This window comes from Actinoplanes subglobosus (genome assembly GCF_042650585.1).
GTDB classification, from domain to species: Bacteria; Actinomycetota; Actinomycetes; order Mycobacteriales; family Micromonosporaceae; genus Actinoplanes; species Actinoplanes subglobosus.
On the sequence record NZ_JBHSBL010000012.1, the window covers coordinates 1 to 228,145 of the forward strand.

Annotated in this window: 213 protein-coding genes, 4 tRNA genes and 2 riboswitches; of the genes, 52 read left to right on the top strand and 165 right to left on the bottom strand. The window is 69.5% G+C overall.

Annotated features, from left to right (window positions below; translation table 11 throughout):
* Positions 1 to 481: 481 nt before the first annotated feature.
* The 4 genes from ACFO0C_RS11065 to mfd form a co-directional block, all read right to left on the bottom strand.
* Positions 482 to 2,098 carry a DUF885 domain-containing protein gene (locus ACFO0C_RS11065; RefSeq protein ID WP_378066498.1) on the bottom strand — a complete coding sequence of 539 codons (1,617 nt, stop codon included), beginning with the start codon at positions 2,096 to 2,098 and terminating at the stop codon, positions 482 to 484.
* Positions 2,099 to 2,347: 249 nt separating this feature from the next.
* Positions 2,348 to 3,301, bottom strand: coding sequence for a MazG family protein (locus tag ACFO0C_RS11070; protein WP_378066499.1), 954 nt, complete (start codon positions 3,299 to 3,301; stop codon positions 2,348 to 2,350).
* A complete protein-coding gene (locus ACFO0C_RS11075) occupies positions 3,298 to 4,050 on the bottom strand; it encodes a hypothetical protein (RefSeq protein ID WP_378066500.1) in 753 nt (250 codons plus the stop codon). The genes ACFO0C_RS11070 and ACFO0C_RS11075 overlap by 4 nt, the downstream gene beginning before the upstream one ends.
* Before the next feature lie 29 nt (positions 4,051 to 4,079).
* Positions 4,080 to 7,700, bottom strand: coding sequence for a transcription-repair coupling factor (gene mfd, locus ACFO0C_RS11080; RefSeq protein WP_378066501.1), 3,621 nt, complete (start codon positions 7,698 to 7,700; stop codon positions 4,080 to 4,082).
* Positions 7,701 to 7,891: 191 nt separating this feature from the next.
* On the opposite strand from mfd, the gene ACFO0C_RS11085 reads away from it, so the two are divergent.
* The 4 genes from ACFO0C_RS11085 (at position 7,892) to ppc (ending at position 15,564) form a co-directional block, all read left to right on the top strand.
* Positions 7,892 to 9,700 (top strand): glycosyltransferase family 2 protein, encoded by a 1,809-nt coding sequence (locus tag ACFO0C_RS11085; protein WP_378066502.1) that lies wholly within the window; start codon positions 7,892 to 7,894, stop codon positions 9,698 to 9,700.
* Positions 9,697 to 11,646 carry a galactose oxidase-like domain-containing protein gene (locus ACFO0C_RS11090; RefSeq protein WP_378066503.1) on the top strand — a complete coding sequence of 650 codons (1,950 nt, stop codon included), beginning with the start codon at positions 9,697 to 9,699 and terminating at the stop codon, positions 11,644 to 11,646. Before ACFO0C_RS11085 ends, ACFO0C_RS11090 begins: the two co-directional genes overlap by 4 nt.
* Positions 11,647 to 11,651: 5 nt before the next feature.
* The gene (locus tag ACFO0C_RS11095; RefSeq protein WP_378066504.1) at positions 11,652 to 12,668 is read left to right on the top strand and encodes a glycoside hydrolase family 6 protein; all 1,017 of its coding nucleotides are present in this window, start codon (positions 11,652 to 11,654) and stop codon (positions 12,666 to 12,668) included.
* 100 nt (positions 12,669 to 12,768) lie between these two features.
* Positions 12,769 to 15,564 (top strand): phosphoenolpyruvate carboxylase, encoded by a 2,796-nt coding sequence (gene ppc, locus ACFO0C_RS11100; RefSeq protein ID WP_378066505.1) that lies wholly within the window; start codon positions 12,769 to 12,771, stop codon positions 15,562 to 15,564.
* A gap of 53 nt (positions 15,565 to 15,617) precedes the next feature.
* Here ppc and ACFO0C_RS11105 read toward each other — a convergent pair whose 3' ends face one another.
* The 8 genes from ACFO0C_RS11105 to ACFO0C_RS11140 all read right to left on the bottom strand — a co-directional run bounded on the left by ACFO0C_RS11105 (position 15,618) and on the right by ACFO0C_RS11140 (position 26,318).
* Positions 15,618 to 16,202 carry a hypothetical protein gene (locus ACFO0C_RS11105; protein WP_378066506.1) on the bottom strand — a complete coding sequence of 195 codons (585 nt, stop codon included), beginning with the start codon at positions 16,200 to 16,202 and terminating at the stop codon, positions 15,618 to 15,620.
* A gap of 1 nt (position 16,203) precedes the next feature.
* Positions 16,204 to 20,268: a polymorphic toxin-type HINT domain-containing protein gene (locus tag ACFO0C_RS11110; protein WP_378066507.1), complete on the bottom strand. Its 4,065-nt coding sequence runs from the start codon at positions 20,266 to 20,268 to the stop codon at positions 16,204 to 16,206.
* Between the two features lie 289 nt (positions 20,269 to 20,557).
* The gene (locus tag ACFO0C_RS11115) at positions 20,558 to 20,992 is read right to left on the bottom strand and encodes a hypothetical protein (protein WP_378066508.1); all 435 of its coding nucleotides are present in this window, start codon (positions 20,990 to 20,992) and stop codon (positions 20,558 to 20,560) included.
* A 94-nt stretch (positions 20,993 to 21,086) separates the two neighbouring features.
* A complete protein-coding gene (locus tag ACFO0C_RS11120; RefSeq protein WP_378066509.1) occupies positions 21,087 to 22,604 on the bottom strand; it encodes an FG-GAP-like repeat-containing protein in 1,518 nt (505 codons plus the stop codon).
* A gap of 292 nt (positions 22,605 to 22,896) precedes the next feature.
* Entirely contained in the window at positions 22,897 to 23,607 is a 711-nt protein-coding gene (locus tag ACFO0C_RS11125; protein ID WP_378066510.1) for an ABC transporter permease, read from the bottom strand.
* Positions 23,607 to 24,557 carry an ABC transporter ATP-binding protein gene (locus tag ACFO0C_RS11130; RefSeq protein WP_378066511.1) on the bottom strand — a complete coding sequence of 317 codons (951 nt, stop codon included), beginning with the start codon at positions 24,555 to 24,557 and terminating at the stop codon, positions 23,607 to 23,609. The genes ACFO0C_RS11125 and ACFO0C_RS11130 overlap by 1 nt, the downstream gene beginning before the upstream one ends.
* Complete coding sequence (locus ACFO0C_RS11135) at positions 24,554 to 25,411, bottom strand: ABC transporter permease (RefSeq protein ID WP_378066512.1); 858 nt, start codon at positions 25,409 to 25,411, stop codon at positions 24,554 to 24,556. Before ACFO0C_RS11135 ends, ACFO0C_RS11130 begins: the two co-directional genes overlap by 4 nt.
* A complete protein-coding gene (locus tag ACFO0C_RS11140) occupies positions 25,404 to 26,318 on the bottom strand; it encodes an ABC transporter ATP-binding protein (RefSeq protein ID WP_378066513.1) in 915 nt (304 codons plus the stop codon). Before ACFO0C_RS11140 ends, ACFO0C_RS11135 begins: the two co-directional genes overlap by 8 nt.
* A gap of 217 nt (positions 26,319 to 26,535) precedes the next feature.
* Between ACFO0C_RS11140 and ACFO0C_RS11145 the strand changes: the two genes are divergently transcribed.
* Entirely contained in the window at positions 26,536 to 31,296 is a 4,761-nt protein-coding gene (locus ACFO0C_RS11145; RefSeq protein ID WP_378066514.1) for a golvesin C-terminal-like domain-containing protein, read from the top strand.
* 42 nt (positions 31,297 to 31,338) lie between these two features.
* On the opposite strand, the gene ACFO0C_RS11150 is transcribed toward ACFO0C_RS11145, so the two are convergent.
* Positions 31,339 to 31,896, bottom strand: coding sequence for an SMI1/KNR4 family protein (locus ACFO0C_RS11150; RefSeq protein WP_378066515.1), 558 nt, complete (start codon positions 31,894 to 31,896; stop codon positions 31,339 to 31,341).
* Positions 31,897 to 31,921: 25 nt separating this feature from the next.
* Positions 31,922 to 32,995 (bottom strand): glycosyl hydrolase, encoded by a 1,074-nt coding sequence (locus tag ACFO0C_RS11155; protein WP_378066516.1) that lies wholly within the window; start codon positions 32,993 to 32,995, stop codon positions 31,922 to 31,924.
* Between the two features lie 181 nt (positions 32,996 to 33,176).
* Between ACFO0C_RS11155 and cysC the strand changes: the two genes are divergently transcribed.
* The 8 genes from cysC to ACFO0C_RS11195 all read left to right on the top strand — a co-directional run bounded on the left by cysC (position 33,177) and on the right by ACFO0C_RS11195 (position 43,181).
* Positions 33,177 to 34,697 carry an adenylyl-sulfate kinase gene (cysC, locus tag ACFO0C_RS11160; RefSeq protein WP_378066517.1) on the top strand — a complete coding sequence of 507 codons (1,521 nt, stop codon included), beginning with the start codon at positions 33,177 to 33,179 and terminating at the stop codon, positions 34,695 to 34,697.
* 91 nt (positions 34,698 to 34,788) lie between these two features.
* Complete coding sequence (locus ACFO0C_RS11165; protein WP_378066518.1) at positions 34,789 to 36,495, top strand: Wzz/FepE/Etk N-terminal domain-containing protein; 1,707 nt, start codon at positions 34,789 to 34,791, stop codon at positions 36,493 to 36,495.
* Complete coding sequence (locus ACFO0C_RS11170; protein ID WP_378066519.1) at positions 36,492 to 37,856, top strand: hypothetical protein; 1,365 nt, start codon at positions 36,492 to 36,494, stop codon at positions 37,854 to 37,856. Before ACFO0C_RS11165 ends, ACFO0C_RS11170 begins: the two co-directional genes overlap by 4 nt.
* Positions 37,853 to 39,082, top strand: a complete 1,230-nt coding sequence (locus ACFO0C_RS11175) for a hypothetical protein (protein WP_378066520.1) — start codon at positions 37,853 to 37,855, stop codon at positions 39,080 to 39,082. The genes ACFO0C_RS11170 and ACFO0C_RS11175 overlap by 4 nt, the downstream gene beginning before the upstream one ends.
* A gap of 2 nt (positions 39,083 to 39,084) precedes the next feature.
* On the top strand, positions 39,085 to 39,963 hold the full coding sequence (locus ACFO0C_RS11180) for a sulfotransferase domain-containing protein (protein WP_378066521.1): 879 nt from the start codon (positions 39,085 to 39,087) through the stop codon (positions 39,961 to 39,963).
* Positions 39,964 to 40,031: 68 nt separating this feature from the next.
* Positions 40,032 to 41,465 carry a lipopolysaccharide biosynthesis protein gene (locus ACFO0C_RS11185; protein ID WP_378066751.1) on the top strand — a complete coding sequence of 478 codons (1,434 nt, stop codon included), beginning with the start codon at positions 40,032 to 40,034 and terminating at the stop codon, positions 41,463 to 41,465.
* Positions 41,462 to 42,196 carry a methyltransferase domain-containing protein gene (locus ACFO0C_RS11190; protein ID WP_378066522.1) on the top strand — a complete coding sequence of 245 codons (735 nt, stop codon included), beginning with the start codon at positions 41,462 to 41,464 and terminating at the stop codon, positions 42,194 to 42,196. The genes ACFO0C_RS11185 and ACFO0C_RS11190 overlap by 4 nt, the downstream gene beginning before the upstream one ends.
* Before the next feature lie 34 nt (positions 42,197 to 42,230).
* Entirely contained in the window at positions 42,231 to 43,181 is a 951-nt protein-coding gene (locus tag ACFO0C_RS11195; RefSeq protein ID WP_378066523.1) for a glycosyl hydrolase, read from the top strand.
* Here the strand turns inward: ACFO0C_RS11195 and ACFO0C_RS11200 are convergent.
* On the bottom strand, positions 43,171 to 43,545 hold the full coding sequence (locus tag ACFO0C_RS11200) for a glyoxalase (RefSeq protein ID WP_378066524.1): 375 nt from the start codon (positions 43,543 to 43,545) through the stop codon (positions 43,171 to 43,173). The genes ACFO0C_RS11195 and ACFO0C_RS11200 overlap by 11 nt on opposite strands.
* A 111-nt stretch (positions 43,546 to 43,656) precedes the next feature.
* On the opposite strand from ACFO0C_RS11200, the gene ACFO0C_RS11205 reads away from it, so the two are divergent.
* Complete coding sequence (locus ACFO0C_RS11205; RefSeq protein ID WP_378066525.1) at positions 43,657 to 44,262, top strand: DUF4262 domain-containing protein; 606 nt, start codon at positions 43,657 to 43,659, stop codon at positions 44,260 to 44,262.
* 425 nt (positions 44,263 to 44,687) lie between these two features.
* Here the strand turns inward: ACFO0C_RS11205 and ACFO0C_RS11210 are convergent, their stop codons facing one another.
* Entirely contained in the window at positions 44,688 to 45,611 is a 924-nt protein-coding gene (locus ACFO0C_RS11210) for a WecB/TagA/CpsF family glycosyltransferase (RefSeq protein ID WP_378066526.1), read from the bottom strand.
* Between the two features lie 62 nt (positions 45,612 to 45,673).
* On the opposite strand from ACFO0C_RS11210, the gene ACFO0C_RS11215 reads away from it, so the two are divergent.
* The 4 genes from ACFO0C_RS11215 (at position 45,674) to galT (ending at position 49,449) form a co-directional block, all read left to right on the top strand.
* A complete protein-coding gene (locus tag ACFO0C_RS11215; RefSeq protein WP_378066527.1) occupies positions 45,674 to 46,606 on the top strand; it encodes a sulfotransferase in 933 nt (310 codons plus the stop codon).
* The gene (locus ACFO0C_RS11220) at positions 46,606 to 47,520 is read left to right on the top strand and encodes a glycosyltransferase family 2 protein (protein WP_378066528.1); all 915 of its coding nucleotides are present in this window, start codon (positions 46,606 to 46,608) and stop codon (positions 47,518 to 47,520) included. The genes ACFO0C_RS11215 and ACFO0C_RS11220 overlap by 1 nt, the downstream gene beginning before the upstream one ends.
* Before the next feature lie 70 nt (positions 47,521 to 47,590).
* A complete protein-coding gene (locus tag ACFO0C_RS11225; RefSeq protein WP_378066529.1) occupies positions 47,591 to 48,367 on the top strand; it encodes a DeoR/GlpR family DNA-binding transcription regulator in 777 nt (258 codons plus the stop codon).
* Positions 48,364 to 49,449: a galactose-1-phosphate uridylyltransferase gene (galT, locus tag ACFO0C_RS11230; protein ID WP_378066530.1), complete on the top strand. Its 1,086-nt coding sequence runs from the start codon at positions 48,364 to 48,366 to the stop codon at positions 49,447 to 49,449. The genes ACFO0C_RS11225 and galT overlap by 4 nt, the downstream gene beginning before the upstream one ends.
* Before the next feature lie 81 nt (positions 49,450 to 49,530).
* On the opposite strand, the gene adhE is transcribed toward galT, so the two are convergent.
* Complete coding sequence (gene adhE / locus ACFO0C_RS11235; protein WP_378066531.1) at positions 49,531 to 52,173, bottom strand: bifunctional acetaldehyde-CoA/alcohol dehydrogenase; 2,643 nt, start codon at positions 52,171 to 52,173, stop codon at positions 49,531 to 49,533.
* Between the two features lie 94 nt (positions 52,174 to 52,267).
* Entirely contained in the window at positions 52,268 to 53,485 is a 1,218-nt protein-coding gene (locus ACFO0C_RS11240; protein WP_378066532.1) for an NADP-dependent isocitrate dehydrogenase, read from the bottom strand.
* 232 nt (positions 53,486 to 53,717) lie between these two features.
* Between ACFO0C_RS11240 and ACFO0C_RS11245 the strand changes: the two genes are divergently transcribed.
* Positions 53,718 to 54,257: a hypothetical protein gene (locus tag ACFO0C_RS11245; RefSeq protein ID WP_378066533.1), complete on the top strand. Its 540-nt coding sequence runs from the start codon at positions 53,718 to 53,720 to the stop codon at positions 54,255 to 54,257.
* 43 nt (positions 54,258 to 54,300) lie between these two features.
* On the opposite strand, the gene mdh is transcribed toward ACFO0C_RS11245, so the two are convergent.
* The 7 genes from mdh to ACFO0C_RS11280 form a co-directional block, all read right to left on the bottom strand.
* On the bottom strand, positions 54,301 to 55,251 hold the full coding sequence (gene mdh, locus ACFO0C_RS11250) for a malate dehydrogenase (RefSeq protein ID WP_378066534.1): 951 nt from the start codon (positions 55,249 to 55,251) through the stop codon (positions 54,301 to 54,303).
* Between the two features lie 259 nt (positions 55,252 to 55,510).
* Positions 55,511 to 57,079, bottom strand: a complete 1,569-nt coding sequence (purH, locus tag ACFO0C_RS11255; protein WP_378066535.1) for a bifunctional phosphoribosylaminoimidazolecarboxamide formyltransferase/IMP cyclohydrolase — start codon at positions 57,077 to 57,079, stop codon at positions 55,511 to 55,513.
* Positions 57,076 to 57,693 carry a phosphoribosylglycinamide formyltransferase gene (gene purN, locus ACFO0C_RS11260; protein ID WP_378066536.1) on the bottom strand — a complete coding sequence of 206 codons (618 nt, stop codon included), beginning with the start codon at positions 57,691 to 57,693 and terminating at the stop codon, positions 57,076 to 57,078. The genes purH and purN overlap by 4 nt, the downstream gene beginning before the upstream one ends.
* A gap of 166 nt (positions 57,694 to 57,859) precedes the next feature.
* Positions 57,860 to 59,338, bottom strand: a complete 1,479-nt coding sequence (locus tag ACFO0C_RS11265; protein WP_378066537.1) for a cell division protein PerM — start codon at positions 59,336 to 59,338, stop codon at positions 57,860 to 57,862.
* Between the two features lie 107 nt (positions 59,339 to 59,445).
* Entirely contained in the window at positions 59,446 to 60,327 is an 882-nt protein-coding gene (sucD, locus tag ACFO0C_RS11270; RefSeq protein ID WP_378066538.1) for a succinate--CoA ligase subunit alpha, read from the bottom strand.
* A 4-nt stretch (positions 60,328 to 60,331) separates the two neighbouring features.
* Positions 60,332 to 61,510, bottom strand: a complete 1,179-nt coding sequence (gene sucC, locus ACFO0C_RS11275) for an ADP-forming succinate--CoA ligase subunit beta (protein WP_378066539.1) — start codon at positions 61,508 to 61,510, stop codon at positions 60,332 to 60,334.
* Between the two features lie 568 nt (positions 61,511 to 62,078).
* Positions 62,079 to 62,483 (bottom strand): cobalamin B12-binding domain-containing protein, encoded by a 405-nt coding sequence (locus tag ACFO0C_RS11280; RefSeq protein ID WP_378066540.1) that lies wholly within the window; start codon positions 62,481 to 62,483, stop codon positions 62,079 to 62,081.
* Between the two features lie 421 nt (positions 62,484 to 62,904).
* Between ACFO0C_RS11280 and ACFO0C_RS11285 the strand changes: the two genes are divergently transcribed.
* Positions 62,905 to 63,639, top strand: coding sequence for a M23 family metallopeptidase (locus tag ACFO0C_RS11285; RefSeq protein WP_378066541.1), 735 nt, complete (start codon positions 62,905 to 62,907; stop codon positions 63,637 to 63,639).
* Between the two features lie 230 nt (positions 63,640 to 63,869).
* Positions 63,870 to 64,532 carry a M23 family metallopeptidase gene (locus ACFO0C_RS11290; RefSeq protein WP_378066542.1) on the top strand — a complete coding sequence of 221 codons (663 nt, stop codon included), beginning with the start codon at positions 63,870 to 63,872 and terminating at the stop codon, positions 64,530 to 64,532.
* Here ACFO0C_RS11290 and pcrA read toward each other — a convergent pair.
* Complete coding sequence (gene pcrA / locus ACFO0C_RS11295) at positions 64,529 to 66,967, bottom strand: DNA helicase PcrA (protein ID WP_378066543.1); 2,439 nt, start codon at positions 66,965 to 66,967, stop codon at positions 64,529 to 64,531. The two genes, ACFO0C_RS11290 and pcrA, sit on opposite strands and share 4 nt — an antisense overlap.
* 138 nt (positions 66,968 to 67,105) lie before the next feature.
* On the opposite strand from pcrA, the gene ACFO0C_RS11300 reads away from it, so the two are divergent.
* Positions 67,106 to 68,950, top strand: coding sequence for a bifunctional metallophosphatase/5'-nucleotidase (locus ACFO0C_RS11300; protein ID WP_378066544.1), 1,845 nt, complete (start codon positions 67,106 to 67,108; stop codon positions 68,948 to 68,950).
* A gap of 235 nt (positions 68,951 to 69,185) precedes the next feature.
* Positions 69,186 to 69,476: a chorismate mutase gene (locus tag ACFO0C_RS11305; RefSeq protein WP_378066545.1), complete on the top strand. Its 291-nt coding sequence runs from the start codon at positions 69,186 to 69,188 to the stop codon at positions 69,474 to 69,476.
* Between the two features lie 146 nt (positions 69,477 to 69,622).
* On the opposite strand, the gene ACFO0C_RS11310 is transcribed toward ACFO0C_RS11305, so the two are convergent.
* From ACFO0C_RS11310 to ACFO0C_RS11345, 8 genes are all read right to left on the bottom strand, one after another.
* Positions 69,623 to 70,435 (bottom strand): hypothetical protein, encoded by an 813-nt coding sequence (locus ACFO0C_RS11310; RefSeq protein ID WP_378066546.1) that lies wholly within the window; start codon positions 70,433 to 70,435, stop codon positions 69,623 to 69,625.
* Between the two features lie 220 nt (positions 70,436 to 70,655).
* On the bottom strand, positions 70,656 to 71,630 hold the full coding sequence (locus ACFO0C_RS11315; protein ID WP_378066547.1) for an ABC transporter ATP-binding protein: 975 nt from the start codon (positions 71,628 to 71,630) through the stop codon (positions 70,656 to 70,658).
* Positions 71,623 to 72,654 carry an ABC transporter ATP-binding protein gene (locus ACFO0C_RS11320; protein ID WP_378066548.1) on the bottom strand — a complete coding sequence of 344 codons (1,032 nt, stop codon included), beginning with the start codon at positions 72,652 to 72,654 and terminating at the stop codon, positions 71,623 to 71,625. The genes ACFO0C_RS11315 and ACFO0C_RS11320 overlap by 8 nt, the downstream gene beginning before the upstream one ends.
* Positions 72,655 to 72,676: 22 nt before the next feature.
* Positions 72,677 to 73,567 (bottom strand): ABC transporter permease, encoded by an 891-nt coding sequence (locus tag ACFO0C_RS11325; RefSeq protein WP_378066549.1) that lies wholly within the window; start codon positions 73,565 to 73,567, stop codon positions 72,677 to 72,679.
* Positions 73,560 to 74,486: an ABC transporter permease gene (locus ACFO0C_RS11330; RefSeq protein WP_378066550.1), complete on the bottom strand. Its 927-nt coding sequence runs from the start codon at positions 74,484 to 74,486 to the stop codon at positions 73,560 to 73,562. Before ACFO0C_RS11330 ends, ACFO0C_RS11325 begins: the two co-directional genes overlap by 8 nt.
* A 124-nt stretch (positions 74,487 to 74,610) precedes the next feature.
* A complete protein-coding gene (locus tag ACFO0C_RS11335) occupies positions 74,611 to 76,245 on the bottom strand; it encodes a peptide ABC transporter substrate-binding protein (protein ID WP_378066551.1) in 1,635 nt (544 codons plus the stop codon).
* A 243-nt stretch (positions 76,246 to 76,488) separates the two neighbouring features.
* Positions 76,489 to 77,157, bottom strand: a complete 669-nt coding sequence (locus ACFO0C_RS11340) for a response regulator (RefSeq protein WP_378066552.1) — start codon at positions 77,155 to 77,157, stop codon at positions 76,489 to 76,491.
* Positions 77,154 to 78,458 carry a PspC domain-containing protein gene (locus ACFO0C_RS11345; protein ID WP_378066553.1) on the bottom strand — a complete coding sequence of 435 codons (1,305 nt, stop codon included), beginning with the start codon at positions 78,456 to 78,458 and terminating at the stop codon, positions 77,154 to 77,156. The genes ACFO0C_RS11340 and ACFO0C_RS11345 overlap by 4 nt, the downstream gene beginning before the upstream one ends.
* A gap of 87 nt (positions 78,459 to 78,545) precedes the next feature.
* On the opposite strand from ACFO0C_RS11345, the gene ACFO0C_RS11350 reads away from it, so the two are divergent.
* The 3 genes from ACFO0C_RS11350 (at position 78,546) to ACFO0C_RS11360 (ending at position 81,595) form a co-directional block, all read left to right on the top strand.
* Entirely contained in the window at positions 78,546 to 79,904 is a 1,359-nt protein-coding gene (locus ACFO0C_RS11350) for a PspC domain-containing protein (RefSeq protein WP_378066554.1), read from the top strand.
* Entirely contained in the window at positions 79,901 to 80,245 is a 345-nt protein-coding gene (locus ACFO0C_RS11355; RefSeq protein WP_378066555.1) for a hypothetical protein, read from the top strand. Before ACFO0C_RS11350 ends, ACFO0C_RS11355 begins: the two co-directional genes overlap by 4 nt.
* Positions 80,246 to 80,347: 102 nt before the next feature.
* Positions 80,348 to 81,595, top strand: a complete 1,248-nt coding sequence (locus ACFO0C_RS11360) for a phosphatidylserine decarboxylase (protein WP_378066556.1) — start codon at positions 80,348 to 80,350, stop codon at positions 81,593 to 81,595.
* A 390-nt stretch (positions 81,596 to 81,985) separates the two neighbouring features.
* Here ACFO0C_RS11360 and ACFO0C_RS11365 read toward each other — a convergent pair whose 3' ends face one another.
* The 5 genes from ACFO0C_RS11365 to ACFO0C_RS11385 all read right to left on the bottom strand — a co-directional run bounded on the left by ACFO0C_RS11365 (position 81,986) and on the right by ACFO0C_RS11385 (position 88,611).
* Positions 81,986 to 82,879, bottom strand: coding sequence for a CDP-alcohol phosphatidyltransferase family protein (locus ACFO0C_RS11365; protein ID WP_378066752.1), 894 nt, complete (start codon positions 82,877 to 82,879; stop codon positions 81,986 to 81,988).
* A 264-nt stretch (positions 82,880 to 83,143) separates the two neighbouring features.
* Complete coding sequence (locus ACFO0C_RS11370; RefSeq protein WP_378066557.1) at positions 83,144 to 84,112, bottom strand: NUDIX hydrolase; 969 nt, start codon at positions 84,110 to 84,112, stop codon at positions 83,144 to 83,146.
* A 5-nt stretch (positions 84,113 to 84,117) separates the two neighbouring features.
* Positions 84,118 to 85,065 (bottom strand): NUDIX hydrolase, encoded by a 948-nt coding sequence (locus ACFO0C_RS11375; RefSeq protein ID WP_378066558.1) that lies wholly within the window; start codon positions 85,063 to 85,065, stop codon positions 84,118 to 84,120.
* Between the two features lie 131 nt (positions 85,066 to 85,196).
* Entirely contained in the window at positions 85,197 to 86,744 is a 1,548-nt protein-coding gene (gene guaA, locus ACFO0C_RS11380) for a glutamine-hydrolyzing GMP synthase (protein ID WP_378066559.1), read from the bottom strand.
* A 37-nt stretch (positions 86,745 to 86,781) separates the two neighbouring features.
* Positions 86,782 to 88,611: a S8 family serine peptidase gene (locus tag ACFO0C_RS11385; RefSeq protein ID WP_378066560.1), complete on the bottom strand. Its 1,830-nt coding sequence runs from the start codon at positions 88,609 to 88,611 to the stop codon at positions 86,782 to 86,784.
* A gap of 130 nt (positions 88,612 to 88,741) precedes the next feature.
* Here ACFO0C_RS11385 and ACFO0C_RS11390 point away from each other — a divergent pair, with 130 nt between their 5' ends.
* Both ACFO0C_RS11390 and ACFO0C_RS11395 read left to right on the top strand, forming a co-directional pair.
* Positions 88,742 to 89,836, top strand: a complete 1,095-nt coding sequence (locus ACFO0C_RS11390; protein WP_378066561.1) for an LCP family protein — start codon at positions 88,742 to 88,744, stop codon at positions 89,834 to 89,836.
* A 19-nt stretch (positions 89,837 to 89,855) separates the two neighbouring features.
* Entirely contained in the window at positions 89,856 to 91,244 is a 1,389-nt protein-coding gene (locus ACFO0C_RS11395; protein ID WP_378066562.1) for a M1 family metallopeptidase, read from the top strand.
* A 149-nt stretch (positions 91,245 to 91,393) separates the two neighbouring features.
* Here ACFO0C_RS11395 and ACFO0C_RS11400 read toward each other — a convergent pair whose 3' ends face one another.
* Positions 91,394 to 92,512: a GuaB3 family IMP dehydrogenase-related protein gene (locus ACFO0C_RS11400; protein ID WP_378066563.1), complete on the bottom strand. Its 1,119-nt coding sequence runs from the start codon at positions 92,510 to 92,512 to the stop codon at positions 91,394 to 91,396.
* Between the two features lie 33 nt (positions 92,513 to 92,545).
* A complete protein-coding gene (gene guaB, locus ACFO0C_RS11405; RefSeq protein WP_378066564.1) occupies positions 92,546 to 94,033 on the bottom strand; it encodes an IMP dehydrogenase in 1,488 nt (495 codons plus the stop codon).
* Positions 94,034 to 94,153: 120 nt separating this feature from the next.
* On the opposite strand from guaB, the gene ACFO0C_RS11410 reads away from it, so the two are divergent.
* Positions 94,154 to 94,555 (top strand): DUF5319 domain-containing protein, encoded by a 402-nt coding sequence (locus ACFO0C_RS11410; protein ID WP_093618919.1) that lies wholly within the window; start codon positions 94,154 to 94,156, stop codon positions 94,553 to 94,555.
* A 252-nt stretch (positions 94,556 to 94,807) separates the two neighbouring features.
* Here the strand turns inward: ACFO0C_RS11410 and ACFO0C_RS11415 are convergent, their stop codons facing one another.
* Positions 94,808 to 95,656 carry a response regulator transcription factor gene (locus ACFO0C_RS11415; RefSeq protein ID WP_378066565.1) on the bottom strand — a complete coding sequence of 283 codons (849 nt, stop codon included), beginning with the start codon at positions 95,654 to 95,656 and terminating at the stop codon, positions 94,808 to 94,810.
* A gap of 231 nt (positions 95,657 to 95,887) precedes the next feature.
* On the opposite strand from ACFO0C_RS11415, the gene ACFO0C_RS11420 reads away from it, so the two are divergent.
* Entirely contained in the window at positions 95,888 to 96,274 is a 387-nt protein-coding gene (locus ACFO0C_RS11420) for a WhiB family transcriptional regulator (RefSeq protein ID WP_317788622.1), read from the top strand.
* Positions 96,275 to 96,433: 159 nt separating this feature from the next.
* Here the strand turns inward: ACFO0C_RS11420 and ACFO0C_RS11425 are convergent, their stop codons facing one another.
* The 12 genes from ACFO0C_RS11425 to ACFO0C_RS11480 all read right to left on the bottom strand — a co-directional run bounded on the left by ACFO0C_RS11425 (position 96,434) and on the right by ACFO0C_RS11480 (position 110,718).
* Entirely contained in the window at positions 96,434 to 97,960 is a 1,527-nt protein-coding gene (locus ACFO0C_RS11425) for a molybdopterin-dependent oxidoreductase (protein WP_378066566.1), read from the bottom strand.
* A 144-nt stretch (positions 97,961 to 98,104) separates the two neighbouring features.
* On the bottom strand, positions 98,105 to 99,622 hold the full coding sequence (locus ACFO0C_RS11430) for a M16 family metallopeptidase (protein ID WP_378066567.1): 1,518 nt from the start codon (positions 99,620 to 99,622) through the stop codon (positions 98,105 to 98,107).
* Positions 99,619 to 100,560 (bottom strand): hypothetical protein, encoded by a 942-nt coding sequence (locus ACFO0C_RS11435; protein ID WP_378066568.1) that lies wholly within the window; start codon positions 100,558 to 100,560, stop codon positions 99,619 to 99,621. The genes ACFO0C_RS11430 and ACFO0C_RS11435 overlap by 4 nt, the downstream gene beginning before the upstream one ends.
* 21 nt (positions 100,561 to 100,581) lie before the next feature.
* Complete coding sequence (locus ACFO0C_RS11440; RefSeq protein WP_378066569.1) at positions 100,582 to 102,228, bottom strand: insulinase family protein; 1,647 nt, start codon at positions 102,226 to 102,228, stop codon at positions 100,582 to 100,584.
* Complete coding sequence (locus ACFO0C_RS11445) at positions 102,225 to 103,169, bottom strand: hypothetical protein (protein ID WP_378066570.1); 945 nt, start codon at positions 103,167 to 103,169, stop codon at positions 102,225 to 102,227. The genes ACFO0C_RS11440 and ACFO0C_RS11445 overlap by 4 nt, the downstream gene beginning before the upstream one ends.
* A gap of 35 nt (positions 103,170 to 103,204) precedes the next feature.
* Positions 103,205 to 104,173, bottom strand: a complete 969-nt coding sequence (locus ACFO0C_RS11450) for a hypothetical protein (protein ID WP_378066571.1) — start codon at positions 104,171 to 104,173, stop codon at positions 103,205 to 103,207.
* A 25-nt stretch (positions 104,174 to 104,198) separates the two neighbouring features.
* Entirely contained in the window at positions 104,199 to 105,377 is a 1,179-nt protein-coding gene (locus ACFO0C_RS11455) for an ROK family protein (RefSeq protein ID WP_378066572.1), read from the bottom strand.
* A 45-nt stretch (positions 105,378 to 105,422) separates the two neighbouring features.
* Entirely contained in the window at positions 105,423 to 106,679 is a 1,257-nt protein-coding gene (locus tag ACFO0C_RS11460) for a sugar ABC transporter permease (protein ID WP_378066573.1), read from the bottom strand.
* Positions 106,676 to 107,479, bottom strand: coding sequence for an ATP-binding cassette domain-containing protein (locus ACFO0C_RS11465; RefSeq protein WP_378066574.1), 804 nt, complete (start codon positions 107,477 to 107,479; stop codon positions 106,676 to 106,678). The genes ACFO0C_RS11460 and ACFO0C_RS11465 overlap by 4 nt, the downstream gene beginning before the upstream one ends.
* 116 nt (positions 107,480 to 107,595) lie before the next feature.
* Positions 107,596 to 108,702 (bottom strand): sugar ABC transporter substrate-binding protein, encoded by a 1,107-nt coding sequence (locus ACFO0C_RS11470; RefSeq protein ID WP_378066575.1) that lies wholly within the window; start codon positions 108,700 to 108,702, stop codon positions 107,596 to 107,598.
* A gap of 327 nt (positions 108,703 to 109,029) precedes the next feature.
* Positions 109,030 to 109,521 (bottom strand): Cys-tRNA(Pro) deacylase, encoded by a 492-nt coding sequence (ybaK, locus tag ACFO0C_RS11475; RefSeq protein ID WP_378066576.1) that lies wholly within the window; start codon positions 109,519 to 109,521, stop codon positions 109,030 to 109,032.
* 9 nt (positions 109,522 to 109,530) lie between these two features.
* Positions 109,531 to 110,718, bottom strand: coding sequence for a class I SAM-dependent methyltransferase (locus ACFO0C_RS11480; protein WP_378066577.1), 1,188 nt, complete (start codon positions 110,716 to 110,718; stop codon positions 109,531 to 109,533).
* A gap of 216 nt (positions 110,719 to 110,934) precedes the next feature.
* On the opposite strand from ACFO0C_RS11480, the gene groES reads away from it, so the two are divergent.
* Both groES and groL read left to right on the top strand, forming a co-directional pair.
* A complete protein-coding gene (gene groES, locus ACFO0C_RS11485; protein ID WP_014440794.1) occupies positions 110,935 to 111,249 on the top strand; it encodes a co-chaperone GroES in 315 nt (104 codons plus the stop codon).
* 72 nt (positions 111,250 to 111,321) lie between these two features.
* Positions 111,322 to 112,977: a chaperonin GroEL gene (groL, locus tag ACFO0C_RS11490; protein WP_378066578.1), complete on the top strand. Its 1,656-nt coding sequence runs from the start codon at positions 111,322 to 111,324 to the stop codon at positions 112,975 to 112,977.
* 9 nt (positions 112,978 to 112,986) lie between these two features.
* Here the strand turns inward: groL and ACFO0C_RS11495 are convergent, their stop codons facing one another.
* The 12 genes from ACFO0C_RS11495 to ACFO0C_RS11550 are packed head-to-tail and all read right to left on the bottom strand — an operon-like array spanning position 112,987 to position 124,183.
* Positions 112,987 to 114,765: an ABC transporter ATP-binding protein gene (locus tag ACFO0C_RS11495; protein ID WP_378066579.1), complete on the bottom strand. Its 1,779-nt coding sequence runs from the start codon at positions 114,763 to 114,765 to the stop codon at positions 112,987 to 112,989.
* Positions 114,762 to 116,480: an ABC transporter transmembrane domain-containing protein gene (locus tag ACFO0C_RS11500; protein WP_378066580.1), complete on the bottom strand. Its 1,719-nt coding sequence runs from the start codon at positions 116,478 to 116,480 to the stop codon at positions 114,762 to 114,764. The genes ACFO0C_RS11495 and ACFO0C_RS11500 overlap by 4 nt, the downstream gene beginning before the upstream one ends.
* Positions 116,481 to 116,522: 42 nt before the next feature.
* Positions 116,523 to 116,777 (bottom strand): hypothetical protein, encoded by a 255-nt coding sequence (locus ACFO0C_RS11505; RefSeq protein ID WP_378066581.1) that lies wholly within the window; start codon positions 116,775 to 116,777, stop codon positions 116,523 to 116,525.
* A 9-nt stretch (positions 116,778 to 116,786) separates the two neighbouring features.
* Positions 116,787 to 117,839, bottom strand: coding sequence for a tRNA (adenosine(37)-N6)-threonylcarbamoyltransferase complex transferase subunit TsaD (tsaD, locus tag ACFO0C_RS11510; protein WP_378066582.1), 1,053 nt, complete (start codon positions 117,837 to 117,839; stop codon positions 116,787 to 116,789).
* Positions 117,832 to 118,284, bottom strand: a complete 453-nt coding sequence (gene rimI, locus ACFO0C_RS11515) for a ribosomal protein S18-alanine N-acetyltransferase (RefSeq protein WP_378066583.1) — start codon at positions 118,282 to 118,284, stop codon at positions 117,832 to 117,834. The genes tsaD and rimI overlap by 8 nt, the downstream gene beginning before the upstream one ends.
* Entirely contained in the window at positions 118,284 to 118,940 is a 657-nt protein-coding gene (gene tsaB, locus ACFO0C_RS11520; protein WP_378066584.1) for a tRNA (adenosine(37)-N6)-threonylcarbamoyltransferase complex dimerization subunit type 1 TsaB, read from the bottom strand. Before tsaB ends, rimI begins: the two co-directional genes overlap by 1 nt.
* Before the next feature lie 9 nt (positions 118,941 to 118,949).
* Positions 118,950 to 119,633, bottom strand: a complete 684-nt coding sequence (gene ung, locus ACFO0C_RS11525; RefSeq protein ID WP_378066585.1) for a uracil-DNA glycosylase — start codon at positions 119,631 to 119,633, stop codon at positions 118,950 to 118,952.
* Positions 119,630 to 120,079: a tRNA (adenosine(37)-N6)-threonylcarbamoyltransferase complex ATPase subunit type 1 TsaE gene (gene tsaE / locus ACFO0C_RS11530; RefSeq protein WP_378066586.1), complete on the bottom strand. Its 450-nt coding sequence runs from the start codon at positions 120,077 to 120,079 to the stop codon at positions 119,630 to 119,632. The genes ung and tsaE overlap by 4 nt, the downstream gene beginning before the upstream one ends.
* A complete protein-coding gene (locus ACFO0C_RS11535) occupies positions 120,076 to 121,143 on the bottom strand; it encodes an alpha/beta fold hydrolase (protein ID WP_378066587.1) in 1,068 nt (355 codons plus the stop codon). The genes tsaE and ACFO0C_RS11535 overlap by 4 nt, the downstream gene beginning before the upstream one ends.
* A gap of 14 nt (positions 121,144 to 121,157) precedes the next feature.
* On the bottom strand, positions 121,158 to 122,279 hold the full coding sequence (gene alr, locus ACFO0C_RS11540; protein WP_378066588.1) for an alanine racemase: 1,122 nt from the start codon (positions 122,277 to 122,279) through the stop codon (positions 121,158 to 121,160).
* 52 nt (positions 122,280 to 122,331) lie between these two features.
* Positions 122,332 to 123,783: an NAD(P)H-hydrate dehydratase gene (locus ACFO0C_RS11545; RefSeq protein ID WP_378066589.1), complete on the bottom strand. Its 1,452-nt coding sequence runs from the start codon at positions 123,781 to 123,783 to the stop codon at positions 122,332 to 122,334.
* A 22-nt stretch (positions 123,784 to 123,805) separates the two neighbouring features.
* On the bottom strand, positions 123,806 to 124,183 hold the full coding sequence (locus tag ACFO0C_RS11550) for a holo-ACP synthase (RefSeq protein ID WP_378066590.1): 378 nt from the start codon (positions 124,181 to 124,183) through the stop codon (positions 123,806 to 123,808).
* A 168-nt stretch (positions 124,184 to 124,351) separates the two neighbouring features.
* Here ACFO0C_RS11550 and ACFO0C_RS11555 point away from each other — a divergent pair, with 168 nt between their 5' ends.
* Together ACFO0C_RS11555 and ACFO0C_RS11560 are read left to right on the top strand one after the other, a co-directional pair.
* Complete coding sequence (locus ACFO0C_RS11555; RefSeq protein WP_378066591.1) at positions 124,352 to 124,648, top strand: hypothetical protein; 297 nt, start codon at positions 124,352 to 124,354, stop codon at positions 124,646 to 124,648.
* Positions 124,645 to 126,144, top strand: coding sequence for an alpha/beta hydrolase (locus ACFO0C_RS11560; protein ID WP_378066592.1), 1,500 nt, complete (start codon positions 124,645 to 124,647; stop codon positions 126,142 to 126,144). The genes ACFO0C_RS11555 and ACFO0C_RS11560 overlap by 4 nt, the downstream gene beginning before the upstream one ends.
* 20 nt (positions 126,145 to 126,164) lie before the next feature.
* Here the strand turns inward: ACFO0C_RS11560 and glmS are convergent, their stop codons facing one another.
* Positions 126,165 to 128,048, bottom strand: a complete 1,884-nt coding sequence (gene glmS / locus ACFO0C_RS11565; protein ID WP_378066593.1) for a glutamine--fructose-6-phosphate transaminase (isomerizing) — start codon at positions 128,046 to 128,048, stop codon at positions 126,165 to 126,167.
* A 183-nt stretch (positions 128,049 to 128,231) separates the two neighbouring features.
* On the opposite strand from glmS, the gene ACFO0C_RS11570 reads away from it, so the two are divergent.
* Complete coding sequence (locus ACFO0C_RS11570) at positions 128,232 to 129,017, top strand: MmpS family transport accessory protein (protein WP_378066594.1); 786 nt, start codon at positions 128,232 to 128,234, stop codon at positions 129,015 to 129,017.
* Between the two features lie 29 nt (positions 129,018 to 129,046).
* The gene (locus tag ACFO0C_RS11575; RefSeq protein ID WP_378066595.1) at positions 129,047 to 130,228 is read left to right on the top strand and encodes a pyridoxal phosphate-dependent aminotransferase; all 1,182 of its coding nucleotides are present in this window, start codon (positions 129,047 to 129,049) and stop codon (positions 130,226 to 130,228) included.
* Here ACFO0C_RS11575 and glmM read toward each other — a convergent pair.
* The 3 genes from glmM to rplM all read right to left on the bottom strand — a co-directional run bounded on the left by glmM (position 130,225) and on the right by rplM (position 132,747).
* On the bottom strand, positions 130,225 to 131,577 hold the full coding sequence (gene glmM, locus ACFO0C_RS11580) for a phosphoglucosamine mutase (protein WP_378066596.1): 1,353 nt from the start codon (positions 131,575 to 131,577) through the stop codon (positions 130,225 to 130,227). The genes ACFO0C_RS11575 and glmM overlap by 4 nt on opposite strands.
* A 169-nt stretch (positions 131,578 to 131,746) precedes the next feature.
* Positions 131,747 to 132,283, bottom strand: a complete 537-nt coding sequence (gene rpsI, locus ACFO0C_RS11585; RefSeq protein WP_378066597.1) for a 30S ribosomal protein S9 — start codon at positions 132,281 to 132,283, stop codon at positions 131,747 to 131,749.
* A gap of 20 nt (positions 132,284 to 132,303) precedes the next feature.
* The gene (rplM, locus tag ACFO0C_RS11590; RefSeq protein WP_014440773.1) at positions 132,304 to 132,747 is read right to left on the bottom strand and encodes a 50S ribosomal protein L13; all 444 of its coding nucleotides are present in this window, start codon (positions 132,745 to 132,747) and stop codon (positions 132,304 to 132,306) included.
* A gap of 616 nt (positions 132,748 to 133,363) precedes the next feature.
* On the opposite strand from rplM, the gene ACFO0C_RS11595 reads away from it, so the two are divergent.
* Positions 133,364 to 134,509, top strand: coding sequence for a uroporphyrinogen-III synthase (locus ACFO0C_RS11595; protein ID WP_378066598.1), 1,146 nt, complete (start codon positions 133,364 to 133,366; stop codon positions 134,507 to 134,509).
* 7 nt (positions 134,510 to 134,516) lie between these two features.
* Here the strand turns inward: ACFO0C_RS11595 and ACFO0C_RS11600 are convergent, their stop codons facing one another.
* The 4 genes from ACFO0C_RS11600 to ACFO0C_RS11615 are packed head-to-tail and all read right to left on the bottom strand — an operon-like array spanning position 134,517 to position 138,609.
* Complete coding sequence (locus tag ACFO0C_RS11600) at positions 134,517 to 135,134, bottom strand: GTP-binding protein (RefSeq protein WP_378066599.1); 618 nt, start codon at positions 135,132 to 135,134, stop codon at positions 134,517 to 134,519.
* Positions 135,115 to 135,477 carry a DUF742 domain-containing protein gene (locus ACFO0C_RS11605; protein WP_378066600.1) on the bottom strand — a complete coding sequence of 121 codons (363 nt, stop codon included), beginning with the start codon at positions 135,475 to 135,477 and terminating at the stop codon, positions 135,115 to 135,117. The genes ACFO0C_RS11600 and ACFO0C_RS11605 overlap by 20 nt, the downstream gene beginning before the upstream one ends.
* 43 nt (positions 135,478 to 135,520) lie before the next feature.
* The gene (locus tag ACFO0C_RS11610) at positions 135,521 to 135,928 is read right to left on the bottom strand and encodes a roadblock/LC7 domain-containing protein (protein ID WP_317788663.1); all 408 of its coding nucleotides are present in this window, start codon (positions 135,926 to 135,928) and stop codon (positions 135,521 to 135,523) included.
* Positions 135,925 to 138,609 (bottom strand): sensor histidine kinase, encoded by a 2,685-nt coding sequence (locus ACFO0C_RS11615; protein ID WP_378066601.1) that lies wholly within the window; start codon positions 138,607 to 138,609, stop codon positions 135,925 to 135,927. Before ACFO0C_RS11615 ends, ACFO0C_RS11610 begins: the two co-directional genes overlap by 4 nt.
* Before the next feature lie 648 nt (positions 138,610 to 139,257).
* Between ACFO0C_RS11615 and ACFO0C_RS11620 the strand changes: the two genes are divergently transcribed.
* The 4 genes from ACFO0C_RS11620 (at position 139,258) to ACFO0C_RS11635 (ending at position 144,968) form a co-directional block, all read left to right on the top strand.
* Positions 139,258 to 140,880: a hypothetical protein gene (locus ACFO0C_RS11620; RefSeq protein ID WP_378066602.1), complete on the top strand. Its 1,623-nt coding sequence runs from the start codon at positions 139,258 to 139,260 to the stop codon at positions 140,878 to 140,880.
* A 181-nt stretch (positions 140,881 to 141,061) separates the two neighbouring features.
* The gene (locus ACFO0C_RS11625) at positions 141,062 to 141,481 is read left to right on the top strand and encodes a ribonuclease domain-containing protein (RefSeq protein ID WP_378066603.1); all 420 of its coding nucleotides are present in this window, start codon (positions 141,062 to 141,064) and stop codon (positions 141,479 to 141,481) included.
* A gap of 231 nt (positions 141,482 to 141,712) precedes the next feature.
* Positions 141,713 to 141,787, top strand: a riboswitch (cyclic di-GMP riboswitch).
* A gap of 17 nt (positions 141,788 to 141,804) precedes the next feature.
* Positions 141,805 to 142,227 carry a hypothetical protein gene (locus ACFO0C_RS11630; RefSeq protein ID WP_378066604.1) on the top strand — a complete coding sequence of 141 codons (423 nt, stop codon included), beginning with the start codon at positions 141,805 to 141,807 and terminating at the stop codon, positions 142,225 to 142,227.
* 116 nt (positions 142,228 to 142,343) lie between these two features.
* Positions 142,344 to 144,968, top strand: coding sequence for a S24 family peptidase (locus ACFO0C_RS11635; protein WP_378066605.1), 2,625 nt, complete (start codon positions 142,344 to 142,346; stop codon positions 144,966 to 144,968).
* 207 nt (positions 144,969 to 145,175) lie between these two features.
* Here the strand turns inward: ACFO0C_RS11635 and thiC are convergent, their stop codons facing one another.
* The 9 genes from thiC to ACFO0C_RS11680 form a co-directional block, all read right to left on the bottom strand.
* Positions 145,176 to 146,705: a phosphomethylpyrimidine synthase ThiC gene (gene thiC / locus ACFO0C_RS11640; protein WP_378066606.1), complete on the bottom strand. Its 1,530-nt coding sequence runs from the start codon at positions 146,703 to 146,705 to the stop codon at positions 145,176 to 145,178.
* Between the two features lie 69 nt (positions 146,706 to 146,774).
* Positions 146,775 to 147,542 (bottom strand): bifunctional hydroxymethylpyrimidine kinase/phosphomethylpyrimidine kinase, encoded by a 768-nt coding sequence (thiD, locus tag ACFO0C_RS11645; RefSeq protein WP_378066607.1) that lies wholly within the window; start codon positions 147,540 to 147,542, stop codon positions 146,775 to 146,777.
* A complete protein-coding gene (locus ACFO0C_RS11650; protein ID WP_378066608.1) occupies positions 147,539 to 148,111 on the bottom strand; it encodes a thiamine phosphate synthase in 573 nt (190 codons plus the stop codon). The genes thiD and ACFO0C_RS11650 overlap by 4 nt, the downstream gene beginning before the upstream one ends.
* Positions 148,105 to 148,851 (bottom strand): thiazole synthase, encoded by a 747-nt coding sequence (locus tag ACFO0C_RS11655; RefSeq protein ID WP_378066609.1) that lies wholly within the window; start codon positions 148,849 to 148,851, stop codon positions 148,105 to 148,107. Before ACFO0C_RS11655 ends, ACFO0C_RS11650 begins: the two co-directional genes overlap by 7 nt.
* 1 nt (position 148,852) lies before the next feature.
* Complete coding sequence (gene thiS, locus ACFO0C_RS11660; protein ID WP_378066610.1) at positions 148,853 to 149,053, bottom strand: sulfur carrier protein ThiS; 201 nt, start codon at positions 149,051 to 149,053, stop codon at positions 148,853 to 148,855.
* A complete protein-coding gene (gene thiO / locus ACFO0C_RS11665; protein ID WP_378066611.1) occupies positions 149,050 to 150,069 on the bottom strand; it encodes a glycine oxidase ThiO in 1,020 nt (339 codons plus the stop codon). Before thiO ends, thiS begins: the two co-directional genes overlap by 4 nt.
* On the bottom strand, positions 150,066 to 150,650 hold the full coding sequence (locus ACFO0C_RS11670) for a thiamine phosphate synthase (RefSeq protein WP_378066612.1): 585 nt from the start codon (positions 150,648 to 150,650) through the stop codon (positions 150,066 to 150,068). The genes thiO and ACFO0C_RS11670 overlap by 4 nt, the downstream gene beginning before the upstream one ends.
* Positions 150,644 to 150,754, bottom strand: a riboswitch (TPP riboswitch). (Overlaps the previous gene by 7 nt.)
* Positions 150,755 to 150,786: 32 nt before the next feature.
* Positions 150,787 to 152,433, bottom strand: a complete 1,647-nt coding sequence (locus tag ACFO0C_RS11675) for an ABC-F family ATP-binding cassette domain-containing protein (protein ID WP_378066613.1) — start codon at positions 152,431 to 152,433, stop codon at positions 150,787 to 150,789.
* Positions 152,434 to 152,460: 27 nt separating this feature from the next.
* Complete coding sequence (locus ACFO0C_RS11680) at positions 152,461 to 153,078, bottom strand: class I SAM-dependent methyltransferase (RefSeq protein WP_378066614.1); 618 nt, start codon at positions 153,076 to 153,078, stop codon at positions 152,461 to 152,463.
* 95 nt (positions 153,079 to 153,173) lie between these two features.
* Between ACFO0C_RS11680 and ACFO0C_RS11685 the strand changes: the two genes are divergently transcribed.
* Positions 153,174 to 153,935: a hypothetical protein gene (locus tag ACFO0C_RS11685; protein WP_378066615.1), complete on the top strand. Its 762-nt coding sequence runs from the start codon at positions 153,174 to 153,176 to the stop codon at positions 153,933 to 153,935.
* A 5-nt stretch (positions 153,936 to 153,940) separates the two neighbouring features.
* Here ACFO0C_RS11685 and truA read toward each other — a convergent pair whose 3' ends face one another.
* The 56 genes from truA to ACFO0C_RS11965 form a co-directional block, all read right to left on the bottom strand.
* Complete coding sequence (gene truA / locus ACFO0C_RS11690) at positions 153,941 to 154,756, bottom strand: tRNA pseudouridine(38-40) synthase TruA (RefSeq protein ID WP_378066616.1); 816 nt, start codon at positions 154,754 to 154,756, stop codon at positions 153,941 to 153,943.
* An 84-nt stretch (positions 154,757 to 154,840) separates the two neighbouring features.
* Positions 154,841 to 155,401 carry a 50S ribosomal protein L17 gene (gene rplQ, locus ACFO0C_RS11695; RefSeq protein ID WP_378066617.1) on the bottom strand — a complete coding sequence of 187 codons (561 nt, stop codon included), beginning with the start codon at positions 155,399 to 155,401 and terminating at the stop codon, positions 154,841 to 154,843.
* 36 nt (positions 155,402 to 155,437) lie between these two features.
* Positions 155,438 to 156,460: a DNA-directed RNA polymerase subunit alpha gene (locus ACFO0C_RS11700; protein ID WP_093618743.1), complete on the bottom strand. Its 1,023-nt coding sequence runs from the start codon at positions 156,458 to 156,460 to the stop codon at positions 155,438 to 155,440.
* Positions 156,461 to 156,555: 95 nt separating this feature from the next.
* Entirely contained in the window at positions 156,556 to 157,182 is a 627-nt protein-coding gene (rpsD, locus tag ACFO0C_RS11705) for a 30S ribosomal protein S4 (protein ID WP_093618744.1), read from the bottom strand.
* A 13-nt stretch (positions 157,183 to 157,195) separates the two neighbouring features.
* Complete coding sequence (gene rpsK, locus ACFO0C_RS11710) at positions 157,196 to 157,603, bottom strand: 30S ribosomal protein S11 (protein ID WP_014440747.1); 408 nt, start codon at positions 157,601 to 157,603, stop codon at positions 157,196 to 157,198.
* 17 nt (positions 157,604 to 157,620) lie between these two features.
* Positions 157,621 to 158,001: a 30S ribosomal protein S13 gene (rpsM, locus tag ACFO0C_RS11715; RefSeq protein WP_317788680.1), complete on the bottom strand. Its 381-nt coding sequence runs from the start codon at positions 157,999 to 158,001 to the stop codon at positions 157,621 to 157,623.
* A gap of 154 nt (positions 158,002 to 158,155) precedes the next feature.
* Positions 158,156 to 158,272 carry a 50S ribosomal protein L36 gene (rpmJ, locus tag ACFO0C_RS11720; protein ID WP_014440745.1) on the bottom strand — a complete coding sequence of 39 codons (117 nt, stop codon included), beginning with the start codon at positions 158,270 to 158,272 and terminating at the stop codon, positions 158,156 to 158,158.
* A 51-nt stretch (positions 158,273 to 158,323) separates the two neighbouring features.
* A complete protein-coding gene (infA, locus tag ACFO0C_RS11725; RefSeq protein WP_018347787.1) occupies positions 158,324 to 158,545 on the bottom strand; it encodes a translation initiation factor IF-1 in 222 nt (73 codons plus the stop codon).
* A 239-nt stretch (positions 158,546 to 158,784) separates the two neighbouring features.
* Positions 158,785 to 159,216, bottom strand: a complete 432-nt coding sequence (locus tag ACFO0C_RS11730; protein ID WP_378066618.1) for a DUF1707 SHOCT-like domain-containing protein — start codon at positions 159,214 to 159,216, stop codon at positions 158,785 to 158,787.
* A gap of 22 nt (positions 159,217 to 159,238) precedes the next feature.
* The gene (map, locus tag ACFO0C_RS11735) at positions 159,239 to 160,072 is read right to left on the bottom strand and encodes a type I methionyl aminopeptidase (RefSeq protein ID WP_378066619.1); all 834 of its coding nucleotides are present in this window, start codon (positions 160,070 to 160,072) and stop codon (positions 159,239 to 159,241) included.
* An 85-nt stretch (positions 160,073 to 160,157) separates the two neighbouring features.
* Positions 160,158 to 160,811: an adenylate kinase gene (locus tag ACFO0C_RS11740; RefSeq protein WP_317788683.1), complete on the bottom strand. Its 654-nt coding sequence runs from the start codon at positions 160,809 to 160,811 to the stop codon at positions 160,158 to 160,160.
* 74 nt (positions 160,812 to 160,885) lie between these two features.
* Entirely contained in the window at positions 160,886 to 162,226 is a 1,341-nt protein-coding gene (gene secY / locus ACFO0C_RS11745; protein WP_378066753.1) for a preprotein translocase subunit SecY, read from the bottom strand.
* 486 nt (positions 162,227 to 162,712) lie between these two features.
* On the bottom strand, positions 162,713 to 163,162 hold the full coding sequence (rplO, locus tag ACFO0C_RS11750) for a 50S ribosomal protein L15 (RefSeq protein WP_317788686.1): 450 nt from the start codon (positions 163,160 to 163,162) through the stop codon (positions 162,713 to 162,715).
* Positions 163,163 to 163,345: a 50S ribosomal protein L30 gene (gene rpmD / locus ACFO0C_RS11755; RefSeq protein WP_043531070.1), complete on the bottom strand. Its 183-nt coding sequence runs from the start codon at positions 163,343 to 163,345 to the stop codon at positions 163,163 to 163,165.
* Positions 163,345 to 163,968, bottom strand: a complete 624-nt coding sequence (rpsE, locus tag ACFO0C_RS11760) for a 30S ribosomal protein S5 (protein WP_043531072.1) — start codon at positions 163,966 to 163,968, stop codon at positions 163,345 to 163,347. Before rpsE ends, rpmD begins: the two co-directional genes overlap by 1 nt.
* A 13-nt stretch (positions 163,969 to 163,981) precedes the next feature.
* Positions 163,982 to 164,377: a 50S ribosomal protein L18 gene (rplR, locus tag ACFO0C_RS11765; protein ID WP_449190919.1), complete on the bottom strand. Its 396-nt coding sequence runs from the start codon at positions 164,375 to 164,377 to the stop codon at positions 163,982 to 163,984.
* Positions 164,374 to 164,913, bottom strand: a complete 540-nt coding sequence (gene rplF, locus ACFO0C_RS11770; RefSeq protein WP_378066620.1) for a 50S ribosomal protein L6 — start codon at positions 164,911 to 164,913, stop codon at positions 164,374 to 164,376. The genes rplR and rplF overlap by 4 nt, the downstream gene beginning before the upstream one ends.
* Positions 164,914 to 164,927: 14 nt before the next feature.
* Complete coding sequence (gene rpsH, locus ACFO0C_RS11775) at positions 164,928 to 165,335, bottom strand: 30S ribosomal protein S8 (RefSeq protein ID WP_092548783.1); 408 nt, start codon at positions 165,333 to 165,335, stop codon at positions 164,928 to 164,930.
* Between the two features lie 119 nt (positions 165,336 to 165,454).
* Positions 165,455 to 165,640, bottom strand: coding sequence for a type Z 30S ribosomal protein S14 (locus tag ACFO0C_RS11780; protein WP_020513598.1), 186 nt, complete (start codon positions 165,638 to 165,640; stop codon positions 165,455 to 165,457).
* Between the two features lie 2 nt (positions 165,641 to 165,642).
* Positions 165,643 to 166,212, bottom strand: coding sequence for a 50S ribosomal protein L5 (gene rplE / locus ACFO0C_RS11785; RefSeq protein WP_378066621.1), 570 nt, complete (start codon positions 166,210 to 166,212; stop codon positions 165,643 to 165,645).
* Positions 166,212 to 166,532: a 50S ribosomal protein L24 gene (gene rplX / locus ACFO0C_RS11790; protein ID WP_109598814.1), complete on the bottom strand. Its 321-nt coding sequence runs from the start codon at positions 166,530 to 166,532 to the stop codon at positions 166,212 to 166,214. Before rplX ends, rplE begins: the two co-directional genes overlap by 1 nt.
* Positions 166,529 to 166,897 (bottom strand): 50S ribosomal protein L14, encoded by a 369-nt coding sequence (gene rplN / locus ACFO0C_RS11795; protein WP_093618755.1) that lies wholly within the window; start codon positions 166,895 to 166,897, stop codon positions 166,529 to 166,531. Before rplN ends, rplX begins: the two co-directional genes overlap by 4 nt.
* Positions 166,898 to 166,991: 94 nt before the next feature.
* Positions 166,992 to 167,264, bottom strand: a complete 273-nt coding sequence (gene rpsQ, locus ACFO0C_RS11800; RefSeq protein ID WP_092548791.1) for a 30S ribosomal protein S17 — start codon at positions 167,262 to 167,264, stop codon at positions 166,992 to 166,994.
* Positions 167,261 to 167,494: a 50S ribosomal protein L29 gene (gene rpmC / locus ACFO0C_RS11805; RefSeq protein ID WP_364490477.1), complete on the bottom strand. Its 234-nt coding sequence runs from the start codon at positions 167,492 to 167,494 to the stop codon at positions 167,261 to 167,263. Before rpmC ends, rpsQ begins: the two co-directional genes overlap by 4 nt.
* A complete protein-coding gene (gene rplP, locus ACFO0C_RS11810; protein ID WP_014440729.1) occupies positions 167,494 to 167,919 on the bottom strand; it encodes a 50S ribosomal protein L16 in 426 nt (141 codons plus the stop codon). Before rplP ends, rpmC begins: the two co-directional genes overlap by 1 nt.
* 3 nt (positions 167,920 to 167,922) lie before the next feature.
* Complete coding sequence (gene rpsC / locus ACFO0C_RS11815) at positions 167,923 to 168,750, bottom strand: 30S ribosomal protein S3 (RefSeq protein ID WP_360328260.1); 828 nt, start codon at positions 168,748 to 168,750, stop codon at positions 167,923 to 167,925.
* Positions 168,750 to 169,193, bottom strand: a complete 444-nt coding sequence (gene rplV / locus ACFO0C_RS11820; RefSeq protein WP_378066622.1) for a 50S ribosomal protein L22 — start codon at positions 169,191 to 169,193, stop codon at positions 168,750 to 168,752. The genes rpsC and rplV overlap by 1 nt, the downstream gene beginning before the upstream one ends.
* Positions 169,194 to 169,230: 37 nt before the next feature.
* A complete protein-coding gene (rpsS, locus tag ACFO0C_RS11825; protein ID WP_092548802.1) occupies positions 169,231 to 169,512 on the bottom strand; it encodes a 30S ribosomal protein S19 in 282 nt (93 codons plus the stop codon).
* 13 nt (positions 169,513 to 169,525) lie between these two features.
* Positions 169,526 to 170,365: a 50S ribosomal protein L2 gene (gene rplB / locus ACFO0C_RS11830; RefSeq protein ID WP_317788697.1), complete on the bottom strand. Its 840-nt coding sequence runs from the start codon at positions 170,363 to 170,365 to the stop codon at positions 169,526 to 169,528.
* 14 nt (positions 170,366 to 170,379) lie between these two features.
* A complete protein-coding gene (gene rplW / locus ACFO0C_RS11835) occupies positions 170,380 to 170,682 on the bottom strand; it encodes a 50S ribosomal protein L23 (protein ID WP_092548809.1) in 303 nt (100 codons plus the stop codon).
* Complete coding sequence (gene rplD / locus ACFO0C_RS11840) at positions 170,679 to 171,326, bottom strand: 50S ribosomal protein L4 (protein ID WP_378066623.1); 648 nt, start codon at positions 171,324 to 171,326, stop codon at positions 170,679 to 170,681. Before rplD ends, rplW begins: the two co-directional genes overlap by 4 nt.
* Positions 171,323 to 171,982: a 50S ribosomal protein L3 gene (gene rplC / locus ACFO0C_RS11845; RefSeq protein WP_378066624.1), complete on the bottom strand. Its 660-nt coding sequence runs from the start codon at positions 171,980 to 171,982 to the stop codon at positions 171,323 to 171,325. Before rplC ends, rplD begins: the two co-directional genes overlap by 4 nt.
* 10 nt (positions 171,983 to 171,992) lie before the next feature.
* On the bottom strand, positions 171,993 to 172,301 hold the full coding sequence (gene rpsJ / locus ACFO0C_RS11850; protein ID WP_007073037.1) for a 30S ribosomal protein S10: 309 nt from the start codon (positions 172,299 to 172,301) through the stop codon (positions 171,993 to 171,995).
* A gap of 341 nt (positions 172,302 to 172,642) precedes the next feature.
* Positions 172,643 to 173,836, bottom strand: a complete 1,194-nt coding sequence (tuf, locus tag ACFO0C_RS11855; protein ID WP_106315560.1) for an elongation factor Tu — start codon at positions 173,834 to 173,836, stop codon at positions 172,643 to 172,645.
* A gap of 119 nt (positions 173,837 to 173,955) precedes the next feature.
* On the bottom strand, positions 173,956 to 176,052 hold the full coding sequence (fusA, locus tag ACFO0C_RS11860; protein WP_378066625.1) for an elongation factor G: 2,097 nt from the start codon (positions 176,050 to 176,052) through the stop codon (positions 173,956 to 173,958).
* An 85-nt stretch (positions 176,053 to 176,137) separates the two neighbouring features.
* Positions 176,138 to 176,608, bottom strand: a complete 471-nt coding sequence (gene rpsG / locus ACFO0C_RS11865; RefSeq protein ID WP_043531103.1) for a 30S ribosomal protein S7 — start codon at positions 176,606 to 176,608, stop codon at positions 176,138 to 176,140.
* A 1-nt stretch (position 176,609) separates the two neighbouring features.
* A complete protein-coding gene (rpsL, locus tag ACFO0C_RS11870; RefSeq protein WP_014440718.1) occupies positions 176,610 to 176,984 on the bottom strand; it encodes a 30S ribosomal protein S12 in 375 nt (124 codons plus the stop codon).
* Positions 176,985 to 177,412: 428 nt separating this feature from the next.
* Complete coding sequence (locus tag ACFO0C_RS11875) at positions 177,413 to 177,940, bottom strand: hypothetical protein (RefSeq protein ID WP_378066626.1); 528 nt, start codon at positions 177,938 to 177,940, stop codon at positions 177,413 to 177,415.
* Between the two features lie 64 nt (positions 177,941 to 178,004).
* Positions 178,005 to 178,319 (bottom strand): hypothetical protein, encoded by a 315-nt coding sequence (locus ACFO0C_RS11880; RefSeq protein WP_378066755.1) that lies wholly within the window; start codon positions 178,317 to 178,319, stop codon positions 178,005 to 178,007.
* Between the two features lie 98 nt (positions 178,320 to 178,417).
* Positions 178,418 to 182,308: a DNA-directed RNA polymerase subunit beta' gene (locus ACFO0C_RS11885; protein ID WP_378066627.1), complete on the bottom strand. Its 3,891-nt coding sequence runs from the start codon at positions 182,306 to 182,308 to the stop codon at positions 178,418 to 178,420.
* 91 nt (positions 182,309 to 182,399) lie between these two features.
* On the bottom strand, positions 182,400 to 185,840 hold the full coding sequence (gene rpoB, locus ACFO0C_RS11890) for a DNA-directed RNA polymerase subunit beta (protein ID WP_378066628.1): 3,441 nt from the start codon (positions 185,838 to 185,840) through the stop codon (positions 182,400 to 182,402).
* Positions 185,841 to 186,441: 601 nt separating this feature from the next.
* Entirely contained in the window at positions 186,442 to 186,825 is a 384-nt protein-coding gene (gene rplL / locus ACFO0C_RS11895; RefSeq protein WP_378066629.1) for a 50S ribosomal protein L7/L12, read from the bottom strand.
* A 51-nt stretch (positions 186,826 to 186,876) separates the two neighbouring features.
* Entirely contained in the window at positions 186,877 to 187,422 is a 546-nt protein-coding gene (gene rplJ, locus ACFO0C_RS11900) for a 50S ribosomal protein L10 (RefSeq protein WP_317788726.1), read from the bottom strand.
* Positions 187,423 to 187,719: 297 nt separating this feature from the next.
* Positions 187,720 to 188,418, bottom strand: coding sequence for a hypothetical protein (locus ACFO0C_RS11905; RefSeq protein ID WP_378066630.1), 699 nt, complete (start codon positions 188,416 to 188,418; stop codon positions 187,720 to 187,722).
* Positions 188,415 to 189,221 carry an ATP-binding cassette domain-containing protein gene (locus ACFO0C_RS11910; protein ID WP_378066631.1) on the bottom strand — a complete coding sequence of 269 codons (807 nt, stop codon included), beginning with the start codon at positions 189,219 to 189,221 and terminating at the stop codon, positions 188,415 to 188,417. Before ACFO0C_RS11910 ends, ACFO0C_RS11905 begins: the two co-directional genes overlap by 4 nt.
* Positions 189,222 to 189,315: 94 nt before the next feature.
* Positions 189,316 to 190,032 carry a 50S ribosomal protein L1 gene (rplA, locus tag ACFO0C_RS11915; protein ID WP_378066632.1) on the bottom strand — a complete coding sequence of 239 codons (717 nt, stop codon included), beginning with the start codon at positions 190,030 to 190,032 and terminating at the stop codon, positions 189,316 to 189,318.
* Positions 190,033 to 190,120: 88 nt separating this feature from the next.
* Positions 190,121 to 190,825 carry a transcription termination/antitermination protein NusG gene (gene nusG, locus ACFO0C_RS11920; RefSeq protein WP_378066633.1) on the bottom strand — a complete coding sequence of 235 codons (705 nt, stop codon included), beginning with the start codon at positions 190,823 to 190,825 and terminating at the stop codon, positions 190,121 to 190,123.
* Positions 190,826 to 190,876: 51 nt separating this feature from the next.
* Positions 190,877 to 191,236, bottom strand: coding sequence for a preprotein translocase subunit SecE (secE, locus tag ACFO0C_RS11925; RefSeq protein WP_378066634.1), 360 nt, complete (start codon positions 191,234 to 191,236; stop codon positions 190,877 to 190,879).
* 108 nt (positions 191,237 to 191,344) lie between these two features.
* Positions 191,345 to 191,417 (bottom strand) — tRNA-Trp (locus ACFO0C_RS11930).
* 81 nt (positions 191,418 to 191,498) lie between these two features.
* Complete coding sequence (locus ACFO0C_RS11935) at positions 191,499 to 191,894, bottom strand: MaoC/PaaZ C-terminal domain-containing protein (protein WP_378066635.1); 396 nt, start codon at positions 191,892 to 191,894, stop codon at positions 191,499 to 191,501.
* On the bottom strand, positions 191,894 to 192,340 hold the full coding sequence (locus ACFO0C_RS11940; protein WP_364071501.1) for a MaoC family dehydratase N-terminal domain-containing protein: 447 nt from the start codon (positions 192,338 to 192,340) through the stop codon (positions 191,894 to 191,896). Before ACFO0C_RS11940 ends, ACFO0C_RS11935 begins: the two co-directional genes overlap by 1 nt.
* Positions 192,341 to 192,475: 135 nt before the next feature.
* Positions 192,476 to 192,643 carry a 50S ribosomal protein L33 gene (gene rpmG / locus ACFO0C_RS11945; RefSeq protein WP_014687739.1) on the bottom strand — a complete coding sequence of 56 codons (168 nt, stop codon included), beginning with the start codon at positions 192,641 to 192,643 and terminating at the stop codon, positions 192,476 to 192,478.
* 108 nt (positions 192,644 to 192,751) lie between these two features.
* A tRNA-Met gene (locus ACFO0C_RS11950) sits at positions 192,752 to 192,824 on the bottom strand.
* 50 nt (positions 192,825 to 192,874) lie between these two features.
* Positions 192,875 to 192,947: transfer RNA gene (locus ACFO0C_RS11955), tRNA-Thr, on the bottom strand.
* Between the two features lie 113 nt (positions 192,948 to 193,060).
* On the bottom strand, positions 193,061 to 195,589 hold the full coding sequence (locus tag ACFO0C_RS11960) for a putative bifunctional diguanylate cyclase/phosphodiesterase (protein ID WP_378066636.1): 2,529 nt from the start codon (positions 195,587 to 195,589) through the stop codon (positions 193,061 to 193,063).
* A gap of 56 nt (positions 195,590 to 195,645) precedes the next feature.
* Positions 195,646 to 195,786, bottom strand: coding sequence for a hypothetical protein (locus ACFO0C_RS11965; RefSeq protein WP_378066637.1), 141 nt, complete (start codon positions 195,784 to 195,786; stop codon positions 195,646 to 195,648).
* Between the two features lie 280 nt (positions 195,787 to 196,066).
* Between ACFO0C_RS11965 and ACFO0C_RS11970 the strand changes: the two genes are divergently transcribed.
* On the top strand, positions 196,067 to 196,387 hold the full coding sequence (locus tag ACFO0C_RS11970; RefSeq protein ID WP_378066638.1) for a hypothetical protein: 321 nt from the start codon (positions 196,067 to 196,069) through the stop codon (positions 196,385 to 196,387).
* A 1-nt stretch (position 196,388) separates the two neighbouring features.
* On the opposite strand, the gene ACFO0C_RS11975 is transcribed toward ACFO0C_RS11970, so the two are convergent.
* From ACFO0C_RS11975 to ACFO0C_RS11990, 4 genes are all read right to left on the bottom strand, one after another.
* Positions 196,389 to 197,192, bottom strand: coding sequence for a sulfurtransferase (locus tag ACFO0C_RS11975; protein ID WP_378066639.1), 804 nt, complete (start codon positions 197,190 to 197,192; stop codon positions 196,389 to 196,391).
* 9 nt (positions 197,193 to 197,201) lie between these two features.
* A complete protein-coding gene (locus ACFO0C_RS11980; RefSeq protein ID WP_378066640.1) occupies positions 197,202 to 197,828 on the bottom strand; it encodes a LysE family translocator in 627 nt (208 codons plus the stop codon).
* Between the two features lie 45 nt (positions 197,829 to 197,873).
* Complete coding sequence (locus tag ACFO0C_RS11985) at positions 197,874 to 198,158, bottom strand: hypothetical protein (protein ID WP_378066641.1); 285 nt, start codon at positions 198,156 to 198,158, stop codon at positions 197,874 to 197,876.
* Positions 198,159 to 198,317: 159 nt separating this feature from the next.
* Positions 198,318 to 198,809 (bottom strand): YajQ family cyclic di-GMP-binding protein, encoded by a 492-nt coding sequence (locus tag ACFO0C_RS11990; RefSeq protein WP_317788741.1) that lies wholly within the window; start codon positions 198,807 to 198,809, stop codon positions 198,318 to 198,320.
* A 148-nt stretch (positions 198,810 to 198,957) separates the two neighbouring features.
* Between ACFO0C_RS11990 and ACFO0C_RS11995 the strand changes: the two genes are divergently transcribed.
* Positions 198,958 to 199,038, top strand: a tRNA-Tyr gene (locus ACFO0C_RS11995).
* A 266-nt stretch (positions 199,039 to 199,304) separates the two neighbouring features.
* Positions 199,305 to 199,706, top strand: coding sequence for a Uma2 family endonuclease (locus tag ACFO0C_RS12000; RefSeq protein ID WP_378066642.1), 402 nt, complete (start codon positions 199,305 to 199,307; stop codon positions 199,704 to 199,706).
* 122 nt (positions 199,707 to 199,828) lie between these two features.
* Here ACFO0C_RS12000 and ACFO0C_RS12005 read toward each other — a convergent pair whose 3' ends face one another.
* From ACFO0C_RS12005 to ACFO0C_RS12070, 14 genes are all read right to left on the bottom strand, one after another.
* Positions 199,829 to 200,452, bottom strand: coding sequence for a hypothetical protein (locus tag ACFO0C_RS12005; RefSeq protein WP_378066643.1), 624 nt, complete (start codon positions 200,450 to 200,452; stop codon positions 199,829 to 199,831).
* A 221-nt stretch (positions 200,453 to 200,673) separates the two neighbouring features.
* Positions 200,674 to 201,168, bottom strand: a complete 495-nt coding sequence (locus ACFO0C_RS12010) for a hypothetical protein (protein ID WP_378066644.1) — start codon at positions 201,166 to 201,168, stop codon at positions 200,674 to 200,676.
* 5 nt (positions 201,169 to 201,173) lie between these two features.
* Positions 201,174 to 201,842: an MOSC domain-containing protein gene (locus ACFO0C_RS12015; protein WP_378066756.1), complete on the bottom strand. Its 669-nt coding sequence runs from the start codon at positions 201,840 to 201,842 to the stop codon at positions 201,174 to 201,176.
* 14 nt (positions 201,843 to 201,856) lie between these two features.
* Positions 201,857 to 202,786 (bottom strand): GNAT family N-acetyltransferase, encoded by a 930-nt coding sequence (locus ACFO0C_RS12020; protein ID WP_378066645.1) that lies wholly within the window; start codon positions 202,784 to 202,786, stop codon positions 201,857 to 201,859.
* On the bottom strand, positions 202,783 to 203,793 hold the full coding sequence (locus ACFO0C_RS12025) for an LLM class flavin-dependent oxidoreductase (RefSeq protein ID WP_378066646.1): 1,011 nt from the start codon (positions 203,791 to 203,793) through the stop codon (positions 202,783 to 202,785). The genes ACFO0C_RS12020 and ACFO0C_RS12025 overlap by 4 nt, the downstream gene beginning before the upstream one ends.
* A 7-nt stretch (positions 203,794 to 203,800) precedes the next feature.
* Positions 203,801 to 204,193: a DUF1707 SHOCT-like domain-containing protein gene (locus ACFO0C_RS12030; RefSeq protein WP_378066647.1), complete on the bottom strand. Its 393-nt coding sequence runs from the start codon at positions 204,191 to 204,193 to the stop codon at positions 203,801 to 203,803.
* A gap of 71 nt (positions 204,194 to 204,264) precedes the next feature.
* Positions 204,265 to 205,521, bottom strand: a complete 1,257-nt coding sequence (locus ACFO0C_RS12035) for an MFS transporter (protein WP_378066648.1) — start codon at positions 205,519 to 205,521, stop codon at positions 204,265 to 204,267.
* Between the two features lie 116 nt (positions 205,522 to 205,637).
* On the bottom strand, positions 205,638 to 206,504 hold the full coding sequence (htpX, locus tag ACFO0C_RS12040) for a zinc metalloprotease HtpX (RefSeq protein ID WP_378066649.1): 867 nt from the start codon (positions 206,502 to 206,504) through the stop codon (positions 205,638 to 205,640).
* A gap of 238 nt (positions 206,505 to 206,742) precedes the next feature.
* Positions 206,743 to 208,233: an NADH-quinone oxidoreductase subunit N gene (locus tag ACFO0C_RS12045; protein ID WP_378066757.1), complete on the bottom strand. Its 1,491-nt coding sequence runs from the start codon at positions 208,231 to 208,233 to the stop codon at positions 206,743 to 206,745.
* A gap of 79 nt (positions 208,234 to 208,312) precedes the next feature.
* Complete coding sequence (locus tag ACFO0C_RS12050) at positions 208,313 to 209,830, bottom strand: complex I subunit 4 family protein (protein WP_378066758.1); 1,518 nt, start codon at positions 209,828 to 209,830, stop codon at positions 208,313 to 208,315.
* Positions 209,830 to 211,743, bottom strand: coding sequence for an NADH-quinone oxidoreductase subunit 5 family protein (locus ACFO0C_RS12055; protein WP_378066650.1), 1,914 nt, complete (start codon positions 211,741 to 211,743; stop codon positions 209,830 to 209,832). The genes ACFO0C_RS12050 and ACFO0C_RS12055 overlap by 1 nt, the downstream gene beginning before the upstream one ends.
* Positions 211,740 to 212,111, bottom strand: coding sequence for an NADH-quinone oxidoreductase subunit NuoK (gene nuoK, locus ACFO0C_RS12060; protein WP_378066651.1), 372 nt, complete (start codon positions 212,109 to 212,111; stop codon positions 211,740 to 211,742). The genes ACFO0C_RS12055 and nuoK overlap by 4 nt, the downstream gene beginning before the upstream one ends.
* Positions 212,111 to 212,647, bottom strand: a complete 537-nt coding sequence (locus tag ACFO0C_RS12065) for an NADH-quinone oxidoreductase subunit J family protein (protein WP_378066652.1) — start codon at positions 212,645 to 212,647, stop codon at positions 212,111 to 212,113. Before ACFO0C_RS12065 ends, nuoK begins: the two co-directional genes overlap by 1 nt.
* Positions 212,644 to 213,399 (bottom strand): 4Fe-4S binding protein, encoded by a 756-nt coding sequence (locus tag ACFO0C_RS12070; RefSeq protein WP_378066653.1) that lies wholly within the window; start codon positions 213,397 to 213,399, stop codon positions 212,644 to 212,646. Before ACFO0C_RS12070 ends, ACFO0C_RS12065 begins: the two co-directional genes overlap by 4 nt.
* 108 nt (positions 213,400 to 213,507) lie before the next feature.
* Between ACFO0C_RS12070 and ACFO0C_RS12075 the strand changes: the two genes are divergently transcribed.
* The gene (locus ACFO0C_RS12075; RefSeq protein WP_378066654.1) at positions 213,508 to 214,080 is read left to right on the top strand and encodes a Uma2 family endonuclease; all 573 of its coding nucleotides are present in this window, start codon (positions 213,508 to 213,510) and stop codon (positions 214,078 to 214,080) included.
* On the opposite strand, the gene nuoH is transcribed toward ACFO0C_RS12075, so the two are convergent.
* Both nuoH and ACFO0C_RS12085 read right to left on the bottom strand, forming a co-directional pair.
* Positions 214,077 to 215,021 carry an NADH-quinone oxidoreductase subunit NuoH gene (nuoH, locus tag ACFO0C_RS12080; protein WP_378066759.1) on the bottom strand — a complete coding sequence of 315 codons (945 nt, stop codon included), beginning with the start codon at positions 215,019 to 215,021 and terminating at the stop codon, positions 214,077 to 214,079. The two genes, ACFO0C_RS12075 and nuoH, sit on opposite strands and share 4 nt — an antisense overlap.
* Positions 215,021 to 215,632, bottom strand: a complete 612-nt coding sequence (locus ACFO0C_RS12085; protein ID WP_378066655.1) for an NADH-quinone oxidoreductase subunit C — start codon at positions 215,630 to 215,632, stop codon at positions 215,021 to 215,023. Before ACFO0C_RS12085 ends, nuoH begins: the two co-directional genes overlap by 1 nt.
* A 64-nt stretch (positions 215,633 to 215,696) precedes the next feature.
* On the opposite strand from ACFO0C_RS12085, the gene ACFO0C_RS12090 reads away from it, so the two are divergent.
* From ACFO0C_RS12090 to ACFO0C_RS12105, 4 genes are read left to right on the top strand one after another with little or no spacing between them, the layout of a single operon-like run.
* Entirely contained in the window at positions 215,697 to 216,236 is a 540-nt protein-coding gene (locus ACFO0C_RS12090) for an RNA polymerase sigma factor (RefSeq protein WP_378066656.1), read from the top strand.
* On the top strand, positions 216,233 to 217,264 hold the full coding sequence (locus ACFO0C_RS12095; protein ID WP_378066657.1) for a hypothetical protein: 1,032 nt from the start codon (positions 216,233 to 216,235) through the stop codon (positions 217,262 to 217,264). Before ACFO0C_RS12090 ends, ACFO0C_RS12095 begins: the two co-directional genes overlap by 4 nt.
* Positions 217,265 to 217,311: 47 nt before the next feature.
* Positions 217,312 to 217,854: an RNA polymerase sigma factor gene (locus ACFO0C_RS12100; RefSeq protein ID WP_378066658.1), complete on the top strand. Its 543-nt coding sequence runs from the start codon at positions 217,312 to 217,314 to the stop codon at positions 217,852 to 217,854.
* Entirely contained in the window at positions 217,854 to 218,795 is a 942-nt protein-coding gene (locus ACFO0C_RS12105) for a hypothetical protein (RefSeq protein WP_378066659.1), read from the top strand. The genes ACFO0C_RS12100 and ACFO0C_RS12105 overlap by 1 nt, the downstream gene beginning before the upstream one ends.
* Positions 218,796 to 218,802: 7 nt before the next feature.
* Here ACFO0C_RS12105 and ACFO0C_RS12110 read toward each other — a convergent pair whose 3' ends face one another.
* The gene (locus ACFO0C_RS12110) at positions 218,803 to 220,092 is read right to left on the bottom strand and encodes a DUF2252 domain-containing protein (RefSeq protein ID WP_378066660.1); all 1,290 of its coding nucleotides are present in this window, start codon (positions 220,090 to 220,092) and stop codon (positions 218,803 to 218,805) included.
* Between the two features lie 49 nt (positions 220,093 to 220,141).
* On the opposite strand from ACFO0C_RS12110, the gene hemC reads away from it, so the two are divergent.
* Positions 220,142 to 221,059: a hydroxymethylbilane synthase gene (gene hemC / locus ACFO0C_RS12115; RefSeq protein WP_378066661.1), complete on the top strand. Its 918-nt coding sequence runs from the start codon at positions 220,142 to 220,144 to the stop codon at positions 221,057 to 221,059.
* On the opposite strand, the gene ACFO0C_RS12120 is transcribed toward hemC, so the two are convergent.
* From ACFO0C_RS12120 to ACFO0C_RS12135, 4 genes are read right to left on the bottom strand one after another with little or no spacing between them, the layout of a single operon-like run.
* Positions 221,056 to 221,583, bottom strand: a complete 528-nt coding sequence (locus ACFO0C_RS12120; protein ID WP_378066662.1) for an NADH-quinone oxidoreductase subunit B — start codon at positions 221,581 to 221,583, stop codon at positions 221,056 to 221,058. The two genes, hemC and ACFO0C_RS12120, sit on opposite strands and share 4 nt — an antisense overlap.
* Positions 221,584 to 221,587: 4 nt before the next feature.
* The gene (locus ACFO0C_RS12125; RefSeq protein WP_378066663.1) at positions 221,588 to 222,733 is read right to left on the bottom strand and encodes a Fic family protein; all 1,146 of its coding nucleotides are present in this window, start codon (positions 222,731 to 222,733) and stop codon (positions 221,588 to 221,590) included.
* Positions 222,734 to 222,769: 36 nt separating this feature from the next.
* Positions 222,770 to 224,188: a pyridoxal phosphate-dependent decarboxylase family protein gene (locus tag ACFO0C_RS12130; protein WP_378066664.1), complete on the bottom strand. Its 1,419-nt coding sequence runs from the start codon at positions 224,186 to 224,188 to the stop codon at positions 222,770 to 222,772.
* A gap of 10 nt (positions 224,189 to 224,198) precedes the next feature.
* Positions 224,199 to 225,644: an MFS transporter gene (locus ACFO0C_RS12135; RefSeq protein WP_378066665.1), complete on the bottom strand. Its 1,446-nt coding sequence runs from the start codon at positions 225,642 to 225,644 to the stop codon at positions 224,199 to 224,201.
* Between ACFO0C_RS12135 and ACFO0C_RS12140 the strand changes: the two genes are divergently transcribed.
* On the top strand, positions 225,643 to 227,034 hold the full coding sequence (locus ACFO0C_RS12140; RefSeq protein WP_378066666.1) for a gamma-glutamyltransferase: 1,392 nt from the start codon (positions 225,643 to 225,645) through the stop codon (positions 227,032 to 227,034). The two genes, ACFO0C_RS12135 and ACFO0C_RS12140, sit on opposite strands and share 2 nt — an antisense overlap.
* A 103-nt stretch (positions 227,035 to 227,137) precedes the next feature.
* On the opposite strand, the gene ACFO0C_RS12145 is transcribed toward ACFO0C_RS12140, so the two are convergent.
* Complete coding sequence (locus tag ACFO0C_RS12145) at positions 227,138 to 228,061, bottom strand: NAD-dependent epimerase/dehydratase family protein (RefSeq protein ID WP_378066667.1); 924 nt, start codon at positions 228,059 to 228,061, stop codon at positions 227,138 to 227,140.
* Between the last annotated feature and the right edge of the window lie 84 nt (positions 228,062 to 228,145).

The window sequence follows — 228,145 nt, forward strand, 5'->3', positions numbered from 1 at the left end:
CAGAACGCCAAACACACCCAACACCGGACCGGGCACCCGAACCGCCCTCCAACAGGGCATCGGATGCACCCGTCATCGGGTCTGGGTGCGATCGCCGCCCCCAGGAGGGCGGTGACGGCACCCGCATCCGGCTCCGGGTGCCGACAGGACACCCCACCGCGAAGTCATTCGCATACCAGGCCATCTCGGCACCCCGACCAGCGACAACCGCGACCATGACGCAGGTTCACGCCCCGCGCGATCAACCCCCGGTGGTGAAGACTCAGAGGCCAGACGCCCAGGACGGTGCCCGGCAGCTCCAAAGGCCAGACACCCGAAAACGCCAGACACCCAGGAGGGCGCCCAGCGAAACCGAAGGCCGGACGCCCGACCGCGTCAGACACCCAGCAGCGCGCCCAGCAGACCCAAACGCCAAACACCCAACAACGCCAGACACCCAAGAAGACGCCCAGCGGAACCGAAGGCCGGACGCCCGACCTCGTCAGACGCCCAGCAGGGTGCGCAGGTGGCGGGGCGGGGGTGAGCCGTGCGCCAGCATCGCGTCGTGCCACGCTTTCGGGGTGGCGCCGAACGGGCGGGCCGCCGCGATGGCCGCCACCTCGGTGTATCCGACGAAGTAGGTCGACAGCTGGGTGGACGTGAGCAGTGCCCGCCGCCACTTGCCGGCCGCCTCGCCCTCCTCCTGGAAGCCGCGCCCGGTCATCAGCGCCATCGCCTCGGCCTCGGGCAGGTCCTCGCAGTGGGTGAGCTGGTCGATGATCGCGTTGAGGCTCATCCGCAGCTGCATCTTGAGCTGCTGCACCCGCACCGGCAGGCCACCGAAGCCGAGACCGGCCATCAGCTCCTCGGCGTAGACGGCCCAGCCCTCGACGAACGGGCCGGACCAGCCGAGCGCCCGCACCCGGGTGGCGGCCCGGAATCGCCGGGAGTGGGCGATCTGCAGGAAGTGGCCGGGCATCGCCTCGTGGACGGTGAGGTTGCGCAGCATCTCGTCGTTGTACTCACGGTAGAAGCTGGCGATCCGCTCGGCCGGCCAGTCCGCCGGGGCCGGCGCGATGCAGTAGAACGTGGGCACGTCGGCTGTCTCGAGCGGACCGGGCGGGTCGCAGTAGGCGACGGCGACGCCCCGGGCGAACTCCGGCATCTCCTCGATCACGAGCGGATCGTCCACCAGGGACATGACGTCGTGCCGGCGGACGAACTCGGTCGCCTCGTCCATCGTCACCTTGGCCAGCCCGACGATGGTGGTGTCGTCGGGATGCCGCTCGGCGATGGTGGCGAGGGCGCGGCGGACCGTCTCGTCGGTGGGCGGGCCACCGGTCAACTCGGCCGCCGCCGCCCGCAGCGCCTCGCTGACCCGGTCGAGATTGGCCCAGGCCCGGGAGAGGATCTCGGCGGCGGGCAGCTCGGTGTCGAGCGTGTGCCAGAGCCGGGCCTCCCAGAGGCGGCGCCCGAGTCGCGGGTCACGGCCCGGGTCGGCACCCTCCAGTCGGGCGCGCAGCCAGCTGTCGAACTCGCCGAGCGCGGACAGCGCCGCGGCGGCGACCGGCTCGATGTCGCCACGCATGGCGGGCGCCTGCGCCAGCAGCCTCGGCACCTCGTCACGGATCAGGCCGGCGGTGCCGGTGAACTGACCGATCGCGGTCTCGGCGTGGACGCGGGGCACGTCATGGAGCACGGCGCGGGCGGTGGACAGCGCGTCCGGAATCGCGGCCAGGCGGCTGGCGAGACTGGCCAGGCGCTCGTCGAGGGGCGCGAACGGACGGGCGATCAGGCCGTGCAGCAGCGGACCCGGGTTGTGCTCCAAAGGGTTCCACTCGTGCTCACGGACCTGGGTCAGCTCGAACAGCGCGCGCTCGACCCGGGCGGCCAGGATCGCGTGGTCGACCTGATCCTCCTGGTCCAGGCCGTCGGCGTCGACGCCGCTGAGCGCGTCACCGGCGTCGTGCAGCATGGCGACGCGGGCGGACACACCGGCGGTGGAGTGGTCGGGCAGGCGGTCGTCGAAGCGGTGGTCACCCGCGTAGGAGGCGGTGGCGGGATCGCTCTCCAGGAGGGCGTCGACGATGCGCTCGGCAAGCGGTACGAACTCCGGCATGCCGTGAAACCTACTCGGAAGGACTGACATTTTCCGCCGCACGCACCGCCGCCCGCCGAAACGGCAACCGGAGGTCAGGAACGGCCCTGCACCGCTGCCCCGCCGAGCGGCCGACGGAGATCAGAAACGGCCCTGCACCGCTGCCCCGCCGAAACGGCCGACGGAGATCAGAAACGGCCCTGCAACGCCGAAACGGCAACCGGAAGTCAGAAACGGCCCTGCTTCGCTGCCACGAACGGCCGACGGAGGTCAGGAACAGTCCTGCTCCGCCGCCCGCACCGCGTCGGCGTAGAGAAGCGTGGCAGCACGCAGGGAGGCCTCCGCGTCCAGACCGGCCGCACGGGCTTCGGCCACCACCCGCAACAGGATGCTGCCGAGGTCGTCGTCGGCGGGCGGCGGCACGGACATCCCGGCCCGCTCGACCCGGTGCAGGATCTTCGCGGCCAGGGCGAGCGCGGGCTGGCTGAGCGCGATCCCGTCGAGGACCGAGTCGCGGGATTTCTCCTCGCGCTTGATCCGCTCCCAGTTTGCGGTGATCTCCTCGATGTCGGCGACCTGCTCACCGGCGAACACGTGCGGGTTGCGGCGGATCATCTTCTCGACGAGACCGGCGGCCACGTCGTCGATGGTCCACCCGTCGGTTCCGTCGTGCTCCTCGGCGAGGCGGGCGTGCAACACCACCTGGAGCAGGACGTCACCGAGTTCCTCACGGAGCGCACCGAGGTCGCCGCCGGTGATCGCGTCGTACGCCTCGTAGCTCTCCTCCAGCAGGTAGGGGGCGAGCGTCTGATGTGTCTGCTCCCGTTTCCACGGGTCGCCGCCGGGTGAGACGAGCCGGTCCATCACGGTGACGGCGTCGAGGAGCCGGGCACCGGGCGGGTCCCAGGAGCCGTACATCAGCTCCAGCTCGGCGAGGCCCGGCTCGCGGGCCAGACGCAGCCCCAGTTGCCGGGCGAAGGCCTGGTCGCCGTCGGGTCCGGCGAGCCAGACGGCGGCCGGCTGCCCGTCGATCGCGTCGAGCAGGCCCTGCGCGTCGGTGTCGAGGACGGTGACCGGGACACCGGTGACCCGCAGCGCGTCGGCCTGGGCGCTGTCGGCTCCGGCGAAGACCGGATACGCCCGGACGGCGTCCCACGCCTCGGCGGTCAGCAGCCCGGCCGGCAGTCGCGGCGAGGTGACCAGCAGAACGATCCTGGTACTCAAGGCCTATCGGCCACCGGGACCGCCCAGCGGTCGTCGAAGTCGGCGGTGAGCAGGTCGATCGCGCCGGCCTGGGCCTCGACGCCGAGCACGGTCAGGTCGAACGCATACCGCGGGTTGAGCCGGACGTGCAGCTCGTCGGCGGTGGCGCGGACCTCCTCGCGGAGCCTGGCGGCGGCGGACACGGCCTGCAGGTTCTGCTCGGCCTGCGCGGCCTTCCACGACGCGTAGTCCTGGCCGGGCTGGACACCACCGTTCGCGGCGAGCTGGTCGTACACGAACCGCATGTCCTCGTCGGCCGGGGCGGCGGTGGAGATCAGCGACTGGGTCAGCAGGCCGCGGAGGTAGTAGTTGTCGATGTAGAGCTTCGCGTAGGTGGAGTCGGCGGGCAGCTTCTTCTCCTCGGCGAACTGCGCGTACGGCACGTCGGCGGGCAGCGTGACCCCGTGCTTGGCGGCGATCCGGCCATAGATCTCGTGGCCGACGAGCGCCTGGAGGACCTCGGTCCGGGTGAACGGCACCTGGGCCCGCTCGGCTGTCTCGGCATTCCCGGCCTCCGCCGCCGCGGCCTTCGCCTTGTCGGTCAGAGTGTCGTAGGCCTCGTCCCAGATCTTGTCGACCTCCTGCACGGAGATGTCACCGGCGCTGCCCATATAGGCGGCGACGGATGACTCCGAGCGGCAGGCGGACAGGCCGCCCACGGCGAGGGACGCGGCGACAACAGCGGAGGCGAGTCGGCGGGCACGCAGCATGGTCAACACTCTCTCACGCGCATTGTGATTTACGTCGCCCGGGCCGCGACGGCTTTCACCGGCTCGCCCAGGACGTCCTTGAGGAGTTGCCCGCACCACTGGAGCAGTGCCTGGTCACGCAGCAGTTCGCCACCGATCCGGCGGGTGCTGGGCCGGGGGACGCTGACCTGGTCGGTGCCGGTCTTGTATACCGAGTCCGGGTGGTAGCGCTTGAGCCGCAGCTGCTTGGAGTCGGGCAGGACCAGCGGCGAGAACCGGATGTGTTTACCCTGCATCGACACGTCGGTCAGGCCGTAGGTGCGGGCCACCTGCCGGAAACGGGCGACCGCGATCAGGTTGACGACCGGGGCGGGCGGTTCGCCGTACCGGTCCTTCATCTCGCTGACCACCTCGTCGAGGCGGGCGTCGTCGCGGGCCTCGGCGAGTTTGCGGTACATCTCCAGGCGCAGGCGCTCGACCGAGATGTACTCGGTGGGCAGGTGCGCGTCGATCGGCAGGTCGATCTTGACCTCGGGCTCCTCCTCCTGGCGTTCGCCCTTGAACTGGGCCACCGCCTCGCCGACCATCCGCACGTAGAGGTCGAAACCGACGCCCTCGATGTGGCCGGACTGCTCGCCGCCGAGCAGGTTGCCGGCGCCGCGGATCTCCAGGTCCTTCATCGCCACGTACATACCGGCGCCGAGCTCGGTGTGCTGGGCGATGGTGGCCAGCCGCTCGTGGGCGTGCTCGGTGAGCGGCTTTTCCCGGGGGTAGAGGAAGTACGCGTACGCCCGCTCGCGTCCCCGGCCGACGCGGCCGCGGATCTGGTGCAGCTGGGCCAGACCGAGCAGGTCGGCGCGTTCCAGGATGAGGGTGTTGGCGTTGGGGATGTCGATGCCGGACTCGACGATCGTGGTGCAGACCAGGACGTCGAACTCCTTCTCCCAGAAGCCGACCATCACCTTCTCCAGCTGTTCCTCGCTCATCTGGCCGTGCGCCACCGCGACCCGGGCCTCGGGCACCAGCTCACGCAGTTTGCGGGCGGCCCGGTCGATCGACTCGACCCGGTTGTGCAGGTAGAAGACCTGGCCGTCGCGGAGCAGCTCGCGGTGGATGGCGGCGGCGACCTGCTTCTCGTCGTAGGCGCCGACGTAGGTGAGGACCGGGTGCCGCTCCTCCGGCGGGGTGGCGATGGTCGACATCTCCCGGATGCCGGTGATCGCCATCTCCAGGGTCCGCGGGATCGGGGTGGCCGACATGGTCAGCACGTCGACCGAGGCGCGCAGGGCTTTGAGCTGCTCCTTGTGCTCGACGCCGAAACGCTGCTCCTCGTCGACGATGATCAACCCGAGGTTCTTGAACCGGGTCGACTTGGCGAGCAGGCGGTGCGTACCGATGATGATGTCGACGGTGCCGTTGGCGGCGCCCTCCAGGGTGAGGGTGGTCTCCTTCGGCGTCTGGAACCGGGACAGCTGCTTGATCTGCACCGGGAACTGGCTCATCCGCTCGGTGAACGTGTTGAAGTGCTGCTGGGCGAGCAGGGTGGTGGGCACGAGCACGGCCACCTGCTTGCCGTCCTGCACGGCTTTGAACGCCGCCCGTACCGCGATCTCGGTCTTGCCGTAACCGACGTCGCCGCAGATCAGCCGGTCCATCGGGACCTGCAGCTCCATGTCGTGCTTGACCTCGACGATCGCGGCCATCTGGTCGGGTGTCTCGGTGTAGGGGAACGCGTCCTCCAGCTCACGCTGCCACGGGGTGTCCGGCCCGAAGGCGTGACCCGAGGAGGCCTGGCGCGCCGCGTACAGCTGGATGAGCTGGGCGGCGATCTCCTTGACCGCCTTCTTGGCGCGGGCCTTGCTCTTCTGCCAGTCGGCGCCGCCCATCTTGTGCAGCGTGGGCGACTCGCCGCCGACGTAGCGGGAGAGCTGGTCGAGCTGGTCGGTGGGGACGAAGAGCCGGTCGCCGGGCTGGCCGCGCTTGGACGCCGCGTACTCGATGACCAGGTACTCACGCTCGGCACCGTTGACCGCGCGCTGCACCAGCTCGATGTAGCGGCCGATGCCGTGCTGCTCGTGGACCACGAAGTCGCCGGTCTTGAGCTCGAGCGGGTCGATCGTGTTGCGCCGGCGGGCGGGCAGCTTGCGCATGTCCTTCGTGGACGCACCGCGGCCGCCGGAGATGTCGTTACCGGTGATCACCGCGAGCCGGGACGCCTCGTCGACGAACCCGTGGTTGAGCCCGCCGCAGGTGATCAGCAACTGCCCGCCGGTGATGGCCGAGGGGATCGAGTCGACCACGGTGACGCCCAGGCCGGCGTCGCGGAGCAGCTCGGCGGCCCGCTGCGCGGTCCCCTTGCCCTCGAAGACCAGTGCGATCGCCCAGCCCTGGCCGGCCCATCCGGCGAGGTCACCGGCGAGTTTCCCGGTGTCACCGTGGTAGAGCGGAACGGGCTGTGCGGCCACCGCGACGGCGTCGCCGAGATCCGGCGACACCTCGACGGAGGTGCTGTCCTCCCACGGGAGCGGTTCGTCCGGGGTCGGGGTGTCGGCCAGGCCGAACGGCGAGACGGTCCACCACGGCTGGTGCAGGACCGCCGCGTGCGCCCGGACGTCGGCGAGGCTGCGGAAGGCCACGGCGCCGACGTCGATCGGCGCCTGGCCTCCGACGGCGGCCGCGGCCCAGGACGCTTCGAGGAATTCATCGGAGGTACGGGTGAGGTCGTGCGCCCGCGTGCGGATCCGCTCCGGGTCACAGAGCAGGACGTGTGTCCCGGCGGGCATGCAGTCGATCAGCAGTTCCATGCTGTCGGTCCCGCTGAGCAGGGCCGGCGCCAGGGACTCCATGCCCTCGACCGGGATGCCCTCGGACAGTTTGTCGAGGATCTCGGCCAGCTCGGGATGCTGTGCGGACAGCGCCGCCGCCCTCTCCCGGACGGCCGGGGTGAGCAGCAGCTCGCGGCAGGGCGGCGCCCACAGTCGCGGCACCTGGTCGATGGTCCGCTGGTCTGCGACGGCGAAGGTGCGGATCTCCTCGACGTCGTCGCCCCAGAACTCGACCCGCGACGGGTGCTCGTCGGTGGGCGGGAACACGTCGAGGATGCCGCCGCGGACGGCGAACTCGCCCCGCTTGGTGACCAGGTCGACCCGCGCGTAGGCCATGTCGGAGAGCCGCCGGGCGACCCCCTCCAGCTCCGCTTCCCGGCCGGTGACCAGCTCCACCGGCTCCAGGTCGCCGAGCCCCTTGAGCTGGGGCTGCAACAGCGACCGGACCGGCGCGACGACCACCCGCAGCGGACTGTCGCCGGGATGGGCGAGGCGGCGCAGCACGGCTAGGCGGCGGCCGACGGTGTCGGAGCGCGGCGACAGGCGCTCGTGCGGCAGCGTCTCCCACGACGGGTAGACGGCGACCAGATCGGGATCGATCAGGCAGCCCAGGGCATCGGCCAGGTCGTCGGCCTCACGTGAGGTGGCGGTGACGGCCAGGACCGGGCGCTGGGCGCCGCCGAGATCGGCCGGGCCGGCGACGGTGGCCACCACGAACGGGCGCAACGAGACCGGCGCGGTCAGGTCGAGCGAGTCCGAGTCGACGAAGCCTTTGGCCGCGAGATCACGCGCGCGGGCGAGGCCGCGATCGCGCAGGGCGGCGGGAATCAGACCGGACAGTTGCATGACGAGTGACCCCCCGAGGGCACGACGAACAGCCCCGATCCAGGTGGTGGACGGGGGTGTGCCCCCAGCTTAGTCCGACACGCCGACAGATCTCGCACCCCACGGCTTATCGCACAGCATGTCCGACATGTGGACCAAGCAACCGTGGAAGAGTCCCCGGACGTTGCGCACGAAATGGGGGAGGGCAAAACGTGCGAATCGTGCACACCCCGGAGGATCCCGGGGTTACTCAGCCTGTCCCGATAACGATCGGGAAGGTCCCGCCGCAACGGCCACCGACCGGCCGTACCGCGATGCCGGCCGACGAGATGAACAGCACCCACCTGCTGCCGCGGCAGTCCGCCTACAGCGCGTACAGCGTGCTGGCCGGGCCGGCCGAGCAGGCGCCGGAGGACGGTGCGCCCTACCGGGTGCGGATGCGGCGGCTGGACCGGCGCCGTCCGATCCGGACACTGCTCATCACGCTGTTCGCCTTCGCGTTCGAGAGCACCTTCTTCGGCTGGCTGGTCACGTCGATCGAGATGCCCGACCACGACCTGCACACCACGCTCTACCTGGCCACCGGCTTCATGATCGTGGCGACCGCGGTGATCGAGTTGTTCCGTCTGGTCAACGTGGTCACGCTGTGTCTCGCGACGCTCTGGGCACGTGACCCGCAGCCCGTCGTGCCGGACACGTCGCTGCGGATCGCGTTCCTCACCACGATCGTGCCCGGCAAGGAGCCGGTCGAGATGGTGGAGCGCACCCTGCGGGCCGCCCGGGAGGTCCGTTACGACGGGCACTACGACGTGTGGCTGCTCGACGAGGGTGACGACCCGGTGGTCAAGCTGATGTGCAAGCGGCTCGGAGTGCACCACTTCACCCGGCGCGGGAACCTCGACTTCAACACGGCGAAGGGCCGCTACAAGACGAGGACGAAGCACGGCAACTACAACTCGTGGCTGACGGCGCACGGATCCGGGTACGACGTCTTCGTCTCGGTCGACCCCGACCACGTGCCCGCACCGAACTTCTGCGAACGGCTCGTCGGCTACTTCCGCGACCCGGACGTGGCGTTCGTGGTCGGGCCGCAGATCTATGGCAACTACGACAACCGGGTGACCCGCTGGGCCGAGTCGCAGCAGTATCTCTTCCACTCCCTGCTGCAGCGGGCCGGCAACCACCGCGGGATCGCCATGCTGGTCGGCACCAACAACGCGGTCCGCATCGCGGCACTCCAGCAGATCGACGGCCTCCAGGACTCGATCACCGAGGACATGGCCACCAGCCTGCGGGTGCACGCGACCCGCAACCCGGCCACCGGCAACCGCTGGACCTCGGTCTACACGCCGGACGTGCTTGCCGTCGGCGAGGGCCCGTCGTCGTGGACCGACTACTTCACCCAGCAGCACCGCTGGTCGCGGGGCACCGACGAGGTGGTGGTCCGCCGGTTCGCCGGGACGCTCGCGCGACTCGGTCCGGCCCGCGCGCTGCAGTACGGGCTGCTCATGTCGTACTACCCGCTGACCGCGGCGGCCTGGTTGCTCGGGGCGCTCAACGCGGCCTGCTTCCTGTTGCTGGGCGCGAAGGGCGTACAGGTGCCGGGTGAGGTCTGGTTGATGCTCTATGTGGACGCCGCGCTGTTCCAGATCGGTCTCTACCTCTTCAACCGCAGGCACAACGTCAGCCCGCACGAGAAGTCCGGATCGTCGGGTCTGGCGGGGATGCTCGCGTCGACCCTCTGCACCCCGGTCTACGTGTCGTCGTTCCTGTCCGCGCTGTTGCGCCGCGGGTCCGGTTTCGTGGTCACGCCGAAGGGCGACTCGACGAGCCCGGACCGGCTCGCCACGTTCGCGCCCGGCCTGCGCTGGGCCGCCCTCTACGCCGGGCTGCTGATCGTCTCCCCGTTCGTCGACCACGTCGACCCGGCCATGTACGCCTGGCCCGCCCTGAATCTCGCGATCTGCCTGACCCCGGTCACGTTGTGGCTGTTCCGCAGCAGGAAGGAAACGTCCGTATGAAGCCCCGCTCGCGTCCCTCTCCGGCTCGGCGGCTGACGAGCGGCCTGGTCACGCTGGTGGTGCTGGCCGTGGTGGCGATCGCGAACCGCCCGATGGTCGCCGTCGCCGGTGAGGCGCTGCACACGTACCAGATCAATCGTCAGTCCTACAAGGAGAGTCACGGTCACTGGGCCCGCCTGCCGGTCCCCCGCGACTTCAAGGTCAACGCCATCCACGCCGCCCTGCTGCACACCGGCAAGGTGCTGATCATCGCGGGCAGCGGCAACAACAAGGACGCGTTCGAGGAGAAGTCGTTCCGGACCGTTCTCTACGACCCCCGCGACGACGAGTTCACCGAGGTGCCGACGCCGACCGACGTGTTCTGCGCCGGGCACACCTTCCTGCCGGACGGCAAGCTGCTGGTGGCCGGGGGCACCAAGTCGTACGAGGTGCTGGAAGCCGACGTCGAACACGCGGCCGGGGTGATGAAGTTCAAGAACGAGTCCCCGGACGGCGGGCCGCGGGTCTTCCCGAAGGGCACCCGGCTGCTCTCGGCCACCGGCGAGGTCTACCTGACCCGGTCGAAGGTGACGGTGCCGGCCGCGCGCAAGGTCACCCACCACGGGCAGGTGATGGTGCACGCCGGCGAGGGCGAGGTGTGGGCCGACGCGGCCGCGAAGGGCGACCGGCCGGTGGTGACCGCTCCCGGCCAGTACCGGATCGACGGTCTGACCGGCGCCGACGCCCGCAACCTCTACGGCATCGCCGAGAAGATCACCCGCGAGAAGCAGGAGTACGGCGGGGACCGCACCTCCTACGAGTTCGACCCGTTGACCGAACGCTACGTCCGCACCGGGAACATGCGGGACCACCGCTGGTACCCGACCCTGATCGGCCTGACCGGCGGTGACGTGATCGCGGTCTCCGGGCTGGACCAGTTCGGCCGGATCCTGCCCGGGCGCAACGAGCGCTACCTGCCCGAGCAGCGCCGCTGGGTGGCCGCGCCCGAACTGAAGCGCTACTTCCCCACCTATCCGGGTCTGCACCTGATGGCCGACGGGCGGGTCTTCTACTCGGGTTCCAACTCCGGGTACGGCTCGGATGTCGAGGGTCGTACGCCCGGCCTGTGGAACGTCGATCGCAACACCTTCCAGACCGTGCCCGGCCTGCGCGACCCCGGGATGAACGAGACCAGTTCGTCGGTGCTGCTGCCACCGGCCCAGGACCAGCGGGTGATGATCCTCGGCGGTGGTGGTGTCGGCGAGTCGGAGGAGTCGACGGCACGGACCGACATCGCGGACCTGGACACGGCCGGCCCGCGCTACGAACCGGGCCCGGACCTGCCGAGACCGGCCCGCTACCTGTCGACGGTGGTGCTGCCGGACGACACGGTCCTGACCACCGGCGGCTCGTCCGGTTACCGGGGCGGAACCTATCGGGGGGAGCCACGGAGCGACCTGTTCAACGCGCAGATCTACCACCCGCGGCGCAACGTGTTCGAGACCGCCGCCGAGTCGACGGTCGGCCGCAACTACCACTCCGAGGCGATCCTGCTGCCCGACGGCCGGGTGATCACCCTGGGCGGTGACCCGCTCTACGACGAGACCGGGGAGAACGCCGGCACGTTCGAGAAGCGGATCGAGATCTACAGTCCGCCGTACCTCTTCCGCGGCGACCGGCCGGTCATCGGTGGCGGGCCGTCGGCTGTCGACCGGGGTGGCATCGCGACGTTCGAGACCCCGGACGCGAGCCGGATCGTCTCGGCCCGGCTGTTGCGGCCCAGCGCGGTCACCCACGTCACCGACGTGGACCAGCGGTCGGTCGCACTCGGGCTGACGAACCGTGGCGACGCCGTCGAGGTGACAGTGCCAGAAAAGCCCGGTCTAGTACCTTCCGGGTGGTACATGCTTTTTCTCATGAACGACCAGGGCGTACCGTCCGTGGCTCGCTGGGTGCGGGTGCGCTGAGGGCGATGGCACGGCACCGCTACCGGAGAGGCCACCGGGCACAACTGCTCGCGCTCCTGCTCGGCCTCGTCGTCGGGGCGGTCGCCCTCCTCCACGAGCCGGCGGAGCCCGCACCGCTGCGGACCCCGCCGGCCGTCGAGGTGGCCACCGGCCTCTACCTCGACCCGGGTGGGCTCGCGCCGCGCTACCTGCGCAATCTCCGTAAGTCGGGACGGCACGCCGAGGCCGCGGTGATCCGGCGGATCGCCGACCAGCCGGCGGCGACCTGGTTCACCGACGCCCGGCCCGGGTTCGCCGACCGGGCCCGGCGGCTGGTCACCGCGGCCGCCGCGGCGGGGCGGGTACCGGTCGTCACGCTCTACTTCATCCCGCATCGGGACTGCAGGAAGTACTCGGCGGGCGGCGCGCGCAACGATCTGACGTACCGGAACTGGATCTCCTCGATCGCGACCGCCCTGCGCGGGCACCGCGCGCTGGTGATCCTCGAACCGGACGCGATCGCGCACGCCGTCTCCGGCTGCCTCGGCCCCCGGGCCGCGGCGGCCCGCTACGCCCTGCTCGCCCATGCCGTCGACACGCTGCGGGCCGAGCCGGGCGTCGCGGTCTACCTCGACGCCGGTCACCCCGGATGGATCTCCGCGGCACGGATGGCGCCGGCACTGCGACGATCCGGCGCCACCCGCGCCCGCGGCTTCGCGGTCAACGTCGCCAACTTCCAGACCACAAGAGCCAATCTGCGGTACGGGCGGGAGCTGTCCCGTCTCCTCGCCGGCCGGCACTTCGTCATCGACACCAGCCGCAACGGCAACGGCCCGGCCCGCCGGGTCAGGGGTGACCGCCACTGGTGCAACCCGCCCGGGCGACGGCTCGGGCACGCGCCGACACTGCGGACCGGGCAGGAGCTCGTCGATGCGTACCTCTGGGTGAAGCGTCCCGGAGAGTCGGACGGCGCCTGCGGTGGCGGAGCTCCTGCCGCAGGTCAGTGGTACCCCGCCTATGCGCGTTCACTGACCGGGTCATGAGACTCTTGACTCAATTCACCCCCTGACCGGGGTACGCCGATAACATCGGCGAAGTCGGGACAGCGCCGTCCTGGAGCCATCCGAACGAAGGAGCGCCCCGATGTCCGACGAGCCTGCCCACCTCGACCTGGAGGGTCCCGACGCCGCACTCCGCGCCGACATCCGTCGGATCGGCACGCTGCTCGGTCAGACCCTGGCCCGCCAAGAGGGCCGTCCCCTGCTCGACCTGGTCGAGGAGATCCGCGCCCTGGTCCGGCAGGACGCCCCGGCCGCCGCCGACCGGCTCGGTGCCATGGACATCACCACCGGCACCAAGCTGGCCCGCGCCTTCTCCACGTACTTCCATCTGGCGAACATCACCGAGCAGGTGCACCGCGCCCGTGAGCTGCGGCGCCGCCGGGCGAAGAACGGCGGCTGGCTCGACCAGGCCGCCAAGCGGATCGCCGAGAAGGGCGTGCCCGCCGACGAGATCGCCGCCGCCGCGCGCCGGCTCGCGATCCGCCCCGTCTTCACCGCGCACCCGACCGAGGCCGCCCGTCGCTCGATCCTGTCGAAGCTGCGTCAGGTCGCCGACTCCCTCGACGCCGAGTCCGCGGCCGCCGCCCTCTACGGCGCGACCGACACCACGGCCTCCACCAAGCGGTTCGCCGAGCTGATCGACCTGCTCTGGCAGACCGACGAGCTGCGCCTGGACCGGCCGGACCCGACCGACGAGGCCCGCAACGCGGTCTACTACCTGAAGGATCTGTACGCGGATGCCGCGCCGCAGGTGCTCGACGACCTCGCCGACACACTGCGCCGCCTCGGTGTGGAGACCGCGCCCACGTCGAAGCCGCTCACCTTCGGCACGTGGATCGGCGGCGACCGGGACGGCAACCCGTTCGTCACGCCCAAGGTCACCCGCGAGGTGCTGCTCATCCAACATGAGCACGGCATCCAGGCCACCGAGAAGGCGATGGACCGGCTGATCGACGAGCTGTCGGTCTCCCGGCGGCTGCGTGGCGTGTCCCTCGACCTGTCCGCCAGCCTCGCCCAGGACCTCGACAATCTTCCCGAGGTCGCGGGCCGCTTCCGCCGGGTCAACGCCGAGGAGCCGTACCGTCTGAAGGTCCGGGCGATCAAGGCGAAACTGGCCAACACCCGGGCCCGGCTGACCAACGGCACCCCGCACGTGGCCGGCCGCGACTACCTCGGCTCCGACGAGCTGATCTCCGACCTGGAGCTGATGCGCGCGTCGCTGGCCCGCAACTCCGGCCAGCTGCCCGCCGTCGGTGTCGTCGCCACCGCGATCCGGCAGGCGTCCGCGTTCGGCCTGCAGCTGGCCACCCTCGACGTGCGTGAGCACGCCGAGAAGCACCACGAGGTGCTCCAGCAGATGTATGCGCAGGTCGGCGAGGTCGACGACTACGCCGAGCTGGACCGTCCGTCCCGGACGAAGCTGCTCGCCGCCGAACTGACCGGGCGGCGGCCGCTGTCCAACATCGACACCCCGCTCACCGACGCGGCCCGCAAGACGTTCGACGTGTTCCACACCATCCGGGAGTCGCAGGCCCGATTCGGTGACGACGTCATCGAGTCGTACATCATCTCGATGACCCTCGGTGTCGACGACGTGCTCGCCGCCGCGGTGCTGGCCCGCGAGGCCGGCCTCGTCGACATCCACACCGGCCGCGCCCAGGTCGACATCATCCCGCTGCTGGAGACCCCGGCCGAGCTCGACGCCGGCGGTGACCTGCTCGACGAGATGCTCTCCATCCCGGCCTACCGGGAGATCGTCCGCGCCCGCGGCGACGTGCAGGAGATCATGCTCGGCTACTCGGACTCCAACAAGGAGGCCGGGATCACCACCAGCCAGTGGCGGATCCACAAGGCACAGCGGTCGCTGCGTGACGTCGCGGCCCGGCACGGCGTCCGTCTGCGTCTCTTCCACGGGCGCGGCGGTACGGTCGGTCGCGGTGGCGGCCCCACGCACGAGGCGGTGCTGGCGCAGCCGTACGGCACGCTCGACGGCGCGATCAAGGTGACCGAGCAGGGTGAGGTCATCTCCGACAAGTACACGGTGCCCGCCCTGGCCCGGGAAAATCTGGAGCTCACGGTCGCCGCCGTGCTCCAGGCGACGCTGCTGCACACCAGCATCTCCGTCGACCCGGTCCGCCTCGAGGTGTGGGACTCGGTCATGGACACCGCGTCGGACGCGGCGTTCACCCGGTACCGCTCGCTCGTCGAGGACCCGGACCTGGCCGCCTACTTCTGGGCCGCCACGCCGACGGAGCTGCTGGGCGCCCTCAACATCGGCTCCCGCCCGGCGAAACGCCCCAACGCGGACGCCGGCCTGGGTGGCCTGCGGGCCATCCCGTGGGTGTTCGGCTGGACCCAGACCAGGCAGATCGTCCCCGGCTGGTTCGGTGTCGGCACCGGCCTGGCCGCGGTCCGCGCCGCCGGCCTGGGCGCCGAGCTGGACGCGATGCACGGCAACTGGCAGTTCTTCCGCACGTTCCTGTCGAACGTCGAGATGATGCTGGCCAAGACCGACCTGTCGATCGCCCGCCGCTACGTGGAGACGCTGGTCCCCGAGGAGCTGCGGCCGATCTTCGACAAGATCGAGCAGGAGTACGCGCTGACCGTGCAGGAGGTGCTGGCCATCACCGGCGGCACCGAGATCCTGTCGAACCAGCCGGAGCTGTCCCGCACCCTGAGCGTCCGCGACACGTACCTGGAGCCGCTGCACCACCTGCAGGTGGCGCTGCTGCGCCAGTACCGCGACCTGGGCGAGGCGGGCCGCCAGCTCCCGACGGCCCCGGGCGCCCGCCGAGGCCCGTCCGATTCGACGGCCTTGGAGCGTGCCCTCCTGACCACGGTCAACGGCATCGCCGCCGGCATGCGCAACACCGGCTGACCGCCGCCGCACGAAACGAGCCCCGTCCCGCTCCGGGACGGGGCTCGCTCATTTCAGGCGTCCTCCACCAGAGCCGCGACTCGCACTACCACCAGCGGGTCATAGCCGAGGCCCTCACCGATCTTCCGCAGGCTCTCGTACCGGCTCTCATCAATATCGACGCTTAGAGCGTGATACGTCTCCAGCAGGAAGCGGAACGCGAGGTCGGGTGAGCATTTGTCCGCGCACCGAAGCAGACGCCCCGACATCAACGGGTACCCCTCCTCACCGAACGCCTTCACCTCGGCGACCACGGCATCCCGATACCCTTCGGAGAAGTCGGCCCGGTAGGTCGGCTCCTCCACTCCGAAACGCCGGCACTCCTGCAGGATCATTTCCATCAGGGCCGGGCCCGAGGCCACCGTCCCTTCCGGCCCGAAGGTGAACGAGCCGTCGAGACATGACAGCCACAGCTTTTCCACATCAATCGAAGAGAGCCCGGAGCGCAGGAGTTCGGCGTCATGGCTCAGCACATGACGCGACACCGTGTGCTTGCAGGCGTCGGCGATCACCTCGGACAGGCTTCCCATCAGGTACCAATCCTCGTGGAACCGACTCGCCAGGATCGGGATCCCGGTATGGGAGTCTATGGTCGTCACCTCACTCATCCTTAGTACATGTTCGAGGGTACGAGGTGAAGACATACCACTTTTCTTTCGCCTTGATCGACTTGTCTTTACGGATCACGACAGAATAGCAGTAGACTTTTTCGCGAATGAAAGTTCCGTCCGATTTAGCAACCCAGCCGAGCTCCTGGTTATTAATTTTTCCCTTGAAGGTTCTATTTTCACCGAAGGGCATCTTCTTGATCTGATCCATGATGCCCTTCCTGCGCAAGTGAGTGTTTACAACAGTTTGAGCAGTCGCCTTGTTGGCCCAGACCCCATTGGTTCCACCATCGGAGCCCTGTGCCAATTCAGTGGCACGGCTCGGGCTTACGTTCACATGCTTCTTTAACGTATGCGGCTCCCATGGAAGATGAGAAAGCGCTTGCTCCATGGCCTCCAGATCACACAGGTCAGGGCCTGGCGGATCGTTGTGAACGAGTACCGCGTTTACGCCGACGAACACGTAGTAGGAGTTCAGGTCGTCGACCGACAGGTTGTACATGGGCTGCTGGCCGGTGAACGACCTGGTGTGCACGACGGTGGCTTCGCCGGAGCCCGCCACCGACAGACGATCTCCCGCGTCGAGGTTCTCCGCGTGTGTCCAGGACCGATCGCCCACGCTCCAGAACGGATGCTCCTGTGTGGTGTTGACCGTGTCGATGAGGCCGTCCGGCCCGCGAACCTGGATGTCGGCCAGGTCGCTGTCCTGATTCAGATGAAGGTCGGTGACCTCACGGCTGCCCGTCCGTCCGGTGACCGGATCGGTGGCCAGGACGAAATCGTGCACCTGGACATCGCTGATGGGCTTGGCCGTGCCGTCACCCATGAGCACGAGGGTGTCGGCGTCGAAGCTGTTCTCCCGCACACAGCTGCGCTCCATGGCCTCACGCAACTGGCGCATCAACATGTCGAGCCGCTTCTGAGAGGCGACCTCCGCCGACGTGTCGCCCATCATGTCCGGGTCGTTCATCATGGCGTCGCTGTCGAGCGTGACGTTGAGCATGAGGTAGGCAAGAGCGCACTGTCCCCAGAGCATGCACATGTTGAGGCTCTGCATGTACTCCCACTCTTGCTCGAGGATGCGCCGCTGTTCGTCCGTGACGACGTAGTAGCCGCAGCGCGTGTTTCCCTCCTCGACCGCGTAACTCCAGCAGACGGTCTCGCCCGAGTCCGCGTTACGGGGCATCCCCGGCAGGTCGGGGTAGCAGGAGGGGTCAGCAAGGCCTGGTGGACGGTTGCATTTCTTGCCCTCGGAATCAGGGTTGTTCCGGCGCGCCTCCTCCTCCTCATTGATCTTTGCAATGGCGAAGGCGTACGCGTCCTCGTACGCCTGCTCAATCTCGAGGCGAGTCTTCTGCGCAGCCTCAGCCGAGGCCCTCGCATCGGCCGCGTACTCTGCGGCCTCGTCCGCGTGCTGGTCGGCCAGATATGCGGAGTACCGGGCGTCCGCTGCGGACTGGTCTGCCTTCTGCGCGTCGGCTCGTGCTGCGGCAGCCGCCTGGTTCGCCCGCGCCGAAGATGCTGCCGCCTCCGCGGCGGATCTCTGGGCCGCTGCCGCGGAATCCGCTGCCTTGGTGGCGTAACCCGCCGCCTCGTTGGCCGAGGCGATCGCCTGTGCGCGGTACTCCGCGGCCTTCGCCTCGGCCTTGTTCGCGGTCTCCGCATACTCAGCCGCCTTGAATGCGGCTTCGTTCGCGAGGCCGGCCGCCTTCGCCGCCTCGGCCACCTTGACCGCGACGCGGTGCTGATGGGTCAGGAGAAGCTGGTCGCGCTCCAGGGCAGCGGCATGTCCCGCGGTGAGGAAGCCCCGCATGTACGGCTCCGGCCCCGCCAATGCGATCTTGCCGGCGGCCTGAACCTCGGGACCGGGTGCGGGATTCGCCGAGAGGATGCTGAGGATCTTCGCCCTCTCGTCATGTTCCGCCGCCGCGTACTGACCGCGCGCGAGATACTCATTCCGATCGGCGTCAGTGCCGTCCAGCGCTGTGGACCCCGCCGCATGGCTGGCGGACCCGAGTGACATCGTCCTGAGGATCGCGGCGCGGTCGTCGTTTCCCTTGCCGGGATAGGAACGGTCTCGCATGAATTGCCGGACGTCTTCGATCGATCCGGTCAAGGCCGTCTCGGCGGCGGCTTTGAGCCCGGCGACGTCCGCGGTCTCGGCGATGTGGGCGACACGAGCCCGGTCGTCCTGTTCCTCCGCTGCCTCGAGTCCCGTGGTGAAGAAGTAGCGCAGGTCGTCTTCACCGCCGGTCAGGGCTTCCTCGGCCGCGGCCTTCGTGTACGAGCCCCCGACCGTGATCAGGTCCATGGCCGCTTGCCGGCCCTGGCCGAGCAACAATTCGGAGGTGGCCCCCGGCGCCCTGGCTGCGGCGATGAGCGCCTTGGTCTCAGCGTTCTGGCGGTCCTTCGCCTGGGCATCCCAGGCCGCACTGGCGCGGATCGCCCGGTCCACCTTCAGGTCGACGGCAGCCCTGGCGACGCCCTCTTCCTGCAAAAGCTGGATCCGGTCGTTCTCGGCCTGCGTCGCAAGGTTCGCGACATCCGCTGCCTGGCCGGCGGCTTTGGTGGCGGCATTCGCGGACGCGATCGCGTTCGCCGCATGGGTTCGAGACTGCGCCGCACGATCGGCAGCCTGTCCTGCCTCATCAGCGGCCTTGTTGGCGGCGGCAGCAGCGGCCCGGGCATGCTTCGCCGCGTCGGCTGCCATGCGGCCGGATTCCGCTGCCTCGTCGGCAGCCCTGTTCGCCAGCGCCACAGCCTTCTGCGCAGACTTGGTCGCCCGGGCAGCGGCCGCACGCGCACGGGCGGCATTGTTGCGTGCCCGGTCTGCTTCAGCTCCGGCCAGCCCGGAGTTCGCCCGGGCGTCGTCAGCCGCCGCGGCGGCGGCGTCAGCATGGGCGGCAGCCGACGCCACGGAGAGTGCCGCACTGGCCGAGTTCTTTGCGACGAGCGACGCCTGTTCCGCAGCCATCGAAGCGTGCTCCGCGGCTATCGCGATACCGAGTGCTTGATTTGCCGCATCCCGGGCGCCCTTGACGTTGCCCTCGTCGATGATCGCTTTCACGGCCTCGCCGTTGGCCGTGGCCGCGGCGTTGCTGGCCATCACCGCGGCAGCGGCGGCTTTGGCTGCCGCATCCGCGGCTGCCGTCGCTGCGGAGTACGCCTCGGCCGCCGCGTCGATGGCGTCCTCAGCGGCCCTGGCTGCTGCGGCTGCGGCGTCCGCTGCACGCCCCGCGGCGGCAGCCGCCTTCTTCGCGGAGTCCTTGGCCTCCAAGGTCTCCTTGGCTGCCAGCTCGGCGGCGGCTTTGGCGTTGTTCGCCGCGGTGACCGCCTTGGCGGACGCCTCCTTGGCCGCTTCGGTGTCCTGTTCCGCCTTCTTCAGCGCCGCTTGTGCCTGCTCGGCGAGTTCAGTGACGGATTCGAGCGTCTTGTCCCGGGCCCGGCTGATCTCAGCACCGGTCGTCACGAATTCATGAATCGCGTCCGGACCCGCATCGAGCGCGGCTTTGGCCATCTCCCTGGTGGCCGCACCACCGCCGGACATGATCGCGAGAGCCTGTGCCCTCTCGTCATGAGCTCGCGCGACGAACTGTCCTTCCAGCAGGAACTTGGTGATCGCCGCGTCTCCGCCGTCCAGCGCCTGCTTGGCCGCCTGCTGGACCGCGAATGCTCCACCTTCCTTGACCTGCAGCGCCCGGGATCGCTCGTCCTGCACCCAGGCGCTGTCGAAGCCGAAGTAGATGAAGTTCTCCCGGTCGAGATGCGTTCCCGCATCAAGTGCCTGCTTCGCGGCGGCACGGACAGCCGGACCACCGCTCTCGAGGAGACGGAGAACCTCGACCCTGGAATTTCTCTCCTCGAGCCCCGTCAGCTCTTCCGTGAAGAACTTCTGGAAATCCACGTCGGTGCCGAGCAGAGCGGTCCGTGCGGCGCGAGCGAGTTCGCTGTCGCCGGACTGCATCAGGGAAAGTACGACCTGCCGCTGCATGCCGACGTCATTGACGACTTCCTCGGCCAGCGGCGTGGCAGCCGCCGACGACGGCCAGGGAACCACTACCCCGGCGGTAGCGACGATAGAGGCGACTACTGTGACGGCGATATGGGCCGCCGGTCGCCCTTCCCGTTTCCGGGGATATTTGAATATTCGAGTTGCCAACGATCGCTCCCTCAAAGACGACCGGTCTGCCTGCCGACACCGTTGAGTGCCGACCGGCAGACCGACTTGACGCTTCTCTGCTTCGCGCACCGTGGCCCCACCTGGACGGTCTTAGTCACCGTGCGGCCGAGAAACCACCCGCGCTGCGCCGCATCACAGCGGCTGAACCGGTTTCCGGAACGACAGGTCAGACGCGGATCTCCAGCATCGCCACTTGGCCACCGGTGCTACTACCGGAGCCGACCCCGAGCCAGTCGTCCGCCGGAACGATCGCACCCGTGGCTGGGGCACCGTTGAGGCTCACGGTGGCTCCGACGGCGAAGTCCTCGTAGTTGCGGAAGCCGTAGACCTGCTGAAGTTCGACAGTGAGGTGGCCGGTCTTGCCGACGATCCGGAAGCAGAACGGCTGTGACGCCGTATAACTCCAGACCGCCAGGCTCACGTTCTCTTCGCTGCAACCGACGTAGGTGATGTTCCCGTCACCGCGGATCAACTTGACCCCGGTGATGTCCTCAGCATTCGGATAGCTGAAATCCTCGACGATGGACGACGGCTCGTCAGCTGCCGCCTCGGCGCTGGCCGGCTGACTGACGAAGCCGACAGCCGCTGCCAGGGCTCCCATCGCGAGGACCGCTATGGAACGACGAACATTACGCAATTGAAATGACTCTCTCTCAACATGATTCGACGACGACTGCTACTGATTCCTGAACTCGTCACTCGATGACGGCGCCTCCGGCGATGCGCTGGGGGCCGGACCAACCGCCGGTTCCGTTGGTCCAGACGTCGACCGCGCCGTTCAGGTTGACTCGCACGTAGTCGGCTCGGGTGTCAGTGGTGTACTGGGCGAACCGCACCTGGTCGTGGTCGGTCGTTGCCCCGAGGGCCACCTGGCCGAGGCCCTGCCAGCCGCCGCGGCCGTCGCCTCCTCGGTTCAGCCAGGCCTGGACCGCGCCGTTCTCGTCGATCCACACGTAGTCGACCCTGCCGTCGCCGTCGTAATCGGTCAGGCGCACCCGGGTCGCATCAGTGGTCAGGCCACCGGCGACCTTGCCGAGGTTGAGCCAGCCGCCGTGACCGTCGCCGCCGCGGTTCAGCTGGACGTTCACTACGCCGGTCTCGCTGATCAGGAAGTAGTCCGTTTTCCCGTCTCCGTCGAAGTCAGCGAACCGGACCTGGTCGGCGTTCGCGGTCATGCCGGGCGCCACCTGTCCCACCAGCGGCCATCCGTCGCCGGCGTCACCACCGCGGTTCAGGTAGACCCGGACCGCACCGGTCGAGGTGATCCACAGGTAGTCGTCCCTGCCGTCGCCGTCGAAGTCCGCGAACCGCACCTGCCTGCGGTTGCTGGTGAGGCCGGATCCGACCTGGCCCTGGTTCCACCAGTTGCCGTTGTCGCGGTTGAGCCACACCTGCACCGCGCCGCCGTCGGCGATCAGCCAGTAGTCGTCCTGCCCGTCGCCGTCGAAGTCGGCCCACCGCACCTTGCTGGACGTCTCCGGCGCACTTCCGGACGGCGCCGGAGACGTGGTCGTTCCGCCTTCGGCGACCACCTGCCGCAGGGCGGTGAAGTACGTCTCGGCGATCACCGCGTAACCCGTGTCGGCCGGGTGCAGGCGGTCGGTCATCTGGTCGGCGGTGACCGGGAACTCCACGTATCGGATCCGGTCGCCGGCCGCCGCACGGTCCGCGACGATCTGTTGTGCGGCGATGTTGAACCGGGCCGCCTGCGCCGCCACCGGTGCGGACGGCAGGAGGCCGGCCAGGATCACCGTGACGCCCGGTTTCGCGGTGAAGATCTTGGTGAGTAGGTCCTCGAGGTCGTCCGACGCGCCCTCCGGGTCGCCTCCCTTGTCCAGATCGTTGATCCCGATGTGCAGCAGCACGACATCCGGTGAGTACGAGGTCAGCCAGGACTCGACATTGCCGTCGATGTCTTTGATCTTCCACTGCCTGTGGCCCTCGTGTTGCGGGTCCGGAACCGCGCCCTCACGCTGCGACCCGACGAAGTCCATGGTGAACGCCGTCTGGTTCCGGACCTTGTACCACAGCGGTTCCCGATAGCCGCGTCCGCGGCTGCTGCCCGCACCGGCGGTGATCGAGTCGCCGAGCGGCATGACCCGCAGATGCGGCACGTCGGCAGCTATGGCCGGCTGGGGAACGACCATCAGAGAGAAGAGGAGTGCGAGCAGGCCGACGACGCCGAGCCTCTGCCGTGCTGGATTCGGCCTCATCCTCTGCTTTCCCCCGTTGCCTTGGATCACTCACCACAGGGCACGAGGGAAGACACGGTGGAACGAACACATGGCTCTGCCATCGGAACCGCCGATCCCCCGAGACCGAGCTGATCCCAAACCATAGATGGCTGTCGCGGCTAAGTAAATCGATGTGTTGTGACCTCAGTTACCCTCGTCGCGCTGGTTGATGGTGGGCGTCCGAGCCTTGTGAAGGACGGCCCTGAATGTCCACGAAATGCGACGGCCCGCGTCTCCGTGAAGGGGACGCGGGCCGGGTCGGGTGGAATGGTCAGCTGGTTTCGCCGGCCACGCTGAACGAGGCCAGGCGGTTGATCGCCGCCAGGGTGCCGAGGACGATGAAGATCGCGCTCATCACGATGGCCGTGGTCATGCCGATCGTCGACTCGATGATCGCGGTCGGGGCGATCTTGTCGGCGATGGTGATGACGTACTGGCCGATGGCCAGGTTCTTCGTGCCGGAGACGAAGTTTCCGAGCAGGCCTTCCCAGACCAGGATGTAGACCAGGCCGACCAGCACCGGGCGCCGGCTGAGCAGGCTGAAGAGCAGGAACAACGCGGAGTACGCCAGCGCGCCGACCACCGAGGCGACGGCCAGGGCGCCGCCGAGTTTGACCGAACCGGCCAGGGCGCCGGTGACGAAGAGCGGCACTGCGGCGACCACGGCGGTGACCGAGGCGGCCACCGCGAATTTCGCCAGGATGATCTCGTAGCGGGGCAGCGGCTTGGTGAGGATGTGCACGATCGTGCCGTCGTCGACCTCGGAGCCGAGGACGCCGGTGCCGACGATCAGGGCCACGACCGGGAGCACCACGGTCAGGCCCAGGCCGACGATGACCGCCTGGCCCCACATGTCGGGTGACACGTCGTAGGCGCGGCAGATCGCGGCCAGACCGATCAGCAGCAGGGGCAGTGGCAGGAGCAGCAGTGCCCGGCGCCGGCCGAAGAGGCCGCGCGCGGTGATGAAAGCGACCGTGGACATCAGCCCTCCAGCAGGTAGGAGAAGACGCTCTCCAGGGACTCGTCGGACGGCACCACCTGGCGCAGCCGGATGCCCTGGTCGAGAGCGATGCGGGGCAGCGCGCGGGTGAAGCTGCCATAGTCGGAGGCCCGCACGGTGAGGCCGGTGGCCTCGATCTCGATGCCGGCGACCGACTTCTCGCCGATCAGCGCGACGGCCAGCCGGCGGTCGTCGGAGCTGCGCACGGCGAACACGTGCGGCCGGTTGGTCATCAGGCGACGGATCTTGCGGTAGTCGCCGGAGGCGGCGAGGCGACCGGCCACGATCACCTGGACCAGCCCGGCGACCTGCTCGACCTCCTCCAGGATGTGCGAGCTGAACAGGATGGTGTGCCCGTTGTCGCCGAGGCGGTGCAGCAGCTCCATCATGTGCATCCGCTGGCGCGGGTCCATGCCGTTGAACGGCTCGTCGAGCAGCAGCACCCGCGGCTCGTGCACCAGGGCGGCGGCGACCCGGGTGCGCTGGCGCATGCCCTTGGAGAAGGTCTCGATGCGGCGCTCGGCGGCACCGGTCATCTCGACCAGCTCCAGTGCGCGCTGGGCGGCCCCGGCCGGGTCGGGCAGTTTCTGCATCTTGGCGCAGGCCGTGACGAACTGGCGGGCGGTGAGGAAGCCGTGCACCGCCTCCCGCTCGGTGACCAGGCCTAGGTCACGGTAGATCGACGGGTTGCGCCAGGTGGGCTTGCCGTCGATGGTGACGGTGCCGCGGGAGGGCGACAGGAATCCGGCCATCATGTGCAGCACGGTGGTCTTGCCGGCGCCGTTCGGCCCGAGCAGGCCGGTCACGCCGGGGTGCAGCGACATGGAGATGTCGTTGACCGCGACGACGTTGCCGTACCACCGGGAGACGGTGGACAACTCGACCACGCCGGTGGTGGTGGGCGTCTGCGCCGGGAGCGTCTGGGTGGTCACAGCGAGGCCACCTTCCGGTAGCGGGCCAGCAGGATGAGGAGGCAGGCGGCGATCAGGCAGACCGTCTCGATGCCGTAGATCGGGCCGAACCGGCCGAGCTCCATGTCGAAGTTGCCACCCATCCACTGCCCGACCCCGGCGAGCAGGAACATCGGGCTGGACAGGAAGGCCAGCTGGTTGGCGGTGGTGGACGGCAGCGAGCTGAGCACCCCGACGATCGGCGTGGTCACCAGGAAGACCGCCACGATGCCACCGGCCGCGAACGCCTGCTTGCCGGTGAAGGAGGCGACGAGCAGGCCGATGCCGGCGAACGTGAGCGCCCAAAGAAGGCTGTAACCCCAGCCGGGCAGGAGGTCGCCGATCTCGTTGAACACGCCTTTGACGCCGTCTTTGGTGGTGAACGCGGCGCCGAGGAACATGATGAACTGCGGCACGCCGAGCAGCAGCCAGACCGCGCTGACCATGGCGGCGAACTTGGCCGAGACGTAGTCGGCGGCCCGCAGGGGACGACTGAAGTACAGCGGGAGGGTGCCGGCGCGCAGATCGCGGGAGACCAGCTGGGGTGCCACGATCGCGGTGAAGAAGATGATCAGGAAGCTCATCTGTCCGGCGAAGTCGAGGTAGCTGATCACCGACTCGCCGGTGAGGGAGCGGATCGCGGCGACGATCACCGCGACCAGCAGCATGATGCCGAAGACGAGCCAGGGGAAGATCTTCGCCTTGGCGGAACGGCCCAGACCGAACGCCGCGCGCAGCCCGTGCACGTAGAGCGCCTGCTGCATCGCGAACCGGCCCAGTCGCGGGCCGTCGTAACGCTGGTATCCGATGTCATGGATGACGCCGGCCTCAGACATCGGCCGTCTCCTTCGTGGTGAAGAGCTCGGCGACGCGGTGCCGACGCTGGTCCAGGCGGTGCAGGTTGAGGTCGAGATCGGTGACGGCGTGCAGGATCCGGTCGTACGCCTCGTCCGACTCCAGCGGCACGAGAAGCAGCCGGCCCTCCCGGGTGACCGCCAGGCCCCGCTGGGCGAGGGCCGCGGCCAGCTCGTCCATGCCGTCGGCGACCTCGACCGCGAGGATGTCGGACGCCTCGGTCATCGAGGAGATCCGGTCGGCGCGCAGCAGGCGGCCGCCCTCGATCGCGATCAGGGAGTCGCAGATCCGCTCGACCTCGCCGAGCAGGTGGGAGCAGACGACCACGGAGATGCCGAACTCGTTGCCGATCCGGTGGACCAGGTTGAGCATGGCGTCGCGGCCGGCCGGGTCGAGCCCGTTGGTCGGCTCGTCGAGCAGCAGCAGGTCGGGGTCGTGCACGAGAGCCTGGGCCAGCTTGACCCGCTGCTTCATGCCGGTCGAGTAGCCGCCGATCTGCCGGTAGCGCTCCTCGTAGAGCCCGACGTGCCGCAGCGCCTCGGAGGCACGCTCGCGGGCCGCCGTCTTCGGCAGGCCGCTCATCCGGGCCAGATGGGTCACGAACTCGGCGGCCGAGACGTCCGGCGGCAGGCAGTCGTTCTCCGGCATGTAGCCGACCCGCGCGCGGACCCGGTCGGTCTGGGTGACCGGGTCGAGGTCGAAGACCCGGACGCTGCCGCTGCTCGGCGGCAGCAGTCCGAGCATGATCTTGATGAAGGTGCTCTTGCCGGCGCCGTTGGCGCCGACCAGTCCGATGACGCCGGCATCGACGGCGACGGTCAGGTCCGCGAGGGCGGTCACCCCGCCGCCGTACGTCTTGGTCAGCCCGTCCGTAACGATGATGGTCACGCGCTCAGCCTAGAAAGCGGCCGCACGGATTCGGATCCGGAGTTCCCCTGAGGCCGACTCAGGGTTTCTCAGCCCGCTCTCAGTTTCACTCCCGACACGTGTGACTCAGGACACATAACCGGGGGCAGCCGAACCTCCTTGAAATTGATGGAATCTTTTCCTCCGCAATCAAGATCATGGATGCGCTCGGCGCGTTCGTGCGACTCGGGACAGGTTGATGCACACCAAACACACGGGGATCCTGCGCCGGGCCGGCGCTGTCGGGCTGACACTCAGCCTGGCTGCGGCCGTCGTCGGTGTTCCTATTCCAGCCGCGGCCGCGCCCCCGGCCGCTCCGGCGCCCACGCCGGACCCGGCTGTGACGATCGATCTACGGGACGATCCGGAGAAGAACACCGTCGATCCGAGCGTCCGCGACAAGGTTCTGCGGCCCGGCTGGAAGAAGTCGTCCGATGTCGCCTGGACCCTCAACGGCGACGCGAGCGGCCTGCACGTCCTGGCTGCGACGGCACGGACGGGCTACACCTGGGAGACCGTCACCACCCTGGCCGAGCCCGGCTTCGACGCGGACTCCTGGATCGGGAACGCGTGTCTCACCGGGTCCGGGCGCAGGCTGGTGGTCGTCTACGCGCCGCGGACCTTCACCAACAAGCCTGACCTGTTCGATCGCGGCGGATTCACCGCCACCGTCGATCTGACCAGCGGCAAGGTGACCAAGCTGGCCGTGCAGACCTCGCTCGCCTACTACAACCCCGGCTGTGGCGCCGCCGAGACCGCTGTCCTGAGCCAGTACGGCGGCGAGCGGGTCGACGACCCGAACCAGCCCGTGCAGAGCCGGATGTTCACGCTCGACGCCGCGAAGGGGAAGCTCTCTGCGCCCATCGTGCTGGAGACCGAGCTCAGCTCGCCAGTGCCGGTGGGTGACAAGGTCGTCGCGGCCGGCGGGAGCGGGCTCGTCGAGGTGGACCGTTCCGCGAAGATCAAGCGGCTGGCGGACACGGACGGCGTAGCCTTCCGGCTCGTCCCGGACGCCTCGGGGAACGTCACGTTCATGGACAGCGCCGAGGACCTCGTCCGTGTCAAGCGCCTGCCCCGCCGGTCCGGCGCGAAACCGGCCAAGCTCGCCGAGGGCCCGGAGGCCGAGATCGGCCTGGCTCGCGGCTCCGGTGGCCGGTCCTTCGTCACCGGCACCACCACCCACATTGCTGCCCTGCCGTCCGGGGTGCGGCGCCTCTCTGTGCCCGCGAGCAGCGAGGTCTCGGCCACCGGTGACCTGGCACTGACCCGTGTCCGGTCGGCCGGGACCGAGGACCCCCGGCTCCGGCAGCCGGACCCGTCCGCGGCCGAGCCGGCCCGCATCGACGCGGTGGCGCCGGCCACCGGTTCGGCGCTTCAGTTCGACGTGGTCACCACCGAGGAGGCCACGGCCACCGCCGCAGAGAACGCGGCCGCCGCCAAGGGCCTGGAGCCCAGCCCCGCGCTGGGCTCCGCAGCTCCGCAGGCGCGGGTGGCCTCGGCCGGCTCGCCGTCCGAGGCGTCCGAGGGGGTCGACGAGCGGTACTGCGCGGTCGCCCGCAACGATCCGCAGAACCAGGCGATCCAGCCGAAACCGCGCCAGGTGGAATGGGCCGTCGACCAGGTGATCACCGGCTCGCTGGACCTGCGGCGCGAGGCGAACTGGAAGAACCTCGGCATGCCGGCCTACACCCTCCGGCAGTACTTCCCTCGCATCGAACTGGTGACCGGTGGACGCATTCCCGCCCAGATCATGCTCGGCGTCATCGCCCAGGAGTCGAACATGTGGCAGGCGGCCCGGTACGCGCTGCCCGGTGTGACGGCCAACCCGCTGATCGGCAACTTCTACGGCCGGGACATCTACAACAGCACCGGCGACGACGACTGGGACATCCACTGGGCGGACTCCGACTGCGGTTACGGGCTCACCCAGGTCACCGACGGCATGCGGCTGGCCGGTAAGGAGAAGACCGACGACGCCGGCAACAAGGTCGAGACCTCACTGGACTACCAGGTCCAGCGGGCGGTCGCGCTCGACTTCGCGGCCAACGTGGCGGCCGGCGCGCGGATCCTCCAGGACAAGTGGAACCAGACCTACCAGGCCGGGCTGAAGGTGCACGACGCCAACCCGGCACACCTGGAGAACTGGTTCTTCGCGCTCTGGGCCTACAACTCCGGGATGTACCAGAAGAAGGCCACCGGCGAGCCGTGGGGCGTGGGCTGGCTGAACAACCCGATCAACCCGCGTTACGACCCGCAGCGCAAGGCCTTCCTCGAGATCACCTACGACGACGCCCGCACGCCGCAGAAGTGGCCGTACCCGGAGAAGATCCTGGGCTGGGCCGGGCACCCGATCACGTCGGCCGAGTCGCCGACCACGGACGTGGCCGGTTACCGGGCGGCCTGGTGGTCCACGACCGACGCCCGGTTCAAGGCCAAGCCGGACCGGAAGGTCTTCTGCAACGTGTCCAACGACTGCGACCCGAACGCGTCGGTGAAGCCGAACGACCCGGACGTGCAGAACGAGCCGGCCGGTCCCTGCCTGCACAAGAACGCCAGCGGGTTGTACGACCTTCGGTGCTGGTATCACGAACCGGTCGCTTGGAAGGGGCCGGCCGGTGACGGCTGTGCCTCCGACATCTGCGGCGCCATCGGTCAGGCCTGCGGCACCTGCGGCAACGAGGTGCTGCGGTTCGACCCGGGTTACGCCTACCAGGACGACGGCACCAGCTTCCCCCCGAAGTGCGACACCTCGGGACTGCTGCCGGGCGCCAAGGTCATCGACAACATCGAGAAGACCGTGCCATTGGTACGGCCATGCGCGCGGGACTGGACGGACGGCGGCGACTTCTCCCTGAACTTCGCCTCCGACTCCTCGGGGCTGTATCCGTCGAAGGTCGACCTGCACCAGATCGGCGCCGGGTTCGGTGCCCACTTCTGGCGTGGTCACACCCGTCAGCCGGGGCACCTCGGCGGGAAGCTGAAGGTCAGCGGCACGTGGAAGCTGGCCGAGTCGATGACCGGGTGGACCCGGATCCAGGTCTCCGTCCCCGACCACGGCGCCTGGAGCCAGCAGGCCAGGTACGTCATCGATCTGGGCAACGGGCAGACCCGGTACCGGGTGGTCAACCAGACCTGGCAGCAGAACCGCTGGGTCGACCTCGGGGTCTTCCCGCTCTCCGGCCGGGCGAGCGTGACGCTGACCAACGAGACCCCGGACGGCATGGGCAGCGACAGCATCGTCTTCGACGCGGTCGCGTTCACGCCGACGTCGAAGCCGGCCGCTCAGTACGTGGCGCTGGGTGACTCGTACTCCTCCGGTGAGGGCACCGCCCCGTACGACCGCAACAGCGATGTGAAGCGCGGCAACGGCGGGCCGACCGACAACAACGCCTGTCACCGCTCGACCACCGGGGCGTACCCGCGTCAGATCAAGCTGCCCGGATCCGATCAGACGATCGAGCAGCAGGCGGCGGCCGGGCAGGCCTCCTTCGCGTTCCTCGCCTGCTCCGGCGCGACGACGACAGCCGTGGCCACCGAGGCGGTGAACAATCCGCCCGCGGCCTCGGACTCGGCCGGGCACACCGACTGGGGGTCGGCGAGGTTCCAGCACGGCGAGATGACCCAGGTCGATCAGGGGTATCTCGACGTGGACACCACCCACGTGACGATCTCCATCGGCGGCAACGACGCCCGGTTCGCCGAGGTGCTGCGGGGCTGCATCCTGCGACTGGCCGACGGGTGCGAGCTCGACGACTACAAGCTGACCCGCAACAACGACAAGGTCGACCCGGAAGCGCTCAACGTCTACGAGACCAAGCTGATCAGGGACTGGCTGCCGGCGAAGCTCAAGGCGACCTATCGTGCGATCCACCGGCGGGCCCCGAACGCGAAGATCGTGGTGGTCGGTTACCCGCAGATGCGGCCGGACGAGGAGGCGAACGGCACGTGCTGGGGCATGAGCGGGGTCACCGGCGTGTTCCTGAACGAGCTGACGCATCACCTGACCGCGGCGACCATGAAGGCGGTCTCGGAGATCCACGACGAGGGTGTCGACATCCGCTACATCAACTCGACACTGCGGTGGCGCATCGTCGAGGACGACGAGAGCAAGCACTGGGCCTGCCAGAACATCCTGTCCGGTGAGGACGACGCCCGGTGGACCGAGGCGGTGCTCGGCAAGTCGGAGGACGGCAGCGGGGACTCCGATCCCGGCGCCGGGAGCTGGCACCCGAACTCCACGGGACAGCAGCAGATGGCCTACATGGTGAACTCGGTGCTCCGCGGCGACAGCCCGCTCGAGACGATCAAACAGCGGATCATCGACTATGTGGACACTCGCCGGGGCGACCGCTGGACCATCACCGACGCACAGGCCGCCGACGCGGCGCAGCGATGCCTCGACCTGACACGTCGCGGCGGCATGTTCGACGACCCCTGCATGAAGATCGCGATCTTCTTCCCCACGATCGCGGACGCCGCCAGTGCGACCCGTAACGACGACGCGGGCCTCAAGCGCTACCCGGCGTGGGTGGTGCAGAACTTCGCCAGCAACGAGGAGAAGGAGAAGAGCTGGGCACGGGGCTGGCTCAACGAGCCGCGGTTCGGTCAGACGACGTGCCCGACTCCCCGGCCCGCGGGCTCGGACGGGTTCCCGATGGAGTGCGACGAGTTCCCGTTCTTCGCCTCCGAGCAGGGTGTCGCCTGGGCGTTCCACACCGGCGGTGAGGACGCGCCGATCAGCACGCAGCTCGGCCTGACCCTGAAGACGGAGAACGGTCAGGAGGGCGCGGTGCTGAACGGCCTCTCCAAGAAGAAGGAGTGCAACGTCAAGTCGGCCATCTGGAACACCCAGGCATGGCCCGGGTTCGTCCCGGAGCTGTACGCCAACGGCACGCCGTTCCTGACGGTCCCGCTGGTCGCGGACGTCCACCAGACCAACAAGTCGTTCTACATCTGCTGATCGAACGCCGGGAGGCCGGAACGGATCCGGCCTCCCGGCGGCTCACATGAGACCGCGGAGACGACCGTCGGCGGGGTGAACCCCGCTCTCCAGCAGGCCGGTGAAGGTCTCCACCGCGGCGGTCCAGGATGGAGCGCGGACGGTGTACGGATCGTCGGGCACTTTGGTCCAGCGGCGCACCTCCGACCGCTCGGCCCGGGGAGCCCCGCAGGTGGCGAAGAGGTAGCTGCCGTCGAAGTGCACGACGGGCAACCACTCGGGCAGCCAGCGGACCTCGTCGTCCTCCTCGAACTCCTCGGTCAGCTGAACCATGAGGTCCCGGTACCGCAGCGCCTCGGACAACGACAGCAGCTCCCAGGGACCGGCACCCAGAAGGCTCTCCGGTCCCAGCGATGTGCCGGCGATCCGGCGCTGCACACCGTCATGCCATCCCCACCATCGGCGTAGCTCGGCCGGGAGCACCAGTCCGGCCGTGGCCTCGATCGTCTCCAGCTCGGTCTCGGTCAGACCGGGAGCGAGGTGATCCGCGATCGGGGTGCGGTGGGTCTGCCAGGCCGACCGAAGACGCTCGAATACGACAAGGTCATCGTTGTCAGGCATCCGGACATCATGGCATGTCACCGCATCAGCCGACGGACACCTGGAAGACCGGGAGCCGGCCGAGACGGCGGTACTCGCGTAGCGCGTCCGGTGTGCTGTCCACCGACGAGTCCTGGCCCTTGTGGTTGGACGGGGTCTCGAAGTGCACCATCGCCTTGATCTTCGGGAACCGGTTGATCTGCTCGCCGACCTCGCGGTAGAACTCGGCCATGTGGTCGGGGTTGCGCTTGGAGAACCAGACACCCCACTCGGCGACCATGAGCGGTTTCCCGGGGTGCCGGCGGGTCACCCAGTTGTAGAACCCGGGCCAGTGCGGCTTGCTCGCCGACCGGCGGTTGAGCAGCTCGTCGAAGTCGCCGTGGCCGTACCCGGGGTCGCTGTAGGAGTAGGTGTCGAAGCCGATCCAGTCGACCACGTCGTTGCCCGGGTACATCTGCTGGAACCAGCTCTTGGTGGTGTGCGGCACGTAGGCCATGTGGACCAGAACGGTCACCACGTTGTGGGCGCCCCTGGCGCGCAGGCGCTTCACCACGTGCCGGAACATGGCCGCGTAGTCGCGGGCGGTGTAGCCGGAGCCGGCCCGCTCGCGGACCTGGTCCTCGGCCTCGTGGTGGATCGCGAAGAAGAACTTCTCCCGGTAGTTCTGCCGGATGTGGACGGCCAGCCGGTCCAGGAACCGGTCGGTGGCGCGGTCGCCGCGGGCGATCCGGGCCCAGGTGGTGCTCTCCGGTTTCCAGTTGAGCAGCAGGATGCGCTTGCGGCCGGGCTCGCGGGAGATGGCGATCTCCTGCTCGGTCGGGAAGACCCGCCGGATGCCGCGGTGGTAGGCGTGGAAGATCGCCTGGTGCCGGCCGGTCTTGCGCTCGAACTCGGAGAGCGCCTGCACGCCGCGGGCCTCGGTACGTGCTCCGGGCGCCACTCCCCAGAGGATGCCGCAGGTGGGGACCAGCCTCGACCCGGTACGGCAGGCGCGCTCCCCGGGCTCCACCGGATAGTTCGCCGGAGGCTGCAGGCCATCGGTGTACGCCCAGGAGAGCGTCGCCGTCATCGACACAGTGATGGCCATGGTCAGGGCGACGAGTTGCAGGGACTTTCTCACAAGGGCCGAGTATCAAAGGATCACGGCAAAATGTCCAGTATCATCATGATTTAAACCAGAAAGAATGTTTGGCAGCTTTCATCCTTACCGGGGAGAGATCAGGATTGGACTGAGATCCCGACTCGACCGGTTCGACAGCGCCTGGGAAACTGTCCCCCAAACAGCTTCAGGGGGATTCGAAGTGAATGGTTCGGTACTACCCGAGGACGTCCTCCGGGACGCGCCCTCCTTCACCCCGCGCCCCTATGAGCTGGCCGACCTCGAGCTGCTGCTCTCCGGTGCCTACGCTCCCCTGACCGGGTTCCTGGGCCGTGCCGACCTGGCGTCCCTGGCGCGTCGCGGCCGGCTCGCCGACGGCACGTCGTGGCCGGTGCCGGTGACGTGCGAGGTCCCCGGAGAGGTGGCGTCCGCACTGGACCCGGCCGACCCGGGGCGCCGCACGCTGGTGCTGACCGACCCGGAGGGCGCACCGGTCGCCGCGATCGAGGTGGCCGACGTCTGGCGGACCGGGGAGAACCGGTTCGGCATCGGCGGCCCGGTGCGGCGGATGGGCGACGGCGGGCACGGCCCGTTCCAGCGCCTGCGCCGCACGCCGGAGGAGGTCCGGGCGCTGCTCCCACCGGGCCGCGTGCTTGGCGTCATCGCCGACCGGCCACTGCACCGGCCGCAACTGGCGCAGATCGCGCACGCTGCCCGTACGCTGGCTGCTCATCTCTTGATTTTGATCCCGGTCAGCGGGCCGGGGCCGGACGGCCTGCCGCCGGAAGCGCTGGTCCGCTCGATCTTCGCGGCACGCGACCGGATGCCTCCGGCGACGGTTGTCGCGGTGCCGCTGCTGACCCGCGGCGACGAGATGCGCGACGCGCTGCTGCGGGCCCGGGTGGCGTCCGCCTATGGCGTCAGTCACGTGCTGTCCACCGGCGACACCCTTTCCGGGGCGGGTGTGCGCGTGCTGGTGCCGCGCGAGCTGGCCTACGACAACCGCGACGGGCAGTGGCGCTGGCGCGACGACATCCCGCCGCGCAACCGCCGTCTCGCGATGACCCCGGCCGAGATCGACGACCTGCTGGACCGGGGTTTCCCGCTGCCCGAGTGGCACACGCCGCCGGCCGTGGCCAAGGAGCTGTCCCGGGTGCGCCCGCCGCGGCGGCACCGCGGCCTGGTGGTCTTCTTCACCGGACTGTCCGGTTCGGGCAAGTCGACGATCGCCCGCAACCTGGCCGACGCCATGCGGGAGAACGGGGATCGCACCATCACGCTGCTCGACGGTGACGTGGTGCGCCGCGAGCTGACCGCCGGGCTGGGCTTCAGCAAGGCCGACCGGGACCGTAACGTGCGCCGGATCGGCTGGGTGGCGGCCGAGGTGGGCCGGCACCGGGGCATGGCGGTCGCCTGTCCGATCGCGCCCTACGAGGCGGCCCGTGCGGCGGCCCGGCAGATGGCGGTCGAGGCCGGTGCCGGGTTCGTCCTGGTGCACGTGGCCACGCCGCTGGAGGTGTGCGAGAGCCGGGACCGCAAGGGTCTGTATGCGCGGGCCCGGGCCGGGCAGTTGCGCGGAATGACCGGCATCGACGACCCGTACGAGGAGCCGACCGATGCCGAACTGACCGTGGACACCACCACGATGACAGTTCCGGAAGCGGTCGAGATGGTGCTCAGTCATCTGGTCGAAAACGGTTGGGTGGAGCCCAAAATGGGATAAACCCATCACTTGCGGCGGGAGTGCGACGTTAGCCCTTCGGGGCGAAACGCCCAAACCGACACTCTTTTCCCGGAAGGGCCGCCGAGGACTGATGGAACCGTCTCGCCCCTCATCCGATCTCTCGCACTACCTCGGTGCGTTCCGCCGCCACTGGTGGATCGCCCTGGTGGCCACGGGTGCCGGCCTGGGTGGCGGCGCGGTCCTGACACAGGCCATGCCGAAGGTCTACGAGTCGTCCGCCTCGGTGCTCGTGGAGTCGGTCAGCCAGGACACCAACGCCGAGGGCGGCCGGACCAAGGGCACGGTCAACCTGGACACCGAGGCGCAGCTGGTCGGGTCCGGCGCGGTCGCGGTGAAGGCGGCCGGCCTCCTCCGCACCGACGTGTCCCCGATCGAGCTGGCCAAGTCGGTGTCGGTGCAGGTGCCGGCGAACACCACCGTCCTGGTGATCACCTTCAAGGCGGACGACCCGCGGAAGGCGCAGGCCGGGTCGCACGCGTTCGCGGAGGCGTACCTGCGCAACCGCGAGGAGACCGCCCGTTCCCAGTTGGACAAGCGGATCCGCTCGCTGAACCTCAAGGTCCGGCAGCTCACCACGATGCTGGCCGGGATCAACGGGAAGCTGGCGGCGGCCGCCAAGGGCAGCTCCTCCGAGGGCAACCTGCAGAGCCTGCGCAACAACTCGCAGAACCAGCTCAACTCTCTGACCGGGCGGCTCAACGAGCTGACCACCACGATGGTCGGTGGCGGCAGCATCATCAGCGACTCCCGCCTGCCGGAGGAGCCGACCAGCCCCAACGCGTGGCTCAACATCGGCACCGGCGGCATGCTCGGGCTGCTGCTCGGGCTCGGGCTCGCCTACCTGCGGGAACGGTTCGACCGGCGGCTGGTCACCCCGTCCGACGTCCGCGACCGGGGCCGCGTGCCGGTACTCGCGGCACTGGACGAGCGCAGCACCCCGCACTTCGACGACGTGCTCCAGCCGTACGGCCCGGGTGGTCGAGTCTTCAACCGGCTGCGCAACGAGGTGCTGGCCTCCCTGGACGAGGACGACCAGGTCATCGTGGTCACCGGGACCAGCCGTGGCTCGGCGAGCACGCTGGTCGCCGCGAACCTGGCGGCGGCGCTGGCGCGTACCGGCAACGACGTGGTGCTGATCGGCGCGCACCTGCCGGACAGTGTGATCGACGCCGCGCCGCTGGCGCGGATGTTCGGCGTCTCGGCGATGCCCGGCCTCTCCGATCTGCTGGCCGGACGGGTGAGCCTGTCCCGCGCCCTCCAGCGCACCCCGCGCATCCCGTCGCTGCGGGTGATCACCACCGGGGGCGCGGCCACCGCGGCCGGGCTGATGCAGTCGCAGCGGCTCAAGGACACCCTGCAGGCACTGCGCAAGCAGAGTGGGTACGTGGTGATCGAGGCACCGTCGACGAGCAGCAGCGCCGACGCCCAGAGCCTGGCCAGCCTGGCCGACGCGGCGATCCTCGCGGTCGAGCTGCGCCGCTCGAAGCGGCCCGCCCTGGTGGACGCCACCGAGCAGATGCGCCGGGTCGGCACGAAACTGCTCGGCACGGTCGTCATGCCCCGGCTGCCCGCCATGCGGCCGAGTGACCTGATCGCGCCGGCGGTCACCCTGCCGGCCCCCGACGAGACCGAGACCGAGATCGACATCGAGGACGACGGCGCGACGCAACCGCTGGCCTATGCCGGCCGGCAGCGGCCCGGTGACCGGGACGACGTCGACGCCACGCCGGTCGCCGACCTCACCAGCGCGGGCGCCGCGGAGGGCGACGACAAGTGACAGCGGTCGCGGCGGCAGCGCACGCCGGGCCCGCCCCACGACCCACCAAGAACCGCACGCTCCCGTCCTGGCCGGTCGCCGGCATCCTGCTGCTCTATCCCCTGTGGTGGGCGCTCGGCCTGGGCGTGCTGATCTTCCCGATGACCGCCGTGGCGATGCTGTTCCTGCTGATCCGGCGACGTGCGGCGGGCCGCACGCTGCGGATGCCGCCGGGCTTCGCGTGGTGGGCGATCTTTCTGATCGCGGTGGTGGTGAGCATCGCCGCGCTGGGCGCGGACCCGGCGGGCACGGTTCCGGAACGCGCGAGCGAGCGTCTGGTCGCCGTCGTCTACAAGCTTTCGATGTACGGGTCCCTGACCGTCCTGCTGATCTACGCCGGAAACCTGACCGAGGCGGAACTGTCCCGCCGCCGGTTGGTGCGGCTGCTCGCCGGGATGTTCGTCCTGACCGTGGCGGGTGGGCTGCTCGGCATGGTGGCCGGGAACTTCGAGTTCACCTCGCCGGTGGAGTGGCTGCTGCCGTCGGGCGTACGCAACAAGGGTTTCGTCCGGTCGCTGGTCCACCCGTACGCCGCGCAGATCATGGACCTGGTCGGCGGGGAGAAACCGCGCCCGGCCGCCCCGTGGGGTTACACGAACACCTGGGGCAACAACTTCTGCCTGCTCGCGCCATGGCTGGTGGTGGCCGCCTGGTGGACCCGCGGCTCCGGCCGGAAGCTGCTGGCCGTGCTCTGCCTGGCCGTCTCGGTGGTGCCGGCCGTGGCGTCGCTGAACCGGGGCCTGTGGATCGGCGTCGGGCTGCTGATCGCCTACGTGGCGGTCCGCTACGTGCTGGCCGGGCGGCTGTGGATCCTCGCCGCGCTGCCGGTGGCCGCGGCCGCGCTGACGGTCGCCATGATCGCCACCCCGCTCGGTGACACCGTGCAGGCCCGGCTGGACAACGGCAAGTCCAACGGGGTCCGCTCGTTCCTCATCGACAAGGCCCTCGACGGGTTCACCGGCTCCCCGGTGATCGGCTACGGCGGCACCCGCAACACCCTCGGCGGGCGCAACTCGATCACCGTGGGCGAGAGCGCGGGCTGCGAACGCTGCGGCAACTTCACCGTCGGCGGCAACGGGCAGCTGTGGCAGCTGATCTACGCGCACGGCGCGGCCGGCACCGTCGGCTATCTGGGTTTCTTCGCGTACGGCCTGTGGCGCTTCCGCCGCGACCGGAGCCCGATCGGGATCGCCGGCAGCGCGGCGCTCGTGACGTCCTTCTCTGCGATGCTCTGGTACAACTCGCTGGTCACCCCTCTGGCCTTCATGGTTCTGGCATACGCGCTGCTCTGGCGCAACTGGACAGAGGGGAACAATCATTGAGCCCGGTCAAGACCGCCCCCGCGGAACTGACGGTAGAGGACGCCGCGCTCCGGACGCAGTACCTCACCGAGGTGCTGGCCCTGCTCTACCCCGAACCGTGCCGGACGGACGGGTCTCCCGGCCCGCTGGTCGCCGAGTACCTCGTCGTCCCCAATCTGCACCGCCCCCGGCTGCTGGTGCCGACGCTCTCCCCCACGGTCGCCGCGGCCGCGGTACGCCGTTACGCCGAGCCGCAGTCCCGGATCGGCCGGCTCAAGCGCGACGCCGTGGTGGCCGCCGTGCACGCCCGCGCCACCGGCCTGCTCTTCCGGGACCGGATCCGGGTGACCGGCCCGGTGTCGGCCGGCATCGACGGCCACCTCAGCGACGCGCTGCGCCGCGACCTGGCGGTGAGTCTCCACATCGGCCCGGCGCGGGCCAACCGCAAACCGGTGCTCCAGTTGCTCAGCCCGGACGGCGACACCTTCGCCTTCGGCAAGCTGGGCACCGGGCCGCTCACCCGCAGCCTGGTCAAGTCGGAGACGGCCGCGCTCACCGCGCTCGCCGGCAGCGGGCTGAGCAAGCTGACCGTCCCGCGGGTACTGCACGCCGGCACCTGGCGCGGCATGCAGGTGCTGGTGCAGTCGGCGCTTCCGGTCTGGCTGCCCCGGGCTCCGCTCGCCCCGCGCCGCCTGACCGCCGCGATGATCGACATCGCCACCTGCTGCGGGATCACCTCCGGACGGCTCACCGGCAGCGGCTACTGGCACGAGCTGCGCGGACGGCTCGCCGCGGTCGCGGACCGGCCGGAGGGCGCGGGACTGGCCGCCGCCGTCGACGTGCTGGCCGCGCACAGCGGCGAGACCGCGCTGCGGTACGGAGCCTGGCACGGCGACTGGGCCCCCTGGAACATGGCGAACCTCGCCGAGACGCTGCTCGTCTGGGACTGGGAACGATTCGCCACCGGCGTGCCGCTCGGCTTCGACGCCATCCACCACGAGCTGCAGAAACGCATCCAGTCCACCGGTGACGCCCGGGCCGCGGTCGAGGCGACCGTGCTCCGGGCCGACGAGCTGCTCGCCCCGTTCGGGGTGGCGCCGGTGGCCCGCGAGATCACCGCCCTGCTCTACCTGGTCGACCTCGCCGTCCGTTACCTGACCGACAAGCAGGCCGAGGCGGGCGCCCGGCTGGGCGTACTCGGGACCTGGCTGTTGCCGGTGTTGATCCGGCGCGTTGAGGAGCTGTAACCATGCATGTTCGCAACCTGCCGTCGCCGGTGAAACGGGTGGTCCACCTCGGGTCCCGTTCCTACGGCCGGCTCACCGCGGAGAGCCGGATGCTGCCGTCGTTCCTGATCTGCGGCGGACAGCGGTGCGGGACCACGTCGCTGTACCGGGCGCTCGCGGCACACCCGGTGGTACTCAAGGCGGTGCTGCACAAGGGCGTGCACTACTTCGACACGTCCTACCGGCGCGGGCCGGAGTGGTACCGCGGGCACTTCCCGACGCTGCGCAGCGCGGAACGGGTCGCCGAGAAGTACGGGGTACGCGCACAGACCTTCGAATCCAGCCCGTACTACATGTACCACCCGCAGGCGGCCGCCCGGATCGCCAGCGACCTGCCGTACGCCAAGCTCGTGGTCCTGGTCCGCGACCCGGTCGAACGCGCCTTCTCGCAGCACCACCACGAGGTGGCCCGCGCCTACGACACCGAGCACGACTTCGGGTCGGCGCTGACCCTGGAACCGGCCCGGCTGCACCGTGAGGAGGACCGGCTCGCTCAGGATCCCGCCTACTACAGCTTCGCCCACCAGCACCACGCGTACCGGGCCCGTGGCGAGTACGCCCGCTACCTGAGCGTGATGGCCCAGCACGTCGGCCGGGAACGGATCCACGTGGTGGAGAGCGAGCGTTTCTTCACCGAACCGGCCGACGTCTACGACGAGGTGTGCCGGTTCCTCGGGCTGCCGACGGGACTTCCGCTCCCCCGGTTCGAGCAGCACAACGCCCGCCCGCGGCAGTCCGACATGGACCCGGGCCTGCGCCGTGACCTGAGCGACTACTACCGGTCGCACGACGAGGCGCTGGCCGGGTGGCTGGGGCACACCCCGGTGTGGCGCCGCGGGTGACGGCGGACACCACCACACCGGCCCCGGAACGGGCGGCTCGCGGCGCGGCCCGCGGCGGACTGGCGAACATCGCCGGCTCGGCGCTGGCCGGCGGCACCGGAGTCGTCGTCACCTGGATCGTGGCGCGGGCGCTCGGGCCCGAGCAGGCGGGCGCGTTCTTCGCCGCGACGGCCGCGTTCGTGCTGGTCGGCGGGCTGTCCAAACTGGGCACGAACACCGGCCTGGTCTACTGGCCGGCCCGCCTGCGGGCCACCGGGCAGCACCACCTGCTGGGCGCGTGTCTGCGGTCCGGCCTGCCCCCGGTCGCGGTGGTCTCGCTGGTCCTGGCGGTGACGATGTGGCTGGCCGCGCCGTGGATCGCCCACCTCACCGCCGGCGAGTCGCCGCAGGTCGTCGCCGATCACACCACCGGGCTGCGGGTCCTCGCCGTCTTCGTGCCGTTGCAGGCGCTCACCGACGTGCTGCTCACCGTCACCCGCGGCTATCGGAGCATGCGGCCGACCGTGCTGCTGGACCGGGTGCTGCGCAGCGGGCTGCAACTGGTCGCCGTGGGGGCGGCCGGGGTGGCGGCGATGGGGGCGGCCGCCTCGCTGCCGGTCTTCGCGTTCGCCTGGGCCGCGCCGTATCTGCCGGTGGCGATCCTGGCTGGATTCGCGGCGCGGAGGGCGTACACCTCGGGACTCGATCGGGAGAAGCGCGGCACCGGGACCGAACGACGGCGGCTGCGCCGGGATTTCTGGATCTTCACCGCGCCGCGGGCGGTGGCTGCCGTCGCGCAGCTCGCCCTGCAACGGGTCGACGTGCTGCTGGTCGCGGCGCTGGGCGGGCTGGCACCGGCCGCCGTCTACGCGGTGGCGGGCCGGTTCGTGGTGCTGATCCAGTTCGCCAACCAGGGTCTGTCGCAGTCGGTGCAGCCGCGGCTCGCCGAGGCGCTGAGCACCGGTGACCACGCGGCCGCGCGGCGGCTCTACCAGATCGCGACCGGCTGGCTGGTGCTCGTCACCTGGCCGATCTGCCTGCTGGTGATCGCGTTCGCGCCTCGCTACCTGCGCCTGTTCGGCGAAGGCTACGCCGCGGGCGTGCCGGTGGTGCTCGTGCTGGCCTCCGCGATGCTGGTGGCGACCGGCTGCGGCATGGTCGACATGGTCCTCGCGATGGCCGGCCGCACTTCGGCGAATCTCGGCAACGTGCTGATCGCGCTGACCGTCACCATCGGCCTCGACGTGCTGCTGATCCCGCGGTGGGGCGCGCTCGGCGCCGCGGCCGGCCTGGCCGGGGCCATGGTGGTCAACAACCTGCTGCCCCTCGCGCAGGTCTGTCACGGCACCCGGATGCACCCCTTCGGAACCGGCACCCTCTGCGCGGCCGCGCTGGCGATCGGGTGTTTCGGCTTCGTCGTTCTCGTCCCGGCGGCTGTCGTGGCCGCCGTTCCGGCCTACGCCGCGGGAGCGTGGCTGCTCCGCGGCCCGTTGATGCTCGCCGCATTCAGGAGGAAGAGTTGACCAGCGACTACACCGCGGTGTTCCAGGACGCCGAGGCGGTCGAGAAGTACGAGACCGTGACGTACGCACCGGACAGCTACGCGTCGCGGATCAACGACCGGCAGCGCGACTACCTGCGGTCGCTCGTGCGCCGGGAGTTCGTCGAGAATCCGCCGGTGCACCACGACTTCGCCTGCGGCACCGGGCGGGCGATCCGCGCGCTGCACGGCCTGGTCCGGGAGGCACACGGGTACGACACGTCGGCCGAGATGCTGGCGAAGGCGGCCGATGTCGGATCACGCGCCTACTGGCACCGGGTGACCGGTGACGGCCCCGTGCCGCAGCCGGTGGCGGCCGGCTTCCCGGCGGTCGTCACGATCTTCCGGCTGCTGCTCAACGTGAACGAGGGCGTCCGGGACCGCGCCCTGGCGTTCGCGGCCAAGGTGCTGCCGCACCGCGGGTCGGGGCTGCTCGTGGTGGAGAACCACGGCAACGCCGGATCGGTGCGGCACCTGCGGGCCCGGCGGCACGACGGGGAACGCTGGTTCGCCGAGCTCTCCCACACGCAGGTGGAGAAGCTGCTGGAACGGCACGGCTTCGAGATCGTGGAACGGCGTGGCTTCTCCATGCTCACGCCGTCGCTGCACGACAACCGGATGGCCCGGCTCGCGGACGCGGCGGCGCGGCGTCTGCCGGGTAGTGACGGGTACGCGGTGAACGTGCTCTACACGGCGCGGCGGATCCATGCGTAGGCTCCTTCTGGCCTTTTCGGCATCGTTGATACTCGTGGGCGGCTGCTCGGGTGGTGACGAGCCGCCGCCACCGGCCCCCTCGCCCGACCTGTCGGCGCCGCCGCGCGCGGTCGCCGTCAACCCGGGACCGTTCGAGGCCGGGCCGTTCGAGCCGCCGGAGAAAGGGGCCTACTTCGGCGCCTGGATCAAGCCGGACGAGCTGACCCACGTCGGGCGGCTCACCGCGGTCGGCGGACTGGAGGAGTCGATCGGCCGGCGGCTCGACTTCATCAACACCTACCGGCGGTTCGACCAGCTGATGGGTACCCCGTCGGACCAGGCGTTCCTCGCCGACGGGGCGAACCTCATGATCAGCTGGGCGACCGGGGACAATCGGTCCATCCTGGCCGGCGAGCACGACGAGCTGATCCGGAAGCAGGCGGTCGCGATCCGGAAGATCCGGAAACCGGTGCTGCTGCGGATGCGGTGGGAGATGGACCGGCCCAACCTCCAGGCCACCATGTGGTCCGGCGAGGACTACATCGCCGCCTGGAGGTACGTCCGCAAGATCTTCCGCGAGGAGCGGGCCGAGAACGTGTCCTGGGTGTGGTGCCCGACCGCCGAGGGGTTCATCCGCGGCGACGCCCCGGCCTTCTACCCCGGCGACGACCAGGTCGACTGGACCTGTGTCGACGTCTACGCCGGCTTCGAGTTCCAGCCGATCGGGACGCTGATGGGACCCTTCCTCGACTGGGCCGCCCAGCGACCGAAACCGATCATCATCGGCGAGTTCGGTGTGGCGAAGGCGTGGGGCTCGGAGTCGCGGGCCCAATGGCTCAAGGACGCGGAGCGGACCTTCAAGGTCAACAAACAGATCAAGGCCGTCGCCTATTTCGAGTCCGACCCCGAGGGCAACGGGCCCAACCAGCAGTTCCAGCTCAGCGGGGACAAGCGGGCCTTCCGGGCGCTCAAGTCGCTGGGCCGGGACCCCTATTTCAACCCGTGATCCGCTCCAGGAACTCCAGCCGGTTGCCGTGCGCGTCGGCTGAGTAGAGCCGCCGGTGACCCGGGAAGTGTGGATCCCACTCGACCGGGTGGCCGGCGGCCTCCAGCGTCGTGGCCAGCGCGTCCAGGCCACTGATCAGCACGCCGGGATGCGCCTTGCGGGCCGGGGCGAAATCGGGGACCGGCGAGAGATGCACCTCCCAGCCGCCGCCGCGGAACCAGCAGCCACCCCGCGCGGCCAGCACCGGCGGCTTGACGATCTCGGCCATCCCGAGCACGCCGCTGTAGAACGCCCGGGCCTCCCCCTCACCGCCCGGCGGGATCAGCAGTTGCACATGATGCAGGTCGTCGATTCGAAACCCCATGACCAAACCCTAACAGTACGGCCGTACGGTTAACCAGCCGCCGAAAAATGTCGTACGTGTGTTCCATAGTGAGCTCAGTCAGCCAGGCCGAGCCCAACGGGGGTGTCCGCGGTGTCCTACCTCGACGACTTCTTCGACGAGCAGAGCGAGATCATCGAGAAATTCGGCTGGGCCGTGGTGCACGTGGTGCCCGCCGACGACGACCCTCCCGACGCGGTGCCGTTCGCCTACACCGTCGGCCTCACCGGTTACGGGTTTCCCGAGCTCACCATCGCCGGGCTGCCCCCGGAGACCGGCCATGTGCTGCTCAACGAGGTGGCCGGGCGGGTGTGCGACGAGGGCCTGCTGCTGCGCCACGGGCATCGCCTCCGCGGGTTGCTCGACGACCAGGAGGTGCGGGTGGTGGCCGGCGAGATCACCGAGACGCTGTTCCCGGGCGCGGCGCTGATGCGCTACGGCGACGACCGGGTCCGGCTGCTGCAGCTCGTGTGGCCCGACCCGGGTTCGCGGTTCCCGTGGCAGAGCGGTTACGACGCATGCGACTACCCACAGCCGACCATCGGCGCCCCGATCACCCACGCGGGCCGCCGGTGCGGCACGTTCCGCGGCATTCCCGGCCCCCGCTCACGCCGGGCGGCCCGTTCCCCTTTCACCCCACCCACATCTCCGCCCCGGTCTTCCGGCGGCGAGGGAAGCAACCGTGAGGACCCGAAATGACGACACCCACCCTGCCCACGCTGCGCTTCACGGCCGCCCCCACGGTCGCGGCCACCCACACCCGGGCCGTCGCGGCCTCCCCTGCCCGCCCATCCGCCTCGGCAGCCTCGGCCGTTACGGCAGCCTCGGGCGGCGGGCTCACGCCGCCGCTGCCTGTTCTCCGTTTCCGTTCCGCTCCGGCCACTCCGCGGGCCGGATCCATTGAGGCACCGGCGGTTCGCAGCGCGAGGGCGCCCTTCCCCACACTCCGTTTCCTCGCCGGTCCGCCCGGAGCGGAGGGCCCCGATCGCGAAAGTTGATCGCGGGCCGCCAGCCCCGCTCACGGCGCCCCTCCGCTACGCGCCCTTGGCCGATTCGCCACCGCTTCCGGTGGTCTCGAGGTGATGGGCACGGACCAGCGGTGGGGATCCGGGCCCGGGGTGAGGTCAGGAGCGGCGGGTGCGTCGGCGCGGGGCCCGGGCAAGCAGGCGTAGGGCGTAGGGGGCGTCATGGCGGAGGTATCGGCCGGCCAGGCGGCGGGGTTCGACGCCGAGGCGGTGGGCCCATTCGAGGCCGGTGCGCTGCATCCAGCGTGGGGCGCGCTCGATGTCACCGGCGACGAAGTTGACGGCCGCGCCGCACCCGACGAACCAGGTGTTCGGCAGGTCGGGGCGGAGGCGTTCGATGACGAGTTCCTGCTTGGGGAAACCGAGGCCGACGAAGACCAGGTCGGGCCCGGTCTCCACGACGGCCGTGCAGAACTCGGCGTAGGTGGCCTCGTTCTCCTCGAAACCGAATTCGGGGCTGAGGGTTCCGGCGATCCGCAGGCCGGGGAACGTGTCGGCGAGCCGGGCGGCGGCACGGGCCGCGCCGTCCTTCCCGGCGTTGCGGGCGGCTTTGACCGCGGCGGCGGCACCGAGGGCCGCTTTGACGGCCGCCGACGTGACGCCGGGCTGGTCCGATGCCCGGCTGCCGGGGCCGGTCGCGGGCGGGTTGCGGCGCAGCGGCGGCCGGGCGGCGGCCGGGGCGCCGCCGATCACGAAGACGGAGCGGCCGTCGCGGCCGAGGCCTTCGGAGAGGGACCAGATGAGGCTGCTGCCGGCGACCCGTTCCGGGAGGGGCACCCCGCCGAGCCGGCTGGCCCAGATCAGCGGCATCCCGTCGGCGACGATCAGATCGGCGTCGTCGAGGTGGCGACGGAAGCCCGGATCGGCGGAGACCCGGCGCAGGATGTCGACGTTGGGGGTGATGATCCGGCCACCTCGCCCGTGTGCCAGCGACTCGCGGACGACGGCCACGACCTCATCCTCGGTAATACGGTCGATACCGGTGCCATCCAGGTGTACTCGGTCGAAAGCCTCGATAGACACCTAACGCCTCCTTTTCCCTGCTTCACTCGTTACCACAGCGAAACGAGCAAAGGCGGGCCAAAGTGGCACAAGTGCTGTTTCTGGGAGGATTCGGACGAAGTGGGACAACTCTCGTCGAACGTCTGCTCGGGGAACTGCCCGGGATGTGTGCCCTCGGCGAGGTCGTCCACCTGTGGCAACGCGACGTCCGGGACGACGAGCGCTGCGGCTGCGGCGACCGGTTCTCCGGCTGCGACTTCTGGCGGCGGGTCGGCGATCTGGCCTTCAACGGCTGGTCGAACGTCGACGTCGACCGGGTGCACACTCTCCGGGACGCGGTCGAGCGGACCCGGCACATCCCCCGTCTGGCCTCGGCCACCTCCGCCTCCGGCGAGGTCCGCGAGTACGCCTCGTACTACGCGCGGGTCTACGCCGCCGCCGCCGAGGCCGCCGGTGCCCGTGTGGTGATCGACTCCTCGAAGCATTCGGCGCTGGCTCACGTGCTGCGCTGGGCCGACGACGTCGACCTGCGGGTGGTGCACGTGGTCCGCGACGCCCGCGGGGTGGCCTACTCGTGGACCAAGACGGTGGCCCGCCCGGAGACCGACGGCGCGGACGAGATGACCCGCTACTCCCCGGGCCGATCGGCGCTGCTCTGGAACGCACACAATGCCGCGTTCGGCCTGCTCGCGCGGCGCGGCGTGCCGGTGCGGCGGATCCGCTACGAGGAGTTCCTCACCGATCCGCGGGCCGGCCTGATCCGCCTGGCCGACTTCGCCGGAGTCCCACTGCACCCCGAGGATCTGGAGTTCCTCCGCAACGGGCACGCGGATCTGCGGGCCGGCCACAGCGCGGCGGGCAATCCGATGCGCTTCACCGTCGGCCGGCTGCCGCTGCGCCGGGACGACGCGTGGGTCGACGCACTTCCGCGGGCTCAGCGCCGGTTGGTGGGCGCGGTCTGCGGACCCCTCCTGCGGGCGTACGGCTACCCGATCACCATCACATCGGAGGCGTGATGAACTGGCCGTCGGTAGGGGTCGTGATCCCCACCCGGAACCGTCCCGAGCTGGTGCGCCGTTCGATCGCCGCGGTGCGGGCCCAGCGTTATCCGGGCGAGCTGAAGGTCGTGGTGGTGTACGACCAGACCGAACCCGACTACCTGCTGGCGTCGACGGACGGCGTACCGGTGCTGGTGTTGAGCAATTGGCGCGCCTCGGGGCTGGCCGGGGCACGGAACACCGGCCTGCTGGCGCTGGACACCGAGCTGATGGCGTTCTGTGACGACGACGACCAGTGGCTGCCGGACAAGTTGCGCCGTCAGGTGGCCGCGCTGCTGGCCGAGCCGGAGGCCGAGTTCGCGACGTGTGCGATCGAGGTGGAGTACGAGGGCCGGTGCACGTCGCGGCTGGCCGGCCGCCCGCGGGTGACGGTGGATGATCTGGCCCGGTCACGGATGGCGATGCTGCATTCGTCGTCGTTCCTGATCCGGCGGGAGGCGCTGGATCCGGAGCGGGTCGGGCTGGTCGCCGAGGACGCGCCGGGCAGTCAGAACGAAGATTGGGACCTTCTCCTCAGGGCGGCCCGTCGGGCGCCGATCGTGCACTTGGACGAGCCGCTGGTCCGGGTGTTGTGGGGTCGGACCTCGCACTACGCGTACGAGTACGCCACCAAGATCTCGTCGCTGCGCTGGATGATGCAGCGGCACCCGGAGATCAGCGGTTGCCGTCCGGGCGCGGCGCGGGTCTACGGCCAGCTGGCGTGCTGGTCGGCGGCGTCCGGCAACAGGAGTGCCGCGTGGCGTTACACCCGGGAGGCGATGCGGGCGAACTGGCGCGAACCTCGTGCCGCGATCGCCTTGGCAGCGATGACGGGAGCGGTCAAGGTGGAGAACGTCCTTTCAGCGCTGCACAAACGGGGCCGTGGTATCTGAACTCACCCTTTCGCACGCACCCGATCACGCGGTACTGTTCGAGTGTGTTCGAAATAGTGCGGTCCACCTGATGCTGGCCCAGCAGAGACAGGCGGCGATCCTCGACCGGGTGCGCGCCGCCGGAGGCGTCCGGGTCACCGAGCTGGCCACCGAGTTCAGCGTGTCCGACATGACGATCCGGCGCGACCTCGAGGCACTGGCCGATCGCGGTTTGCTGGCGAAGGTACATGGCGGCGCGACCACCGTCAGTCCCGGATCGGCACACGAGCCTGGTTTCACGGCGAAATCGGTGCGCGAGCGCGGGGAGAAGGCGGCGATCGCCCAGCGGGCCGCCGCCCTGGTCTCACCCGGCGACGCCATCGCGCTGTCGGCCGGCACCACCACCGCCGAGCTGGCCCAGCGCCTCGTCGACGTCCCGGCACTGACCGTGGTGACCAATTCGATCCCGGTCGCCGACGTGTTCTACCGGGCCGGCCGGCCCGACCAGACCGTGGTGCTGACCGGCGGGACCCGTACCCCCTCGGATGCTCTCGTCGGTCCGGTCGCCGTCGCCGCCGTCGGCACGCTGCACCTGGACATGCTGTTCCTCGGTGTGCACGGGATGAGCGAGCGTGCCGGCTACACGACGCCCAACCTGATGGAGGCGGATGTCAACCGGGCCCTGGTCGAGGCGGCCGAGCGCCTGGTCGTGCTCGCCGACCACACCAAGTGGGGCACCGTCGGCATCTCGTCGATCGTGCCACTCGCCCGCGCGCACGTCCTGATCACCGACGACGGGCTGGACGACGACGCCCGCGCCCTGCTGTCGGAAACCGTCCCTGAACTCGTGGTGGTGAACCCCCAGTGACCCCGACCCGCTCGAGCGTCCGTCTCTCCGACGGCCGTGAGCTGTTCTACTACGACGAATCCCCCGGCAGCAGCCGTTCGTCGTTCCCGGACACCCGCAAGCTGCCGCCGCCTCCGCCGGCCTCGCAGCTGCGGTACGACCCGTTGACCGACGAGTGGATCGCGGTCGCGGCACACCGCAACACGCGGACGTTCCTGCCGCCTTCGGACGCGTGCCCGCTGTGCCCGACGAGCGAGCGGTTCGCCAGCGAGATCCCGGCGCCCGACTACGACGTGGTCGTCTTCGAGAACCAGTTCCCGTCGTTCTCCGACCGGATCGTGCCGGACGAGATCACCCAGGTCACCGACATGGTGCCGGTGCGTCCGGGGCACGGCCGGTGCGAGGTCGTCTGCTTCACCAGCGATCACAACAGCGCCTTCGGGTCGTTGCCGGTCTCGCGTGTCCGTACCGTCGTCGATGCCCTTGCCGACCGCACCGCCGAGCTCTCCACGCTGCCGGAGGTCGCGCAGGTCTTCCCGTTCGAGAACCGGGGCGTCGAGATCGGCGTGACGTTGCACCACCCGCACGGGCAGATCTACGCCTATCCGACGGTGACACCGAAGACGGCTGCCTACCTCCGGGCCGCGAAGCGGCACTTCGAGAAGACCGGACGCAATCTGTACGCCGACGTCCTCGCCGCCGAGCAGGAGGCGAAGGTGCGGGTGGTCGCGTCCAACGACCACTGGACGGCGTACGTGCCGGCCGCCGCGCGCTGGCCCTTCGAGGTGCACGTGGCCCCGCACCGGCACGTCGCGGACCTGCCCTCGCTGACCGACGCCGAGCGTGACGCGTTCGCCCCGCTCTACCTCGACGTGCTGCGCCGGTTCGACGGGCTGTTCGGCAAGCCGATGCCGTACATCTCGGCGTGGCACCAGGCGGTCACCGGTGAGGGCCGCGAGCTGGGCTATCTGCACCTGCAGGTGTTCAGCATCCGGCGCGCGGCGGACAAGCTGAAGTTCCTGGCCGGGTCGGAGTCGGCGATGGGCGCCTTCGTCAACGACATCGTCCCGGAGGCCGCGGCCCAGCGGCTGCGCGACATCTGACAGGCGCGGCGTCCGACACGTCGATGGGGAGGCCCGGGACAAGGCCTCCCCATCACTTCAACGAGTCATGTCACCTCGGGGTCACTCCCCGTAGTAGGCGTTCCTCATGATCCGCTTCATGTCCTCCAGCATCGGCATCCGCGGGTTGGCCGGCGCGCACTGGTCGAGGTAGGCGTTCATCGCCTGCTGCGGCAGCGCGGCCAGGAACTCCTCCTCGTCGACACCGGCGCCCTTGAAGGACGGCGGGATCCCGACGGCGTCCCGCAACTTCTCCACGGCGCGGGCGTACGACTCGACGCCCTGCTCGGGAGTCTCGGCGGGAAGGCCGAGGTGCCGGGCGATGTCCTGGAAACGCTCCGGGGCGATGTAGCGCTCGTACTTCGGCCAGCTGTTGAGCTTCGCCGGCACGGTGCCGTTGTGCCGGATCACGTGCGGCAGCAGGATCGCGTTGGTCCGGCCGTGCGCCACGTGGAAGCTGGCACCCAGGGTGTGCGCCATCGCGTGCACGATCCCGAGGAACGCGTTGCCGAACGACATGCCGGCGATGGTTCCGGCGTTGTGCATCTTCTCCCGGGCCAGCGGGTCGTCGCCGCCCTGCTTAACGGCACGCTCCAGGTTCTGGAAGATCAACTTGATCGCGTGCAGGGCAAGGCCGTCGGTGAAGTCGCTGGCGTAGACCGACACGTACGCCTCGGTGGCATGGGTCAGCGCGTCGAAGCCGCTGTCCGCGGTCACCACCGGCGGCAGGTCCTTGGTCAGGTGCGGGTCGATGATCGCCACGCTCGGGGTGAGCGCGTAGTCGGCCAGCGGGTACTTCTGCCCGGTGGCGGTGTCGGTGATCACCGCGAACGGGGTCACCTCGGCGCCCGTACCGGAGGTGGTCGGCACGCAGACCAGCTGCGCCAGGTTGCCCAGGGTGGGGAACTTGAAGGCCCGCTTGCGGACGTCGAAGAACTTCTCCTTCATGTCCGCGAAGTCGACGTCCGGGTGCTCGTAGAGCAGCCACATCACCTTCGCCGCGTCCATCGGCGAGCCACCGCCGAGCGCGATGATGGTGTCCGGGCGGAACGAGCGCATCAGGGCGGCGCCGGACCGGACCGTCTCGATGCTGGGCTCCGGCTCGACCCCGTCGATGATCTGGATGGTCACCGGCTCCGGGCGCTCCCGCAGCACGTTGCTGATCCGGTCCACGTACCCGAGCTTGGTCATGGTGTGGTCGGTGACGATGGTGACCCGGCTGACCTCGGGCATGTCCCGGAAGTAGCGGATGGCGTGCGGCTCGAAGTACATCTTCGCCGGCACCTTGAACCACTGCATGTTGTTCGTCCTACGGCCGATGCGCTTGATGTTGAGCAAGTTGAGTGCGGAGACGTTGTCGGAGACCGAGGTGTGGCCGTAACTGCCGCACCCCAGGGTCAGCGACGGGCGGAAGCCGTTGTAGATGTCGCCGATGCCACCCTGTGAGGCGGGTGCGTTCCAGATGATCCGGACCGCCTTCATCCGCTGCCCGAACCGCTCGGCCAGGCCGGCCTCCTTGGCGTGCACGACCGCGCTGTGCCCCAGCCCGTGGAACTCGACCATCTGCTCGGCGTACCGGATGCCCTGCTCTTCGTCCTCGGCCTTGAGCAGCCCGAGCACGGGGCACAGCTTCTCCCGGCTCAGCGGCTCGGCCGGGCCGACCTCGCTGATCTCGGCGAGCAGGATCGAGGTGTCCTCGGGCACGCTGAATCCGGCCTGCTCGGCGATCCACACCGGCGACTGACCGACGACGGCGGCGTTGAGCTTCTCGCCCACGCAGTCTTTTCCGTCACCGTCCGGCGGGAAGATGAAGTCCTGCAGGAGCTTCTTCTCCTTGGCGCTCACCACGTAGGCGTGCAGGCGCTTGAACTCCTTGATCGCCTGCGCGGCGATCCGCTTGTCCAGGATGACCGCCTGTTCGGAGGCGCAGATCATGCCGTTGTCGAAGGTCTTCGAGAGCACGATGTCGTGCGCGGCGCGGACCACGTCGGCGGACGGGTGTACGTAGGCGGGCACGTTGCCGGCGCCGACACCGAGGGCCGGCTTGCCGGTCGAGTAGGCGGCCCGGACCATCGCGTTGCCGCCGGTGGCCAGGATGGTCGCGACGCCCGGGTGGTTCATCAGCGCGGACGTGGCCTGGATCGACGGCTGCTCGACCCACTGGATGCAGTTCTCCGGGGCGCCGGCCGCGATCGCCGCGTCCCGGACCACCCGGGCCGCCTCGGCGCTGCACCGCTGCGCGTTCGGGTGGAAGGCGAAGATGATCGGGTTGCGGGTCTTCAGCGCCAGCAGAGCCTTGAAGATCGTCGTCGAGGTCGGGTTGGTGACCGGGGTGACCGCACACACCACACCGACCGGGTCGGCGATCTCGGTGATGCCGTTGATGTCGTCGCGGTGGATGATGCCCACCGTCTTCATCCCGGCCATGCTGTTCGTGACGTGCTCGCAGGCGAAGATGTTCTTGACGGCCTTGTCCTCGAACACGCCCCGGCCGGTCTCCTCGACCGCCAGGCGGGCCAGTTCGCCGTGCTTGTCCAGGGCCGCCACCGAGGCCTTGCCGACGATGTAGTCGACCTGCTCCTGGGTGAAGTCCGCGTAGGCGATCAGCGCCTTCGCGGCGTTGCCGACCAGGCCGTCGATCTCGTTCATCTCGCTCCCCTTCGTCACCTCAATCTTCAGCAACGCGCCGTCATCGGCACGCTGCACAAAGGCATGATCCGAGGGGTCCAAGGTCCCGAAGCGGGCGGAAAGCACAAAGCCCGCCGACGACGGCCGGCGGGCTTCGGTGGTGCTGGTCGGATCAGGCGCCGAGCTTGCGCGCCAGGTTCTCGTCGAGCGCGTTCATGAACTCGTCGGTCGACAGCCACGGGGCGTCCCGGCCGATGAGCAGCGCGAGGTCCTTGGTCATCTGACCGCCCTCGACGGTCTCGATGCAGACCCGCTCCAGCTTCTCGGCGAACTCGGTCACCTCGGGGGTGCCGTCGAGCTTGCCGCGGTGCTTGAGGCCACCGGTCCAGGCGAAGATCGAGGCGATCGGGTTGGTGCTGGTCTTCTCGCCCTTCTGCCACTGCCGGTAGTGCCGGGTGACAGTGCCGTGGGCGGCCTCGGCCTCGACGGTCTGACCGTCCGGGGTCATCAGCACCGAGGTCATCAGGCCGAGCGAGCCGAAGCCCTGGGCCACGGTGTCGGACTGCACGTCACCGTCGTAGTTCTTGCAGGCCCAGACGTAGCCGCCCTCCCACTTGAGCGCGGCGGCGACCATGTCGTCGATCAGCCGGTGCTCGTACGTGATACCGGCTTCCTTGAACTTGTCCGCGAACTCGGTCTCGAAGATCTCCGCGAACAGGTCCTTGAAACGCCCGTCGTAGGCCTTCAGGATCGTGTTCTTGGTCGAGAGGTAGACCGGGTAGTTGCGGGCCAGACCGTAACGGAACGAGGCGCGCGCGAAGTCGCGGATCGACTCGTCGTAGTTGTACATCGCCATGCCGACGCCACCGGCCGGGAAGTCCGCGACGTGGAACTCCAGCGGCTCGGAGCCGTCCTCCGGCGTGAAGGTGACGGTCATCTTGCCCTTGCTGGGCGCGACGAAGTCGGTCGCCTTGTACTGGTCGCCGTGCGCGTGACGGCCGATGATGATCGGCTTGGTCCAGCCCGGTACCAGCCTGGGTACGTTCTTCATGATGATCGGCTCACGGAACACGACACCGCCGAGAATGTTGCGGATCGTGCCGTTCGGCGACCGCCACATCTTCTTCAGCCCGAACTCGTCGACCCGCGCCTCGTCCGGCGTGATCGTGGCGCACTTGACGCCCACGCCGTGCCGCTTGATGGCGTTGGCCGAGTCGATCGTGACCTGGTCGTCGGTCTGGTCCCGGTACTGGATCGACAGGTCGTAGTACTCGAGGTTCACGTCGAGATACGGCAGGATCAGCTGCTCACGGATCTGCTTCCAGATGATCCGGGTCATCTCGTCGCCGTCGATCTCCACGACCGGGTTCTTGACCTTGATTTTCGCCATCGGCCGGCGCTCCTCTCCCGAAACACATGCTTAGCAGTACGAGCGTACTGCCCGCCCACCGAAGATCGCCGGGCGGCCTCGCCCTGTCCGACCCCCTCTACCATCCCAGGGAACGCTGCCACAGCGGTACGCCTCTGGACAATCTCCGCGAAACGGCGGCCCGCCGGGACGCCCTCCTCGTGTCGATCGTCACGGGCACCATTTTTCGCAACGACCCCACTAGCATCGTGCGATGATCTCCGATGCCTGGTGGGAGCGGAACCGCACCTGGGCGACATTCCTGCTGATCGCGCTGATGATCGGGCTGTTCTTCACCGGGCGCTTCGCGGCCACCGGGTATGTGGAGATGTTCCGCCTGGTCAGTGACGGCGCACCCACGGTCATGGCGATCGCCGGCTGGTTGCTCTACATCGCCCCGTTCGGCCTGCTGTGGGCGGTCGTCGTGATGGCCGAGCGGGCATCCGCGAAAACCCCGGCCACCCTCTGCCTCGCGCTCCTGCTGCTGCTCGCCCCGATCGACCTCAGCCTGTTCCCCGGCGGGGTCAACTCCTGGCTCGGCGAGACGGTCAGCGGACCCGGCGGCGGCGCCTTCGTGACCGGCATGCGCAACGGCTGCCTGGCCGGCGTCGTCGCCTCGGTCACGATCCCGTTCGTGCTCTTCAACGAGACACTCCGCAACCACTTCGGCGGCCGGACCCTGGCCTACATGCTGATCGCGCCGATCGGCACCTTCGTCGCGGCGACCCTGGTCGCCGCGATCACCCTGGCATGAGAAAAGGCCGGGACCCGACAGGTCCCGGCCTTCACTGTGCGACTCAGAGGTCGGCGACGTCCGCCTGCTTGGCCCGGACCGCCTCGGCGGCCTCCTTCAGGCCGGCCAGCTCGCTGTCGGTGAGCTTGTCCTCGACGACCTTGCGGATGCCGGTGGCGCCCAGCTCGGCCTCGACACCCAGGTAGACGCCGGAGATCCCGTACTCCCCGTCGACCCACGCGCAGACCGGGACGACCTCGCCGGAGTCCTCGGCGACGGCCTTGGCCATGCGGGCCGCGGCAGCCGACGGCGCATAGTACGCCGAACCGGTCTTCAGCAGCGCGACCACCTCGGCGCCACCGTTCCGGGTGCGGACGACGAGCTCCTCGATCTTCTCGGCCGGAAGCAGCTCGGACAGCGGCTTGCCGTCGACCGTGCAACGCGACGGGACCGGAACCATGGTGTCGCCGTGCGAACCCAGGGTCAGCGCCTTCACGCTCTTCACCGGGACGTTGAGCTCCTCGGCGATGAAGTTGGTGAACCGGGCGGTGTCGAGCACACCGGCCTGGCCGAACACCCGGTTCTTCGGGAACTGGGTGGCGAGCTGCGCCAGGGCGGTCATCTCGTCGACCGGGTTGGAGACGATGATGACGACGGCGTTCGGCGCGTACTTCGCGATGTTCTCCGCGACCTGGCGCACGATCTTGGCGTTGACCTCGAGCAGGTCCATCCGGCTCATGCCCGGCTTGCGCGGCAGACCGGCGGTGACGACGACGACGTCCGAACCCTCGATCGCCTCGTAGCCCTCACCGTTCGGACCGGTGGAGACGCCGATGACCTTGGTCTCGAAACCCTCGATCGACCGGGACTGGTTGATGTCGAGCGCGAGACCGGCCGGCTTGCCGTCGATGATGTCGGTGAGAACCACCGTCTCGAAGATGTCGTACTCGGCGAGACGCTGCGCGGTCGTGGACCCGTAGAAACCGGCGCCTACGACGGTTACCTTCTTGCCCATAGCTCTGCACTCCCAGTGTCCGGGCGACTTTTCGCGACCGTATCAGCCGGTTAACGGCCGATTACCAGCCGGTCGGCTGAACGGGAGATAACCCACTGCCGGCGGCGGGCCCCAACGCCCGGGATCTGCCGCCGAGCGGCACGTCCCGCGGGCCGGTCCAGCCCTCGGCGGCCGCGCCCCAGCGCTGCTCCGTGCACCCTCCCGCACGCCGAAGCGGCCGACACCCGATGGGTGCCGACCGCCGATGGGCAACCGTTCGTCAGTGGTAGAAGTGGCGCGTCCCGGTCAGGTAGACGGTCAGGCCGGCCTTGGCCGCCGCCTCGATGACCTGCTCGTCCCGGATCGAGCCGCCCGGCTGCACGACCGCCTTCACACCCGCCGCGATCAGCACCTCCAGCCCGTCCGGGAAGGGGAAGAACGCGTCCGAGGCGGCCACACTGCCCGCGGCGCGCTCGGCACCGGCCCGGTTCACCGCGAGGTGCGCCGAGTCGACCCGGTTGACCTGTCCCATGCCCACGCCGACGGTCGCACCGTCCTTGGCCAGCAGGATCGCGTTGCTCTTCACCCCGCGCACCGCCCGCCACGCGAACACCAGGTCGGCCAGGTCGGCGCCGGTGAGCGCGTCGCCGGTGGCGAGCGTCCAGTTCACCGGGTCGTCACCGGTCGCGTCGACCCGGTCCGCGGTCTGCACCAGCACACCACCGCTGACCTGCTTGATCTCGGCGGCCGGCGGGTTCCATGCGGGAGCGGCGAGCACCCGCAGCTTCTTCTTGCCGCGGAAGATCTCCAGCGCCTCGGCCTGGTAGGACGGGGCCACGATCGCCTCGGTCAGGATGCCGTCGAGCTGCTTGGCCAGCTCCACGGTCACTTCCTGGTTGACCGCGATCACACCGCCGTAGGCCGACAGCGGGTCGCAGGCGTGCGCCTTGCGGTGGGCTTCGGCCACGTCGGCGCCGACCGCGATGCCGCACGGGTTGGCATGCTTGATGATCGCCACGCACGGCTCGGTGAAGTCGTTGGCGCTGCGCCAGGCGGCGTCCGCGTCGACGTAGTTGTTGAACGACAGCTCACCGCCGTGCAGCAGCTCCGCCTGAGCCAGGCCGGCGGGCGCGGCCGGGTCCACGTAGAGGGCGGCCTTCTGGTGCGGGTTCTCCCCGTACCGCAGGGTGTTCTCCAGCCGCAGCGCGAGCCCGTCGAACGCCGGCCACTCCGGGGTGGAGGCGGCCAGCGCCGAGGCGGTCCAGCGGGCCACCGCCACGTCGTATTCCGCGATGTCCGCGAAGGCCTGTGCGGCCAGCGCGCGCCGCTGGGCCAGCGTGAAACCGCCTTCGGCGAGGGCCGAGACGATCAGGGGGTACGCCGAGACGGCTGTGACGACCGCAACGGACGCGTGGTTCTTGGCCGCGGAGCGGACCATGGCCGGGCCACCGATGTCGATCTTCGCGATGCAGTCCTCGACGCCCGCACCCGACGCAACCGTCTCGGTGAACGGGTAGAGGTTGCTGACCAGCAGGTCGAACGGCTCGATGCCCAGGTCGGCGAGCTCCTGGACGTGGCCTTCGAGCCGCAGGTCGGCGAGCAGCCCGGCGTGCACCTTGGGGTGCAGGGTCTTGACCCGGTCGCTGAGGATCTCGGGGAAGCCGGTCAGCTCCTCCACGCGGGTGACCGGCACGCCGGCCTTCTCCACGGTCGACGCGGTCGAGCCGGTGGAGACGATCTGCACACCGGCGGCGTGCAGTGCCTGGGCCAGCTCGACGATGCCGTCCTTGTACCAGACGCTCAGCAGCGCCCGCCTGATCGGACGACGCCCCTCAGTAGAGGTGGTCACGGGATCCGTACCTTCCTGTCCTCGATGGTCCAGCCGTCGCGGACCAGTCTGCCGACGAAGTCGACGAGCTGGGCCCGCTCGGCCACCTTGATGCGCTCGGTGAGCGTCTCCTCCGTGTCGTCGTCGAGCACGGGGACCACGGTCTGCGCGATGATCGGCCCGGTGTCGACACCGGCGTCCACGAAGAAGAGTGTCGCTCCGGCGACCTTCACGCCGTACGCCAGCGCGTCCCGCGGCCCGTGGATGCCGGGGAAGGCGGGGAGCAGCGCGTTGTGCGTGTTGATGTAGCGGTCACCGAACGCGTCGAGGAACTGTTTGCCGACGAGCTTGAGGAAACCGGCTGAGATCACCAGGTCGGGCCGGTGTGCGGCGACGTGCTCGGTCAGTGCGGCGTCCCAGTCGTCACGTGTCGGGTAGGACTTCACCGAATCGACGAATGTGGGAACCCCGGCGGCCGTGGCGTGGCCCAGGCCGGCGATCCCGTCCCGGTCGGCGCCGACGGCGACCACGACGGCCCCGTACGCCGGATCGGCTGTCGCTTCGAGAAGAGCCTGCAGGTTGCTGCCCGATCCGGAGATGAGAACGACCAGGCGGGCGGGCGCGGGGTCAGTCACCTGTGCACCCTATCGTCGGCCCGGCGGACACCCGGCAACCGGGGCGTTTCAGCTCCCGAAGCCCGGAAGACCGAAGCCCGACGGCCGACGGCCGACGGCCGAAGAGCGACGACCGAAGCCCGGAAGGCCGAAGCCAGGAAAGACGGAGGTCGGAGGCGGACCGAGGTCAGCGACGCCGGAAGGCCCGGGTCGCGGAGGCGCCGAGGGAGACCGCGACGGCCACCACGATCGTCGCGACGATGCCGGTCTGCACCGGATCGGGACCGATCTGCGACAGCCGCCCGGAGCCGAGAGCACCACCGGAGGCCCAGGCGAGCGCGGCCAGCACCAGCCCGGCGACCGGCCCGGCCAGCAGGCTCGACGCGACCACGAGCAGCCACGGCGGCTCGGCGTCGGCGACGGCGACCTTGCCTTTGCTCTTGCGGCGGGCGTGCCGCCACGCGCTCTCCCGGCCGAACCGGAGCCGCTGGGTCAGCGTCCACCCGGCCACCGTGCCGGCGATCACCGGCAGGGCCAGCAGCACCGTCCCGGCGGCACCGATCGGGCCCTCCGGCAGGCCGGCGATGAGCGGCACCATCGGGGGCGGGCCGAGCGTGACCTCGGTGAGCCGGACGGCTGTGTCGGTGCCGATCGCGAATCCGGGGCCGAGCAGGTAGGCGGCCACCCAGATCGAGGCGTTCACCGCGTACCCGATGCTGATCAGTGTGATGCCGGCCTGGCCGGCGACACCGGTCCGGTAGTTGGCGATGATCTCGGCGGCCTGGGCGCCGCCGAGCGCGACCGCGAGACCGCCGACGACCGCGCCGGCTCCGACAATCAGGAACGCGGCGACCAGCCCGGTCCGGATGCCGTGGCGCAGCGCCGGTGGCAGCCGGCGGGCGAGGGTGCTGACGGCGCCGGTGCCGCGGAGGGCGCCGAGGAGCGCTCCGGCGAGGCCGAGGGCGAGGAAGTGCGACGCGGCGCGTCCGGTGGAGATCTCGGTGCCGCGGCCGTCGGTGAGTTGGGCCGCCAGGACACCGATCAGCGCGTACGCCGTACCGACCGCGACACCCACCAGGAGCGCCCGTCCGAACGACCCGGATCGCCGGGCACCGATGGCACGGGTGACGTGCAGTCCCGCCCGGTTGAGACGCCAGATGACGAGCACCGTGAGCAGCAGCGGCGCGAGCGCGAGCGGCCCGATCGAGGTGCCGACGGGCACGCCGTGCCCGAGCAGCCATCCGGCCAGCCCGGCGTGCGCGGCGGCGACGAGTCCCCCGGATCCTTCGAGAGTGCGGGCCAGCCCGATGACCGCGGCCACCGGGAGGTAGGTGATCAGCGCCGCCCACGTGGTCGCGAAGAGCGCCGCCACCGGCAGTGGGGCGCCCCCGCCCTGCGGCGGCCGGCGCTGGAGTGGCACCCGGACGGTCTCGCGGCGGCCGAGCATCGCGTCGTCGACGACGACGGTGTCGTGGCGTCCCTCGTCGTCCGGGGCGATGCCGGCGGGGCGGTCACCGGCCGGGATCGCCTCGGTGGGACGGTCCTCGGGTGCCGCGGCGGGTCGCTGCCGATCGATGGCGGCGGTGTCCCGCACCACGGACTGGAGCGCCTCGGCGACCGCGAACGGGTCCTCCGAGCCGCTGGGCCGGTCGGTTGTGCTGGACATCGGCGCCTACTTTTCCATGCCGTGGCCGGTGCGGCGATGCAGAAACGACGGCGCGCCGCCGATCGGGTCGCTCCCCGATCGACGGCGCGCCGTTTCCATGGCCGTGATCAGCTCAAGATGTCGCGCATGAGCTGGGCGGTCTCGGACGGCGTCTTGCCGACCTTGACGCCGGCCGCCTCGAGGGCGACCTTCTTGGCGTCGGCGGTGCCGGCCGAGCCGGAGATGATGGCGCCGGCGTGGCCCATCGTCTTGCCGGGCGGCGCGGTGAAGCCGGCGATGTAGCCGACGACCGGCTTGGTGACGTTGGCCTTGATGAACTCGGCCGCGCGCTCCTCGGCGTCGCCGCCGATCTCGCCGATCATCACGATCGCGTCGGTCTCCGGGTCCTCCTGGAAGGCCTTGAGCGCGTCGATGTGGGTGGTGCCGATGATCGGGTCACCGCCGATGCCGACCGCGGTGGAGAAGCCGAACTCGCGCAGCTCGTACATGAGCTGGTAGGTCAGCGTGCCGCTCTTGCTGACCAGGCCGATCCGCCCCTGCGGGGTGATGTCGGCCGGGATGATGCCGGCGTTGGAGGCGCCGGGCGACGCGATGCCGGGGCAGTTCGGCCCGATGATCCGGGTCTTCTCGCCCTTGGCCACGTTGTACGCCCAGAAGGCAGCCGAGTCCTGCACCGGGACGCCCTCGGTGATCACCACGGCGAGCGGGATCTCGGCGTCGATGGCCTCGACGACCGCGGCCTTGGTGAACGCCGGCGGGACGAAGATGACCGACACGTCGGCGCCGGTCTCCTTGATCGCCTCGGCGACGGTGGCGAAGACCGGCAGCTCGGTGCCGTCGAAGTCCACCTTGGTGCCGGCCTTGCGCGGGTTGACACCGCCTACTACCTGGGTGCCCGCGGCGAGCATCCGCTTGGTGTGCTTGGAGCCCTCACCACCGGTGATGCCCTGGACGATGACCTTGGAGTCCTTGGTGAGCCAGATCGCCATTAGTTCACTTCCCCGCAGCCGCGAGCTCGGCGGCGCGCTGGGCCGCTCCGTCCATCGTGTCCACCCGCTCGACCAGCGGGTTGTTCGCTCCGTCGAGGATGGCACGGCCGGCCTCGGCGTTGTTGCCGTCGAGGCGGACCACGAGCGGCTTGGTGACGGTCTCGCCGCGCTCGGCGAGCAGGGCGAGGGCCTGGATGATGCCGTTGGCCACCGCGTCGCAGGCGGTGATGCCGCCGAAGACGTTCACGAAGACGGACTTCACGGCCGGGTCGCCGAGGACGATCTCCAGGCCGTTCGCCATCACCTGGGCGCTCGCGCCGCCGCCGATGTCGAGGAAGTTGGCCGGCTTGACGCCGCCGTGCGACTCGCCCGCGTACGCCACCACGTCCAGCGTCGACATGACCAGGCCGGCGCCGTTGCCGATGATGCCGACCTCGCCGTCCAGCTTGACGTAGTTGAGGTTCTTGGCCTTGGCGGCCTGCTCCAGCGGGTCGACCGCGGACTTGTCCTCGAGCGCCTCGTGGTCGGGGTGCCGGAAGCCGGCGTTCTCGTCCAGGGTGACCTTGGCGTCGAGCGCCAGCACCCGGCCGTCGCCGACCTTGGCGAGCGGGTTGACCTCGACGAGCGTGGCGTCCTCGGCGACGAACGCCGCCCACAGCTTCACGGCGATGTCGACGACCTGATCGGCGACCTCGGCGGGGAACTTGGCGGCGGTGACGATCTCACGCGCCTTCGCCTCGTCCACGCCCTTGCTCGCGTCGATCGCGATCTTGGCGACCCGGTCCGGGTCCTCCTCGGCGACGGTCTCGATCTCCATACCGCCCGCGACGCTGGCGATGCAGAGGAACGTCCGGTTGGCCCGGTCCAGCAGGTAGGAGAAGTAGTACTCCTCCACGATGTCGGCCGTCTCGGCCAGCATCACCTTGTGGACCGTGTGGCCCTTGATGTCCATGCCCAGGATGTCGGTCGCGCGGGCCTCGGCCTCGTCGGCGCCGTCGGCGAGCTTGACGCCACCGGCCTTGCCACGGCCACCGACCTTGACCTGCGCCTTGACGACGACCTTGCCACCGAGGCGCTCGGCGATCGCCCGGGCCTCCTGCGGGGTCTCGGCGACGCCGCCGCCCAGCACGGGCAGCCCGTGCCGTTCGAACAGGTCGCGCCCCTGATACTCGAACAGGTCCACGTGTCTCCTTTCGCTCGCGACGCCAAGCGCCGGCAAGCCGCACCATTGCGTCCCGACCTGTGTGCGCGGGGCAGCGCGGCGCGCCGCCAGCGTGAGGATCGTCCGGCCTTTCCACCTGTGCGAAATGGCCTTCATCCGCAGACTAGCGACCTGAACGGCCCCGGTGACCGCGCGGGTGCACGGTGTGCAAGACCACACACTGGAGTGACGAAAGAGCAGCTCCGGGGCGGTCGATGCCACCGCGCACAGTGTGCACACAGAGAACTCACTTCAGCGGTGACCGGCGATGTGGTGGCGCATCTCGCTCGCGGCGGCGTCCCTGCGGGGCCGTTCCCGGAAAAAGTCACGCGGGCGCGCGTAACCGGCCCGGCAGGGGGTCGTTGAGTGTGATGTCGAAGCGCTGCGGCGCTCGCAAGGAAGACGGCCGATGCCCTGTCGGTCGAGGGGTGGCGGCGGGGCATCGCGCATAGAGGGGCCGGACGTGTGAGGGGTGCGTCCGGCCTCTCCCCTTGCGCGGGCCGGGGTCGGCGCAGGTCGAGGCCGGTCCGGATGGAAAGCCTCTCGCGAATCAGGCGACCGGTGCCGCCACATTGGCGCGTACCCATTCGACGATGGATTCGAGTGACGCACCCGGCGTGAATAGCCCGGCTACCCCGAGTGATTGCAATTCGGTGATGTCGTCGTCCGGAATGATGCCGCCGCCGAATACGACGATGTCCGAGGCGTCACGCTCCGCCAACAGTTCCAGCACTCTCCGGAAGAGTGTCATGTGCGCCCCGGAGAGAACCGACAGGCCGATGCCGTCGGCATCCTCCTGAATCGCGGTCTCGACGATCTGCTCGGGCGTCTGGTGCAGCCCGGTGTAGATCACCTCCATGCCGGCGTCGCGCAGCGCCCGCGCGATCACCTTGGCCCCGCGGTCATGCCCGTCCAGCCCAGGCTTGGCGACGACGACCCTGATCCGTGCTTGCATGCTGACCCTCCGGGCTCTCCGACCCCGGTGCCGGCCGCTGCGCGCGGGCCACCCTCCGCGGTCACCTTAACGAACGGTAACCCGCCACGCCGGACCTCGGTAGCCGCAGACGGGAGTCGGCCCCCGAACCGAATTGTTCTCTGGGTCACATTACTGAGCGTTTCCGGCGCCATTACAGAGTGTCGCCGCATCGGGTATCCGGAAAGCCCATCAATTCGGACAATAGCTGATCAATACTGACCAGGAACTGTCACGAAATTGGCGCTGCGACTTGTGACCCGGCTGCCGTTTCGTTACCGTGGCCACGGCTGTCGCACAGGTTCCCCCCACAACGACAGTCCGGCGGACCACTGTTCAACCCAATTTCCCGGGGTTCGAACTGCGGATCTGTCGCCGCAATGCCACTGACGGAGGATCCTTCGTGCGCCAGCGCTTGTCGTCTGAGCCCGATCGTTATCGCGGTCGGCGCCGAGTGCCGACACCTCCGCGCAGCCGTTACGCCGTTGTCGTCACCTCCGCCTTCGTCGGAGCCGGTGTGGTCGCGCTGGGCGCGGCCTCCAACCTCCCGGACAACAAGGCAGTCGACCCCGACGTCCTGTCGAGCTTGTCCAAGGGTTCGTCGATCACCACCGACGCCCTGGAGAACCGTGACAGCAACGCCGCCTCGCGCGGTGAGAACCGCGAGGCCAACACCCCGCTCAGCGCCGAGGACGCGGCACAGGACGTCTACCTCCTGCCCCTCGACGACTACGACTTCACCTCGGCCTACGGGGTCCGGTTCGGCAAGCTGCACGCCGGCATCGACCTGGCCGCCCCGGACGGGACGCCCTACAAGGCGGTGCACGGCGGTACGGTGACGGCCGCGGGTTACGCCGGCGGCTACGGCTACTCGATCACCATCCGGCAGGACGACGGCACCGAGATGATCTACGCCCACTCCCGGCGCACGCTGGTGAACAAGGGTGATGTGGTCAAGGCCGGTCAGGTCATCGGCGAGGTCGGCAACACCGGGTACTCCTACGGCACCCACCTCCACCTCGAGGTGCACGTCAACGGCACGCCGGTCGACCCGATCACCTTCCTCGAGGAGCGCGGCGTCAGCATCAAGCTCCAGATGGAGTCGGTGTACGCGGCGCTGGACGCCGCCGCCTCCTGATACCTGTCCTACCCAGTTGCAGCCCGGTTGAACTCCGGCGGTAGCCATAAGTGCCCACGACTTCCCGGCCGACAGGTACGTGACAGCACGACGTCACGACAGTCGGGGGCAGTGTGGGGCAGCATTCGGGATCCGGCCGAGGTGGACGACACCGGCAGGAGAACCTGCACCGGCACCGCGCCCCCGCCTTTCCCGCGCTCTTCGCCACCCGTGGCCGTACCGCCCTGTCGGTGACCGCCTTGAGTGCCACCCTGGCCGCCGGGATCGGCGCCGCGGGCATGGCCGCCTCCGCATCCCCCGCCGGTGACCGGGCCACCGGCCTGCCCACGGCCGCGCACGGGCCGGGAACCCTGCCGATCGTGCCGCCACCCGGCGACGAGGCGCCCGGCAAGACCCATCCCCGGTGGGCCCCGGTCACGCCGGACGCCGAGCCCAACGCCGTCCCCGCACGCCGCAAGACCCGGCCGGTCCCCCGGGCCCAGTGGACGCATCCGAACCCGTCGGCCCAGGTCACGTCCTGTTTCGGGCAGCGCTGGGGGCGCCTGCACGCCGGGGTCGACCTGGCCGCGCCGCACGGCACGGCGATCGTCGCGGCCGGAGCCGGGGTGGTCGTCGCGGCCGGGCCGAACAGCGGGTACGGCAACGCGATCCTGATCGACCACGGCGACCGCTGGCTCACCCATTACGGGCACCTGTCAACGATCGGCGTCGAGGTCGGCCAGCGGGTCGAAGCCGGCGAGCACATCGGCGACGAGGGCTCGACCGGGCACTCGACCGGCCCCCACCTGCACTTCGAGGTGCATCAGGGGCATTTCCCGAACCCGGTCGAGCCGACCGCGTGGATGCGCGAGCACGGGGTGGAGATCCCCGGCTGCACCGGCCCGGAGAGCTAGAGCTTCTCGATCGGGGCGTGCCTCAGGATCAGCCACATCACCTGGTCACCGAAGTCGATCTGGACCCGGGTGCCCGGGCCCTGCCCCTCCACCGCCAGGACGCGGCCCAGGCCGTACCTCTGATGGTTGACCCTGTCTCCGGGATCGACCTTCGGTGCCTGCTTCAGATCGCTCGCGGTGGCCAGCTTGCTGGCGTCGATGCCGAGCCGTTCGGCGATGCGCTGCGCTTTCGGTGTGTTGCCGGAGAAACCGCCGCCACGCTGGCGGTCGCCGGCGCCGTAACCGCCGCCGCGGCCGCCCACTCCGCCACCGGTGCCGGACCATGACGTGTACGACCCACCGGTCCGCTCCCAGCGCACCAGCTCGGCCGGCAACTCGTCGGTGAACCGTGAGGGCGGGTTGTACTGCGGCTGGCCCCACGCCGACCGGGTCACGGCCCGGGACAGGTAGAGCCGCTGCCGGGCCCGGGTGATCCCCACGTACGCCAGGCGGCGCTCCTCCTCCAGCTCGGAGTTGTCGCCGAGCGCCCGCATGTGCGGGAACACGCCGTCCTCCAGGCCGGTCAGGAACACGACCGGGAACTCCAGGCCCTTCGCCGTGTGCAGGGTCATCAGCGTGACCACGCCCTGGTGGTCGGGGTCGTCGTCGGGGATCTGGTCGGCGTCGGCGACCAGCGCCACCTGCTCCAGGAACCCGGCGAGGGTGGCGACCTGCTCCTGCTCCTCGTCGGCCAGCGACTCGACGCGCTCGGTGTACTCCCGGGCGACGCTGACCAACTCCTGCAGGTTCTCCACGCGGCCCTGGTCCTGCGGGTCGAGGCTCTCCTCCAGCTCGCTGAGCAGGCCGGACCGCTGGAGCACCGCCTCCAGCACCTCCTCCGGCGGGGCGGTCAGCGTGAGCGCCCGCAGGTCGTCGAGGAGCTGCACGAAGTCGTTGATGCTGTTGACCGCCCGGGTGGAGATGCCCGGCGCGTCCTTGGCCCGCCGCAGCGCCTGGCCGAACGAGACCCGGTCGCGGGACGACAGCGCCTCGATGCATGCCTCGGCCCGGTCGCCGATGCCCCGTTTCGGCGTGTTCAGCACCCGCCGGATGCTGACGGTGTCGTCGTCGTTGACGATCGCCCGCAGGTAGCCGAGCGCGTCGCGGACCTCCTTGCGCTCGTAGAAGCGCACCCCGCCGACCACCTTGTAGGGCAGGCCGACCCGGATGAACACCTCCTCGAACACCCGGGACTGCGCGTTGGTGCGGTAGAACACGGCCACGTCGCCGGGACGGGCGTCGTCGTTGTCGGTGAGCCGGTCGATCTCGCGGGCCACCCAGTCGGCCTCGGAGTGCTCGGTGTCGGCCACGTAGCCGACGATCTGCTCGCCCTGGCCCTGGTCGCTCCAGAGCCGCTTGGGCTTGCGCGACGTGTTCCGGTCGATCACCGCGTTGGCCGCGGTCAGGATGGTCTGGGTGGACCGGTAGTTCTGCTCCAGCAGGATGGTCCGCGCATCGGGGTAGTCGCGCTCGAACTCCAGGATGTTGCGGATGGTCGCGCCCCGGAAGGCGTAGATCGACTGGTCGGCGTCACCCACGACGCACAGCTCCGACGGTGGCACCTCGGCCGCCTCGTCGGTGCCGACCAGCTCACGGATCAGCGTGTACTGCGCGTGGTTGGTGTCCTGGTACTCGTCGACCATGACGTGCCGGAACCGTCGCCGGTACGCCTCGGCGAGATGCGGATGCGACTGGAACAGGTGCACCACGGTCATGATGATGTCGTCGAAGTCCAGCGCGTGCGCCTCGCGCAGCCGCCGCTGATACAGCTCGTACGCCTCGGCGACGGCCCGCTCGTTGGGCCCCTTCGCGTTCGCCTTGAACTCGTCCGGCTGGATCAGCTCGTTCTTCAGGTTCGACACCTGGGCGGCCAGGCCCCGTGCGGTGTACCGCTTCGGGTCCAGGTCGAGCTCGCGGGAGACCAGCGTCATCAGGCGGCGCGAGTCGTCGGCGTCGTAGATGGAGAACGTGCTCTTCAGCCCGGCGTGCTCGTGCTCGGCACGCAGGATGCGCACGCACGCCGAGTGGAAGGTCGACACCCACATCATCCGGGCGCGCGGCCCGACCAGTTGGGCGACCCGCTCCTTCATCTCACCGGCGGCCTTGTTGGTGAACGTGATCGCCATGATCTCGCCGGGATGGACGTGGCGCTCGGCCAGCAGGTAGGCGATCCGGTGGGTCAGCACCCGGGTCTTGCCCGAACCGGCGCCGGCCACGATGAGCAGCGGCGACCCGGAGTGGGTCACCGCATCCCGCTGAGGACCGTTCAGGCCGGTCAGCAGTGCTTCCGGATCGAGCCGGGGCGACGCCGGCCGTGGCGCCGGCCGGGCCGTCTCCGGAGTCCGCACCGCGGGCAGGGGGAACAGGGCGTCGGAAGGTTCTGAGGAAGGTCGCATCGCGGGAGACAGTGTATGCCGCACCCCCGACACGAATTCGTCACCGACCGGCCTCCCCATCAGCGGTGAACTATGAATCCGACACCTTAGGCTGACCCGGTTGGTGAAAAAGTCTCTCCGATCGGGGGATCGAATCCCATGCCGCTTCCGAAGCGCCGGCACCTGGCCGCGCCGATAGCCCTTCTGGCCGCCGCAGGCCTGATCACCACGGCCGCACCCGCGCAGACCGCGTCGGCCGCGCCACCACCCGAGTTCGCCCCGGTTTCCGCGTCGTACGGCGCACCCAAGGGCACGACCGTGAAGGGCCAGTTCCTCAGCTACAACGACTTCCACGGGGCCATCGACCCGCCCACCGGCAGTGGCGCGGTGGTCAACGCCGGCGGCACCAGCACCCCGGCCGGCGGCGTGGAGTACCTCGCCACCTACCTGAAGAAACTGCGCGCCGAGGCACAGGCCGAGGGCCGCCAGACGATCACCGCCGGGGCCGGCGACCTGATCGGCGGGACTCCGCTGGTCAGCGCCGCCTTCCACGACGAGCCGACGATCGAGCTGATGAACCAGGTCGGCCTGCAGGTGAGCTCGGTCGGCAACCACGAGTTCGACGAGGGCGTCAACGAGCTGATCCGGATCCAGCGCGGTGGCTGCCACCCGGTCGACGGATGCCAGGACGGCGACCCGTACCGGGGCGCGAAGTTCACCTATCTGGCCGCCAACACGATCAGCAAGAAGACCAAGCTGCCGATCCTGCCGCCGATCGACATCCGGTACGTGAACGGCGTACCGGTCGGGTTCATCGGCATGACGCTGGAGGGCACGCCGGGCATCGTCAACCCGGCCGGCATCAAGGACGTGACCTTCACCGACGAGGTGGAGACGGCCAACAAGTGGAGCTCCGTGCTGAAGCTCTTCGGGGTGAAGGCGCAGGTGCTGCTCCTGCACGAGGGCGGCTCGCAGGGTTCGGCGACGCCGACGCCCGGCGTGTCGGACTGCACCGGTTTCTCCGGGCCGCTGGTGCCGATCGTGGCCGGTCTCAAACCCGAGATCAGCGTGGTCATCTCCGGGCACACGCACCGCTTCTACTCGTGCAAGCTGCCGAACAGCAAGGGTGTCGACACCGTCGTCACCAGCGCCGGCAGCAACGGGCAGCTGATCACCGACATCGACTACACACTGGACAAGCGGACCGGGAAGTTCACCGAGATCACCGCGAAGAACGTGATCGTGGAGAACGGGGTGCCGGACGGACTCGGTGGCTGGAAGCGGGACGCCGCCGGGGCGTACCTGAAGAACCCCGACACCGTCGACGCGGCCGCCAAGAAGGTCGCCGACAAGTACCGCACCGCCGTCGCCCCGATCGCGAACAAGCTGGTCGGCAGCATCAGTGGAGACATCGTCCGTACCGTGACGCCGGCCGGTGAGAGCCCGCTCGGTGACGTGATCGCCGACGCTCAGCTCGCCTACACCCGGTCGTCCGCCGGGGCGCAGATCGCCCTGATGAACCCGGGTGGCATCCGAGCCGACCTGGACGCCGACCAGTCCAGCGGCGGGGAGGCCTACGGCCAGGTGACGTACGGCGAGGCGTTCACCGTCCAGCCGTTCAACAACCTGGTCGTCACCCAGAGCTTCACCGGCGCCGAGCTCAAGGAGGTGCTGGAGCAGCAGTTCGTCGGCTTCGCGGGCCAGACCACCCAGCGGATCCTGCAGGTGTCGGCCGGTCTGACCTACACGTGGAGCGCCTCGGCCGCGCCGGGTTCGAAGGTCGGCAACCTGTCGCTGAACGGCACGCCGATCGACCCGGCCGCGAACTACCTGGTGACCACGAACGACTTCCTGGCCAACGGCGGTGACGGGTTCACCAACCTCAACCAGGGCCCGGACGGCCGGGTCACCGCGCCGGGCTTCGACGTGGACGCGCTCGTGGCGCACCTGGCCACCGGCCCGATCGCCGCGGGGCCGGCGAACCGCATTTCGACGACCTCCTGATCAGCGCAAACTTTCGTCCCAACACTCGGGCGGTTTCCTTGCGGGACCGTCCGAGCCAGGGGCATACTCGGCTCGTGATCCAGCAGGCGCGATTTTTTACCTATGGCACCGGACGCCCGGCAGCCGTAGGTCGCTCCTGAACCCCAGACCTACATCAAGCCCCGGGCCTCCCAGCCCGGGGCTTGATGCTGTCCGGGCCGGCGTGGCCGGGACTCCAGCACCCGAGGAGCAGGACATGACCGCCGACGTGATGGACCAGACCACCGGCGCGGGCGAGGACGAGGCCGCCGCGAAGATCCTCGCCATCCGCGAGCGCATCAACGAGATCGACAAAACGATCATCGAGCTGTGGCAGGAGAGGGCCTCCCTCTCCCAGGAGGTCGGCAAGACCCGGATGGCCAGCGGCGGAACCCGCCTCGTGCTGGCCCGGGAGCGGGAGATCATCGAGCACTTCCGTGAGGCGCTGGGGCCGGACGGCACCCAGGTCGCGATGCTGCTGCTGCGTTCGGGCCGCGGCCCGCTCTGAGCTTGCGGAAAGACTGCGGCCGGGCCCCCATGAGGGCCCGGCCGCAGCAAGCAACCACCGTTTAGGTGTGCACTCACAGAAGCGGCGTCAGGCCGTCATTGCCGGCCGACGCCACATCCTGTGACTTCAAAGCAAGTAGTACCTCCTTACCGGCCGTTCCCGCCGCCACGGCTGCCGCCGTGGTTGCCGCCGCCGAAGCTGCCACCGTGGTTACCGCCGCCGAAGCTGCCGCCGTGGTTGCCGCCACCGTTGCCGCCGCCGTGGTTGCCACCACCGTTGCCGCCGCCGTGGTTGCCGCCACCGAAGCCACCACCACGGCCGCCGCCGAAGCCGCCACCGTGGTTACCGCCGCCGAAGCTGCCGCCACGGCCGCCGCCGTACCAGCCGCCGCCGTTACCGCCGTGGCCCCAGCCACCGCCGTGGCCCCAGCGGTAGCCCCAGCCCTGGCCACGGTTACCGAAACGCCACCAGTGGTTGAAGTTGCCCACCCGGTAGCCGAACGGGCTGATCCCGACCGGGCTGGCGACCCAGGCACGCCACTGCGGCCCGTACGCCAGGAAGCTGTCGCCGGCGAAGCGGAACGACTGGGTGGTGTAGTAGCTCTGGAAGCCGGCCGCGCCCCAGTTGCAGTCGTCCGGGTCGACCGCGAGGGCGTACGTGCCCACGCGAACCCCGACGACCCCGACCGGAACGACCGAGACGGTGTTGCAGCTGTAGGCCGAGGTGGCCCAGAAGCTACGGCGGACGCCGAAGACGGCCGCCTGGTTGCAGCCGGAACGCGTGCCGTAGTACCCGACGACGGTGGTGCCGTACGGGATGTACTGCTGGACCGCGGTCTTCTCCGGCTTGGCCACCGAAGTGGTGGTGCTGCCGGAGGCCAGCGCCGGCGCCGTCACGACAGTGGCACCGGCAAGCAGGCCGAGCCCGGCCATCGTCACCGAACGCATAGTCCTGTTCATGCTGTTTACCGTTTTCCTCTCAGGTAGGTAACTCGGTAAACAGACGGTGCCATATCGGACTAACGTGTCAAAGGCCTTGAAGTAGCGTTTTCAGTCAGCAAATTCTGCCCTGTCACTCGACCCCGGACGTAGAGTCGATCACGGCACCGCCGTCGTTGTGGACACACGTCGGGCCGGGAGATCAGCGCTCTCCCGGCCCGAGTTTTCGCAGTTCAGACGGCTATCGCCCGCGCAGGACGCCGCCGATCTCGGCGAAGTGGCAGGCACTCGGGTGCGGCGACCGCTCCCGGATCTGCAGAAGTGGCTCCTGCTCGGCGCAGACGTGCTGGGCCTTCCAGCACCGGGTCCGGAAGCGGCAGCCGGACGGCGGGTTCGCCGGCGACGGGACGTCGCCTTCGAGAACGATCTGCTTACGGTGACCCCGCAGGCGCGGGTCCGGCACGGGCACGGCCGAGAGCAGAGCCTGGGTGTACGGGTGAGTCGGCTGGTTGTAGATCGCGACGTCGTGTCCCTGCTCGACGATCTTGCCGAGGTACATGACGGCGACGCGGTCGGAGATGTGCCGGACCACCGACAGGTCGTGCGCGATGAAGATGTACGACAGCCCGAAGTCGTCCTGCAGCCGTTCCAGCAGGTTGATCACCTGCGCCTGGATGGACACGTCGAGTGCCGACACCGGCTCGTCGCAGACGATGATCTCCGGCCGGAGCGCCAGCGCCCGGGCGATGCCGATGCGCTGCCGCTGACCACCGGAGAACTGGTGCGGGTAGCGGTTGATGTGGTCCGGGTTGAGGCCGACGGTGTCGAGCAGATCCTGTACCGCCTGCTGCCGCTTGCCCTTCGGCACCACCTCGGAGTGGATCTCGAACGGCTCGCCGATGATGTCGCCGACCGTCATCCGGGGATTCAGCGAGGTGTACGGGTCCTGCATCACCATCTGGATGTTGCGGCGGGCCCGGCGCAGCTCGCCGCCCTTGAGCCGGGTCATGTCCTGACCGCGCACCGAGATCGCCCCGGAGGTCGGCTTCTCCAGCCCGACCAGCAGCTTGGCCAGAGTCGACTTGCCACAGCCGGACTCGCCGACCACACCGAGGGTCTCGCCCCGGCGCAGCTGCAGGTCCACCCCGTCGACCGCCCGGATCTCCCCCTTGAAGTGCTTGACCAGGTCTCTGGTCTCGAGGACGACGTCAGTCACCGAGGACCTCCCGGAAGAAGTGGCAGCGGGCGGTACGGCGAGGCGCGATCGCGTACGCCGGCGGCGCCGGGTCCTGCCGGCACGGCTCCTTGGCGTAACCGCACCGCGGGTTGAACGCGCAGCCGGCCGGAATGTCGGTCAGCACCGGGGGCAGACCGCGGATCGCGGTGAGCTGCTGACCCTTCAGGTCCAGCCGGGGAATCGATTCGAGCAACGCCCGGGTGTACGGGTGACCCGGCCGCTCGTAGATGTCGTAGACCGGCGCCTCCTCGACGACGCGGCCCGCGTACATCACCGAGATCCGGTCGGCCACGTCCGCGACCACGCCCATGTCGTGGGTGATCAGGACAAGGCCCATGTTGCGCTGCCGCTGGAGCTCGGCGAGCAGGTTCATGATCTGCGCCTGCACGGTGACGTCGAGCGCCGTGGTCGGCTCGTCGGCGATCAGCACCTCGGGATCGAGGGCCAGCGCCATGGCGATCATGACGCGCTGCCGCATACCACCGGAGAACTGGTGCGGGTAGTCGTTGACCCGTGACTTCGCCGCCGGGATCCGGACCTGGTCGAGCAGCTCGATCGCCCGGACTCTGGCGTCCCCGCGCGACATGCCACGGTGCGCCCGGAACAGCTCGGCGAGCTGGAAGCCGACCGAGTAGACCGGGTTCAGCGCGGACAGCGCGTCCTGGAAGATCATGGCGATCTTGTTGGCACGGACCCGTCGCCGCTCTTCCTCGCGGAGTTTGAGCAGGTCGACACCGCGATAACGGACCTCACCCCGGGTGATGTGCCCGGGTGGGGTCTCCAGGATTCCCATGATCGCCTGGGCGGTCACCGACTTGCCGCAGCCCGACTCGCCGAGGATCGCCAGGGTCTCGCCCGGGTTCAGCCAGAAGCTCGCCCCGTTGACGGCCTTGGCGACGCCGTCCCTGGTGCGGAACTCGACGTGCAGGTCGTTGACCTGGAGCAGAGGAGCGCGCGGGTCCAGTCCGGGTAGGACGTCCAGCCTCGCCTTGATGTCGGTCACAGGATCACCTTCTTCACCGGGTTCACCGGAGCTTCGGGTCGAAGGCGTCGCGGATGGCGTCGCCCAGCATGATGAAGGCCAGCACGGTCGCGGCCAGGAAGGCGGACGGCCAGATCAGCGGGGCCGCCGCGACGCGGGCGTGCTTCTGCGCCTCGGCGATCTGCACTCCCCAGCTCATCGCGTCGCCTTTCAACCCCACGCCGAGGAAGGAGAGTGTCGCCTCGGCGGCGATGTTGGTCCCCAGCAGCAGGGCCATCACCACGATGAACGGGGCGATCGCATTCGGCAGGATGTGCCGGAACATCAGCCGGGCCGGGCTCGCGCCGAGCATCCGGGCCGCCGCCACGTAGTCCTGGTTCTTCGCCGCGACCACCGAGGAGCGCATGACCCGCGCCGACGAGGTCCAGGTCAGCAGACCGAGTGTGAGGGTCACCGCGGTGACGCCGTCGTCGCCCGAACCGGAGAGGCGCGCGGAGAGGACCACCGCGCCGAGCAGGACCGGGATGCCGAGCACGATGTCGATGCCCCGGGACAGGATCGCGTCGATCACGCCGCCGAAGTAACCGGCGGTCATCCCGAAGAACAGGCCGATCGTGCCCGCCAGCAATGTGGAGAGCAGTCCGACCTCGATCGAGTTCCCGGCGCCGTGCACCGTCCGGGAGAACACGTCGCAACCCTGGAAATCGAAGCCGAACAGCGCGCCGCCGGACGGGCCGTCGTGCTGCCTCGCCAGCGCACAGTCGGTCGGGTCGGCCGAGGTGAACAGGCTCGGGAAGAGGGCCATCAGCAGGATCAGCGCGGCCAGGACGGACGAGACCCAGAAGATCTTGTTGCGGCGCAGATCGTCCCAGGCGTCCCCGGCGAGGCTGCGTGCCCGGCTGTCGGCCGTTGCCTGAATGGTCGCGTCACTCATAGCGGATCCTGGGGTCGAGGGCGGCGTAGAGCAGGTCGACGACGAGGTTCATGACCAGGAAGACGATCACCAGGACGCTGACGAAGCCGACCACCATCGGCCCGTCCTCGGTACGGATCCCCTGGGCGAGTTTCGAGCCGACGCCCGGGATGTTGAAGACCCACTCGGTGACGAGCGCGCCGGACATCAGCACACCCAGGTCGACGCCGATGAGGGTGATCAGCGGGATCAGCGAGTTGCGCAGGACGTGCACCCAGATGACCCGGCGCGGAGCCAGCCCCTTGGCACGGGCGGTTCGCACGTAGTCGGCCCGCAGGTTCTCCGCGACCGAGGTCCGGGTCACCCGGAGCTGGGTGGCGACGACCGTGGTGGCCAGCACGATGGACGGCAGTAGCAGGGCATAGAACGACGCGTTGCGTGACGCGGTCGCCGGGAACCAGCCCAGCTCCAAACTGAAGATCCACTGGGCGACCGGCGCGAGAACGACGATCGGCAGAGCGAGAAGGAGGAGGGTGAAGGCCAGCACACCGTTGTCGAAGAGACCACCCCGGCGGATGGCCGACCAGACACCGGCCGCGACCGCCAGCACCGCCGCGATGACGAGCGCCATGACCGCCAGCTGCACGGTCACCGGCCAGGCGTCCTTGAGCAGGGCCGAGATGTCCCGGCCGGAAATCGACTCACCGAGGTCACCGGTGAGCAGATCGCTCATGTAGTACCAGTACTGACCGAGAAGGCCTTCATCGAGGTGATAACGCTGGGTGAGCGCCTCTCGCAGAGACGCACTGACCGGCTTCTCACCCGCCAACGCCTGGATGGGGTCGTCCTGGTTGGCGAACATCAGCGCGAACACCACGAACGTGGCCCCGAAGAACGTCAGGATCATCTGGAGTAGGCGCCGCAGGATGTAGCGGAACATACGGATTCGAACTTCTTCCGCGGAGGGGGCGCCGGCCTCGTGAGCCGGCGACGGGAAAGGTCGATTCACACAGTAGTGGCGTCACGGCCGCATACGATCCGTGACGCCACCGGTGCTGCGACGGTCAGACGAGCGTTTCGATCTCGAACAGGTTGACCTTGCTGAACAGGTCGACCTCGACGTTCGTGACCCGCTCCGAGTAGCCGTACACGTTCTGGCCGTACCGCAGCGGGATGACCGGCATCTCCTCGGCCAGGATGTCCTCGGCCGCCTGCCATTTCTTGATGGAGGCCTCCGGGGTCGAGGCCGACGAACCCTGCTTCACCAGGGTGTCGAACGCGTTGTTGGACCAGCCGTAGTAGTTCGAGCCGCCGTTGGTGCCGTACAGCGGGCCGAGGTAGTTCTCCATCAGCGGGTAGTCCATCACCCAGCCGAGCCGGATCAGGCCGATGTCCTGCTTCTTCTCGAGCTTCTCCTGCATGACCGAGAACTTGGGCTCCTGCTCGCCCACGCAGTTGACCTTCAGTGCGGCACGGATCTGGTTGCAGGTCGCGTCGACCCACGACTTGTGACCACCGTCGACGTTGTAGGTGATCTTGATCTCGTCCGGGCCGCCGTTCGTCTGGTACAGGTCACGGGCCTTCGTCGGGTTGTACTCGCACGGCTCACCGCAGCTGTTCTCGCGGTAACCGCTCACCACCGGCGAGACGAACGACTTCGCGGCGGTCCGGGATCCGAGGAAGATCTGCGACGCGATCTCCTCCCGGTTGATCGCCATCGAGATCGCCTTGCGCACGTTGGGGTTCTTGTACTGATCGAGGAAGGTCGGGAAGCCGATGAACTCGAAGACCGAGTTCTCGCTCTTCTGGAACCGCTCACCGAGGTCGGCCGGGGCGTTGGCCAACGCGTCCGTCGGGATCGTGGTCTGCACGTCGAGATTGTTGTCGACCAGGTCGGCGTACGCCGCCATCTGGTCCTGATAGATCTTCCAGGTGACACCGTCGATCTTCGGGACCACGCCCTTGAAGTCGCCGTACTTCTCCACCACGATCTTGTCGTCGTGCTGCCAGCTGCCCTTCATCTTGAAGGGGCCGTTACCGATGATGTTGTCCTCGAACCCCTTGGCGAGCACGCCGTCGCCGGAGAACGCCGCCTTGGGCAGCGGGTAGAACACCGAGTAGGCGATCACCGACTTGAAGCTGGCGAACGGGGCGGAGAGCGTGACCGAGAAGGTCAGGTCGTCGATCTTCTTGAGCCCGGACATCTTGTTCGTCGTGGGCTTCGACGCCTCCTCCGGGCCGGCGCCGTCGGGGTCGAGCGGGTTCAGGTCGGTGTACCCGGCGATCCGCTCGAAGAAGTAGCCACCGCTCTGGGCGTTGGGCTTGTAGGCGCCGTAGTTCCACGCGTCGATGTAGTTCTCCGCGGTGACCGGCTCGCCGTTGTGGAAGGTGAAGCCCGGCTTGAGCTTGATGGTCCAGACCTTGTTGTTCTTCGTCACCGTGATCTTCTCGGCCGCGACCTCGATCGGGTTCTTCTCGGCGTCGAAGCTGACCAGCGGGTAGAAGAGGGAGTTGAGCACCTGGGCGCCACTGCTGTCGGTGGCATCGGTGGGAAGAAGGTGTGCCGGCTCGGCGATACCGATCACGACAGTGTTCGCGGTGTTCGTCGGATCCTCCGAGTCACCACTGCCACAACCGGCGACCAACAAGGAGATGGCGGCCGCTACGGCCGCCATCTTCCATGGGCGTTTCCCAAGCATGGGAGAGCCTCCTTCAGGGGCGCTCACGAGGGGTGTGTGAGTAGCAGCCACTGTGACACAGAGGCATCAAAACCCGGAGCGCCGTTACCAAGCCGATATTAGGCGTCTACGTCCGCAGAAAGCCTCATGAGCGACCGTTTAGGTGGGTTTACCCAGCCTGAACAGGCATTACTCCATGCGGCTTCCGGCGCAGCACGGAGCGCAGCCTATCTGAAAAACCCTCAAGAAACCTGCCCGGAAGGGTCAGACCAGACGCCGATCGGCTGCCCATCGTGACAGTTCGTAACGGTTGCTCATCTGCAATTTACGCAGAACGTTCGAAACGTGCGTCTCGACGGTCTTGATGGAGATGAACAACTCCTTGGCGATCTCCTTGTACGCATACCCCCGCGCGAGGAGCCGCAGGACCTCCCGCTCGCGATTGGTGAGCTGGTCCAGCTCGGGGTCGGCCACCGGCACGTCGGGCCGGGACGCGAACGCGTCCAGCACGAAACCGGCCAGCCGCGGGCTGAAGACCGCGTCGCCGTCGGCCACCCGGCGCACCGCCGCGGCCAGCTCGTCCGGCGAGATCGTCTTCGTCACATAGCCCCGGGCGCCGGCCCGGATGAGACCGATCACATCCTCCGCGGCGTCCGACACCGACAGCGCCAGGAAACGGACCTGCGGGTGACTGCGGCGCACCGACTCCAGAACCGCACGGCCACCGCCGTCCGGCATGTGCACGTCGAGCAACACCACATCGGGCTGCACCGCGGCGATCCGGCTGATCGCCTCGCTCACCGTGCTCGCCTCGCCCACCACGTCGACGTGGACGCCCAGCTCGGCGCGCACCCCGGCGCGGAACATCGCATGGTCGTCGACCAGGAAGACGTTCAGCCGACGGGCTGTCGACTCGGTCACGGGCTCGGTCATCGCACAGACTCCTTACCAGCGGTCACACTCTCCCGCGACACGGGAAGCATCAGCCGCACCTCCGTACCGTCCCCGGGGGCGCTGCGGATCTCGGCCCGCCCACCGTGACGCTGCATGCGCCCGATGATCGACCCCCGCACGCCGTGCCGGGTGTCCGCCACGCCGCCGAGATCGAAGCCCGCACCACGGTCGCGGACGAAGACGCTCAACTCATCCTCCTCCACCTCGGCATAGAGCGAAACCGTCTGCACGCCCGCGTGCCGGGCCGCGTTGACGAGTGCCTCGCGCCCCGCCGCCACCAGCGCCGCCACCCGCTCGTCGCACTGCGTGTCACCGACCACCACGGTCTCCACCGTGATCGCGTAGGTGTCCTCCACCTCGGCCGCGGCCTGCTCCAGCGCGGCGGCGAACCGCTCGGCCGGCGAGCCGGTCGGCCGGTAGAGCCAGTTACGGAGGCTGCGCTCCTGCCCCCGGGCCAGGCGCTGCACCTCCTTGATGTCGGTGGAGTTGCGCTGGATCAGGGCGAGCGTGTGCAGCACCTGGTCGTGGATCATCGCGGCCAGCTCGGCCCGCTCCTGCTCGCGGATGCGGCCCTCACGCTCGGCCCGCAGCTGGCCGAAGGTGCGCCAGACCAGCGGCGCGACCACCACACCGACACCGAGCAGGCCGACGAAGGCGAAGATCACACCGTTGAAGACGGCGGAGAACGAGTCGTTCGGCGAGTAGACCGCGACCACACCGATGATCCCGACGGCGACCAGAATGCCGCCACCGATGAAGCGGAAGACGAACGAGCGCCGGTCGGTCTCCGACACCATCGCCGTGAACCACGGGGTGGCGGCCAGGTTCTCCGACTGCGCGTCACGGCGGCTCGTGTCCGACTGATGCCAGATCACACCGGCACCGACCGCGATCACCGCGATCATCCAGCCGGCCGTGGTGCCCACCTGGTCCTCGAAGAGCTGGGCCTGCAGCAGGATCACGCCCATGCCGATCGCCGCGAACGGCATCAGCGCACCCAGGTCACGGCGGGCCGGCTCCTCGTTGCCCCGCGCCTCCTGCGGCAGCACCGCCCAGTAGGCGGCGTAGAGCAGCAGGCCCAGGGCGTTGAAACCGAGCAGGACGACGAGCGTGATGCGGACAGCCAGCACCGGCAGGCCGAGGTGGCGCGCCAGGCCGGCGGCGACCCCGGCGACGATGCGCTGGTCGCGCGGCCGGTACAGCCGGCGCGGCGGTGGTGCGGCAGCGGTACTCACCCTCCGATCGTCACACGTGCGGCAAGACCGGGCCACGGGGAACATCCCGGGTAACGGAGCCGGATATCTCAGGGTGGCCTCAGGGTCGGCGCCGGAAGCGGCTCGGGTCACCGGGCGAGCAGGATCGAGAACATGAACGACGAACCGTCCGGTGCCGGTCCCAAGAAGGATGACCAGGCGCCTTCCGACCAGCCCGGCGGAGGCTTCCCGCCCGGCTCCAACGTGCCACCCTGGGTCTCCACCGCCTCCGCGGCCTGGGCCCGTCAGCAGCTGGTCCGTCCCCGGCAGGGGCGATACGTGGCCGGTGTCTGCGGCGCCGTGGCCCGGGCGACCAACACCGACCCGGTGCTCTGGCGGGTCCTCCTGGCCGTCCTCGCCGTCCTCGGCGGCAGCGGCGTCCTTCTCTACCTCATCGGCTGGCTGATCATGCCGTCCGAGGGCGACACCGCCTCACCGGTCGAGTCGCTGCTCGGCAAGGGCCGGTCCGGCATGCAGCCGCTGTCGGTGCTGCTGCTCGGCGGTGCCGCGCTGATGACCTTCGCCTTCATCGTCAACAGTGGCGCCCGGGCCGGCATGCTCGCGGCCGCCGTGATCCTCGGCGCGTTCCTGCTGATCAAGAGGAGCGGCTCGCCCTCGTTTCCGCCCCCCGCGCCGACCGGCCCGCCGCCGTCCGCGCCACCGCCGGGTGCCGAGGAGCCGACGGTGGCGTTCGTGGCGGCGCCCGCGGCCGCACCGGCCGACCAACCGGTGACCACGCCTTCGGCGTACACACCTCCCCCGCCGCCGGCCCCGCCGGCCGGAGGCTTCCGGCCGCCGTTCGCGCCGCACGGCCCGTTCGCCGGTCCCACCCCGCCGCCGCCTCCGCCGCCGGCCCCGCCCAAGCCGCCGAAACCGCCGAGGGAGCGGTCGATCCTCGGCCGGCTGACCTTCTTCGCCGTCGTGATGGTGACCGGCCTGATCGGCGCGCTGGACATGAGCGGTGTGGATGTCGACATCTCGGCCTACTTCGCGGCGGCCCTGGTGACCACCGCCCTCGGCCTGATCGTCGGCACCTGGTTCGGCCGGGCCCGTGGGCTGATCGCGCTCGCCGTGGTGCTGAGCTTCGCCCTGGGCGTCTCGTCCGGGCTGGAGCGGTTCGGCCGCGAGTGGACGCCGAGTGTCTACGAGCCGGCCAGCCTCGCCGAGGTCGCCGACTCCTACGAATTCAACGTCGGCAACGTGACACTCGACCTGCGTAAGGTCGATTTCTCCGGAAAGACCCAGGCCACCAGCATCGACATGAAACTCGGCCAGCTCAAGGTGCTGCTCCCGCCGAAGGTCGACGCCACGGTCGAGGCCGGGGTCGAGGGCGGGCGCCTGGTCCTGTTCAACGACGAGTTCGCCGACAGTTCGTACCGGCAGGTCACCGACCTCGGCACGGACGGCGCTGGCGGTGGCACGCTCTCTCTGGACATCCGTCTCGAGGCCGGAAACGTGGAGGTGGTCCGATGAAGCCGCACCGGATGGACGGGGTGTCGCTGAGCTTCGGCCTGATCTTCCTGCTGATCCCGCTCTGGTGGGCAGTCTCCCAGGTGATCACCCTCGAGCTGCCCGCGGTCGGCTGGATCGTGGCCGGTGGGCTCATCTTCTTCGGGGTGGTCGGCCTGCTCGGAGCGATCCGGTCAGGCCGCCGCGAGACGGTGGCCGCCCCGGTCCCGGCCGCCGCGACCGTCGAGACGCACGGCGACCTGCCCCCCGAGATGCACGCCTCGATCGTGCGGGAGCTGCTCGACGACCCGGCCGACAAGTTCGCCCGGGAGCAGGAGCCCACCGAGCGCCCCCGTCAGGATTGACCGCCTCGACCCGGCTCACGACCCGGTCGTGACGGCTGATTGAGACGTCCGCGACCCCGCCCACGGGACGACCACCCGTGGGCGGGGCAATATGCTCGGTTGATGACCGCGTTTCCGACCGTTTCCGTGGCGCCCGTCCCCGGCGTGGGTGACCGGGCCGCCCGAGCCCTGACCGCCGAGTTCGCCCGGCAGAACGCGGCAACGTCCGCACTGCTGGTCGGCGCCGACCATGCCTCGGCCGTGGTGGCCGCGGCCGTCGAGGCCCTGCTCCCTGGTGACACCCTCACCCTCGTTCCCGGGGCCAACAGCAGCACCGACCTGCTCCGCGGCCACATCACCGGCCTCGGCAGCTGGGTCGCCGACCGGGTGAAAGTTGTGGAGTCCCTCGACGAGGCCCAGCCCTCCGACGTGGTGATCGTCGGCGAGCCGCTGACCGGCACCGCCGAGGAGGCCCGTTCCCTGATCGACCAGCTCGGTAAGTATCTGTCCGACGGTGCCGTCCTGTCGCTGGCCGCGCCGGCCGGCCCGGGCCGCACCCAGGGTGCCGCCGCCGAGCTGTTCCGTCAGGGAGCGCTGTTCGGTGTCGGCTCCGACCTGGTGGTCCGCAACCAGCCGCCGCTGCGTGTGCACAAGCTGCGTTTCAGCCCGGCCGAGGTGTCCTCCGCGTCGAAGCTCGCACCCGCGTTCCGGACGTCGAGCGTGCCGCTGACCAGCACCATGCACATCGACTCCAACGGTGTCGCCGCCGCCGGCATCACGCTCGGCCTGGCTCTGCTGGCCCGCCGCGCCCGCCCCCAGTCGAAGCTGTGGCTGGTCCCGGCGCTGCTCGCGGCCCCGGTCGCGGCGTTCTTCCGCGACCCCGAGCGTGACGTGCCGAGCGACCCGACGGCGGTGACCTCCTCCGCCGACGGCAAGGTCCTCTCCGTCGAGCGGATGCGTGACGAGCGCTTCGGGCCCGGCGAGTTCCTGCGGATCGCGGTGTTCCTCTCCGTCTTCGACGTGCACGTCAATCGCGCCCCGGTGGCCGGTCGCGTCGCCGACTACTTCGTCGAGGAGGGCGGCTACGCCAACGCGGCGACTGCGGCGGCCGAGCACAACGTGGCGGCCTACACGGTGCTGGACACCGAGTACGGCACCGTCGCCATCGCGCAGCGGACCGGCCTGATCGCCCGGCGCATCGTGCAGCGGGCGCCGGTCGGCACGCTGCTGGCCAAGGGCGAGCGCTACGGGCTCATCCGCTTCGGCTCGCGCACCGACGTCTACCTGCCCGCCGACCGCGCGGAGTCGCTGGTCAGCGTCGGCGAGCGCGTCGTCGGCGGCTCCACCGTGATCGCCCGTTTCACCAGCTGATCATTCGGTACGACAGTCCGGCGGCCGTGGCTACCCCACGGCCGCCGCGCTGTCCCACCCCGAGTTCACCCGGCCGAACTCGCAAGCCGTCGCCCAGCACGGCCAAACCACACCCAATACCCGCCTGAACGACGGCCCGCACCCCACCACAACCAGCGAGCCGTCGCCCAACACCGCCAAACCACACCCAAAACCCACCTGAACGACGGCCCGCACCCCACCACAACCAGCGAGCCGTCGCCCAACACCGCCAAACCACACCGAATACCGGCCTGGCAGACGGTCCTGCCGGGAGAACGACGCCGACCACGGACTGCGACTGCGTTACAAAGTTACGAAAGCAGAAAGGCCGCCACGAGGGCGGCCTTTCTCGCGTTGCGCGAGGTGGGGTCAGACAGGGGTGCGGCGGGTGCGCATCCACAGGATCGGGCCGCTGACCAGGTAGGCCGCGACGATCAGGACGAACGTCATCCGCGGCTGGAGCAGCGCACCGACGATCGGCAGGAGCCACAGCCACGGGGGCAGCTTCAGGAGGCGGGCGAGCTTCGCATACGGGAAGCTGGAGACCATCGCGAACGCGAGCAGCGTCACACCGGCCAGCTGGACCATGCCGGGCAGCGGCAGGCCGATCAGCACGGTGAGCGCGAGAACCGCGGCGGCCATCGTGGTGGGGACGCCGCAGAAGAACCGGCCGTCCTTCGGCGAGACGTTGAACCGGGCCAGCCGGATTGCGGCGCAACCGGCGACCAGGGCGGTCGCGATCGCAGCGGCGGCCTGCGGCACCTGGTCGGCGAGCGAGGCGTAGACCACGACGGGCGCGGCGAGACCGAACGAGCACATGTCGGCCAGCGAGTCCATCTGCGCGCCGAACGGGCTGGCCACCCCGAGCTTGCGGGCGAGCGCGCCGTCCAGGCCGTCGAAGACGACACAGGCGACCAGGCAGGCGGCGGCGATCTGCACCTGACCGTCCATGGCCAGGAAGATCGCCAGCAGGCCGAGGCCGAGGCTGGACAGGGTGCAGGCGTTGACGAGCGCGAAACTCGCACGGCGGGACATGGTGCGCTCACCGGGAAGCAGGGGAATGGAAGCCGGCGCCGGGTCGGGCCCGGCGACGGAAACGTCCACAGGAACCCCCGGCGCGGGAATGGTGAGAGTCCGCACCGGGTCGGAACCGATGTGCAGCACCTCGGCCCGGGTCGCGGTAGCGGCCCGCCCGGTTTCGGCGGAGCGGCGGCCCACCCGAACCATCAGGGCCTGCCGGGCGAGACTTCCGCCCCGGCGCAGCCGGCCTGCCCAACGGCGCCCGGCGGGACGGGGACTATCCGTCGTTCGACGCCGGCGCCAAGGGGTACTCGGCACGTGCTTCCTCCATGGAGTTCGGTTGTTCCGCCGGGGACTCGCGAGCCCGGCGAAATTGCGGGTTACACCATCGCACAGCCGGACGGCCTTGGCGAGAGGCGAACGATCCAGAGGTTCAACCACGGGACCTGACTGATTCATTCCCCGAGCGGACCGATGGATACGTCCTCGACCTTCCGAGTTTCGATTTTAGCCCGTCCGGCCCAGTGCATCCCGGCTCAGCTCGGTGAGGGGCAGGTTGCGGGCCTCTTCGGCGGTGAACCAGGCCGCCTCGGCGGTCGATCCGCCGGCCGCCTCGGTGACCGCGGCGACCGTCGGTTCGGGCACGGTGACCCGGTAGACGACCCGGATCACATGCCATTCGAGCGGCACCCCTTCGGGTCCGAGAGCGGCCGGGTCGTACCGATGGGAGACCCCGACCAGGCCGGTGATCCGGCCGCGCTGGGAGGTCTCCTCGTAGAGCTCGCGGGCCAGGGCTGCCTCCGGGGTCTCACCGAAGTCGGTGCCGCCGCCGGCCAGGTGCCACAGCCCGCCGCCGGGGTAGCCCTCCGCGATCCGGGTCAGCAGAATCCGCCCGCCCGGGTCCGTGGCCAGGGCGTATGCTCCGAAACGCTGAACCGGGCCGGTCCGCTCGGGCTCACCGGCGGGGATCTCACCCGGAGCCAGCGGGGCGGAAGGCGGAGAGCCGAGAACAGGCGGAGATCCGAGGACAGGCGGAGATCCGAGGACAGGCGGAGATCCGAGGACAGGCGGAGATCCGAGGACTCCGGCCGTGAAGGGCAGCAGGGGCCGGGAAGCCACATCGGCTGGTGCGACCCAGGCGACGAGGTCGGTGGTGCCGGCCGTCTCGGGGGTCAGCTCTCCCCCGATGACCTCCACGTCGTAGACGATGCGGTCGGTGTGCTCGATCGTCGTGTCCGGCAGGCGGGCCAGGTCGGCGAGCACGGTCCGGACACCGGTGATCCGGATGGTGAGGCCGGTCTCCTCGGCGAACTCCCGGACGACCGTGTCATCCGGGTGCTCGCCGTGGTCGATGCCGCCGCCGGGCAGTGACCACACCCCGGGGAACGCGCTGGCGTCGGATCCGCGGGTGAGCAGCACACTGCCGTCGGCGGAGCGGCACACCCCGTACGCCGCAGCCCGTCTCTTGATCTTCACCCGCTCTAGATTAGCTTCGCCGCCCGCAGAGCATCGGCCGTCACCTCGGTGATCTGATCGGGGCCGAGGGCCGCGACCTCCTTGAGCGGCATCCATCGCGCCTCGGAGGTGGAGCCACCGACGTCGTGGATGGTGACCTCGGTCGGCCGGTCGACGACGACGCGGTAGAACGCCCGGACGCCGTGCCAGTCGATCGGGTAGCCCTCGGGGCCGAGCGAGGCGGCGTCACGGTGACTGGCCACGCCGAGCAGCTCGACGAGGCGGCCCTCCTGACCGGTCTCCTCGACGAGCTCGCGGATGAGCGCGTTGCCGGGCTGTTCGCCGTAGTCGGTGCCGCCGCCGGGCAGGTGCCAGCAACCGGCGCCCGGGTAGCCGTCGGAGATTCGGGTGAGCAGCAGGTTCTCGAACGGGTCGGTGGCGATCGCGTACGCCGCGAAGCGCTGTGCCCGGTGCAGTCCGTCCGGCCCCTCGTAGGCATAGAAGGAGGGGAAGACCGGCGCCTCCTCGGGGCGCAGGTCACCGGCGTCGGCGGAGAGCCCGAGCGCGGCCGCGGTGAACGGCCGGAGCTTCAGCTTCTCCGCCTCCTCGAGCGTGTGCCATCGGGCCAGGTCGGTGGGGTGGCCGACCCGGTCGATCAGGTTGCCGCCGCGCACCGACACCGAGTAGATCAGCCGGTCGGTGTGGATGGTGACGCCGCGGTGCGGCATCGAGCGCATGTCGGCGAGCACGTCGTGCAGCCCCGAGACGGCGACGGAGAGGCCGGTCTCCGCCGCGGTCTCGCGGACGACGGTGTGGTTGGGATCTTCGCCGTGGTCGACGGCGCCGCCGGGCAGCGACCAGACTCCGGGGGTGCCGGATTTGGACGAGGCCCGGACCAGGAGGACACGGCCCGCGTCGTCGCGTGCGACGGCGTAGGCGGCGATCCTGCGGAGCGGTTCAAGTGCGGGGGTCACGGGCCGCAATTCTGCCCGCGATTTGTTACCTCTCAAGAACTTCTGTCAAATTCCTGACAGTGGGATAGCGGTGAGTAATCGCAGCTCAGGGCGGGTTACGCCGCCCTGGGCGATTGATCCACTACCGACCGTCACTCCCACTCGATGGTGCCCGGGGGCTTGCTCGTGACGTCCAGCACGACTCTGTTGATCTCCCGGACCTCGTTGGTGATCCGGTTCGAGATCTTGGCGATCAGGTCGTACGGCAGCCGCGACCAGTCCGCGGTCATGGCATCCTCGGACGACACCGGCCGCAGCACCACCGGGTGCCCGTAGGTCCGGCCGTCGCCCTGCACACCGACGCTGCGCACGTCGGCCAGCAGCACCACCGGGAACTGCCAGACCTCGCGGTCCAGCCCGGAGGCGGACAGCTCCTCGCGGGCGATCAGGTCGGCCGCGCGCAGGATGTCGAGACGCTCACGGTCGATCGCGCCGATGATCCGGATCGCCAGGCCCGGGCCGGGGAACGGGTGCCGCTGCACCATCTCCTCCGGCAGGCCCAAGGCGACGCCGAGGGCACGCACCTCGTCCTTGAACAGGGTGCGCAACGGCTCGATCAGCGCGAACTGCAGGTCGTCGGGGAGGCCACCGACGTTGTGGTGCGACTTGATGTTGGCCGTGCCGCTGCCGCCGCCGGACTCCACCACGTCCGGGTACAGGGTGCCCTGGACCAGGAACTCGATGTGCCGCTCGGCGTCGAGCTCACGGGCTGCCTGCTCGAACGTCCGGATGAACTCCCGGCCGATGATCTTGCGCTTCTGCTCCGGGTCGGTCACGCCGGCCAGATGCCCCAGGAACTGGTCCGAAGCGTCGACGACCTTGAGGCGGATGCCGGTCGCGGCGACGTAGTCCTTCTCGACCTGCTCGGCCTCGCCCGCACGGAGCAGGCCGTGGTCGACGAAGATGCAGGTGAGCTGGTCTCCGACGGCCTTGTGCACGAGCGCGGCGGCGACCGCGGAGTCGACGCCTCCGGAGAGGCCGCAGATGACCTGCTTGTCGCCGACCTGCTGACGGATCAGGGCGACCTGGTCCTCGATGATGTTCCCCGGCGTCCAGGTGGGTGAGATGCCGGCGATGTCGTAAAGGAACCGCTTCAGCATCTCCTGACCCTGCTCGGTGTGCGCCACCTCGGGGTGGAACTGCACACCGGCCCGCTTGGAGGTGAGGTCCTCGAAGGCGGCGACGGGGGCGCCCGGGGTGGAGGCGGTGACCTCGAAACCCGACGGTGCCACCGAGACACTGTCGCCGTGGCTCATCCAGACCGGGAGGTCGGCGGGAAGCTCACGGAGCAGGGTGCCGCCACGGGTCTCCAGAAGCGTCCGCCCATACTCCCGGGAACCGGTGTGTGCCACCGTGCCGCCGAGCGCCTGGGCCATCGCCTGGAAGCCGTAGCAGATGCCGAAGACCGGGACGTCGCTGTCGAACAGGCCGGCGTCGAGCGTGGGCGCACCCGGTTCGTAGACGCTGGAGGGGCCACCGGACAGGATGATCGCGGCGGGATTCTTAGCCAGCATCTCGGCAACCGGCATCGAGTGCGGGACGATCTCGGAGTAGACACGGGCCTCGCGGACCCGGCGGGCGATCAACTGAGCGTACTGGGCGCCGAAGTCGACGACGAGAACGGGACGCGGGGTACTCACCCGGCGAGTTTACCGACGGGTGAGCACCCCGAACCTGTCAGGCCCGGTAGTACGTGCGGATCGTCGTGTACTTCACGTTGCCCGCCTTGTCGTACGCCCGGATCCGGACCTTCATCGTCTTCTTCTGGCTCGCGACCTTGAAGCTGAGCACGTAACCCGCCGTCCGGTCGGTCGCCACGACCTTCCCGTTCACGATCAGCTCGACCCGGTTGATCCCGGATTTGTCGGCGGCTTTCGCGTACACCTTGACCGTGCCCTTGACCTTGGCCTTGTTGGCCGGAGCCTTGGTGATCGACACGGTGGGCGCCAGGTTGTCCGCGGTGTACCAGCGGGCCGGCAGCCAGGTGCTGTTGCCGGCCTTGTCGTAGATCACCAGCTGGACCTTGACCGCGCCGTTACGGGTGCCCGTCTTCAGGACCGGGGCGAACGGGGCGACGTAGTCCGAACCGTGCCACTTGCCGTCGACGTAGAGACTCACGTTGCGGATGCCGAACCAGTCGTCGGCCAGCCCGGTCGGAGTGATCGCCACGTTGGCGCGGACCTTGGCGTTCGCCGCCGGGGTGAAGCCGGTGGCGGTCGGCGCCTTGGTGTCAGTGCCGGAGTTGATCGCGCGGACCGCGTCGACGGTGCCGAACTGCGTCCACGTGTTGTCCCGCCGGCCCGAGTTGGTGATCGCGTAGCGCAGGCTGCCACCGGAGTAGTTCGGATGCGCGGACGCGACGAGCGCGGCCACCCCGGAGACCAGCGGCGCCGAGAACGATGTGCCCTGGACCGAGTAGTCGTCGTAGACCAGTTCGCCGGTCTTCGGGTCGTACTCCGTGGTCCAGCACGAGTCGCGGCTGTCCCAGCAGTAGACGCCGTTGTACTGCATCGCCGCCGTGATACCGGGCGCCGCGACGTCCACCCAGCTGCCGAAGTTCGAGAACCAGGCCTTGGCGGTGCCGCCGGTACGCGTGTCGGTCGCACCAACGGCGAGGACGTCCGCGTACGCCGCCGGGTAGCTCTTCGCGTTGGTGTCGGAGTTGCCGGCCGCGGCGACCACCAGGGCGCCCTTGCCGTTGGCGTATGCCACCGCGTCCTGCAGGACCGCCGAGGAGACGGTGCTGCCGAGGGACAGGTTGATGATCTTCGCGCCCTTCTGGGCGGCGTAGATGATGCCCTGGGCGATGTCGGAGTGGTACCCGAGCCCGCTCCGTCCGACCACCTTCACCGGAAGGATCTTGCACTGGGCGCAGACGCCGGCCATGCCCGCGCCGTTGTCCGGTGTCGCGGCGATCAGCGAGGCGACCATCGTGCCGTGCCCCTCGTCGTCGGACGGGCTGCTGTCGTCGTTGGCGAAGTCGTAACCGGGCAGGACCTTGCCGGCCAGGTCGCCGACCGGGTTCACGCCACTGTCCACGACCGCGACCGTCACCGCCGCGCCGGTCGTGGTGTCCCAGGCGGCCGGCACATTCAGGTACTTCAGCTCGGGCTGACGATCCTGTGTCATCCAGGGGTCGTCCGGCGTCACGTCGGCCTTCTCGGCCTGCGGGTCGATCTGCACGTACGCGACGTTCGGGTCGGCCCGGAGCGCGGCCGTCACGGCCTCGGCCCGGCCGGTGGGAACCTCGACCGCCTTCGCCCGGATCTCACCGAGCAGGCGGCGGGCGGTGCTGTCACCGTCCGCCTTCGGAAGGCCGAGCCGGGTGAGGCTGGGCAGAGCGACATCGGTGGCCACGCCATCGCGCAGACCGACCAGCAGACGAACCGGGAGCGCCCGGGCCGAACCGGTCACCGACGCTCCGGCGACCGGCGCCAGGACCACTCCGCCTGCCACCGCGGTGACGGCGGCGAGGCCGACGATGACCCGCCGTCGAGTTGAATTCATTCTCGGACTGCCTCCCCGTGGGCGGCCCGCCGCGGACCGGCGAATCGCCGAGCCAGCGTACCGGTGATCTTGAATCTTGCAATAGACCGCGGCATTGAGCGTTACCGCGATGTCATTTACTGTTCGCGCTATGCGGAACAGCAAGATCACCTGGTCGATCGTCGCCGGTGTCGCAGTGGCTCTGGTCGCCGGAGTCGGTGTCGCCATCGCGGTGAACCGGGGCTCCGCCGAGCCGGTGGCCGCGCCGACCGCATCGAGCAGTGCCGTCCCGGGCGTGAGCAGCACACCCAGTGCCTCGCCGGCGCCGTCCCCCGGCGCGGACATCAAGGGGCCGCTCGACCTGGTGCTGGTCGGCGTCGACACCCGGGTGAGCATCCCCGGGTGGGAGCCGCACGCCGACACGATCATGCTGCTGCACGTGGAGGCGGATCTCCGCTCCGGCTATCTGTATTCGCTGCCCCGGGATCTGCGGGTGGACATTCCGGCGTACAAAAAGGCCGGTTTCGGTGGCGGTAAGCACAAGATCACCGAGGCGATGAGCCGTGGTTCCCGGATTCCGGGATCACAGAAGAAAAGCGTCGAGCAGGGTTACGAGCTGCTCACGAAAACTCTCAGTGCGTATACCGGGATCAAGACCTTCCAGGGTGGAGCGATCCTCAATTTCGGTGGTCTCGACAAACTGGTCGACCAGCTCGGCGGCATCGACATGACGATCGACCAGAAGGTGAAGTCGCGGCACCGCAAACCGGACGGCTCGTCGCGGACCCTCTCCGGCGGTGACTACATCGGACCCCAGGCCACGTACCAGCCCGGCGTCCGGCACCTGGTCGGCTGGCAGGCGATCGACTACGCGCGGCAGCGGTACGGCCTGCCCAACGGCGACTACGACCGGCAGCGCCACCAGCGGCAGATGGTCGAGGCGATCCTGACCAAGGCACTGTCGCAGGGGCTGAGCGATCCGGCCAGGCTGGGCTCGGTGATCAGCGCGCTCGGTGAGTCGCTGGTCTACATCGGAGGACGTACCCCGTTCGAGTACGCCTACGCCCTCCGCGACCTCGACCCCGCCAGGATCACCACGGTCTCGCTGCCCGGCGCGGGAGTCGGCAGCGGCGGCGGATACCTCGGTGAGCAGCTCAAGGAGGAGGGGCGCGGGTTCGTCAAGGCCCTCGCCAAGGGGACACACCGTCAATACCTCGCAGCACACCCCAAACTGGTCGACAAGTGATGGCCGTACCCTCGATGACATGAGGGTTTGGGCTTATGGGCTGGTGCTGCTGCTGGCGGGATGCTCCACGCCGGCCCCGGCACCTTCCCCGGCGAGCTTCGGTCCGGGAGCCGACGGTGCCGGTGATCCGTATTTCCCGAAGTACGGCAACGGCGGCTACGACGTCGGCGGCTACGACCTGGCACTGCGCTACGACCCGTCGTCCGGCCGGCTGGAGGGCACCGCGACGATCACCGCGACCGCCACCCAGGACCTGTCCCGGTTCAACCTCGACCTGGCCCGGCTCAGCGCCACCGCGGTCACCGTCGACGGCACCGCCGCCACCTCGGCCGCCGAGGACGCCGAACTCGTGATCACTCCCGCGTCGGGGATCCGGAACGGTCAGGGGTTCACCGTCGTCGTCACCTACGGCGGCACCCCCACACCGACCGAGAACGACGCGCTCGGCACCGGCGGCTGGCTCCGTGACGGCCGCAAGGGCGCGATCGCTCTCGGCCAGCCGGAGTCGGCGAGCACCTGGTTCCCGGTCAACGACCATCCGTCCGACAAGGCGACGTTCCGGCTCGCGATGACCGTGCCGGACGGGGTCGAGGCGATCGCCAACGGCGTTCCCGGGCCGAAGGAGACCGTGGACGGCTGGACCACCTGGCGCTGGACCGAGTCGTCGCCGATGGCCAGCTATCTCGCCACCGTCGTGATCGGGCAGTACCGGATCACCGAGAGCACCCACGCCGGGCGGCCGATGGTCATCGCGATCCCCGAGTCGATGCCCGTGAACGGGGCGGCCGCGCGATCCCTCGCCCGCACCGGCGAGATCACCGATTTCCTGGAGACACAGTTCGGGCCGTACCCGTTCGACGCCAACGGCGGGGTCGTCGTCGACGAGGAGCAGATCCGCTACGCGCTGGAGACGCAGTCGCGCCCGGTCTACGGCAACACGTTCTTCCTCACCGGCGAGAACACCGGGGTCGTCGCACACGAACTCGGCCACCAGTGGTTCGGCGACAGCGTCGCACTCGCCCGCTGGCAGGACATCTGGCTCAACGAGGGCTTCGCGACCTACGCCGAGTGGCTCTGGTCGGAGCACATCGGCGAACAGACCGCACAGCAGATCTTCGACCGCGCCTACGCCCGGTTCACCTGGTCCGAGACACCCGGCGACCCGACACCGCAACGCCTCTTCAGCAATGCCGTCTACCAGCGCGGCGGGATGACCGTCCACGCGCTGCGCAAGACCCTCGGCGACGAGGCCTTCTTCGAACTGGTCAAATCCTGGACCGCCGAGCACCGCGACGGCAACGTCACCACCGACCAGTTCATCAAGGCCGCCTCCACCGCCGCGGGCCGCGATCTGAGCGGCTTCTTCACCGCGTGGCTCACCGCGAAGACCCAACCCCCGAAACCCTGATCATCGTACGGCCACGCAGGGTCCCGAGCCTGTCCCCGCGACGCGGTCCCGGCGCCGGACCGCAACGCGGCCGCCGGGCTGAATGCGGCTCTCACCCAGGAAGACGAATCGGCGGACTCCCGAAGGAGCCCGCCGATTCCTCGGACGACTCAGCGGTCGAGGACCAGCGCGACCTTCTGGAACTCCTTGACGTCGCGGTAGCCGCACTTGGCCATCGCGCGCCGCAGGCCACCGAAGAGGTTGAGCTGGCCGTTCGGGCTGTTGGCCGGACCGTAGAGGACCTCTTCGAGCGTGCCGTCGGGCTCGCCGGCGATGCAGAACCCACCGCGCGGCAGCGCCGGGTGCGACGCCGCCGAGTGCCACCACGCACCGCCGGCCGGGGCGCCCTCGGCGAGCGACAGCGGCTCGCCCAGCATGACCGCGTCGGCGCCGCAGGCGATCGCCTTGGCGATGTCACCGCTGGTGGCGATGCCGCCGTCGGCGATCAGGTGCACGTAGCGGCCACCGGTCTCGTCCAGGTAGTCGCGGCGGGCGGCCGCGGCGTCGGCGATCGCGGTGGCCATCGGCACCCGGATACCGAGGACGGTGTCCGTCGTGGACCACTCGTCGGCGCCGACACCGACGATGACGCCGGCCGCACCGGTCCGCATCAGGTGCAGCGCCGTCTTGTAGTCGGTGCAGCCGCCGACGATGACCGGCAGGTCGAGGTCGGCGATGAACTCCTTGAGGTTGAGCGGCTCGTCCGTCGTGGACACGTGCTCGGCCGAGACCAGGGTGCCCTGGATGACCAGCAGGTCGACGCCCGCGTCCAGCACGACCGGCGCGAGCGCCAGCGTGTGCTGCGGCGAGACCCGGACGGCCGTGGTGACGCCGGACGCGCGGATCTCCCGGACCCGCTCGGCGATCAGCTCCGGCTTGATCGGCTCGGCGTAGACCTCCTGCAGGCGCCGGGTGGCGTCGGCGTCCTCGTCGAGCGAGGCCAGCTCCTCGAGGATCTTGGACGGGTCCTCGTAGCGCGTCCACAGGCCCTCGGCGTTGAGCACGCCCAGGCCGCCGAGACGGCCCAGGGCGATCACCGAGTCCGGGCTCTGGGTGGCGTCCGACGGGTGCGCGACACAGGGGATCTTGAAGGGGTACGCGTCGAGCTTCCACTCGGTCGACACGTCGTCCACGTCGCGGGTGCGACGGCTCGGAACGATGGCGATGTCGTCCAGGTGGTAACCGCGCTGGGCGGTCTTACCGAGGCCGATCTCCACGACGTCACGCATGGCCTGTAAGTCCTTTTATGGAGGGCGCGGAGGTTACCGCGAGTGGTAGTTGGGGGCTTCGACGGTCATCTGGATGTCGTGCGGGTGGCTCTCCTTGAGGCCGGCCGCCGTGATCCGGATGAGCTGACCACGCTCCTGCAGGTCGGGGATCGTCTCGGCACCGGCGTAACCCATCGCCAGCCGGACGCCGCCGACCAGCTGGCCGACCACCCGGGAGAGCGGGCCGCGGTAGGGCACCTGACCCTCGACACCCTCGGGGACCAGCTTCTCCTCCGGCACGTCGTGCTGGAAGTAGCGGTCCTTCGAGTAGGACTTGGCCTGGCCGCGGGACTGCATGGCGCCGAGCGAGCCCATGCCGCGGTACGACTTGTACTGCTTCCCGTTCACGAAGATCAGCTCGCCGGGGCTCTCCTCCGAGCCGGCCAGCAGACCACCGAGCATCACCGCGTTGGCGCCGGCGACGAGGGCCTTGGCGATGTCGCCGCTGTACTGAATACCGCCGTCACCGATCACCGGGACGCCGGCCGGCCTGCACGCCCGGGCCGCCTCCATGATCGCCGTGATCTGCGGCACACCGACGCCCGCAACGATCCGGGTGGTGCAGATCGCGCCCGGCCCGACGCCGACCTTGACCGCGTCGGCACCGGCCTCGACCATCGCCTTGGCGCCCGCGTAGGTCGCCACGTTGCCGCCGACGATGTCGGTGACGGTGTCCTTCTTCAGGCGGGCGATCATGTCGAGCACCTGGCGCTGGTGACCGTGCGAGGTGTCCACGATGATCACGTCGACGCCGGCGTCGATCAGGCCACGGGCCCGCTTGTACGAGTCGTCACCGACCCCGACGGCCGCGGCCACGCGCAGGCGGCCGTGCTCGTCCTTCGTCGCGTTGGGGAACTGCTCCGACTTGGTGAAGTCCTTCACCGTGATCAGCCCGCGCAGGCGGCCCTGCTCGTCGACGAGCGGAAGCTTCTCCACCTTGTGAACACGCAGCAGGTCGAGCGCGTCCGTCTTGCTCACCCCGACCGGGGCGGTGATCAGCGGCGACTTGGTCATCACGTCGCGGACCTTGGTGTTCGGGTCGCTGACGAACCGCATGTCACGGTTGGTCACTATCCCGACCAGGTGGCTCTCGGCGTCGACCACCGGGACGCCGGAGATGCGGTATTTCGCGCAGAGCGCGTCGACCTGGCCGAGGGTGTCGTCCGGGTTGCAGGTGATCGGGTTGGTGATCATGCCGGACTCGGACCGCTTCACCAGGTCGACCTGGGCCGCCTGGTCCTCCGCGGAGAGATTGCGGTGCAGCACGCCGATGCCGCCCTCACGCGCCATGGCGATCGCCATGCGCGCCTCGGTCACCGTGTCCATGGCCGCGGAGAGCAGCGGGATCGTGAGCTCGACGTTGCGGGTCAGGCGCGTGACCGTGTTGACCCGGCTGGGCACCACGTCCGACTCGCCTGGCTGCAGCAGCACATCGTCGAACGTGAGGCCGAGAGGAACGGTACGAGCGCTGTCAGTTTCCACAGATCATTCCCTAGAGAAGAGGCGGAGTTCATCATCCTACCCATCCCGGACGGGCCACCCGGCTGGCGGACAGAACGTGCGGGCCAGCACACATGCTCGGGAGGTGAGTACGGTATGGGGGTGCAAGATGAGCCGATCGACCCGTTCAACGGCGACCCGACCGACCCGGCCGCCGGACTCGACGACCTCAACGAGGACGCCGAGTCCGAACCGCTGACCGAGGACGAGCGGCAGGATGTCCTGGAGGACCTCTCCGACCTGGAGATCTACCAGGCGCTGCTCAGTCCGACGGGCATCCGCGGCTTGGTGATCGAGTGCGAGGACTGCCACGAGCCGCACTACTTCGACTGGGATCTGCTGCGGGGCAATCTGCGGCACCTGCTGAGCAGCGGGCGCCCACGCGTCCACGAGCCGGCCTACGACCCCGACCCCGACCACTACGTCACCTGGGAGTACGCGCGGGGCTACGCCGACGGCGTACACGACACCCTGACCGAGGGCAGCGACGACGAGGCCCCGTAACCCCCACGGACCAGAGAACGGCCACGCTGCCCGATAGAACCCCAGAACGGCCACGCCGCCCCGTAGAAGCCCCGTAGTTTCCCAGTGCGCCCCTGGCCACGGAACGGCCAGCAAAACGCCGCCGGTGATGAGGCAGTCGGTTTGCCGACGCCCCGCGGGGTTTGCGGGGTGGCGGGAAATCGCCTGCCTCATCACCGGTTACAAGGCGTTTTGCACGCGGAGCGAAGCGGAGCCAGCAAGCCCAGCCTTATCTCATGCCACCAGCCCCGCTCGGAAGCCCGCGGCGACCGCATGGGCACGGTCCCGGGCGCCGAGCTTGCGGAAGAGCCGCCGGGCGTGGGTTTTGACGGTGTCCTCGGAGACGAAGAGCTCACGGCCGATCTCGGCGTTGCTCTTGCCGTCCGCCATCCCCCGCAGCACCTGAAGCTCACGCTCAGTAAGCGTGAGGCGCCGACCTGCGGGCTGTGCGTCGTTCATGCCGACGCCCGCCTCGTTGCCCGGCCAGGCCACCATCGGCCGGCCGGTGGCCGGGTCGATGGGTGCGTCGCCACGCTGGGCCGGGACCATCGGCGCGTTGGGCCCGAGCATGGCCGGTACCGAGGCCGCGTTGTGCACCCCGATGCCACCCTGCTGGTACTGGCCCCGGGCCGCCGGGGAGTTGGTGTTGCGCACCCCGCCGGCCACGGTGGCCGGCTGAGCGTTGGCACCGTTGATCGGCATGCCCTGCGGGCGCACCGGCAGTAGTAGTAGGAGCAGCGCCTTGGCGACGACGCTGACCAGGTCGTGTTCGACGCCGCGGATGACTCCCCGGGCACCGGCGGCCACGGCCGCTGCGGCGACCCGCGGGTCTTCCGCGCCGAAGAGCACCACCTGCGCCTGGGGGGCACGGGCGAGTACCCGCCGGGTGAACCCGACACTGTCGGGCCGGGTCACGGCGGTGTCGGCCAGGACCACTTCGGCGGGCCGTTCCGCCAGTCGGATCATGGCCTCGGTCTCGCTGACCGCTGTCCGGACGACGCCGGTCATGCCGAGCCGGGCCGCGGTGGACGCGACGGTCTGGGCCGCCAGCGGGGTTCGGACGCACACGAGGACGGTACGCACAGTGATCCTCCTTCTCTCTCAGAGGAGATCACGCGAGGGCCGCAGCATTACGCGCTTTAGATGGAAAAAACGGGAAAGAAAGGTATGACTTGCGTGCCCTTTGCCATACCGCTCGCGAAGACATCGACATGGTGCGTGTGAGCCCGGCGTTGCCTGGGTACACCCGCAAAAGGCCGGTTCCTGGCCCCTCACGACGAACGCTCCGCGGTGCCGCGCGGGAGGAGGGTGTTGATGTCGAACGTTCGCAGACTGCCCGGTCCCATCGCCGATCTCTGGGATTGGCAGAGACTGGGACTCTGCCGGGGCCGGGACAGCGCACAGTTCTTTCACCCCGACGGCGAGCGCGGGTCGTCCCGCAATCGCCGCGAGGCCAAAGCGAAGACGATGTGCGGTGCGTGCCCGGTCCGGGCGGAGTGCGCCGCGCATGCCCTCGCCGTTCGCGAGCCGTACGGTGTGTGGGGAGGTTTCAGCGAATCGGAGCGGCTGCGGCTGCTCGCGGTCGGCTGGGAGGATTTGGCGGACCGTCACGGACGGGTCGACCTGCTCCGGCTCGAGGCTCGCCTCGGCCGGCCCCACAAGACTGCGGTGCCCGCGCAACGGCAGGCGCCGGCTGCCTGACGCCGCCCGGCACGCGGCATCACCACACGGCTTCCGGCACGGTCCTCCATGGAGGACCGTGTCGAGTGGTTCAGCGGTTCTTCAACCGCATTGGTGGACATGCAAGCCACCGTATGAGCGACTTGCTTTCCCGAGTCGGACCGAAAGTGCGGCTTCCGGCTACCCGACGTCGAGGGTCACCTGGTGCAGGCCGGTGGCACCGTCCGGAGCCGGTGGGGCCTCCTGCGGGGTCTGTGTCACCCCATCGAGATCGGTCGCACGTACCCGAAGGGTGTGCCGCCCGGCGGAGGCTTCCCAGGTCAGGCTCCACTGCCTCCAGGTGTCCGCGGAGACCGCCGCGGCGAGTTCCGCGGTCTGCCACGGACCCTCGTCCACCTGCACCTCGACCTTGGCGATGCCCCGATGTGTCGCCCATGCGACTCCGGCGATCGTGATCGGGCCCGGCGCCTTCGTGCTCCCCTCGCGCGGGGTGTCGATTCGTGACTGGGTCTTCACCGGGGCCAGCGCCGACCACCCGCGTGGCACCCAGTAGGCGTCGAAGTCGGCGAACCGGGTCAGCTCGATCTCGGTGATCCACTTGCAGGCGGAGACATAGCCGTACAGTCCGGGAACGATCATCCGGGCCGGGAAGCCGTGGGCGACCGGCAGCGGCTCGCCGTTCATCCCGACCGCAAGCAGCGCGTCCCGGCCGTCACGCAGCACCGAGGTCGGTGCGCCGCAGGTCCAGCCGTCCACCGACCGCTGCACCACCTGATCGGCTTCGGGCAGCGGATCGGCCTCGTCGAGCAGCGCCTTGATCGGGGTGCCGAGCCAGAGAGCGTTGCCGATCAGGTCGCCGCCGACCTCGTTCGACACGCAGGCGATCGTCACGTACCGCTCGACCATCGGCCGCTTCAGCAGGTCCGCCCAGGTGATCGTGATCGGGTTGCGGACCATCCCGTGGATCCGCAGCTGCCATGCCTCCGGGTCCACCTGCGGCGTGACCAGGGCGGTGTCGATGCGATAGAAGAGCCGGTTGGGCGTCACATAGGGCGTCACACCGGGCACCTCCACCCCGGCCGGCAGCACCGGTGCGGGCTCGGCGGCGGCCGGCAGCGCGACCGACTCCCGGGCCGCGGTCACCGCGCGGCGCGAGGTGAGCATCCGCCCGGCGATCCCGGCGGCGGCCGCGGCAGCGGCGACGATCCCCAGGTCACGGAGGAAACGGCGACGGCTTTCCTCGACCTCGTACGGCCGACCGGCCCCGTCGTCGATTTCGGCCGCACCGGCCCGTCGCCGGAGATGACGGAGCACCAGCACCGCCACCGCCGCACCGACCGCCGACGGGATCACCGACGTGCCGCCGGCGCCCGGCCGGGTCGCCGCCGCCACTGCTCCGACCAACCCGAACAGCACCACCCCGGCGACCGCCAGTGCCCATCGCCATCGGGCCAGCACGCCCACCCCGAAGGAGTAGGCGGTGAGCAGGAGGACCGTACCGATGATCAGAGCGGTCTTGTCGTGCACCCCGAAGACGGCGATGCCGAGGTCCTTGACCGGCGCCGGCACATGATCGACCACCACACCACCGACCGCGACGATCGGCGCCGACCGGGCCCCGGTCACCAGAGCGGCCAGCTCGGCCAACCCGAGAGCAGCCGCGGCCGCCGCCACACCACCGAACCCGGACCTGATCGACACTCTCACCCGACCATCGTGCCCGGTCCCGGCCGCGGCGGACACGCCCGAGGACCTTACGAATTCCTGTCGGATCCGGCGCGACCACCGGGCGCGGACCGGCCCGGTCCCGGACCGCCGTCGGGTACCGACCGCGACCTGGTGGACCGTTCGTCAGTTGCGGCGGATCCGGCGCAGCGCCCGGGAGAGGACCGAACCCTGCGCGGCGGCCGGTTCCGGCTTCGACGGGCGCGGGATCGCCCCCGGTTCGCGGGCCGGCATCGGTACGCGGAGTTCGGGGCGCACCCGGGCGTCGAGGGCGGCGATCACCGCGGGGCCGCCCGGGAACAGGCTCGGCTCGACGCGGACCTGCACCGCGTCGTGGCCGACGAACACCCGGAGCCCGTCCGGCCAGGCGAGAACGACCGAGCACTCCTCGAACAGCACGGTGACCGCCGAGTTGCGGCCGGCCATGCTGAGTCCTCGCTCGCCGGCGATCAGGCGGAGGCCGGAGCCGTCGAGCGACTGGTAGGACATGCCGTCGACCATCGATTCGGACGCGGCCGGCGCCTCGGCGTAGCCGGCCCAGTCGGCCTCGGACCCACCGGGCGTCATCAGCAGGCCGTCGGCGCAGGCTTCGGCCGCGACCTGGGCGACCGCGTCGCGGGTGACCGAGTCCAACTCGGCCAGCACCTCGTCGAGGCTCTGCACCGGACGGCCGTCGAGGAGGTTGAACGCCTGACCGGGCAGCCGCCCACCGGCCGCGTCGGCGTGGATCAGCTCCTCCCGGCGCTGGTTGACCACTGTCGTCACGTCGGCCTCGTCGATCAGCCCGAGCCGGGCCGCGGCCAGCACATCGACGAAACCGCCGAGCACGGCGCCCTGCTTCTCGGGGAGCGAATCGGCGACCGCCATGATCATGGCCTGCTCGCCGGCGCGGGGCGCGTAGTCGGTCTGCACGCTGTAGGAGAGCCCGGCCTCCTGCCGCAGCGACCGGAACATCGTCCGTTTCAGCACGTCGGCGAAGACCGCGGCCGCCGCCGAGCGCCGCACGACGGCGTCCCACGCGACCACGTTCGAGCCGCCGGTGAAGTACGCCGGGCGTACCGGAAGAGTGGAGGAAGGCACCGGGATCGCCTGGCGCGTGCCGGACGGCAGGGTGAGACGGAGGCCGGCGGGCACGCCGGGCCCGGCGATCCAGAGGACCGCGTTGTCCCGGTTGAAGTAGCGGGCCACCCAGGCACGCAGGTCGTCGGGGGTGATCGCGCCGAGACCCCATTCCGGATAGCCGGTGACGCCGTAGTCACGAGCGCCGTGCCGCCATAGCGCCAGCCGTTCGCCGGGGCTCTCGCCGCGGGAGTTCTCCTCGGTGCGCAGGATCTCCTTCTCCACGGCGAGGCGGTTCATCGGCAGATCGCCGAGCCCGGCGCAGACCCCGTTGAGGAAGGCGACGATGTCCGCCTCGGCACCCTGCATGTGGAAGACGGTGTGCTCCACGCCGGTGGCACCGTTGTAGTGGTAGTCGGCGACACCGAGCTGGTGCAGCGCGAGATGCTCGATCAGGTGCGTGATGCCACGCCGGGCCAGCGGCTCGTCGACGAACCCGACCCGGAAGGCGAGTCCGGCGCTCATCTGCCCGGTGGTCGGCGCGATCAGCACCGGCACGCCGTCGATCTCCTGCCGGGTCGTCATACGGCTCCCTCGTACGCCCACGCCCGCGCCTGGCGGACCTGCACCTCGACGTCGTTGCCGACCTGGTTCCACGGGTACTCGGCGGCGAGGTTGCCGAGCCCGGCGAACGCCGTGGCCGCGGACCGCCGGTCGTCGAGCATCGTGAAGATCAGCGCGAACGCGTTGAGCGCCGACAGCCAGCCCGGGCCGTGGCGGAACTCCGGATGCCAGATCGACCGGTGCGCCGCCTCGTAGATCTCGGCACGGATCGCGTCGTTCGCGAGGTAACGGAACACGTCGGTGTCGTCGTCGCCGAAGATGTGCTCGATGTGCGCGTTGACGACGAGCACCGCGTGCGGCGAGCCGGGCGGCGCGGCCAGCATCGACTCGCGGGCGAAACCGTGGACCAGTTCCCAGGTGCCGTCCCACTTCGGGCAGGCGCTCTGCAGGAACTGCAGCTGCGCGGGCAGGTGGCCCGGGTCGGCGGCCAGGGCCCGGTCGAGCCGGCGGCGGGCCTCGGCCAGCCCGAGCTGCAGGCCGCGGGCGGTGAGCAGGCGCGCGGTCCAGATCGCCGGATCCTTCGGGTGGCGGGCCGCCGCGTCGATCAGCACCATCTCGGCCCGGCGCAGCCAATCGTGGAACTGCCGGAACTGCTGCGCGCTCACGTGCTCGGCGTAGTACCCCGACCGGATCTCCCAGCCGACGTGGATCAGGTGGTGGCCCAGCAGTGCGGCGGCGGACGCGTCGGTGACGTCGGCGGCGAGCACGGGACGCAGGAGGTCCTCCAGCCCCACCTCACCGGAGCAGGCGAGCAACGCGTCGCTGCGGGCCATCGGGTCCAGCTGGTCGAGCAGCCCCCGGCAGGCCGGCCAGTCCCGGCGCCGGAGGGCCGCACGGAGCCCGGCGATCTCCGGGTACGCGGCGGCCCGGTCGAGCACCACGTCGCTGGATCCGATCATGGCGCGCACTATAGAGGCACTTCACCCGCGGCGGCTGCCCAGTTCCCGAGCGGCGGTCCAGCCGTGCCGGCCGAGCAGGGCCCCGAAGATCACCGAACCGGCGAGTGCGAGGAGGTCCTCGGCCTGTCGATTGCCGGTGCCCGGACCGAGCAGCAACTGCCCGAGGATCCAGAGAGCACCACCGAGAAAGAACAGCGCGAGTACGCCGCACACGACCACGATCGTGTAGAGGCGCCCGGCGCCGTCCCGCGGTGCGGGCTCCGGCTGGGGGATCCGGTCGCGGTCCCGGGCCGGCATCTCGATCCGCAGCCGCTCCGGGATCCGGGCGTCCACCTCGCGTACCACCCGGTCGGCGCCCCGGTAGAGGGTCGGCTCGACCCGGACCGTGACAGCGTCCGTGCCGATCAGGTGCCGGCCCCCGTCCGGCCAGGCCAGCAGGGCCGCGCACGAGTCCCAGCGGACCGCGGCGACCACTCCCCGCCCGGTCACGCCGACGCCCTCGTCGCCGCTGATCAGGCTCAGGGCGCGGTCCCGCCGGCCACGGTGGACGCGGCCGGGCGGCACGGTCTCCGACATCGCCGGGGCCGCGGTGTATCCGGCCCACTCGGCGGAACTGCCGGCCGGTGTCATGAGCAGTCCGGCGTCGTACGCCTCCGTCGCCACCCGCGCCACATCGACGGCGGTGACCGCCCGCACCTCGGTGAGGGCCTCCTCCAGGGTCTGCACCTCGCGCCCGGCGAGCAGGTTGAACGCCTGACCGGGCAGGCGGGCGCCCCGCGACTCGGACTCGCGCAGCCCCTCGCACGTGAGCTTCACCACGGCGGCCACCTCGTCCGGGTCGATCCGGCCGGCCCGCATGGCGGCCAGCACGTCGACCAGGCCGCCGAGGGCCGCCTCCGGCTCGTCCGGCAACGTCTCGGCGACCGTCAGGATCCGCGCGGTGCCGTCGGAACGGGGAACGTACTCGGTACGGGTCTCGGTGGTGAGGTCACGCAGGTCACGGCGCACATGGCGCTCCAGGACGTTGGCGAAGACGGCGGCACCCGGCCCACGGGCGACGACCGTGTCCCAGCCGACACCGCCGGCGAACCAGGCCGGCGTGACCGGCAGTGTCGTGGCCGCGGACGGCGGAGGCTGCCGCTCCCCGGTGGGCAGATCCAGCCGCAGGCCCTCGGTGACCTCCTCGCCGGCCACCCAGAGCGCCGCGTTGTCCCTGGTGAAGTAGCGGGCGATCCAGTCACGGACGTGCTCGGCGGTGAGACCGGCCAGCGCCCACTCGGGATAGCTGACGACACCGAAGCCGCGGGCGCCGTGCCGCCACATGGGCAGCGGGTCCCGCTCCGGCTGAGCGCCCTGGACCAGGTCGCGCACCTCGGCCAGCCGGTCGAGTGGCGGGTCGCGCAGCGCGTCGCAGACACCGGTGAGGAACTCGGTGATCTCGGCTGGCGAACCCTGCACGTGGAAGTAGGTGTGCTCCGGCCCGGTCGTCCAGCTCGTCCGGCCGCTGCCGCCGAGCCCGTCGGTCACCAGGTGCTCGACCAGGCGGGTGATGCCGCGCCGGGCCAGTGGCTCGTCGGCCGTGCCGACCCGGAAGACCAGGCCGGCATGGGCGGGGCCGGTCACCGGCGCGAGCACCGCCGGGATGCCGTCGACCTCCGCGCGCCTCATGTGCCGCCTCCCGCCGCCCGTTTCCGATACTTCACCATCACCGACGCCGGATCGCCCAGGTAGTCCCAGGGGCGGACGGAGCCGAGATCGCCGAGCGCGGTGAACAGCGAGTCAGCCGCCGGACGGTCGTCGAGCAGGGCGAACGCCATCGCGAAGGTGCTCGTCACCCGTACCCAGCCGTGGGTGTGCCGGAAGTCGTCGTGCCACACCGAGCGACGGGCCGCACGGTGCAGTTCGGCCCGGACCGGTTCGGCGGCGAGATAGCGCCGGCCCGCACCCGGCCGCCGGGTGTGCTCCTCCAGCCAGTGCTCCAGGTGCGCCTCGGCGACCAGCACCGGCCCGAACGAGCCGGGCGCCGCTGAGTCAGCGGTCTCCCGGGCGAACGCGTGCGCCCGCTCCCAGTCACCGCCGGACTTCGGGCACAGCTGCTGGAGGAACTGCCACTGGCCGGGCAGGTGGTGCGGATCGATCTCGGCGAGCCGGCTGTACCGCCGGTGCGCCTCGGACAGGCCGAGCCGCAGGCCACGGGCGGTGATCAGCCGGGCGGTCCAGATCGCCGGGTCCCGGGGGCTGCGGGCCGCGGCGTCGACGAGCAGCCGCTCGGCCGTCACGAGCCCATCGGCGAAGGCCACCAGCCGCTCCGGGCTGACCTGCTCGGTCCGGGCGCTGGTGCGGATCCGCCAGGCATCGCCGATCAGGTGCTGGCCGAGCAGCGCCGCGGCCGCGCCGTCGCCGGGATCACCGTCCAGCACGCCGCGCAGGAACGTCTCCAGGCCCGGCTCGGCGAAAGCGATCATGGTGAGCTCGGTGCGTTCCACCGGATCGGCGGCGTCGAGGACCTCACGGCAGGCCGGCCAGTCCCCGGAGTCCAGCGCGGCCCGCAGACCGGTGATCCTCGGGTAGGCGGCCGCCGGGTCCAGGACCGGTTGACGCGTGAGCATGGCGGGCAGCATAGATCTTCGGCCCGGAAGCCCATTCACGACGGTGGAGTTTTACCGTCCGATCTGGACTCGGGCACGAAGAGGGTGCGCAGTTTGTGCTGCCAGATGAAGGCGGTCGGATACGGTGCGTAGCCGTTCCACGGATATTCACTGCCGAGGTCGCCGAGCATCCGGAACATCGACTTCGCCGACCGCGAGTCCCCACCCATGCTGAACACGGCCGCGAACGTGCTCAGCACCCGCACCCAGCCCTGACTCCGGCGGAAGTCGGGATGCCACACCGACCGGGTCGCCGCCTCCCTGATCGTCGCCTGCACCGCGGGCGCCGACAGGTGAAAACGCGGGCTGCCCCGGTCGCTGCTGGTCGCCGTCTCGAAGTGCGCCTCGGCCACCAGCATGTGGTTGTGCGCCCCGGGTGGCGCCGTACCGGCGGTCTCGCCGACGAAGTCCCACACCGCCGGCCACGAGCCGCCCCACTTCGGGCAGAGCTGCTGCAGCATCTGGATCTGGCCGGGCAGGTGCTGGGGGTCGATCCGCGCCAGCTCGTCGTAGCGGCGGCGGGCCTCGGCGTGCCCGAGCTCCAGACCGCGGGCGACGGTGAGCCTGATCACCCACAGCGCGGGATCGTCCGGTTTGCGGGCGGCCGCCGCGTACAGCACCTGCTCGGCCTGGCGCAGTTTCTCGTGGAAGTCCTCGAACTGGCGGCGGCTGACGTGCCGGGCCCGGCCCGAACCACGGATCCGCCAACCGGCATTGACCAGAAACGCGCCGAGCATCGCCCCGGCGGCGCTGTCGTCGGCGTCCTCGTCGGTCACCCGGCGCAGCAGCGGCTCGATGCCGCGGGCCTCCGCGGCGAATCGGATCAATTCCGTACGCTCGACCGGCTCGGCCGCCTCCAGCAGCATCCGGCAGGCCGTCCAGTCACCGGCACGCAGACTGGTCCGTAGCGTCGCCAGTTTCGGGTAGGCGACGGCCGGATCGAGTTTCGGCAGGCTGATGAGCATGGCGGCAGCCTAGGGCCCTCCGGGATCAGGGGACGAGCGGGTCGTCGAGAAGGTGCTCGAAGGCCAGTTCAGCCGCGCCGATCAGGGCCGCGTCCGGGCCCAGCTCGGGGGTCCGCAGCCGGACGTGCTCACGGCAGGCCGGCAACCCGACCGCGTTGAGCCTGCTCCGGATCTGCGCCGCGGCACCCAGGTAGACGTCCCGCAGCGTGCCCCCGAAGATCACGACCTCCGGGTTGAAGATGTTCACCAGGTTGCCGACGCCGAACCCGACCCAGTCGCCGACCTGCCGCAACGCGTGCTGCGCCGAACTGTCCCCGCGCATCGCGGCGTCCACCACGGCCAGCACCGCCTCCCGGCCGCTGCGGTCCTCCCGCCCGGCCAGGCGCAGCAGCGCGTGCTCGCCGATCTCGGTCTCCCAGCAGCCCCGGGAGCCACAGCTGCACGTCCGGCCGTACGGGTTGACGACCATGTGGCCGACCTCGCCGCCGTAGCCGCCGTGCCCGTGCACCCGCCGTCCGCCGGCCACGATCCCGGCACCGACACCGACGTCGCCGTACAGGTAGATGACGTTGTCCGAGCCGACCGCGGCACCGCGGGAATGCTCGGCGAGCGCGCACACGTCGGCGTGGTTGCCGACACTGAGCGGGCCGAACTCCTCCAGCTCGGACCGCAGCGCCTCACCGATCGGCTCGTCGACCCAGCCGATGGTCGGTGCGAGGCGGATCATGCCGTCCTCCAGGCGCACCATGCCGGCCACGGCGACGGCGCTGCCCACGCACCGGCCGTCGGCGGGGACACCGGAGCGCATGGTGCGGACGTAACGGGCCAGCGGGCGGACCGCTTCGCCGGCACTCATGCCGCGGGGGCGCTCCGTCTCGTACTGCTCCAGGATGCGGCCGCCCAGACCGACCCGGGCCGCGCGCAGACGGTCGACCTCGATGCTGAGGGCATAGGCGTACACCCGCCCGGACTCGGGCCGGACGACCAGTGACGGTCGTCCGGCCCGGCCGGTCTCGCGTGGCGCCGCCTCGCTGACCAGGCCCGCGCCGATCAGGTCGGCGGTGAGAGCACCGATCGTGCTGCGGTTGAGGCCGAGGCGGGTGGTGAGCTCAGCCCGGGACGTCGCCCCGTGCATGTGCACGTAACGCAGCAACGTCCCGAGGTTGTGCTTGCGTACCTCTTCCTGACTCGGGCCGGCCCGCATCAGCGCCCCGTCCCCTGCCCCGTCGTCTCGTCCATCAGGCCCTGGTTACCGGTTACCGGTCGCTGCCGCGCGGCGCCGGGCCAGCGCATCGACGCCGGCCGCGATGAGCAGGATCACACCGGTGAAGATGTAACGCGTACCGGAGGAGAAGTCCATCAGGAACATGCCGTTGTCGATGACCGCGATCACCGCGCCACCGATCACCGCGTGGATGACCTTGCCCTTGCCGCCGAAGAGGCTGGTACCACCGATGACCGCGGCACCGACCGAGTAGAGCAGCGTGCTGCTGCCACCGGTGTTCGGGTCGACCGACCCGGCCCGGCTGACCAGCATGATGCCGCCGATCGCGGCCATGAACGAGCCGATCACGAAGACCGAGATGCGGATCCGGTCGACCGGGATACCGGCCCGGCGGGCGGCCTCGGCGTTGCCGCCGACGGCGTAGACGTGCCGGCCGTACGAGGTGCGGCCCAGCACGAACGTCCACAGCACCAGGAAGCCGCCGATCACCGGCGCGGCGATCGGAACGCCCTTCAGCGAGGCGACGGCCGGGTTGATCGCGCGCTCCTGGGTGAGGATCGCGGTGGTGATCAGGAGCAGCGCCGCGATGCCGCCGATGCGGAGCAGGATGATCCCGATCGGCTCGGTGACCAGGCCACGGGCGGCCCGGCCCCGATAGCGCATGAACTGGATGAGCGCGAAGACGGCGACCGCGCCGATGGCCAGGGCCCAGCTCCAGACGACCGGGAGGCTGTCCTTGTTGAGCGACTTGATGAAGCCGTCCGGGATGGAGATGTTCTTGCCCTCACCGAGCAGGTTCAGCAGGACGCCCTGGAAGGCCAGGAAGGCGGCGAGCGTGACCACGAAGGAGGGGATACCGACCTTGGCGACGAGGAAGCCGAGCACCAGGCCGATCAGCATGCCGGTGACCAGGGCTCCGGTGAGCGCGAGCGGCTCGCCGTACCCCTTCTCGGTCAGCATGATCGCCATCACCGCGCCGCAGACGCCGGCCGCGTAACCGGCGGAGAGGTCGATCTCGCCCAGCAGCAGGACGAAGATCAGGCCCATCGCGATCATGGTGAGGCCGGCGGCCTGGTTGAAGAGGTTCGCGAAGTTGCCGGCGCTGAAGAAGGTCTCCGGCCGGGCGGTGCCGAAGATCAGGGTGAGGATGACCAGGCCCAGCACGGCGGGCATGGCGCCGAGGTCACCGCCGCGGATCCGGCCCAGGTAGTCGCGGAGGTGGCTGGCGACGGTGGGCTTGACGACTTTGACGCCGCCGGCTGTCTCGAGGGTCGTGGTCACTTCGAAACTCCCGGCGTGATGTCTGCGAAGTCGGTGGGGTTCTCCGGCGGGAGGCCCAGGTTGCCGCTGCGCCCACCAGTGATCAACTCGACGATCTGGGCGTGGGTGACGTCGCTGGCCTTCACCTGTGCGGCCATCCGGCCGAGGTAGAGGGCGGCGATCCGGTCGGAGACCGCGAAGACGTCGTTCATGTTGTGCGAGATGAGCACCACACCGAGGCCGTTGTCGGCCAGGCGGCGGACCAGCTCGAGCACCTGTGCGGTCTGTGCCACGCCGAGGGCCGCGGTCGGCTCGTCGAGGATGACGACCTTGCTGTTCCAGAGCACCGCCTTGGCGATCGCCACGGTCTGCCGCTGACCGCCGGAGAGGCTGGCGACGAGCTGGCGGAGGGACTTGACAGTGCGGACCGAGAGGCTGGCCAGGGTCTCGCCGGCCATCTGCTCCATGGTCGGCTCGTCGAGGACGATGCCGCGCTTCTTCTCCCGGCCGAGGAACATGTTCTGGACGATGTCCAGGTTGTCGCAGAGCGCGAGGTCCTGGTAGACGACCTCGATGCCGAGCTCGGAAGCGTCCCGGGGGCTGTGGACGGAGACCTGCTTGCCGTCGAAGGTCACCGTGCCCGCGTCGATCGTGTAGATACCGCTGATGCACTTGACCAGCGTCGACTTACCGGCGCCGTTGTCACCGACCAGTGCGGTGACCTCGCCCGGGTAGACGCTCAGGCCGACGTTGTGCAGCACCTGGACAGGACCGAAACTCTTGTCGATCCCGCTCAGTTCCAGTAGGGGTGTCGCGGCCACGGATGTTTCTCCTTCGTTCGGTGACCGACCGGTTCCGGCCGCGGAACCGACTCCGGCGCCGCCCACGGGTGAACGCGGGCGGCGCCGTCGCCGGATTCAGCGGGAGGTGCTGAGGATCAGCTGATGCCCGCGTCGGTGCAGGCCTTCGTGAAGGCGGCGGTGCAGAGCGCTTCCTTGGTGACGAAGCCGTCGTCGACGACCGTCTTGACGTTCGCCTTGGTGATCGCCTCCGGCTTGAGCAGCACGGACTTGACGGTGGCCTTCGACTCCGGGTCGGTCACGGTGTTGGTGGCCGTGCTCGGGGTCTCGCCCTTGGCCAGTGCGACGGCCAGCGCGGCGGCCGCGTCGGCCTCCTTCTTGATCGCCTTGTAGACGGTCATGCACTGGTCGCCGGCGAGGATGTTCTGCAGACCCTGGACCGTGGCGTCCTGGCCGGTCACCGGGACGGTGCCGTTGAGCTTGTTCTTCTTCAGGACCTCGATGGCCGCGTTGCCGAGGCCGTCGTTCGCGGCGAGCACGCCGGCGATCTTGTTGTCCTTGGTGAGCTGCTGCTCGAAGATCGTGCCGCCCTTGGCGTTGTCCCAGTCCGGAACCGCGTCGTCCGGGCCCTTGGTGTACTCGCCCGAGTCGAACTTCGGCTTGAGGATCGAGTCGTAGCCCTCCTTGAACAGGGTGGCGTTGTTGTCGGTGGGCGAGCCGTTGAGGTAGGAGACGACCGGCTTGGTCACCTTCTTCTCGGTGAGGCAGTCCACCAGGCCCTGGCCCTGGAGCTTGCCGACCTCGACGTTGTCGAAGGACACGTAGTAGTCGGCGCCACCGCTGAGGGTCAGGCGGTCGTAGTCGATCGTGTAGATGCCGGCCTTCTTGGCGTTCTCCAGCACGTTCTTGCCGGTGCCGGAGTCCAGGTTGACGATCATCAGGACCTTGACGCCGCTCTGGATCATGCCGTCGGCAATGGTCTGGAACGAGGCCTTGTCGCCCTGGGCGTTCTTGATCTCGGCCTGGACGCCCGCGGCGGCGAACGCCTCGGTCAGGTACTTCAGGTCCGCCGTCTCCCAGCGGGCCGAGCTCTTGGTGTCGGGCAGGATCACGCCGACCTTGCCGACCGAGGAGCCCGATCCGGTACCGGTGCCGGTGCCGGAGTCGCTCTCGGTGCCGCAGGCGGACAGGCTTCCCGCGGCCAGCAGGCCAGCCGCGGCAAGGGCGAACATTCCCTTACGCATCCCTTATGTCCTTTCCGGGGGGAAATCCGGGCCTTTTTCGGATTTATCAGGACAGCAACGACTGGGAGAACCATTGCTGAGCCGTGACGCCGATGGTTCAGGAACCGGTTTGTTGTGCCCGGCAACGTATTCCCATGGTGGCCGAGAACACAAGCGGCAACGATGGTCTATCTCGTAACGAGGGATAACAATCCGGCAACATGAACGTTCGCCCAGGCCACGGCGGCGTTACCGAAATTCGCCGCAGGATCTGCATAAGGTCACGCTAAGTAGTTTCCACCCAAGAAGTGGGCGGAAACCCGAAGAACGGACTTTTATCAGGCCGTACTAGGATCCCGCGCCGCGAATGGGAGCGACGATCGCACTGGTCAGCCGAATCAGATCGGCCGGGGCGAGAGAGACCTGCAGACCCCGGCGTCCCGCCGAGACATACATCAGGTCGAGCCCGGACGCCGTGTCGTCGATCACCGTGGGGAGTCGCTTGCGCTGACCCAGCGGGCTGATCCCGCCGCGCACATAGCCACTGCTGCGCTCCGCGGCGGCCCGGTCGGCCAGGGCCGCACGTTTGCCACCGGCCGCCGCGGCCAGCGCTTTCAGGTCGAGGTCACCGGTCACCGGCACGACACCGACCACGAGCGCGCCGTCGACCTCGGCCACGAGGGTCTTGAACAGCCGCTCCGGTGCCACGCCGAGAGCCCGCGCCACGAGCGCCCCGTAGTTGGGCGCGTCCGGCGACACCTCGTACGGATGCAGGGAGTGCGCCACCCGCTCCGTCGTCAGCAGGACGGTGGCCGGCGTGCCTGCCGCTTTCTTGGCCATCCGGGCAACCTACATCGCGGCCGTGGTCAGCAGTGCGACCGGTGCCCCCGCCACCCGGGTCAGGACCAGCCCGGCCGTGTTCGGCCCGGACAGCCGGAGGTCCTTGCGCAACTGGTCGGGCACCAGCGCCGAGCCGCGCTTGCGGATCTCCAGCACCCCGACGCCACGCTCGCGCAGCAGCACACGCAGACGCTTCAGGGAGAACGGCAGCACCTCGGTCACTTCGAGTCGCCGGGCGAACGGGGTGTCCACCGGCTCGTCGGTGTAGACGTAGGCGATCTCCGGGTCGGCCAGCCAGCCGCCGACCGACGCCGCGAACTCCGCCACCAGGTGTGACCGGACCACCGCCGGGTCGGGGTCGTAGATCCACGCGCCGACCGGGCCGACCCGGCCGGTTTCGGTGCCGGAGCCAACCAATTCCGCGACCGACGTGCCGAGGACCGTGGCCCGCCGCGGCGCCCCGGCGAGCGGGCCGCACCAGAAGGCGGCCTCGACCAGGTCACCGCCGACACTGGTCCACTCCCCCTCGGCGCCCGGCGGCAGCAGCCCGTGGTCGATGCCGGGCGCGAGTTTCAGCACCGTGCGCGGGGTCCGGGCGGGCAGCCCGGCGATGAAGTCCCACGGCGGCGAGTAGGACTTCGGGTCGAAGACACGGCCGCGGCCGGCCTGGCGCCGGGCCGGGTCGGCGAAGACCGCGTCGTAGCGCTCGACCGGCACCGACGTGGCGTCGGCGCACGTCACGGTGATCCGGTCGGCGAGCCCGGCGGCCTCGGCGTTCGCGGCCGCCATCGCCGCCGTGACGGGGTCGGCGTCCACGGCGTACACCCGGATGCCGTGCCGGGCCGCGGCGAGCGCGTCGGAACCCAGCCCGCAGCCCAGGTCGGCGAGGGTCTCGACGCCGGCCGCGGCGAGCCGGGCGGCCCTGCGGCCGGCGACGACGGCACGTGTCGCCTGCTCCAGGCCGGCCCGGGTGAAGAACATCCCGGCGGCGTCCGGGCCGAACTTGCCTGCGGCGCGCTCACGCAAACTAGCCTGGGTCAAGGCGGCCGCGGAGAGCTCCGCGCCGAAGCCCCGGGCCCGCAGGGCCGAGGCCGCGGCGAGCGGCTCACCGCCGGTCACCTCAGCCGCCGCGGCCAGGGCTTTCAACCCCTCAGGGGTACGCAACAGTTGCAACAACTCGGGGCTCACGAGAGGCATTCTCCCTGGCGTGACAGGTTGGCACTCTGGTTGACGGAGTGCTAGTTCCGACATAGTCTCGGCGTTAGCACTCTCACCATGAGGGTGCCAGCCGCCCGGCCCGTCCGTGGCGGTTAGGCACCAGGCGGACCGGCACCCGCGACGACGGCCCCGCCCGGTGGCATGAGGCATTGACCGGCCTGGTTCAAGGCCGGCGAAACCTGTACCCAGGAGGGTATGCCCGTGACTACCGCGACCAAGGTTGCGATCAAGCCGCTCGAGGACCGCATCGTGGTCCAGGCGAACGAGGCTGAGACCACGACCGCTTCCGGCATCGTGATCCCCGACACCGCCAAGGAGAAGCCCCAGGAGGGCACCGTCCTCGCCGTCGGCCCCGGCCGGATCGACGACAAGGGCAACCGCGTACCGCTCGACGTCAAGGTCGGCGACGTCGTTCTCTACTCGAAGTACGGCGGCACCGAGGTCAAGTACGCCGGCGAGGAGTACCTGGTGCTCTCCGCCCGTGACGTCCTCGCGGTCATCGAGAAGTAAGACCTAACTGATTGCGCTTGCGCCCTGTTCCGATAGCTCGGGGCAGGGCGCTGGTGCGTGAAGGGACCATTCATGGCGAAGATTCTCAGCTTCTCAGACAGCGCCCGGCACCTCCTGGAGCACGGCGTCAACACCCTCGCCGACACGGTCAAGGTCACCCTCGGTCCGCGCGGTCGTAACGTCGTCCTGGACAAGAAGTTCGGCGCGCCCACGATCACCAACGACGGCGTCACCATCGCCAAGGAGATCGAGCTCACCGACCCGTACGAGAACCTTGGCGCCCAGCTCGTCAAGGAGGTGGCGACCAAGACCAACGACGTCGCCGGTGACGGGACCACCACGGCGACCGTGCTCGCGCAGGCGCTGGTCCGCGAGGGCCTGCGCAACGTGACCGCCGGTGCCAACCCGATCGGCCTCAAGCGCGGCATGGACCAGGCCTCCGAGGCCGTGTCCAAGGCGCTGCTCGGCAAGGCCGTCGAGGTCGCCGACCACAAGGCGATCGCCAACGTGGCCACCATCTCGGCCCAGGACGCGAATATCGGTGAGCTGATCGCCGACGCGATGGACCGGGTCGGCCGCGACGGCGTCATCACGGTCGAGGAGGGCTCGGCGCTGCAGACCGAGCTCGAGGTGACCGAGGGTCTCCAGTTCGACAAGGGCTTCATCTCGCCGAACTTCGTGACCGACGCCGAGGCGCAGGAGGCGGTGCTGGAGGACGCGCACATCCTCCTCACCACGCAGAAGATCTCCAGCATCGAGGAGCTGCTCCCGCTGCTGGAGAAGGTGCTGCAGACCAGCAAGCCGCTGCTGATCGTCGCGGAGGACGTCGAGGGCCAGGCCCTGTCCACCCTGGTGGTCAACTCGCTGCGCAAGACCATCAAGGTCGTCGCGGTGAAGGCGCCCGGTTTCGGTGACCGTCGCAAGGCGATCCTCCAGGACCTGGCGATCGCGACCGGTGGCGAGCTGATCGCCCCCGAGCTCGGTTACAAGCTCGACCAGGTCGGCCTCGAGTCGCTGGGCAGCGCCCGGCGGATCGTCGTCGACAAGGAGAACACCACCATCGTCGACGGTGGCGGCAACTCGTCCGACGTCTCCGACCGGGTCTCCCAGATCCGCAAGGAGATCGAGGCGTCCGACTCCGACTGGGACCGCGAGAAGCTCTCGGAGCGGCTGGCCAAGCTCTCCGGCGGCGTCGCGGTGATCAAGGTCGGTGCCGCGACCGAGGTCGAGATGAAAGAGCGCAAGCACCGCATCGAGGACGCCATCGCGGCGACCAAGGCGGCCGTCGAGGAGGGCACCGTCCCCGGCGGCGGCGCCGCTCTCGCCCAGGTCGCCAAGGAGCTCGAGGGCAACCTCGGCCTCACCGGCGAGGAGGCGCTCGGCGTCGGCATCGTCCGCAAGGCGCTCGTCGAGCCGCTGCGCTGGATCGCGCAGAACGCCGGTCACGACGGTTACGTCGTGGTGGGCAAGGTCAACGAGCTGGGCTGGGGCCACGGCCTCAACGCCGCCACCGACGAGTACGTCGACCTGGCCGCGGCCGGCATCATCGACCCGGTGAAGGTGACCCGTAACGCGGTCTCCAACGCCGTCTCGATCGCCGGGCTCCTGCTGACCACCGAGAGTCTCGTGGTGGAGAAGCCGGCCGAGGCCGCTCCGGCCGCCGCCGGTGGCCACGGCCACAGCCACGGCGGTCACGGGCACGGTCACCAGCACGGTCCGGGCTTCTGACCGGTCAGATCACGGGAAAGGCGCGCCCGAGGGCGCGCCTTTCTCATTGGCGCTGCCCTGCCAGGAGTTCCACAACGCGGCGTACGCCCCACCCGCTGCCACCAGCTCGTCGTGCGATCCGAGCTCGATGATCCGCCCGTCGGCCATCACCGCCACCCGGTCGGCGTCATGCGCCGCGAAGAGCCGGTGCGCGATCGCCACCACGGTCCGCCCGCTCACCACCGCAGCGAGCGACCGTTCCAGGTCCCGTGCGGCACGCGGGTCGAGCATCGCGGTGGCCTCGTCGAGCACCAGCGTGTGCGGGTCGGCGATCACGAGGCGGGCCAGCGCCACCTGTTGCGCCTGGGCCGGCGACAGCGGGAGCCCACCTGAGCCGACCACCGTGTCCAGGCCGTCCGGCAGCTCGTCGACCCAGGTGAGTGCCTGTACGGCGGTGAGCGCGGCCCGGATCTCGCCCTCCTGAGCGGCGGGCCGGACCATCGCCACGTTGTCGCGCAGGGTGCCGATGAACACGTGGTGCTCCTGGGTGACCAGGGCGACCTCGGCACGCAACCGGCCGGGTGGCAGCGCCGACAGCGGCACCCCGCCGACCGTGATGGACCCCGAGGTCGGCTGGTGCACGCCGGCGAGCAGCCGCCCGAGGGTGGACTTGCCCGCACCGGAGACGCCGACGACGGCGAGGCGTTCGCCGGGTTCGAGGACCAGGTCGACGCCGTGCAGCACCTCGCGGCCGGGCTCGTAGGCGAACCGCACGTCACGGACCTCGATCCGGGTGCCGTCCGGTTCGCGGGGGTCGGCGATCTCCGGGGTGGGTCCGGCCGTGACGCCGAGCAGCCGGGCCAGGGCGGCCCCGCCGACCTCCAGCTCGTCGAGCCAGCCGACCAGGCGGTCCAGTGGGTCGACCAGCTGCTGCACGTAGATCACGGCGGCGGTGAGGGCGCCCAGGCTCACCACGTCGTGCAGGTAGAGCCAGCCTCCGGCGAGCAGGGTGAGCACCATCGGGACCACGTAGCTGATCTCGATCACCGGCCACCACACGGTCCGCAGGCGCAGCGTGTACCGCTCGGCGCGCCAGGAGCGCCGCAGGTCCACGTCGGTACGGTCGACCCGCTGCCGCTGGCGGCCCAGCGCCTCGACGGTCCGGGCGCTCTCCACCGTCTCGGTCAGTCCCTCGGTCACGTCCGAGTAGGCGGCGTTCTGCCGCAGGTAGCCGGGTGGCGCGTGCCGCAGGTACCACCGGGTCCCCACCACCATGATCGGCACCCCGATCAGCAGCGGCACCGCGAAGATCGGGCTGACCAGCAGTAACGCCCCGACCACGAGTCCCAGGGTGATCAAGGCGATGAGGGTTTCCGGCACGGCGAAGCGGACGCATTTGGACAGTGCGTCCACGTCCCGGGTGGTACGGGTCAGCAGGTCCCCGGATCCGGCGGCCTCCACGGTGGACAGCGGCAGGGCGAGCACCCGTCCGACGAACTCCTCACGCAGCCGGGCCAGCACCCGCTCCCCCAGGCGGGCCGACGCCAGGTGCGCGAACCGGATCAGCACCGTCTGCGCCAGCACGAACCCGCCGATCGCCAACGCCAGCAGGTTGAGCTCGGACATCGGGACCCGGTCGTGGACACCCTGCACCAGTTCGCCGAGGAGGCGCGGGCCGGCCAGCCCGGCCAGGGCGGCGGCGACGTGCAGGGAGATCGTGGCGCGGAAGAGCGCCGGGTACCGGTGGATCAGGTCGCGGGCGTACCGGCGGGCCTGCGCGGCGCTCGCGACCGGGAGCAGACGGCTCACGTCCGGTCCTCGGCGTCGGCCTTCTCCTCGGCCGCCCCGTTGCCCCGTCTGACCAGCCGGGCGTAGCCGGGTTCGGTGCCGAGCAGGTCGGCGTGCCGGCCGGCCGCCTTCACCCGGCCGTCCTCGACGAAACAGACGTGGTCGGCGCGGCTCAGCAGAAGCGGGCTGTTCGTGCAGACCACCGTGGTCCGGCCGGCACGTGCCGCGCCCAGACGCTCGGCGATCCTGGACTCGGTCCACGCGTCCACCGCGTTCGTCGGTTCCACCAGCACCAGCACCTCCGGGTCGGCGATCAGGGCACGTGCCAGGCGCAGCCGCTGCTGCTGGCCGCCGGAGAAACAGCGGCCACGATCGGTCACCAGCGAGTCCGGGCCGTCCGGCAGCGCGTCGACGGTCTCGGTGGCCTCGGCCGCGGCCAGGGCCGGATCCAGAGCGCCGGTGCCGTACGGGTCGAGGTCCGCCCGCAGCCGACCGGAGAAGAGCCGGGCCTCGTTGTCGGCGACCAGGATCCGTGCGCGCACCTCGGACAGGGCCGCGTCGGCGAGCGGGACATCACCCAGCGTGGCGCCGTCGGTGTAGCGGCCCAGCCGATCGGCGATCCGGGCCGCGTCGGCGGGGCTCGTGGCGGCTATCGCGGTGAGGCGGCCGGGTGTCACCCGTACCCCCGAAATGGGATCTGCCAGCTCACCGGCCGGAAGCGGAACCGGATCCGGCGGATCCTGCAGGTCGCTGCGCTCACGCAGCATCGTCACCACCCGGCGGCCGGAGACGTGCCCGCGGGTCATCTTGTCGATCGCCTCGGTGAGCTGGCGCAACGGCGCGACCAGGAAGGCGGCGTAGGCATAGAACGCCACCAGCTGCCCCACGGTGATCTCGCCGGCCGCCGCGAACCGCGCACCCAGCCAGGTCACCAGCACCAGGAACAGGCCCGGCAGCAGCACCTGCGCGGCCTCCAGCAGCGACTCGATCCGTGCGGTGTGCACGCCGGCCGCGCCCAGCGACCGCGACTCGGCCCGATAGTGGGCCGCCATGGTCGCCTCACCGCCCACACCACGCAGCACCCGCAGGCCACCGACCAGATCCGCCGCCTGCCCGGTGAGCCGGCCCTGCCGATCCCGGTAGGTCCGCTGACGGCGGTGCAACGGCGGGATCAGAAACCCGACCACGGACATCAGCAGCGGTACGCCCAGCAGCACCACCAGCCCCAGCGGCACCGACGTGTGCAACAGGACCACGGTGACGGTGATCACGGCCAGCAGCGAACCGATCCCGCGTGACGTGATGTCGACGGCGCTGCCGATGTGCGTGATGTCCGAGGTGCCGATCGCCACCACCTCGCCGGCGTCGAGCCGTCGCGGCAGGGTCGAACCGAGCCGGTTCGCCTGGCGGACCACCACCTGCACCGTCCGGAAGGCCGCGGAGAGCCAGTTCGTGACCGCGAACCGGTGCCGGGCGATGCCGGTGAACGCCTGCACCAGGCCGACGCCGAGCAGCAGTCCCGCCCAGGCGACCAGAGCGGCCGCATCCCGGGCCACGGCGGCGTCGACGGCCCGGCCGACGACCGCCGGCACCAGCGCCTGGCATCCCATCCAGGTGATCGCCAGCAGTGCCGCGGCGGCGACCGTCACACGGGAACGCCGGATCAGCCAGAGCAGATATCGGGTGGCGGATCGGAAGTCGGGGACACCGGGATCGGTCACAGGCAGTCTTCGCATCAGGCCCCGACGGTAAGGCCGGGGTGCACCGACTGCGACCGGTCAGCGATCGACGGGGGTGAAATCCCAGACGTGCGGAGCGCGTGCCACCAGGTTTTCCGGCGGCGTACGCAGGTTCTCCGGGGTGTTGCGCCATTTGGTGATGACGACGATGCGTTGATCGGTGGACGAATAGACGTCACTCGACACATGTTGTGGCAGTACCTCCAGGGCAGGCACCGCCGTGTCGCAGACCCAGGCCAGCAGCTCGTTGAAGCCACTGCGCGAGGCCCGCACCTCCCACATCCGCGCGATCATGAAGGCTTCCTACCCCGGGACACTGACCTCGGTCAAACCCATGGACGAGTCGGCCGGAAGATCGAGACGGCTCGGCGCCACCCCGGCTGCCACGAGATGCGAGCCGAGCGCCGCGACCATCGCACCGTTGTCGGTGCACAGACCCGGCCGGGGTACGCGCACCGCGATCCCGTGTTTCGCCGCACGCTCCTCGGCCATCACCCGCAGCCGCGAATTGGCCGCCACACCGCCACCGATGACCAGGGTCCCGACCCCGTTGGTCAGGCAGGCGTCGATCGCCTTCGCGGTCAGCACGTCACAGACCGCCTCCTGGAAGCTCGCCGACACGTCGGCCACCGGCACCGGCTCGCCGGCTCGTTCCCGTGCCTCCACCCAGCGGGCCACCGCCGTCTTCAGCCCCGAGAAAGAGAAGTCGAAACGGTGCGCCACCAGGTCTTTCGCCGCCGTCAGACCGCGCGGGAAGGTGATCGACGCACGGTCGCCGTCGCGAGCCGTCCGGTCGATGACCGGCCCACCCGGGAAGCCGAGCCCGAGCAGCCGGGCCACCTTGTCGAACGCCTCACCGGCCGCGTCGTCGATGGTCGCGCCGAGCGGGGTGACGCCCGCGGTCAGATCGTCGACGAGCAGCAGCGACGAGTGGCCGCCGGAGACCAGCATCGCCACCGCCGGCTCGGGCAGCGGCCCGTGCTCCAGGGTGTCCACCGCCACGTGCGCGGCCAGGTGGTTCACCCCGTAGATCGGTTTCTCGGCGGCCAGCGCATAGCCTTTCGCGGCGGCCACACCGACCAGCAGTGCGCCGGCCAGGCCGGGCCCGCTGGTCACCGCGATCGCGTCGACGTCGGCCAGGGTCACCCCGGCCTCGTCCAGCGCCCGCTGCATGGTCGGGACCAGCGCCTCCAGGTGCGCGCGGCTGGCCACCTCGGGCACCACCCCACCGAACCGGGCATGCTGGTCCACACTGGAGGCCAGCGCGTCGGCGAGCAGGGTGTGGCCGCGCACGATGCCGACACCGGTCTCGTCGCAGGAGGTCTCGATCCCGAGGACCAGGGGTTCGTCACGCATCGCGCATCATCACCAGGGCGTCCGTGTTGCTGGGTTGGTAGTAGCCGCGCCGGATCCCGACCGGCTCGAAGTCGTAACTCGCGTAGAGCCGCTGCGCCGGGGCGTTGTCGACGGCCACCTCCAGCAGCGTCTTCCGCGCGCCGAGGCGGGCCGCCTCGGCGAGCAGCGCCTCCAGCAACTGCCGGCCCAGACCGTGCCGCTGGAAGTCCCGCCGGACCGCGATGTTTTGCACCCACGACTCGTGCTCGTCCACGACGGACAGTCCGGCATAGCCGACGACGCTGTCCCCGTCGAGCGCCGCCAGGTAGAACTGGCCGGTCGCCAACTCGTTCCAGAACATCGCTGCGGACCATTTCTCCGGCCCGAAGAGGTCCTCCTCGATCGGGAGCACCTCCTCGATGTGCCACCAGCGGAACCGCTCGACGCGCGCGGTGTGGTCGCCCATCAGGTCAGCACCGGCTTACGCGCCGACGGCTCGACCGCGTCCGGCCGGCGCAGATAGAGCGGGGTCAGGATCTCGCTCGGCGCGGCCCCACGGATGCGATCGGCGGCGAGAGCGACCAGTGCGGCACCCGGCGGATAGAGCAGATGCTCCTCCACCGGTACGCCGAACACGTCCCCGTATTTCAGCGCACCCTCACCGGCCGCCCGCTCCACGTCGACGGTCACGTCCGCCGGCTTCGCCACATCCGGCCCGGTCACCCGCTCACCGTCCCGATACGTCGCGAAATACACCTCGCGCCGCCGCGCATCGGTCGCGATCAGCACCCGCCCCGGCCCCGCGGCCCGCCCCAGCCCGTCGAGCGAGCACACGCCGTAGGTCGGAATCCCCAGCGCCTGACCCATGCTCGCGGCGGTGGCCAGACCGACCCGCAGCCCGGTGAACGGCCCCGGCCCGAGCCCGGCCACTATCGCGGTGAGATCACGTGGCCGCAGCCCGGCATCGGCCAGCACGGCCGCGATCTCCGGGGCCAGTCGCTCCCCGTGCGCACGGGGGTCGACGGTGCGGCGCTCGGCCACGCCGGACAGCCCGTCCGGGGTCACCTCGACGAGCGCCGCCGTCGACGCGGGGGTTGCGGTGTCCAGAGCCAGTACCAGCACAGCGAAACCCTAGACGGTGACCTGCGGGTCCCAGTCGATGACCGGCCGGCCACCGTCGGCGAGAGCCTTGTTGGCCGCGCTGAACGGACGGCTGCCGAGGAACCCGACCCGGTTCAGCGGACTCGGGTGACCGGCCTCCAGAACCGCGTGCACCGGGTTGGTGACCAGCGCCGACTTCTTCTTCGCATAGCTGCCCCAGAGCAGGAACACGATCCGCTCGTCACGCTCGTTGAGCGCCTTGATCGTGGCGTCGGTGAACGCCTCCCAGCCCTTGTTACCGTGCGAACCCGCCTTGCCCGCGCGAACCGTCAGCACCGCGTTGAGCAGCAGCACACCCTGCCTGGCCCAGCCGGTCAGGTCGCCACCCGGCGGCTTGGGCACATCGAGGTCCTCGTTGAGCTCCTTGAAGATGTTGCTCAGCGACGGCGGGCGGCGGACCCCCTCGCGGACGCTGAAGCTCAGCCCGTGCGCCTGGCCGGGACCGTGATAGGGGTCCTGGCCGAGGATCAGCACCCGAGTCTGCTCCGGCGAGCACAGCCGGTAGGCCGCGAACAGATCCTCCACCGGCGGGTAGATGGTCTGCGTCGCATACTCCTCGGCCACCCACTCCCCCAGGGCGGTGGTCGCGGCGGCGTCGAGGTGGGGGGTCAGCTCGGCGCGCCACTCGGCCGGCAGCTGCTCGGTCAGGTTCACATGGTCTCCAGTCGGTGTGCCCAGTCGCCGCCGTGCGGCAACAGTTCGACAGTGCGGGTGTCGTCGTCCAGCCGGTCCAGCCGGACCTGCAGGTATTCGTCGTTGAGCTGCTCGACCAGACCGACGCCCCACTCGACGACGGTCACCGCGTCGTCGGCCGAGGCATCCAGGTCGAGGTCGTCGATCTCGGCGCGCGGATCCGGCCGGTCGCCCAGCCGATACGCGTCGGCGTGCACCATCGGCACCGGGCCCCGGTGCACCCGGGCGATCACGAAGGTCGGCGAGGTGATCGGGCCCTGCACGCCGAGCCCGGCACCGATGCCCTGCGTCAGGGCCGTCTTGCCGGCGCCCAGCGGCCCGGTCAGCAACACCAGGTCGCCGGGGCGGAGCAGGCCCGCCAGCCGCCGCCCGAAGTCACGGGTGTCCTCGACGGTCTTCAACCTCACGTCAGTTTCTCCAGGAAGGGGATCAGCGCGGCATTGACCTGATCGGATTTCTCCAGCATCACCACGTGTCCGCTGTTCTCGATCTTCAGCAGCTCGGCCTCGGGGAGATTTTCGATGATCTCCTCGGAGTGGGTCACCGGGGTCAGGTAGTCACGGTCGCCGACGACCACCAGCACCGGAACACCGCGCAGCGCGGACAGGGCCGGGACGCGGTTGTGCGTGTAGAGCGTCTGCAGATACTTGGTCAGCGTCTCCGCCGACGTCCGCGAATTCATGCTCTCGACGAAGGTGACCAGCGACGGGCTGGGCTTGGCCTCACCGAACCCGTAACGCCGGGTCAGCAGCCAGGCCAGGTCGGAGGAGACGACCCGGGCCCGGTCGATGGTGCCACCACCGAGCTGGGCCGCCTTGTCCCACAGCGGGAAGAACGGGGCACTCACCCGGGCCACCATGTTGGTGATGCCGAGTTTCGCCTTGTCGAACAGACCGGCCGAAGTGGAGATCAGCACCACGCCGGTCACCCGGTTGCCGAACCAGGCCGGGAACTGCTCGGCGAACGCCATGATCGTCATGCCGCCCATCGAGTGCCCGACCAGGATGATCCGGCCCTCGGGCACCGCCTCGGTCAGCACCGCCGCCAGCGACCGGCCCAGGGCCGCCAGATCGTAGGTGCCGGACTTGAGCTTGCTGGACCGGCCGTGACCCGGCTGGTCGTAGAAGACCATCCGGTGGGAGCCGCGCTCGGCCAGCACCTTGCGCTGGAAGTAGAAGGTGCCCATGTCGAGGGCGAACCCGTGCACGAAGACGATGGTCGGCTCGCCGGGAGCACCGGCCGGCTCGATGATCTCCACGTGCAGGTCCGTGCCGTCGGCCGCGGTGACCGTCAGCTCCCGGTCGAACGGCTGGTCACCGAACGGCTCCTCGACATAGGGGTCACCGGGCGCGTTGACCGAGCGCCGCACCAGCGCCCGCTCCACCGCGAAGGCGGTGGCCAGGCCGGCCGCGGCGACACCCACCGCGGCCCCGAATATCCCCGCGCCCTTGACGACACGCGACCGCTTCACCGGGCGACCTCCTTTCACCGGGCCACCTCGCCGACGTAGTGACGTGGCACTCGGCTGCTGCCGAACCTGGTGACGATCTCGTAGTTGATCGTGCCGGTGGCGGCCGCCCAGTCGTCGGCGGTCGGCTCGCCGTCGTCACCCGGCCCGAACAGGGTCGCCACGTCACCCGGGACGACCGGCTCGTCGCCGACGTCGACGACCACCTGGTCCATGCAGACCCGCCCGGCGATCCGGGCCGTCGTGCCACCCACCCGCACCGGGCCGGCGCTCGACGCGTGCCGGGGGACCCCGTCGCCGTAGCCCAGCGGGACCACCGCCAGCGTTGTCTCCCGCTCGGTCGTGTAGGTCAGCCCGTAGGACACACCCTGACCGGCCGGAACCCGCTTGGCCAGCATCACCCGGGCCCGGGCCGTCATGGCCGGCCGCAGACCGTAGGTCTCCCCCGCGATCGGCGACAGACCATAGGCCGCGATGCCGGCCCGGACCAGGTCGAGATGCGTGTCGGGCCGGGTCAGCAGGGCCGCCGAGTTGGCGATGTGCCGAAGAGTCGGATGGATCCCGTAGGTCGCGGCCAGCGCCAGGCCCTCATGGAAGGCCGCCAGCTGACGGTCGATCGACTCGTGGCCCGGCTCGTCGGCGCACGCGAAGTGACTCCACACCCCGACGACCTCGATGTCACCGCCGGCCTGCGCCTTGGCCGCCGACTCCAGCAGGGCCGGCCACTCGGAGGCGACCGCACCGCCGCGGGACAGACCGGTGTCGAGCTTCACCTGCACGCGGGCCGGGCGACCGGCCCGCCGGGCGGCCGCGACCAGCTCGTCGATCAGGCCGGTCGTCGCGGCGCCCAGGTCGATGCCCGCCGCGACACCCTCGTGCAGCGGCAGGCCCGGGCTCAGCAGCCAGGCCAGGACCGGCGCCTGGACACCGGCCCGCCGCAGCGTGAGCGCCTCGTCGAGGGTGGCGACGCCGAGCCAGGTCGCACCGCCGGCCAGCGCGGCCCGGCCGGCCGGCACCAGCCCGTGGCCGTAACCGTCGGCTTTGACCGCCACCAGCACCTCGGCCGAGGTGCGGGCGCGCAGCATCGCGACGTTGTCCCGGATGGCGTCCAGATCGACGCGGACTTCGGCCTGCCACATGCCTCCACCCTACTGAGGCGTATGACATTTTCCGTCGGACAGGCCTCTTCGCTCAGGCCAGCAGGCCGGCCAGTACCGGGCGCAACGCGGCGGCCACGTCCTGTGCCGTGACCGGCCCGTCCTCGGCGGCCCAGCGCCCGGCCAGCCCGTGCACGTAGGCGCCGGCCACCGCGGCCCGCGCCGCCGGCAGACCGGCCGCCAGCAGCGACCCGACCAGGCCGGCCAGTACGTCCCCGGTGCCGGCGGTGGCCAGCGCCGGGCTGCCGGTGGGATTGACCCAGATCTCCCCCGACGGGGTGGCGACGATGGTCCGGTCCCCCTTCAGGAGGACCACGGCGTTCGTCCATGCCGCCAGCCGGGCGGCGGCACCCGCCCGGTCCGCGCCTGGAGCCTCGCCGGCCAGCCGCTTGAACTCGCCGTCGTGCGGGGTCAGCACCAGTGGCGCGTCCCGCCGCAGGTGCTCCGCGTGCTCGCCGCCGACCAGCAGGTTGATCGCGTCCGCATCGAGCAGCACCGGCAGCGAGGTGGCCAGCACGCTGCGCAGCTCGGTCCGCGCCTCGTCGCCGGAGCCCAGGCCGGAACCGCAGACCCAGGCCTGCACCCGGCCCGCGTCGGCCACCCGGTCGGCGACCACCACCGACGGGTGCGCGCGGACCACCTCGCGATGCGCACTTCCCGCGTAGCGCACCAGGCCGGTCGGACCGGCCAGGGCTCCGGCGGTGGAGAGCAGGGCCGCGCCGGGGTAGAACGCCGAGCCGGTGGCCAGGCCGACCACGCCTCGGGTGTACTTGTCGGAGGTGGCGCCCGGCCGGGGCCACCAATCGGCGATGTCGGTCGCGTCGGGTATCCGGACCGCGGGGTCACCGCCCAGGGCCGGGCCCAGGCCGATGTCGACCAGGTCCACGTGGCCGCAGCGCACCGTGGCCGGGCCGAGCACGTGGGCGGTCTTGAGGCACCCGAAGGTCACCGTGACGTCGGCGGTCACCGCCTCGCCCGGCACATCGCCAGTGTCGACCGTCACACCACTGGGCACGTCGACAGCCACCACCAGGGCTCGCCCGCCGGTCCGCCCGCGCAGGCCGCCGAGCTCCCGCACGATCGCTGCCGCGTCCGGCCGGAGGCCGCCGCTCGCACCGATCCCGACGATGCCGTCCAGCACCAGATCGGCCCGGGTCGGCAGGTCGCGGGTGGTGAAGCCGCCCGCCTGACGCAACGCGGCCAGCCCGGCCAGGTGCACCCGCTCCGGAGTCATCAGCAGGGCGCGGACCTGGGCGCCGCGCCGGGCCAGCGCGGCACCGGCGTAGAGCGTGTCGCCGCCGTTGTCGCCGCTGCCGACGAGCAGCAGGACCCGGGCGCCGTACACCCCGCCGGAGCCCTCCAGGAGCAGGGCGCAACGCCGCGCCAGACCTGCGGCCGCCCGTTGCATCAGGGTGCCCTCGGGCAGTGTCGCCATCAGGTTCTTCTCGGCCGCCCGCACATCGCTGACCCGCCACGCCTGGCGCAAGGTTCCTCCTAGTTGTCGGCGGTCACTCGCTGCCCGCCTCGGCGACGACCATCGCCGAGGCGATGCCCCCGTCGTGTGACAGCGACAGGTGCCATCGCGCGATGCCCCGCTCGGTCGCCGCGGCGGCGACCGTACCGGAGACGGTCAACCATGGACGTCCGTCAGGGTCGGTGACGATCTCGCAGTCGTGCCATCGCATGCCGACGGGCGCGCCGAGGGACTTGGCGACCGCCTCCTTGGCCGCGAACCGGGCGGCCAGTGACTCGGCCGACCGTGGGTTCCCCGACCTGGTCAGCCGCTCGGCCTCGGTGAAGAGCCGGTCCGCGAGCAACGGGGTCCGCTCCAGCGCACGGGCGAAGCGTTCCACCAGGACGACGTCGATGCCGACAGACACGATCACAACGTCACCCTATCGGCGCATCCGGTCACTTTCCCGGGGCCGCCCGCCTATCAGGACGCCGTCTGCGGGCGCAAGGCCTGTGGACGGTCGTCCACAGGCCGTCCCGGGCGACCCTCGCGGGCCTCTAACGTCGTCGCATCCCCTCGCCCCCCCCAGGAGGTTTGCCCGATGAATCCTGATTTCCAGGTCGACACCGCGGGCCTGCACCGGGACGCGACGGCCATCGCCGCCTTCGCCGACCGGGTCACCGGTGCCGCCGCCTCCGCCCCGGTCGCCGACGCGGCCCCACACTGGGCGACCACCGCCGCCACCACGCTCGCCGCCGATTCCGCCCGCCGCGTGGTGCGTCTGATCGGCCATCACACCACCGAGACAGCGTCCCGGATCGAAGCCTCCGCCGTGGCCTACGAGGAGGCCGACGCCCGGGCGGCCACCCGCCTCGGCGGCACCCGGGCGGGCCGATGAACGCTGTCGACTCACCCGCGGTCACCTACGCCCGGCTCCGCGCCACCGATCCGGCCCGCTGGCTGGCCACCGCGCTCTCCTGGCGCCGGTGGGCGGCCCTGGCCGGCGCCCTCGGTACCGAGTTCGGCACCCTGCTGAGCCGGTTGCGGGGCACCTGGTCCGGCGCGGCGGCCGAGGCCGCCCTGGCCCGGCTCGGCGAACTGCGCCGCCACGCGGCGTTCTTCCGTGTGGTCTGCTGGCGGGCCGATCAGGCCCTCTGCGAGTTCGCCGCGGCCCTCGGCCGGGCCCGCGCGCTTCTGGACCGGGCATGCGCGACAGCGCGAGGTTCAGGCTTGAAAATCGATGATCACGGTACGGTCCACGGCCACCCCGGCACGGATGAGGCGGTCAGAGCCGTCACCGGTGCTCTGTCGAGCGCCCTGGCCCTCGCCGCCGAGGCCGACCGCACCGCCAGCACCAGGCTCACCGCCCTGGCCGAGATCCCACCGCCCCCGGCCCCGGCCACGCTCCCGCCGTGCACCGCCACGCCCGGCGAGGTCCGGAGCTGGTGGGAGCGGTTCTCCCCGGCCGAGCGCACGTGGCTGCTGGTCACCTCACCGGCCGCGTTCGCCGGTGCCGACGGCATCCCGGTCGCCGACCGCGACATCGCGAACCGGCTGCTGCTCGACGACGCCCGGCTCGCGCTGGACCGGATGCGGGCCGCCGGCGCCGACCGCGACCGGGTCCGTGACCTGCGCGACGGGCTGGACCGGCTGACCGCGCGCCTGGAGGAGGAGGGTGCGCCCCGGGCGTACCTGATCGGCCTGGGTCTCGATGGTGAGGGCCGTGCCGTGGTCGCCCTCGGCGACCCGGACCGCTCCGCCCACGTCCTCACCCACGTCCCCGGCATGACATCGGATCTGAGATCGCTGGGCGGCGAGCTGACCCGGGCCGAGCGGGTCGCGGTGCGGGCCGGTGAGCTGGGCCCGGCGGAGTCGGCGAGCGCCGTGCTGTGGCTCGACTACGACGCCCCGGATTTCGTGCACGAGGCCGCCTCGGACCGTCCGGCGCGGGCCGGCGCTCCGGAGCTGATCCGCTTCCAGGAGGCGCTGCGGGCCACCCACGAGGGCTTGCCGGCGCATCAGACGGTCCTGGGGCACAGTTACGGCTCGCTGGTGGTGGGTGAGGCGGCCGCCGCCGGTGGGCTGGCCGCCGACAGCGTGGTCTTCGTCGGCTCACCCGGCGTCGGCGTGGACTCGGCGTCCGAGCTGCGGTTCCCCGCCGACCGGGTGTGGGCGACGACCTCGTTCACCGACCCGATCCGGTTCGCGGTCGCGCCGAAGGACGTGCTGCCGGACGGGCGCAAGCATCTGTGGTTCGGCCGCGACCCGAGTGAGCCCGGTTTCGGTGCCCGCGTCTTCTCCAGCCAGTTCGACGCCGGCCACCTCGGTTACTGGGACCGGGGCGAGCCGGCCCTCGACGCCCTCGCCCGGATCACCCTGGGCGGGACGCCGTGAGCCGGCGCCTCAGCGGCCGGTCACTCGACGGTGACCGACTTGGCCAGGTTGCGGGGCTGGTCGACGTCGTAACCGCGGGCCGACGCGATCTCACAGGCGAGGATCTGCAGCGGCACCGTGGTCATCAGCGGGGCGAGCAGCGTCGGCGTGTGCGGCACGTAGATCAGGTGGTCGGCGAACTGCCGGACGTCCTCGTCGCCCTCCTCGGCGATCACGATGGTGCGGGCGCCACGGGCGCGGACCTCCTGGATGTTGGAGACGACCTTGTCCCGCATCACGCCGCGGCCCTGCGGGGACGGCACCACGCAGACCACCGGGGTGCCCTTGTCGATCAGCGCGATCGGCCCGTGCTTCAACTCACCGGCGGCGAAACCCTCGGCGTGGATGTAGGCGAGCTCCTTGAGCTTGAGCGCACCCTCCAGCGCCACCGGGAAGCCGACGTGCCGGCCGATGAAGAGCATCGTCGAGGCCGTCTTGAGGTCCCGGCCCAGGGCCCGCACCTCCTCCATCCGGCCGAGCAGGTCACGCAGGTTGTCCGGGGTCCGGCGCAGGCGCGAGACCACGGCGGCGACCTCGTCGGCATACATCACGCCACGGATCTGGGCCAGGTGCAGGCCGATCAGGTAACAGGCGACGAGCATGGTGAGGAACGCCTTGGTGGAGGCGACGGCGATCTCCGGGCCACCGTGGGTGTAGAGGACGGCGTCGGACTCGCGCGGGATGGTGGAGCCGTTGGTGTTGCAGATGGCCAGGACGCGGGCCTTCTGCTCCTTGGCGTGCCGGATCGCCATCAGGGTGTCCATGGTCTCGCCGGACTGGCTGATCGCGATGACCAGAGTGGACCGGTCCAGGATCGGGTCGCGGTAACGGAACTCGCTGGCCAGCTCCACCTCGCACGGGATGCGCACCCAGTGCTCGATGGCGTATTTGGCGACCATGCCGGCGTGGTAAGCGGTGCCGCAGGCGACGATGAACACCTTGTCGACGTCACGCAGGTCCTGGTCGGTGAGGCGGACCTCGTCCAGGATGATCTCGCCACGCTCGGAGAGCCGGCCGAGCAGCGTCTCGGCGACCGCCTGCGGCTGCTCGGCGATCTCCTTGAGCATGAAGTACTCGTAGCCGCCCTTCTCGGCGGCCGAGGCGTCCCAGTCGATGTGGAACTCGGTGCCGGTGGCCGGCGTGCCGTCGAACCCGGTGATCTCGATGCCGGCCGGTGTGATCAGGACCACCTGGTCCTGGCCCAGCTCGATCGCCTCGCGGGTGTGCTCGATGAAGGCGGAGACGTCGCTGGCCAGGAAGTTCTCCCCGTTGCCGCGGCCGACCACGAGGGGCGAGTTGCGCCGGGCGGCGACCACCGCGTCGGGCACGTCGACGTCGACGGCGAGCAGGGTGAAAGCGCCTTCCAGCCGGTTGGCCACGCGCCGCATGCCCTCGGCGAGCAGGGCCGGCCCGTCCTCGGCACCGGACTCGCGCAGCCTGCGCATCTCGGCGGCGAGCAGGTGGGCCGCGCACTCGGTGTCGGTGTCGCTCCGGAACTCGACGCCGGTCGCCTCGAGCTCGACACGGAGGCGGGCGAAATTCTCGATGATGCCGTTGTGGATGACGGCGACCCGGCCGTCGACGGAGACGTGCGGGTGCGCGTTGCGGTCGGTGGGGCCGCCGTGCGTGGCCCAGCGGGTGTGGCCGATCCCGGTGACGCCGGCTTCGATGCCGTCCCCGGCCCGCTCGGCGAGTGCCTTCTCCAGGTTGGCGAGCTTTCCCGCCTTCTTCTCGGTCTTGACCAGGCCATTGTCGATGATGGCGACGCCCGCGGAGTCATAACCGCGGTACTCAAGACGGCGGAGTCCGTCGATGACGATGCTCAACGCCGGGCGACTGCCTACGTATCCCACGATGCCACACATGACGGGCAGCGTAACCGACTTTCGCTCATCCGTCTTGCTCGGGAGGGCCACTTTCGAGCACGCGACTTGATCGGAAGGATACTTCGACCACCTCGGTGACGCGCAAGGTCCAGATGGGTGAGTGATCCCCTCCGTGCGTCGCTGGCGTACCGTCGGAAGGCGGTGCCCCCACCGGGAGGAAAGATGAGCGATCCGAGCGAGCCCCGGCAGCCACCCCGGCCGCCCCAGTTCACACCGCCGCCGGACTATCCGCCGACCGCTCAGTTCCCGCCGGTCGGCCCCGACCCCCACACGGGCTACGCGCAGCCGCCGCCCTACGACCCGAGCTCGGGCTATCCTCCGCAGCCGCCCTACGACCCGAACACCGGCTATCCGCCGCCGGGCTACGGTCAGCCGCCCGGGTACGGCCCGGCACCCCGCCCGCCGCGTCGCAGCAACATGCCGCTGATCGCCCTGGTCCTCGCCGTCACGCTGCTGCTCTGCGGCGGTGTGGTGACCGCCTCGGTGATCCTGGTCGGGAAGGCCAGGGACACCGTCGAGAAGACGGTCGACGACGTCACCCAGCCGCTCGACGACCCGACCCTGCCGGCGCTGCCCACCGACGCGCCCGATCTCCCCGCCCTGCCCACCGACTTCCCGGACCTGCCGGCGCTGCCGACCGACATCCCGGGTCTCGGCGAGGGCAAGGAGATCACCGTGACCTATGAGGTCACCGGGGACGGGCCGGCCGAGATCATCTACATGGAGAAGCTGGACGGCGCGCCCAAGCGGGTCGGCAACGCCTCCCTGCCGTGGAAGATCACGACCACCATGAAGAGCCCGTCGGTGGTCTCGGTGATCGCCGTGCGCAGCAGCATCGAGTCCGGTTCGATCAGCTGCCGGGCCAGCGTCGACGGCAAACAGGTCGCGGAGAAGACCGCCGAGGGTGGCCTGGCCACGGCCAACTGCTACGAGCTCGTCCTCTACTGACCTCGACACCACGGCATGCAGGGAGCACGGTGACCACCTCGACTCCGGCGGATCCGCTCGTCACGCGGATGCGCCCGTTCGGCACGACGATCTTCGCCGAGATGTCGGCGCTCGCGGTCCGGACCGGGGCGGTCAACCTCGGCCAGGGCTTCCCGGACACCGACGGCCCACCGGAGATGCTCGCCGCCGCGGCGGAGGCGCTCGCCACCGGCGCCAACCAGTACCCTCCGCTGGCCGGCATCCCCGCGCTGCGCCACGCAATCGCCGAGCACGAGCAGCGGTTCTGGGGGCTGGAGCGGGATCCGGACAGCGAGGTCGTGGTCACTGCCGGGGCCACCGAAGCGATCGCGGCCGCGATCCTGGCGCTCTGTGAGCCGGGTGACGAGGTGGTGTGCTTCGAGCCGTACTACGACTCGTACGCCGCCTCGATCACGCTGGCCGGTGCGGTCCGCCGACCGGTGACGTTGCGGCCGGCGGAAACGGGCGGGCGGTACGAGTTCGACGAGGCGGCGCTGCGGGCGGCGTTCGGGCCGCGCACCCGGCTGGCGCTGCTCAACACCCCGCACAACCCGACCGGAAAGGTCTTCTCGGGCGAGGAATTGGCACTGATCGCCGACCTCTGCCAGGAGCACGACGTGTTCGCCGTCACCGACGAGGTCTACGAGCACCTGGTCTTCGGCGGCGAGCACATCCCGCTCGCGACCCTGCCCGGGATGCGTGACCGCACGCTGCGCGTCTCGTCGGCGGGCAAGACCTTCTCCTGTACCGGGTGGAAGGTCGGCTGGGCCACCGGGCCCGCGCGACTGGTCTCCGCGGTGCAGCGGGTCAAACAGTTCCTGACGTTCGTGAACGCCTCGCCGTTGCAGCCGGCCGTGGCGGTCGCGCTCAGGCTCCCGGACGCGTACTTCACCGAGTTCAACGCCAGGATGCGGGCGAACCGGGATCGCCTGACGGCCGGACTGCTCGACGCCGGGTTCGGGGTGTTCCCGTCCGACGGGACGTATTTCGTGACCGCCGACATCCGGCCGCTGGGCGGGACCGACGGCATCGAGTTCTGCCGTGCGCTGCCCGCCCGCTCGGGGGTGGTGGCGGTGCCGACCCAGGTCTTCTACGACCATCAGGACGCGGGCCGGCACCTCATCCGCTTCGCCTTCTGCAAGCGCCCCGAGGTGATCGACGAGGCGGTGCGCAGGCTCAAGGGCCAGGCTTAGACGGGGCTGGCCGCCCGGACCTCGTCGGCGATCCGCTCGGCCACGGCGCGTGCCTGGTCCTCGGTGGCGGCCTCGACCATCACCCGGACCAGCGGCTCCGTGCCGGAGGGCCGCAGCAGCACCCGGCCGGTCTCACCGAGCTCGTTCTCGGCCAGCGCGACGGCCGCCTGCACGGTCGGGGCGGCGGCACCGGCATCACGGTTGCCGACCTTCACGTTGATCAGCACCTGCGGCAGCTTGTGCACGACGGCGGCCAGATCGGCGAGGGACTTGCCGGACGCGGCGATCTGGGACATCAGGTGCAGGCCGGTGAGGACGCCGTCGCCGGTGGTGGCGAAGGCCGGCATCACGATGTGCCCGCTCTGCTCGCCGCCGAGGGCGAGACCGCCGTTCTGCAGCTCCTCCAACACGTACCGGTCGCCGACCTTTGTCTCCAGCAGCCGGATGCCGGACTGCTTCATGGCGATCCGCAGGCCCAGGTTGCTCATCACGGTGGCGACCAGGGTGTCGTCGGTGAGGGTGCCGGCGTCGCGCATGGCCAGGGCCAGGATGGCCATGATCTGGTCGCCGTCGACGACCTCGCCGGAGGCGGTGACGACCAGGCAGCGGTCGGCGTCGCCGTCGTGGGCGATGCCGAGGTCGGCGCCCTCGCGCAGGACCGCCTCGCGGACCGACTCCAGGTGGGTGGACCCGCAGTCCAGGTTGATGTTGAGCCCGTCGGGCTCGGCGTGGATGGCGATGACCTCGGCACCGGCCTCCCGGTAGGCCACCGGCCCGACCTCGCTGGCCGCACCGTTGGCGCAGTCGACGACGACCTTGAGCCCGTCGAGGCGGTGCGGGATCGACTCGACCAGGTGCTTGATGTAGTACTCAGCGCCGTCCAGCAGGTCGTTGACCCGGCCGATCCCGGCACCGGTGGGGCGGCCGACCAGTCCGTGGCCGTCCTCGACCGCTTTCTCGATGAGCTCCTCGAGCTCGTCGGGGAGCTTGGTGCCCCCGGCCGCGAACAGCTTGATCCCGTTGTCGGGCATCGGGTTGTGCGACGCGGAGATCATCACACCGAGGTCGGCGTTGGTCTGACCGACCAGGTACGCCACGGCCGGGGTGGGGAGCACTCCGACCCGGACCACGTTGGCACCGGCGCTGGCCAGCCCCGCGACGACGGCGGCTTCCAGCATCTCACCGCTGGCCCGGGGGTCACGCCCCACGATGGCGAGCGGCGGGTGGCTGCCGTCCGTCTCGACCAGCACCCGTGCGGCCGCTACAGCGACCGACAGGGCCAGTTCCGGAGTGAGCAGATCGCCGTTCGCGAGGCCGCGAACGCCGTCCGTGCCGAAGAGTCGCCCCATGGCGGCTTCCTTTCACCGGTGATTGCGACCTCAAGCCTGCATCAGCGTTCGGCTGGTCACGAGTACCGGAACGGCTAGTTGGGGAGGGAGGCGAAGCAAACATCGACGGCCGAGCACATCCCCCGGAAGAGGGACGTACTCGGCCGTCGATACAGACCGAGGCGCAGGATCAGCGCTTCGAGTACTGCGGAGCCTTACGGGCCTTCTTGAGGCCGTACTTCTTGCTCTCCTTGACCCGGGCGTCACGGGTCAGGAAGCCGGCCTTCTTCAGAGCGGGACGGTCGTCCGGGTCGCTCTCGATGAGGGCACGGGCGATGGCGAGGCGGAGCGCGCCGGCCTGGCCGGTGATGCCACCACCACGGAGGTTCGCGACGACGTCGAACTGCTCGGCGCGCTCGGCGGTCACCAGCGGCTCGCGGATGAGCTGCTGGTTGACCTTGCTCGGGAAGTAGTTCTCGAGGTCACGGCCGTTGCAGGTGATCTTGCCGTTGCCGGGCACGAGGCGCACCCGGACGATGGCCTCCTTGCGGCGGCCGACGGTCTGGATCGGGCGACCGCCCGGACGGGTGAGGCGGGCCGGGGCCGGAGCGGGAGTCTCGACGACGGCGACCGCCTCAGCGGGCTCCTCGACGGTCTCGACGGTCTCGGCGGTCTCAGCAACGGCCTCGACGTTCTCGACGACCTCGGGCTCGATGATGTCGGACATGCTGCTGCCTTCTCCCGCGCTCACTGCGCGATCTGCTTGATTTCGAACGGCTGGGGCTGCTGAGCGGCGTGCGGGTGCTCGGCGCCCGGGTAGACCTTCAGCTTCTTGATGATCTGCCGCGCGAGCTTGTTGTGCGGGAGCATGCCCTTGACGGCCAGCTCGATCGCCTTCTCGGGGCGCTTGGTGAGCAGCTCCTCGTAGCCGACCTGCTTCAGACCACCCGGGTAACCCGAGTGGCGGTAGGCGACCTTGGTCTGCCGCTTGTTGCCGGTCAGGGCGACCTTGCCGGCGTTGATGATCACAACGAAGTCGCCGGTGTCGACGTGCGGGGCGAACGTCGGCTTGTGCTTGCCACGCAGAAGGTTCGCGGTGTGGGTGGCCAGGCGACCCAGAACGACGTCAGAAGCGTCGATAATGTGCCACTGACGCTCGATTTCACCCGGCTTCGGGCTGTACGTACGCACAGAATTACCTTGTCTCGTCGTCGGTCTGGGGGTGCGCGCTGGCCGCATCGAGCAGATGCGTCAAGCAACCCCGCAGAGGGACCACTCGCATCAGTCGCACAACAGCAGGCAACAATACCCGGCTGCGCGGCGCGTGGTCAAAACAGGCAGTGTTCAGGGCATAAAACATCCGGCGAAGGTTCTGGTTGCAAACCCTCAGCCCGATGAACTCCAAACGAGACCAGCATACTCCGCACCACGGGGCCACCCGCAGCGGGTCGCGACTGACTTAGCAGGCTCGAAACAAATGGGACGCTCGTAGGAAATTCCACCCCGGCACGCTTCGGTGCATGGCCAACGGTGCGGACCTCAGGACGACGCGGCCCGGCATTGGCCGAAGCCGCGCCTTCCGGCGCACCATGGAGAGACCACCGTCAGGGTTGAGGACGGACCTGACGGTGTTCATCGAGCCGGCTCGCCGGTTCGATGAGGAGGAGTCGCGGCGTGCCCCGGACGGAGGCATGGCGAGGAACGCAAGCGTGACGTGGGAGCGGGTCTACGCTGAGGACGGCGGGCTTCGAGCGTGCCCTTCGGTGGACCGTTCGGCCACGCCGCGACTTCTCGGCCCGGGGATCGGATGACCGACCGGGTCCCGGGCGCCCGGCGGGCGGTTCTGACGGCGGCCGCCCTGGCCGAGCCGGCAGCCACCCTGTCCGGGTACACCATCGGCGTGACCGCCGACCGGCGTAAGGACGAGCTGGCCACCCTCCTGGAGGCGCGCGGCGCCCGGGTGGTGCTGGCACCGGCCCTGCGGATCGTCCCGATCGCCGACGACGCCGAGCTGCGGGCCGCCACCCGCGCCTGCCTCGACACCCCACCCGACATCGTGCTGGTCAACACCGGCATCGGCATGCGCGGCTGGCTGGAGGCCGCGGAGAACTGGGGGCTCGGTGAGCCGCTGCGCGCGGTCCTCTCCCGGGCCTACCTGGTGGCCCGCGGTCCGAAGGCGCGGGCCGCGGTCCGCACCGCCGGGCTGCACGACCAGTGGTCCCCCGAGGGCGAGGGCTACGAGGAGGTCGTCGACCACCTGACCGCCCGTGGCGTCGCCGGCCTGACCGTCGCCATGCAGCTGCACGGCGAGAGCCAGCCGGAGTACACGGAGGCGCTGGAGTCGGCCGGTGCCCGTGTCATCGAGCTGCCCGTCTACCGCTGGGCGCCGCCGACCGACCCGGCGCCACTGCACCGGCTGACTGATCTGATCATGGGCCGCCTGGTCGACGCCGTGACGTTCACCTCGGCCGCCGCCGTCCAGGCCGTCCTGCGCGCCGCCGGGGCCGGCACCGACACCCTGCTGGAGGCTCTGCGCGACGACGTGATGGCCGCCTGTGTGGGCCCCGTCACCTCAGCTCCGTTACGCCGTCAGGGCATCCCGGTCGTCACTCCCGGCCGAGCACGGCTGAGCGCGCTGGTCCGTACCATCGTCGATGAATTGCCGAAGCGGGCCGTGACCCTCCAGGTGTCCGGACACTCGATCACCCTGCGCGGCCATGCCGCGGTGGTCGACGGCGAGCTGCGCCCGCTGGCGCCCGCCCCGATGGCGGTCCTCCGGGCGCTCACCACCTCGCCCGGCCGGGTCCTGTCCCGCGCCGCACTGCTCCAGGCCCTGCCCCGCGGCGCCGACGAGCACGCCGTCGAGATGGCGGTCGCACGGCTCCGGGCCGGCCTGGCCGTTCCCGGAGTCGTGCAGACCGTCGTCAAACGCGGTTACCGCATACCTCTGTGAGCCCCGGTCAGCCGACCGGTGTGGCCCGCTCGTGCTCGGCCACCAACGTCGCCATCGCGTGCTCGACCACACTGATCAACACGGCCTTGACCGAGTCGCGGTGGCGAGCGTCACACATCACCAGCGGCACCCGGGCCGGGATGGCCAGCGCCTCGCGGACCTCCTCCGCCTCGTAACGCGGCGCGCCCTCGAAGCAGTTGACCGCGACGAGGTACGGCAGATGCCGGTTCTCGAAGTAGTCGAGAGGCGCGAACGCGTCGGTGAGCCGGCGAGTGTCCACCAGCACGGCCGCGCCGACCGCACCCCGGATCAGCTCGTCCCACATGAACCAGAAGCGTGTCTGTCCCGGGGTCCCGAAGAGGTAGAGGATCAGGTCGTCGGCCATGGTGATCCGGCCGAAGTCCATGGCGACCGTGGTGCTCCCCTTCTCCGGCACCTTGGAGGCGTCGTCGATCCCCTGACCGGCCACCGTCATCACCGCTTCGGTGGTGAGTGGCTCGATCTCGGAGACCGCACCGACGAGAGTCGTCTTACCCACACCGAAACCACCCGCGACCACGATCTTCGCGGAGGTGATCTCAGTGGGATGCGGTCGCGTCCGCTCCTCAGAGCTTGCGAAGTCCACCCAACACCCTTCCCAGCAGGTCCATCCGCTCCGTGAAACCGGTCTTGGGAGCGGCACTGTGCAGCTGAAGCAATCCGTCGGCGACCATGTCGGCGACGAGCACCCGGGTTACCCCCAGTGGTAACCGGGTGTGCGCGGCGAGCTCGGCGAGCGATATTGCTTTCGGCTCACACAGCACTGCCATGCGGTACTTGTCGTGCCCGGCGAATCGAGCCTCCTGGACGGCCGCCGGACTCGCGGCCAGAAGCGCCTCGATCGGGATGTCCCGGATCGGTTCGGTCCGGCCGCGCGTGACCGCGTACGGCCGCACCAGGTTCCCCCGGGGATCGTGCGGCTGTGTCATGTCGCGGTCACCTCGTCTCCGCCAGGGCGAACTACCCCGGCGACTAGTGGCTGACGGCCTCGCGCGCCGCTGGCGACAGGGCCGCACCGACACGCTCCACCAGCAGGGCCATCTCGTAGCCGACCTGACCGACGTCGCAACTGCGCGCCGCCAGGACCGCCATCGACGAACCGTCGCTGATGGACATCAGGAAAAGATAGCCGCTGTCCATTTCGATGATGGTCTGTTGAACCGCGCCCGCGTTGAACATCCGCGACGCGCCGTCCGTGAGACTGACCACGCCGGAGGTGATGGCGGCGAGCTGATCGGCCCGATCGCCTGGCAGATCGCGGGACGAGGCCAGCAGCAGCCCGTCGGCGGAGACCGCGATCACATGCGCGATTCCCGCGACGCTGTCCGCGAAGTTGCTGAGCAGCCAGCCCATGTCGTGCATGGTGGGGGGCCTGGTCACTGTTTGTTCTCCTTAGGAGCCTGTGTTGCCGCGGCGGTTTCGGCAACGCCGTCCGTCCGCCCTCGTTGCACTCCCCTGTGATACGCGGAAAGCAGCCCGCGAACCTCATCGGGACTACGACGTTGTTGCGCGCGCGGGGCCGACTCCACCCCGCCGGGAACGAGCTGAGCCTGAGGAATCCGCTTGGGAAGCCCGGAACGGGTGGTGCCGGCGTCCTTGGGGTCGGACGCCGCCCTGGCCAGATGCCAGCCCTCGTCGGCCGCGGTCCGCCAGCGCTCGTCGCCGTTCGGGCGCGGCTTCGGAACGGCCTGCGGCGCCGGGGCCGGGGCCGGAGTCGGAGCCGGCGGTGCAGAGGTCGGGGCCGGAGGGGCGGAAACGGTCACCGGGGTCGGCGGCGGGGCGTACCCCGCCGTCGGCATGCCGCGCGAGTCGGCCTGCACGCCTGCGTCCTCGTCGTCGTCATCGATGAGCCAGGTGGGCTGCATCTCCATCTGGATCGGCGAAGGCGCCGACTGGATCGGCGAAGGCACCGGCTGGATCGGCGAAGGCACCGGTGCGAGGGGAGGCGGGACCACCGGTGGCGACGTGGGCGCGGTGTCCACCGACTTGGGAACCCGCGTCGGCAACGGCGGGCGATTCGGCGTCGGCTCAAGATCCAATTCGGACATGGGTACGCCCGGATGCGCCGCCCGTACCGGGGCCGGGGCGGGCGGTGGCGCGGTACGGACGATCGGCCGTGCCTCCGGGCTGCGCGGGATCCCGATCGGGAGCTGAGGCGGCGGGCCGGGCCGGGTCCAGCTGGCCGCTCGCGGCGGCAGGACACTGGGCTCCCCCGGCATGACGATGATGTCGCCCGGCAGCGCCACCTCGGCGATCGTGCCGCCGTCCGGGCCGGGCCGCAGCTGGACACGGATGCCGTGGCGCGACGCCAGCCGCCCGATGACCGCGACACCCATCAGCCGGAACGCCGACACGTCGACCGCGGCCGGCTCGCTGAGCTTGATGTTGAGCTGGTCCATCTGCTCACCCGAGATGCCCAGGCCACGGTCCTCGATCCGGACGATCGCGTGGTCGGCGTTCCGCCCGGCGTGCGCCATCACCACAGTGTCCGGCGCGGAGAAGCGGGTGGCGTTGTCGAGCAGCTCGGCGATCAGCCGGACCACGTCGTTGACGGCGGCCGCGGAGATCAGCACATCGGTGTCGACGGTGCCGAACTCGATCCGGTGGTAGAGCTCCACCTCGGACTGGGCCGCCCGCAGCGCATCGATCAGCAGGGCGTCCTCGCGACGTGGGGTGCCGACCTCGGCGCCGGCCAGCACCAGCAGGTTCTCGTCGTTGCGGCGCATCCGGGTGGCGAGGTGGTCGAGTTCGAAGAGGCGGGCGAGCCGCTTCGGGTCCTCCTCCATCCGCTCGATCTGGTCGAGCTCGCCGATCATCCGGTCGACGAGCGACTGACTGCGCCGGGCCAGGCTGAGGAACATGGTGGAGAGGCTGATCCGCTGGGCGGCCTGCTCGGCGGCGACCCGGATGGCCTCCCGGTGCACCATGTTGAAGGCTTCGGCCACCTCACCGAACTCGTCGCGGTCGGCGACCATGATCGGGTCGCGGCTGTGCGAGACGATCCGCTCGACACCGCCCTCACCCAGGCTCTCGACGTCCTGCAGCAGGCTGACCGCCTCGGGCAGGTCCCGGCTGGCCACCGCGAGCGCGCCCTCACGGAGGCGGCGCACCGAGAGCAGCAGCGACCGTCCGAGGTAGATGGCGATGGTGACGGTCGCGATCAGGATCACCAGCACCGTGATGAACTCGACGGTGGCCAGGCGGGTGGTGGAGGTGCGCTCGTTCCCGGCGACGGCGACGGCCTGTTCCTCCAACTGCCGCTCGGCGCCACGGAGAAGTACTGTCACGTCGCCGAACGCGTCCGACACCTCGGCCAGGCCGACCGCGCGGTCACCGGTCAGGCGGGTGGTCAGCTCGTCGGCACGGGCGATCGCCTCGTCGGCGAGGACCGAGTCGATCTGGGCGATCTGGTCACGGGTCGCCACCTCGCGCAGATCGGCGAGAGCGGTGGTACGGGTGGACTGTGCCGCGATCAGTGCCCGCTGCCGCTCGGCGTCCAGACTGTTCGTGGCGCGGGCGACATACGCCAGCGCGGCCTGTTCGGTGGCGGCGCTCTCCAGTTCGGTGAACGCGGCTACCGTACGCAGGCTGTCGGCGACCTCGCCGCGTTCGGCGACCTGGCTGAGCAGGTTCTCGTAGCCGGTCAGACCGGCCAGGACCGCGCCGTAGCGCTGGGCCGCGTCGGCCGGGCCGGTCCCGCTGCGGGCGCCGATCGAGGCCCGCAGGTCGGTCAGACTGCCGAGCTGGGTCTCGATCGCGGTGAGGCGGGTCTCGACACGCTCCGGGATCGAGACGATCACGATGCGGTCGGCGTGGAAGGCCTCCGCCTGCGCGTCCACCGCCTTGATCGCCTCGCGGAACCGGGTGTCCCGCCCGGACGGCGTGGCCAGGAACTCGATCGCGGCCATCCGCTCGTCGTGCAGCAGGCGGCTGAGGTTGGAGATCTCGGTGCCCAGCTCGGCGAGTTGCGCGACGCGCTCCGCGTCACTGGCCTCCTGGCCGACCTGGAGAAGACGCATCGAGGAGACACCGGCCACCGCGATCAGGGGCAGGACCAGCATTCCGGCGAGTCGTACGCGAAGCCGCGGCCGGCGCTGGCTCCGAAGGCCACGTCGCGCAGCCAGGGGCGAGGATCCCGTGCTCACGACATCTCCTTAGCGGTCGTTCCCGCTCCGCACCACGGCTGGAGCCGGCCCATTTCAGGCCGCGTTCCGGCTCCGTCCGGTACGCGCAGCAATGCCCGCGCCGTTTCCGGCACGGCGGCGATTTCATCAGAACGCCGGGCCTTTTGGGAAGTCTGGATCCTCCTGTAAAAGGCTCCGCTGTCCGGGTGATAAGCGCGCGTGTGTGCGTCCCGTGGTCTCGCTCCCGGGGTTGACGTGCACGAATACGTCACACACAACCGTCCGTGAGGTCATGATCACCGGACACCATCAGGATTCCAACCACTATGTGGGAGTTCTGTCCCGCGACCTCGATGAACACGGTTGCAAGGTTTGGCGTGACACGACGGACTCGCTGTCCGTGCGCGACAGTGTCCACTCTGGACTCGCACTCTGGCAAGTCGCATCGCAGTCGTCCGGAAGTCACCGTAAGTGACCGTTTTCTGATCGATGAACGTCGATCATAGACGTGCACGACTTTAGGCTGCCTTAAGAAGGTGACCCCAGACTGGCGCATCATGCGGAACATTCCGTAACGTGCGCACCATGGCAATTCGGAGCTGGCTCAAGCTGCTGGCCGCGACCACCACGGCGGCCGCAGTCGTCGGAGCCGGTCAACTCGGCATCGCCTACGGACTAGGCATGGTGCGGCTCGACCAGACCCTTGAACTCACTCAGCGTGACCAATGGACAGCGCAACTCGCCTGGGTCGCCTGGATCACGATGACCGCCGCCGCGATCGGCGCCGTGGTCGCGACCGGCCTGCGGCCCCGCTGGTCACCCCGCCCCGTCGCCGCCGGCGGCGCCCTGGCGATGGGTCTGGCCGCCGGCCTGGGCGCGCTCGCGGTGCTGCCGCTGACCATGCAGCCGGCCCGGTCCGCCCAGGTCGCCGGGGTGCAGCCGGTCCTGGTCATCGGCATCTGCGCGGGTCTCGGCGCGGCCGTCGGCATCTTCGCCGCGTACGCCGCCGCCGCCCGGGCCGTGGCCCGCTGGAGCCTCTCCACCCTGACCGTGGCGGTGTGGACGGTGGCCCTGATCTCGGTCGCCCCGTCCCTGCTGCCCGGCCACACCCAGGACACGGCACGCCTCGGCGTCCTCGACGGCGACCTCATCCCGGGGGCCGTCGCCGGACAGACCCCGTTCGTCACGATGCCGGTGATCGCCCTGATCGCCGGGCTGATCATCGGCTGGGCCGCCCGCGGCCGGAAGATGCCGACCCTCACAGTGGCCCTCAGCGGACTCGCCGGACCCGCCCTGCTCACCGTGGCCTACCTGATCGCCGGTCCCGGTTCGGGCGGCGGCTTCCACTTCGACCCCTACTGGGGAGCGATGATCGCCAGCGGTGCCGGCGTGCTCGGGTCGGTGCTGGCCGCCATCGTCCGCGGCACTCCCGAGACCGCCCGCGGCCCGGAGCCGGAGAGCCCCGCCGACGACTCACCCACCGACGCCAAGCCCGAACCGACCGGCGCCAAGCCCGAGCCGGCCGCCGCGGGCCGGGCCACGCTGCCCCGCCGTGACGTGCCCGTGCAGTCCGCTATCGCCCAGGCCGCGGCCGCCGCGGCTCGGCGCCCGGAGAACGAGCTGCGCCCCTCGGACACCGGAGTCATCCCGGTCGCGGCCGCCGATCGGCCACACCCGCTCCAGGATCTCGCCGCTGCCGGGGTCGCGCCGGCCACCGTCTACCCTCCGGCGCCTTACGGTCAGACTCCGGCCGCGACCGATCCGCGTTCCTCCGACCCGCGCTCCGCCGACCCCCGCTCCGCCGACCCCCGCTCCGCCGACCCGCGCTCCGCCGAGCCGCGTTTCTCCGGGCAACAGCAGCAACAGCCCGCCAAGGCCGGCGGAGGTCTGCGACGCGGATGGCGTACGCGTAAGCCCGCCCCCGCACCCCAGCCCGCCACACCGTCGCAGGCACTGACCGGTGACAGCGGTTCGTTCAACGGCTTCGCCGCCAACCAGCCCGGCCCGCGCACCGGTATCAACACGGCCGAGCACCCGCGGGTCGCGCAGCGGGCCCCGCTGACACCGGAGCCGACCCCGATCAGCGCCCCGCTCCCGCACCCGACGCCGATCGCGCCGCCACCCACCGCGCCGCCCGCCGCCCGCGGCCCGCGGGACCGCAAGGAAGAGGACTACGTCGACTGGGTGAACGGCCTCGGCGGCTCCTGACGACAACCGCTCGACGTTGGTATCAAGAACTGGTAAATCCGTGGCCAGGGATGATTTCGGCGCCGTAAAACATCGGCGAACACCGATGGAATGATGCGGTCGGGAGGTACCGCCGAGCCCTCCGAACCATGACGATGGTCGATGTCCGAGTTCATCCCCACTCGACATCGGGAGTCCGAACATGATCACCCGCATCGGCCGGTTCCTCTCCGGCCTCGCCATGGTCCTGGCCCTCTCCGGAACCGCTCTCGTCGCCCCCGCGATCGTCTCGCCGACCTCGACCGACGCCGCCCAGGCAGCCGTCTACTCGAGCTGCACGATCAGCCGCTGCTCGGCAGCGCGCACCGCTTTCACCGGCTGGCAGTCCCTCGGCTGGCCGACGTCGGCCGGCTGGTACTCGTGGCCCTACGGCAACTACAACTACACCGGCGGCCAGTTCTACAACCGCGAGGGCCAGCTGCCCTCAGCCACGTACAGCGAATACGACGTCTACTCCCGCGCCCGCGGAGCCTCCCGCGACGCCTACCGCATCGTGGTCAACCGCAGCACCCGCGTCGCCTACTTCACCCCCGACCACTACGTCACTTTCTACAAGCTTTAAACCTTTTCGTTTCGTACGCGCGGCGGCCGTCCCGGACAGCCGCCGCGCCGCGTTTCCGCCCGCGAATAGCAACTCGCCCGGTGCCGGCAACCATCCCGCAACCGCCTAGCACCGAGTCAGAGCTAAGGCGGGGAAATCCTGGAACCCGCACGAAAAACCTGCGCCACGAGTCTTTAGACCAGCGTCTCCCCGACCGAACAACCTGGCGCAAGCAAAAACGAGCACCCGCTCGGCCGATAAAAGCAAACCCGCCGCAAGACGGGGACGCAAAGCCACAGGGCCCACGAGGCCGGCTGGGCTACCGACCAAGGGGAGACACACATATGCGCAACATGGTCCAGCTGCTGGGCGGCGTCGCCGTCGCCGGAGTCGTAGCCGCCGGCTCCACCGCCTTCACCGCCGCGGGCGTGGTTGACAGCACCGGCGCGAACATCCTCCAGGGCGGCAAGGTTGCCGTGACCGTCGACGAGGGCGCAGACCTCCAAGCCATCACCTTCGACACCGACGCTACCAACGCGGATCAGATCACCGCGGTCCACGTCACGCTCGAAGACGCCGCGGGTGCCGCCTTTGTCACCGCGACCGGCACTGTCAAGATCAGCATGACCGGCGAAACCGGCGCTGCCGATACCATCAGCACCTGCACCTACTCCGGCGGCGGTGGCATCTGGGACTGCACCCCCACAAGTGCCGGCTTCTGGACCGGCCCGATTAGCGCTGTCTCGGTCTCCGTCTGGCTCGCCTAGTGCAAGACTAGGTAGACCTGCATCAGCCGCGTGCCTGAACCGGGCACGCGGCTGACTCATTTAGCGCCGAGTCATCCGCCGGAGTCACCATTCCGAAGATAGCTAGACGCGTGGCAATGGCCGCCGTTCTCGCGATGGCGGCCATTGGCACGTGGGCGGCCATGACCAAGCAGGTGACATACATTCGCACCTATGGCGTCAGCATGAACCCCGTGTACTACGAGGGGGACCTGGTCTTCGTCAGGAAGTCCGAATCTTACGAGGTCGGGCAGATCGCTGCGTATCATGGGGTCGGAGGCGTTCAGGTCCTGCACCGCATTATTGGCGGGGATGCAAGGAATGGATTCGTCTTCAAGGGTGACAATAACGACTCAACCGACGAGGTCTACCCGACCGCCGAGGAACTGATCGGCCGCGCTGTGCTGCATGTCCCTCATGGAGGGACGTGGCTACAACCAGTTCTCAGCCCTACCGGCCTCGGCATGATCGGCTTCCTCTTCGTGAGCGGTGGTGCGGTCACAGCGAAGAGCCGCCGGGATATTCCGCGTGGTCGCCGAAAAAAGAAAGTGAAGGGCATGTCTGCCGGAGGCGGCTCATGGGCTACCGCTGCGGCCATGGTCAAGGCCGTAAGCCGTCTTCATCCTGCCCTCCGCACACTCGCGGTGTTCGTTGTCATCAGCGGCATGACCGGACTTTTCCTAGGGTTTCTGGGCTGGATGAAGCCAGTCGAGGAGGCCACACCAACTTCGGGAAAATCCGGCGAGAATCTTGCCTTCTCCTACTCAGCCGAAGTTCCTCGTTCGGCTGCATATGACGGAACTACGGTCTACTCACCCGACCCGATATTCCGAAAGCTGGCCCATCTCGTCGATCTTCATTTGTCATATCGCGGGCAGCCTGGCCGAATTCAGGTCGACGCAAGACTCGCATCGCAGAACGGCTGGCACAAGACGGTTCAGCTTTCACAGCAGAAGCAGTTCGCCACCGTGCAGTACACCGACACCGTCGGCCTGGATCTGAACATGTTGCAGCAGATCGCGACGGACGCTGGTTTGGCGATCGGCGCAGACATGGGCGCGATCACCGTTACCGTCACGGCACAGGTTGAGCATGGCGACGGGACTTCCTTCAAGCCGGCGATTTCACTCAACCTGACGCCGCTCCAGCTGACACTTGCCGGTGTTCCGGACTCCTTGAATGTCGACTCGTCGAGCGTCAACTCAGGCAGCACCCATCAAGCTCGCCAGATCGGCGCCTTCGGTTACGACCTCCTCACCGCTGCTGATGCTCGCCGCTACGCGGTGTACCTGCTCCTAGTTGCGCTGATCGGCGCCGGCATCATCGCAACGATGGCCTTGCGGCACGTGCCGTTGCGGACTCGGACGCAGATCCAGCGCCGCTACCCGCACATGCTGGTTCCGGTTGAGCCGATGGCCAGTCCGCCGGGGAAGCCCGTCGTCATCGTCGACACCTTTCCGGCACTGGTGAAGCTAGCCGAGAAGTACGGGCAGATGATCCTCACCTGGACACGGCCTGACGGTGCTGACGACTTCGTGGTCCGAGACGAGGGCATTCTCTACCGGTACCGGATCGAGCCGCCGCCCGCCCCGGTGATCCCGGTCCGTTCGGCATCGCAGCAGGCCGAAGAGTCCCGGGCCGGCGAGGTGGTTACGGAGAGCATGCCGGTTCCGGTCCTTCAACTTCCGCCCGCGCCAGAGCCACCGCCGGACCTCGAGGCCGAACCGGACAGCACCTCCACCAGTGACGAGCCGGCTGCCGTCGAAGGAGAGCCGGCGAAGAAGGCCGCTCCCCGCAAACGGGCGAGCAGGACCACCGCCGCCAAAACCGCCGCCGCGAAGACGGCCGCCGCAAAGGCCGCACCGACCAAGCGGACCGCGACGAAAGCTCCCGCCAAACGGACCCGGGCGCAGGCCAAACCCACCACCCAACCGGAAACCACCGAGGTCTCTCTCGACACCGCGGATCAACCGACGCCGGCCGGCAGCGATACCGAGTCGGTCGCGGTGAACGGTTCCGATATCGGCGAGCAGCCGGTGACCGCTGAGGGCGGTGGGACTACCGAGTCCCGGGATGTTCCCGAGGCCATTGTGGATTCTGTGACGGAAGCGACCCTGACCGCACCGGACGAGCAGCTCTCGGAGCCGAAAACCGCCGAGGCACCGGAGGCGAAGTCCGATTCCGTTCAGCCTGAACCCGAGGCCGAAGGGGCCGAGGCGGGAGGCACCGAACCGGAGACGCCGAAGGTGGAAGGCGTCGAGGTCCAAGCACCCGACGCGGAAGCACAGCCCGTCGAGACCGCGGAGACTTCCGAGAGCACGGCGGCCGATGCGGAGCCGGAGACCGTCGCGACAGTGCAGGCCCCGGCAGTTTCGGCCGTGGCGCCCAAACCGACCCGCAGCCAGAAACGGGCGAGCCGCCGGAAGTCGCGTTCACGCAAGGCGACCCAACCCGCCGTGGACGCGCCGACCATCGACCGGCCCGACCTCACCAGCGAGAACGCCGCCGACGTCATCTCCGAGCACCCGCACCCCGGTGCACGGCACGAGAACACGGAACCGGCGGAACAAGCCCGCGAAGCCATGACGGACCTGGCCGATCGCAACCGCCCCATCGCAGCCCCGGAACCGGAACCGGCACGCGAGCCGATCTACGACTTCCTGCCGGCAGCGAAGCGGGCCCCCGTCAAACCCGACTCGGATGACGACACGGACGAGGTCTGAGACTCGCAACCAGCGACGACAGGCGCACCCAAATCGTCGATTGGGCGCGCCCACCACCGCCACAACGGCTACCAGCGCACCCAACCGCACAACGGGGGCGCCACCAACACCATCACGGCCACCAGCGCACCCAATCTCGCATCGGGCGCGCCCACCGCCGACGCCCACGGCCGAACCGATGCGGTGACAGCGGGCGCACCGGCCAAGTCAGGCGTTAGGTGTGACCGGCAGGTAGACCCGCCCGCCCGCATCCACGAACTCGGACGACTTCGCCTTCATCCCTGCCGCCCGGATCTCGTGGCTGATCTTCATCGAGCAGAACTTCGGCCCGCACATCGAGCAGAAATGCGCGGTCTTGGCAGGCGCCGCCGGCAGCGTCTCGTCGTGGTACGACCGGGCGGTAGCCGGATCCAGCGCAAGCTCGAACTGGTCCTCCCACCGGAAGTCGAACCGAGCCCGCGACAGCGCATCGTCCCATTCCTGAGCCCCAGGATGTCCCTTGGCGATGTCCGCCGCGTGCGCCGCGATCTTGTAGGCGATCATCCCGGCTTTGACGTCTTCCTTGTTCGGCAGCCCGAGGTGTTCCTTGGGTGTGACGTAGCAGAGCATCGCCGTACCGAACCACCCGATCATGGCCGCCCCGATGGCCGAGGTGATGTGGTCGTAGGCGGGGGCGATGTCGGTGGCCAGCGGCCCGAGCGTGTAGAAAGGCGCCCCACCGCAGAGCGACACCTGCAGGTCCACGTTCTCCTTGATCTTGTGCATGGGTACGTGCCCGGGCCCTTCGACCATGACCTGGACGTCGTATTCCCACGCGATGTGCGTGAGTTCCCCGAGGGTGCGCAGTTCGGCGAACTGTGCCTCGTCGTTGGCGTCGGCGATCGACCCGGGCCGGAGCCCGTCGCCGAGGGAGAACGTGATGTCGTACTCCCGGAAGATCTCGCACAGCTCGCGGAAGTGGGTGTAGAGGAAGTTCTCCCGGTGCTCGGCCAGGCACCACGCTGCCATGATCGACCCGCCGCGGGAGACGATCCCGGTGACGCGTTCAGCGGCCATCGGCACGTACTCCAGAAGCACCCCGGCGTGGATCGTCATGTAGTCGACGCCCTGCTCAGCCTGTTCGATCACAGTCTCCCGGAAGACTTCCCAGGACAGTTTGAGGGGGTCGCCCTTGACCTTCTCGAGCGCCTGATAGAGCGGCACCGTGCCGATCGGGACGGGCGAGTTCCGTACGATCGCCTCCCGGGTCTCATGAATGTGCTGCCCGGTGGACAGGTCCATCACGGTGTCCGCGCCCCACTGGGTGGCCCAGGTCAGTTTCTCGACCTCTTCGTCGATCGACGAGGTGACCGCCGAGGTGCCGATGTTGGCGTTGACCTTCACGAGGAACCGCGATCCGATGATCATTGGCTCGGATTCGGGGTGGTTGATGTTGGCGGGCAGCACGGCCCGTCCCGCGGCGATCTCGTCGCGCACGAGGGTGGCCGGGACTCCTTCCCGGATCGCGACGTACTCCATCTCCGGCGTGATGATCCCGGCGCGCGCCGAGGCGAGCTGGGTCCGCCCCGTCTGCCAGGGTTTCCGCAGCGGGGGCAGCCCGACCGCGGGTTCGCTGCCGGGTCCGGAGGTGTCGTAGAGGCGTACCGGCGGGTTGTCGCCGGTCAGCACCACCTCGGTGAACGGCACCCGGATGTCCGGGCGGGGACCTTCTACATAGACCTTGCGACGCATGACCAAACCTCCCCAAAAACGGATGAAACCGGCGGCGTACGGCAGCAGGAATCCACCTACCGGGCCGCCGGAGATCTAGACGGACCAGCCGAAGTGGTCCAGTGGCCCCGGCCCGGCGCCGAGCCGCCACGAGCTGCCGCCGCGCAGGCCCCGGTTCACGTAGGCCTTCGCCGCCGCCACCGCGTCCGGCACCGGGTCGCCGGCCGCCAGCCGCACCGCGATCGCGGACGAGAAGGTGCACCCGGAACCATGGTTGTTCTCGGTCATCACCGGCTCACCGCGCAGCAGCGTCGCCGCGCCGTCGAAGTGCAGGACATCGAGCGCCAGCTCACTCCCGGTCACCACGACGGCGCGCGGCCCGAGGGCCGCGAGCTCGGCCGCCGCCGAGACCATCTCCTCGACCGACTCCACTCGCCGCCCCAGGAGGGCGCCGGCTTCGTGCCGATTGGGGGTCAGCACACAGGGGTACGCCGTAAGCACCCCGACAACCGCGGCCTCCCCCAACCGGCTCCCCGCGGTGGCCACCAGAACCGGATCGACGACGAGGTTCGGCAGATCGTCCACACGCGACGCGATCAGCTCGGCCACGGCCGGATCCGAGATCATCCCGACCTTGACCGCGGCCACCGGCAGATCCGACAGGACGGCGTCGAGCTGAGCAGCGACAACGTCGACCGGGACCGGATGGATGGCCGTCACCCCGAGCGTGTTCTGCGCCGTGATGGCCGTGATCACCGAGGTACCGAACGCCCCGAGCGCCGCGAACGTCTTCAGATCCGCCTGGATCCCCGCGCCCCCGCCCGAGTCCGACCCGGCGATCGTCAGCACCACGGGCGGAGTCACGAGGCACCCCCGGCAAACCCGGACGCCAGTTCGCGGGCCGTCCGCTCCGGATCCGGTGATCGCATGATCGCTCCCATCACCGCGATGCCCGCCGCACCGGCCGCCGCGCACTCCGCCGCCTGATCAGCGGCCCCGATGCCACCGAGGGCGAGCCAGGGCACGGGCGCGCGCAGCCCGGCGGCCCCCGTGACCCCGAGCGCCGGCCCGTACCCCGGCTTCGACGAGGTCGGGTAGACCGGCGACACCGTCACGTAGTCCACACCCGACAGGTCCTCGGTGCCGTGCCACGAACGGCCGGTCAGTGTCGGCCCGGCCGGGAGATGATCAGAACCGGACAAGTGCACCGCTGTTCCACCGAGCGGGTCCGGACCGGAGATGATCAGTCGATCTACCGGGACGACCGACCGGAGCCTCGTGGCCAGGGCCGCGCGATCGCCGTACGAAAGATCCCTCTCGCGGAGAATGACCCAAGCAGCGCCGCCGCGGACCGCCGCCCGGACCACCTCGATCAGCGGCCCGGAAGCGGACCGCCGATCGGTGAGCAGGACGAGCCCGCCCGGGGTCACCATTGCGCGATGCCGTCGTCGGCTGTGGACGCGACCGCGTGGAACCGTCGTGGGATGCGGCCCGCGGCGCGGGCGAGCCGGCCGCCGATGACCGCGTGCCGCATCGCCGCCGCCATCGCCGCCGGATCGTCGGCCCGGGTGATCGCGCTGGCGATGAGCACCGCGTCGCAGCCGAGTTCCATGGCGCGTGCCGCGTCCGAGGCGGTGCCGATACCGGCGTCGAGAACCACCGGCACGTCGACGCTCTGCACGATCAACTCGATGTGGTGCGGGTTGGAGATGCCCAGGCCGGAGCCGATCGGCGACCCCGCCGGCATCACCGCGGCACATCCGGCGTCGGCGAGCCGGCGGGCCAGGATCGGATCATCACTGGTGTACGGCAGAACGCGGAACCCGTCAGCGACGAGCATCTCGGCCGCTCGCAGGAGCTCGACCCCGTCCGGCAGCAGGGTCCGTTCGTCACCGATCACCTCGAGTTTGATCAGATCCGTCTCGAAGGCCTCACGGGCCATCTGAGCGGTCTTCACCGCGTCCCCGGCGGTGTAGCAGCCGGCCGTGTTCGGCAGCACCCGCACCCCGAGCCGGTCGAGCATCGGGAGCAGTCCCGGCCCGGCCGCGTCGACCCGGCGCAGTGCCACGGTGACCAGCGTCGTCTCGGACGCGGCGATCGCCTCCTCCAGTGCCGCGAGACTGTTCGCCCCGCCGGTGCCGAGGATCAGTCCGTTCTCCGGAAGGAACCCCACGTCAGCCTCCTTGCGCGGCGGTGAGGACCTCGATCCGGTCGCCGTCCACGAGGTCCACCTCCGACCAGGTGGACCGTGGCACGACGGTGCCGTTGACCGCGACCGCCACCCCACGCTGGGCGGCGATCAGTTCCGCGACCAGGGTCGCGACCGAGCAGGTGCCGGGCCGGCTCTGGGCCTGGCCGTTGATCGTCAGCTTCATCGGAACCTCCCGGGGGCGAACGCGTCGAGAATCGGGTCCGCCGAGCCGGTGACCACCAGGTCGGCGATGAGTCGTGCGGTGATCGGGGCGAGCAGGATCCCGTTACGGAAATGGCCGGCCGCGACCACGACCCGGCGGTCGTCGTCGAGGAATCCGAGGATCGGCGCGTTGTCCGGCGTCCCCGGCCGGTGCCCGACGGTGACCTCGCTGAGTTCGTGGTCGGCGAGGCCGGGTACCAGGTCGAGGGCGGCGCGCAGCAGGTCGTGCACGCCTCCCGCGGTCGGTTGCCGGTCACCGCGTTCCTCCTGGGTGGCGCCGACGACGATCTCGCCGTCGGCCCGCGGGACCAGGTAGACGTGGCGTCCGTCGGCGGCACCGTCGATCACGTGCCGGAGCAGACCGGGTTCCCCGCGGAGCCGGAGGACCTGGCCTTTGACCGGCCGGACCGGCAGCCCGGTGAGCCCGCCGGTGTGATGCCCGGCGGCCACGACGACGGCGTCACCCTCCACATCCGACAGGTCTGCGACGCGGCGCGTGACGACACGGCCCGTCAGCCGCTCCCGCAGGGCCGCGACGACCCTGCGGGGATCGACCTGGTGCTCCTCGGCAGCGAACGCCCCGGCCCGTACCCGCGGCGAGATCCCTGGTTCGAGATCACGCACCTGGGAACCGGTCAGCGGAGTCAGCTTCTGGTGCTTCCACTCCCGGGCCGCCTCGGCCACGTCATCCGCGGTGAGGGCGAGCGACAGCGTCCCGGCCCGGTCGTATCCGACGTCCCCGAGCCCGGCCACGAACTCCGGCCACAGCTCATGCCCCGCCTCCAGCAGCCGGGTGAGGTGCGGATACTCGAACGCCGACTCCCCACCCGGCGCGAGCATCCCGGCCGCGACATGCCACGCCCCGTCCGCTCCGTCAGGCGCCGGATCGTAGACGGTGACGTCCGCCCCGCGTCGGAGAAGCTCCGCGGCGATGGACAGCCCGATGATGCCGCCACCGACGACGGCGACGCGGCTCATGGCAGGACCGCCAGGAATTCCGCAACCGCTCCCTTCGGATCCGCCGCGAAGGCGGAGACAGCCGCGACCCCGTGCACCGCGAGCAGCGGCACCCGTTCCGCGGTGATACCGCCGATCGCCAGAACCGGCGTGCCCGGCACCGCGTCGGCGACAGCCGCAACCGCGGCCGGCCCGAGCGGTGGTGGCAGCCCGTCCTTGGTGGACGTGTGGAAGGCCGGCCCGACCCCGAGATAGCTGGCCCCGGCCTCGATGGCCGCCCGCGCGGTCTCCGCCGAACGGCAGGTGCCGCCGATGATCGCGTCCGGCCCGAGCACCCGGCGGGCGGCGGACACCGGCAGGTCGTCGGCACCGAGGTGAACACCGTCCGCGCCGGCCGCGAGAGCGACCCCGACCCTGTCGTTGACCAGCACCATCGTGCCGGCCGGCCGGCACACCGCGAGGGCGGCGCAGGTCAACGCGTACGCCGAAGCGTCGTTGCTCTTGACTCTGATCTGGACAGCCACGTCGGGCAACCCGGCGACACCGCGAACGACGTCGATATCGTCGGTTATGACGTGGATGCGGGGAAACGATGTGCCCATGAGGGACTCCTCCCTGCGCCGGCATTACCCGGATCAGGTTCGACGGTCGGGGGCCGCATCAGCCCCCCTCTCAGCCCGGTGCCCGGACTCCCGTGGGTTGTTGTAACCGGACCATAACCGGTCCGTGACGAGAAAACTAGCGGACGTCCCAGACCGGCTCCGGAACCTCCACCACCTCGCCGTCCCCCCTGAACAGCACGAAGCGATCGAAAGACCTGGTGAACCAGCGGTCGTGGGTGACCGCGATCACCGTGCCCTCGAACCCCTTCAAACCCTCCTCCAACGCCTCCGCCGAGGCGAGGTCGAGGTTGTCGGTCGGCTCGTCGAGCAACAGCACGGTCGCCCCCGACAGTTCGAGCAGGAGCACCAGGAACCGGGCCTGCTGTCCACCGGAGAGGGTCCCGAACCGCTGGTCGCCCTGGGCGGCCAGCTCGTACCGGTTCAGGTGCTTCATGGCGCCCGCCCGATCGAGCCCGGACCGGTGCTCGTCACCGCGCCACAGGATCTCGACGAGCGTCTTCTCCATCAGCTCCGGCCGGTCGTGGGTCTGCGAGAAGTGGCCGGGCCGGACCCGAGCGCCGAGACGGGCCTTGCCGTCGTGCGACACCTTCGCCAGCGGTGCGCCGTCGACCGGTTTGTGCTCCAGGTCGGGGTCGGTGCCACCGGCCGCGAGCAGGCGCAGGAAGTGCGACTTCCCGGTCCCGTTCGCGCCGAGGACGGCGACCCGGTCGCCGTACCAGATCTCCAGGTCGAACGGGAACGTCAGGTTCTCCAGCTCGAGCTGCTCGCAGATGACCGCGCGCTTGCCGGTGCGGCCGCCGCGCAGGTTCATCTTCACCGCCTGGTCCTTCGGTGGCAGCGGCGGCGGGCCGGCCTCCTCGAACTTGCGGAGCCGGGTCTGCGCGGCCTGATAGCGGGAGGCCAGACCGTCGTTGTAGGCGGCCTTGTTCTTGAGCATGAAGACCAGTTCCTTGATCTTCTCGTGCTCCTCGTCCCAGCGGCGGCGCAGCTCCTCCATGCGCTCGTGCCGGTTCATCCGGGCCTCGTGCCAGGAGGCGAACCCGCCCGGATGGGTCCAGGCGCTGCCACCCTCGACGGCGACGACCCGGCTCGCGGTCTCGGCCAGCAGCTCCCGGTCGTGCGAGACGTAGAGGATCGACTTGTTCGACTCGCGCATCCGCTGCTCCAGCCAGCGTTTGGCCGGGACGTCGAGGAAGTTGTCCGGCTCGTCGAGCAGCAGCACCTCGTCGTTGCCGCGCAGCAGCAGGTCGAGGGCGAACCGTTTCTGCTCGCCGCCGGAGAGGGTCCGCACGATGCGGGAACGCGCCTCCTCCCACGGCTTGCCCAGGATCGAGACGGTCACCGTGTCGAAGAGCACCTCGGCGTCGTAACCACCGGCCTCACCCCAGTGGGCGAGCGCGTTCGCGTACGCGATCTGGGATTTCTCGGTCTCGCCGAGCGCCGCGGCAGCCGCCCGCAAGCGTTCTCCGGCCTCGCGGAGCGCCGGTGAGACGAGCGAAAGAGCAAGATCTTCGAGGGTACGGTCGTCGCCGATCATCCCGATGAACTGGCGCATCACCCCGAGCCCACCGGAACGCGCGATGGTCCCGCTCTGGGTCGGTATGTCACCGGCCACCATGCGCATGAGCGTGGTCTTGCCCGCCCCGTTGGGACCGACGAGCGCCACCTTGGCCCCCTCGCCGACCCGGAACGACACGTCGGCGAACAGCTCCCGACCATCCGGGAGCACGAAAGCTGCGCCGGCGACATCCACGTAACCCATGGCGGCATCCTCCCTGTCAGTGCCGGCTCAGTCAGCCGATTTTCCGGTGACCCGCAGGACGCGGAAGCCCCGCTGGCTGGCCACCCGCTCGACGGTCCAGCCGAGCCCGGTCAGCCAGGTGTGCAGCGAGTCACCACCGAGGTTGCGGTTGATCACGAGCCAGGCGGTGCCACCGGGCGCGAGCCGGGGCAGCCAGCGCTCCAGCAGCTCGTGCAGCCCGGCCTTGCCGATGTGGGTGGGCGGGTTGCTCCAGATCTCGGTGAACGTCACGTCCGCCGGGACCGTCTCGGGCTCACGGACCAGCACCCGATCACCGAGGCCGAGCCGTGCCGCATTCTCACCGGCCAGGTCACGGGCTCGCGAGTTGACGTCGACCGCGTAGACGGTGACCCGCGGCGCCTCGCTGGCCAGCACGCAGGCGATCGGGCCGTAACCGCAGCCCAGGTCGAGGAAGGTGCCCTCGGCCCGGTCATCGGGCAGGCCCGCCTTGCGCAGCAGCACGGCGGTGCCGGGGTCGAGACGGCCGGCCGAGAAGACCCCGGAGGCGACGGCCAGCCGGTAGTCCCGGCCGGCGACGGTGAACTCGATCTCGCCACGCCGCAGCGGCGCGTCGGGGTCGGCGGTGAAGTAGTGGTCGGCGGTCACCCGTCAAGTGTCCCGCCGCACGGTGTCGGGTGCCTCGCCGGGGTGGCGGACACGGTGTGCGTCAATCGATCAGCGTGCGCGCCTAGCTTGGGCCCATGCGGTACGCCACCCCGACGCGCTCCGCCCATCGCGCCGCCCCGGCGGGTGGTTTCACCCTTCCGATCCGATTTCCGGCCCGTGGCCAGCATCGACGCCGGTCGCGGCGGCACCTGCGGCGCGAGCCGATGACCACCCATCTGTTCACCCGCGGACTGGCCGGCCTGATCGTGCTCGGCATCGTGGTGATGCTGGGTGTCCTCATCGTCGCCGACGAACGACGCCCGCCGGCCCAGCTCGCCTCGGCCGAGGTCGACGCGCGGATCGCGACGCGCGAGGTGGATCCGGCGCCGTTGCGCGCCGACGAGATCTTCCCGGCCGGCGTCACCGCCTTCGGCGTCACCCGGTCCGACCTCGCCGCCGACTGCACACTCGCGGCTAGCGGCGCCTTGCGCACGACCCTGCTGCGGTACGGCTGCTCGCAGGCGGTCCGGGCCGCTCTCACCGTCCCGTATGCCGACTACCGGATCACCGCCGGCATGCTGAACCTGCCTGACACGACTAGCGCGATGGCCGTCGGTGATCAGGTCCGCTACCTGGTGGAGACGGGTGACGGCAGTTTCACCGACCTGTCCGGCGCCGCGACCGGCCCGGGAACACCGATCCTGTGGCGCACCCGCGGCCACTACGTCATGTACTGCGTGATCACCGGCCCGTCGGGTGAGCTGGTTGCCCCGGACGCCCCGCAGGTGACCCAGCTCGCCCACGACATCCTCGACACCCACCTCCACGACACGGTCCTGATCCGCCGAGCCTCCTGAACGCCTCAGGCGCGCAGCCGGCGGGTGGCCTCGGCGCGGGCCGCGTACTCCGCCTCATCCGGATATCCGACCGCGACGAGCGTCAGGCCGTGCGCCGCGGCGACCATCACCTCGCTGGACCGCTCCCGCAAGGTCAGCAGTTTGGCCGGCCACTCCGGCGACCGTCGGCCGTCACCGACGGTGAGCATCGCCCCGACCAGGCTCCGCACCATGGCCTGGCAGAACGCGTCGGCCTGCACGGTCGCCACACACACCCCGTCAGGGTCCCGCCGCCAGTCCAGCCGGTTGATCGCCCGGATCGTGGTGGCGTGCTCCTTGCGCTTGCAGAACGCCGCGAAGTCGTGCTCCCCCAGCAGCCCGGCCGCCGCGGCGTTGAGCCGGTCCAGGTCCAGCGGCCGCACCCAGCCCAGGGTGTCGTGCCGGCGCAGCGGCTCCGGCCCCCACGGCGTGTCCGAGACGCGGTACTCGTAGCGGCGGAAGGTCGCCGAGAACCGCGCGTCGAACGTGTCCGGCACCGGGACGATCGCCCGCACCCGGGCGTCCGCCGGCATCACCGCGGCGAGCCGCCGCAGCAGCGATCCCTCCAGCTCGGCCCAGTGCTCCACCGGCAGATCGACGTGGCACACCTGCCCGGAGGCGTGCACCCCGGCGTCGGTCCGCCCGGCGACGGTCAGCCCGAGGGGTGTCTCGGCTCCGACAAGGCGGGCAAAAGCCTCGATCAACACCCCTGCGACGGTACGGCGACCCGGCTGAACAGCCCAGCCGGAGAAGTCGGCGCCGTCGTACGAGATGTCCAGGCGAAGCCGAATGGTGTCCGTCATCCGCGTGCTCTCTTCGGAGATGGCCGAGGCCCGGCACCCCGAAGGATGCCGGGCCTCGCCCGAAATGGATCTGATCGGTGAAGATCAGGCCTTGTCGGTGTCTTCGCCCTCGGCCTTGTCGCCGGGCTTGTCACCGGAAGCGCTCACCGGAGCCTCGGCGTCCTGGTCGGCGTCGTCAGCCTTGGCGGCGGCGGGGGCCTCGTCCTCGGGGGCGAGAGCCTCGACCTTGGCCTGCTGCGCGGCAGCCTTGCGGGCCTCCTTGGACGGGCCGGTGGAGGCCGCGACCTGGAGCTCCTCGACCAGCTCGATGACGGCCATCGGAGCGGCGTCACCCTTGCGCGGGCCGATCTTGGTGATCCGGGTGTACCCACCGGGGCGGTTGGCGTACCGCGGAGCGATCTGCTCGAACAGGGCGTACACGACGTCCTTGTCCTTCACGGTGGCCAGAACCCGGCGACGGGCGTGCAGGTCGCCGCGCTTGGCCTTCGTGACGAGCTGCTCGGCCAGCGGGCGCAGCCGCTTGGCCTTCGACTCGGTGGTCTTGATCTTCCCGTGCCGGAAGAGCTCGGTGGCCAGGTTGGCCAGGATGAGCTTTTCGTGAGCCGGGCTGCCGCCGAGGCGGGCACCCTTGGTGGGCGTGGGCATTTCAATTGCTCCTTGAAATGGGGCGCAGCCGAGCTCTTAGAGCTGCTCGGTCTCGCGGTAGTCGTCGGTGTCGTAGTCCACGTCGCCGAACGAGTCGACCACGTGCGCGGGGTCGAAGGACGGCGCGCTGTCCTTCAGGCCCAGGCCCATCCCGGCGAGCTTCATCTTGACCTCGTCGATCGACTTCTGGCCGAAGTTCCGGATGTCCAGAAGATCAGCCTCCGTACGCCCTATCAACTCGCCCACGCTGTTGATGCCCTCGCGCTTGAGGCAGTTGTACGACCGGACGGTGAGGTCGAGCTCCTCGATCGGCAGCGCCAGGTCGGCAGCGAGCTGCGCGTCCTGCGGCGACGGGCCGATGTCGATGCCCTCGGCGGTCTCGTCGAGCTCACGGCAGAGGCCGAAGAGCTCCACGAGGGTCGAGCCGGCCGAGGCCAGCGCGGTCCGGGGGGAGATCGACGCCTTCGACTCGACGTCGATGATCAGGCGGTCGAAGTCGGTGCGCTGCTCGACACGGGTCGCCTCGACGCGGTAGGTGACCTTGAGCACCGGCGAGTAGATCGAGTCGACCGGGATACGGCCGATCTCGGCGCCGGCGTTCTTGTTCTGCGCCGCGGTGACGTAGCCACGACCGCGCTCGACGGTCAGCTCCATGTCCAGCCGGCCCTTGCTGTTCAGGGTCGCCAGCTTCAGATCGGGGTTGTGCACCGAGACACCGGCCGGCGGCTGGATGTCCCCGGCGGTCACGTCGCCCGGGCCCTGCTTGCGCAGGTACATGCTGACCGGCTCGTCGTGCTCGGAGCTGACGGTCAGTTCCTTGACGTTCATGACCAGCTCGACCACATCCTCCTTGACACCGGGGATGGTGGTGAACTCGTGCAGCACGCCGTCGATCTTGATGCTGGTGACCGCCGCGCCCGGGATGGACGACAGCAGGGTCCGCCGAAGAGAGTTACCGAGGGTGTAGCCGAAGCCCGGCTCCAGCGGTTCGATGGTGAACCGGGAGCGGGTCTCGCTGAGCGACTCCTCCGAGAGGGTCGGCCGCTGGCTGATGAGCACGCTGTTCTTCTTTCTGTCGGGCCACCCGCTATTTGATGGCCGTCTCTGTTCTGCTTCGAGGTGCCGGCCAGACGGCCGGCACCTCGAAAGAGCTGCTACTTGGAGTAGAGCTCGACGATCAGCTGCTCCTGGACCTGCGTGTCGATGACAGCGCGGGCCGGGAGCGAGTGGATCAGGATCTTCATCTCGCTGGGGATCGGCTCCAGCCACGCCGGGACCGGCTTGGAGCCGGCCTGCGCCTGGGCGACGACGAAGGGCGTGAGCTCCTTCGACTTCTCCCGCAGCGTGACGATGTCCTTGTCCCGGACGCGGTACGACGGGATGTCGACCTTGACGCCGTTCACCAGGAAGTGGCCGTGCTTGACCAGCTGGCGGGCGGCGTCACGGGAAGCGGCGTAACCGGCCCGGTAGACGACGTTGTCGAGACGCGACTCGAGGATCTGCAGCAGCACCTCACCGGTCTTGCCGGGCTTGGTGACAGCCTCCTCGTAGTAACCGCGGAACTGCTTCTCGAGCACGCCGTACACGCGACGGGCCTTCTGCTTCTCGCGGTGCTGGAGCAGGTACTCGGTCTCCTTGGTCCGACCACGGCCGTGCTGGCCGGGCGGGAAGGGACGCGACTCGAACGGGCACTTCGGCCCATCGCACTTGCTGCCCTTGAGGAACAGCTTCATCTTCTCGCGGCGGCAGCGCTTGCAGTCCGCACCTGTGTAACGAGCCATCTCTGTATCCCCCTCAGACCCGGCGACGCTTCGGCGGGCGGCAGCCGTTGTGCGGCTGCGGCGTGACGTCGGAGATCTGACCGACCTCGAGGCCGGCGGCCTGCAGCGAACGGATGGCGGTCTCCCGGCCGGAGCCCGGACCCTTGACGAACACGTCGACCTTGCGCATGCCGTGCTCCATGGCACGACGGGCGGCCGCCTCGGCAGCGAGCTGCGCGGCGAACGGGGTCGACTTGCGGGAGCCCTTGAAGCCCACCTGGCCGGAGGAGGCCCAGGAGATGACAGCACCGGTCGGGTCGGTGATCGACACGATGGTGTTGTTGAAGGTGCTCTTGATGTGCGCCTGCCCGTGGGCGACGTTCTTGCGTTCCTTGCGCCGGACCTTCTTTACTGCGGCCCCAGCGCGTGCCTTCGGTGGCATAAGTCAGTGCGCTCCTATTACTTCCGACCGGGCTTCTTCTTACCGGCGACCGTCCGCTTCGGACCCTTACGGGTACGAGCGTTGGTCCGGGTCCGCTGTCCACGCACGGGCAGGCCCTTGCGGTGGCGGATACCGGCGTAGCAACCGATCTCAACCTTGCGGCGGATGTCCGCAGCGACCTCGCGGCGCAGGTCGCCCTCAACCTTGAAGTTGGCCTCGATGTAGTCGCGGAGCTGAACCAGCTCCTCTTCCGTGAGGTCCTTGGCGCGCTTGTTCAGGTCAATCGCGGTAGCAGTCAGTGTCTCCACGGCACGGGTACGCCCGATGCCGTAGATGTAGGTGAGCGCGATCTCCAACCGCTTCTCGCGGGGGAGATCGACGCCGACGAGACGAGCCATTACTGGCGGTACTCCTCGTTCGTGATCCCGGAGGTCTGTGCCCGCCCCATCCCGTCACTCACGACGGGCCCCGGCCTCCGACCGGGGGTACAGCCGCGGTTTCCCACGGCCGGGACGAGCTTGTTCAGTGGTGCGGATCCTTGCGGCGCGGGACTCAGCCCTGGCGCTGCTTGTGGCGCGGGTCGGTCGAGCAGATGACCATGACCCGGCCGTGCCGCCGGATGACCCGGCAGTTGTTGCAGATCCGCTTGACGCTCGGCTTGACCTTCACGGTTTGCCTTAACTCTCAGTCAGACGGGATTGGTGTTTCCCCGCGACCCGCTTACTTGTAGCGGTAGACGATTCGCCCACGGGTCAGGTCGTACGGCGAGAGCTCGACGACGACCCTGTCCTCGGGAAGGATACGGATGTAGTGCTGACGCATCTTCCCGGAGATGTGTGCCAGGACTCTGTGACCATTGGCGAGCTCCACGCGGAACATAGCGTTCGGTAGAGGCTCGATCACTCGGCCTTCGATCTCGATGGCTCCGTCTTTCTTAGGCATGTCCTCCGCTACCTGACATCGGGTTCTTGGGGCAGGCTTGCGCAACGTCACATCCGGACCCACGATGGAGCCCGAACCAGCCGCGGCTCCCTCCCGCCCTCGAAGCGCTTGAGGACATGAAGGAGTGGACGCTACGCGCCAGCGAGCCAGTCTACGCGCCCGTAACAGCGACGCCAAACCGAGGGTTGCGTAACCCGCTGTCGGGCGTGTTCTGACCGGACAACTCGACCATATCCGTCTCAGTGACCTCGATTGCCCCGGTCTCTGAAGTGCGCCACAAGTGCCCACACCACCGGGATCAGCACCCAGCCCGGCCAGAAGTAGTGCCACTCCCCCGAGCCGAGGCTGCTCATCGCCCAGATCACCACACAGACCAGGAAGACACCGAGAATGCCCGTGAGACCCGACCGGCCACGGTGCTGCGGCTCCGGCCCCTTCGCGCTCCGGTGCGGCTCCACCTGAGCCTTCTCCACCGGGACCGTGCCGGGCAGATCGGCGAGCAGGCCCTCGAGGTCGCCGTAGGTCTTCGCCGAATACGCCCGCTGGACGCGCTCGTCGTACTCACCCAGATCCAGACGGCCCTGGTCCAGCGCCTGCTTCAGCTGCTCGGCAACCTTCTCGCGGTCACCGTCGCCGGCCCGCATCCCCTCGTGCACCATGCGTGCCAGCATGGCAGGAGGGCGCCATCGACGCCTATGGCTGACGCGCGGTCACCAGCTCGCCCAGACGGGCCCGTCCGCCGTCCGGCGCCGTGGTGACCCACACGCCGTCCTCCAGGAGCGCCATGGTGTGCTCCACGTGCGCCGCCCAGGAGTTGTCCCGGGTGACCACGGTCCAGCCGTCGTCGAGCTCCACGGTCCGCGGCGAGCCCATCGTGATCATCGGCTCGATGGCCAGGGCCAGGCCCGGCTGGAGCTTGATACCGCGGCCCGGCTTGCCGTGGTTGAGGATGTGCGGATCCTGGTGCATCTCGGTGCCGATGCCGTGGCCGCCGTAACCGTCGACGATCCCGTAACGCCCCGCCTTACGGATCGAACGCTCGATGTTGAACGAGATGTCGGTCTGCTTGCCCCGCCCGTTGAGGATGCCCCGGGCCGCCGCCGCTATCCCGGCCCACATCGCGTCCTCGGCCACCTCGGCCATGCGCAGCAGCGCCGGATCAGTCTGACCCACGCCGACGGTGATCGCCGAGTCGCCGTGCCAGCCCTCCAGGATCGCGCCGCAGTCCAGCGAGATCAGGTCGCCCTCGCGCAGCACCTGGCCCGCGCTCGGGATCCCGTGCACCACCTGCTCGTTGACCGAGGCACAGATCGACGCCGGGAAGCCGTGGTAACCCTTGAACGACGGGATCGCGCCCGCGTCACGGATCACCTTCTCCGCGATGGCGTCCAGATCGGCGGTGGAGACACCCGGGGCGACCGCCGCACGCATCGCGTCCAGTGCCGCCGCGACGACCAGGCCGGCCGCGCGCATCAGCTCGATCTGCTCGGGGGTCTTCAGCTGGATGTTCAGCTCTTGGCGGCGCATGGCGGTGAGCCTAACTCTCTGGGTCTGGACATGACGCCGCCCCGGGGGGCACCCGGGGCGGCGATGGTCTTGCGGTGGGGCGGTGTCAGCCGCCGTACGACCGCAGGGCGTCGATCGCGCGGACGGTGACGTCCTCGACCGGGCCGGTGGCGTCGATGCCCACCAGCTTGCCCTGAGCGCCGTAGAAGTCGACCAGGGGCGCGGTCTTGTCCGCGTACTCGACGAGGCGGTTACCGATGGTCTCAGCCTTGTCGTCGTCCCGCTGGAACAGCTCGCTGCCGCAGCGGTCGCAGATGTTCTCCTTGCTCGTCGGGTCGAACTCGACGTGCCAGATCTTTCCGCAACCACGACAGGTCCGGCGGCCGGACAGCCGGCGGATGACCTCGTCGTCGTCGACCACGAGCTCCATCACCAGGTCCAGAGCGGTGCCGAGATCGGCCAGGAGCTTGTCCAGGGCCGAGGCCTGCGGCACCGTCCGCGGGAAGCCGTCCAGCAGGAAGCCGTCACCCGCGTCCGGCTCGGCGAGCCGGTCACGAACCATGTTGATGGTGACCTCGTCCGGGACCAGCTGTCCGGCGTCCATGTAGCGCTTGGCCTCGACGCCCAGTGGCGTCCCCTGCGACACGTTCGCCCGGAAGATGTCCCCGGTCGAGATCTTCGGTACGGCGAGATGGGCGGCGATGAACTCAGCCTGGGTCCCCTTGCCGGCCCCCGGAGGGCCCACCAGTACCAGCCGCACCTACATCGCCTCGCTTCGGTCAGGAAGAACCACGCCCACCGTAGACGCCAGAGCCCCCCGGCCCTGCGTACCCACTACCGGAGGAACCCTTCGTAGTTCCGCTGCATGAGTTGGCTCTCGATCTGCTTGACCGTCTCCAGACCCACACCCACCATGATCAGCACTGCGGTACCACCGAACGGGAAGTTCTGGTACTGCGACTGGTTCAGCCAGATGAAGAAGAAGTTCGGCAGGACCGAGATCAGGCCAAGGTACAGGGCGCCCGGCAGCGTGATCCGGCTGAGGATGAAGTCCAGGTAATCGGCGGTCGGCTTGCCCGGGCGGATGCCCGGCACGAAACCACCGTACTTCTTCATGTTCTCCGCGACCTCGGTCGGGTTGAACGTGATCGACACGTAGAAGTACGTGAAGAAGATGATCAGCAGGAACATCACGCCGATGTACAGCGGGCTGACCGGGTCGGCCAGGTGGTTCTGGATCCAGACCTGGTACGGCTTGAGGTTGTTCTTGTCGAAGAACTGCAGGTAGAGCTGCGGCAGGTAGAGCAGCGAGGACGCGAAGATGACCGGGACGACACCCGCCTGGTTCACCTTCAGCGGGATGTAGGTCGAGGTCCCGCCGTACATCCGCCGGCCGATCATGCGCTTCGCGTACTGCACCGGGATCCGGCGCTGCGCCTGCTCGATGAAGACCACGAGCGCGATGATGACCAGGACCAGGCCGATCACCAGGAAGAACTTGCCGGTGCCGCTCGACTCCTTGATGCTCCAGCCCTCGCCGGGGAGGCGGGCCGCGATCGAGGTGAAGATCAGGACGGACATGCCGTTGCCGACGCCGCGGTCGGTGATGAGCTCGCCGAGCCACATGACCACACCGGTACCGGCGGTCATCGTCATCACGAGAACGCTCAGCGTCAGCCACATCGGGATGCCGGTGCTCTCGGGGATGATCTGGTAGGTCGGGTCGTCCTGGTCGCACAGACCGTTGAACAGCTGCCCGGTCCGCGCCAGCGCCACGAAGGCCGAGGCCTGGAGAACAGCCAGGCCGAGCGTCAGGTAACGGGTGTACTGCGTGATCTTCGCCTGGCCGGACTGGCCCTCCTTGCGCAGCTGCTCCAGGCGCGGGATGACCACGGTGAGCAGCTGGAGGATGATCGACGCCGTGATGTACGGCATGATGCCCAGCGCGAAGACGGAGAGCTGGAGCAGCGCACCGCCGGAGAAGAGATTCAGCAGGTTGAGCAAGTCGTTGTTAGCCGACTCGGTCAGCTTGAGACAGGCCCGAACGTTGGCGTAGGACACACCGGGGCTGGGCAATGTGGCACCGAGACGGTAGATCCCTACGATCGCTACCGTAAAGAGCAGCTTCTTCCGCAGGTCAGGCGTCCGAAGCGCACTCGTGAAGGCGGACAACAACTGATCCTCCTGCGTGGTCGCCACACTCTGGGTTGCGGTATCCCGGAACTTCGGGCACACATCATTGGACAGCCATAGAGGCCGCCAGCGGAGCACTGTATCAGCAAGGCCGAGAGCGCAACCAGCGGCATCGCTTGGGCCGATGTCCCAGTACAACACAACTGTCCGGCTTCGTGGCTGAACCGGTTGCTTGCGCGCCGATCGGAACCGCTGTCCCACCCTACGTCACGGGCCGGAACACAGCCCGCTTCCATCGAGGACAATGACTACCTTGCGCCGATTCGGGCGCAGGCGAAGCCCTGAGGCGGTCGCCACGGCACGATGGGGCCGTTTCCGCACCGATGTGTACCCAAAGCGCAATCACGGCCTCACGCGGCGCACAGGGCCGTTTGCGTGCCCTCCACAACGGAAGCGACGCGGCCGGAACGGAAGAGGCCGCGGTCCCGGGGAGTTCCCGGGACCGCGGCCTCTTACCGCAGTGACGCCTTACAGCTCGGTGACGGAACCACCGGCAGCGGCGATCTTCTCCTTGGCCGACTCGCTGAACGCGTGCGCCGAGATGGTCAGCGCGACGCCGCCCAGCTCGCCCGAGCCCAGCACCTTGACCGGCTGGTTCTTCCGGACGGCGCCGGCCTCGACCAGCTCCGCCGGACCGACCGAACCGCCGTTGGGGAACAGCTCGGCAAGCCGGTCCAGGTTGACGACCTGGAAGACGACCTTGTTGCGGGGCCGGTTGCCCAGACCCTTCACCTTCGGCAGGCGCATGTGGATGGGCATCTGCCCACCCTCGAACGACGCCGGGGTGTTCTTACGGGCGCCGGTGCCCTTGGTGCCACGACCGGCGGTCTTGCCCTTGGAGCCCTCACCACGACCCACGCGGGTCTTGGCGGTCTTCGCACCGGGCGCCGGGCGCAGGTGGTGAACCTTGATCGCCATTTACTCGACCTCCTCGACAGTGACGAGGTGGTTCACCGCGAAGATCATGCCCCGAATCTCGGGGCGGTCCTCCTTGACCACCACATCGTTGATCCGCTTCAGACCGAGCGAACGCAGGGAGTCCCGCTGGTTCTGCTTACGGCCGATCCCGGACCGGATCTGGGTGACCTTCAAGCGTGCCATCAGTGCACCGCCGCTTCCGCACGCGCTGCCAGCATGGCCGCCGGCGCCACGTCCTCGACCGGCAGGCCGCGACGCTTGGCGACGGCCTCCGGCGACTCGAGGCCCTTCAGAGCGGCCACGGTCGCGTGCACGATGTTGATCGGGTTCGAGGAACCCAGGCTCTTCGACAGGATGTCGTGGATACCGGCACACTCCAGCACGGCACGCACCGGGCCACCGGCGATGACGCCGGTACCAGCGGAAGCCGGCTTGAGCAGGACGACACCCGCGGCAGCCTCACCGGTGATCGGGTGCGGAATGGTCGCACCGATACGCGGCACCTTGAAGAAGTGCTTCTTGGCCTCCTCGACGCCCTTGGCGATCGCCGCGGGCACCTCCTTGGCCTTTCCGTAGCCGATGCCGACGGTGCCGTCACCGTCGCCGACGATCACCAGGGCGGTGAAGCTGAAGCGACGACCACCCTTGACGACCTTCGCGACACGGTTGATCGCGACGACCCGCTCCAGGTGCGGGGTCTTCTCGACGGGCGCGTTTCCGCGGCCGCCCTCGCGACGGTTGTCCCTGCGGTTGCCACCCTCGGTGTTACCGCCGGACCCGCCGCCTCGGCGCTGCTGACCAGGCATTGGTCAATTCCTCCTAGAACTCGAGTCCGGCTTCGCGAGCGGCGTCCGCAAGCGCGGCGATCCGCCCCGCGTACTTGTTGCCACCCCGGTCGAAGACGACCTTGGAAATCCCCGCGGCCTTGGCCCGCTCGGCGAGGAGCGAACCGACCTTGCCGGACAGCGCGGTCTTGTCGCCCTCGTTGCCCCGGATCGAGGCGTCGAGCGTGGAGGCCGAAGCCAGCGTGTGGCCCTTGAGGTCGTCGATGATCTGCGCGGAGATGTGCCGCGCGGACCGCGTGACGACCAGGCGCGGACGCTCGGCCGTACCACGGACGTTCTTGCGGACCCGGAAGTGCCGACGCGCCTTGCCGACGGCACGCTTGGCGGCAACCCCGCCGCCGTTGCGGCGCTTGAGCAGCGTGGCGGTCACTTCTTACCTGCCTTTCCAGCCTTACGGCGGATGACCTCACCCTGGTACTTGACACCCTTGCCCTTGTAGGGCTCCGGCGGGCGGATCTTGCGAATGTTCGCGGAGACCTCACCCACCAGCTGCTTGTCGATACCGGTGACAGTGAACTGGGTCGGCTTCTCAACCGAGAAGGTGATGCCGGCCGGAGGAACCACGAGCACCGGGTGCGAGAAGCCCAGAGCGAACTCCAGGTCCTTGCCCTTCGCGGTGACGCGGTAACCGGTGCCGTTGATCTCCAGCACCTTCTTGTAGCCCTCGGTGACGCCGACGATCATGTTGGCGACCAGGGTCCGCGAGAGGCCGTGCAGTTCCTTGGCCTTGCGCTCGTCGTTGGGCCGGTTGACGACCAGCTCGCCGCCGTCCTGAGCGACCGTGATCGGCTCGGCGACGACGTGCGAGAGCTCGCCCTTGGGGCCCTTGACCTTGACGGTCTGGCCCGAGATGGTGACATCGACGCCGGCCGGGACCGGGATCGACTTACGTCCGATTCGCGACATGTCTAAGTCTCCAGTTACCAGACGAAGGCGAGGACTTCCCCGCCAACGCTCCGCTTGCGGGCCTGCTTGTCGGTCAGCAGTCCCTGGGACGTCGAAATGATCGCGACACCGAGGCCACCGAGCACTCGCGGCAGCTCGTCGGACTTGGCGTAAACCCGCAGGCCGGGCTTCGAGACGCGCTTGATGCCGGCGAGGCTGCGCTCGCGGCTCTGGCCGTACTTGAGCTCAACGACCAGACGCTTGCCGACCGCGCCCTCCTCGGGCTCCTCAGACGTCCACGACGCGATGTAACCCTCGGCCTTGAGGACCTCGGCGATGTTCGCCTTGATCTTCGAGTAGGGCATCGTCACCTTGTCGTGGTACGCCTGGTTGGCGTTACGCAGACGCGTGAGCATGTCTGCGATCGGGTCCGTCATCGTCATGGGTATTCGTCAACCTTTCTCGCCGGGGTTCCCGAGTAGGACTCAGGCCTACGGCGAAGCGGCATTACATTGAGGTCCGCCTGTTGGCCCGCCGCTGAGGGCGGGCCAGAGGACGGAAGTTACCAGGAGGCCTTGGACACGCCGGGCAGCTCACCGCGGTGGGCCATGTCCCGCACGCAAACGCGGCAGAGGCCGAACTTGCGGTAGACCGAGTGCGGACGACCGCACTTCTGGCAGCGGGTGTAGGCACGCACGGCGAACTTCGGCTTCGCGGCAGCCTTCAGGATCAGCGCCTTCTTAGCCATACTCAGTTCTCCTTGAACGGGAAGCCCAGGAGCTTGAGCAGCGCCCGGCCCTCGTCGTCGGTCGACGCGGTGGTGACCACGGTGATGTCCATGCCCCGCGGCCGATCGATCTTGTCCTGGTCGATCTCGTGGAACACCGACTGCTCGGTCAGACCGAACGTGTAGTTGCCGTGGCCGTCCAGCTTCCGGCCGTCGAGACCGCGGAAGTCGCGGATACGCGGCAGCGAGATGGACAGCAGCCGGTCCAGGAACTCCCACATCCGGTCGCCGCGGAGGGTGACCTTCGCGCCGATCGGCATGCCCTCACGCAGCTTGAACTGCGCGATGGACTTGGTGGCCCGGCGGACCAGCGGCTTCTGACCGGTGATGGTGGTCAGGTCGCGGACCGCGCCGTCGATCAGCTTGGCGTCCCGGGCAGCCTCGCCGACACCCATGTTGACCACGATCTTGACAAGACCGGGGATCTGCATCGGGTTGCCGTACTTGAACTGCTCCTGGATGGCCGGCACGACCTCGGAGCGGTACTTCTGCTTGAGACGCGGCAGCGCCTTAGCCTCGGTAGCGGCAGTCATCAGAGTTCCTTACCGGTCGTACGCGCGATCCGGACCTTGTTGCCGTTCTCGTCAATCTTGTAACCGATGCGAGTCGGCTTGCCGTCCCCGTCCAGCACCTGCACGTTCGAGATGTGGATGGCGGCTTCCTGAGTGACGATGCCACCGGTCTTCGAACCGCGCTGGTTCGTGCGGATGCGCTCGTGCTTCTTGATCCGGTTGACGCCCTCGACCAGGACCTTGTCCCGCGTCGGGTAGGCCGCGATGACCTTACCCTTGGCGCCCTTGTCCTTACCGGCGATGACGACGACCGTGTCGCCCTTCTTGATCTTCACGGTCAGAGCACCTCCGGCGCCAGGCTGATGATCTTCATGAACCGCTTGTCGCGCAGCTCGCGCCCGACCGGGCCGAAGATGCGGGTACCGCGGGGGTCCCCGCCGTCCTTGATGATGACGGCGGCGTTCTCGTCGAAACGGATGTACGAGCCGTCCGGACGACGCCGCTCCTTGCTGGTGCGGACGACGACCGCCTTGACGACGTCACCCTTCTTCACACCGGCACCCGGAATGGCGTCCTTGACCGTGGCCACGATGACGTCGCCGATGCTCGCGTAACGGCGACCGGAGCCACCGAGCACCCGGATGCACAGGATCTCCCGGGCACCCGTGTTGTCGGCGACGCGCAGTCGCGACTCCTGCTGGATCACGTCTGTCTCCTATGTCTGCCAGTTCTCCGGGCCACAGGCCCGAAGCTTGGCGGAACGATGGTCCGCTGGGCCGGCCGGAGCCGGCCCAGCGCACTCACTTGGCCTTTTCGAGGATCTCCACGATGCGCCACCGCTTGGTGGCGGAGAGCGGACGAGTCTCCATGATCGAGACCCGGTCGCCGACTCCCGCAGCATTCTGCTCGTCGTGCACCTTCAGCTTCCGCGTACGGCGGATGACCTTGCCGTACAGGGCGTGCTTGACCCGGTCCTCGACCTCGACAACGACGGTCTTGTCCATCTTGTCGCTGACCACGAGACCGTCACGCACCTTGCGCTGAGCGCGCGGGGCGGTGGTGTTCTCACTCATGCCGTCACCTCGTCCGGCGCAACCGAGAGGCCCAGCTCCCGCTCACGCATGATCGTGTAGATCTTCGCGATGTCCTTGCGGACGACCTGGAGCCGACGGTGATTGTCGAGCTGCCCGGTCGCGCGCTGCACACGAAGGTTGAACAGCTCCGCCTTGGCCTCCCGCAGCTTCGCGACCAGCTCCTCTTCGGAGAGTTCGCGCAGCTCGGCCGCCTTAACGCCCGCTGCCATCAGCTTTCACCCACTTCGCGCGTCACGATGCGGCACTTCATCGGGAGCTTGTGGATCGCGCGGCGCATCGCCTCACGCGCGACCGTCTCGTTCGGGAACGACATCTCGAAGAGAATGCGTCCCGGCTTGACGTTCGCCACCCACCACTCGGGAGAACCCTTACCGGAACCCATGCGGGTCTCGGCCGGCTTCTTGGTCAGAGCCTGGTCCGGGAAGATCGAGATCCAGACCTTGCCGCCACGCTTGATGTGGCGGGTCATGGCGATACGAGCCGACTCGATCTGACGGTTCGTCACGTACGCCGGCTCGAGAGCCTGGATACCGAACTCACCGAAGACGACCCGGTTGCCACCCTTGGACGCGCCACTGCGGTCCGGGTGGTGCGGCTTACGGAAGCCCTTCGGGGGCTTACGGGGCATCAGCACAGGTCAGCCCTCCTGCTGCGTTTCAGCCGCAGCCGGAGCCGCGGCGGTGTCATCGGCGGTCGCCGCGGCCTGAGCGGCCCGGCCGGCCTCAGTACCGCCCGCGGTCGTGCCGGACGAGCCGGAACGGCCACGACGCGGACGCTCGGGGCGGTCGGCGCGGTCCCGGCGCGGACGCGCGGGCGCCTCAGCGACGGCCTCGCGACCCGGAACGGCGTCGCCCTTGTAGATCCAGACCTTCACGCCGATGCGGCCGAACGTGGTACGGGCCTCGAAGAAGCCGTACTCGATGTTGGCCCGCAGCGTGTGCAGCGGAACGCGACCCTCACGGTAGAACTCCGTGCGGCTCATCTCCGCGCCGCCGAGACGGCCGGAGACCTGCACCCGGATGCCCTTGCAGATCGGGTTCTTCATGGCCGACTGCATGGCCTTACGCATCGCGCGGCGGAAGCTGACCCGGGAGGACAGCTGCTCGGCGACGCCCTGGGCCACGAGCTGAGCATCCGACTCGGGGCTCTTGACCTCGAGGATGTTCAGCTGGACCTGCTTGCCGGTGAGCTTCTCGAGCTCGCCGCGGATCCGGTCCGCCTCCGCACCCTTACGGCCGATGACGATGCCCGGCCGGGCGGTGTGGATGTCGACCCGGACCCGGTCACGGGTCCGCTCGATGTCGACCTTGGAGATGCCGGCACGCTCGAGGCCCTTGGACATCATGCGGCGGATCTTGACGTCCTCGCCGATGTAGTCCTTGTAGAGCTTGTCGGCGAACCAACGGCTCCGCCAGTCAGTCGAGATGCCGAGACGGAACCCGGTGGGGTGAACCTTCTGACCCATTACTCGGCACCCTCCGTGCTCTGGGACTCGGCCTTCGGCGCGGCCTTCTTGGCCGCTGCCTTCTTCGCCGGGCGGGCCGACTGGACCGCCTCGACCGCGATGGTGATGTGACACGTGCGCTTGCGGATCCGGTACGCCCGGCCCTGCGCCCGCGGACGGAACCGCTTGAGCGTGGGGCCCTCGTCGACGAACGCCTCGCTGACGAGGAGAGCGTCGGGGTCGAGCCGCTCGTTGTTCTCCGCGTTCGCGATGGCGCTGGCAAGCACCTTGTAGACCTGCTCGCTGGCGGCCTGCGGCGCGAACTGCAGGACGACCAGCGCCTCCTTCGCGGGCAGACCACGAACGAGGTTGATCACCCGGCGCGCCTTGTTCGGCGAGATGCGCACGTGCCGCGCAACCGCCCGCGCGCCCGGAAGCACCGGAGCGTCGCCCTTAACTGGCATCGCTGTAGCTCCTAAATCCTCTTAATCGTGTATCTGCTTAGCGACGACGGCTCTTGCGGTCGTCCTTCTCGTGACCCTTGAACGTCCGGGTCAGAGCGAACTCGCCGAGCTTGTGCCCGACCATCGCCTCACTGATGAACACCGGGACGTGCTTGCGGCCGTCGTGCACCGCGATGGTGTGACCCAGCATGTCCGGGATGATGGTCGAACGCCGCGACCAGGTCTTGATGACGTTCTTCGAGTTCTTCTCGTTCTGGACTTCCACCTTCTTGAGCAGGTGGTCGTCGATGAACGGGCCCTTCTTCAGGCTGCGAGGCATCTTCTAACTCCCGTTACCCGCGCTTGCGGGTGGCGTAGCGGCGGCGAACAATCAGCTTGTCGCTCTCCTGGCCCTTGCGGCGGGTACGGCCCTCCGGCTTACCAGCCGGGTTGACCGGGTGACGACCACCGGAGGTCTTACCCTCACCACCACCGTGCGGGTGGTCGACAGGGTTCATGGCGACACCACGGACGGTCGGGCGCTTGCCCTTCCACCGCATACGGCCGGCCTTACCCCAGTTGATGTTCGACTGCTCGGCGTTGCCGATCTCGCCGACCGTCGCGCGGCAGCGGATGTCGACGCGACGGATCTCACCGGAAGGCATACGCAGCGTGGCGTAGGCACCCTCACGGCCGAGCAGCTGGATGCCGACGCCGGCCGAACGGGCCAGCTTGGCGCCACCGCCGGGACGAAGCTCCACACCGTGGATCGTCGTACCGACCGGGATGTTGCGCAGGGGAAGGTTGTTCCCCGGCTTGATGTCCGCGCCCACGCCCGACTCGACGCGGTCGCCCTGCTTGAGGTCCTTCGGCGCGAGGATGTAGCGCTTCTCACCGTCGGCGTAGTGCAGCAGAGCGATGCGGGAGGTGCGGTTGGGGTCGTACTCGATGTGAGCGACCTTGGCCGGCACGCCGTCCTTGTCGTTCCGCTTGAAGTCGATCAGCCGGTACTGCCGCTTGTGGCCACCGCCCTGGTGCCGGGTGGTGATCCGGCCGTGGACGTTGCGGCCACCCTTCTTGGGCAGCGGAACCAGCAGAGACTTCTCCGGAGTCGACCGGGTGATCTCGGCGAAGTCGGCGACGCTGGAGCCACGACGGCCCGGCGTGGTCGGCTTGTACTTACGGATTGCCATGATTCACAAACCCCTTAGCTGACCGGGCCGCCGAAGGCCTCGATACGGTCACCGTCAGCCAGCTTCACCATCGCGCGCTTGGTCGCCTTGCGCTGACCCCAACCGGTCTTGGTGCGCTTGCGCTTGCCCTCGCGGTTCGCCGTGTTCACGGTCAGCACGCGGACGTTGAAGATCTGCTGGATCGCGATCTTGATCTGGGTCTTGTTCGCGTCCGGACGGACCTCGAACGTGTACCAGTTCTGGTCGAGAACGCTGTAGCTCTTCTCGGAGACCACCGGGGCGACGATGATGTCGCGCGGGTCGGCGATCGTGCTCACTTGTCGCCCTCCTCGGACTTCTCGGACCCGCCCAGGAACTCGTCGAGCGCGACCTTCGTGAAGATCACCTCGTCGGCGACCAGCACGTCATAGGTGTTGAGCTGGCCGGCCTCGATGAGGTGAACGGTCGGCTCGTTGCGCAGCGACACCCAGTTCAGCTCGTCCTGGCTGTCCAGAACGACCAGGACCTTGGTGGTCTGGGCGACCTTCCGCAGCGTCGCGATGGCGGCCTTGGTCGACGGCTTCTCGCCGGTGACGAAAGCCTCGACCACGTGGACGCGGCCGTCACGGGCCCGGTCGGAGAGGGCGCCACGCAGAGCGGCAGCCTTCATCTTCTTGGGGGTCCGCTGGCTGTAGTCGCGCGGCACGGGACCGTGCACGACGCCACCGCCGGTGAACTGCGGCGCCCGGATCGAGCCCTGACGGGCGCGGCCGGTGCCCTTCTGCTTGTACGGCTTCTTGCCGCCGCCGGCGACCTCGCCGCGCGTCTTGGCCTTGTGCGTGCCCTGACGGGCCGCGGCCAGCTGCGCCACGACGACCTGGTGCATCAGCGGAATGTTCGCCTGCACGTCGAAGACGTTGGCGGGCAGGTCGACGGAGCCGGCCTTGGTGCCCTCCGCGTTGATCACGTCAACCGAGCTCACTTGGCACCACCCTTCGCGGTCTTCTTCGCGGCGGTGCGGACCAGGATCAGCGCGCCCTTGGGACCGGGCACAGCGCCGCGGACCAGGATCAGGTTGCGCTCGGTGTCGACCGCCTGGATCACCAGGTTCTGCACGGTGAAGCGCTTGCCACCCATGCGGCCGGCCATCTTGACGCCCTTGAAGACGCGACCCGGGGTCGCGCAGGCGCCGATCGAGCCCGGCGAGCGGTGCTTGCGCTCGACACCGTGGCTCGCGCGCAGGCCGTGGAAGCCGTGGCGCTTCATGACACCGGCGTAGCCCTTGCCCTTGGTCTTACCGGTCACGTCGATCGGCTGGCCGACCGAGAACGCGTCAACGGTGACTTCCTGGCCGAGCTCGTACTCGCTCGCGTCGACGGTGCGCAGCTCGACCACGTGACGGCGCGGCGAAACGCCGGCCTTGGCGAACTGGCCGCTCTCCGGCTTGTTCACCTTGCGCGGGTCGATCGCGCCGTACGCCAGCTGGACAGCCGAGTAGCCGTCCTTCTCATCGGTGCGGACCTGGGTGACGACACACGGGCCGGCCTGCACCACGGTGACCGGGACAACCTTGTTGTTGTCCCAGACCTGGGTCATGCCGAGCTTGGCGCCCAGGATCCCCTTCACTTGCCTGTCCATTGTCCGGTCCCTACAGCTTGATCTCGATGTCGACGCCAGCCGGCAGGTCGAGGCGCATGAGCGAGTCGACCGTCTTCGGGGTCGGGTCGATGATGTCGATCAGACGCTTGTGCGTGCGCATCTCGAAGTGCTCGCGCGAGTCCTTGTACTTGTGCGGCGAACGGATCACGCAGAAACGGTTGATCTCCGTGGGCAGCGGCACCGGGCCCGCGACCTGCGCCCCGGTACGCGTCACCGTCTCGACGATCTTCCGCGCCGAGGAGTCGACGACCTCGTGGTCATAGGCCTTGAGCCGGATGCGGATCTTCTGTCCCGCCATGGTGGCTTCTGTTTCCTTCTCTCGATGCCGCTACGTGCGGAAGCGGTACCTCCGCATGCCCGCAGGACCGTTGATCCTGCGTTGTCCGACCCCCGCGGTCGGGCGTGTCGCGCCCCTGGGCCGATGGAGCCCGGGCAGAGTGCTAGGCACTCCAGTCGATCACGGGGATCTGTGGTGTCGGGCGGCAAACAGAACACACCCGGACACCCGGCGAGGGTGGGCAACCATAAAGCAGTTTTAGCTGCAACTGGCTACCCACCCCGCGCGGACGCAACCTGACTAGTATGCCGGATCGAATCCGACATTGCTAATCGGGGTCACCTGAGGGTCGAAACCCTCAATTACTTAGTGATCTTCGTGACCGTTCCGGCGCCGACGGTGCGGCCACCCTCACGGATCGCGAACTTCAGACCCTGGTCCATGGCGATCGGCTGGATCAGCTTCACGGACATGGAGGTGGAGTCGCCGGGCATGACCATCTCGGTGCCCTCGGGCAGCGTGACGACGCCGGTGACGTCCGTGGTGCGGAAGTAGAACTGCGGCCGGTAGTTCTGGAAGAACGGGGTGTGCCGGCCACCCTCCTCCTTCGAGAGGATGTAGACCTGGCCCTCGAACTCCGTGTGAGGAGTAGAGGTGCCCGGCTTCACGACGACCATGCCGCGCTCGACGTCCTCGCGCTTGATGCCGCGGAGCAGCAGACCGACGTTCTCACCCGCGCGGGCCTCGTCGAGCAGCTTGCGGAACATCTCGATGCCGGTGCAAACGGTCTTGGTCGACTTCTCGCGGATACCGACGATCTCGACCTCCTCGTTCGGCTTGAGGATGCCGCGCTCGGCGCGACCGGTCACCACGGTGCCACGGCCGGTGATCGTGAAGACGTCCTCGATCGGCATGAGGAACGGCTTCTCGGTCTCGCGCTCGGGCTGCGGGATCGCGGTGTCGACCGCGTTCATCAGCTCGAGGAGCTTGCCGGTCCACTCGGGGTCACCCTCGAGGGCCTTGAGCGCCGACACGCGGACGACCGGCAGGTCGTCGCCCGGGAACTCGTAGGTGCTGAGCAGCTCGCGGACCTCGAGCTCGACGAGCTCCAGGAGCTCCTCGTCCTCGACCATGTCGCTCTTGTTCAGGGCGACGACGATGTACGGAACGCCGACCTGGCGGGCCAGGAGCACGTGCTCCTTGGTCTGCGGCATCGGGCCGTCGGTCGCGGCGACCACCAGGATCGCGCCGTCCATCTGCGCGGCACCGGTGATCATGTTCTTGATGTAGTCGGCGTGGCCGGGGCAGTCCACGTGCGCGTAGTGACGCGCCGCGGTCTGGTACTCGACGTGCGCGATCGAGATCGTGATGCCGCGGGCCTTCTCCTCCGGCGCCTTGTCGATCTCGTCGAACGGGGTGTACGGGTTCAGGTCCGGGAACTCGTCGTGCAGGACCTTCGTGATGGCCGCAGTCAGCGTCGTCTTACCGTGGTCGATGTGACCAATGGTGCCGATGTTGACGTGCGGCTTAGTCCGCTCGAACTTCGCCTTCGCCACTGGTGTCCTCCTGTGGACTGATCAATTCTTTTCGCCCGGCACGCCCAGTAAGGCGCTCAGGACTCTGTCGACTGCTAGTGCACGTGCGGCCCTCGACAGGCCGCACGTGCCTCAACGCGTCAGGCGCCGGTGGCCTTAGCGATGATCTCCTTAGCCACGTTCTGCGGAACCTCGGCGTAGGAGTCGAACAGCATGCTGTAGCTCGCCCGGCCCGCAGTCTTCGACCGGAGGTCGCCGACGTAGCCGAACATCTCCGAGAGCGGAACCAGAGCCTTGACGACGCGGGCGCCGTGGCGCTCCTCCATCGACTGGATCATGCCGCGCCGGGAGTTGAGGTCGCCGATGACGTCACCCATGTTGTCCTCAGGGGTGGTGACCTCAACGGCCATCATGGGCTCGAGAAGAGCCGGGTCGGCCTTGCGGGCCGCTTCCTTCATCGCCATCGAGCCGGCGATCTTGAACGCCATCTCGGACGAGTCGACCTCGTGGTACTGACCGTCCAGCAGCGTGAACTTGACACCCACCAGCGGGTAGCCGGCGAGAACGCCGTACTGGAGGGAGTCCTGCGCACCCGCATCGACCGAGGGGATGAATTCCTTCGGGATACGACCACCGGTGACGGCGTTCACGAACTCGTAGGTCGGACCGTCGGCCTCGAGGCCCAAGGGCTCGACCTTGACGATGACCTTCGCGTACTGACCCGAACCACCGGTCTGCTTCTTGTGGACGTAGTCGAGCTTCTCCACGGTGCCGCGGATCGTCTCACGGTAGGCCACCTGCGGCTTGCCGATGTTGGCCTCGACGTTGAACTCGCGCCGCATGCGGTCGACGAGGATGTCGAGGTGCAGCTCGCCCATGCCGGCGATGATGGTCTGACCGGTCTCCTCGTCGTTGAAGACCCGGAAGGTCGGGTCCTCCTCGGCGAGGCGCTGGATCGCGGTGCCCAGCTTCTCCTGGTCGGACTTCGTCTTCGGCTCGATGGCGACCTGGATGACCGGCTCCGGGAAGGTCATCGACTCGAGGATGACCGGCTTCGCCGGGTCGCAGAGCGTGTCACCGGTGGTGGTCTGCTTGAGACCCTGGACGGCGATGATGTCGCCGGCCTGCGCGGTGTTGCGCTCCTCACGCTTGTTCGCGTGCATCTGGTAGATCTTGCCGATCCGCTCCTTGCGGTCCTTGGTGGAGTTGACCACCTGGGTACCGGTCTCGAGCGTGCCGGAGTAGACCCGGACGTAGGTCAGCTTGCCGAGGTGCTTGTCGGTCTGGATCTTGAAGGCCAGGGCCGAGAAGGGCTCGTCGTTCGACGGCTTCCGCTGCATCGGCGTCTCGCCGTCGGTCGCGGTGCCCTCGATGGCCGGGATGTCCAGCGGCGACGGCAGGAACTCGACAACGGCGTCCAGCATCGGCTGCACACCCTTGTTCTTGAACGCCGAGCCACAGAGGACCGGGTTGGCCTTGCTGGCGATCGTGGCGCGCCGGATGGCGGCCTTGATCTCCTCGACCGACACCTCTTCGCCCTCGAGGTACTTCTCCATCACGGCGTCGTCGACGTCCGCGAGGGTCTCGATGAGCTTCTCGCGCCACTCGGCGGCCTGGTCGACGAGGTCGGCCGGGATCTCCTCGATGGCGTAGTCCTCACCCTTCTGGGTCTCCCCACGCCAGGTGAGCGCGCGATTCTCGATCAGGTCGACGACACCGATGTGGTCGCCCTCGAGCCCGATCGGGATCTGGAGGACCAGCGGGGTCGCGTTGAGCCGGTCGATCATCATCTGAACGCAGCGGAAGAAGTCCGCGCCGGTCCGGTCCAGCTTGTTGACGAAGCACATCCGCGGGACGTTGTACTTGTCCGCCTGACGCCAGACGTTCTCGGTCTGGGGCTCCACGCCGGCAACACCGTCGTAGACCGCCACCGCGCCGTCGAGCACGCGCAGCGACCGCTCGACCTCGACCGTGAAGTCGACGTGGCCGGGCGTGTCGATGATCTGGATCGTGTGACCCTTCCACTCGCACTTGGTGGCGGCGGAAGTGATGGTGATACCGCGCTCCTGCTCCTGCTCCATCCAGTCCATGACGGCGGCGCCCTCGTGGACCTCACCGATCTTGTACGTGATGCCGGTGTAGAACAGGATTCGCTCGGTCGTCGTGGTCTTACCAGCGTCGATGTGCGCCATGATGCCGATGTTGCGTACCTTGGCGAGCGCGTCTGCGGCGGCCACTTCCATCCCTACTTTTCTTCGTCGTCTGTCTCGTGGACCGGTACGACTGCCGTGGCCCGGCGAATGCCGGGCCCCCAGCAGGGTCTTACCAGCGGTAGTGCGCGAAGGCCTTGTTGGACTCCGCCATCTTGTGAGTGTCCTCGCGACGCTTGACAGCGGCACCCAGGCCGTTGCTGGCGTCGAGCAGCTCGTTCTGCAGGCGCTCGATCATGGTCTTCTCACGGCGGGCCTTCGAGTACTGGACCAGCCAGCGCAGACCGAGAGTGGTCTGACGCGGAGTGCGGACCTCGACCGGAACCTGGTAGGTCGCGCCACCGACGCGGCGGCTGCGGACCTCGAGGGTCGGCTTCACATTGTCCATCGCGCGCTTGAGGATGACCACGGGGTCGGTGCCGCTCTTCTCGCGGGCGCCTTCCAGGGCTCCGTACACGATGCGCTCGGCGAGCTGACGCTTGCCGCCGATCAGGATCTTGTTGACCAGCTGCGTTACCAGCGGGGAGTTGTACACCGGGTCAGCGACCACAGGGTGGCGCGGAGCGGGTCCCTTACGCGGCATGTCAGCTCTTCTCCTTCTTCGCGCCGTAACGGCTGCGAGCCTGCTTGCGGTTGCGGACACCCTGGGTGTCCAGCGAACCACGGACGATCTTGTAACGGACGCCCGGGAGGTCCTTAACACGACCGCCGCGCACGAGCACGATGGAGTGCTCCTGGAGGTTGTGGCCGACGCCCGGGATGTACGCCGTGACCTCGATCTGGCTGCTCAGCTTCACACGAGCGACCTTGCGCAGCGCAGAGTTGGGCTTCTTGGGGGTAGTGGTGTACACGCGCGTGCACACGCCGCGCCGCTGGGGGCTTCCCTTCAGCGCCGGCGTCTTCGTCTTGCTCGTCTTCGCCTGGCGGCCCTTGCGGACCAGCTGCTGGATCGTGGGCACCGGGTTTCTCCGCTCCCTTCGGCCGCTTCCTGTAATACGGCCGCACCGTCTGTTTCTGCCTCTGTGTGCGGACCCCTCCCGGTGGGAGTGTCCCGCACCCGCGGTCGGGCGTGTCGTCCGGCTCACGGTCCCGTCACGCGCGAAAGGTTCACGCGCTCCGGCTTTGTCTGTGTGAACAGGGCCCTTCACCGAGCCCTGTCCGACGTGGTGCTATATCCCGTCGCACGTTCCTAAACGGGTGCACGCACGAGTTGCCCGGGCGAGCCCGGGCACGAAGGGAAAGACTACCCACCCTGCGCACCCAGGTCAAAATGAGCCCAGGCTCCCACGATGGACATCTCCGTATACCAGTGTACCGGGTACTCCTGCGTGCCATCCTCGCGGTGCCAGATCTGCGCTCGGGGCACCGCCGCGACGCCGCGGATCGTTCACGACAACTGCACCGCCAGGCCGAGCCCGAGCGCCAGCAACGAGAGCGCGGCGCCGGTGATCCCGCACACGATCCCGCTGGTGGACAGGCCGCGGCCGGTGAATCGGACCCGCCCCGGATGCGGGCTGCTGTTGATCTGGCGGCGGGCGAAGACACCGAGGGCCACCGCGCCGGCACAGGCCATCACGCTGAGCAGCGTGAACGCCCCGGCTGTCCAGGCGCCCCAGCCCTCCTCCGCACCGGTCAGCCCGAAACAGAGCACCGCGATCGAGACCAGGATCGCACCGATGCCGGCCACCAGTGAGCCGATCGCCGCTCCCGACGTGATCGGCGGCACCTGGAGATGCACCAGACCGAACCCGGTCCCGGTCACCTGATCGACCCGCTCCGGCTGCCAGGTCGCCGAGGGCGGCGGAGGGGCGGCGTAGGCGTAGGGCGACGCATAGGGAGCGGGCGACGCACTGTACGGCGCCGGCGGCGGCCCGAACGACGGCTGCTGGTACGGCGGGCCCGAGGGATGCGTCATATCGAAAGCATGTCACCCGTACGGGACACATGGCAGCCCACCCTGTACGCCCGCTGGAGCCCGCTCAGTCGGTACCCGGTGCGAAGTCCTGCCCGCCCGGAGCCGCGGCCAGATGCAGCAGGCCGGCGATCAGGAGCACCACGAGCGCGGTCAGGGCCAGCACCAGACCGCCCCAGGCCAGCCTCTCGCCACGCCGGATCCAGGCCGACCCGGTCAGATAGCCACCCGCCGCATAGGCCTGACGGGCGGACTGGCGGGCCAGGACGAGCGCGAGCGTGGCCGGGATCACCCCGCCCACGAGCGCTCCGGTGAGCAGACCCACCAGTCCGAGGGCGAAGACGGCCCGTGCCTTCGTCGCCGGCACCGGCTCCGGGTCCATCGGGTGTCGGGTGGGGACGACGGGAAGAGTCACCAGCCCATCTTAGGAACGCCGATGGGGCGGCCGCGCCATGCGCGACCGCCCCATCGAGAGAACCCTTAGCGGTACGACCCGAAGTCGAAGTCGTCCAGCGGCACAGCCTGCCCGCTGGCCGGCCCGAAACCGTAGTCGGTCTCCGGGTACCCGGTCATCGAGTACACCTTGGCCTTGGCCTCCTCGGTCGGCTCGACCCGGATGTTGCGGTACTTGGAGATACCGGTACCGGCCGGGATGAGCTTACCGATGATGACGTTCTCCTTGAGGCCCACCAGCGAGTCGCTGCGCGAGTTGATCGCAGCGTCGGTGAGCACCCGGGTGGTCTCCTGGAAGGAGGCCGCCGAGAGCCAGGAGTCGGTCGCCAGCGAGGCCTTGGTGATACCCATCAGCACCGGACGACCGGCGGCGGGCTCGCCACCCTCGCCCACGAGCCGGCGGTTCTCCGACTCGAAGAGCGCCCGGTCGACCAGGATGCCCGGCAGGAACTCGGTCGCGCCGGAATCGATGACCGTCACCCGCTTGAGCATCTGGCGGATGATGATCTCGATGTGCTTGTCGTGGATGAGCACACCCTGCGAGCGGTAGACCTCCTGGACCTCACTGGTCAGGTGGACCTGGACCGCGCGCGGGCCCATGATGCGCAGCAGCTCGTGCGGGTCGATGGTGCCCTCGGTGAGCTTCTCGCCGACGCCGACGTGGCCGCCGTCCGGGATGCGCAGCTTGACGCGCTTCGAGATCTTGTCGTAGACGATCTCGTCGCTGCCGTCGTCCGGCACCACGATGATCTTCCGCGAACGCTCGCCGTCCTCGATCCGCACGCGTCCCGGGGTGTCGGCGATGGGCGCCTTGCCCTTGGGCACACGGGCCTCGAAGATCTCCTGCACACGCGGCAGACCCTGGGTGATGTCCTCACCCGCGACACCACCGGTGTGGAAGGTACGCATCGTCAGCTGCGTGCCGGGCTCACCGATGGACTGGGCCGCGATGATGCCGACGGCCTCGCCGATGTCGACCGACTTACCGGTCGGCAGCGAGCGGCCGTAGCAGGCCGCGCAGACGCCGAGCTTCGACTCACAGGTGAGCACGCTGCGGACCCGCACGTTCTCGACACCCGCGGCGACCAGCTTGTCGACGAGGATCGAGTTGAGGTCCTCACCACGGGCCACGACCAGGTTGCCGGCCGAGTCGGTGATGTTGTCGGCCAGCGTCCGGGCGTGCACACCGGTCTCGGCGTGCACGTGGACGACCAGCTTGCCGTCCGCCTCGCGCTCGCCCACCTGCATCGGGATCGCGCGCTCGGTGCCGCAGTCCTCTTCGCGGATGATGACGTCCTGCGAGACGTCCACCAGACGACGGGTCAGGTAACCCGAGTCGGCGGTACGCAGCGCGGTGTCGGCCAGACCCTTACGGGCACCGTGCGTGGAGATGAAGTACTCCAGAACGGTCAGACCCTCACGGTACGACGAGGTGATCGGCCGCGGGATGATCTCACCCTTGGGGTTGGCCACCAGACCACGGATCGCGGCGATCTGCCGGAGCTGGAGGAGGTTACCGCGGGCGCCGGAGTTGATCATGACCCAGAGCGGGTTCTCCTGCGGCAGCGCGGTCTCCATCTCCTTGGAGATCTCGTTGGTCGCCTTGGTCCAGATGTCGATGAGCTCGCTACGACGCTCTTCACCGGTGATCAGACCACGCTGGTACTGCTTGTCGATCTGGTCGGCCTCGCCCTGGTAGCGAGCGAGGATCTCCGGCTTGCGCGGAGGGCCGATGACGTCGCCCATGCCGATCGTCACACCGGACCAGGTCGCCCAGTGGAAGCCGGCCTCCTTGAGCGCGTCGAGGGTCGCGGCCAGGGCGACCTTCGGGAAGCGCTCGGCGAGGTCGTTGACGATCGCCGACAGCTGACCCTTGCGGATCTCGTAGTTGACGTACCGGTACCCCGGGGGCAGCGTCTCGTTGAAGATGACCCGGCCCAGGGTGGTCTCGACCAGAACCTGGTCGCCCTCCACCCAGTCCTCGGGCGCGACCCAGGTCTCGCCCTTGGCACCGTTGTCCACGCCGATGATCTCGCGGAGGCGGACCTTGATGGACGCCTGGAGGTGCAGTTCGCCGTTGTCGAACGCCATCCGAGCCTCGGCGTCCGAGCTGAACACCCGGCCTTCGCCCTTGGCTCCGGCCGTCTGGTGGGTCAGGTGGTACAGACCGATGACCATGTCCTGGGTGGGCATGGTGACCGGCTTGCCGTCGGCCGGCTTGAGGATGTTGTTCGACGACAGCATCAGGATCCGGGCCTCGGCCTGAGCCTCGGCCGACAGCGGCACGTGGACCGCCATCTGGTCACCGTCGAAGTCCGCGTTGAACGCGGTGCAGACGAGCGGGTGGATCTGGATGGCCTTGCCCTCGACCAGCTGCGGCTCGAAGGCCTGGATGCCGAGGCGGTGCAGGGTCGGCGCACGGTTCAGCAGAACCGGGTGCTCGGAGATGACCTCTTCGAGGACGTCCCACACGACCGGGCGCTGCCGCTCGACCATCCGCTTGGCGGACTTGATGTTCTGCGCGTGGTTCAGGTCGACCAGGCGCTTCATCACGAACGGCTTGAACAGCTCCAGCGCCATCTGCTTCGGCAGGCCGCACTGGTGCAGCTTGAGCCGGGGGCCGACGACGATGACGGAACGGCCGGAGTAGTCCACGCGCTTGCCGAGCAGGTTCTGACGGAACCGGCCCTGCTTGCCCTTGAGCATGTCCGACAGCGACTTCAGCGGCCGGTTACCCGGGCCGGTGACCGGACGGCCACGACGACCGTTGTCGAACAGCGCGTCGACGGCCTCCTGGAGCATCCGCTTCTCGTTGTTCACGATGATCTCGGGGGCACCGAGGTCGATCAGGCGCTTGAGGCGGTTGTTCCGGTTGATGACCCGGCGGTACAGGTCGTTCAGGTCGGAGGTCGCGAAACGGCCACCGTCGAGCTGCACCATCGGGCGCAGGTCCGGCGGGATGACCGGGACGCAGTCCAGGACCATGCCGAGCGGCGAGTTGCGGGTGTTCAGGAACGCCGCGACGACCTTGAGCCGCTTGAGCGCCCGGATCTTCCGCTGGCCCTTACCGGTGCGGATGATCTCCCGGAGGTTCTCCGCCTCGGCGTCCAGGTCCATGTTCTCGAGCAGGGCCTTGATGGCCTCGGCGCCCATGCCACCGGTGAAGTACTCACCGAAGCGGTCGCGCAGCTCGCGGTAGAGCAGCTCGTCGGTGACCAGCTGCTTGGAGTCGAGCTTGCGGAAGGTGTCGAGCACCTCGTCGAGGCGGTCGATCTCGCGCTGCGCCTTGTCACGGATCTGGCGCATCTCGCGCTCGCCGGCTTCCTTCACCTTGCGGCGAACGTCGGCCTTGGCGCCCTCGGCCTCGAGCTCGGCGAGGTCCTGCTCCAGCTTGGCGGCCCGCTTCTCGATCTCCGAGTCACGGCCGTTCTCGGACTGGCGCTTCTCGGCGAAGATCTCGTTCTCGATCGTGGACATGTCACGGTGACGCGACTCGGCGTCAACGCTCGTCACCACGTACGAGGCGAAGTAAATGATCTTCTCGAGGTCCTTGGGGGCCAGGTCCAGCAGGTAGCCGAGCCGGCTCGGGACACCCTTGAAGTACCAGATGTGGGTCACCGACGCCGCCAGCTCGATGTGACCCATGCGCTCGCGACGGACCTTGGAACGGGTCACCTCGACGCCGCAGCGCTCACAGATGATGCCCTTGAACCGGACCCGCTTGTACTTACCGCAGTAGCACTCCCAGTCCCGCTGCGGACCGAAGATCTTCTCGCAGAAGAGTCCGTCCTTCTCGGGCTTGAGGGTGCGGTAGTTGATCGTCTCGGGCTTCTTGACCTCGCCGTGCGACCACTGCCGGATGTCGTCAGCGGTAGCAAGGCCGATGCGCAACTCGTCGAAGAAGTTGACGTCGAGCACTTGGACTATCCCTCGTGTTTCGTTGCTCGGGTGAATTCAAGGCCGGCGGGGGCGTCCCCGGTGTTCTGCTGAACACCGGGGACGCTCTCCGTCAGATCTCCTCGACGCTGCTGACGCCCTCGTTCGGGCGCCGGGACAGGTCGATACCGAGTTCCTCCGCGGCCCGGAAGACCTCGTCGTCGGTCTCGCGCATCTCAAGAGCCACACCGTCGCTGGACAGCACCTCGACGTTCAGGCACAGCGACTGGAGCTCCTTGAGAAGCACCTTGAACGACTCCGGGATTCCCGGCTCCGGGATGTTCTCGCCCTTGACGATGGCCTCGTAGACCTTCACTCGGCCGAGGACGTCGTCGGACTTGATGGTGAGCAGCTCCTGCAGGGCATAAGCCGCCCCGTAGGCCTGCATGGCCCAGCACTCCATCTCGCCGAACCGCTGGCCACCGAACTGCGCCTTACCACCCAGCGGCTGCTGCGTGATCATCGAGTACGGGCCGGTCGACCGAGCGTGGATCTTGTCGTCGACCAGGTGGTTCAGCTTGAGGATGTAGACGTAGCCGACCGAGATCGGGTCCGGCAGAGGCTCACCGGAACGACCGTCGAACAGCTGCGCCTTGCCGTCGCCGTTGACCAGCCGCTTACCGTCGCGGTTGACCAGGGTCGACTCCAGCAGGCCCTTGATCTCCTCTTCCTGAGCACCGTCGAAGACCGGAGTCGCGACGTTGCTGTCGGCGATCGACTCGTGCGCGTCGATCGAGCGGAGCTGACGCTTCCACTCCTCGTCGTCACCCTCGACCGACCAGCCGGTCTTGGCGATCCACCCGAGGTGGGTCTCCAGAACCTGGCCGATGTTCATACGCGAGGGCACACCGAGCGGGTTGAGCACGATGTCGACCGGGGTGCCGTCCTCGAGGAACGGCATGTCCTCGACCGGCAGGATCTTGGAGATGACGCCCTTGTTGCCGTGGCGGCCGGCGAGCTTGTCACCGTCCTGGATCTTCCGCTTCTGGGCGACGTAGACCCGGACCAGCTCGTTCACGCCGGGGGGCAGCTCGTCGCCGTCCTCGCGGGAGAACGTCCGGACACCGATGACGGTGCCGGTCTCGCCGTGCGGAACCTTCAGCGAGGTGTCCCGGACCTCCCGGGCCTTCTCACCGAAGATGGCGCGGAGCAGGCGCTCCTCCGGGGTCAGCTCGGTCTCGCCCTTGGGCGTGACCTTGCCGACCAGGATGTCGCCGGGGACGACCTCGGCGCCGATCCGGATGATGCCGCGCTCGTCCAGGTCCGCCAGCATCTCTTCGCTGACGTTCGGGATGTCGCGGGTGATCTCCTCCGGGCCCAGCTTGGTGTCGCGGGCGTCGACCTCGTGCTCCTCGATGTGGATCGAGGTGAGGACGTCCTGCTGGACGAGGCGCTGCGACAGGATGATCGCGTCCTCGTAGTTGTGGCCTTCCCAGCACATGAACGCGACGAGCAGGTTGCGCCCGAGGGCCATCTCGCCCTCGTCGGTGCAGGGACCGTCGGCGATGACCTGGCCGGCCTCGACCCGGTCGCCCTCGAACACGATCGGCTTCTGGTTGACGCAGGAGCCGGCGTTCGACCGACGGAACTTGTGCAGCAGGTAGGTACGACGGTGACCGTCGTCCTGGTGCACCGTCACGTAGTCGGCGCACAGGTCCTCGACCACGCCGCCGACCTCGGCGACGACCACGTCACCGGCGTCGACCGCGGCGCGGTACTCCATACCCGTACCGACGAGCGGCGACTCGGCCTTGACCAGCGGCACGGCCTGACGCTGCATGTTCGCGCCCATGAGGGCACGGTTGGCGTCGTCGTGCTCGAGGAAGGGGATCATCGCGGTCGCGACGGAGGTCATCTGCCGCGGCGAGACGTCCATGTAGTCGACCTCGGTGCCGGGCACGTAGTCGACCTCACCGCCCTTACGGCGGACCAGGACGCGGTCCTCGGCGAAGGTGCCGTCGCTGGACAGCACGGCGTTCGCCTGGGCCTTGATGAACCGGTCCTCCTCGTCAGCGGTGAGGTAGTGCACCTCGTCGCTGACGACGCCGTCGTCGACCTTCCGGTACGGCGTCTCGATGAAGCCGAACGGGTTGACCCGCGCGAACGTCGAGAGCGCGCCGATCAGACCGATGTTCGGACCCTCGGGAGTCTCGATCGGGCACATCCGGCCGTAGTGGGACGGGTGCACGTCACGGACCTCGAAGCCGGCCCGCTCACGGCTCAGACCACCCGGGCCCAGCGCCGACAGACGACGGCGGTGGGTCAGGCCCGCGAGCGGGTTGGTCTGGTCCATGAACTGCGACAGCTGCGAGGTACCGAAGAACTCCTTGATCGCGGCCACGACGGGCCGGATGTTGATCAGGGTCTGCGGCGTGATCGCCTCGACGTCCTGGGTCGTCATCCGCTCGCGGACGACGCGCTCCATCCGGGAGAGGCCCACGCGGACCTGGTTCTGGATGAGCTCGCCGACCGTACGCAGACGCCGGTTACCGAAGTGGTCGATGTCGTCCGCTTCGTAACCGTCCTCACCGGCGTGCAGCCGGCAGAGGTAGTCGACGGTCTTGACGATGTCTTCCTCGGAGAGCGTGCCCCGGACGATCGGGACGTCGATCTCGAGCTTCTTGTTGAACTTGTAACGGCCGACCTTGGCGACGTCATACCTCTTCGGGTTGAAGAAGAGGTTGTCGAGAAGGGTCTGCGCGTTCTCACGCGTCGGCGGCTCGCCGGGGCGGAGCTTGCGGTAGATGTCTAGCAGGGCCTCGTCCTGCCCGGCGATGTGGTCCTTCTCCAGCGTCGTCATGAGCAGCTCGGACCAGCCGAACCGCTCACGGATCTGGTCGGCGGACCAACCGATCGCCTTCAGCAGGACGGTGACGGCCTGCCGGCGCTTGCGGTCGATGCGGACGCCGACCGTGTCGCGCTTGTCGATGTCGAACTCCAGCCAGGCACCCCGGCTGGGGATGACCTTGACGCTGGTGAGGTCGCGGTCGGAGGTCTTGTCCGGCTCCTTGGTGAAGTACACGCCCGGCGAACGGACGAGCTGACTCACCACGACCCGCTCGGTGCCGTTGATGACGAACGTCCCCTTGGGGGTCATCATCGGGAAGTCACCCATGAACACGGTCTGGCTCTTGATCTCGCCAGTGGTGTTGTTGGTGAACTCCGCGGTCACGAACAGCGGGGCACAGTAGGTCAGGTCCTTCTCCTTGCACTCCTCGATCGAGGCCTTGACCTCGTCGAAGCGCGGAGATGAGAAGGACAGCGACATGGTGCCGGAGAAGTCCTCAATGGGACTGATCTCTTCGAGGATCTCTGCGAGGCCCGAGTGGGCATGCGGGTCGTCCGTCGTCCGGGCCTGCCAAGCCTCGTTGCCGACCAGCCAGTCGAACGACTCCGTCTGGAGGGCGAGGAGGTTGGGGACCTCTAGCTGCTCGGTGATCCGGCCGAAAGAGACCCGGCGGGGTGCGTAAGCGCTCGACGTACGGCTGGTCTTCGCAGGGCGGGAAGCTGCCAAGATGCGTCCTTCCGAGGACCGGTGCTGCTATGCGGCTGAGTTGCTGATGCAACTGGTCTGCGTGCACTCCAATGAGCCCCCAAGAGAGTTATCCACATGGATATCTCAGTCGAAGGCAAGGCAGAAGGCAGCGCAAACTAGCAGTGTAGCCGCTCGGCTAACCGCTGTCCAGCCCCACACCCGAGGTTGCCTGCGGAACGTGTCCCCATCTCCTCTGACCTGCGCATCCGCGGTCAGTGCCGTGACGGGGCCGCTCAGAAACGCGGCGAAATCCTCTGGTGCCGGTCCGACGGGTATCGGTAGTAGAACCCCCGTTACCCATTGGGCGGCTGTCGCAAGCGCGGAAACTTGCTGATGTCAGCGTGCCTGTCCGCCGACACACAGTCAAGGGCTGTGCCGCGGGTCGGACGGCTGCGGTCATCCACCCGGCGCACCAAACGGACCTTAACGCATGATTAGCGAGTATTGGCAGCCTTTGCCGTGCCGGTCGACGACCCTCCATGAGGGAGGCGCTGAGCTGCCCGAACAAGAAGAGGAACGACGATGGCGGGGACCCGTAACGGGTCCCCGCCATCGAAGAAGAACGCTGTGGAGCGTTAGATCACTTGAGGGTGACCTTCGCGCCCTCGCCCTCGAGCTTGGCCTTGGCGGCCTCGGCCTTCTCCTTGTTGACACCCTCGAGGATCGCCTTGGGGGCGGACTCGACGGCGTCCTTGGCCTCCTTGAGGCCCAGGCCGGTCAGCTCACGCACGACCTTGATGACCTGGATCTTCTTGCCACCGTCGCCCTCGAGGACAACGTCGAACGAGTCCTTCTCGGCCTCGGGCTCGGCGGTGGCGCCACCGGCGGCGGGGCCGGCGATCGCGACCGGAGCGGCAGCCTTGACGTCGAAGACGTTCTCGAACTCCTTCACGAACTCGGAGAGCTCGATGAGGGTCATCTCCTTGAAGGCCTCGAGCAGGTCTTCGGTGCTGATCTTCGCCATGATTGGCAACCTTTCCTAAGAACTTTGACGTTTAACGGTTCGCGCGAGGCCTCAGGCCTCTGCGGAACCGGCCTGCTCGCGCTGCGCCCGCAGAGCCTCGACCGTGCGCACCGTCTTGGTGAGGGGCGCCTGGAACGTGGCAGCGGCCTTGCTGAGGTTCGCCTTCATGGCGCCGGCCAGCTTGGCCAGCAGCACCTCACGGGACTCGAGGTCAGCAAGCTTGTTGACCTCGTCCGCCGTGATGGCCTTGCCCTCGAAGACACCGCCCTTGATGACGAGAACGGGGTGGGCCTTGGCGAAGGCACGAAGGCCCTTGGCCGCCTCGACCACGTCACCGTTCACGAAGGCGAGCGCGGTAGGACCGGTGAACAGCGCGTCGAGACCCTCGATACCCGCGTCGTTCGCAGCACGCTTCGCCAGCGTGTTCTTGGCGACGGCGTACTTGTTCTCGCCGCCCAGCGACCGCCGCAGCTCGGTGAGCTGCTTCACGGTGAGGCCGCGGTATTCGGTCAACACGGTGGCCGCCGAGTCACGGAAGTGATCCGTGAGCTCTGCAACGGCCGACGCCTTGTCGGCCCGGACCGGCTTGTCCGCCATGTCCCTCCTCTCTCAGTGCTTCAGCCACTGGTCGAGAGGGTCCGCAAGAAAAAGCAAAACGCCCCGGCGCAGAGGCACGGGGCGGACTCGAACACACGCGCACGGGCGCGGCCGACGATCACGAACCGTTCTCCCCTGCACGGGTCGCCCGCTCTCAGCGGGACCTTCGGCCGCGACGCCCGCCTTGACGACGGTTGTTGCGGCGACCAGCGGTCTATGGGTGGAACTTCAAGACGAAAGGGTACGCGGACCCGCCGCCGAAAACCAAATCGGCCCCGTCACACCCCATCCGGCGGGTCAGGACCGATCGCGGCGCAGGCGGGCGTAGAGGGCGAGAACCGCCGTGCACCACAGCGCCGTCCAGGCGACCAGGACCGTCAGGTCGACGGCGGACGGGGCGGTGCGCCCGCTCAGTGCCCTGGACGTCGCCATCAGGGGCGGCGCCACCCACGGGGCGATCGAGCCGCTCAATCCCATCACGACGGTCAGGATCGACCCGCTCACGAGGATGCCCACGCCCGGCAGGATCCGGCGGGTGACGGCCCGGGCGGCCAGCGCACCCAGGGATACCGCCGCGGCCACCGAGAGAACGTGAGCAAGGACACCGAGGAGTACGCCCATCGCGAGACTCGGCTCCGACGATCCCGGGTCGGGGCCGGTGATGGCCCGGAACGGCAACGGCGCCAGCATCGCCAGCACGCACACCCCGAGCGCCAGGGCCGCGGCGGCGAGCAGACCGGCGGTGGCCTCCCGGACCGGGCCCACGGCCAGGCGGGCCAGGCGGCGCTGGGCGTCCGGCTCGGTGTCCAGCACCAGCTTGGTGAGCCAGGCCAGGATCGGGAAGAGGCAGACCGCGGAGTAGCCGTAGGCGACCGAGGCGGACGACGGCCCGCCGCCGTAGAGAACGAACAGGACCGCCAGCACGGTGATCAGCGGAGCCGTGGCCCGGCCCCCGCGCGCGAAACCGGCCAGGCGCATCCGGGTGAGCGCGATCATCGTCCCTCCCCCGTCTCTCGGACCCCCTGGACACGGTGGCCGGCCGCGGTCAGCTGCCGCATCGCCGCGGCCGCCTCGTGCCGCCGCACCAGGATCTCGACCACCACCTCGTCCGCGTTGTCCGCACCGGAGGCCGGAATCGCGGGGAAGGGCTCGTTCCCGGACTGCGGCGGGCTCTCGGAGGGGAGCGACCCCCCGGAGGAGGGCTCGACATGGAGGGTGCCGTCGGCGACCGTCCAGTGCAGCGCGTCCGGCAGGTTGGCGATCTCGCCGCGGTGGTCGCTGACCAGGACCGTCCCGCCGGCGGAGGTGACCTCGGCGACGATCTGCGGGATCAGCTCGCGGGAGGGCGCATCGAGCCCCTCCCAGGGTTCGTCGAGAACGAGCAGGCCGGGTGAGGTCAGCAGCGCCTGGGCGAGGCCGACCTTCTGCGCGGTGCCCTTCGACAGATCGGGCAGCGGGGTGTCGAGGTGTGCGGCCAGGCCGAGCCGGTCGATCCAGGGGTCGGCTGCGGCCGGTGACAGACCACGGACCCCGGCCATCGCGTGCAGGTAACCGAGCGCGGTGAACGGCTGGGCGGCGGGAAAGCGCTCCGGGACCCACCCGACGACGGCGGGACGGTCACGGACCGCGCCGCGGGTCGGGCGCAGGACTCCGGCGGCCAGTTGGAGCAGCGTGGACTTGCCGGCGCCGTTGCGGCCGAGGACCACGATCGTGCGGCCCGGCTCGAGAGTGGCGCCGACCTCGCGGAGAGTCCACGGGGCGCGGCGGGCGTACCGGAACCAGACGTCGTCGAGGCGCACGGCCGACAGCCTGCCACAGACCGCGCCCCGCCCACAGGCCCGAAAAGCAGCGAACCCCCGGGGAAGCCCCGGGGGTTCGCCGTGAAGCGGTGTGTCAGGCGTTGGTGTCGCCGTGCAGGTTCTTCTGCACATTCGGGTCCACCTGGACGCCCGGGCCCATCGTGGTGGCGATGGTGACCTTCTTCAGGTACTTGCCCTTGGCCGCCGACGGCTTCGACCGCAGGACCTCGTCGAGGACCGCGGCGTAGTTGTCGATCAGCTGCTCGGGCGAGAAGGACGCCTTGCCGATGATCAGGTGAAGGTTCGAGTGCTTGTCCACCCGGAAGGTGATCTTGCCGCCCTTGATCTCGTTGACGGCCTTGGTCACGTCGACCGTGACGGTGCCGGTCTTCGGGTTCGGCATCAGGCCACGCGGGCCGAGGATGCGGGCGATCCGGCCGATCTTGGCCATCTGGTCCGGCGTCGCGATCGCGGCGTCGAAGTCCAGCCAGCCACCCTGGATCCGGGCGACGAGCTCGTCGGTGCCGACCTCGTCGGCGCCGGCCGCGACGGCCTCCTCGGCCTTCGCGCCCTGGGCGAACACGATGACGCGGGCGGTCTTACCGGTGCCGTGCGGCAGGTTGACGGTGCCGCGGACCATCTGGTCGGCCTTACGCGGGTCGACACCGAGGCGCATCGCGACCTCGACGGTGGCGTCGAACTTGCTCGGGCTGGTCTCCTTGGCGAGAGTGATCGCGTCCTTCGGCTCGTAGAGCTTGTTGGCGTCGATCTTCTCCTGGGCGGCGCGGTACGCCTTGCTGCGCTGTGCCATTTCTGATTACTCCTGTGGTTGTTGGCGGGGCCGCCGTCCGCTTCTCAGCGCGCGGCCCCTCCCACTGATATCGCCGGGGATCCGGCGATCAGATCTTGGTGACCTGGTTGAAGTTGAGCTCGACCGGGGTCTCCCGGCCGAAGATCGACACCAGGACCTTGAGCTTCTGCTGGTCGGCGTTGATCTCGCTGATCGAGGCCGGCAGCGACGCGAACGCACCATCCGTGACGGTGACCGAGTCGCCCACCTCGAAGTCGAGAACCTTGACCTCGGGCTTCGCCTTCTTCTCCTCGGCCTGGACGGCCGGTGCCAGCCACTTCAGCACCTCGTCGAGAGAGAGCGGCGCCGGCCGGTCGACCCGGTCGGTGGCGCCCACGAAGCCGGTAACGCCGGGGGTGTTGCGCACGCAGGAGTAGGACTCGGGCGTCAGGTCCATCCGGACCAGGATGTAGCCCGGGAAGACCTTTGCCTGCACCTGGTTGCGCTTGCCGTTCTTGACCTCGACCTCTTCGCGGGTCGGCACCTCGACCTGGAAGATGAAGTCCTCCATGTCGAGGCTCGTGATCCGGGTCTCGAGGTTGGTCTTGACCTTGTTCTCGTAACCCGCGTAGGAGTGCACCACGTACCAGTCGCCGGGCGCATACCGCAGCTTCTGCCGCAGCTCCTTGACGGGGTCGTAGTCCTCGTCAGCCTCGGGCGCCTGGGCCACGGCCGACTCGTCGGCCGCCTCTACCGACTCGTCGATCTCCAGCGACGACTGCTCGTCAGCTGTCTCGTCGTCGTACTCAGGCACGCTCGCTCACTTCCACATAAGTCTCTACGGGACCGGGCTCCGCTGTCGCGGTCAGCCCAGCGCCCAGAGGATCGCCTTGCCGAACCCGTAGTCCAGACCGGCCACCAGGGTCGTCATGATCACCACGAAGACGATGACCACGCCGGTGTAGGTCAGGAGCTCCTTGCGAGTCGGCCAGATGACCTTACGAAGCTCGCTCGTGACCTCACGGAAGAAACCGCCGATCCGGCCAAACGGGCCACGGCCGGACTTCTTTGCCTTGGGGCTCTCGTCCTTCGAACGCTCGGCGACGGCAGTGCCACCGCCGGCGGTCACCAGTGCGTCGTCATCCGGCACATCACCGGCGGCGGCGTCGGCGAAAACCTCGTCGTCGCCGGGGACGTCGTCACCGGGGCGGTCCTTCTCGGCCACTTCGCCCTACTTCCGTCGTCGGTGGTTCTGGATGATCCTGTCAGAACCCGACCGGACGCGGAGGTCGTGCGGACCGCGCACCGGCCGGGCACGTCTAGGAGGATTGCGCAGGGGTGACAGGACTTGAACCTGCAGCCTGCGGTTTTGGAGACCGCTGCTCTGCCAATTGAGCTACACCCCTTTGCGGGACCTGTCGCCTTACGACTTCAGAACCCCACGGCGCACCAGTGTACGGGTACGCCCGGAGTTATCGAAACCCGGGCTACCGCTTCCTGATGAGCGCCTGCGCCATGGACAGTACCTTGTCTCCGTTGCACGTCGCAGCCAGGCTCAGCCGAGTGTGTCCCTCGGCGGTGACCTCCTTCACCGACGCGGTCACGACGACCTCGGTCCCCTCGTCGGTGTCGGGCACCGGAACGGGCCGACTGAAACGCACGCTGAACTCGACAACCGCGTCCGCGGCACCGGCCCACGTGGTCACCGCCCGGCCCACCAGAGCCATCGTGAACATGCCGTGGGCGATGACCCCGGGCAGTCCCACTCCGGTGGCGATGCGGTCACTCCAGTGGATGGTGTTGAAGTCGCCCGAGGCGCCCGCGTAGCGGATCAGATCGGCCCGGGTGATCCGGAAGGTCTGCGGCTCCAGCTCTGCGCTCATCAGTCCTCTCCCCGCACCACGAGCTTCGACCAGACGGTCACGACCGGTTCGCCAGCCTCGGTTGTCACGTCGGTCCGGGTGGTGAGGAACTCGTGACCACCCCGGCTGAGGATCTCCTCGACCGTGTTGACGCACACCAGGGCGTCACCGGCGACGACCGGCCGCGTGTACGCGAAACGCTGGTCACCGTGGACGACCCGGCTGTAGTCGACACCGAGCGCCGGGTCGGCCACCACCTCGCGGCTGGCCGGCATCGTGATCGCGACCGGGAAGGTGGGCGGTGCCACCACGTCGGCGTAGCCGAGGGCCCGGGCCGCCTCGGGATCGTGGTACTCCGCGTCGGTGGCGCCGATGGCCCGCGCGAACTCACGGATCTTCTCGCGGCCGACCAGATAGGGCTCGGTGGGCGGCCAGCTGCGGCCCACGAAGGATTGGTCCAGAGGCATGTCCACAAACTACCTGCCGGGGACCCCGCGGATATAGCACTGTGAGTGCAGAAATATTGCGCTGGCTGCGGAAACGAAACCGCGCCGCCCGGACTCGTCCGGGCGGCGCGGTTTTGAGGATCTGGGAGCGAACGCTCAGCGCGTCTCGCGGTGCAGGGTGTGCTTCCCGTCGCGCGGGCAGAACTTCTTCAGCTCCACACGGTCCGGGTCGTTACGCCGGTTCTTCTTGGTGATGTAGTTCCGGTCCTTGCACTCCGTGCACGCCAGGGTGATCTTCGGACGGACGTCGGTCGCCTTGGCCACGGCGGGGTGCCTTCCTGCTAACGGTTTACTTACTGACGACGAACCAGCGTAGACGCTCGGTCCGCCGCTTCGCAAAGTGGTGCCCCGGGTTGGGGTCCACAGGAAAAGTAGCGGTGGCCGGACTTGAACCGGCGACACAGCGATTATGAGCCGCTTGCTCTGCCATCTGAGCTACACCGCCGAGCCAGGCTCACATGTCCAGCGCCAGGCAAGGCGGAACGAACCCGGTAGAGCCCCCTTACGGAATCGAACCGTAGACCTTCTCCTTACCATGGAGACGCTCTGCCGACTGAGCTAAGGGGGCTTGCCGCACACGATCAACCGCTTGGTCGCGATCTCTCGCTTGCTGCATGGGTAAGACTACACGGCACCGGACCGGGGGTGAAATCAGTACCCCCCTTCCCCTGAAATACCTGGTCAGATCACGGCTCGGAGCCTTCTGACCTCACCGGTGGGAGTGGACTCGGGCTCCGTCTGAGCGTTCAGCCAGGCCTCCAGCCGCTCGAACGGGAGCGGCCGGCTGAACAGGTAACCCTGACCCAGCTCGCAACCCATCTCCTCGAGCAACTCCAGGGTGAGCTCGCTCTCCACGCCCTCGGCCACCACGGTGAGACCGAACTCGCGGGAGAGCCCGATCACGGCCCGGACGATCGCGAGGTCACCCGAGTCCGTGGCCATCCCCTGCACGAAGCTGTCGTCGATCTTCACCTCGTGCACCGGCCACTGCCGCAGATAGGCCAGCGACGAGGCACCCGTACCGAAATCGTCGACGCTCAGCCGGACGCCCAGGTCCCGGAGCCGGTAAAGGGACGGCAGGACCCGCTCGATGTCGCTGAGCATGCCCGGTTCGGAGATCTCGAAGGTGACCAGCCCCGGGTCCACCCCGTGCTCGTCCAGCAACTCGCGCACCAGCTCGGGGAACCGGGAGTCCAGCAGGATCCGGGCCGACAGGTTCACCGCGATGGCGAACGGGCGCTCCGCGTCGGCCCAGGCCCGGCACCGACGCAGCCCGGCGACCAGCACCGACTCGGTGAGCCGGGCCAGCTGGCCGGTGTGCTCGGCCACCGCCACGAAGTCCTCCGGGGCGACCTCGCCGTGCGCCGGGTGCACCCAGCGGGCCAGGCACTCGACACCCACCACGTGCCGGTCGGCGAGCGTCACCTTCGGCTGGAAGTAGACCTCCAGCTGGTCGTTGTCGAGAGCCCGGCGCAGGTCGGCGGCGATGCCCAGACGCCGGACCGCACGCGACTCCAGGGCCGGGTGGAAGGGCTGCACCCCGTACGGCAGGACCTTCGCCGCGTTGGCGGCCAGCTCGGCCCGCTGGAGCAGGGTCTCCGGATCGCTGCCGTGGTCGGGGTAGACCGAGACGCCGACCGCGGTGTTCACGTCCAGGGTGAGCGAGCCGACGGCCATCGGACCGCGCAACCGCTCCCGCATCCGGGTGGCGATCTCGATCGTCGCGTCGATGCTCGGCGCCCGCAGTGTGACGACGAACTCGTCACCGCCGATCCGGCCGACCAGCGCACCCGGGTCGGCGATGCCGCGGATCCGGTCGGCGGTCTCGACGAGCAGCTTGTCGCCGGCGGCGTGGCCCATCGACTCGTTGACGTTGCGCTGGCCGTCGACGTCGAAGAGCATGATCGCGACGACCTCGTCCTCGGCCCGGACCCGCACCGACTCGGCGAGCGCGTCGGTCACCCGCCGCCGGTTCGGCAGGCCGGTCAGCCGGTCGTGATAGGCGTCGTAACGCAGCCGGTCGACCAGGCGCGAATTTTCCACGGCGACCGCGGCGTGCGCGGCGATGGTCTCCAGCACCTGCACGTCGGTCTCCCGGAACGTCCGGGCGTCGCCGAGCCGGTTGACCACCTCGAGGGTCCCGATCGTGGCCTGGCCGGACCGCAGCGGGATGACGATGACGTCCTTGACCCGGGCCGCTCTCATCCCGGCCCGGAGGTCCTCGGTGCTGGCGAACTTGGCACCGACCCCGGTGCCGACCTGCCGTTCGACAGCGCGAGCCCGGACCGCCTCCGGCGTGGGCGAGATGTCGAGAAGGCCCTTGTGCTCGACCCGGGCGGTCAGCAGCACCTCGGGATGCCTGCCCTGCGGGGCGAGCCACAGCGTCGCGAACTCCGACTGCATCAGTGACCGGACCCGGCCGAGCAGCACGTCCGGCAGGCCGCTGCGACCGCTCTCGTCGCGCACCGCCTGGGTGAGCTCGTAGACGTCGGCGAGGGTCTGGTGCCGCCGGAAGAACTCGGCGTAGGAGCGCAGGATGAGCAGGAGCGCGGCGACCAGGATCGCCAGCAGGATCGCGGACCACCAGGTCGCTCCGAGGGCGACCAGGAAGACCAGGCCGACGATGATGTTGATGCCGTTGACGGCGAAACCGGACCAGCCGGCGCGGAGCGCACCCATACCGGTCTGCAGACCCTGCACCAGGCTGAGCACACCGGCCAGACTGAGGAATTCGACCACCGAGGCGAGCAGGGCGGCACCGGCCAGGATCGCCCACATGGCGGGGTCGGCCGCGTCGTACCTCGGGAACGCCGCGATGAAGAGGAGCGCGACGGAGTTGCCGGCCGCGGACTTCGCGACGTTGAAGGCCATCTTCGTCCGGGGCGAGCCGGACCAGAGCTGGTCGACCAGGATCGCTCCGCTGACCACCAGGATCACCGCGACCGGCGGCAGGTAGTAGAGCGCGAGCACCAGGGGCACGTCGGTCACCGCGATGGTGAAGGCGCCCCGCCAGATGACGATGGTGAAGACGTCGCGGTAAGCGAGCAGGTAGATCAGGAAGAACAGGACCCCGGGAAGCGCCCGGAGATACCACTCCGGGTCGGCAGCCCAGAAGACTGCGACACAGATCAGTGCCAGGACAGCCAGCGGATAGGTGATCAACCAGGCGCGTTGGGACGCACCCTGCTGGACCGGGGAGCGCTTGATCATCAAGTGTCCTCTCCGGTCGACACCTACCGCCCTAACCCCTCAGCTCGGAACCGGCCTCAGGACCACTCCCAGTTGACGATGTTGAGCACTTCGGCCTGCGTGCTCTCGGCCGACACGGTGCCGGTGCCTATCACGCCGAACGCAACCGCGAGCGCGAAAACCAAGCCGGCGAAGCGGCCCAGCTTCCTCTTGGACATAGCTCGCTCCTCATGGCAGAAAACCGCAACTTTGATGGGGTCACATGATGGTGCCACACCAGTTGTGCGACGAGCAGCGTTCATCGGCGGGTCGGGGTACCGCTGCGGCAAATCCTGGCCGAACGGTTGAGCGGGACCTCCGATGGCCTGCTGAAGAATTGGTGCCTTTGCAGACGATTTAGAGTGAGATATGAGCGCCATTCCGGATTAGACGTCAGGGCTCCTTGACGTCAAGCTGCCCTGACGAAAGGCTCCCCTTCATGACCCCGGACGAGCTTTCATGACCCCGGACGAGTTGGAGCAGCACCACACGCTCACCACAGCGACGAGTCGGTACGACGCTCTCCGGATGCGCGACGCGCTCGCCGCCATGGATCCGGACGAGGAGCCGGCGCTCTCCGCCGACGAAACCCTGGAGATGCTCGCCCTCAGCGAGGTGATCATCCGCAAGGCGGGGTACGGGCGGCAGGCGATGATCCGCACGGCGCGCGCGGCCGGCGCCTCCTGGACACGCATCGGCGCCGCCCTCGGCACCACCAAACAGGCCGCCTGGGAGTCGCACCAGCGCTGGACCATCGACCCGGCCGGGCGGCCCGACTGAGTCAGTCCCCGGTGGCGGCGGGCCGGCCGGTGTGGCTGTACTGCGACCAGGAACCCGGGAACAGGCGGCCCTCGCCCAGGCCGGCGTGCTCCAGAGCGATCAGGTTGTGGCAGGCGGTCACGCCCGAGCCGCAGTAGGAGATGACGTCGGCGGCGTCATCGACACCCACCTCGGCGAACCTCTCCCGCAAGGCGGCGACCGGCAGGAACCGGCCGTCGGCGGTGACGTTGTCGCGACAGGGCAGGTTGCGGGCACCCGGGATGTGACCGGGGCGCGGGTCGACCGGCTCGGTGTCGCCGCGGAACCGGGCCGCGTCACGGGCGTCGAGCACCGGGCCGGACGCGGTCACCGTCTCCTCCAGGGAGGCGAGCCGGTCGGCGGGCCATGGGCGGGCGGTGAACTTCGTCGCGGGACGGACCGGGATCTCCGTGGTCAGCTCACCGGACCAGGCAGTCAGGCCACCGTCCAGCAGCGCTGCGTCGTGCCCCGTCGCCCGGAGCAACCAGACCAGCCTCGACGCCACCACTCCGCCCGCGTCGTCGTACGCAATGATCTGATCTTGATCTTTGATCCCGGCTGACGCCATCGCCGCCGCGAAGACCTCCGGATCAGGCAGCGGATGCCGGCCCTCGGCCGGCGACGCCGGGCCCGCCAACGCGGTGTCCAGATCGATGAAGACCGCGCCCGGCAGATGCCCACGCTCGTAGGCCTCCCGGCCGGAACGACCGTCCAGATACCACCGGACGTCGGCGAGGACCACCGGACGGTCCGCGATCCACGAAGCGTCCACCACCGGATCGATCACCACAGCCCCCTACCGGCTGGACAGCCCCAGCCGCACGCCGAAACCGAGCAGGACCACCCCGGTCCCGGCGTCGACGGTACGCCGGACCGCCCGCCGCGCCAGGAACCGCCGGGCCGCCTGCGCCCCCAGGATGATCATCGTGAACCAGATCAGCCCCTCGGCGTCGTGCACCAGGGCCAGCAGCAGACCCGTCGTCAGCGGATCCGCGTGCGGCGGAACGAACTGCGGAAGCACCGCGAGATAGAAGGCGCCGACCTTCGGATTGAGAAGGTTGGTGAGCAGGCCGCGGCCGAACGTGCTCCAGAACGTCGCGGCCACCGCCGGCACCTCCGCCTCCGGCACGCTCCGCGACGCGCCCCAGATCATCCGCGCACCCAAATAGATCATGTAGGCGGCACCGGCCACCCGCAGCACTGTGTAACCCACCGTCGATGCCGCCAGCAGCGCCGACGCCCCCACCGCGGCGGCGGCGCCCCACGCCAGCGCCCCCGCGTTGATGCCCAGCGCCGTCGCGAACGCCGGCCCGCGGCCCATCGTGATCGCGGCCCGCAGCACCAGCGCGGTGTCCAGTCCGGGAGTGATCGTCAGCAGCGCACCGAGCACGGCGAACGACAGGACGGCGTCGGTCAGGTTCATGGGCCATTCCTAAGCCCTGCGCTCTTCGATCGTCTGTGGCGAGGGTCACTCGGTGTGGTCACGGCTGCGACTGCCCGGACGGAAGTAGACCACCGCCACCGCCACCAGACCGACCGCCAGCAACGTCGCGATCATCGCGGCCAACTCGGTCAGGTGCGTCGCACCCAGCACGAACACCAGCACGGCGAGACCGAACAACAGGTGGTAGCCGCCCGCCTGCCGAGGCGTGCGAAACGATCGGGCGATCACGCCCGGAGCATCACCGGTCACCAACATCCGGGCCCCGAACACCGCCAGCACCAACCCGATCAGGGCGGCCGCCGTGCTCATCACCCCAGTCTGCGCCACACACCGCCGCCGGCGGACCATTTCCGGTACGCCCACCCGATCGCGATCCATCCGGGGCGACACGCGTCCCGTCCCCGGCCGGGCGCCGGAACCGGCGTTCCGGGGCGACCCAAGTCAGTCCCCCCGGTCAGCCGGTCACGCTCAGCGGTAGTTGTTGAACTGCAGGGCGACGCCGAAATCCTCCTGCTTGAGCAGCGCGATCACGGCCTGCAGGTCGTCACGCTTCTTACCCGTGACACGCAGCTGGTCGCCCTGAATCTGCGCCTGCACACCCTTCGGCCCCTCGTCACGGATCTTCTTGCTGATCGCCTTGGCCTTGTCGGCCTCGATCCCCTCGACCACCTTCAGGTCGATCTTCCACGTCTTGCCGGACTGCCGAGGCTCCCCCGCGTCCAGCGACTTCAGCGAGATGTTGCGCTTCACCAGCTTCTCCTTGAAGACGTCGAGCGCGGCCGTAGCCCGCTCCTCCGTCTCCGAGGTGATCGTGAACGCCTCCCCCGACTTGGCGACACTCGTCCCGGTGCCCCGGAAGTCGAACCGGGTCCCGAGCTCCTTCTCCGCCTGGTTGAAAGCGTTGTCGACCTCCTGCCGGTCGACCTTGCTCACGATGTCGAACGACGGGTTGGCTGCCATGATCAGACTCCTGCGGCTGGATGCTTGTCGATGCTCTACAGCGGGCTCCCGAGGGCCCGCGACATGCCGACCGTACCCGGTTGTTGATGCGGTTCGCGCTACGGCTATTCTTATGTCCGCCGCCGCGGGAGACCGTGGTGGTTGCCCAGGCGGGTTGCCCGAGCGGCCAATGGGAGCGGACTGTAAATCCGTCGCGAAAGCTACAGAGGTTCGAATCCTCTACCCGCCACAGGCGTTGAGAACGGCCCCGGTACCAGCGGAAACGCGGTCCGGGGCCGTTCTCGTTGTGGTCTGGCCGTCTACGGCCCTCTACCGGAACGCTGTCCTACCCGTCCCCCGGTCGGGTCGGGCTCAGCCCTTCCTTCATCCAGTCCCGCCTCGGCACGGTCGCCTCACGCCAGCGTGCCGCTTTTCCCGGGACGCCGTGCCGCATGGGGTGCCGTACCGTGGGCGGAAGCATCTTCTTTTGAGTCGCTGCTGGAGGTGACGTCGTCGATGAGCGTGGGAGTGGTTGACCACGTCGGTCCATGGACTGAGGACGAGTATTTTGCGCTCGGCGAGACGACGGACCGGATCGAGCTCATCGATGGGAGCCTGGTGGTGAGCCCCGCGCCGAGCATGAGCCATCAGCGCCTCTCCCGCCGCCTGGCGAACGCACTGGAGGACGGCGCCGAGCCGGCAGGACTCTTTGTCTACGAAGCGATCAACGTCCGGCTGCATAGCGGTCGCATCGTGATTCCGGACCTGGCCGTCGTGGACGTGGACGAGGAAGCCGTCACGGCTGACGCCTCTCGGGTGCTCCTGATCGGTGAGATCGTCCCGCCGAGCAACGCCGCTATGGACCGCGTGCTCAAGATGCAGCTCTACGCGGCTGCCGGGACACCGCGACAGCCGTGATCGTCGCCGGGAGCTCCCGGTCAGTACATCGCCGATCGGGCGCGCGGGCTGTGGTCGGAACCACCACTGCGAGAATGATGTCGGCCTGGTCGCGACCGTAGGAGTCGATCTCCGAAGGTTCGTCAGTCGTCGAACCACACCACCAGGCGGACTTCGGTGGCGCCGTGTACCTCGGCCAAGGTGCGCATCACCGTCCACACCGGGTGCCATGGGCCGTCGGTCGGGATGGCGTCTCGGCGGCGGGCCCGTTCTGCGCGGTACACCGTGTTGCCTGCCTGCCATTCGGTTCCCTCGGCCCACAATTCGCCGATTCGGTCGGGATCGACCGTCTGGGTGTCGATTCCGCTGGCCCTGGCGAAACCGCGGCTCCAGACCGCGCGGTGTACCAGGTCGAGCGTGCCGTCGGGCAACCGCCGGTACTGGGCGATGTCGGTCGCTCTCGGGAGCGCCGGCTCATCCCAGTCGATGGCGGTGACCTCGTCCCAGCCGATCCAGGAGGCGCCGAAATCGGTCTCCCCCAGCTCTGCCCTGGTGGTGGCCGAAACGTCCGGCGGGAGACCACGATCAGCCGCGATCGGATTCCAGCGGCCGTCGGACCGAACGCCGAAGAGGCAGTCGAAGGCCTCGTAGTCCCTGGTCATCCCCAACATCGACAGCCGGATCGCCGGATTCCAGGCACGCTGATCGACATCGAGACCCGGAACCCAGGTGCGGCACTCCACGAAACCATGAATGGATGTCCCCACGCGCCGATTGTTCCCGACCGGCGGCAGGGCAGAACCGATGGGCGGGCATGTGGTCTCTGACCTGGTAGGACGCGGGCCGTTGCTCCGGGATTCCGACGGACCGGTCTGTTCTATCCTCGCGGGACATCCAGCCCTCGTCGTCACGTCGATGGGCGAGATCGCCGAGGCTCTGTCCGGGCAAATTCCGGATCGGTGAGGCGCCGCAGCGGCAACGGGTGTGTTCAGCCAGCGTGGTGTGCATGGTCCGGACGACAGGACAGGGCCCGGCGCACGCCCTTGATCATTCTCGCGGAGGCGTTGCGGCGGGCCGTCAGGGTCAGGATCTCGGCCGGCGTCAGTTCGGGGCGCAGAGCCAAGGACAGAGCCGCGGCGTACGGGCGTTCGCCCGGCCGGTCCAGCGATTCCGCGACGGCCCGCAGAGTCCGGAGCAGGGTAGGGCGGTCGGCGTTCGGGTGGCGTGCCGTGGCGGCCAGGATGTGGTTCCGGGTCCAGCGCGGCAGATCGTCCAGAGGTATCGCGGCCAGCGTCGACGCGTCGGCCCGGGGCGAGTCGGCGACGGCGCTGCGAACGAAACTGTAGGGGCTCCGAGCCAGGGCCAGCAGGGTTTCCTGGTCGGCCCGCGGATCATCGACCAGGCGCTGGTAGTCGGCGGGTGTCCGCTCCGCCGGAAGCAGTTCGTCGATCTTGCCGGTCGGTGGGCGACGGGCGATCGGCATCGGGGTCAGCGGGGCGTGGCGGCCAGGCGCGCCTCGATGTCGGTGCGCAACTGGGGTGGCAGGGCTTCGGCCACCAGGAGACGGGCCAGGTCCTGCTGGTTGTGCATGTAGATGTCGAACGCCTCGGCGATCGTCAGGCCGTGGTCGGGACGGGCGATGACCTCGATGCGGGCACCGGGGGTGATCGAACCCTCCTGGAGGATCCGGAGGTAGGCGCCGGTGCGGTTGGAGGCGGCGAAACGCTTGATCCAGCGGGGCTCGGCCATCCGGTGCTGGAACGTGGAACACGGGATGCGGCCGAAGGTCGTCTCCAGGATGACCTGGTCGCCGACCTGCCAGCGCTCGCCGATCACCGCGTTGTAGAGGTCGAGGCCCTCGGTGGTCAGGTTCTCGCCGAAAAGGCCGGGCGCCAGGTCACGGCCCAGCTCGGCCGACCACCAGGCGTAGTCCTCGACGGCGTACGCATACACCGCCTGGTCGTCGCCGCCGTGGTGTCTGGTGTCACCGATGAAGTCGCCGACGACACCGCTGTGCAGGCCGGTCGTCTTCGGGCCGGGGCGGCGGACCGTCACCGCGTGGTCGACCGGGCGCTTGCCGATGCCGGTGGTCAGGCCGGAGTTCTTCGCCGGGTTCGGCTCGGATCCGCCGACGTTGAGGGATACGAGACGGCCCACACCGGGAGAGAGGGTCATCGGGAGAACTCCACCACCGCTCGGTCTTCGATCGGCCGGTAGCCCAGCCGGGGGTACAGGGCGTTGCTGGTCGGGTTGGCCAGGTCGGTGAAGAGGACCACGTCCGTCGCGCCGGCGTCCAGCGCATTTCGGGTCGCGGCCGTGGTCGCGGCGCCGCCGAAACCCTGCCGGCGGTGCTCGGGGGGAGTCCACACATACTGCACGCGGACCATGCCGGACTCCGGCCTCGTGTACACGGCCATCGACACCGGTGTGCCGTCGAGCTCCCAGAGGGCGACACCGCCGTGTGCCATCCGGTCGTCGACGATCCGGTCCAGATTTTCCGGGGAATCGCCGATGGAGTCGTGGAAGCCGCGGAACCAGTCGATCAACAGTGGACGGTCGGAGGGTGTCGCCAGGCGGGCCATGCCTGGTGGGAGCGGGTCGGGCGGGGTCAGCCGCTCCAGCTCGAACAGGCGGGTCTCGCGGCCCGGGCGGGCGGTCCCGCCGGCCTGGGCCAACCAGGCCTCGGTGAAGGCCGCCACATCCCTGACGAGCAGGTTGACCGCGGTGAGCGGAGTAGCGGCACCCGGAGCGGACGGGAGGCCGAGGTGGACGGCCAAGGCGGCCGCCGCGGCGGGAACGGCCTCCTGCGGCAGCTCGGTCAACGTCATCGGATAGGGCGGCGTCTGCAACAGTGCACCCGACACCTGACCGGGCGCGGAGGACAAGAAAGGCCGGCCGGGCGTGGAGGGCATGGACGGCGTGGAGGGCGTGGAGGTCCACCAGCCCAGGATCGGATCGCTCTCCCCGTACACATGTGGGCCCTGGGAGAGCAAGGCGCTGGTGACCGTGAGCAGGATGGTGTGCCGGACGGGCGACGAGCGCAGGAAGGGTCCGGCGTTCTCGGCGAAAGCCGTGGGGTCGGCGGTGATGTGCCAGGTCACCGGGACCAGACCTTCGCGATGCGGGCCAGGCTGTCGATGCGGGTCGCCGGGTCGTGGACGGCACCGGCCAGCATGATCTCGTCGGCGCCGGTCCGGTCGGCCAGTGCGTCCAGCGCCGCGACGACCTCGTCGGCGGTGCCGGCGAACTGGGTGCCGGGCAGCGACTCCAGAACCGCACGGTCCATGTCGGACAGCTGACGCCGGGCCGCCTCCTCCGGCGAGACCATCGGGCCGAGACGGCCGGTCCGCAGACTGAGCGCCATCACCCGGCTCGGGCCGGCCAGGAACTGTGCCTCCTCGGTCGTCTCCGCGGCCAGCACCGAGGCACTGACCATCACCCACGGTAGCGGGAAGCGGGGTGACGGCTGGTAGCCGTCGCGGTAGAGGCGCAACGCTCCGTCCACATCAGAGCTCATCGCGAAGTGGTACGCGAAACAGAACGGCAGGCCCAGCGCGGCCGCCAGCTGGGCGCCGTAGGTGGACGAGCCGAGCATCCACACCTCGGGGAACGACTCGGCGGCCGGAGTCGCCGACAGCCGCTCGGCCGGCACCCGCTCGTCACCGAGCAGACCCAGCAACGTCTTCATGTGGTCGGGGAACTGCTCGACCGTGAGGTAGGGCGAGACGCCCCGCAACGCGGCCGCGGTCGCCTGGTCGGTACCCGGAGCACGGCCGATGCCCAGGTCGACGCGGCCCGGATAGAGCGCCTCCAACAGGGCGAACTGCTCGGCCACCACGAACGGCATGTGGTTGGGCAGCATCACGCCGCCGGAGCCGACACGGATGTCTCGGGTGTGCGCCGCGATCGCGCCGATCAGCACCGGCGGCGACGTCGACGCGACGGCCGGCATGTTGTGGTGCTCGGCCACCCAGAAGCGGGAGTAGCCCAGCTGATCGGCGGCCACGGCGGTCTCGACGGTGCCACGCAGCGCATCGGCGCTGGTGTAGCCCTCGCGGACGGTGGCCAGGTCGAGCACGGAGAGCGGAACACGTTTCGGAGCGGTCATGCGGAACTCAATCTTTCCGGTTCTTGGAGCGGATCGTCTGCACGCCCACGGTCACCGCACCGAGCGCGACACCCGGCACCAGCAGCCAGATCGGCCACGGGTAGACGGACTCGTCGACCGACGCGGCGACCAGGGCGTAAGCCACGACATTCACCGCCGCGAAAGCGCCGAGAATCGTCCAGAGAACGATCAGGGCGGTCGGCAGACGGTTCCTCCCATCGGCGACACCCCGCCCGGGACGGGGCAGGTCCTTCACAAGAACGAGCAGCTCGGCATGAGTCCGGGCGGCGTAGGCCAGGCCGATGCGCTCGTCATACTCATGCAACGACAGACGGCCCTCGTCGAGTGCGAACTTCAGCCGGTCGGCGATCTGCTGACGGTCCACGTCCGCCGCACGCATGCCTTCGACCTCTTTGGACACAGCCGCCCCCCATCGTCACCCGCTCACCGTCAGGCTAGCGCTTCGAGGGCTCAGACGAGTTCCGTGGCGAGGCGCTCGGTGGCGTGCCGGTCGGCGCGGGCCATCGAACCCTCCGGAATCGCGGCGACCGCGGCCGCCACCAGCAGAACCGCCGACGCGAACACGAACGACCAGGGCAGGCCACCCGGCTGGTCGACGATCACACCGGCCAGGGCGCCACCGGCCGCGCTGCCACTGACCGAGACGGTGACCATCCAGGTATACGCCTCGTTCAGCATGCCGGCTGGAGCGATCCGCCCGACCAGGCTGTTCTCCACGGTCAAGGCCGGCGCGATGGTCGCGCCGCCGAGAACCAGGGCCGCGCCCAGCCAGAGCGGGCTCGGCATGAACGTCAGCACCAGGAAACTCGCCGACACCGCGGCCAGCAGCCAGGCGAACTGCCGGGACAGGGCCATCGCCGGGCGACGGGTGCCGAACCAGATGCCGCCGATCGCGCTGCCGATCCCCCAGACACCGAGCAGCACACCGCCCAGGGCCTCACCGCCGCCGTGCTGGGACGCGTAAGCCGGGACGATCACGCCGGCCGCGCCGAACGCGGTGCCGAGCGCACCGACACACAGCAGCAGAGCGGGGAAACCACCGGTCCGCAGCGGGCCCAGGCCCCTCGCCGCCGTCTCCGGATCGTGCCCGCCCCGGTGCCGCATCACCGGCAGCCGGGACACCCAGGCCGTGCCGACCAGCGTCACCACGGCCGAGCAGAGCACCGCCGACGCCGGATCGGCGGTGACCACCAGGAACGCCGCGACCAGCATCGGGCCGACCACGAACACCAGCTCGAACAGTGACGTCTCGGCAGCGATCGCCGCCGACCGCAGATCGTGCCGGCCACCACCGGGGGCGGTCATGTCGGTCCAGGCGCGGCGGATCGCCGCCGTCGACGGCGGATAGGTGGCACCGGCGGCGGCCGACGCCACGAAGATCCACTCAAGATTGCCGGCACCGCCGCTGCTCGCCAGCAGCAGGCCGGCCAGGGCCAGCGGATGCAGCACCGCGGTGGCCAGCAGGATCGGGCCGGCGCCGATCCGGTCGGCGAGACGGCCCGCGATCGGGCTCACCGCCGCCCCGGCCAGCGCGTAGACGCCGCCGGCCAGACCGGCCGCCGCGTAACGCCCGGTGGTCTGCTCCACCAGCAGGAGCAGCGACAGCGGGGTCATGCCGATACCGAGCCGGGCCAGAATGCCGACGACCAGCAGAACCTTCGCCCCTGGCAGCTGCCACACGCCAAGATACTGACGCAATGCGGTCACGAAGGGCCTCCGGCTGCCGAGATCGGTAACGAGCGAAACGCTCTTCGAGGCTAACGTCGGCAGCCGGATGGCTCATCTGGATTATGGGCAGCGTCTCACCCGGTCGGGGTGCCGGGTCAGCGGTGCCGGGTCAGCGCGGCCTGCTCGTGCAGTCGGCGGACCCTCTCCTCCATCGGCGGGTGCGTGGAGAAGAGCGCGGCCAGACCGCCACCCGCGAACGGGTTCGCGATCATCAGGTGGGCGCTGCTCGCCAGGCGTCCGTCGGCCGGCAGGGGCGCGCGGGCCGTACCGTAATGGATCTTCTCCAAGGCACTGGCCAGGGCGAGCGGATCGCCGGTCAGCGTGGCGCCGGACGCGTCCGCCTGGAACTCCCGGTTGCGGGAGATCGCCAGCTGGATGATCGACGCGGCCAGCGGGCCGAGAATCATCATGAGCAGCAGGCCGGCCGGGTTCGGGCTGTCCTCGTCGTCACCGCCGAACGGCAGGAAGAACGCCAGGTTCGCCAGCATCGTGATGATGCCGGCCAGGCCCGCGGCGACACTGGAGATCAGGATGTCGCGGTTGTAGACGTGCGACAGCTCGTGACCGATGACGGCCCGCATCTCGCGCGGCTCCAACAGGTTCAGGATGCCGGTGGTCACCGCCACCGCGGCGTGCTGCGGATCACGGCCGGTCGCGAACGCGTTCGGCTGCATCGCCGGCGAGACGTAGAGCCTCGGCATCGGCTGGCCGGCGGTCTGGGCCAGCTCGCGCACGATCCGGTACAGCCCCGGCAGCTCGGCCTCGGTCACCGGGCGGGCACCCATCGCCCGCAGCGCGATCTTGTCGGAGTAGAAGTAGCTGACAGCATTGGCCGCCAGCGAGACGAACACGGCGAGCACCAGACCGGCGCCGCCTCCGAGCCAGTAACCCACGGCCAGGATGAGGCCGGTGAGCAGACCCAGCAGGGCGGCCGTCTTGAGGCCGTTGTGGTGGCTGGACAACTTTGACTCCTTCGGCTTGCGGGCTCGTGACCCGCATTCCACGGAACATCGGTTGCCTTCGTGTTCATCCGGGTGCGCGCTGTGACTTCGCTGAAGATCATTTATGGGGTACGCCGTGCGCCGCCGGCAACCGCAGCCGTGTGGTCCCGTGGCTCCCCCGCGACGTTCTCCCGGCGCCGGGCCGAAACGCGGCCGCCGGGCTGAGTCGGTGGGCACGGTGCGAGCCGGCCTGGCCAGGTCAGGTCAGCGCGTTCAGCAGGAGCTGGGGGGCGAAGCCCAGGCCGACCGCCAGTACGGCTGCCGCTGTCAGCGCCGCGGTGATCGGGAGTTCCACCCGGTGGCGGGGGTGGATGGCGTCATACATCAGCGCGGGGTCGGCCACGTGGATGCCCGGGTGTTCGGGGACCGTGTAGAGCAGGGCGGCCACCCGGATGTAGTAGGCCAGGGCGACCACCGCGTTGATCACGACCACCGCGGCCAGCCAGATCCAGCCCTCGGCGACCAGCGACCCGACCACCGTGACCTTGGCGAACAGGCCGGCCAAGCCCGGTGGCAAGCCGGCCAGACCAGCCATCGCCAGCACGAACACGGCACCCAGCCACGGGTGGCGGCGGGCTGCCCCGCGGAAGTCCTCCAGGGTGCCGCCATCGGCTTCGGCCTGTTCGGCGGTGGGGATCAGGGTCACCGGCGGGCGCAGGGCCACGACCACGCCGAAGGCGATCAACTCCAGGATCACGAAGAAGACGGCGTAGGCGAGGGCCGCGGGGACTCCGGGGGCGCCCATGGCCAGCGCCGCCAGGATGTAGCCGGCCTGTGCCACCGAGGACCAGGCGAGCAACCGGACCATCCGGGTCTGGCGCAGGGCCACCAGGTTGCCGACGGTCATCGTGAGTACGGCCAGGGCGGACATCACGGCGCCGGCGTCCAGGTGGGCCACGATCGCGGCCAGGGCCAGGACGCCGCCCAGTTTCGAGGCCGTCGAGAGGTAGGCCGCGATCGGGACGGGAGCGCCGTCGTAGGTGGTGGGGGCCCAGGCGTGCAGCGGCACCGCGGCGACCTTGAAAGCCAGGCCGATCACCAGCAGGGCCACCCCGACACCGGCCAGTGCGGCGAACGGGCTGGCGGCCGGGCCCAGCAGGGCCAGGTGGATCGCTCCGGTGGCGGCGTAGTTGAGCGCTATGCCGAGCAGGGCGATCGCCGTGGAGACGACGCTGATCAGGAAGAACGTGACCGAGGCCTCGGCCGGACGGGTGCTGGGACGCTCGATGGGGGCGTAACGGCGGAGGCCCACCAGGACGTACAGCGGGAGGGTGAGGGTCTCCAGGCCGACGATCAGGGTGAGCAGGTCGCCGGCGTAGGCGACGGTCACGCCGCCGGTCATCGAGCAGGCCAGCAGGAAGCAGTACTCGCCGGCGGGGGCCGCTCCGATCCGCAGCGCCGGCACCGAGAAGGCCAGGACGCCCGCGGTCAGGCCGGCGAAGAGCGCCGCGGTCACGGCGGCGGCCCACGTCGGCACCCAGGAGCAGCCGCCGGTGGCGCAGAAGGTCGGATCCCAGGGGCCCACGGCCAGAGCCGCCACAGCGGTGCCGATCGCACCGAGGGTCGTCGCGCCGATGATCACCGGCCGTTTTCCGGTGAACAGGTCGGCGAGCAGGGCCAGGACCGCGGTGGCGGCGGCCAGATAGAGCGGCAGCAGGGCGATGTGGTCGACGGCCTGGCTTCTCATCAGCGAACTCCCGGCAGATCGACGGAGACAGCGGCGAACGGCGGGACCGCGGGAAAAGCGGCGGACGACCGGACCGCGCCGCTCACGGCTGGATTCCCAGGAGGGTGGTCAACGGCTGGGAGGTGTCGGCGAGGACCAGGGCCGGAGCTATGCCGATGGCCAGGGTCAGCAGGATCAAGGGGGACCAGGCCAGCCATTCGGTCCTGGTGATGGCGGGGCTCACGGACCGTACCTCCGGGGTGGCCGGACCGTGGGTGACCTGGCGCAGCAGGCGCAGGAAGTAGGCGGCTGTCAGGGCGCCCCCGACGGCGGCCACCGCGGCCAGTGTCATCCAGAGCGGGCCACCGCGGTCGACGGCGGCGATCACCGCGAACGCCTCGCCCCAGAAGCCGGCCAGGCCGGGCAGGCCCAGCGAGGCGATGGCGGCGAAACCGAGGAGGCCGGCCAGCCGCGGGGCGGTCTCGCGGAGGCCGCTCAACTGGTTGAGGGAGCCCGTACCGGCGCGGTCCTTGATCGTCCCGACGAGGAAGAACAGCAGGCCGGTGATCAGGCCGTGGGCGATGTTGCCGAGCAGTGCCGCCTGGATGCCGGCGATCGACATCGTCGCGATGCCGAGCAGCACGAAACCCATGTGGCCGACGCTGGAGTAGGCGATCAGGCGTTTCAGCTCGGTCTGGCGCAGGCAGATCAGGGACCCCGCGATGATCGCGACGACGGCGAGGATCCCGAGGACCGGGGACGCCCAGTCGGCGCCGTCGGGTGCGACGCCGAGGCCGACCCGGATCAGGCCGTAGGTGCCCATTTTGAGCAGCACCCCGGCCAGGATCACCGAACCGACCGTCGGGGCCTCGGTGTGCGCGTCGGGCAGCCAGGTGTGCAGCGGCCAGAGCGGGGCCTTGACCGCGAACGCGACGGCGAGCAGGACGAACACCGCACACTGGGTGGTGCGGTCGAGGTGCGGGGAGCCGGTGAGCGTGATCAGGTCACCGGTTCCGGCCTCGGCGACGACCAGGAGGACGCCGAGCAGCAGCAGGACCGAGCCGGCCAGCGTGTAGAGGACGAACTTGCGTGCCGCGGCACGGCGGTTCGGGCCACCCCAGCCGGCGATCACCGCGTACATCGGCAGGAGCACGACCTCGAAGAACAGGAAGAACAGGATGAGGTCGAGGGCCAGGAAGGTGCCGAGCACACCCACTTCGAGGACCAGCAGGAGAGCGGCCAGGCCCTTCTTCTTCGTGTACGCGCAGCACAGCAGCGTGAGCAGCCCGGTCAGCACGACGAGCGGGTAGGACACCCCGTCGATGCCGATGTGGAACTCGAGCCCGAGGGACGGCACCCACGGCAGGTCCAGGTCGATCCAGGGGATCAGCGGACTACCCGCGGCGATCCCGTAGTCGAACCAGCCGAACTCGGCCGGGCGCACCACGGCCGGCAGGATCGACAGGACGAACGTGACAGCGGCGAAGACGACGGCGGCGATCCGGGACCGTGCGGCCGGGAGCAGCGCGACCACGGCCGCCCCCAGAGCGGGCACCAGCAGCAGAGCGATCAGCAGAAGCTGCTGGCCGGACCAGGCCGGTTCGATGTAGTCGCGGTACATCAGGCTCCCCACCAGGCGATGGCACCGAGCAGCAGGGCCGCGGCGCAGACGGCGACCGCGGCGGCCGGCAGTGGCAGCCGGTGCGCCTCCTTGAGCGCGTCCCCGGCGCGGGACGTGCCGGTCCCGGTGCCCATGACCGCGGCGTCGACGACCCGGACGTCGCCGGTGGTGGCCCAGCGGGCGAGCGCCTCGGCCGGGCGGACCACGAGCCGGTGCTGCACGTCGTCCAGGTGGAAACCGGCGGCCAGGAACTTCTTCGTCCGACCCAGCGCATCAGCGGGGTCGACGCCGGGGACCGCCCACCACAGCCACCAGGCCGTGCCCGCACCGGCCGCGAGCAGCAGCATCGGCAAGGCGACGGCGACACCCAGATGCGGGTCCGACAGCTCCAGAGCGGTCCGGAAACCGGGGGCGAAAGCGGCCAGGCCCAGCAGAGCAGCCGGGATCGCGAGCAGGACCAGCGGCCAGCGCATCGGAGCCGGCGGATCGTGCGGGACGGCCGAGACCTGATAGCGGCCGTCGTCGAAGCCGACCTCCCAGGCCGGGCCGTGCGGGCCGTGGGCACGGGACGGGCCGAAGAACGTGCGCAGGAGCAGGCGTGTCGCATACCAGGCGGTGACGCCGACCGACAGCAGCGCGGCCAGCCAGACCAGCCAGGCCGCCCAGACCGGTGCGGTCTCGCCGCCCTCGGTGGCGTGGGCGGCGGCGGTCAGCACGTTCTCCTTCGACCAGAACCCGGAGAGCGGCGGCAGACCGGCGAGCGCGCCCAGCCCGATCACGAACGACCAGAACGTGACCGGCATGTGCTCGCGCAGGCCACCCATCCGGGACATCAGGTTGGTGCCGACCGCGTGGATCACCGCACCCGCCGCGAGGAACAGCAGCGCCTTGAACGCGGCGTGGGTGAGCAGGTGGAACAGGGCGGCGGCGGGCGAGCCGACGGCCAGAGCGCCGGTCATGTAGCCGATCTGCGAGACGGTCGACCAGGCCAGGACCCGTTTCAGGTCGTCCTGGGCGGTCGCCGACAGTGCACCGATCAGGATGGTGATCGAGGCCATCACGGCCAGGGTCGCGAGCGCGGCCGGCGACTGGACGTAGAGCGGGTAGAGCCGGAAGACCACGTAGACACCGGCCGCGACCATGGTGGCGGCGTGGATCAGCGCGGAGATCGGGGTGGGACCGGCCATCGCGTCCGGCAGCCAGGTGTGCAGCGGGAACTGGGCGCTCTTGCCGGCCACCCCGGCCAGGATCAGCAGCAGTGCGGCGGTCAGCGTGCCGGTCGAGTAGTCGTGGGTGAGCACGTCGCCGAGGTAGGTGCTGTCCGCGTCGGCTGCCAGGACGGCGATGCCGAGCAGGAAGCCGATGTCGCCGACACGGGTGACCAGGAACGCCTTCACCGCCGCGGCCGGGGCCTCCGGCAGCCGCCGGTCATGGCCGATCAGCAGGTAGGAGCAGGCTCCCATCACCTCCCAGCCGATCAGCATCAGGATCAGGTCGCTGCTCGCGACGACCAGCAGCATCGCGCCGGTGAAGAGGCTGACCTGGGCGGCGTACGGCGCGTAGCGGGGATCGTCGTGCAGGTAGGTGATCGAGTAGATCTGCACGCAGAGGGCGACCACCGTGACGGCGATCGCCACGTAGGCGGCCGCGGCGTCGACGAACGTGCTGAACCGGACCTCCAGGTCACCGATCGTCGCCAGAACGAGCCCGGTGTCCCACCCGTCGGACGGCTGCGCCGGGTCCAGGACCAGGCGGAACGCGAGCAGCAGCGCCACCGCGGCGCCGGACACCCCGAGGGCCGCGGCGAGACGCCGGCGGGTCCGGTCACCGTCGCCCGGGGGCAGGAGAAGACCGATCAGACCCGCGAGCAGGGGTACGAGCGGAAGCAGCGGCCCGGCAACGTCGATGCTCACCCGGCCACCCGTTCCTCGTCCGCTTCCAGCCGCACATCGTCGACCACCACCGCGCTGCGCATCCGGTAGTACTGCAGGATGATCGCCAGGCCGACACCCACCTCGGCGGCGGCCAGCACGATCACGAACAGGGCCAGCACACCACCGGTGCCGGGGGCGGCCGAGCCGGGACGGGCCCACGACTCGATCGCCACACCGGTCAGCGCCGACCGCAGCGTCACGTCGGCGGTGATCAGGATCAGGTTGACCGCGTTCAGCATCAGCTCGACGGCCATCAGGACCATGATCGCGTTGCGCCGGCGCAGTACGCCGTAAACACCCAGGCCGAACAGGAGGGCGCCGACGACATACGGGATGACGACGTGCATCAGACCTCCTGCTCGTGTGTCTCGGCCACGGCCGGGGTGCGGGCGCCGATGTCCGGGCGGGACAGCACGATCGCGCCGACCAGGGCGGACAGCAGCAGGATCGAGAGCACCTCGAACGGCAGCACCCAGGCGCCGAAGATCTGCTCACCGACCCGCTCGGCGGTGCCCGGCTCCGGTGCGGGGTAGCTCACCCAGCGGAACGCGTCGGCGAACAGGGCGGCCAGGCCGAGGCCCGCGCCGCCGCCGATCAGGACGGCCGGGAGTGCCGGGCGGTCCAGGTCGGCGGAGGGGCCGATCGGGGCGCGGGTCAGCATCACCGCGAAGAGCAGCAGCACCACCACGGCACCGACGTAGACGAGGATCTGCACCCAGGCGAACAGCTCGGCGCCGAGGACCAGGTAGAGGCCGGCGATCGCGCCCAGGCTGATCACCAGGTAGAGACCGGAGCGGACCAGGTGGGCGCTTGTCACCACCAGGAAGCCCGCACCCACGGCGACGGCGCCGAGTGCGAGCAGCAGCACGTCGGCGACGGTCACTGATCCGCCTCCGGCCCGGGTTCCCCGGCTTTCGGTTCCGGCCTGGGTTCTTCCGCCTTCGGTTCCGGCCCGGGTTCTTCGGCCTTCGGTTCCGGCCCGGGTTCTTCCGCCGAGGGTCGTGGTTCGGCCTGGAGGGCCGGCGTGGGCGGGACGGCCGGGGCTGCGGTTGTGCGAGGTGTGGCGCGTACCGCTGCGGGTCTTGCAGTTTTTGCGGCGGTGGCCGCGCCCGGACCGGCTGCCTTGCGCGCCGCGGTGGCCTCCTCCTTGGAAGGTTCGCCGAGGACGTCGTGGACCGGTGGCGGGGGGACCGTGCGCATCCACTCACCGAGGCGGTTCTTGTCGTGCAGCAGGTCGAGTACGTCGGTCTCGGCATACTCGAACTCGGGCGTCCAGTGCAGCGCGTCGAACGGGCAGACCTCGATGCAGATCCCGCAATACATGCAGAGGGAGAAGTCGATGTCGAACCGGTCCAGCACGTTGCGCTGACGGGCGCGCGCGGCGCCCGGGACGACGACCTCCTCCTTGTGCGAGTCGATGTAGATGCACCAGTCGGGGCACTCGCGGGCGCAGAGCATGCAGACCGTGCAGTTCTCCTCGGACAGCGCGATCACGCCTCGGGAGCGTGGCGGCAGGTCGGGCTGCACGTCCGGGTACTGCTGGGTGGTGGATCGCCGCGTCAGAGTCTTCAGCGTTACGGCGAGCCCGTCGAGCAGGCCCTTGCCGGGCACGATGCGCTCACCGTTCTCACTCACAAGGGACCATCCTGCCCCGTTGGGTGATCCCGCGCGACCTCGGGTGGGGCGGATCTTCCGGTAGAGTGGCTAGTCGTGAGACATGCCCCCCCTCACTCGGAGGCCCGGATGACCATGGCGATCAGCGACCTTTCTCGCACGTCCGGCTGGACCACTGATGATCTTGACCAACTTCCCGAAGACGGCGTACGCCGCGAGTTGCTCGATGGAGTGCTGCTCGTGTCCCCTTCCCCCACGGACATCCACCAGATCATCGCCGCCCGCCTGATGGTCGCGCTGGAGGAGAGCTGCCCGGACCACCTGCAGGTGACCCAGGCTGTGGAGATCCGGATGAGCTCGACCCGCGCGTTCATCCCGGACGTTCTGGTCGCGACAGACGAGGCCGCCCGGCGCGGCGGCCGCTACTACACACCGAGCGAGGTCGTGCTGGCCGTCGAGGTCGTGTCACCGTCGTCGGTGAGCATGGACCGGATCACCAAGCCCGCTCTCTACGCCCAGGCGGGGATCCGGCACTACTGGCGGATCGAGATCAAGAACGGCATCGAGGTCCACGCCGGCGTCCTCGATCAGGACGCCGGGCTCTACCGGCCGGTCGGTGTTTTCGACGCGCGGATCAACGTCTCCGAGCCGTGGGCGATCGACATCCCGATCAAGAAGCTGACCCCCCGGCACATGCTCTAGACAAGCGACTTCACGGCCACCGTCAGGACCAGCTGGGCCAGCGACACCGGGACCAGGATCAGCCAGCAGAGGCGCTGCAGCTGGTCCTCACGCATGCGGGGGTAGGTGACCCGTAGCCAGATGATCACGAAGGACAGGGCACCGATCTTCAGGAACGTCCAGAGCCAGCCGAGCTGCTCCTCCATCGGGCCGCGCCAGCCGCCGAGGAACAGGACCGTGGTCAGGGCGGCGATCACGACGATGCCCACGTACTCGGCGAGCAGGAAGAACGCGAACCGCAAGCCCGTGTACTCGGTCATGTAGCCGAAGACCAGCTCGGAGTCGGCGATCGGCATGTCGAACGGTGGGCGGCGGATCTCGGCCAGACCGGCGATGAAGAAGACCAAGGCGGCCGGGGCCTGCCAGATCAGCCACCAGGGTTGCCACGCCTCGACGATGCCCGGCAGGCTCAGCGTGCCGGCCGCCATCGCGACGCTCGCCGCGGCCAGGACCAGGGGCAGCTCGTAACCGAGGAGCTGGGCGGCGCCGCGGACGCCGCCGAGCAGGCTGTACTTGTTGGCCGACGCCCACGCCGACATCAGCACCGCGACCACGCCGATGCCGAGCACCGCGAGGACCAGGAACAGGCCGATGTCCAGGCTCTGCGCCACCAGGCCGGGGCCGATCGGGATGGTCATCACGACCACCAGGTACGGGAACAGGGCCACGATCGGAGCCAGCCGGAACACCGTCCGGTCGGCGTCGCGTGGGGTGATGTCCTCCTTCTGGACGAACTTCACCCCGTCGGCGATCAGCTGGGCCCAGCCGTGGAATGCGCCCGCATACATCGGGCCGACGCGGCCCTGCATGTGCGCCATCACCTTGTGCTCGGCCTGGCCCACGATCAGCGGCAGCACCAGGAAGCCACCCATCACGGCCACGACCCGGATCAGGAGGTCCATCACGACCTCCCCTCCTTGGCCGGGCCCCACTCGCCCGGGGCGGGAACGCCGGGCGGCCGCATCGGGGCGCGCTTGGCCGCACCGCCCTCCGACTCCCCCGGCTCCTTCGCGCCCGGCCACGGTTTCGCCACCCGGGCTGCCAGCACGAACTCCTTGCGCAGCGGATGCCCCTCGAACTCCGGTGGCAGCAGCAGCGGACGCAGGTCGGGGTGGCGGGCGAACGTGATGCCGAACATCTCGAACGTCTCCCGCTCGTGCCAGGCCGCACCCGGGTAGAGGTCCACCAGCGACTCCACCTCCGGGTCCTCGCGCGACACCCGGGTCCGCAGCAGAACACCGTGCCGGCGACGGGTCGACCAGAGGTGCGCGACCACCGAGAAGCCACCGTCCAGCTCGTCCACCGCGGAGAGCCAGTCGAAGAAGTCGCAGCCCAGCGCACCGGCGTCACGGGCCGCCTCGGCGACGAACCACCAGCGGGCCACCGGCACGTCGACGACCGCACGGGCATGGCCGGGACCGCCGCCGGAGACCTCGGCCGTCACCGTGCCCTTGTCGGGATCGTCGGTGGCCATCAGATGGACCAGGCGTTCACCGACCTCTTCGGGCGTCATGCGAGTCATCCTATGATCCGAGGCCCGCGTGCAACGTTTCGCCGGGCGACCGCGTGTAGTGCTCGTGACCGCCACACCCGCACGGGAGGCACGCATCACCGCCGAACCCGACCCGCCCAGTTTCGACGAGGTGTACGCCGCGAGCTACACCGACCTCGCCGTCCAGCTGTACGCCTACTTCGGCGACCGGCAGGAGGCGCAGGACGTCGCCCAGGAGGCGTTCTGCCGCGCCCTGGCCAAATGGAACACCATCGCACGGTACGACGACCCGGTCGCCTGGATCCGCCGGGTCGCCTGGAACCTCGCCGTCAGCCGGTGGCGGCGGGCCCGTACCGCGGTGAACTTCCTGCGCCGGCAACGGGCGGACGAGCCACGGACCGAAGGACCCGGTCCGGAACGGGTCGCCCTGATCGCCGCGCTCGGCACCCTGCCACCGGCCCAGCGCCGGGCCGTCGTGCTGCATTACCTGGCCGACCAGCCGGTCGCCGAGATCGCCCGGAGGGAACGCGTCACCGAGGTGACGATCCGATCCCACCTGCACCGCGGGCGGACCGCGCTCGCCGCACAGCTCAAGCTCTCCGATTCGCACGGGGGTGCGTCGTGACCACCGACCAGCTGAAAGACCTCTTCGACGAACTCCGCGCGGAGACGGTGCCGGCGATCAAGCCACCGGGTGCCGCAGCGGCCCGGCGTACGCTGCGCAGGCGCCGTGCCACCACCGCGGCCGTCTCCGCCGCGGCGGCGGTCGTGGCGATCGCCGCGGGTATCACCGTCGTCGCTGACCGCGGCGAACCCGCGCCCCGGCCCGCCCCCGCTCCCCCGGCCGCGTCCACCGGACCGGAACACACCGCGCTGGACGCGATCACGGACGGCCGCCCGATGGTGACGGTCGCCTCGCCCGTGGTCGCCGGATACGAGTGGCAGAGGAAGATCTACGCTCCGGTGCTCGAATTCACCGCGGCCTGCGCCGGGAGTGGTGAGATCACCCTCTCGATCACCGGCGGCACAGCTCTCGACCAGAAACGCTTCAAACCGGATGACATGCGGATCAAGGTCTCCTGCACGTCTTCGCCGAAAGCGGTGCGCGCGGAGCTGATGACCCACTCCCCCAACGGCCTGACCGTCCGGCTGGCCGGCGAGAAGGGTGCGGCCGGGCGATCCGGCTTCGCCTTCTCCCTGCGCGGCACGGGAGACCAGGAATTCGCCCCCGACGACGAGCGGCTCGACATCGATTCCCTGGTCGGTCGTCAGCCGGGCAAACTCGATGACGACCGGGTGGTACGGGCCGGGGGTGGCGCCCCCAGCTACGAACCCAATCACGGACCGAGCGCGAGCGGCTGGTCGGGACTCGACAGCGAAGGGCCGTACGACCTGATCATGGCCTGCCGTGGTGCGGGCACCTACACGCTGGAGCTCTGGAGCGGCGGCGAACCGGACATGACCGGCGTCCCACCCGAACGGCCCACCGGAAAGCCGGCGGTGAAGCGGACCGTCCCGTGCACGGCCGCGCCGCAGCGGTTCACCTGGCCCGTCCCCGGTGATCTCGGGTCGGGTGTGACGATCTGGGAGAACTACGAGAACACGACGAACACGATGGGGACCGTCGCCTGGTCCCTGGTCACCCGCGAATAGCCCGCACCCGGGTGCAACCCGTCAGGGGGTGGGGACGTGTAGTCGCCGTGACAGCCATCGCCAGCCACGGAAGGGAGGCGCGGATAGCCGTGCATCACGACCCGCCCTCCTTCGACGACGTGTACGCGGCGCACTACGCCGACCTCATCGTGCAGCTCTACGCGTACTTCGGGGATCGTCAGGACGCCCACGACGTGGTGCAGGAAGCTTTCTATCGCGCTCTCGTCAGGTGGAGTTCGGTCTCCCGGTACGACGATCCGGTCGCGTGGATCCGCCGGGTGGCCTGGAATCTCGCGGTCAGCCGGTGGCGGCGGGCCCGTACCGCGCTGAGCTTCCTCGGCCGGCAACCCCGGATCGAGCCGCGGTCCGAGGGGCCCGATCCGGAGCGGGTCACGCTGGTCGCCGCGCTCGGCACCCTGCCGGACACCCAGCGCCGGGTGATGGTGCTGCACTACATGGCCGACATGCCGGTGGCCGAGATCGCCCAGCGGGAGGGTGTCGCCGTCGGCACCGTGAAGTCCTGGCTGCACCGCGGACGCGCCGCCCTCGCCGCCCGGCTCGACATGACCGACAGCTTCGGAGGTGCGTGATGCCCGACCAGATCGAAAAGCTCTTCGCCGATCTGCGCGCCGACACGCTGCCCACGGTGCGACTCCCGGGAACCGAGCCACTGCGGAGGGCTGCCCGCCGCCGCCGGGCGGTCATCTCCTCGGCCACCGCCGTCACCGTGCTGGGACTCGCCGCGCTGATCGCCGTGATCCGCCCGGACAGCAGCCCCGGACCGGTCGTGTCACCGCCCTCGGCGGCACCCACCTACGACCGGACCACGCTGACCGCCATGGTCACTGAAACCCTTCAGCTCGACGACCCCCAGCACGCCGGGCTCAGCGGGATCATCCCGGTCGGATCCGGCCTGCCGGAGTCACAGCGCCCGGTCCTCGGCGGCACCTACAGCATCCGGATGACCTGCTACGGCTCGGGTTCGATGGACGTCACGGTCAGTGACACGGTGGTACAGGCGGTGCCCTGCACGACCCCCGGCACCGTCTGGACCGCGTCGGTGGTCGTCCCCGAGCCCAGCGGGCAGTTGTCGGTACGTGCCGTCCCGCGGGGAAGCGGTCCCGGCCAGGCCGCCCTCGGCTACGTCGCCGAACTGGCCCAGCCCGACAAGACCCGCTGGCAGGAGGCGGCATACGACGCCCTCGGCTCCAAGACGGACAGCTTCGCGGCGGGTGGCTCGTTCTTCGCGTCGGACGGTGGCGAGGGTTACGAGCACAGCGACCTCACCACAGGCCGCTACCGGGTTCGGGCGATCTGTCTCGGCTTCGGCTCGGTGACACTCTCCGCCGGGCCTGGCACCGGTGACGTGCCGCTAGCGAGGAAAACGACGGTGCACTGCTCCCCCGACAACCCGCAACCGGCGTCACTGACCCTGTCGGCGGCGGACGGGCTGACCTACCTCGCCGAGCCGGACGCCGACGCCGGTCATCGTGCCGCGGTGGCCACGGTCCTCGACCGATCCTCCGGCTGACCCCGGATCACAGGCCGGGGAGGCGGCCGTTGCGGAACACGTCGACGAAGTCCTGGTGGTCCTCGCGGGCCTGGTCGCCGTACCTGTGCGCGAAATCGACCAGGTGCTGGACGAAGCCGGGCTCGTCCTTGTCGACGACCGCGACGATCGCCTCCTCGGTGGAGAAGTCCACCAGGTCGTGGCTGGACTCGTCATCGGCGACCGAATGCATCCGGGCCACGGCGCGGCCCAGGTCGGCGATCACCCCGGACAGCTCCTCCGGCTCGTTCACATCGGACCAATCAAGATCTTCGGCGTACGGCGACACCTCCGCCACCAACTGCCCCACCCCGTTCAGTTCGGTGAAGCCGAGCCACGGGTCGGCGTGCGCCTGGAGGGCACGCTGCGATTCGGCCGTACGGTGGCCCTGGTGTTTGAAGTAGCCCTTGACCCGCTCGTCGTCGATCCAGCGGGCCACGGCCGGGACCTGTGCCTGCTTCATGTAGATGACGACGTCGTTCTCCAGGGCCTCGGTGTGACCCTCGAGCAGCAGGTTGTACGACGGCAGGCCGGCCGAGCCGATGCCCACGCCCTTGCGCAGTTTGATGTCCTTGATGTGCAGCGAGACCGGCCGGGACGCCTGCGGCAGCGTGGCCAGATAGCGGTCGAACGCCTCCCGCACCGCCGCGTGCATCTCCGTGTCGACGTCGTAGACACCGTCGCCGACCGAGAACCGGCGCTCGTAGTCGTCGATCGTGGTCTGCTCGTTGAGCAGGTGGACCCGGGTGTTCAGCCGGGCCTCCTGGAGCACCCGCCGCAGCACACCGGTCGCGTTCTCCAGGGTGATCGAGCCGATCGCGTCGTCACCACCATGTGCGATGGCTCGCAACTCGGTCAGATAGGACCGGGCGAACTCGGTCACCAGCTTCGTGATGCTCTCATCGGAGAGCGCCTTCGAGTAGCCGATCAGCGCCACACTCGCCGCGAACCGTTTCAGGTCCCAGCTGTACGGCCCGACATACGCCTCGTCGAAGTCGTTGACGTTGAAGACCAGGCGGCCGGACGAGTTCATGTACGTCCCGAAGTTCTCCGCGTGCAGGTCACCGTGGATCCACACCCGGCTGGTCCGCTCGTCGAGGAAACTGTCGTCGCGGAAATCGCCGCTCAGATCGGCGTAGAAGAGTGAAGCGCTGCCCCGGTAGAAGGCGAACGGCGACGCCGCCATCTTCCGGAACTTGCGGCGGAACGCGGCCGGGTCGAGCGCCATCAGCTCGCCGAACTCGCGGGTCAGTACGTCGATGATGAAGTCGGCCCTCATGACGGTCACGGTACTCAGCCCGAGGGGGCCAGGGGCTAACCTTTCCGCTATGTCCGCTTCACGCTTGCTGCGTATCGGCACCCGCTCCTCCCCCATGGCCCTCGCCCAGGTCGAGCGCGTCCGGCGGATGCTCGCCGAGCTACGGCCCGAGGTCACCGTCGAGGTCGTCCCCCTCAGCACCAGCGGCGACCGGTGGCAGGGCGCGCTGTCCGAGCTGGGTGGCAAGGGCGCGTTCACCAAAGAGGTCGACCAGGCGCTCCTCGACGGCCGGGCCGACCTCGCCGTGCACTGCGTCAAGGACGTGCCCGGTGACCGGCCCGCCCCCGCCGGGACGATGTTCGCCGCCTACCTCGCCCGCGACGACGTGCGGGACTGCCTCGTCGACCCGTCCGGGCGGCGGATCGAGGAGTTGCCCGCCGGCACCCGCGTCGGCACCTCCGCGGTCCGGCGGATCGCCCAGCTCGCCCTGCACTGGCCACACCTGACCGCCGTGCCCATCCGGGGCAACGCCAACTCGCGGCTCGCCCGCCTCGACGCCGGCGAGTACGACGTGCTGCTCCTCGCCGTCGCCGGCCTGCACCGGATCGGGCTGCCGGCCCGGATCGGGCACACGATCGACGTCGACACCTTCGTGCCGGCCGTCGGAAGCGGGACACTCGTGCTCCAGTGCCGGCAGGACGACGAGGCCGCGCTGGAGATCGCGGAGGTCCTCGCCGATCACCGGACCGGGCGGGAGACCGAGGCCGAGCGCACCATGCTGCACATCCTGCAGGGCAGTTGCAGCTCCCCGATCGGCGGCTACGCCCGGACCGAGCCGGACGGGCGGCTCAGCCTGCGGGCCCGGGTGATCAGCCTGGACGGCAAGACGGTGCTGGACGCCCACGAGTGGGCCACCGACCCGGTCGTGCTGGGGACATCGGTCGCCGCCTCCCTGCTCAGGCAGGGCGCGCGGGAGATCCTCGGCTAGTTCGCCGGCGGCTTCACCAGTGGGGCGGTCAGGGCCAGCGGGTCGGGGCGGTGCACACCGCCCGGGCCGGACTGCTCGGCGGCGATCTTCTCCTGGAGGCGCAGGATGCCGTGCAGCAGCGCCTCCGGCCGGGGCGGGCAGCCGGGCACGTAGACGTCCACCGGGATGATCTGGTCGACGCCCTTGGTGACCGAATATGAATCCCAGTAGGGCCCGCCGCAGTTCGAGCAGGAACCGAACGAAATCACATATTTCGGCTCCGGCATCTGGTCGTAGAGCCGCTTGATCGCCGGCGCCATCTTGTCGGTGACCGTGCCGGACACGACCATGAGATCGGCCTGGCGTGGCCCGTGCGCGAACGGAATCACGCCGAGCCGCATGAAGTCGTGCCGGGCCATGCTGGACGCGATGAACTCAATGGCACAGCACGCGAGACCGAAGTTGAACACCCAGAGGGAGTAGCGGCGCCCCCAGTTCAGCACGAACCGGATGGGTTCCCCGAGCACTCCTGGCAGACCGGCCATCCGGTCAACCTAACGCATCCGGGTACGGCTGGCTCAGCGTCATCGGCGTGCGAGCCACTTCCAGAATCGCTGCCGGAAAGTTCGGCCCCTCGACGTAGTACCGGGCCCTGGTGCGGCCGACCGACTCCAGCAGCCCCGCCGCGGCGAGGTCCCGCAGGTCTCGCTGCGCCTGCTGGAGGCTGAGGCCTTCGGCTTGCTCGTAGTGAACTCTCCGGAGCCGTCGATGCACCGCGACGTCGTGCAGTGCGGAGACCATCCGCTCGTCAAGGCCCTCGGCGCCGACGAACTCCGAAACCCTCTCCCACACCGCGACTGATCGATCCACCCGGCCTTGCACTGTTTGCGCCTGCTGGTGGTATGCGATCAGATTGAAACGGATCCAACTCGCGACGTCCTGTTCCGGGTCGTACCGAGACCCGCGACGCTGGAGCTCTTGGTAGTAACTCCAGGTATTGCGCGACCGGCCGAGCCACGCCTCGATCGATGAGAACTCCGGAGCGAGCACCCCCTCTCGGGCGATCATCAGAGTTTGCAGCGAGCGCGACATCCGGCCGTTGCCGTCGGGCCACGGATGGATCGAGACCAGGTGCAGATGGCCCATGGCTGCACGAATCAACGGGTGGTCGGTGTAGTCGGCGTTGAGCCAGTCCACCAACTCCGCCATCAGCTCCGGAACCACAGCGGCATCGGGAGCTGTGTAGGCAGCGACCTCGGCATTGTCCGGATCGGTGACATAGACCGGGCCTCGCCGCCATTGGCCGGCAACCTTGTTCCGGGTATAGCGATGGCCCTGCAACATCCAGTGCAACGCGTTCAGCAAGCCCTTGCTGTATTCGAAGTCGGCGACATCGTGCAGCGTCTGCACGTAGGTCATCATGCGCTGGTAGGCGATTGTCTCCTCACGATTCTCGTCGGAGACGTCGACGTCCTTCTCGCCCTCCATCAAGTCCTGGACGTCGATGGTCGAGACGCGGAACCCCTCGATGGTGTTCGATGCTGCCACCGCATCCGCAGTCAGGAACTTGCGCAGCCCTGAGACCCATTTGGTGGGACTCGCCTGAAGCTGGTAGATCAGCTTTTCGCGCATCGCTTCGACAGCATCGAGAACCTCGCGGTCGTTCGCAGACAGTTCGGGCGTCGGAAACAGCATGCTGAAATCTTACGACGTAATCATCGCGTCATGGCGTCACTCGCGGGGTGGACGTTGGAGGAGGCTCAGAAAGCCGGTCAGGAGCGCCTCGCGGAGGGGTGGTGGTGCGGCGTTCAGGATCGTGTTGACCGTGGCCATCCGGGTGAAGTCGCCGGAGCCCAGGCCGAGGCCCTCGGCCAGGGAGGCGATCAGCTCCGGCGTGATCATCTCGGGGGTCAGGGGCGGCAGCGGCGGCAACTCGATCGGGCCGCGGGCGCGGGCAGCAGCGACCGCCTCGGCCAGGTCGGGGGCGAAGTCGGCGGCCGTCGCGTGGACGGCCGCGGTCACCGTGAGATGGATGGTCGGCGGGTGGCCGGCGTGGGTCATCTGGGGCTGCGTGTGCCAGCCGCGGGCGGCCAGCTCGTCGGCCAGGACGAAGAGGTCGACACCGTCGGAGGCCAGGCAGACGACGCTGGTCTCGGCGGGGGCGAACAGCCGCACCCCGTCGGTGGCGTCGACCGCCGCGGCCAGGACCGCGACCGCCTCGCGGGTCTTCGCCGCCAGGTCCAGATAGCCGCTGTCGCCGATGCTGCGCAGCGTGGCATAGGCGGCGGCGATCGGGCCGCCCGAGCGGGTCGACGAGATCACCGGATTGATCATGGTGTAGCCCGGCCAGTCGGCATGCGCGAAATACTGCGGGCGGCGCAGCTCCTCGGAGGCGTGCAGGAGGATCGACACGCCCTTCGGTGCATAGGCGTATTTGTGCAGGTCGACGGAGATGCTCGTGACGCCGGGCACGGAAAGGCCGAAGTCGGGCAGGTCGGCGCCGAGCCGTCGCAGGAACGGCAGGATCCAGCCGCCGAAGCAGGCGTCCACGTGGAAACGGACCCCGTGCCCGGCGGCGATCGCGGCGATCTCCGGGATCGGGTCGACGACGCCGTGGGCATAGCTCGGCGCGGAGGCCGCGATCAGGACGGTGTCGGGAGTGACGGCGCCGGCCATCGCACGCGGGTCGGCCCGCAGGTCGTGCACCGGCACGACATCGAGCTCGACCCGCAGGTAGTGGGCGGCCTTGGCGAACGCCGCGTGCGCGCTGGCCGGGACGAGCAGCCGGGGTGACCGGATCGACGGGTGGGCGTCGCGTGCCGCTTTCACCGCCAGGATCAGCGACTCCGTGCCCCCGCTGGTGACGCTGCCGACCGTCGCCGGGCCACCGCCCAGGAGCCGGGCGGCAGCACCGACCAGAGCGTTCTCCATCGCCAGCAGGGAGGGGAACGCGGTCGGGTCGAGACCGTTGACGTGCGCCGACGTGGCGTGGGCGGCCCGGGCCAGATCGTCGAGGCCGTCGAGGGCGGGGTCGTAGACGTAGGCGAAGAGGCGGCCGCCGTGGGTCGGCAGGTCACCGGCTCGCAACTCCCGCAACTCGGCGAGGATCTGCTCGCCCGGGACACCCTTATCCGGCAGCGCGTCAGTCATGCTCGTGACGCTATCCCTTCTCCGGTGCCGGCCCCTCGGTTGTCCACAGCGGCGAGTTGTCCACAGGGGCGGACGCTGGTCGGGCCTGATCGTCGTAGCGTCGCAGCAGCACCACGGCCGCACCGACCATCAGGGCCGGGACGACGGTGAAACCGAGCAGCACCCCGAGTCGTGCCGTGTCGCTCTGCGCGGCCGACTCACCGGTGGCCGACGAGGCGTATCCGAAGATCTGGAGGAGCAATGCGTAGATGCCGGGCCCGAGAGCCAGACCCAGCGTCTCCCCCGCGGTCCACAGGCCGGTGAAGACGCCGGCCTGGCGGCGGCCGGTGCGCGCGGTGTCGTGGGCGATGCAGTCCGGCAGCATCGCCAGGGCGAAGACCTGCTGGCCGGCGTATCCGGCGCCGACGACGGCGACGATCAGATAGACGGCGACCGCTGGCAGGGACGGCGCGGCGACGAGTGCGAGCGCGGCCACGGCGAAGAGGAGGGAGGCGGCGACGAGGGAGCGGAGCTTGCCGTGACGGCGGCCCACCGCGGTCCACAGCGGCATCACCAGCAGGGCGGGGCCGACGAAGGCGGCGAACAGGAAGGTCGCGCCGGACTCCTGGACGAGGACGTGGTCGGCGAAGTACTTGACGCCGGCCAGCATGGTGCCGATGCCGGCGGCCTGGACGATCCAGCAGATCAGCAGGGCACGGAAGGGGGCGTTGCCGTTGGCCACGCGCAGTTGCGCCCGGAGGCTCGGCTCGGAGTCGCCGGCTTGGCGGGACTCGGCTCCACGCGTACCGAGAAAGGTGGCGAGCGTGCCCACGACGATGAGGGCGCCGACGAAGGCGCCGGACCAGCGGTGTCCCTCGCGGCCTCCGCCGGTGAGTTGGACGACGAGCGGCGCGAGGGCGCCGGAGACCAGGATGGCCAGGGCCAGGACCGCGACCCGCCAGGTCATCAGCCGGGTGCGCTCGGCGTAGCCGTCGGTGAGCTCGGCCGGCATCGCGACGTAGGGGACTTGGAAGAAGGCGAACGCGGTGGCGGCGGCGAGGAAGGCGAACGCGACGTACGCCCCGGAGGCGGCACCGCCCGGGAAGGGCGCCGCGAAGATCGCCGCGAAGAGCACGCCGAGCAGCAATCCGGCGATCAGCAGGAACGGACGGCGCGAGCCGCGGCGGTCGGAGATCCGTCCGGCGACCGGATTGACGACGACGTCCCACGCCTTGGGAATGAGGACCAGCAAGCCGGACACACCAGCGGCTACACCCAGCGTGTCGGTCAGATAAGGCAGAAGAAGCAAACCGGGCACCGTGCCGAAGGCTCCGGTCACCAACGACCCAAGGGCATATCCAGCCAAAACACCGCGCGGCAGGACACTCGTCGGGGTTACCACGGGAGGGGGACCAGCAGGCGTCATCGACGCGCATCGTAACCAAGATCGGGCTGGTCCGCCTACGCTCGGCCGCATGAAAAGCGTTGCGGCCGGCGTCGCCGCAAGTCATCCGGCGACCGCCCGCGCGGGGCTGCGGGTTCTCGAGTCAGGCGGTTCCGCGGCCGACGCGGCGGTGGCCGCTGTACTGGCCTGCTGTGTGGCCGAGACGGTCTACACGGGGCTCGGCGGCGGCGGGTTCGCCACCTTCTTCGACGCGCGCACGCGCGAGGTCACGTGTCTCGACTTCTTCGTGGCGGTGCCGGGGCTGGACCGGGATCGGGACCCGGCGGCGATGGTGGCGGTGGACGTGTTCTTCGGCGGGCTGCCACAGATCTACTCGATCGGCGGGGCCAGTGTGGCGGTTCCCGGGGTGCCGGCCGGGCTCGGTGAGGTGCACCGGCGCTGGGGGCGGCTGCCGTGGCCCGAGGTGGTGGCTCCGGCGGCCGGGCTGGCCCGGACCGGGGTGCTCCTGCCCGCCGCGCACGCGCGCACGCTGGAGACGTGCGCGCCGGCGCTGGCCTACGGGGAGGGTGCCGCTCTCTATCAGCCGGGTGGGCGGCTGCTCCAGGGTGACGAGCTGCTCTTCCATCCGGGGCTGGCGACCGCGATGGACGCGCTGGCCACCGAAGGTCCGGAGGTCTTCTACACCGGGGATTACGGGAAACTGCTGGTCGAGACGGTACGGGCGGCGGGCGGGAACATCGGCCCGGCGGACCTGGCGGCGTACCGGGTGGAGTCGGTGCCGGTGGATCATGCGTCGCTGGCCGGCTACCGGGTGCACGCTAGGCATGATCTGAACCGGACAGTTGAGACGATCGGTGCTCTACCGTCCGATCTGTCCCGGGCGACTCGCGCGCCAGGGGTGGCGTCGGCCCTGGTGAACCGGGGCCGGCAGCGCCTCGGCGACACCACGAACGTCTCGGTGGTGGACGAGGAGGGCAACGCCTGCGTGATCACCACGACGCTCGGGCTCGGCGCCGGGGTGTGGCTGCCTGGGCTGGGGATCAACCTGAACTCGATGCTCGGCGAGGGTGAGCTGCTCACCGAGAACCTGGTACCGGGTGAGCGGATGTCCTCCTACATGTGCCCGCTGGTGGTGACCGCCCCCGACGGCGGGCTGGCCGTGGCGGCCGGGTCGGCGGGGGCCTCCCGGATCCGGACGGCGCTCGTCGACACGCTGCTCGGGGTGCTCGTCGACGGGTTGAGCGTGCCGGAGGCGATCGCCCGGCCCCGGTTCCACGCGGTGGAGGACACCGTGCACGTGGAGGCCGGGTACCCGGTGGCAGAGCTTGCCGAGCTCAGTGGGGCGGGCTGGCAGATCGTCGAGTGGCCGGAGATCAACCACTACTTCGGTGGTGTCACCGCCGTGGGCCGGTCCGGCGCGGCCGGCGACCCACGGCGCGGCGGCGTGGGGCTGCTCCTGTAGAACGCGGCGTGTGTCGCGCGGCCGGGAGCCGTCACATGGCCCGGACGGCCACCACGGCCGGGAGCCGTCACATGGCCCGGACGGCCACCACGGCCGGGAGCCGTCACATCGTCCGGGCCGCGGTGGCCGCCGCGGCGGCGGCCGTCTCCCGCAGCGGGACGTCGAGGCTGGTGGCGGTGAGGCCGAAGGTGCGCTCGGTCAGCGACGAGTCCAGGACGAACGGGGCGTAGAACTGGTAATCCATCTCGGCCATCTCGCGGGCCATCGGGATGACCAGGCCAGCCGTGCGCATCACGAAGCGGGGCATGCTGCGCACCGTCAGCGGAGACTGGCCGGTCAGCTCACAGTAGCGGGCGGCGAGCTGACGGATCGAGATCGCGGCCGGTGACGGGACGTGCCAGGCCTTGCCCCAGGCGCGCTCGTCGCGGGCCAGCTCGACCAGGGTGCGGGCCATGTCGCCGGTGTAGGTGAAGGTGTGCGGGGCGTCGATGTCGGCCGGGCCCCACGCGGTGCGGCCCTTGACCATGGCCGGCAGCAGCACGCTGGAGAAGACTCCGACCGCGCCGGCGCCCAGGTAGTCGGAGGCGCGGGCCTCGATCGTGCGCACCCCGCTCTCCAGGGCGTCCTGCCACATCTGGATGCGGACGCGACCCTTGCGGCCGATCGCGGCGAGCGGGGTGCTCTCGGTCATCAGGCCGCCGGGCTGGGGGCCGTAACCGTAGAGGTTGCCGGTGATGGCGTAGACCGCACCGGCCGACTTGGCGGCGGCGATCATCGCGTTGTTCATCGGGAACCACTTCTCGGTCCACTCGGTGTATTTCGGATTCGCGCAGTTGTAGACGACCTCGGCACCCTGGGCCAGCTCGGCCAGGCGGCGGGCGTCGGCGGCGTCACCGGTGACCCGTTCGACCAGGTGATGCTCGGGGCCGCTGCCGCTGCGCGTGACGATGCGGACCCGCTCGCCCCGCTCGGCGAGCAGGTTGGCGACGGCAGAACCGATGGGCCCGGAACCGATGACGAGGTGCATGACGTTCTCCTTGCTCGCATTTGAGAGCGGTGCTCTCTGTTGAGGACAACGATCGCACACGATTCACGGAAGAAGCAAGAGCGG

Bases quoted from the DNA above. Each gene is read 5' to 3' on its own strand.
- ACFO0C_RS11065 (WP_378066498.1), bottom strand. From the start codon at position 2,098: ATGCCGGAGTTCGTACCGCTTGCCGAGCGCATCGTCGACGCCCTCCTG.
- ACFO0C_RS11075 (WP_378066500.1), bottom strand. From the start codon at position 4,050: ATGCTGCGTGCCCGCCGACTCGCCTCCGCTGTTGTCGCCGCGTCCCTC.
- mfd (WP_378066501.1), bottom strand. From the start codon at position 7,700: ATGCAACTGTCCGGTCTGATTCCCGCCGCCCTGCGCGATCGCGGCCTC.
- ACFO0C_RS11090 (WP_378066503.1), top strand. From the start codon at position 9,697: ATGAAGCCCCGCTCGCGTCCCTCTCCGGCTCGGCGGCTGACGAGCGGC.
- ACFO0C_RS11095 (WP_378066504.1), top strand. From the start codon at position 11,652: ATGGCACGGCACCGCTACCGGAGAGGCCACCGGGCACAACTGCTCGCG.
- ppc (WP_378066505.1), top strand. From the start codon at position 12,769: ATGTCCGACGAGCCTGCCCACCTCGACCTGGAGGGTCCCGACGCCGCA.
- ACFO0C_RS11115 (WP_378066508.1), bottom strand. From the start codon at position 20,992: ATGGGAGCCCTGGCAGCGGCTGTCGGCTTCGTCAGTCAGCCGGCCAGC.
- ACFO0C_RS11120 (WP_378066509.1), bottom strand. From the start codon at position 22,604: ATGAGGCCGAATCCAGCACGGCAGAGGCTCGGCGTCGTCGGCCTGCTC.
- ACFO0C_RS11125 (WP_378066510.1), bottom strand. From the start codon at position 23,607: ATGTCCACGGTCGCTTTCATCACCGCGCGCGGCCTCTTCGGCCGGCGC.
- ACFO0C_RS11135 (WP_378066512.1), bottom strand. From the start codon at position 25,411: ATGTCTGAGGCCGGCGTCATCCATGACATCGGATACCAGCGTTACGAC.
- ACFO0C_RS11145 (WP_378066514.1), top strand. From the start codon at position 26,536: ATGCACACCAAACACACGGGGATCCTGCGCCGGGCCGGCGCTGTCGGG.
- ACFO0C_RS11150 (WP_378066515.1), bottom strand. From the start codon at position 31,896: ATGCCTGACAACGATGACCTTGTCGTATTCGAGCGTCTTCGGTCGGCC.
- ACFO0C_RS11165 (WP_378066518.1), top strand. From the start codon at position 34,789: ATGGAACCGTCTCGCCCCTCATCCGATCTCTCGCACTACCTCGGTGCG.
- ACFO0C_RS11180 (WP_378066521.1), top strand. From the start codon at position 39,085: ATGCATGTTCGCAACCTGCCGTCGCCGGTGAAACGGGTGGTCCACCTC.
- ACFO0C_RS11200 (WP_378066524.1), bottom strand. From the start codon at position 43,545: ATGGGGTTTCGAATCGACGACCTGCATCATGTGCAACTGCTGATCCCG.
- ACFO0C_RS11220 (WP_378066528.1), top strand. From the start codon at position 46,606: ATGAACTGGCCGTCGGTAGGGGTCGTGATCCCCACCCGGAACCGTCCC.
- ACFO0C_RS11225 (WP_378066529.1), top strand. From the start codon at position 47,591: ATGCTGGCCCAGCAGAGACAGGCGGCGATCCTCGACCGGGTGCGCGCC.
- ACFO0C_RS11240 (WP_378066532.1), bottom strand. From the start codon at position 53,485: ATGGCGAAAATCAAGGTCAAGAACCCGGTCGTGGAGATCGACGGCGAC.
- ACFO0C_RS11245 (WP_378066533.1), top strand. From the start codon at position 53,718: ATGATCTCCGATGCCTGGTGGGAGCGGAACCGCACCTGGGCGACATTC.
- mdh (WP_378066534.1), bottom strand. From the start codon at position 55,251: ATGGGCAAGAAGGTAACCGTCGTAGGCGCCGGTTTCTACGGGTCCACG.
- ACFO0C_RS11265 (WP_378066537.1), bottom strand. From the start codon at position 59,338: ATGTCCAGCACAACCGACCGGCCCAGCGGCTCGGAGGACCCGTTCGCG.
- sucD (WP_378066538.1), bottom strand. From the start codon at position 60,327: ATGGCGATCTGGCTCACCAAGGACTCCAAGGTCATCGTCCAGGGCATC.
- ACFO0C_RS11280 (WP_378066540.1), bottom strand. From the start codon at position 62,483: ATGCAAGCACGGATCAGGGTCGTCGTCGCCAAGCCTGGGCTGGACGGG.
- pcrA (WP_378066543.1), bottom strand. From the start codon at position 66,967: ATGCGACCTTCCTCAGAACCTTCCGACGCCCTGTTCCCCCTGCCCGCG.
- ACFO0C_RS11300 (WP_378066544.1), top strand. From the start codon at position 67,106: ATGCCGCTTCCGAAGCGCCGGCACCTGGCCGCGCCGATAGCCCTTCTG.
- ACFO0C_RS11305 (WP_378066545.1), top strand. From the start codon at position 69,186: ATGACCGCCGACGTGATGGACCAGACCACCGGCGCGGGCGAGGACGAG.
- ACFO0C_RS11310 (WP_378066546.1), bottom strand. From the start codon at position 70,435: ATGAACAGGACTATGCGTTCGGTGACGATGGCCGGGCTCGGCCTGCTT.
- ACFO0C_RS11325 (WP_378066549.1), bottom strand. From the start codon at position 73,567: ATGAGTGACGCGACCATTCAGGCAACGGCCGACAGCCGGGCACGCAGC.
- ACFO0C_RS11330 (WP_378066550.1), bottom strand. From the start codon at position 74,486: ATGTTCCGCTACATCCTGCGGCGCCTACTCCAGATGATCCTGACGTTC.
- ACFO0C_RS11335 (WP_378066551.1), bottom strand. From the start codon at position 76,245: ATGCTTGGGAAACGCCCATGGAAGATGGCGGCCGTAGCGGCCGCCATC.
- ACFO0C_RS11340 (WP_378066552.1), bottom strand. From the start codon at position 77,157: ATGACCGAGCCCGTGACCGAGTCGACAGCCCGTCGGCTGAACGTCTTC.
- ACFO0C_RS11345 (WP_378066553.1), bottom strand. From the start codon at position 78,458: ATGTTCCCCGTGGCCCGGTCTTGCCGCACGTGTGACGATCGGAGGGTG.
- ACFO0C_RS11350 (WP_378066554.1), top strand. From the start codon at position 78,546: ATGAACGACGAACCGTCCGGTGCCGGTCCCAAGAAGGATGACCAGGCG.
- ACFO0C_RS11355 (WP_378066555.1), top strand. From the start codon at position 79,901: ATGAAGCCGCACCGGATGGACGGGGTGTCGCTGAGCTTCGGCCTGATC.
- ACFO0C_RS11360 (WP_378066556.1), top strand. From the start codon at position 80,348: ATGACCGCGTTTCCGACCGTTTCCGTGGCGCCCGTCCCCGGCGTGGGT.
- ACFO0C_RS11385 (WP_378066560.1), bottom strand. From the start codon at position 88,611: ATGAATTCAACTCGACGGCGGGTCATCGTCGGCCTCGCCGCCGTCACC.
- ACFO0C_RS11390 (WP_378066561.1), top strand. From the start codon at position 88,742: ATGCGGAACAGCAAGATCACCTGGTCGATCGTCGCCGGTGTCGCAGTG.
- ACFO0C_RS11395 (WP_378066562.1), top strand. From the start codon at position 89,856: ATGAGGGTTTGGGCTTATGGGCTGGTGCTGCTGCTGGCGGGATGCTCC.
- ACFO0C_RS11400 (WP_378066563.1), bottom strand. From the start codon at position 92,512: ATGCGTGACGTCGTGGAGATCGGCCTCGGTAAGACCGCCCAGCGCGGT.
- ACFO0C_RS11420 (WP_317788622.1), top strand. From the start codon at position 95,888: ATGTCGAACGTTCGCAGACTGCCCGGTCCCATCGCCGATCTCTGGGAT.
- ACFO0C_RS11430 (WP_378066567.1), bottom strand. From the start codon at position 99,622: ATGACGACCCGGCAGGAGATCGACGGCGTGCCGGTGCTGATCGCGCCG.
- ACFO0C_RS11435 (WP_378066568.1), bottom strand. From the start codon at position 100,560: ATGATCGGATCCAGCGACGTGGTGCTCGACCGGGCCGCCGCGTACCCG.
- ACFO0C_RS11440 (WP_378066569.1), bottom strand. From the start codon at position 102,228: ATGAGGCGCGCGGAGGTCGACGGCATCCCGGCGGTGCTCGCGCCGGTG.
- ACFO0C_RS11445 (WP_378066570.1), bottom strand. From the start codon at position 103,169: ATGCTCACGCGTCAACCGGTCCTGGACCCGGCGGCCGCCTACCCGAGG.
- ACFO0C_RS11450 (WP_378066571.1), bottom strand. From the start codon at position 104,173: ATGCTCATCAGCCTGCCGAAACTCGATCCGGCCGTCGCCTACCCGAAA.
- ACFO0C_RS11455 (WP_378066572.1), bottom strand. From the start codon at position 105,377: ATGCGGGCCGGCCCGAGTCAGGAAGAGGTACGCAAGCACAACCTCGGG.
- ACFO0C_RS11470 (WP_378066575.1), bottom strand. From the start codon at position 108,702: ATGCGTAAGGGAATGTTCGCCCTTGCCGCGGCTGGCCTGCTGGCCGCG.
- ybaK (WP_378066576.1), bottom strand. From the start codon at position 109,521: ATGGCCAAGAAAGCGGCAGGCACGCCGGCCACCGTCCTGCTGACGACG.
- ACFO0C_RS11480 (WP_378066577.1), bottom strand. From the start codon at position 110,718: ATGCCTCTCGTGAGCCCCGAGTTGTTGCAACTGTTGCGTACCCCTGAG.
- groES (WP_014440794.1), top strand. From the start codon at position 110,935: ATGCCCGTGACTACCGCGACCAAGGTTGCGATCAAGCCGCTCGAGGAC.
- groL (WP_378066578.1), top strand. From the start codon at position 111,322: ATGGCGAAGATTCTCAGCTTCTCAGACAGCGCCCGGCACCTCCTGGAG.
- ACFO0C_RS11500 (WP_378066580.1), bottom strand. From the start codon at position 116,480: ATGCGAAGACTGCCTGTGACCGATCCCGGTGTCCCCGACTTCCGATCC.
- ACFO0C_RS11505 (WP_378066581.1), bottom strand. From the start codon at position 116,777: ATGATCGCGCGGATGTGGGAGGTGCGGGCCTCGCGCAGTGGCTTCAAC.
- tsaD (WP_378066582.1), bottom strand. From the start codon at position 117,839: ATGCGTGACGAACCCCTGGTCCTCGGGATCGAGACCTCCTGCGACGAG.
- rimI (WP_378066583.1), bottom strand. From the start codon at position 118,284: ATGGGCGACCACACCGCGCGCGTCGAGCGGTTCCGCTGGTGGCACATC.
- alr (WP_378066588.1), bottom strand. From the start codon at position 122,279: ATGTGGCAGGCCGAAGTCCGCGTCGATCTGGACGCCATCCGGGACAAC.
- ACFO0C_RS11555 (WP_378066591.1), top strand. From the start codon at position 124,352: ATGAATCCTGATTTCCAGGTCGACACCGCGGGCCTGCACCGGGACGCG.
- ACFO0C_RS11560 (WP_378066592.1), top strand. From the start codon at position 124,645: ATGAACGCTGTCGACTCACCCGCGGTCACCTACGCCCGGCTCCGCGCC.
- glmS (WP_378066593.1), bottom strand. From the start codon at position 128,048: ATGTGTGGCATCGTGGGATACGTAGGCAGTCGCCCGGCGTTGAGCATC.
- ACFO0C_RS11570 (WP_378066594.1), top strand. From the start codon at position 128,232: ATGAGCGATCCGAGCGAGCCCCGGCAGCCACCCCGGCCGCCCCAGTTC.
- glmM (WP_378066596.1), bottom strand. From the start codon at position 131,577: ATGGGGCGACTCTTCGGCACGGACGGCGTTCGCGGCCTCGCGAACGGC.
- rpsI (WP_378066597.1), bottom strand. From the start codon at position 132,283: ATGTCCGACATCATCGAGCCCGAGGTCGTCGAGAACGTCGAGGCCGTT.
- ACFO0C_RS11595 (WP_378066598.1), top strand. From the start codon at position 133,364: ATGACCGACCGGGTCCCGGGCGCCCGGCGGGCGGTTCTGACGGCGGCC.
- ACFO0C_RS11605 (WP_378066600.1), bottom strand. From the start codon at position 135,477: ATGACACAGCCGCACGATCCCCGGGGGAACCTGGTGCGGCCGTACGCG.
- ACFO0C_RS11615 (WP_378066601.1), bottom strand. From the start codon at position 138,609: ATGCTGGTCCTGCCCCTGATCGCGGTGGCCGGTGTCTCCTCGATGCGT.
- ACFO0C_RS11620 (WP_378066602.1), top strand. From the start codon at position 139,258: ATGGCAATTCGGAGCTGGCTCAAGCTGCTGGCCGCGACCACCACGGCG.
- ACFO0C_RS11625 (WP_378066603.1), top strand. From the start codon at position 141,062: ATGATCACCCGCATCGGCCGGTTCCTCTCCGGCCTCGCCATGGTCCTG.
- ACFO0C_RS11630 (WP_378066604.1), top strand. From the start codon at position 141,805: ATGCGCAACATGGTCCAGCTGCTGGGCGGCGTCGCCGTCGCCGGAGTC.
- ACFO0C_RS11635 (WP_378066605.1), top strand. From the start codon at position 142,344: ATGGCCGCCGTTCTCGCGATGGCGGCCATTGGCACGTGGGCGGCCATG.
- ACFO0C_RS11650 (WP_378066608.1), bottom strand. From the start codon at position 148,111: ATGGTGACCCCGGGCGGGCTCGTCCTGCTCACCGATCGGCGGTCCGCT.
- thiS (WP_378066610.1), bottom strand. From the start codon at position 149,053: ATGAAGCTGACGATCAACGGCCAGGCCCAGAGCCGGCCCGGCACCTGC.
- thiO (WP_378066611.1), bottom strand. From the start codon at position 150,069: ATGAGCCGCGTCGCCGTCGTCGGTGGCGGCATCATCGGGCTGTCCATC.
- ACFO0C_RS11670 (WP_378066612.1), bottom strand. From the start codon at position 150,650: ATGGGCACATCGTTTCCCCGCATCCACGTCATAACCGACGATATCGAC.
- ACFO0C_RS11675 (WP_378066613.1), bottom strand. From the start codon at position 152,433: ATGGGTTACGTGGATGTCGCCGGCGCAGCTTTCGTGCTCCCGGATGGT.
- ACFO0C_RS11685 (WP_378066615.1), top strand. From the start codon at position 153,174: ATGCGGTACGCCACCCCGACGCGCTCCGCCCATCGCGCCGCCCCGGCG.
- truA (WP_378066616.1), bottom strand. From the start codon at position 154,756: ATGACGGACACCATTCGGCTTCGCCTGGACATCTCGTACGACGGCGCC.
- rplQ (WP_378066617.1), bottom strand. From the start codon at position 155,401: ATGCCCACGCCCACCAAGGGTGCCCGCCTCGGCGGCAGCCCGGCTCAC.
- rpsD (WP_093618744.1), bottom strand. From the start codon at position 157,182: ATGGCTCGTTACACAGGTGCGGACTGCAAGCGCTGCCGCCGCGAGAAG.
- rpsK (WP_014440747.1), bottom strand. From the start codon at position 157,603: ATGCCACCGAAGGCACGCGCTGGGGCCGCAGTAAAGAAGGTCCGGCGC.
- rpsM (WP_317788680.1), bottom strand. From the start codon at position 158,001: ATGGCTCGTCTCGTCGGCGTCGATCTCCCCCGCGAGAAGCGGTTGGAG.
- infA (WP_018347787.1), bottom strand. From the start codon at position 158,545: ATGCCTAAGAAAGACGGAGCCATCGAGATCGAAGGCCGAGTGATCGAG.
- ACFO0C_RS11730 (WP_378066618.1), bottom strand. From the start codon at position 159,216: ATGCTGGCACGCATGGTGCACGAGGGGATGCGGGCCGGCGACGGTGAC.
- map (WP_378066619.1), bottom strand. From the start codon at position 160,072: ATGCGCCGCCAAGAGCTGAACATCCAGCTGAAGACCCCCGAGCAGATC.
- rplO (WP_317788686.1), bottom strand. From the start codon at position 163,162: ATGGCGATCAAGGTTCACCACCTGCGCCCGGCGCCCGGTGCGAAGACC.
- rpmD (WP_043531070.1), bottom strand. From the start codon at position 163,345: ATGGCACGCTTGAAGGTCACCCAGATCCGGTCCGGGATCGGCCGTAAG.
- rpsE (WP_043531072.1), bottom strand. From the start codon at position 163,968: ATGCCTGGTCAGCAGCGCCGAGGCGGCGGGTCCGGCGGTAACACCGAG.
- rplF (WP_378066620.1), bottom strand. From the start codon at position 164,913: ATGTCGCGAATCGGACGTAAGTCGATCCCGGTCCCGGCCGGCGTCGAT.
- rpsH (WP_092548783.1), bottom strand. From the start codon at position 165,335: ATGACGATGACGGACCCGATCGCAGACATGCTCACGCGTCTGCGTAAC.
- ACFO0C_RS11780 (WP_020513598.1), bottom strand. From the start codon at position 165,640: ATGGCTAAGAAGGCGCTGATCCTGAAGGCTGCCGCGAAGCCGAAGTTC.
- rplE (WP_378066621.1), bottom strand. From the start codon at position 166,212: ATGACTGCCGCTACCGAGGCTAAGGCGCTGCCGCGTCTCAAGCAGAAG.
- rpsQ (WP_092548791.1), bottom strand. From the start codon at position 167,264: ATGAGTGAGAACACCACCGCCCCGCGCGCTCAGCGCAAGGTGCGTGAC.
- rpmC (WP_364490477.1), bottom strand. From the start codon at position 167,494: ATGGCAGCGGGCGTTAAGGCGGCCGAGCTGCGCGAACTCTCCGAAGAG.
- rpsC (WP_360328260.1), bottom strand. From the start codon at position 168,750: ATGGGTCAGAAGGTTCACCCCACCGGGTTCCGTCTCGGCATCTCGACT.
- rplV (WP_378066622.1), bottom strand. From the start codon at position 169,193: ATGCCAGTTAAGGGCGACGCTCCGGTGCTTCCGGGCGCGCGGGCGGTT.
- rpsS (WP_092548802.1), bottom strand. From the start codon at position 169,512: ATGCCTCGCAGCCTGAAGAAGGGCCCGTTCATCGACGACCACCTGCTC.
- rplB (WP_317788697.1), bottom strand. From the start codon at position 170,365: ATGGCAATCCGTAAGTACAAGCCGACCACGCCGGGCCGTCGTGGCTCC.
- rplC (WP_378066624.1), bottom strand. From the start codon at position 171,982: ATGGACAGGCAAGTGAAGGGGATCCTGGGCGCCAAGCTCGGCATGACC.
- rpsJ (WP_007073037.1), bottom strand. From the start codon at position 172,301: ATGGCGGGACAGAAGATCCGCATCCGGCTCAAGGCCTATGACCACGAG.
- rpsG (WP_043531103.1), bottom strand. From the start codon at position 176,608: ATGCCGCGTAAGGGACCCGCTCCGCGCCACCCTGTGGTCGCTGACCCG.
- ACFO0C_RS11875 (WP_378066626.1), bottom strand. From the start codon at position 177,940: ATGACGCATCCCTCGGGCCCGCCGTACCAGCAGCCGTCGTTCGGGCCG.
- ACFO0C_RS11880 (WP_378066755.1), bottom strand. From the start codon at position 178,319: ATGGACCCGGAGCCGGTGCCGGCGACGAAGGCACGGGCCGTCTTCGCC.
- rplL (WP_378066629.1), bottom strand. From the start codon at position 186,825: ATGGCGAAGATCAGCACCGAAGACCTGCTCGAGGCCTTCAAGGAGATG.
- rplJ (WP_317788726.1), bottom strand. From the start codon at position 187,422: ATGGCGGACAAGCCGGTCCGGGCCGACAAGGCGTCGGCCGTTGCAGAG.
- ACFO0C_RS11905 (WP_378066630.1), bottom strand. From the start codon at position 188,418: ATGATCGCGCTCACCCGGATGCGCCTGGCCGGTTTCGCGCGCGGGGGC.
- rplA (WP_378066632.1), bottom strand. From the start codon at position 190,032: ATGGCACAGCGCAGCAAGGCGTACCGCGCCGCCCAGGAGAAGATCGAC.
- ACFO0C_RS11935 (WP_378066635.1), bottom strand. From the start codon at position 191,894: ATGAGCGCAGAGCTGGAGCCGCAGACCTTCCGGATCACCCGGGCCGAT.
- ACFO0C_RS11940 (WP_364071501.1), bottom strand. From the start codon at position 192,340: ATGCCTCTGGACCAATCCTTCGTGGGCCGCAGCTGGCCGCCCACCGAG.
- ACFO0C_RS11960 (WP_378066636.1), bottom strand. From the start codon at position 195,589: ATGATCAAGCGCTCCCCGGTCCAGCAGGGTGCGTCCCAACGCGCCTGG.
- ACFO0C_RS11965 (WP_378066637.1), bottom strand. From the start codon at position 195,786: ATGTCCAAGAGGAAGCTGGGCCGCTTCGCCGGCTTGGTTTTCGCGCTC.
- ACFO0C_RS11970 (WP_378066638.1), top strand. From the start codon at position 196,067: ATGACCCCGGACGAGTTGGAGCAGCACCACACGCTCACCACAGCGACG.
- ACFO0C_RS11980 (WP_378066640.1), bottom strand. From the start codon at position 197,828: ATGAACCTGACCGACGCCGTCCTGTCGTTCGCCGTGCTCGGTGCGCTG.
- ACFO0C_RS11985 (WP_378066641.1), bottom strand. From the start codon at position 198,158: ATGAGCACGGCGGCCGCCCTGATCGGGTTGGTGCTGGCGGTGTTCGGG.
- ACFO0C_RS11990 (WP_317788741.1), bottom strand. From the start codon at position 198,809: ATGGCAGCCAACCCGTCGTTCGACATCGTGAGCAAGGTCGACCGGCAG.
- ACFO0C_RS12000 (WP_378066642.1), top strand. From the start codon at position 199,305: ATGAGCGTGGGAGTGGTTGACCACGTCGGTCCATGGACTGAGGACGAG.
- ACFO0C_RS12010 (WP_378066644.1), bottom strand. From the start codon at position 201,168: ATGCCGATCGCCCGTCGCCCACCGACCGGCAAGATCGACGAACTGCTT.
- ACFO0C_RS12025 (WP_378066646.1), bottom strand. From the start codon at position 203,793: ATGACCGCTCCGAAACGTGTTCCGCTCTCCGTGCTCGACCTGGCCACC.
- ACFO0C_RS12030 (WP_378066647.1), bottom strand. From the start codon at position 204,193: ATGCGTGCGGCGGACGTGGACCGTCAGCAGATCGCCGACCGGCTGAAG.
- ACFO0C_RS12050 (WP_378066758.1), bottom strand. From the start codon at position 209,830: ATGTACCGCGACTACATCGAACCGGCCTGGTCCGGCCAGCAGCTTCTG.
- nuoK (WP_378066651.1), bottom strand. From the start codon at position 212,111: ATGCACGTCGTCATCCCGTATGTCGTCGGCGCCCTCCTGTTCGGCCTG.
- ACFO0C_RS12075 (WP_378066654.1), top strand. From the start codon at position 213,508: ATGACCATGGCGATCAGCGACCTTTCTCGCACGTCCGGCTGGACCACT.
- nuoH (WP_378066759.1), bottom strand. From the start codon at position 215,021: ATGGACCTCCTGATCCGGGTCGTGGCCGTGATGGGTGGCTTCCTGGTG.
- ACFO0C_RS12085 (WP_378066655.1), bottom strand. From the start codon at position 215,632: ATGACGCCCGAAGAGGTCGGTGAACGCCTGGTCCATCTGATGGCCACC.
- ACFO0C_RS12105 (WP_378066659.1), top strand. From the start codon at position 217,854: ATGCCCGACCAGATCGAAAAGCTCTTCGCCGATCTGCGCGCCGACACG.
- ACFO0C_RS12110 (WP_378066660.1), bottom strand. From the start codon at position 220,092: ATGAGGGCCGACTTCATCATCGACGTACTGACCCGCGAGTTCGGCGAG.
- hemC (WP_378066661.1), top strand. From the start codon at position 220,142: ATGTCCGCTTCACGCTTGCTGCGTATCGGCACCCGCTCCTCCCCCATG.
- ACFO0C_RS12120 (WP_378066662.1), bottom strand. From the start codon at position 221,583: ATGGCCGGTCTGCCAGGAGTGCTCGGGGAACCCATCCGGTTCGTGCTG.
- ACFO0C_RS12125 (WP_378066663.1), bottom strand. From the start codon at position 222,733: ATGCTGTTTCCGACGCCCGAACTGTCTGCGAACGACCGCGAGGTTCTC.
- ACFO0C_RS12130 (WP_378066664.1), bottom strand. From the start codon at position 224,188: ATGACTGACGCGCTGCCGGATAAGGGTGTCCCGGGCGAGCAGATCCTC.
- ACFO0C_RS12140 (WP_378066666.1), top strand. From the start codon at position 225,643: ATGAAAAGCGTTGCGGCCGGCGTCGCCGCAAGTCATCCGGCGACCGCC.
- ACFO0C_RS12135 (WP_378066665.1), bottom strand. From the start codon at position 225,644: ATGCGGCCGAGCGTAGGCGGACCAGCCCGATCTTGGTTACGATGCGCG.
- ACFO0C_RS12145 (WP_378066667.1), bottom strand. From the start codon at position 228,061: ATGCACCTCGTCATCGGTTCCGGGCCCATCGGTTCTGCCGTCGCCAAC.